A 186,872-nucleotide genomic window follows, 5' to 3' on the forward strand; every position below is an offset into this window, starting at 1 on the left:
TTCTACGACTGGCGGGGCGAGAACGCGGACAGACCCAAGGTTCATCCCGACGATCAACCCGTGATGTCCGCCATGACCAAGGAAATCGCCGCGGGCCCGACCAGCCGCGTGCTGCGGATGCGGGGTCAGGACGTCGACTGGGTGCCGGTGCACGTCACCGTCAACCGGGTGGAGCTCGAGCCCGATACCTTCGCCGGCCTGGTTTCACTGCGGCTGCCCTCCGACGAGGAACTCGCCGCCGCCGGGCTGCCCGAGGCCTAACCGTCCGAGACCGGCCCGGCCCGCGCGGCCGCCCGCGCCGTGCCGGCGATGGCCATCACCTGCACGGTGACGACGACGTCGAGGTCGTCGGCCTCGCATTGCACACCGTCGACCCGCATTTCGCGGGCCACCGCCGTCGCACGCGCGCAGGCGGCCGAGACCCCGGACGGCATCCGCGCCGCGGCGGCCAGCGCCGCGAGATCGGCCGCCGCCTGCGCGCGGTGGCGGGCCACCACCGCCGCGCCGACGTATGCGCCGGGGCCCGCGACACACAGCAGCACCGCGACCATCGCGGCCGCGAGGATGGTGGCCGAGCCGCGGTCGTCACCGCGGCTCGGCCACCGCGACGGCCTGTGCGGCGATGTCCAGGCCGGGCAGCAGCTTCGAGTGAGCGACGACCGTGGCGACCAGGAAATCGCCCTCTCGCCGCACCTGGACCCGCGAGGCGGCCGGCGCGATGCGCCGGGCGGTGTCGACCGCCGTGCGGTCGTCACCGCGCGCGGCCAGCCGCGCCGCCTCGCGGGCCGCGTCGACACAGCGCACCTGCATCGAAACGGCGGAGACGCCCGCCAGGCACAACACCAGCACCGCGACCAGCGAGGCGATCGCCAAGGCCGCCTCGACGGTGCTCGCACCGGCACACCCGGCTAGACCTTGGTGCTGAGCGCCCGGCCGATGATCTTGGTCAGCGCCGACACGATGGAATCGCCGGTGACGACGGTGTACAGGATCGCACCGAACGCGGCCGCCGCGATCGTCCCGATGGCGTACTCCACCGTCGACATGCCCGACTCGTCGGTCGCCAGGACCGCCATGCGCGCCGCCAGCACGCGAAACATGTTGACCACCAATGCATCCTCTCTTCTGCGTTACCCGTTTCACAGCAGGCCCGATTGCAAGACGTCAGCGGCCAGCCCGGCCACCACCGGGACGATGCCGAGGCACACGAACGCCGGCAGGAAGCACAGGCCGAGCGGTCCCGCGATCAGCACCCCGGCCCGCTCGGCGGCGGCGGTGGCCGCGTGCCCGGCGTCCTGCCGACACTGATCGGCCAGGTCTTCGACGCCGTCGGCCAGGGCGGCGCCGGAGGACGCGGAACGGCGCGCCAGCCGCAGCAGCGCATCGGCCTGCGCGTCGACCTCGCCGGCCGGCACGCCCGGCGGGATCGACCACGCCACAAGGGGATCGGCGCCCAGCACCAGCAGGTCGGCGGCCCGGCGCAACACGCGGGCCAGTTTCGGCGGGGCGGATGCGGCGGTGGCCGCCGCGGCGGTCGACACCGCCATGCCCGCCGCGAGGCAGGCGGCCAGCACGTCGAGGCTGGACGCGACGGCCAGCGGGTCCGGCCCGCGCTGCGGGCCCGGGCGCGCGCGATGTGCGCGCGCCCGCGTCCCGGCCCGCGCCCGCACCACCGACGGGCCCGGGCCGATGCACAGCGCCAGGGCGAGCAGCACCGCCGCGGCGCTCACGCCGCGACCCGGCCGATGATCCGGTCCGACCACAGCAGCCCGACGCAGGCCGCCGTCACCCCGACCACCAGCAGCCATCCGCCCGTCCGCCCGCCCAGCAGGAAGTCGAGCGGGCGCGCCCCGATCAGCTGGCCGAGCAGCACGCCCAGCAGCGGCAGTCCCGCCAGGATGGCGGCGGTGGCCCGCGCCCCGGCCAGGCCCGATGCCACCCGCGCCGAGAACCGTTGCCGCTCGGCGATATCGCGCTGCGCCGTCCGCATCAGGGTGGCTATCGCCAGCCCGTGGTCGGCGGCCAGTTGCCAGCACACCGCGAGCCGGTCCCAGTGGGTGGGCAGGGCCGACGATCGCGCCGCCGCGCGCAGGCCCGCCGCGACGTCGGCGCCCAGCCTGGCCCGCGCCGCCACCGCGCGCAGCGAATCGGCGACGGCGCCGCAGGTCTCGTCGGCGGCCACGCAAAACGCATGCACCGGATGGGAGCCGACCCGCAGCTCGCCGACCAGCACGTCGAGGGCGGCCTCGATCGTGCGGCCCTCGTCCATTGCCCGCCGCGTGCGGCGGTGGCGGCGGTAGCGCACGGTCGCGGTCGCGCCGGCCACCGCGATGGCCAGGACCGTCGTGGGCGGCAGCAGGACGGCGGCGGCGACGGCGCCGGCGCACGCGGTCGCGATGCCGGCCCCACCCGTGGCGACCCTGACCCGGTGGCGGGGTGGCGCCGCGGGGCCGAGCCGGCACCGCGGCGATGCCGGAAACACCAAGAGCGCCAGCGACATCGGCAGCGCGGCCGCCATCGGGCTATTCATTCGCGCCGCTCCTCCTCATCGCTTCGCTCTGCATCGTCGCCGGCGCGTCATTCGCGCCGCTCCTCCTCATCGCTTCGCTCTGCATCGTCGCCGGCGCGTCATTCGCGCCGCTCCTCCTCATCGCTTCGCTCTGCATCGTCGCCGGCGCGTCATTCCGGCATCCGGTCGCGCAGCATGCGGTGCAGATCCTCGGCGTCGTCGGTCATTCCCCGGTCCGCGTGCCACACCGTGACCGCGTGGACCCGGCCGTCGCAGTGGCGCAGCGTGGCGATCTCGGCGAGCCGGCGCCGGCCGGCACGATCCCGCGCGACGTGCAGCAGCACCTGGACCGCCGCGGCGAGCTGGCTGTGCAGCGCGGCCCGGTCCAGGCCGCCGAGCGCGCCCAGCGCCTCCAGCCGGGCGGGAACCTCGCCCGGGTTGTTGGCGTGTACGGTGCCCGCGCCGCCGTCGTGGCCGGTGTTCAGCGCGGCCAGCAGGTCCACCACCTCGGCGCCCCTGACTTCGCCTACCACGATGCGGTCGGGCCGCATCCGCAGCGCCTGCCGGACGAGTTGGCGCACCGGAACCTCGCCCACCCCTTCGACGTTGGCGCACCGCGCGACCAGCTTCACCAGGTGCGGATGGCGGGGCGCCAGCTCGGCGGCGTCCTCGACGCACACGATCCGCTCGGTGGGCGCCACGGCGCTCAGCATCGCCGCCAGGAGGGTCGTCTTTCCCGCGCCCGTTCCCCCGCACACCAGGAACGCCAGCCTGGCGGCGATGATGTCGGCCACCAGCGCGGCGGCCCGGGGCGCGATCGCGCCCGCCGCGGCCAGCGCCGCCAAATCCTGTGTGGCCGGGCGCAATACCCGCAGCGACAAGCAGGTGCCCCCGGCGGCCACCGGCGGCAGCACCGCATGCAGCCGCACCGCGAACCCGCCGGCGCCGATGCCGGTCAGCTGCCCGTCCACCCAGGGCTGCGCGTCGTCGAGGCGGCGTCCCGCTGCCAGCGCCAGCCGCTGCGCCAGCCGCCGCACCGCCGCCTCGTCGGCAAACCGAATCTCGCTGCGCCGCAGACCGTTTCCGTCGTCGACCCAGACCGCGTCGGGCGCAGTGACCAAGACGTCGGTCGTGCCGTCCGCGCACAGCAGCGGCTCGAGGATGCCGACACCGGTCAGCTCGGTCTGCAGCACGCGCAGATTGGCGAGGACCTCGGTGTCGCCAAGCACCCCGTTCGACTCGGCCCGTATCGCGGCGGCCACCACGTTGGGCCGCAGCGGGGCAGACTCGGCCGCCAGCCGTTCGCGCACCCGCTCGATCAGCGAGCCGCTCACGCCGCCCTGCCCTGCCGGCCCGAGCCCGCGCGGGGCAACACCTCGAGCACCCGGCCCGCGGCGGCCGCCAGCGCGGATCGCCGCCCCAGGCGCAGCCCACCGCGCTCCACCTGCTCGGCGAGTTGGGGCTGCGCCCGCACGGCCGCCAGCAGCGGCAGGGCGGCGATGTCGGCCACCTCGGCCGCCCGCAATCCGCCCGGCGACGGCCCCCGCACGACCAACCCGACGTTGGGATTGATGCCGGCCAGCACCGGCGCCATCGCCGCGGTCGCCGCGCAGGCCCGCACATCACAGGGGCTGACCACGACGACGAGGTCGGCGGCGTCGAGCGCGGCGTGGGCGGCGTCGGTGAGGCGGCGGGGAAGGTCGCAGACCACGGTGACACCCCCGCGGCGACCGGCGTCGACGACGGCGTCCACCGGCGCGGCGGTCAGCTCGCAGGCGCGCCGGGTCCCGGACAGGATGCTGATCCCCCGATGCCGCGGCAGGGCGTCGCGCACCGCCGGCCAGTTGAGCCGTCCACCCTGCAGCGCCAGATCCGGCCACCGCAGCCCCGGCGTCGTCTCGCCGCCCACCAGCAAATCGATGCCGCCGCCCCACGGGTCGAGGTCGACCAACAGCGCGTCGCCCGCGACCCGCGCCAGGGCGACGGCCAGCAAAGACGCTCCAGCGCCGCCGCAGCCGCCGATGACGGCCACGACGTCGCCGCGCGGACCGTCGTCGCGCGCCGATTCGGCGGCCTCGGCGAGCTCGCGGATCAATTCGTCTTCCTGCCCGGGCACCCTCAGCACGTGCTGGGCGCCGACGGAGATGGCCGCCGTCCACGTCGCCGGCGTGGGTTCGCCGGCGGTCAACACGCTGACGTGAGCGCGCCGCGGTAGCGCCGCCTTCCGGCACCGGTCGGCCGCCGCCGCGTCGAGCACCACGGCCGCGGCCGCCGACCACGTTTTCCTGCTCACGGCGGAAGCGCCGACATGGACCACCCGAACACCGACGGCGGCGGCCACCCGGTCGAGTTCGTCGCGCAGCTGAGCGTCCTCCAGCGCCGCCAGCACGCCCGCGGGACCCGGCGTCGCAACGCGGGAATTCGTAGTCACCCATCCACCCTGCGGGGCCGTGACCTTGGCACACCAGTGCCAAACACGGATTTGTGGAGAGAGACGCGAGTGTGCACAAAGGCGTCGTCCGCGGCGCGCTCAGCTTACGGATCGCGCGATCCCCGCAACGCGCACAACGGCGCGCCGAGCGCCGCGAGACCACCGAAACTTGCCCCAGAAAAGGGACGACCCCCGCCAGGGGGGGAGGAGGCGAGGGTCGTCGTGTATCAGCCCCGGGGGGTCGGGCTGATACACCCTCGGCTCAGGCCGAGTACTGCTTACTATACACATGACAGTACTAATCAGCGCAATAGCTTGTTTCACCGAAAAAAACACCGTGAGCCGCAAAAACACCGGCGGTCCCGCCCGCCACACCGCTGCCGGGCGGCGATTCGGGTGCGAGCACGCAGCCCGTCGGAGCCCCGACATATGCTAGGTCGGTGACCGTCTTCGGCCCGGCCGCGCACCAGCAAACTCCTTCGCAAACGGGGGCAACGATCCCTCCGCACGCACGCACGGCGGCCTTCTTCGACCTCGACAAGACGATCATCGCCAAGTCCAGCACCTTGGCGTTCAGCAAACCGTTCTTCGCCCAGGGTCTGCTCAACCGTCGCGCCGTGCTCAAGTCCAGCTACGCCCAGTTCATCTTTCTGCTCTCCGGTGCCGATCATGACCAGATGGACCGGATGCGCGCCCACATGACCAATATGTGCACCGGCTGGGACGTGGCACAGGTCAAGTCGATCGTCAACGAAACGCTGCACGACATCGTGACCCCCCTGGTGTTCGCGGAGGCCGCGGACCTGATCGCCGCCCACAAGCTGTGCGGTCGCGACGTGGTGGTGGTCTCGGCGTCCGGCGAAGAAATCGTGGCGCCGATCGCCCGGGCGCTGGGCGCCACCCACGCGATGGCGACCCGCATGGTCGTCGAGGACGGCAGGTACACCGGCGAGGTGGCGTTCTACTGCTACGGCGAGGGCAAGGTGCAGGCGATCCGCGAGCTGGCGGCCCGCGAGGGCTACCCGCTGGAACACTGCTACGCCTACTCCGACTCCATCACCGACCTGCCGATGCTCGAGGTCGTCGGTCACCCGAGCGTGGTCAACCCCGACCGCGCGCTGCGGCGAGAAGCCGCCGAGCGCGGCTGGCCGGTGCTGGCGTTTTCCCGGCCGGTGTCCCTGCGGGACCGGATCCCGGCGCCGTCGGGCGCCGCGATCGCAACCACCGCCGCGGTGGGTATCAGTGCGCTGGCGGCCGGCGCAGTTACCTACTCGTTGTTGCGCCGTTTCGCCTTCTAGCCCCGGGCCGGCCGGGCCGCGATGCACGTCGGCGGTCCGCCAGCAAACTAATTGACCACGCAATCCGCGACCGCTTCGCAACGTTCACAGAATTGGGCCTTGCTGTGCTAAGGCTCCAGTAGTACAAATGGAAACACGGAAGCCCGGTGAGGCCTAGGTCGAGCCGGAAGAGAAGGTTCGATCTCCCGATCCGGGCGCCCAGCACGGTACCCGGCACCCACGCGGAGTCATAGCCGCGATAATGGCAGAAGTGTTGCGGGCCTGCGTAATTGCGAAAAGTGGACGGTTTCGACGGCCCTTTGGGTGGGGCTGCAGCCGGAAGCGTCGCAAGATCGCCGAGGCCAACCCACGCAGCCCAGAGATGCACGCTTGGTAACCGAGTTCCGTGCTAGCGGGCGGTGGACCGAATTTTTCGGGACGCCGCCCGCTCTACATTTTTCCGAACGAATTTTCGGTGCCGTTCCGGGTCCCGCTGGCTACCGACCCGTGCGCTAGCGGTCCGGCAGCGATTCGGCGATCGACAACGCCTCCTGCGCGCCCGCCCGCAGCGCCCGGCAACACAGCACCAACCAGGCGCCCACCCCGTCCGGCGTGCCGCCGGCGAATCCGCGCGCGGCTTCGCGATAGTCGGCGGGGTGGCGCATCCAGCTCACCTCGGGCACACCGAGCCCGTGCGGATCCAGCCCGCTGGCGATGGTCACCAGCCGCGACACCGCACGCGCCACCACGCCGTCCGCGCTCCCAAAAGGCTTCAGCGTCAGCAACTCCCCGTGTGCGACCGCGGCAACCACCGGCGCCGGCGCCCGGGTGCGACTGGTCACCAGGTCCGCGAGCAATTCCAGCCGCGGTCCGACCTCGCCGTCGGCCCGCGGGCGGCCCAACCGATCGTCGTCGACCAGGTCGGCGGCGGCCAGCATGTGCAGCCGGGCCAGCGCCTGCAGCGGCGCCCGCTGCCAGACGCCGACCAGCGCGCCCCCGCCACCCTCCAGCGCCTGGGCCACCCGCAGCGCCCCGGCGAACACCGGGTCGCCGGCCGCCGGGTTTTCCGGCGCGGCCAAATCCTCCAGCCGCACGGGCCCGCCGTCGAGCACCGACGAGGCGCGCGCCGCGCGCAACGCCGCCTCGGCGGCCGTCACCGGCCAGCGCCGCAGGTTCGCCCGGTGCCGGTGGGCCCGGCCCAGCGCCTCGCGGGCCCGGTCGCTCGCCTCGGCGACGCCGGGCAGCTCCAGCAGCGGGGCCAGCGGGTCAGCCGTCACAGGTTGCCAACCTATCGGGGCGGCGCCGGCGCGCGGGGGATGGCGTCCAGCAACTGGCGGGTGTAGTCGTGACCGGGCCGGGTGAACAGCTGCTCGGTCGGGGCCATTTCCACCACCCGGCCCGCCTTCATCACCAGCACGTCGTCGGCGATCTGGCGGATCACGGCCAGGTCGTGGCTGATGAACAGGTAGGCCAGGCCCAGCTCGGCCTGCAGGTCGGCCAGCAGCTCGAGTATCTGAGCCTGCACCAGGACGTCGAGCGCCGACACCGCCTCGTCGCACACCAGTACCTCGGGCCGCAGCGCCAGCGCCCGCGCGATCGCGACGCGTTGCCGCTGCCCGCCGGACAGCTCGCGGGGCAGCCGCCCCAGCACCGACGACGGCAGGGCCACGTGGTCGATGAGCTCGCGGACCGCCCGCCGCCGCTGGCCGCGGTCGCCCACCCGGTGGATCCGCAGCGGCTCCTCGATGGTGCGAAACACCGAATACATGGGATCGAGGCTGCTGTAGGGGTTCTGGAACACCGGCTGCACCCGCCGGCGAAAGGCCATCGCCTCGTCGCGGTCCAGGGTGGCGTCGATCGGTGTGCCGTCGAAAACCACCGAGCCCGACGTGGGTTGCAGCAGGCCGAGCGCCATGCGCGCCACCGTCGATTTCCCCGAGCCCGACTCGCCGACGATCGCCAGGGTGCTGGCCCGGCGCAGCCGGAACGACACGGCGTCGACGGCGCGGAATTCGGCCCACCGCCAGGGTGCGCCGCGCGACTCCCGGTAGACCTTGGTCAGCTCGGACGCGACCAGGATGTCGTCTCCGTCCGGGTGCTGCGGTCGCGGGCTTCGGGGGCCGCGGGCGGCGAGCGACGGGGCCGCGGCCACCAGCCGCCGGGTGTACTCGTGCCGCGGCTCGCGCAGGATCGACTGTGCGGCACCGGATTCCACCACCGCGCCGCGATGGACGACGACGACGGTCTCGGCGCGTTCGGCGGCCATCGCCAGGTCGTGGGTGATCAGCAGCAGCGCGGTGCCCAGCTCGTCGGTCAGCCGCTGCAGATGGTCGAGCACCTGCCGCTGCACGGTCACGTCCAGGGCCGAGGTCGGCTCGTCGGCGATGAGCAGCTGCGGCCGGCCCGCCAAACCGATGGCGATCAGCGCGCGCTGACACATGCCGCCGGAGAGCTGGTGCGGGTAGCGGCCGGCCTGCTTTGCCGGGTCCGGCATCCCCGCCTCGGCGAGCAGCTCCATCGCGCGCCGCCGCGCACCGCGTCCGTTCGCGTTGGCGCGCAACGCCTCCCGGATCTGGAAGCCCACCTTCCACACCGGGTTGAGGTTGGTCATCGGGTCCTGGGGCACGTATCCGATTGCGCGCCCGCGCAGCGAGCGGAGCGCGCGGCGATCGGCGGCGGTGATGTCGTGCCCGTCGAACACGATGCGCCCGGCCGTGATTCGCCCACCGGGCGGCAGCAGGCCGAGGACGGCGGCGGCCGTGGTGGACTTCCCCGACCCCGATTCGCCCACCACCGCGACGGTCTGCCCGCGCTGCACCGTCAGGTCGACGCCGCAGACGACGGGATGGTCGCCGAACGTGACCGCCAGGCCCTCGACCGTCAACAGCGGCGATCGCTCGGTGCCGCTCATGCGCGCACCGCCCGCGAGGCCGGATCCAGGGCGTCGCGCAGCGCGTCGCCCATCATCATGAAGGCCAGCACCGTAATCGCCAGTGCGCCGGCGGGATAGAACAGTATCGGCGAGCCCGACCGCAGCCGGCTCTGCGCCAGGTTGATGTCGCCGCCCCAGGAGATCACCGAGGTCGGCAAGCCGACGCCGAGGTAGGACAGCGAGGCCTCGGTGACGATGAACACGCCGAAGGCCAGGGTGGCCACCGCGAAGACGGGACCCAACGCGTTGGGCAGCGCGTGCCGAACCAGGATCTGGAAATCGCTGAGCCCCAGGGCTTTCGCCGCGAGAACGTAGTCGCTGGCGCGCGCCTGCAGCACCGCGCTGCGGGCGATCCTGGCCACCTGCGGCCAGCCGAACACGGCCAGGATGACGATCACCGTCCACACCCGGCGGTGGTGCAGGACGCCCATCAGCACGATGGCGGCCAGCAGCAGGGGCAACCCGAAGAAGATGTCGCTGACCCGGGACACCACCGCGTCGATCCAGCCGCCGTAGAAGCCGGCCAGCGCGCCCAGCGCGCCGCCGACGAGGAACACCAGCAGGGTCGCCCCCAGCCCCACCATCACCGAAGCCCGCGCCCCGTAAACCGTGCGCGCGTAGATGTCGTGGCCCTGCAGGTCGGTGCCGAACCAGTGCGCGCCCGACGGCGGCAACAGGCTCCGGCTGGGATCGGCATAGGTGGGATCGATTCCGGTGAACCACTCGGGGAATGCCGCGACGACGACGATGAACACGATCAGCGTGGCCGCGACGACGAACTTCGGGCGCCGGCGCAGCTTGCGCCACGTGTCGCGCCAGAAGCCGTGGTGGACTGGAATATGTTCAGCCATAACGGATCCGGGGGTCGAGGGCGGCGTACAGCAAGTCCACCACCAGGTTGGTTATCAGATAGACCAGCACCAGCACCGTGACGATGGACACCACCGTCGGCGCCTCCTGCCGGGTGACGGCCTGGAACAGCACGCCGCCGACGCCGTGGATGTTGAAGATGCCCTCGGTCACGACGGCCCCGCCCATCAGCGAGCCCAGGTCGGCGCCGAGAAAGGTCACCACCGGGATCAGCGAGTTGCGCAGGATGTGCACCGTCACCACCCGCGGTCGCGACAGCCCCTTGGCGGTGGCGGTGCGCACGTAGTCGGCGTGCGCGTTGGCGGCCACCGCGGACCGGGTCAGGCGCACCACATACGCGAACGACACCGAGCCCAGCACGATCCCGGGCAGTAGCAGCCGCGCGAAGGTGGCCCGTTCGCCCACCGTCACGGGCGCGATGCCCAGCCGGACGCCGAACACGAACTGCGCCAGGAAGCCCAGAACGAATATGGGGATCGCCACGATCACCAGCCCGGCGAGCAGCACCGAGGCGTCGAAGATCCCGCCCTGGCGCAGGCCGGCGATGACGCCGAACCCGATCCCCAGCACCGCCTCCACCGCCACCGCGATCAGGGCCAGCCTGACGGTGATCGGAAACGCGTGCGCCAGAACGGCACTCACCGGCAGCCCCGAAAACGAGCGGCCCAGGTCGCCGTGCAGGACACCGCCCAGGTAGCGCAGGTACTGCACAATGAACGGATCGTCGAGGTGGTAACGGGCCCGCAGCGCCGCGGCCACCGCGGGAGTCAGCGGGCGGTCTCCGGCCATCGCCGCCACCGGGTCGCCGGGCAGCAGGAAGACCATGCCGTAGATCAGCAGCGTGGCGCCGATGAAGACCGGCACCATGATGCCGATTCGGCGCGCGATGTACCAGCCCATCTCAGCCCTTCACGATGTTCTCGTAGTCGGGCATGCCGTTCCAGGTGACCCCGACGCTCTTCACCTCCATCGACCAGCCGACCACGCTGACGTTGTCCCACAGTGGGACAACTGGCATGTCGTGGAACAGGATTCGCTGCGCGTCGTTGGTCAGGGCGTTGGACTGCGGCAGGGTGGCCGCGGCCTCGGCGGTCGCCAGCGCCGCGTCGAAGTCGCGGTTGGAGTAGCCGACGTCGTTGGACCCGGCCCCGGTGGCGAACAGCGGCCCGAGGAACTCGATCATCGACGGGTAGTCGCCCTGCCAGGCGGCGCGGAACGCGGTCCCGATGGTGTGATTGGTGATCTTGGTGCGGAACCCGGCGAACGTGGGCTGCGGCGCGCCGACCGCGTCGATGCCGAGGACATTCTTGATGCTGTTGGCCACCGCGTCCACCCATTCCTGGTTTCCGGCGTCGGCGTTGTAGGCGATGACGTACTGCCCGCTCCACTGCGAGATGGCGTTGGCCTGTGCCCAAAGCTGCCGCGCGCGAACGGGATCGAAGTTCAGCACGTCGTTGCCCGGCAGGTTCGCGTCGAAACCCGGCAACGACCTTGCGGTGAAGTCGCGCGACGGAATGCGGGTGCCCATGAAGATCTGCTGACAGATGTGCTCACGGTCGACGGCGGCCGACAGCGCAAGCCGGCGCAGCCGGCCCTCCTCGCCGCCGAAATGCGGCAACCGCAGCGGGGTGTCGAGACTGTGCTTGACCGCGACGGGGCCGCTGGTGAAGTTGTTGCCCAGGTCGCGCTTGTAGACCGGCAGCGCGCTCGGCGGAATCGTGTCCAGGACATCGAGATTGCCCGACAGCAGGTCGGCGTAGGCGGTATCCAGGTTGGCGTAGAAGTCGAACCGCAGCCCCTTGTTGCGGGGCTTGCGGTTGCCGTGATAGTCGGGGTTGGGCCGCAGGTCGATCTTGACGTCGTGCTCCCACGCCGGCCCGTCCGGGCTGTCGGCGAGCTTGTACGGGCCGTTGCCGATGGGGTTGCGCCCGAACGCCGTCATGTCGCGAAACGCGACATCGGGCAGCGGATAAAAGGCGCTGTGGCCCAGCCGCAGGGTGAAGTCGATGGTCGGCGCCTTCAGTCGCACGGTGAACTCGAGATCACCGACCACTTGCAGCCCGGACATGGTGGTGCGCCCCGTTTTCGGGGCCGGCTTGTTGTCGCCGGTCATGCCCGAGACCTCGTCGAACCCGTCGATCGGGCTGAAAAAGCTTTGCTGCAGTTGAGCATTGGTGCTCAGCGCTCCGTAGTTCCACGCGTCGACGAACGAGTGGGCCGTCACCGCCGAGCCGTCGGTGAACTTCCATCCCGGCTTGAGGACGATGCGGTAGTTGACGTTGTCGGTGGTGTCGATCGACTGGGCAACCTCGTTCGAGGGGTGTCCGGCGGCGTCATAGGACACCAGGCCGGCGAAGAGCCGGTCGATGATCCTGCCGCCGTTGCTGTCGTTGGTGCTGGTCGGGATTAACGGGTAGGGCGGTTCCCCACCGTTCACCACTACCAGATCGGGGCTCAGCACGCCGCCGCCGCACCCGGCCACGGACGCGACCAGCAGCACCGCGGCCACCAACGCGGCCATCGCGGGTCGACGCATGACCGCGACCCCTGTCGACCGCGGCATCTGTCGCCTCGCGTGAAACGCGAGTTCGGGCTGGGTATTCGACAGCGCTGATCCCCTTGCAATCGGATTGGTCACTGGTCATCGACCTGCGGGAACGTTCGCGTGCCTACCCGCAGACCAGTCGCACGCTGAGGGGTCACGACACGATAGTGCGCCCGCGACCGATACGTCAAAGCGGGGGAAGGCTTTTCAAGCTATTGACTCGCGGTGACGGGATGCACCTGCAGCGCGCAGGCGTCGATAGTGGCCGGGACGGTGACCACCTGGACGATGCCGGGCGGGCTGACGGCGAGGTCGGTGTAGGTGGGACATTGGTTGCCGCCCGCGTCGATGGCGGTGCCCTCCAGGATCGCCTGCGCCTGCTGCGACAGCGACAGCGTGACGGTCGGCGGCACGTCGACGCCGGCCGGCAACCCGCCCATGTATCCGCGGGGCGTGGGCTCGGCGTGGACCGGCGGCCCACCGGTGCCGGAGTCGACGACGGGGTAGCCGGTGAGCGTGCACGGCTCCCCGCCGCCGGCGAGGGTGAATAGCAGCGTCACCGCGCGGTGGCCCACGGCGCCCTGCGTCGGGGACGCGCTCACGGCGACCTGGTCTGACCAGCAGGGCGTGGGCTCGTCGGATATCTCTTCCGGTGCCGCCCACGCGGGTGGCGCCAGCAGCGCGGCGGCCACGCAGCCAGCGGCCACGCAGCTGGCTGCAGGTCCCGGCACACCGGTGATTATGCGCCACCCGGCCCGCGGCGGGGCCGGTTCGGAGCGCGCCGGTCCAACTCGCCGGGCTAGGCTCGACAACGGTTGACGAGCCGAAATCATAGGAGACAAGCCAGTGACCGCCACCCACACCGAAGGGCCCTCCTCCTATCCGCCGCCGGCGGAGTTCGCCGAACAGGCCAACGCCCGTGAGGACCTGTACCGGGAGGCCGAGCGGGACCGGCTGGCCTTCTGGGCCAAGCAGGCCGACCGGCTGACCTGGGCGACGCCCTTCACCGAGGTGCTGGACTGGTCGGAGGCGCCGTTCGCCAAGTGGTTCGTCGGCGGCAAGCTCAACGTCGCCTACAACTGCGTGGACCGCCACGTCGAGGCCGGCCACGGCGACCGCGTCGCCATCCACTGGGTCGGCGAGCCCGTCGACGACAGCCGCAGCCTGACCTACTCCGACCTGCAGACCGAGGTGTGCAAGGCCGCCAACGCGTTGACCGGGCTGGGCCTGGTGGCCGGCGACCGGGTCGCCATCTACATGCCGATGATCCCCGAGGCCGTGATCGCGATGCTGGCCTGCGCGCGCCTGGGCATCATGCACAGCGTGGTGTTTGGCGGTTTCACCGCCAAGGCGCTGCAAGCCCGGATCTCCGACGCGCAGGCCAAGCTGCTGATCACCTGCGACGGGCAGTTCCGCCGCGGCAAGCCCGCGCCGCTCAAGGACGCGGCCGACGAGGCCGTCGGGCAGCCCGACAGCCCCGTCGAGAAGGTTCTGGTGGTGCGGCGCACCGGAATTGACGTGCCCTGGAACGACGAGCGCGACGTGTGGTGGCACGACGTCGTCGACTCCGCGTCGCCCGAACACACCGCCGAGCCGTTCGACTCCGAGCAGCCGCTGTTCCTGCTGTACACCTCGGGCACCACGGGCCAGCCCAAGGGCATCGTGCACACCAGCGGCGGGTATCTGACCCAGTGCTGCTACACGCACTACTACGTCTTCGACGTCAAGCCCGAAAGCGACGTGTTCTGGTGCACCGCCGACATCGGCTGGGTCACCGGACACACCTACGGCGTCTACGGTCCGCTGTCCAACGGCGTCACCGAGGTTCTCTACGAGGGCACCCCCGCCAGCCCGGACCAGCACCGGCATTTCCAGATCATCGAAAAGTACGGCGTGACAATCTATTACACGGCTCCCACGCTCATCCGGACGTTCATGAAGTGGGGCCGTGAGATCCCCGACGCCCACGACCTGTCCAGCCTGCGGCTGCTGGGATCGGTCGGCGAACCGATCAACCCGGAGGCCTGGCGCTGGTATCGCGAGGTGTTCGGCGCCGATCGCATACCGGTCGTGGACACCTGGTGGCAGACGGAGACGGGCGCGGCGATGATCTCGCCGCTGCCGGGAATCGCTGCGGCCAAACCCGGTTCGGCGATGAGGCCGCTGCCGGGGATCTCGGCCAAGATCGTCGACGACCACGGCCAGGACTTGACACCGGTCGTCCACACGGAGGAACACATCACCGGCTACCTGGTCCTGGACCAGCCGTGGCCCGCCATGCTGCGCGGCATCTGGGGCGATCCGGAACGCTACGTCGAGACCTACTGGTCCAGGTTCGCCGAGCGGGGCTGGTACTTCGCCGGCGACAGCGCCTATTTCGACCGCGACGGCGCCATCTGGGTGGTGGGCCGCATCGACGACGTGATGAACGTGTCGGGGCACCGGCTGTCCACCGCCGAGGTGGAGTCGGCCCTGGTGGGCCACTCCGGGGTGGCCGAGGCGGCGGTGGTCGGGGTCACCGACGACACCACCGGCCAGGCGATCTGCGCGTTCGTGGTGTTGTGCGACAGTGACGACGCGCACCACGGCACGCTCGGCGAGCTGCGCGCCCAGGTCGCGCAGGAGATCTCGCCGATCGCCAAGCCGCGCGAGATCCATGTGGTGCCGGAGCTGCCGAAGACCCGCAGCGGCAAGATTATGCGCCGGCTGCTGCGCGACGTCGCCGAGAACCGCGAGCTGGGCGACACGTCGACGCTGCTCGACCCCAACGTGTTCGACGCGATCAGGGCGGCCCAATAGACCAGAGCCCGGTAGGTCAGGCCGGCACCGGGACGAATCCCGCGCCCGGCCGGTGCCGGTTGTTGATGTCGGCCAGGACGGCGTTGAACGACATCACGATGGCCGGGGTGTGCAGCGGGATGTACTTGATGATGCAGGTCGGCAGGTTGTCGCTGAACGCGCCGTGGATCATCCCGACCAGCAGGTTGTCGACGGTCACCGGCGCCCCGGAGTCGCCCGGCCGGCCGCACACCTGCATCACGATGGTGCCGGGAGTCTGGCCCATCCCCCAGGTGACGCCGCACGAGTTTCCCGTCGTGCGGCCCTGTTTGCACGCGACCTGGCCGAAGGACGGGTCCGGGCCGATCCCGTTGATCGCAAACCCGTTGTACACGGCCACCGGCGCCACCTTGGCCGGATCGAATTTGATCACCGCGTAATCCAGGTTGTCGTTGCCGGAGACCATCGTCCCCAGCGTGCCCCGGCCCTCGGCGGCCTCGGCGGCGACCACCGCGCCGGGCCCACCGCAGTGCGCGGAGGTGAAGCCGATCAGCTCGCCGGCCGCGTCGGTGCCGATGGTGGTCAGCGTGCACATCGTGTCCCCGTTGACCACGATGCCCGCACCGCCGCCCAACGGGACCCTGTCGTCGGCGCTCGCGGGCCGGGCAGGCAAACCCGGCAGGGCCACCAGAACGGCCACCATCGCGGCCACGAAGCACCGTGCCGTCCGCAATCGAAACTCCCGTCAGCCGATCGCAACGTCGGCTGCGTAAGTCTAGTGGATCGCCGGGCCCGCGCCGGTGCTGCGCGAATAGCTGTCGCCGTCAATTAGCCGGCCCGGTCGGCGGGCGGTCGCCGTCGTCGGCTGGCCTCGTCTGCCACCGCGGCGCATGGCAACATAAGCCGCGACGACAGCGAACCGAGAGGACCGTCTGTGAGCAACGATCGCAAGAACGGTGTGCCCAGCACGCTGACCACGATTCCGCTGGCCGACCCGCACGCCAGGCCCGCCGAGCCGTCGATCGGCGACCTGATCAAGGACGCCACAACGCAGATGTCCACGCTGGTGCGCGCGGAGGTCGAACTGGCCCGCGCCGAGATCACCCGCGACGTCAAGAAGGGATTGACCGGCAGCGTCTACTTCATCGCCGCGCTGGTGGTGTTGTTCTACTCCACGTTCTTTTTCTTCTTCTTCCTCGCCGAGCTGCTCGACGACTGGCTGTGGCGCTGGGTGGCCTTCCTGATCGTGTTCGCCATCATGGTCGTCGTCGGCGCGGCGCTGGCCCTGCTCGGTTTCCTCAAGGTGCGCAGGATCCGTGGGCCGCGGGAGACCATCGAATCGGTCAAGGAGACGCGCACCGCGCTGACCCCCGGCCACGACAAGTCCGCGCCGGCCAAGCTCACCGGGCCGGAGGGCAGCCCGGCCGATACCTCGGGCTGGTAAATGCCGGCACCCGATCCGTCGGTGACCCGCATCGACGGGCCGTGGCGTCATTTGGACGTGCACGCCAACGGCATCCGCTTCCACGTCGTGGAGGCGCTGCCGGCGAACTCGGACATGGCCGCGCCGGCCTCGGCGCGGCCGCTGGTGATGCTGCTGCACGGCTTCGGTTCGTTCTGGTGGTCCTGGCGCCACCAGTTGCGCGGCCTGTCCGGCGCCCGGGTGGTCGCGGTCGACCTGCGCGGCTACGGCGGAAGCGACAAACCGCCGCGCGGCTACGACGGCTGGACGCTGGCCGGCGACACGGCGGGACTCATTCGCGCGCTTGGGCATTCGTCGGCGACGCTGGTCGGTCACGCCGACGGCGGCCTGGCCTGCTGGACCACCGCCCTGCTGCACTCGCGGCTGGTGCGCGCCATCGCGCTGATCAGCTCGCCGCATCCGGGCGCGTTGCGGCGATCCACCCTGACGCGCCGCGACCAGGGCCACGCGCTGCTGCAGACCCTGCTGCGCTACCAGCTGCCCGTCTGGCCCGAGCGGCTGCTGACCCGGGACGACGGGGCGGAGATCGAGCGACTGGTCCGCAGCCGCAGCAGCGCCAAATGGGTTGCGTCCGAAGACTTCTCGCAAACCATTGGTTATCTGAGGACGGCCATCCAGATTCCCGGGGCCGCGCACTGCGCGTTGGAGTATCAGCGCTGGGCGGTGCGCAGCCAGCTGCGCGGCGAGGGCCGGCGATTCATGAGGTCGATGGCCCGACAACTCGGGATGCCGCTGCTACACCTGCGCGGCGACGCCGATCCGTACGTGCTGGCCGACCCCGTCGACCGCAGCCGGCGCTACGCGCCGCAGGGACGCTACGTATCCATAAGCGGCGCAGGGCATTTCAGTCACGAAGAGGCGCCCGAGGAGGTCAACCGGCATCTGATGAGGTTTCTCGAGCAGGTGCACGGGCCCCGGGTCAGCTGACGCAGGAGCCGGTGCCGACCTGGCTGGTGTCGCCGATCCGGGACAGCTGACCGCGCACCTCGTCGGCGGTCAGGACAAAGCCGGTGTCGGGGTCGTCGACGGCCGCGCCGAACACCACGCCGAGCACGTGACCGTCGAGGTCGATCAGGGGGCCACCCGAATTCCCTTGCTCCACATTGGCTCTGATGGTGTACACGTCGCGGGTGACCGGTTTGGGGTCGCGGTAGATGTCGGGGCCGCTGAGTTTGATGTTCTCGCGAATCCTGGCCGGGGTGGCGGTGAAGTTGCCGCCGCCGGGATAGCCCATCACCACCACGTTGGCGCCGGTCTTCGCCTCGGTCTCGGCGAACGCCAGCGGTGGCGGCGGCAGGTTGGGGACGGACAGGATCGCGATGTCGACCGACGGATCGTAGGACACCACGGTGGCGTCCAGCGGGTTACCGCTCGCGTACACCTGCACGCTGCTGGACCCGGCCACCACGTGTGCGTTCGTCATCACCCGATCGGGCGATATCACGAATCCGCTGCCCTCCAACACCTTTTGGCAGCTGGGCGCCAGGCTGCGCACCTTGACCACGCTCGGCGCCGTCGCCAGCACCACCGGGTTGTTGGCCAGCGCCGGGTCCGGCGACGCGACCGGAATCACCGGGGTGCGGCTGAACGGCTCCAGCACCGCGGGCAGCCCGGAGGTGTTCAGCAGCGCCGAGAGCCGCTTTGGCACCGTCTTGAGCCAGGGCGGGGCGACCTCGTTGACCTTGGCGAGCACCCGCGAACCCCGCACCGCGGCGGCCAGCTCGGGCTGGTCCTTGGACTGGGTCAGCGGCGTCGCCAGCAGCCAGGCCGCCGTCAGCACCACCACGAGCTGCACCCCCACCCCGATGACCGAGTCGACGGATCGGATTGCGCGGCTGCGGATCGCGCCGCGAACGGCCCGCCCCAGCACCACCCCGGCGACCTCGCCGACGACCACCAGCGCGAGGATCAAGAACAGCGCGGTGAACAGTTTCGCGCGGGGGGCGGCGATGTGGCTGACAATGTGCGGCGCGAGCAGCACGCCCGCGATGGCACCGAGCAGCACACCGACGAACGACAGCAGCGAGCCCAGCGCGCCCGAACGCCAGCCCGAGATGGCCGCGATGAAGGCGACCGCCAGCACCGCGATGTCCAGCCACTGCGAGGGCGTCATCGAATTCAAATTCATCGCGAGGCGCCCTCCTCGCCGACCAGGATCATCGCCTCGTCCAGCTCGCGGATGTCGGTGGTGTCCCAGGGCCGGGCCCAGCCGGCGACGTCGAGCACCGCGGAGATCACCTGGCCAGTGAAGCCCCACACCAGCATCTGGTTCAACAGAAACGCCGGGCCGGCCCACCGGCGGCCGAGGGTGCCGCGATAGACCATCAGCCGGTTCTCCGGATTGATGAAGGCGCGCACCGGAACCCGCGACACGATCGCCGTCTCGGTGTGGTCGACGACGGACACCGGGCCGGGATCCGGCGAGTAGGCCAGCACCGGGACGACGTGGTACCGCGACGGCGCGATGAACGTCCGCTCCAACGTGGCCAGCGGATGCAGCCTGCCGACGTCGATCCCGGTCTCTTCGCGCGCCTCGCGCAGGGCCGTGGCCACCGGGCCGTCGTCGGTGGGATCCGCTGCGCCACCGGGGAATGCGGCCTGGCCGGCGTGGTGCCGCAGCGTCGAGGCCCGCACTGTCAGCAGCAGATCGGCGTCGTCGGGGACGCCGCCGCCGGGCGGGCCGGAATCCGGGCCGGAGAACAGCACCAGGACAGCGGCCTCGCGGCCGCGGCCGTGCAGCGATGCCACCGAAGACGCGGCCTTGGCAGCGGTCACCATCGCCAGCACGTCGGCCGGCAGCCGGTGCCGGTACGCCTCGGGGATCTCGTGGACGTTGTCGACCAGCGGGCGCAACCAGGATGGGCAGGTGTCGGGCATCAGCGGAAGCGCAGAATTCACCGGCGCCTCCTTGCCCTCATCCCGCGTCGTTTCCGACCGCAGCCGCGATCTCATCGGCACTCGCGAACGCGCGCGGCAGCGTCTGCGCAACGCTACCGTCCGACCGCAGCACTACAGTCGCGGGCATCACATTTACCACCCGCAGCGCCGCGGCCACCCGGCGTCGACCGTCCTGCAGGGTCGGCAGCCGAACGCCCAGCTCCGCCAGCCGCAGCAGCGCGGCGGTCTCGTTCTCGTCCTGATGCACGGTCACCACCGTCACGCCGGCCCCGGCGCGCCGCTGATATTCGGCCATCGCGGGCAGTTCGGCCGCGCACGGCGCGCACCAATACGCCCACAGGTTGAGCACGACCCGGCGTCCGGCCAGCGCCCGGGCCACGTCGACGGCCGAGCCGTCGGCGGCGCATTCCACCGTCACGCCGCGCAGCGCCGCCGGGCCCGGGCCGCCGCCCGCGGCGGGACAGGGCGGCAGGGCGGCGCGGCCCCGGGGTCCCGCCAGCGCGGCGGCCGTGTCGGCGTCGCGATGCTCCCTCGCGGCCGGCGGGCCGCCGGATTCGGTCGTGGGGGACCCGTCGCGCAGCTGGGCCAGCAGCGCCACCACCAGCGCCACCACCACCGCCAGGATCGCGATGGTCCAACGGGTGCGGGTCACCGGCGCCGGCCCCGTTTTACAGCCCGGCCAGCGCCAGCAGATGCTCGGTTTCCGGGCCCTGCACCAGGGGCGCGGCGAGCAGCGGTTCGGTGGGGCCGAGGCCGAAGGAGGGGCAGTCCTTGGCGAGGATGCACACCCCGCACGCCGGTTTGCGGGAGTGACACACCCGCCGGCCGTGGAAGATCACCCGATGGCTCAGCATGGTCCACTGGCTGCGCGGGATCAGCTCGCCGACCGCGTGCTCGATCTTGACCGGGTCCTTTTCGGTCGTCCAGCGCCACCTGCCGACCAGCCGCGCGAAGTGGGTGTCGACGGTGATGCCCGGGATGCCGAACGCGTTTCCCAGGATCACGTTGGCGGTTTTGCGACCCACGCCGGGCAGCGTCACCAGCTCGGCCAGGGTCGAGGGCACCTCGCCGTCGAACCGTTCCACCAACGCCTGCCCGAGGCCGATCAGCGACGACGCCTTGTTGCGGAAGAAGCCGGTGGGGCGGATGAGGTTCTCCAGTTCGGCGCGGTCGGCCTGCGCATAGTCCAGCGCGGTGCGGTACCGCTTGAACAACGCCGGCGTCGTCAGGTTCACCCGCTTGTCGGTGCTTTGCGCCGAGAGGATGGTGGCCACCGTCAACTCCAGCGGGGACGTGAAGTCCAGTTCGCAGTGCGCGTTCGGAAACGCTTGCGCCAGTGCGCGATTCATCCGGCGAGCCCGTCGCACCAACCCCGTTCGGGTTTCGTCAGACCAGCGGCGGGCGACGACGGCGCCGGATGCGGGCTGCGTTGACTTCGAACGCCCCGACGGCTTGGCCACTGTCACCTACGACAGAGTACTGATTTCGTGATCTCGCTGAGACCTTGGACATGTTTACTCTCCTTGTGTCGTGGTTGCTGGTGGCCTGCGTTCCAGGGCTATTGATGCTGGTGACGCTCGGTTTGGGGCGGCTGGAGGACGAGGTCGCCCAGCGCACGGTCACGACGTCGGACGTCGACGAATTCCTCGAGTACGCGGAGGCCGTGGACGTGCACACGCTGGCCCGCGAAGGCATGCCGGAGGCGCTGGACTATCTGCACCGCCGCCAGGCCCTGCAACTCGCCCAATCTCCCTCTGCGGCATCGCACGTCGGACGGCATCGCGCCGAGACGATCCATGGCAGGGAGCTCCAAAACGCCGGCGAGGCCCGGCTGCCGACACGAATACCGACACAAATACGGACCCATTCGCGCGTCAATCCGCAATTTGGGGGGACTAGACACATCAATCGTGTGTAGCGTTGGCACGTTGGACACATGGGCCGACCTCTAGACTCGTCACACGGGCATGCGGTTGGCCTGCCCATATCACATCGTTGGAAAGCTGAAGAGGCAACGTGGACGAGATCCTGGCAAGGGCAGGAATCTTCCAAGGGGTTGAGCCCGGCGCAGTCACCGCACTGACCAAGCAGCTGCAGCCCGTCGACTTCCCCCGTGGACACACGGTTTTCGCGGAGGGGGAGCCCGGCGACCGGCTGTACATCATCGTTTCGGGGAAGGTCAAGATCGGGCGCCGCTCGCCGGACGGCCGGGAGAACCTGCTGACGATCATGGGCCCCTCGGACATGTTCGGCGAGCTGTCGATCTTCGACCCGGGGCCGCGGACTTCCAGCGCGACGACGATCACCGAGGTGCGCGCGGTGTCGATGGACCGCGACGCGCTGCGGGCCTGGATCGCCGATCGCCCCGAGATCGCCGAGCAGCTATTGCGGGTGCTCGCCCGGCGGCTGCGCCGCACCAACAACAACCTGGCCGACCTGATCTTCACCGACGTGCCCGGCCGGGTGGCCAAGCAGCTGCTGCAGCTGGCCCAGCGTTTCGGCACCCAGGAGGGTGGCGCGATGCGCGTCACGCATGACCTGACGCAGGAGGAGATCGCCCAGCTGGTCGGCGCCTCGCGGGAAACGGTGAACAAGGCCCTGGCCGATTTCGCCCACCGCGGCTGGATCCGGCTGGAGGGCAAGAGCGTGCTGATCTCGGACTCCGAGCGGCTGGCCCGCCGCGCCCGGTAAATTTCCTCGCCGAACAGACACAAAAGCACCCCAATCGGGGCTGAATCAGGGGCTTTTCCGTCTGCTCGCGCTACCGAGTCCGCAGATAGTCCAGTTGCGCCTGGACGGACCATTCGGCCGCGTCCCAGAGCTTCTCGTCGACGTCGACGTAGACGTACTCGACGATCTCGCGCGTCGTGGCTTCCTCGCCCAGGTCCCACAGCGCGGCGCGGACCTGCTCCAGACGTTCGTGGCGGTGCATCAGGTAGCCGTAGGCGACGGCCTCCAGGTCGGCCAGATTCGGCCCGTGTCCCGGCAACACCGCACGCCGGCCCAGGCCGCGCAGCCGCCGCAGTGACTCCAAATAATCGGCCAGGCTGCCGTCCTCCTTGTCGATGACGGTGGTGCCGCGGCCCAACACGGTGTCCGCCGTCAGCACGGCATCGTCGAGCAGGAACGACACCGAATCGGCGGTGTGGCCGGGCGTCGCCATAACGGTGATCTTCAGGCCGGCCGCGTCGATCACCTCGCCGTCGGTCAGCTCACCACCGAGGCCGCGCAGGAACCCGCTGCCCGCCGACCGCACCGTCGCCCCGGTCCGCTCGACCAGCTTGTCGATGCCGTCGGTGTGGTCGCCGTGCCGATGGCTGATCAGCACCAGCGCGACGCGGCCCAGCGCGGCGATCCGGTCGATGTGCTCGTCGTCGTCGGGCCCGGGGTCGACGATCACCAGCTCGTCGCTGCGCGGTCCGCGCAGCACCCAGGTGTTCGTGCCGTCCAGCGTCAGCAGGCCGGGGTTGTCGGCCAGCAGGACCGAGGCCGTGTCGGTGACCGCCCGCAACCTGCCGTATGCGGGATGGTTCAGCGACTCGGCAACCCCGGTCACGGCCGTCAGCCGACCTCCACGATCAGCTCGACCTCCACCGGCGCACCCAGCGGTAGCTCGGCGACGCCGACCGCCGAGCGCGCGTGGGCGCCCTTGTCGCCGAACACCTCGGCGAGCAGTTCCGAGGCGCCGTTGATCACGCCGGGCTGCCCGTGGAAATCCGGGGCGGACGCGACGAACCCGACGACCTTGACCACCCGGGTGACCGCGTCGATGCCGACCAGCGAGTCCACAGCCGCCAGCGCGTTGAGCGCGCAGATGCGCGCCATCGCCCTGCCCTCGTCGGGGCTGATCTCCGCGCCGACCTTGCCCTCGCGCGCCAGCTTTCCGTCCTCCATCGGCAGCTGGCCCGCGGTGTAGACCAGGTTGCCGGTGCGCACGGCCGGGACATAGGAGGCCAGCGGCGCCACCACTTCGGGAAGCCTGACGCCGAGCTCGCCCAGCCGAACCGATGCGTTCATGAACGCAATGCCCCTTACTTGGGACGCTTCAGGTACGCGACGTGCTGTTCACCCGTGGGCCCCGGCAGCACCGCCACCAACTCCCAGCCGTCGGCGCCCCACTGGTCGAGGATCTGTTTGGTGGCGTGCGTGAGCAGCGGAACCGTCACGTACTCCCATGCTGTCGGTTGGCTCATGACGCGAGCTTATCGGTCGGGCATCGACGGCTCCGGGCAGCCCGAGCGCCGTGCGGCCGTCGGGCTAGCATGCGATGGTGGCAACCACTCCTAGCGGCCGCCCCGCCGTCGGCTGGCCCGCGCGCCTGTCGAAGGTCCGCCTGCATTTCGTGACCGGCAAGGGCGGCACGGGCAAGTCGACGATCGCGGCTGCGCTGGCGCTGACCCTAGCGGCCGGGGGCCGAAAGGTCCTCCTCGTGGAAGTCGAAGGGCGCCAAGGGATTGCGCAACTCTTCGACGTCCCGCCCCTGCCCTATCAGGAGCTCAAGATCGCGAGCGCCGAGCGCGGCGGCCAGGTCAACGCCCTGGCCATCGACATCGAGGCCGCGTTCCTGGAATACCTCGACATGTTCTACAACCTGGGCATCGCGGGCCGCGCGATGCGGCGCATCGGCGCGATCGAGTTCGCGACGACGATCGCGCCTGGGCTGCGCGACGTGCTGCTCACCGGCAAGATCAAGGAGGCGGTCGTCCGCGTCGACCAGAACCGGCTCCCGGTCTATGACGCCGTCGTCGTCGACGCGCCACCCACCGGACGCATCGCGCGTTTCCTCGACGTCACCAAGGCGCTGTCGGATTTGGCCAAGGGGGGGCCCGTGCACTCGCAGAGCGAGGGCGTGGTCCAGCTGCTGCACTCCGACCTAACCGCCATCCACCTGGTCACCCTGCTGGAGGCGCTGCCGGTGCAGGAGACCATGGAGGCCATCGACGAGCTCGCGGAGATGAAGCTGCCGATCGGCAGCGTGATCGTCAATCGCAACATCCCGTCCTACCTCGAGCCTCGCGATCTGGCGAAGGCCGCCGAGGGTGATGTCGACGCGGACTCGGTGCGAGCCGGGCTTCAGATGGCCGGAATCCAGCTCGACGACGCCGATTTCGCCGGGTTGCTGACCGAAACCATTCAGCATGCGACACGAATCGCGGCGCGGGCCGAGACCGCGCAACAGCTCGATGCGCTGCATGTGCCCCGGCTGGAGCTGCCGACGATCTCCGACGGCGTCGACCTGGGCAGCCTGTATGAGCTTTCGGAATCGCTTGCGCAACAGGGGGTCCGATGAGCGTCACGCCGAAAACCCTTGACATGGCCGCGATACTGGCCGATACCGCCAACCGGGTGGTGGTGTGCTGTGGGGCCGGTGGCGTCGGCAAGACCACCACCGCGGCCGCGATGGCCTTGCGTGCGGCCGAATATGGCCGCACCGTATGCGTTTTGACGATCGACCCGGCCAAGCGGCTGGCGCAGGCGTTGGGGGTCGACGACCTGGGCAACACCCCGCAGCGGGTTCCGTTGGCCCCCGAAGTCAGCGGTGAGCTGCACGCGATGATGCTCGACATGCGCCGCACGTTCGACGAGATGGTGGTCCAATACTCCGGACCCGATCGGGCACAGGCGATTCTGGACAACCAGTTCTACCAGACGGTCGCCACGTCGCTCGCCGGGACGCAGGAGTACATGGCGATGGAGAAACTCGGTCAGCTGCTGAGCCAGGACCGCTGGGATCTGGTCGTGGTCGACACCCCGCCGTCGCGCAACGCGCTGGACTTCTTGGACGCGCCGAAGCGATTGGGCAGCTTCATGGACAGCCGGTTGTGGCGACTGCTGCTGGCGCCCGGCCGGGGCATCGGGCGGCTGGTGACCGGGGCGATGAGCCTGGCGATGAGGGCGTTGTCGACCGTGCTCGGTTCGCAGATGCTGGCCGACGCGGCGGCGTTCGTGCAGTCGCTGGACGCCACCTTCGGCGGTTTCCGCGAGAAGGCGGATCGCACGTATGCGCTGCTGAAGCGGCGTGGCACGCAGTTCGTCGTGGTGTCCGCGGCCGAGCCCGACGCGCTGCGGGAGGCGTCCTTCTTCGTCGACCGGCTGTCCCAGGATGGGATGCCGCTGGCGGGGCTGGTCTTGAACCGCACCCACCCGATGCTTTGCGCCCTGCCGGCCGAACGCGCGATCGACGGGCACGAGACGCTTGTGGCGGCGGCGGACTCCGAGGCCGCCTCGCTGGCCGCGGCCGTCCTGCAGATCCATGCCGACCGGGCCCAGACCGCCAAGCGCGAGATCCGGTTGCTGTCCCGGTTCACCGGCGCCAACCCGCATGTGCCGGTGATCGGGGTCCCGTCGCTGCCGTTCGACGTCTCGGACCTGGAGGCGCTGCGCGCGCTCGCCGATCAGATCACCGCGGCCGGCGACGGTCGCGCGGCCGCCGGATAGGCGCCGGCCGGCTCGCCCCGCTTATTTGACACAAGCCAGTAGTTGCTGCCCAATTTCGCTCGGGCACAAGCCAGTTGCTATTAGACACGCATCAGTAAGTGGCCCGGCCCGATTTAGGCTGTAACACGACCGTAATGACGAACGACACGCCCGAGGCCGCGGCCGCCGCGTGGCGGCCCGAGGGGCTCAATGGCCTATAATGCGCTGCCCGAGGGTCAGCTGACGCCGCGGTTTCTGCGCTTGTCGAAGAAGTCCGACCAGGACACGACCTCGGGGTGTTGCTTGAGCAGCGCCCGGCGCTGACGCTCGGTCATGCCGCCCCACACCCCGAACTCGACCTTGTTGTCCAACGCGTCGGCTCCGCACTCCTGCATCACCGGGCAGTGGCGGCAGATCACAGCGGCCTTGCGCTGGGCGGCGCCGCGAACGAACAGTTCGTCCGGGTCGGTCGTCCGACACAGCGCCTTGGACACCCACGCGATCCGCTCTTCCGCATCGACGCTGCGTAATACCCCCTGTGCGGCCGCAATGTTCGTCCTACGCGGGGCCGGTCGTGAAACTGACACGAGCTTTCCCTTCCTCCCGGTCGCAATCCGCGACCGCCTCCCTCGGGTGCAGACCCCTTGCTGCGATCTACGCCACACTGTGAGTTTCGGTGTTACCTGTAGCTCACCGTGTGTCTAAGTTAGGTGGTCAGGTGCCAATTGCGCAACAGTCCGATAACACTTTTTTGGGACGGGCGTGCCGTCTCGTCCGAAATCATAGGTCCGCACGTAGCATCGCGTACCCACTTTGGGCGTCCAATCTTTGACGTGAGCGCAAATATTTTCTGGGCAGCGCGATCAAGTTCGCTGGTCACAGGCCCCTTCAGAGTGTGTTGAAGATCACCCGCCAGGAGGGCCGATTAGGGGCCGCTACCCTAGTACGCATGCCAGAGCGCGCCCCGGTGGCACTCACGATTCTCAAGCTTGCTGGGTGCTGTTTGTTAGCCGGCGTCGTCGCGACCGCGCTGATGTTCCCCTTCGCGGGCGGGGTCGGGCTGATGTCCAACCGGGCGTCCGAGGTGGTCGCCAACGGCTCGGCCCAGCTTCTCGAGGGTCAGGTGCCCGCCGTGTCGACAATGGTCGACGCGAAGGGCAACGTGATCGCGTGGCTGTACTCGCAGCGCCGTTTCGAGGTGCCCGGCGACAAGATCGCCAACACCATGAAGCTGGCGATCGTCTCGATCGAGGACAAGCGGTTTGCCGACCACAACGGGGTGGACTGGAAGGGCACGCTGACCGGGCTGGCCGGCTATGCGCGCGGCGACGTGGACACCCGCGGCGGCTCGACGATCGAGCAGCAGTACATCAAGAACTACCAGCTGCTGGTGACCGCCCAAACCGACGCCGAAAAGCGCGCCGCGGTCGAGACCACCCCGGCGCGCAAGCTGCGCGAAATCCGGATGGCCCTCACGCTGGACAAGACGTTCACCAAGCCCGAGATCCTTACCCGTTACCTCAACCTCGTCTCGTTCGGCAACAACTCGTTCGGCGTGCAGGACGCGGCGCAGACCTACTTCGGCATCAACGCGTCGGACCTGAACTGGCAGCAGGCGGCGCTGCTGGCGGGCATGGTGCAGTCCACCAGCACGCTGAACCCGTACACCAACCCGGACGGCGCGCTGGCCCGGCGGAACCTGGTGCTGGACACCATGATCGAGAACATCCCGCAGGAGGCCGACGCCCTGCGCGCCGCCAAGGCGCAGCCGCTGGGCATATTGCCGCAGCCCAACGAGCTGCCCCGGGGCTGCATCGCGGCCGGCGACCGGGCGTTCTTCTGCGACTACGTCCAGGAGTATCTGTCCCGCGCCGGGATCAGCAAGGAACAGATCGCCAGGGGCGGCTACCTGATCCGCACGACGCTGAACCCGGACGTGCAGATCCCGGTCAAGGCGGCCATCGACAAGTTCGCCAGCCCGACGCTGCCGGGCATCTCGAGCGTGATGAGCGTGATCGCCCCGGGCAAGACCTCCCACCACGTGATGGCGATGGCCAGCAACCGCACCTACGGCCTGAACCTCGACGCCGGCGAGACGATGCGGCCCCAGCCGTTCTCGCTGGTCGGCGACGGCGCCGGGTCGGTGTTCAAGATCTTCACGACGGCCGCCGCGCTGGACATGGGCATGGGCATCAACGCCACGCTCGAGGCGCCGGCCCGATTCCAGGCCAAGGGCATGGGCAGCGGCGGGGCCAAGGGGTGTCCCAAGGACACCTGGTGCGTGGTCAACGCCGGCAACTACCGCGGCTCGATGAACGTGACCGACGCGCTCGCCACCTCCCCCAACACCGCGTTCGCCAAGCTGATCCAGCAGGTCGGGGTGACGCGGACGGTGGACATGGCGATCAAGCTGGGCCTGCGCTCCTACGCCGACCCCGGCACCGCCCGCGACTACAACCCCGACAGCAACGAGAGCCTGGCCGACTTCGTCAAGCGGCAGAACATCGGCTCGTTCACCCTCGGCCCGATCGAGGTGAACGCCCTGGAGCTGTCCAACGTCGCGGCGACGCTGGCCTCGGGCGGCGTCTGGTGCCCGCCGAACCCGATCGACAAGCTGATCGACCGCAACGGCAACGAGGTCGCCGTCACCACCGAACCCTGCGATCAGGTGGTGCCCGAGGGCCTGGCGAACACCATGGCCAACGCGATGAGCAAGGACGCGGTGGGCAGTGGCACGGCCGCCGGTTCGGCGGCCGCCGCGGGCTGGAACCTGCCGATGTCCGGCAAGACCGGCACCACCGAGGCCCACCGCTCGTCCGGCTTCGTCGGCTTCACCAGCCATTACGCGGCTGCAAATTACATCTACGATGACTCGACCACGCCGACGGACCTGTGCTCTAATCCGCTCCGCCACTGCGGCGAGGGCGACCTGTACGGCGGTAACGAGCCGGCCCGCACCTGGTTCACCGCGATGAAGCCGATCGCCGACAGCTTCGGCGAGGTGAAGCTGCCGCCCACCGACCCCCGCTACGTCGACGGGGCACCCGGGTCGCGGGTGCCCAGCGTCGCCGGGTTGGACATCGACGCGGCGCGCCAGCGGATCAAGGAGGCGGGCTTCCAGGTAGCCGACCAGAACAACTTCGTCAACAGCAGCGCCAAGCAGGGCGAGGTCGTCGGGACAACCCCGAGCGGCGCAACGATTCCAGGGTCGATCATCACGATCCAGGTCAGCAACGGCATCCCGCCGGCCCCGCCCCCGCCGCCGGAGGGCGCGCCGCCGCCGGTGGGATCGCAGGTGGTCGAGATTCCGGGGCTGCCGCCAATCACCATCCCGTTGCTGGCGCCACCGCCGCCGGCGCCGCCCGGGCAGCCGCCCCCGTAGTCGATATTCGGTCGACCTTGTCGCGCAGCGGATACGGTCTGGGTCCGCGAGCCGCAGTATCCTGCCTTGCATGGCTGATGTTCTGCGCGCCCTGACACGCACCGGCGCCGTCGCGCTCGGATCCACCGTCGCCGGCGTCGGTTACGCCGCGATCGTCGAGCGCAACGCGTTCGTCCTCCGCGAGATCACCATGCCCGTGTTGTCGCCCGGCTCCACACCGCTGCGCGTGCTGCACATCAGCGATCTCCACATGCTTCCCAACCAGCGCCGCAAGCAGGCCTGGCTGCGCGAGCTGGCCAGCTGGGAGCCCGACCTGGTGGTCAACACCGGCGACAACCTGGCGCACCCCAAGGCGGTGCCCGCGGTGGTGCAGACCCTGGGCGACCTGCTGTCACGTCCGGGCGTCTTCGTCTTCGGCAGCAACGACTACTTCGGGCCGCGACTGAAGAACCCGCTGAACTACGTGACCAACCCGTCGCACCGGGTGCGGGGTGAGCCGCTGCCCTGGCAGGATCTGCGGGCGGCGTTCACCGAGCGCGGCTGGCTGGACCTCACCCACACCCGCCGTGAGTTCGAGGTGGCCGGCCTGCACATCGCCGCGGCCGGGGTGGACGACCCGCACATCGACCGGGACCGCTACGACACGATCGCGGGCCCGGCCAGTCCGGTGGCCAACCTGCGGCTGGGCCTGACCCATTCCCCCGAGCCGCGCGTGCTGGATCGTTTCGCCGCCGACGGCTATCAGCTGGTGATGGCCGGACATACCCACGGCGGCCAGGTGTGCCTGCCGTTCTACGGCGCCGTGGTGACCAACTGCGGGCTGGATCGGTCCCGGGCCAAGGGGCCGTCGCGCTGGGGCGCCAACATGCAGTTGCACGTCTCGGCCGGGATAGGCACTTCGCCGTACGCGCCGGTGCGGTTCTGCTGCAGGCCCGAGGCGACGCTGCTGACGCTGATCGCCACCCCGATGGGCGGCCGGGATTCCAGCAGCGACCTGGGCCGTTCGCAGCCGGCAGTCTCGGTGCGTTGAGCCAACGGACCCGGATCGCGGTCCGCAGCCAGTCACGCAGCTGGACGGACAACGCGATCCGGCTGATCGAGGCCGACGCCCGCCGCAGCGCCGACACCCACCTGCTGCGGTACCCGCTGCCCTCGGCATGGAGCGCGGACGTCGACATCGCCCTGTATCTCAAGGACGAGACGACTCACATCACCGGCAGCCTCAAGCACCGGTTGGCGCGCTCGCTGTTCCTGTATGCACTGTGCAACGGCTGGATCGGCGAGGGCACCACGGTGGTCGAGGCGTCGTCGGGCTCGACGGCGGTGTCGGAGGCCTACTTCGCGGCGCTGCTGGGCCTGCCGTTCGTCGCGGTGATGCCGGCCGCCACCAGCTCCGCCAAGGTCGCCCTGATCGAATCACAAGGCGGCCGTTGCCATTTCGTGCAGAACTCCGGCGAGGTTTACGCCGAGGCGCAGCGCGTCGCCGACGAGACCGGCGGGCACTACCTGGATCAGTTCACCAACGCCGAGCGCGCCACCGACTGGCGTGGCAACAACAACATCGCCGAGTCGATCTACGAGCAGATGCGCGACGAGGAGTATCCCGTCCCGGAGTGGATCGTGGTGGGCGCGGGCACCGGCGGGACCAGCGCGACGATCGGCCGCTACATCCGCTACCGGCGCCACGCGACCCGGTTGTGCGTCGTCGACCCGGAGAACTCGGCGTTCTTTCCCGCCTACGCCGAGGGCCGGTACGACATCGTGATGTCCGCGTCGTCGCGCATCGAGGGGATCGGCCGGCCGCGCGTCGAGCCGTCGTTTCTGCCCGGCGTCGTCGATCGCATGGTCTCCGTGCCCGACGCGGCGTCGATCGCCGCGGCCCGCCACGTCAGCGCCGTGCTGGGACGGCGGGTGGGACCGTCGACGGGCACCAACCTGTGGGGCGCCTTCGGCGTGCTCGCGGAGATGGTCGCCGAGGGCCGCAGCGGGTCGGTGGTCACGCTGCTGGCCGACAGCGGCGACCGTTATGCCGACACGTATTTCAGCGACGACTGGGTCCGTGCGCAGGGACTCGATCCGACCGGCCCCGCGGCGGCGCTGGTCGAATTCGAGCGCTCCTGCCGATGGAACTGACCTGCGCGGTTTGGCGAGCCGATGCGACGGTGCGATAGGCTGTCGTGGCTTCAAGCGGGGTGTGGCGCAGCTTGGTAGCGCGCTTCGTTCGGGACGAAGAGGCCGTGGGTTCAAATCCCGCCACCCCGACTCATTGCAAGGCGGCCAACGCCTCCGCCTACGCTTCCAGCTCCGGAATCAATCGGCGCTCGGCGCGTTCGGCCGCGCCCGCCCAGATGCGCAACTGCTCCCGCCCGACGAGCCGGCAGCGATGCGTGGTGGCCAGCTGGCGGGCCGCCTTGGTAAACGTTTGATTTGTCACCACGACCGCTTGATTGCAGCCGTGATGCCGCGCGCCGGACACCACCTGCTGGACCGCGGCGACGCCGACGGCCCGTGCCAGCCTCTTGCATTGGACCGCCATGCAGGTGCCGTCCTTTCTGGCGATGAGATCCACCCCGTAGTCACCACTGCCGGCGGTGGGAGTGACCCGCCAGCCCCGGGTACGAAGTTGTGCCGCAACGAATTCCTCGAACTCGAGGCCCGACATTCGGTCGACGTCCACCATCCCCGACGCCGCGCGCTTGAGGTCGCGCCTTCGCTGTAATCCGGCTCGGAAGCGGTCCCGTCGAGCCGAGAGCCACAGGAGGACGAGCACCGCCACGACCAGACCGCCCAGCCCGGCGCAGAATCCGGCCGCCACGCTGCCGGTGGCCTTTTGCGTGAAATACCAAGGGAGAGCTAGCCCGATCGGCAGGAGCGTTCCGAGTAGCTTCTCCATGGCCTCAAGCTAATCGGTGGCTACGACAATTCGGCGCAAGCGGCGGCGCGCCGCGCGCTCAAGGATCTACCCGCACCGTTCGGGCTCGGCCTCGCACAGCGGCGTCGCGCCGGGGAAGCGATAGCGGTGTGCCGCCACCCAGCGATAGATGACTTCTTGCAGCGCGCCGACTCCGGGAATTCGGTAGATCCACAACGGCAGCGGCGTGCCGAGCGCGGCGGAAAGGGCCGCGTTCATTGCGTGCGCGCCGGCGAAGACCGCGCCGGACGAGTCCAGCCACCACGCCGACTCCGTCAACCGGTCGCCGGCACCGACCCGCTCGGCCACCGCCGGGTCCTGCCACGGTTCGATGCGCAGCCGGCCCGTTCGGTTCCAGCGAGCCAGTAAGTTGACCGCGCGGGTGCACACCCCACATCGGCCGTCGAACGCCAAAGTGCCGTCCATATCCCCGAGTCTAAGCCCGCGCGGCCACGGCCCGCGGCGGCGTCACGCGCAGTCGGCGCAGATCGGCAGGCCCGAACTCGAGGTGCGCAGCCGGCTGCGGTGCTGCACCAAAAAGCAGCTCGAGCAGGTGAACTCGTCGGCGCGTTGCGGAATCACGGTCACCGAGAGCTCTTCACCGGACAGGTCCGCGCCGGGCAGCTCGAAGAAGGGCACCTCGTTGGGGTCGTCGTCCACGAGTGTCGTGGACGGGCCCGGCAGGGTGGGGGCGAGCTCGCGTAGAGCCGTCCGATCCTGGGGGTCGACGTCGGACACGCGGCGTGCGTCGTAATCGCTTGCGGTTGCCATGGGGTGCTCCTTCCTGCGGAGGGCCGGGTTGACGCACTTGCCTGTACTCACCCGTGGCTCAGGCGATACCCCGTTCAGGAGCCGTTCACACCCGACGAACCGAAGAAATTGCGCGCGCGACAATTGGCACCCCCGGCCCGCCATTGCCGCAGCTCGGCCGGGCGGACCCGGCGATGGGTGTACACCAGCCAGCCGGTGCCCGCCGCGGCGCACGTTGCCTGCCAACGGCTTTCGTGGTGGCACACGGTGGCGTCGGCCGTCGCCGGACGGCCGCCCCGGAATCCGCTGACAGGCCTACCCGCTCCGGCGGCCGTGAAACCGCCCACGGCCCGTGTCGGCGGGGCGGAACGCGGGTATGCCGCACCGATGACACCCGCCCGGCCCCCCGCGGTTCTGTTCGACGTGGACGGAACCCTCGTCGATTCCAACTACCTGCACGTCTACGCCTGGCAGCGGGCATTCGACAGCGAGGGCATAGCGGTCGCGGCCTGGCAGATCCACCGCTGCATCGGCATGGACGGCTCGCGGCTGGTGCGCAGCCTGTCCGACACCCCGACCGGGGAAGCCCCGCCCGACGTGCAAGACCGGATCAGCGAGGCACACAGCCGGTTCTACCGCGAAACGGCGCCCCTGCTCGCACCGTTGCCCGGCGCGCAGGCGCTGCTGCGCCGGGTCGCGGGGCTCGGGCTCCAAGTGGTGCTGGCCAGTTCGGCGCCCGACGACGAGCTCGAGATGCTACGCAAGGCGCTCGGCTGCGACGACGTCATCGCCGAGACGACGTCGTCACGCGACGTGGACACCGCCAAACCCGAACCGGGCATCGTGCAGGTTGCGCTCGATCGGGCCGGCGTGAACCCCGACCGGGCCGTGTTCGTCGGGGACGCCGTGTGGGACGCCCACGCCGCGGCGGGCGCGGGGTTGGCGTGCATCGGGATGCGCAGCGGCGGCATCGCCGACGCGGAACTGCAGGCCGCCGGGGCCGCGCCGATCTTCGCGGACCCGCAGGATCTCCTCGACCATCTGGAATCCACCCGCATCGCGGAGCTGGCGGCCCGCCGCTGATATCGGCTACCTCTCGCGGGTACGCAGCAGCAGCGGCAACACCCACCAGAAAAGCGCGAACATGACGAGCGCGCACGCCCCCGCAACGAAGCCCACATCGCGACCGGACACCGCGGCGAAAATGATGACGGTCACCCCGGTCAGCGCGGCGCCCAGCAGCGCCAGCCCGGCGTAGGCGCAGCGGTGCGCCGCCGACACCAACACCCGCAAGCGATGCCGCCTGAACAGCATCCGGTGCATGGCGACCGGGGAGATGAGCAACAGGGTCGAGGCCACCGAGAACCCCACCGTCGCCAGATACACCATCCGCATGGGCTCGCCGAGCACGTCAAAGCGCTGCTGAAAAGGCAGCGTGAGCAGAAATCCGGTGAGCAGCTGCACCCCGGTCTGCACCACCCGCAACTCCTGCAGCAGGCTGTTCCAATTGCGGTCGAGCCGTTGGATTTCGGTCTCGCCGCGTTCCCGGCGATCCCAGCGCTGGTCGTCCTCCGGGTGATCGACGTCCATGGCCGTGATCATCGCACCGCTCGCCGCGTTTGGGGAGCGCCCCGCTCGCGCGTCCGGGTAAAAGACGGCCCGGGAGCCAGACTCGCGTAGTAGCGTCCCGCCCAGCGGGGGGCGAATCGAGGAGACGGGAGAGGCGATGCCGCCGATCGAGCACGAGTGGACCAAGCCCGCGGCGATGGCCATCCCCGCGGAGGGTTACTTCGAGCTGCAGCGCGGCAGATACGGGCCCGTCTTCCCGAGAACCCCCGCCTGCTACGGGTTCTCGATCATCGCGAAGGTCAAGCCGGGGCGCGAGGAGGCGATCCGCGAGTACGGCAGGGTGATCCAGGCGGCAATCGAGGCGCAGCCGGACCTACTGGCCCCGCTGCGGCTGCATTACCTGCGCTGGGTTCTGTTCGACGTCGGCTTCGGACTGCATTTCCAATACCAGGGGATTTTCGACACCGACTTCGACAAGTACACCGAAGACGCGATCAAGCTGTTTTCGCAGTCGGGCGTCACCACGGTGTTCACCAACCTGGAAGGCTTCCCCGAGGACTGGCAGACCAACCCGGAGGCATTCATCAAGTTCGTGCGCGAGCACCAATTCCCCAGCTTCCTGGAGTACGGGGAGTATCCCTATGTCACGGCCGACGAGATCAAGAAGGCGCTTCGCCTCAAGGCCGCGTTCTCCGACATGCTCGACCAGATGCAGTAGATGCTCGCGCATGCTTGAGTTGGACAACATCCAGCACATCCTGGTGACGCGCACCCCGGCGATGACGGGGCGCTACGAATTCCTGTCGTTCGACAACCCGGCGGGAGGGCGAGCCTGGCTGGGCGAGCTGGTGGACAAGGCCCAATCGGCGGCCGACGTGCGCAGGACGATGGACAGCAGCGACCGCTGGGTCACGCTGGCGTTCACCTGGAATGGCCTGCGGGCGTTGGGCGTTCCCGAGGACTCGCTCGCCACGTTCCCGGACGAATTCCGTGAGGGCATGGCCGCGCGCGCGGACATCCTGGGCGACACCGGTGCGAACCACCCCGACAACTGGGGCGGCGGGTTGGCCGGCGACGACCTGCACGCGATCGCGATCCTGTTCGCCCGCAACGATGCCGAGCACCGCCGCTGCACGACGGTTCACGATGATCTGGTCGCACGCTGTCCCGGGGTGCGGGTGCTGTCCTACCTCGACCTGAACGCGACGCCACCGTTCGACTACGCCCACGATCACTTCGGGTTCCGGGACCGATTGTCCCAACCGGTGATCGAGGGCAGCGGCGAAGAGCCGACACCGGGTTCCGGCGGGGCGCTGAAGCCCGGCGAATTCATCCTCGGCTACCCCGACGAGGAAGGCAACATACCGAATCTTCCTCAACCCGAGGAATTGTCGCGCAACGGCAGCTACATGGCCTACCGGCGGCTGCGGGAGCACGTCGGGCTGTTCCGCGACTACCTGAAGGAACAGGCCGACACGCCGGACGGGCAGGACCTCCTTGCCGCGAAACTGATGGGCCGGTGGCGAAGCGGTGCACCGCTGGTCCTCGCACCCGAGCACGACGACCCCGAGCTCGGCGCGGATCCCATGCGTAACAACGACTTCAACTACAAGGAACCGGACCCGTTCGGGTACGCGGTGCCGCTGGGTTCCCACATCCGCCGGCTGAACCCGCGCGACACGACGGTCAACATGAACCGGCGCCGGATGATCCGCCGCGGCGCGACGTACGGCGAGGCGCTTCCCGAGGGCGCCGACGACGACGGCGCGGACCGCGGCATCGCCGCGTTCATCATCTGCGCCAGCCTGGTGCGCCAATTCGAGTTCGCGCAAAACGTGTGGATCAACGACCGCAACTTTCACGAGCTGGGCAACGAGCGCGATCCGATCTGCGGAACACAGGACGGCACACTCGAATACAAGATTCCCAAGCGCCCGATCCGCAAGGTCCTCAAGGGATTGCCGGCGTTCACCACGCTCACCGGCGGCGCGTACTTCTTCCTTCCCGGTATCAACGGCCTCAAGTACCTTGCGAGGACACCATGAGCGCACCCGCGCGCACCTACAACCAGGCGCACCTTCCCCGTCAGCACACGCCAGGCCGCCGGCGTATCAGCATCTACTGGACGTGGAGCTATCCGTGGGAGGCCCAACGCGATCCCGCCGCGATGGACAACCGGTTCTCCACCATGACGGAGGTCCGCCGGGTGGCCTGGCCGAACTACGAGACGCCGGAGTGGGACGAGGCGCACTTTCTGCAGGGCATCGCCGGGACCCTGGAGTTGTTCCACCGCTCGACACTGCATTTCCAGGAACTCGCCGGCGAGGTGACCGGTCACCCGGTCGCGGTCTTCCAGCGGATCGACCAGGCGGGATACCAGCTGCCGATCGACGAGCGGGTGCTGGCCGACGCCGACACCCTCATGGTTTTCGGGCTGGATCACGTTCTCGGACAAGAAGAGTCGCGACCGGAGGAGGCCGAAGCGATTCGGGCGTGGCTGCAGCGCGAAGGCACCTGCCTGCTGATGGCCCCGCACCACGACGTGGGCTTCACCCACGACCCCGAGCAGCGCCAGGTCGAGTACCTACACCACGGCGACCCGCTGGTGCCGCGCCAGCAGCGCTTCAGCCAATACACCCGGTCGCTGATGAAGGCCCTCGACGTTCCCGTCTACAACAGGTGGGGGCTAAGGCCCGCCGTTGTCCCAGGCGGCAATGAGATCGCTCCGCTGACCGCGTTCGCCGATCTTGACGCGCCCGGACTTCTCGACGGCGTAACCACTTTCAACTTCCACCCGCACCTGCCGCACTACGAGCTCACGGCGCCGGAAAGCGACACGCTGCGGGTGCTCGGCCGGCAACGAATCGATCCCACCCGGCCCCATCCGTTCACCGAGGCGGGCAACACCGAGTTCAACGCGCTCATCTGGATGCCGCCCGCCGGCCGGCGCGCCGGCGACATCGTGCTGGTCGACTCCACGAATTTCACGACGCTTTTCGGGGGCACCGAGAGCCTGGCCCGCTTCTGGCGCAATGTCGCCCTGATGTCGCCCTGATGAGGTGACGCGGCCCCGGCGAGCCGGACTCGACGAGACCGAACGTCAGCCGTTGACTTCCCGTACCGCGGTCAACGCGTCGTCGAGGGTCGGGTACAGCGGGAAGGTCTTGTCCAAACCGGTCAGGTGGATCGGCCGCCTGGTCGCCGGACCCCGCGCGACCACCCCGAACTCGACGGACTTGCCCAGCTTCTCGTAGGTGGCCGCGAGGATCTTCAGCCCCACCGAGCCGAGGAACTCCACCGCGGAAAGATCGATGACCAGTGCCGTCGGGCCGTCCGCGACTACCGCGCCGATGGCTTGTTCCAGGGCCGGGGCGGTGACCAGGTCGATTTCACCGCTCACGCTGACCACGGACACCCCATCGTGGTCCGCAACCAACGTGGTAATCGAATCAGGAGCTGACAATGGCGATCCTTTGTCCCGGGCCTTAAGTGCCTTAAGTGTGGTGCAAGCCTAACCTGCTTTGCGAACTGCGAGAAAGAAGAAGACCTCAACACCTGCCCCGCGACGATCCAGGCTAGTCTCCCCATAGAACGTGCGCACTGCGACGCGGCACATGGGGAGGTCAGATGTCAGACTTGCCGTCGGATTTCAGCAGTACCAGCACCGCCGCACAGACGGTCAGCATCTCCAGCGAGGGCCTGCTACCGCAGCTAGTGCAGCATTTGCGGCAGAACCGGACGGTTTTGCGTGAGGAATGGGCGCGCAGGATCACCGAGGCGCAGTTGCTCACCGCCATGACCCCCGAAGAGCTGTTCTCCGAAGCCACCGCCGTCTACGACAACTACGTCGAGGTGCTCGAGACCGGTAGCGTCGAGGCGCTGCAGGCCTATGCGCGCGACCTGTCGGAACGCATCATCCCCCGGGGCGTGGAGACCGACGAGGTGCTCGGCATCGTCTTGCTGCTGCGCGACGTGCTGGCCCGCTCCCTGTTCGAGAAGTACCAGACAGACTTCGAGATGCTCAACCGCGTGCTGGACGCCTACGAGCCGGCGGCCAACCGCATCGCCAACACCGTGGGCGTGTCCTTCGTGCAGGAGCGCGAGCGCATCATTCGCCAGCAGCAGGAGGCGATCCGCGAGCTGTCGACCCCGGTGCTGCAGGTGCGCGAGCAGCTGCTGATTCTGCCGATCATCGGCGTGCTGGACAGCCAGCGCGCCCGTCAGGTCACCGAACAGCTGCTGCGGGCCATCCGCGCCAACCGCGCGAAGGTCGTCGTCATCGACATCACCGGTGTGCCCACCATCGACTCCACGGTGGCGAACCACCTGGTGCAGACCGTCGACGCGTCGGGGCTGATGGGCGCGAGCGTCATCATCACCGGCCTGTCCTCCGAGATCGCCCTGACGCTGGTGACGATCGGGCTGGACCTGTCGAAGATGAACGCCGTCGGCGACCTGCAGGGCGGTATCGAAGAGGCCGAACGCCTGCTGGGCTACGAAGTCACACGCACCGGCGACACCACCGGGTAGACCCAATCAGCAGAGTTCCCGATGCCAGTCCCCATCCTGAAACAGGGCGCGATTCTGATCGCGACGGTGCAGGCCGCACTCACCGACTCCGAGACCGAACGGCTCCGGTACGACCTGATGGAGCGGGTCAGCCGGTTCCGCGCGCAGGGCATCATCGTCGATGTCACCGCCATCGACGTGATGGATTCGTTCGCCGCCCGGTCGCTGCGGACGATCGCGCACATGACGCGACTGCGCGGTGCGGACACCGTGATCGTGGGTTTGCAGCCAGAGGTGGCCTTCGCCATGGTCCAACTGGGTCTGGCGTTCGATGACATGAACACGGCCCTGGACCTCGAAGAGGGCCTTGCCCTGCTGAGTCGCAAATCGACGATCGGGCGCGATGGTGGAGGCTGACATCGTCGTCGACATCGATAACCCCGACGACATCGTCGAAGCCCGCAAAGCCGGCCACCAGCTCGCACTCGACCTCGGATTCTCGCTGACCGACGTCACCATGATCGCGACCGCGATCTCCGAGATCGCGCGAAACATCACCAGCTATGCAGGTCGCGGTGCGGTGCGGGTCGCGGTCGAGGACCGGGAGGGCCGCAAGGCCCTGGTGGTGCGCGCCGAGGACGACGGGCCCGGCATCGCCGACATCGAGCGCGCCATGGAGGACGGATACTCCACCGGCCGCGGGTTGGGCATGGGCCTGCCCGGGGCCCGCCGCCTGATGGATCGGTTGATCGTGGAATCCGCGCGCGGCCGCGGGACGGTCATCGAAATGTGGAAATGGGTTCCCGGCCGTGCATGAACACGGCCGGCTGGGGCCAATGGAATGGGCAAGGGCGGGCCGCCCGGTGCCCGGCGAGTACACGTCCGGCGACCGCGGCCTAGCGATCGACATCGACGGTGCTGCCGCCCTGTTCGGGGTGCTGGACGGACTCGGCCACGGCCCCGCCGCCGCCGCCGCGGCGCTGCGCGCCGTCGACGCGCTCACGCACGCCCGCAACGAGCGGGTCGAGGTTTTGGTCCAGCTGTGCCACCGCGTGTTGGCCGGCACCAGAGGAGCCGCGATGACCCTGGCGCGGGTCGATTTTGCGGCCGGCACGCTGACGTGGACCGGGGTTGGCAACGTCACGGCCAACCTGCTGGCCAAGGATGCGGCCGGCGTCCACGTCCGCTCCAGCGCGCGGCTGGCCGCGGGCATCGTCGGCTACCGCATCCCGGAAATCAGGCCCGCGCAAGTGATTCCGCTGCGCGCCGGCGACCTGCTCGTCATCGCGACCGACGGCATCACCGAGGAGCACTTGGACCACCTCGACTTCGCGGGCACGGCCACAGCGATCGCCGAGGAGATCTTGGGCAAGTACGCCAAGGAATCCGATGATGCGATGGTGCTCGCCGCGCGCCACCGGGGAGCAACCACATGACCAACGCAAACCTTGACGACTTTCACGCCCAGTACGTCACCGCGCTGCGGGCCTACCTGGACACCCGCGACGAGGACAGCCTGGCCGTCGCCCACGAGCTGGGCCGCCGGGCCCTGGAAGAGCAGATCAGCATGCTCGACATCATCGAGCACCACGTCGAGCTGGTCCTCGAACTCGCGAAGGACATCCGGGTTGACGGGCCGGTCGCGCTGGATTTCTTGCTGCAGACGCTGGCCCCGCTCGACGTCGCAACCCGCGGATTCCTCGACGGCACCAAGCGCTACGCCGAACAACGCGCCCGCGCCGAGGGGCTCGCCGACCGCGACAAATTCCGCACCGCACTGGTGAATTCGCTGCAGGAGGGGTTCTTCGTCGCCGATCACGAGGGCGCGGTGATCGAGATCAACCACGCGTTCGCCGACATCCTGGGCTACCCCGCCGAAGGTTTGCCGTATCGCTGGCCCCATCCGTGGCTGGTCGACAAGAAGACGGCGCGTCAACAAATCGAAAAAGTGATGAGCAGCGGCAGCGCCGAGTACGAGACACCGATTCGGCATCGAGACGGCCGCCTCGCCTGGGTGGCGGTGAGCATCAACGCCGTCAAGGAAACCGGCAGCGACCGGGACGTTTTCGTGGGCACCATCCGGGACATCACCGCAGAGCGCGCGTTCGCGGCGCGGGAAAGCGCGGTGCTGCGCCTGGCCACGGCCGTGGCCGTGGCCAAGAGCGTGGCCGAGCTGCTGGCCATCACGCTCGACGAGTGCCGGACGTCGATCGACATCCAACGCGTGGTCGCCGTGTCGTGGCCGAACGGCGACGGGGAGCCGACCGTCCAGATCGCCGGGGAGTCCGGCGAGTCGTCGTGGCGCGACCTTGATCCGTGGCTGCGCAGCACGTTTCAGGATGCGCGTCACCAGCTGCCGCTGACCGCCAAGACGGTCGACCGGCCGGACACCCCCGGGAAGGCGCAGGGGCTGGTCGCGGTGCTGTCCGGTGCGGGCGACGTCGCGTTGTGGCTGGAGCTGGGCTCCCCCCGCTGGATCAGCGCCGAGGATCGGCTGCTGGTGACGGTGCTCATCGGCCATCTCAGCCTGGCCATCCAGCATGTCCGCCAGTTCGAGAGCGCCCGCGAGACGTCGCTAACCCTGCAGCGCGCGATGCTGCCGCCGGTGAAGCCGCCGCCGGGGTTTGCCGTGCGCTACGAACCCGCCGTCCCGCCGCTCGAGATCGGCGGCGATTGGTATGACGTGCTGCCGCTGGGCGATCACCGCATCGGCATCGTCGTCGGCGACTGCGTGGGCCGCGGCTTGCCCGCCGCGGCGATCATGGGCCAGCTGCGCAGCTCGGCGCGGGCGCTGTTGATCAACGGCGCCCAGCCGGCGCTGCTGCTCGAGCAACTCGACTCGGCGGCGTCGCTCATTCCGAACGCCTACTGCACAACGGTTTTCGTGGCCGTCCTAGACACCGAATCCGGTCTGCTGCAGTACAGCAACGCCGGCCACATGCCGGCCGTGGTCGCCGGGGCCGGGTCCGGTTCCGAGCCCGAGAAGGCCGTACTGACCGACGCCACCTCGGTGCCGCTGGCCGTCCGCCGGGACGAGCCCCGCCCACAGGCGTCGACGGTGCTGCCGTCGGGCTCGACGCTGATGCTGTTCACCGACGGCCTGGTCGAGCGCAAGCACGAGTCGATCGACGACGGAATCGCCCGCGCCGCAGACGTTTTGGTCGAGACGATGACGCTGCCGCTGGATGCCGTCGCGGATGCGATGCTGCGCGAACTGGCCCCGGCGGCCGGATATGACGACGACGTCGCGATGGTGATCTACCGGCACGGTGGGGCACCGTTGCGCATCGAAAGCATCGCCACCGCAGACCAATTGGTCGATATCCGGCATCGGCTGGGCGGCTGGCTGCGGGGCGCCGACGTGCCGGAGGAGTTAGCCGCCGACATCGTGCTGGTGATCAACGAGGCGTGCACCAACTGCGTCGAGCACGCGTACCGCGGACATCCCGTCGGGTCGATGCTGCTCGAGGCCAAGGCCACCGACGGCGAGATCCGGGCGCGAGTCACCGACACCGGTTCCTGGAAGAAACCGGCCGCCGACCCGGGCAACAGCGGGCGGGGCCTGGTGCTGATGAGGGCCCTGAGCAACGCGATGGAAATCGACACTTCCCCAACCGGAACGACGGTCGACATCAGCTTCCGTCTGCACCCGGCGGGGGTTTGACGGCGGCGCACCGTTTGCCCCGTCCCGATCGTGGTATCCACACAGGCGTGACCCGCGCATCGATCACCGTCGAACCCGCCCTCCCGGCGGCCCATGGGCCGTTGTCGATGGCGGTGCGCCGCACGTTGACGGGACCGCCGTCGAACGACCACCTCGCCCGCATCGGCACATCCGTGCGCGATTCCGATCCCTACGGCCTGGACCTGCAGCTGGCCCTGTGCATGTGCTACGAGCTGCATTACCGCGGGTTTGCCGGCGTGGATCCCACCTGGGAGTGGAATCCCCCCCTCCTGCACCTGCGCGCCGAACTCGAGCGGGCCTTCCTGGCGGGGGTGCGCCGCGACGTCGGACCGATCGACCCCGGCCGCACGGCGGCGGAGGAAATGGACGCGATCTCCGTCGAGCCCATCGACGGGACCGGCCCGTCGTATCACCTGCGCGACAGCGGGACCTGGCAGCAGATGCGCGAATACTTCGTGCACAGGTCGCTGTATCACCTCAAGGAGGGCGACCCGCACGCGTGGGCGATCCCGCGGCTGATGGGCGGCGCCAAGGCGGCGTTCGTGGCGGTCGAATTTGACGAGTACGGCGCCGGCCGGGGTCCGCGGCTGCATCAGCAGCTCTTCGCGGACCTGCTGGTTGCCGCCGATCTGGATCCGACCTATCTGGGCTACCTTGACGCCGTCGGTGCCGAAGCGCTCGCGGTGGTGAACCTGATGTCGCTGTTCGGGTTGCACCGCCGATTGCGTGGCGCCGCGATCGGGCATTTCGCGGCGACGGAGATCACCTCGCCGCCCGGCTCCCGGCGGATGGTCCAGGCGCTGGAACGGATGGACGCGCCGCCACAGTGCATCGCCTTCTACCGCGAGCACGTCGAGGCCGACGCGGTGCACGAACAGGTGGTGCGCCTCGACGTCGTCGGCGACCTCGTCGCCCGCGAACCGAGACTGGACCCCGACGTCGTCTTCGGCATGCGCGCGCACGCCGTGGTCGAAAATCGGTTGGCGGACAACATCATGGCGCGCTGGAAGCGGGACGAGGCGTCGCTGCGGCGACCGCTCGATTAGCATCGATTAGCCGCGCCGGCATCTCCGGTGGCTGGTGTCGCACAACGGGTACTCCCTGCTGCGCCCGCAGGCACAGATCGCCACCATGAACCGGTCGGATTCGACGACGCGGCCGTCGGGCGTCTCGATGCGCACCGGCCCGGAGACCAGCACCGGGCCTTTCGGCACCACTTGCACCCGGGTGGCGGTCATGGCTTGTCCGCCCGGATGACCACCAGCTCCTCGTGCCGGCAGCCGCGCCGCAACCGGCCCGTCTCCTCCAGCCAGGCCGCCCGCGCCGACAGCACCGGTCCGAATGGAATCCACTGGGAGGCAATGACTTCGGCCTCCAGCCCGGTTGCCCGCAGCGAGTCCAGCGACTGGCCGACACCGGCCAGTGCCGAGTGGACGAGCAGCAGGGATCCGCCGCGGCACAACAGGTTTGACGCCGACTCGCACAGCGGATCCAGCACCAGCCGCCCGTCGAGGCCGGCGTTCCATGCCCACGACGGCCCGGCGCTCGGCGAGATCGCCGCGGTGTCGTCGTCGGGCGGTGCCGGCACATAGGGCGGATTGGACACCACCACCTCGAAGGGCTCGCAGCTCAGCGCCCCGATCCAGGAGCCTTCGCGGACGTCGATCTCCACCCCCGCGACGGCCGCGTTGCCCCGGGAGCTGCGCACCGCGCGCGGGCAGATGTCGAAGGCGGTGACGCTGGCACAACCCATTTCGGCCGCCGCTATCGCGACGAAGCCGCTGCCGGCACACAGGTCGAGCACCCGCCGGCGCGGGATCAGCCCGCTGCGGTGCATCGTGTCGACGAGCAGCCGGGAGTCCTCTTGCGGCGGGTACACGTCATCCGGCCGGCCGGTCTCGGCGACGAGCAACTCCGGCCGCAGATCCGGATAGGTGGCGGTCAACGCTGCGCCCGATTCACGCGTGCGCCGAGGTTCTGGCGAGCTGTTCGACCACCGTCGAGCAGAACGCGGGCAGGTCGGCGGGCGACCGGCTCGTTATCAGGTTTTCGTCGACCACGACCTCTTCGTCCACCACGTGAGCACCCGCATTGCGAAGGTCGGTGCGAATGCTCGGATACGACGTGAGTGTTCGCCCGACCGCCACCCCGGCCTCCACCAGGGTCCACGGACCGTGACAGATCGCGCCGACCGGCCTTCCCGAGTTGACGAAGTCCCGCACAAACGACACCGCCGAGCGGTCCAGGCGCAACTTGTCGGGATTCACCGTGCCGCCGGGCAGCACCAGGCCGTCGAACTCGTCGACCGAAACATCCGAGACAGCCCGGTCCACGGGGAAGGTTCCCGCGGGCTCCAGGTCGTGGTTACGCGCCTGAATATCACCGGGTTTCAGGGACAGCAGCTGCACCTCCGCGCCCGCCTCCTCGAGCGCGGCGCGCGGCTGCTCGAGTTCCACCTTCTCCACCCCGTCGGCCGCCAGGATGGCAATTCTCTTGCCCTGCAATTCGTTTGACATCATGTATCCCTTCGTGCTCACGCGGAGCCGTCACGCGTCCCGCCCCGCGTCCGCGTTGGCATCCGAATACCCTTGCCGAAGCGCACCAAACTTGCGCTCAGCTCGAGGCGGCCCGCAGCGCCTCGAGCAACGGTTCCGCCGCTTCCTTCAGAAACAGCTCCTGCGTGTCGCCGCCGATCTGGACCAGCGCCACGTCGGTGAACCCCGCCTCCCAGTACGGGCGGACGGCGTCCACGATCGCGTCCAGGTCGGGTCCGCAGGGAATGCTCTCGGCGACGTCGTCGGGGCGCACGAATTGGGTGGCGCCGGCGAAGCCGGCCGGCGTCGGCAGGTCGGCGTTGACCGCCCAGCCGCCGGCGAACCACCGGAATTGGTCGTGGGCGCGTTCGATCGCCACGTCGCGGTCGGGATCCCAGCTCACCGGTAGCTGCCCCACCACCCGACCGCCCTCGGCGCCGTTGGCGGCCTGACGCGCGGCGTGCCACGCACCCACCAGGTCCGCATCGGGTTGCACCGCGACCAGGTGGTCGGCGAGCTTGGCGAATTTCTCGACGCCGTTGGCGCCGCTGGCCGCCACCCCGATTTGGACCGGCACCTCGGGCACATCCCACAGCCGCGCGGAGTCCACCTGGAAGTACTCGCCGCGCCAGTTCACCAGCCGGCCGCCGAACAGCTCACGGATGATTTTGATGGCCTCGCGCAGCATGTCCTGCCTGCGCTCGACGGTCGGCCAGGCCTTGCCGACGACGTGTTCGTTGAGGTTCTCGCCGCTGCCCAACCCCAGGGTGAACCGCCCGTCGGCAAGGATCTGCACGGTGGCCGCCTGCTGCGCGACGATCGCCGGGTGATACCGCATGGTCGGGCAGGTCACGTAGCTGTACAGGTCCACCCGGTGGGTGGCGTGCGCCACCGCGCCCAGCACCGCCCACGCATTCGGTGCGTGCCCCTGAGACATCAGCCACGGCGAGAAGTGGTCGCTGCAGACCTCGAAGTCGAAGCCGCGTTCTTCGGCCGAAAGCGCATACCGCACAAGGTCTTTGGGCCCGCTCTGCTCGGTCATCAAGGTATAGCCGAACTTGGTCATATCCGACCTGTACCCCGGCGCGCCGGGCGCAAACCGCCTCAGGGCGTCACGACGCGGCTATAGGCGCTCCTTGACCGCCGCCGACAGCCGCGCGCCGTCGGCCTTCCCGGCCGCGATCTTGGTGGCGGCCTTCATCACCAGCCCCATCTGCTTCATGCCCGGGCGCTCCCCGATGTCCTCGGCGACCTGCGCGATCGCGGTGTCGGCGACGTCTGCCAACTCCGCCTCGGTGAGCGGTGTGGGCAGGTACTCGTCGATGATCCGCGCCTCGGCGTGCTCGTTCGCGGCGAGCTCGCCCCGGCCGTTCTGGGTGTAGATCTCGGCTGCCTCGGCCCGCTTGCGGGACTCCCTGGCCAGCACCTTGATGATTTCGTCGTCGGAGAGCTCCCTGGCCTGCTTGCCGGACACTTCCTCGGTCTGGATCGCGGCCAGCAGCATGCGCAGGGTCGCGGTCCGCAACTTGTCCTGGGTCTTCATCGCCTGGGTGAGGTCGGCCCGGAGCCGGGATTTCAGTTCCGCCATGCCTGAGACGCTACGCGGGCGTCGCGAGCAGAGATTGAGAAATGCCCCGACCGCCGACAGGATGGAGGCCATGACCCACGACGGGCCCGGTTTCAAAGGCCACCGGACACGGTGAGCACGCTGCCACCCGGCTATCCGGCCGGCCCGCCGCCGGCTTACGGACCCCCGCCTTACGGCCCGCCACCCGCATACGGCCCCCCGCCGGCTTACGGCCCACCGCCCGCTTACGGCCCGCCGCCCGGCTACGGCCCCCCGCCCGGTTACGGTCCCCCACCTTATGGCCCCCCGCCCGGCTACGGCCCGCCGCCGGGATTCGGGCCGCCACCCACCCCGGCGGCGCTCAAGCCCGGGATCATCCCGCTGCGTCCGCTGTCGCTGAGCGACATCTTCAACGGCGCGGTCGGCTACATCCGCACCAACCCGAAGGCCACGCTGGGACTGACCACGCTGGTGGTCGTGGCCATGCAGATCATCACGCGGATCGCCTTCTTCGGGCCGCTGGCCGCCTACGGCCGGCTCACCACCGACCGGCCGGACGAGCTGACGTGGGGGGTCATGGGGGCGTGGGGGGCGTCGATGTCGGCCAGCCTCCTGGTCACCTGGCTGGGCAGCATGATGCTGTCCGGAATGCTCACCGTCATCGTCGGGCGGGCGGTGTTCGGTTCGACGATCACCATCGGCGAAACCTGGCGCAAGATTCGCGGCCGGCTGCTTCCCCTGCTCGGGCTGGCCTTGCTGGAAGCCGCGGTGGTGGTGGTCCTGGCCGGGTTGGTCGCGGTGATACTCGCGCTGCTGGCGGCGATCGGCAACGGCGCGCTGGCCGTCCTGCTGGGCTTCCCGCTGGGGCTCGCGATGATCGCGGTGCTGGTGTTCCTCTACACGGTGGTGCTGTTCGCACCCGTGCTGATCGTGCTCGAGAGGCTGCCGGTCATCGAGGCGCTGACCAGGTCCTTCGCGCTGGTTCGCGGCGGCTTCTGGCGGGTGCTGGGAATCCGGACGCTGACGTTCATCGTGGCATCCGTCGTCGCCAACGCGATGGCGGTGCCGTTCAGCATCGTCGGCCAGGTCATCCTGTCCGGAAACCCGTCGGTTTCGGCGCTGCTCATCGGCACCTCGGTCGCATCCGTCGGGGCGGCGATCGGCGAGATCGTCACCGCGCCCTTCAACGCCGGAGTGATCGTGCTGCTCTACACCGACCGCCGAATGCGCGCCGAGGCATTCGATCTGGTGCTGCAGACCGGCGCCGCCGGCGGGCCCTACGCTGCCGCGTCCACCGACAACCTGTGGCTGACCCGGCCCGCGTAGGCCGAGCGAGGACGAGCTGAGACAGTGCCTTCCATCGACATCGACCGCGATGGCGCCCACCTGGCCGCACAGACCGAGCTCGGCAAGCCGATCTATTCGAAGGCTTCTGCGGCACAACAACTCATCGACTGGCTCAACGAACAGATCTACCGGCTGCTGCAAAAGACCTCGGCGGTCCCGGGGGGATTGTTCACCACCACGGTGCTGCTGATCCTGCTTGCAATCGCGGTGATAGTCGCCGTCCATGTCGCGCGGCGCACCATGCGCACCCGCCGGGGCGGTGACCACCTGCTGTTCGAAGCCGCACAGCTCACCGCCGCCCAGCATCGCGCGACCGCGGAAGGCTATGCGGCGGAAGGTAATTGGGCCGCGGCGATCCGACACCGGTTGCGCGCCGTCGCACGCCAGCTCGAGGAGACCGGCGTGCTCAACCCTGCCCCCGGCCGCACCGCCAACGAGCTGGCGCACGACGCCGCCGCGGCGTTGCCTCATCTCGAAGGCGAATTGTGGGAGGCGGCAACGGCTTTCAACGACGTCACCTATGGTGAGCGGCCCGGAACTGCAGCCGCCTACCAGATGATCGCGGACCTCGACGACCACCTGCGGTCCAGACCACCGGCCGCCGCACCGACGTCGGGCCCGCACGTCGCCGTCGAATCATGGGCGAGGGTCCGGTGACGGCGACGATCCCGACGCGACCGGCGGCGCGGTGGCGCACATGGGCCTGGGTGGCGCTCGCCCTGGTCGTGCTCGCCGCGATCGCCGCGATCGGCGCCTACCTGACCGAACCGCGACCCGGCGCCCCGATGGATCCCGCCTCGACCGAGCCCGACGGTGCCCACGCCCTGGTGGCGCTGCTGCGCGACGGCGGCGTCGACGTCATCGTCGCCAACGGCATCGCCGACGTCGAGCGGGCGGCACGCCCCAACACGCTCATCCTGGTGGCACAGAGTCAGTACCTGGCCGACGACACCCTGCTGGACCGGCTGGCGAAGGCCCCCGGCGATCTCCTGCTGGTGGAGCCCACGGCGCGAACCCGCGAGGCACTCATGCCAGGGGTGACCATCGAGCCCTCCAGCGACTTCGACAGCAACCCGAATTGCTCGCTGCGCGAGGCCACCTGGGCCGGGTCGGTGCGGTTCGGCCCGAGCGTCAGCTACAAGGCCAAAGACGGCCGGACCATGACGCGCTGCTACGACGGGATACTGATCCGGTTCCGGGACCACGGCCGGACAGTGACGGCCGTCGGCAGCACCGATTTCATGACCAACGGCGGCCTGTTGCACGCGGGCAACGCCGCGTTGGCGATGAACCTCGCCGGTGACCGGCCCCGCCTCATCTGGTACGCGCCGCATCGCGTCGAGGGCGAAACATCCTCGCCCGCATCGATTTCCGACCTGATCCCGGACAATGCGATCTGGGTCGTCTGGCAGCTCTGCCTGGTGGTGCTGCTGGTTGCGCTGTGGAAGGGGCGCCGGCCGGGTCCGCTGGTCGCCGAGGAGCTGCCCGTCGTGGTGCGGGCGTCGGAAACGGTGGAGGGGCGCGGCCGGCTCTACCGGTCCCGGCGCGCCCGCGATCGCGCCGCCCAGGCGTTGCGCACCGCCACGCTGCAGCGCCTACTGCCGCGCCTCGGCCTCGGCGCGGGCACGCCGCCGCCGGCGGTGGTGGCGACCGTTGCCCAGCGCAGCGGGGCAGACGCGGGCTTCGTTTCCTATCACCTGTTCGGCCCGCCGCCGGCCACCGACGACGACTTGCTACAACTCGCCCGAGCGCTCGACGAAATCGAAAGGCAGGTCACACACTCGTGACACAACCGTCCCCGCCGCACACCCCCGTCTCAGACCCGGCCGCCGAATCCGCGCGAAATGCGTTGCTGGCGTTGCGCGGTGAGCTCGCCAAGGCCGTCGTCGGACAGGAAGGGGTCGTCAGCGGCCTGGTCATCGCGCTGCTGTGCCGCGGTCACGTGCTGCTGGAAGGCGTTCCGGGGGTCGCGAAGACGCTGCTGGTCCGGGCGTTGGCCGCGGCGTTGCAGCTGGAGTTCAAGCGCGTGCAGTTCACCCCCGACCTGATGCCCGGCGACGTCACCGGATCGTTGGTGTACGACTCGCGCACCGCCGCGTTCGCGTTCCGGCCCGGCCCGGTGTTCACCAATCTCCTGCTGGCCGACGAGATCAACCGCACCCCGCCCAAGACCCAGGCCGCGCTGCTCGAGGCGATGGAGGAGCGTCAGGTCAGCGTGGAAGGCGAGGCCAAGCCGCTGCCCGACCCCTTCATCGTCGCCGCGACACAGAACCCGATCGAATACGAGGGCACCTACCAGCTGCCCGAGGCGCAACTGGACCGCTTTCTGCTCAAGCTGAATGTCGCACTGCCGCAACGCGATTCCGAGATCGTCATTCTCGGGAGGCACGCGCACGGCTTCGACCCCCGCGACCTGTCCGCGATCAAGCCGGTGGCTGGGCCCGGGGAACTGGCGGCCGGCCGGCAAGCCGTCGCGCAGGTGCTGGTCGCCGACGAGGTGCTCGGCTACATCGTCGACATCGTCGGCGCCACCCGTTCCTCCCCTGCGTTGCAGCTGGGTGTGTCGACACGCGGGGCGACGGCGGTGCTGGCCACCGCCCGATCCTGGGCATGGCTGTCCGGCCGCAACTACGTCACGCCCGACGACGTGAAGGCCATGGCCCGCCCGACGCTGCGGCACCGGGTGATGCTGCGCCCCGAAGCGGAGCTCGAGGGCGCCACACCCGACGGCGTGCTCGACGGAATCCTGGCCTCGGTTCCGGTGCCCCGCTAGTGATCCTGACCGGGCGCACCGGCCTGGCGGCGCTGATCCTCATCCTTCCGATCGCGCTGTCGCCCTGGCCGGCAAGGGCTTTCGTGGCGCTACTGGTGGCGCTGGCGGTGGTGGGCGCCATCGATGTCGGGCTGGCGGCCAGCACCCGTGGGCTGCGCTACACCCGGTCGCCGGACTGTTCCGCCCGGCTGGGCCAGCGGGTCGATGCCGACCTGGAGATCTTCAACGACGGCCGCCGCCGCTTCCGCGGCCAGATCCGCGACGCCTGGCCGCCCAGCGCGCGCGCCGAACCGCGCATTCACGCCGTCACCATCGCAGCCGGCCAGAGCCGGCGTGTCCGCAGCGTGCTGCGGCCGGTTCGCCGCGGCGATCAGCGCGCGGCCGTCGTCACCGCCCGGTCGATCGGGCCGCTGGGGTTCGCCGGACGGCAGCGCTCCCGGCCGGTGTCGGGCCAGGTGCGGGTGCTGCCGCCCTTCCTGTCGCGCAAGCACCTGCCGTCGCGGCTCGCCAAGCTGCGGGAGATCGACGGGCTGCTGCCCACGCTGATCCGGGGGCAGGGAACCGAATTCGACTCGCTGCGCGAGTATGTCGTCGGCGACGACGTGCGCTCCATCGACTGGCGCGCCACCGCGCGCCGCGCCGACGTGATGGTTCGCACCTGGCGGCCCGAACGCGACCGGCGGGTGGTGATCGTGCTCGACACCGGGCGCATGGCGGCCGGCCGCGTCGGCGTCGACCCGACCGCCGCGGATCCGGCGGGGTGGCCCCGGCTGGACTGGTCGATGGACGCCGCCCTGCTGCTGGCCGCGCTGGCGTCGCGGGCCGGCGACAACGTCGACTTTCTGGCGCACGACCGGGTGAGCCGGGCCGCCGTGTTCGGGGCGTCGCGCACCGAGCTGCTCGCCCAGCTGGTCGAGGCGATGGCCCCGCTGCAGCCGACGCTCGTCGAATCCGATTGGCGCGCAATGATTGCCGCCATCCTGCGGCGCACCCGGCGGCGGTCGCTGGTGGTGCTGCTGACCGACCTCAACGCGACCGCCCTGGACGAGGGGCTGCTGCCGATCCTGCCGCAGTTGTCATCCAGGCATCACGTGATGATCGCCGCGGTCGCCGACCCGCGCGTCGACCAGATGGCGGCCGGGCGCTCCGATCCCGCCGCGGTGTACGACGCGGCGGCCGCCGAGCGATCCCGCAACGACCGCCGGGCCATCGCGTCGCGGCTGCGCCACGGCGGGGTGGAAGTCGTCGACGCCGTCCCCACGGAACTGGCGCCCGCGGTCGCCGACCACTACCTGGCGATGAAAGCGACCGGGCGGCTTTGACTTTCGCTGCCGGCTACCCGGTGGGGACGACGTCGGGCGCGTCATCGATGTCGCCCGTCTCGCCGGCCTTCGCGGCGCGACGGCCAAAGTGGACGATGTAGGACAGGAACGCCACCTCGGCGACGACGCCGATGCCGACCCGAACGAACGTCGGCAACGGCGCCGGCGTCACCAGCGCCTCGAGCAACCCGGACACCAGCAGCACACCGACCAGGCCGACGGCGACGGACACCACCGCGCGGCCCTGTTCGGCGAGCACCTGTCCACGCGGCCGGTCGCCGGGCGATATCACCGACCACCCCAGCCGCATGCCCGCCGCCCCGGCCAGGAATACCGCCGTCAGCTCCAGCAGCCCGTGCGGAGCCAGCAGACCCAGCAGGATTCCGCCCTTGCCGGCGTGGAACATCAGTCCGGCGATCATCCCCAGGTTGGCGGCGTTCTCGAACAACACGATCGGGATCGGCAGCCCCAGCAGCACCGACAGCGCGATGCACTGCGCCGAGACCCACGCGTTGTTCACCCAGACCTGCAGCGCGAAGGCCGCGGCCGGGTGCTCGCTGTAGTACGAGGCGACGTCGTGGTTGACCAATTGATCGATGTCCGTTGGGGTTCCGAGCGCCGATTGCACCTCCGGATTGCCGGCCACCCAGAACGCGATGATCAGCGCGACGCCGAAAAACGCCGCCGCCGTGCCCAACCACCATCGCCAGCAGCGGTAGGCCACCACCGGGAACGAAACCGTCCAGAACCGGACGAACGCACTGCTCAGCGGCGCGTGGGCGCCCGTCACCGCGGAACGGGCGCGCGCTATCAAGCTCGACAGCCGGCCGATCATCAGCGAATCCGACGATGCCGATCGCAGCATCGACAGATGGGTGGACACGCGCTGATACAGCTCGACGAGTTCGTCGACCTCCGCGCCGGTCAGCGACCGGCGGCGCCTGACCAGCTGGTCCAGTCGATCCCAGGTGCCGCGATGGGTCAGCACGAATGCGTCGACATCCACCCTGAGCAGCCTAATCGCAGCCTGTACCGTTCGGTGTTATGTCGGAGGTGGTGACCGGGGACGCGGTGGTGCTCGACGTGCAGATCGCCCAGTTGCCGGTGCGCGCCGTGGGAGCACTGATCGACATCACGGTGATGTTCGTCTTCTACCTGCTCGGGCTGATGCTGTGGGCCGCCACCCTAACCCAGTTCGACAGCGCGCTGAGCGGCGCCGTCCTGGTCATCTTCACCGTGCTGGTGATGATCGGGTATCCGCTGGCGTTCGAAACCGCCACGCGGGGACGGTCAGTGGGCAAGATCGTGATGGGCCTGCGCGTGGTGTCCGACGACGGCGGCCCAGAACGCTTCCGGCAGGTGCTGTTTCGCGCGCTGGCCTCCGTGGTGGAGATCTGGATGTTCCTGGGCAGCCCCGCCGTCATCTGCAGCATGCTGTCGCCGAAGGCCAAGCGCATCGGCGACATCTTCGCCGGCACGGTTGTGGTGAGCGAACGCGGGCCGCGACAGGGGCCGCCGCCGGCCATGCCGCCGGCGTTGGCCTGGTGGGCGGCGTCGCTGCAGCTGTCGGGGCTGTCGCCGGGCCAGGCCGAGGTTGCGCGCCAATTCCTTTCCCGCGCACCGCAACTCGACCGGCAGTTGCGCCAGCAGATGGCATACCGGATCGCGGGCGACGTGGTGTCCCGAATCGCCCCGCCGCCGCCGCCCGGCGCCCCGCCGGAGCTGGTGCTGGCCGCGGTCCTCGCTGAACGGCACCGCCGCGAGTTGGCGCGACTCCGTCCCGCCATGCCGTCGCCGCCGCCGATGGGACCCTGGCCGCCCGCCGGGCCCGCCCCCGGCTGGCCGCAACCGCAGGACGGCGGCTTCTCGCCGCCCCGCTAGCTGGAGACGGCGATCGCCATCAGGGCGACGTCGATGATCAGCAACGCCCAGCCGGCCAGCGGAACCGCGATCCCGCCGCGGTGCTTGGCGGTGAAGAACGAGACGACGATGACGAGAAAGGCCACCACGGGCGCGCCGTAGAACGCGACGCCGAAATCGATCCCCCCGCTGCCCAGGTTCGGGCAATTGTGACCGCTGCAGCCGTCGGTGCTCATCACGGCGCCCAGCGCGAAGAGCATCACGAGCGCGGCCGCCGGCACCGTGGACAGCGCCAACCCCCAGTTGATCCACGGCCAGACGTGGCGTCTGCGGCCCGGGCCCTGCGCAGTTCCGGTCGCGCCGCGGGTCCCGCTCTCGAACGTCACGTTGGGGTTATTTGCGTTCATCCCTCAGGTGCTACCCGTCGGCATTCGGGTGCAAACTGCCCCGTCATGGCGGATTTGGGACTCATACGGTTGCATCGCGTTAGTTCGCGATATATCGTGATGTTTCGAAGCACGCGCCCCTGCGTGCTCCCATGAGACGTAAGGACTACGAACAATGACGAATCCCTTCATTCCGCCCGATGGTCCATTCGGCGGCCAGCCCGGCCTCGGGTTCGGCTTCGGCCCCGGCCAGCGGCGTGCCCTGCATGATGCCAGGCGCCAGGCGCGACGGGAGTTCCGCGAACATGTCCGTGCACAGGCCCGTGAACACGCCCGCGACCAGGCCTTCGGGCCGGGTTTCGGTCCCGGGTTCGGTTTCGGACCGGGCTTCGGCCCGGGCTTCGGCTTCGGCCCGGGTGGTTGGCGTCGCGGCGGTCCCGGTCGCGGCCGGCGCGGCGACGTGCGGGCGGCCATCCTGGTGCTGCTGGCCGAGCGGCCGATGCACGGCTACGAGATGATCCAGCAGATCGCCGAGCGCAGTAACGGAATCTGGCAGCCGAGCCCCGGCTCGGTCTACCCGACGCTGCAGCTACTGGCCGACGAAAGCTTGATCACCGCGGCCGAAACCGAGGGCAGCAAAAAGCTTTTCGAGCTGACCGAGCAGGGACGTGCGGCGGCCGAGAAGGTCGAGACGCCGCCGTGGGACGAGATCGCCAAGGGCGCCGACCCGGGCCACGTCAACCTGCGGACCGCCATGGGCCAGCTGTTCGGCGCCGTCGCGCAATCCGCGCACACCGCCAGCTCCGAGCAGCAACAGCGCATCGTCGAGATCGTCAACAATGCGCGGCGCGAGATCTACGGCATCCTCGGCGAGGACTGACCCCTCCTTTCCCCGCGAGCGTGCACAGAATGCCAGCCACACCGGCGTGGCGCTGCACAAACACGCACGCTCGCGGCCAAAAGGTCAGGTCACGTCCACCCAATCCAGGGTTCGCTGCACGGCCTTGCGCCAGCCCGCATACCCGGCGGCGCGCTGCTCGTCGCTCCACGCCGGCGTCCACCGCTTGTCCTCCCGCCAGTTGGCCCGCAGGTCGGACGGATCGGCCCAGAACCCGACGGCCAGGCCCGCCGCGTAGGCGGCGCCCAGCGCGGTCGTCTCGGCGACCACCGGCCGCACCACGTCCACACCGAGCACATCGGCCTGAATCTGCATGCACAGCTCGTTGCGGGTGATGCCACCGTCGACCTTCAAAACCTCAAGGCGCACACCGGAATCCGCTCTCATCGCGTCGACCACGTCGCGGCTCTGGTAGCAGATCGCCTCCAGCGTCGCGCGGGCCAGGTGCGCGTTCGTGTTGAACCGGGACAGCCCCACGATCGCGCCGCGCGCATCGGATCGCCAGTACGGCGCGAACAAGCCGGAAAACGCCGGCACGAAATATACCCCGCCGTTGTCGGGAACCTGCCGGGCCAAGGACTCGCTCTGGGCCGCGCCGCTGATGATGCCCAGCTGATCGCGCAGCCACTGCACGGCCGATCCGGTCACCGCGATCGAACCCTCGAGCGCGTAAACGGGTTTGGCGTTGCCGAACTGGTAGCACACCGTGGTCAGCAGGCCGTTTTTCGACCGGACGATCGTCTCGCCGGTGTTCAGCAGCAGGAAATTGCCCGTGCCGTAGGTGTTTTTGGCCTCGCCCGCGGCCAGGCACACCTGACCGACCATCGCCGCGTGCTGGTCACCGAGGACCCCCGTGATCGGCACCTCGCCCCCGACGGGCCCGGTCTCGGTGGTCACACCGTACGGCTGCGGCGACGACGACGGCGCGATCGCCGGCAGCATCCGCCGGGGAATGGAGAAGAAGGACAACAGCTCGTCGTCCCAGTCCAACGTCTCCAGGTCCATCAGCATGGTGCGGCTGGCGTTGGTGACGTCGGTGACGTGCACACCGCCGCGCGGGCCGCCGGTCAGGTTCCACAGCACCCAGGTGTCGGCGGTGCCGAAGAGCGCGTCACCGCGCTCAGCGGCCTCGCGCACCCCGTCGACGTTCTCCAGGATCCACTGCAGCTTCCCGCCGGAGAAATAGGTCGCCGGCGGCAGGCCGGCCCGGCGCCGGATCACGTCGCCGCGCCCGTCGCGGTCCAGTGCCGACGCGATCCGGTCGGTGCGGGTGTCCTGCCAGACGATCGCGTTGTAGTACGGCCGCCCGGTGCGCCGGTTCCACACCAGCGTGGTCTCGCGCTGGTTCGTGATTCCCAGGGCCGCAATGTCTTCCGGTGCCAGGTTGGCGCGGTTGAGCACCGATGTCAGCACCGACGACGTGCGCTCCCAGATCTCGACCGGGTCGTGCTCGACCCAGCCGGCGCGCGGCAGGATCTGCTCGTGCTCGAGCTGGTGACGGGCGACCTCGGCCCCGGCGTGGTCGAAGACCATGCAGCGGGTGCTGGTGGTGCCCTGGTCTATGGCGGCGACGAAGTCGGCCAACTGCTCTCCTTCAACGTTCTGTCCTGTCATCGTCCATGATGGTCTACCGCCCGTCGCGCTTGCGCTAGCGCCGGTAAACCTGTTCCATCGGCTTTGTGGGCGAAGAGGTCAAGCGCACCGCCTATGACCGCGCACAGCGCAGTGAATACCGGCGCAAGGTGCAGCTGTGTGTGGACGTCTTCGAGACGATGCTCACGCGGTCGCACTTCGAGTCCGAGCGGCCGCTCACCGGCATGGAGATCGAATGCAACCTCGTCGATGCCGACTACCAGCCCGCCATGTCGAATCGGTATGTGCTGGACGCCATCGCCGACCCGGCCTATCAATCCGAATTGGGCGCCTACAACATCGAATTCAACGTGCCGCCCCGGCCGCTGCCCGGACATACCGCCCTGGATCTGGAGGCCGAGGTGCGGGCCAGCCTGAACGACGCGGAGACCAAGGCCAGTTCCGGCGGCGCCCACATCGTGATGATCGGCATCCTGCCGACGCTGATGCCCGAACACCTCGAGCACGGCTGGATGAGCGAGTCGAGCCGTTACGCCGCGCTCAACGAGTCGATCTTCAGCGCGCGCGGCGAGGACATCCAGATCGACATCGCCGGCCCGGAGCCGTTGAGCTGGCGGACCACCACCATCGCGCCCGAATCCGCTTGCACCAGCACGCAATTGCATCTGCAACTCGCCCCGGCGGAGTTCGCCGCCAACTGGAACGCCGCACAGGTGCTGGCCGGTCCGCAGCTGGCCCTGGGCGCGAATTCGCCCTACTTCTTCGGCCACGAGCTGTGGGCGGAGACCCGGATCGAAGTGTTCACGCAATCCACCGACACCCGGCCCGAGGAGCTGACCTCTCAGGGGGTGCGGCCGCGCGTGTGGTTCGGCGAACGGTGGATCACCTCGATCCTCGACCTGTTCAAGGAGAACATCCGCTACTTCCCGGCCCTGCTGCCCGAGTTGTCCGACGAGGATCCGGTCGCCGAGCTGGCCGCCGGACGCATTCCCGCGCTGCACGAATTGCGCCTGCACAACGGAACCGTGTACCGGTGGAACCGGCCGGTGTACGACGTCGTCGACGGGCGCCCGCACGTGCGGCTGGAGAATCGCGTGCTGCCGGCCGGTCCGACCGTCGTCGACATGCTGGCGAATTCGGCCTTCTACTACGGCATGCTGCGCAGCCTGTCCGAGGCCGACGACCCGCTGTGGAGCAGGATGAGTTTCACTGCGGCACAAAGCAATTTCGTCGCGGCGGCCCGGCACGGCATTCAGGCGCGGTTACGGTGGCCGGGCCTGGGCCAGGTGGCGGCCCGGGAATTGGTGTTGCGCACGCTGCTCCCGATCGCCGACGACGGACTGCGCCGCTGGGGCGTCGACGCCGAGGTCCGCGATCGGTTCCTGAGCGTGATCGAGGGCCGCGCGACGACCGGCCGCAACGGCGCGAGCTGGCAGGTGTCCACGGTGCGGGCGCTGCAGGATGGTGGGATGACGCGGCCGGCGGCGCTGGCCGAGATGCTGCGCCGGTATTGCGAGCACATGCACGCCAACGAGCCGGTGCACACCTGGCCGACGTAGGCGCGGGTACCTTGGGGACCATGTCGCCCGAAATCATGGACTGGGACAGCGCATACCGCGAGCAGGGCGCTTTCGAAGGTCCGCCGCCGTGGAACATCGGTGAGCCGCAGCCGGAGCTGGCGGCGCTGATGGACGCCGGCAAATTCCGTAGCGACGTGCTGGACGCCGGGTGCGGGTACGCCGAGCTGTCGCTGGCGCTGGCCGAGCGGGGCTACACGGTGGTCGGCATCGATATCACGCCCACCGCCGTCGCGGCGGCCACCAGGGCGGCCGAGGAACGCGGCCTGAGCACGGCCAGCTTCGTGCAGGCCGACATCACGTCGTTCACCGGTTACGACGACCGGTTCGCCACCGTGGTCGACAGCACGCTGTTTCACTCGCTGCCCGTCGAGGGCCGCGACGGCTACCTGCGCTCGATATACCGCGCCGCGGCCCCAGGCGCCGGCTATTTCGTGCTGGTGTTCGCCAAGAGCGCGTTCCCCGCCGAGATGGAAACGAAGCCCAACGAGGTCGACGAGGACGAGCTGCGCGCCGCGGTGAGCAAGTACTGGGAGATCGACGCGATTCGGCCCGCCCACATCCACGCCAACATTCCGACGAATCTTCCCACCGACGCGCCGTTCGAGTTTCCGCCGCACGAGCGCGACGAGAAGGGCCGGATGAAGTTTCCCGCCTACCTGCTCACGGCGCACAAGGCCGGCTGACGGGCTACGCGTACGCGTCGAAATTCACGCTACCGCGAACTCTTCTCGCACTTCTTCGCGCTAACGTCGGTCTCGGCGTCAACAGGCCTCAAGCAGACAAGGCCGCCGTCGCCGCGGCCAGCGCCTCGGCGAACATCGCCAGGTCCTCGGCCGTCGTGTCCGCGTGCGGCGAGATCCGCAGCAGCGGCCCGGACAGCTCCAGCGGCGCCCGCCCGACCCCGACGTAGGTGGTCAGGATGCGCCGTTCGGCGAGCAGCCATGCCCGCACGGCCTGCGGGTCGGCGCCGCCGACCGGCGCCAAAGTGGTGATGGCACTGGGCTCTTCGACCTCTTCCATAACCGCCCACCCGGCCACGTCGGCCAGCGCGGTGCGGCTGGTCGCGCCCAACTCGGCCAGGCGCGCCCGCACCGCCTCGGGCCCGCACGCCAGATGTTCGCCCAGCGCCACCGAAAACCCAACCCGCGCAGCCACATTCGCCTCACCGAACTCGAGCTGCTGCGCCACCGGCGCGCCCGCGGCCCACTCCGGCGCGGCCAGCCTCGGGCGCAACCGCTCCATCAGGTCGGGGCGCACCGCCAGCGCCCCCACCCCCCGGGGCCCGGCGATCCACTTGCGCGACGAGGAATACGTGGCGTCGGCACCCACCGCGCAGTCCACCTGACCGAGCGCCTGCGCGGCATCCACGACCAGCGGCAGGCCCAATTCGGCGCAGAGTTTCGCGACCATCGCCGTCGGCTGCACGACACCGCTGTGGCTGGCCACCGTGGTCAGGTGCACGAAATCGGGCGGGTCGGCCTCGAGGGCGAGCGCCGCGTCGTCGAGCGCCACCCGTCCATCCTCGAGGGTCGGCAGCAGCCGGCGCTCGAACCCGTGGATTTGCATCAGCGCCAGGTTGGGGCCGTATTCGCCGGGCAGGCAGGCCACGGTGCGGCGGTCGGCCGGCCAGCCGCCCAGCAGTAGATCCAGCGCGTTCAGGGAGCCGGTGGTGTACACCACCTGGGCGTCGGGCATCCCACTCAGCGCGGCGAACGCGGCGCGCCCGGCGTCGAGCACCGGCGCGGCGGCCTCGGCGGCGACATACCCGCCGACTTCGGCCTCGTGGCGCGCGTGCCGGGCGGTCGCGTCGATCACCGCGAAACTCTGGCGCGAACACGCCGCACTGTCCAGGTGCAGCCCGGCCGCCGGCGGGCGGGCCTCCCGCCATCGGTCGGCCAGCGCGCTCACTTGACCGCTAGCGACAGCCCGAAGTCGCCCGCATCGTCGGTCCACCAACCGATGCGGCGCAGTCCCGCGCCGGCCAACTCGGCGTTGACGCCCTCCGGGTGGAACTTGCACGACACCTCGGTGAGCATCTCCTCGCCGGCCGCGAAGTCGACGGTCAGCCCGAGCGCGCCGACGCGCACCCGCTGCCGGCGATCGGCCCGCAACCACATCTCGATGCGTTCCTCGCCCGCGTTCCAGCGGGCCACGTGCCGGTAGGCGTCGACGTCGAAATCGGCGCCGAGTTCCCGGTTGATCACGGCCAGCACATTGCGATTGAACGCCGCCGTCACCCCGGCGGCGTCGTCGTAGGCGCGCACCAGCCGCCCGGTGTCCTTGACCAGGTCGGTGCCCAGCAACAGGCTGTCCCCGGGCCGCATCACGCCGGACAGGGTCGCGAGAAAATCCGCGCGCGGCCCCGGTGTGAGGTTGCCGATCGTCGACCCGAGGAAGGCGAACAGGCGCCGGCCCCCGCCGGGGATCTCGGTCAGGTGTTCCTCGAAATCGCCGCAGACGGCCTTGATCTCGACACCCTCGTACTCGCTCTGGATGGCGGTCGCCGCGGTGGACAGGATGCCGGCGTCGACGTCGAACGGCACGAACCTGCGCAGCGACCCGCGGTTGTGCAGGGCGTCCAGCAGCATCCGGGTCTTCTCCGACGTGCCGCTGCCCAGTTCGACCAAGGTGTCGGCCTCGCTGGCCGCCGCGATCTCGGCGGACCGGGCGCGCAGGATCTCGGCCTCGGCGCGCGTGGGGTAGTACTCGGGCAGCCGGGTGATCCGGTCGAACAGCTCACTGCCCACCGAATCGTAAAACCACTTGGGCGGCAACGACTTCGGTGTGCCGCGCAGGCCCTCGGACACGTCGCGGCGCAGTGCCCGATGCGCCGAGTCGGCGGCGAGGTGATTGTCCAGCGACAGCGTCATCGAGGTCCTCTCGGCGAGTGGTCCAGCGGGGTCGTCGTGACACCCTGCGCGGTGACCTCGACCAGGTGGCGATCCGGCACGTCCTCCCAGTCGGGGTCGTCGTCGTACGGTTCGCTGGCCAGCACCACGCCGTCGGGGCGGCGCAGGATGGACAGCGTGTCGCCCCAGGCCGTGGCGAGCAGCCGAGACCCGTTGACGGCCAATATGTTCAGCCTGGCGATGGGGTCGGCCGTCCCGATCTCGACGATGGTGTCGCCCAGCGCGTCGAGTCCGCGCTCGAAAATCACGGCCGCGAGTATCGCGCTGTCGCAGACGGATTCGGCCGACGACGTCGCCGGCAGCACGGCGCGGTCGACCACGCCGTTGTGCGACAACAGCCAGCGGCCGTCGGTGAACGGCGCCGCCGCGCTGACCTCGATGGGCATGCCGACCGTCGCCGAGCGCACCGCGGCCACCACGCAGCGGCTGCGCAGCGCCGGCGCCACCGAATCGAACGAGGTGTCCCCCCACAGCGGCGCGGCGCTGCGCCAGCGCCGCGGCGTGTCGCCGTCGAAGAACCCGACGCCCCAGCCGTCGGCGTTCAGCAGGCCGTGCTTTTGCCGGCGCGGCGCATAGGACTGCACCCGCAGCCCGTACGGCGGGTCCAGCACCAGCGAGGCGACCGTGACGTCGGCCCCGAGCCAGCCGAGGTGGCGGCACATCAGGCGCCCTCCTCGACGGACCAGGCCAACCGGACCCCGCAGAAGATCTGGCGGCGGAACGGGTGATCCCAGTTGCGGAAACTGGGCCGCAGGATGGACGGCTCCACCGCCCACGATCCGCCCCGCAGCACCCGGTAGTCACGAAAGAAGAACGGCTGGGAGTACCGCTCGTAGATCATCGGGACGAACCCCGGCCAGGGCCGCAGCGGCGAGGTGGTCCACTCCCAGACGTCGCCGAGCATCTGCTCGACCCCGTAGGCCGAGGCGCCGGCGGGGTAGGCGCCGACGGGCGCCGGGCGCAGCGCCGCGCCGCCCAGGTTGACGAGCGCATCCGACGGGTCCTGCTCCCCCCACGGGTAGCGGCGCCTGCCGCCCGTCGCCGGATCCCACGCGCAGGCCTTCTCCCATTCCGTCTCGGTGGGCAACCGGGCACCGGCCCACGCCGCGTAGGCCTCGGCCTCGAAAAAGCTGACGTGCTGCACCGGCTCGTCGTCGGGAATCTCCTCGACGCGGCCGAACCGGGTACGCGTTCGCCCGTCGGCGCTCCAGAATTGCGGCGCGGTCAGGCCGGCGCGCCGGCGGTGCTGCCAGCCGCGCGCCGACCACCAGCGCGAGCGGTGGTAGCCGCCGTCGTCGACGAAGTGCCGCCACTCGCCGTTGGTGACCGGAACCCGGCCGATCCGGAACGCCGGCACGTCGACGACGTGGGCGGGACGTTCGTTGTCCAGCGAATAGGGTTCGGCGGCGGCGTCCACGCCCTGCACGAACGCGCCGCCGGGCACCAGCACCGACGTCCCGGCCACGCCCGGACGGCCCGCGGGCAGGGCGCGCCCGTCGGGCAACAGCGGCGCGCCGGTGCGCAGGTTCAGGGCCTGCAGCATGGTTTCGTCGTGCTGGTTTTCGTGGCTGACCACCATCGCGTACGTGAACGCGGCGTCGTCGTGGTCGTCGGGCAGGGCATCCAACGCGTCCAGCGCGGCGGATCGCACTGTGCGGCAATATGATCGGGCCCGCTCCGGGGACAGCAGCGGCAGGTCGGCGCGGCTTGCGCGGGAGTGTTCGAACGCGTCGTAGAGGCCCTCCACCGCGGGGGGCAGCATCCCGGGCCGGCGCGGGTCGCCGCCGCGCAACAGCCACAGCTCCTCCTGCTGGCCGATGTGCGCCAGGTCCCACACCAGCGGGCTCATCAACGGGTCGTACTGGCGACACAGCTCGGCGTCGTCGAAGTCGGTCAGGCGCAGCGTCCGGGTCCGCGCCCGCGCCAGATCGTCGGCAAGCCGTTCCCGGGAAGTCACGGCCCCCCTCGCGCCAAGTGCGCGACCGTGGCGGCGATGCCGTGCTCGATCACGCGGTCGGAGAACTCGTCGCCGGGACATCGGCCCCGCTCGACGCAGCCGATCAACCGCTGCATCGCGTCGGTCAGCTCGGCGGGCGCCTGCTCGGCGGCGGCGGCCACGCACCGATTGGCCGCCTCGTACAGCCGCCGATCGCGCAGACCGGCCTGGGCCGCGGTGTCCCACGCGGTGGCGACCGGTTCGACGGCCTCGGCGGCGACGCCGGCGGCGACCGGGTGGTCGAGCAGGGTCACCAGGGTGAACACCACGGCGGGCCAGAAGGCGTCGGGCACGCTGTCGAGGTAGCGGATTTCCAGCCACCGCCTCGGGCGTACCGGCGGGAACAGGGTGGTCAGGTGGTATTCCAGGTCGGCGATCGTGGGGCGGCGATCGCCGAGCAGCACCCGGCCGTCCACCCAGTCGGCGAACGGCACCCAGTGCGTGACGGCCACCGCGTCGGGGCTGTGCACCAACATCACCGGCGCCTTCAGGGCGTACCGCGCCCAGTCGGTGCCGGGGTCGTCGCCGCTGACACCGAGGATGGGCCCGCAGCGGGCCGAGTCCATCTGGCCCCACACGCGCTGCCGGGACGAGACCCAGCCGGTGAACTCGCCGCCCAGCATCGGTGAATTCGCCGCGATCGCGATCATCGTCGGCCCCAGGGCGTGCGCGAGCCGCACCCGCGCCGCCCAGCCGTCGCGCGGCCCGGCGTCCACATTCACCTGAATCGACGCGGTGGACGTCATCATCGCCGCGCCCGCCTCCCCGGATTCGCTGGCCGCGAAGAACTGCTCCATCGCGCGGTAACGCGCCCCGGGATTGATGCGCTTGGGCGGCCGCAGCGGATCCGCCCCGAGGAAGACCAGGCCCAGCCCGGCGTCGGCGAAGGCCGACCGCAGCACGGCCTGGTCCCGATTCATGGCGTCGATGGCCGCCAGCGCGCCGTCGGTGGGCGGCCCGGACAGTTCGACGGCGCCGCCCGGTTCCACGGTGACGACGCTCCCGCCCGGCAGGGCCGGCAACGGCTCGAGGACGTCGCTGATCTCCGTCCAGCTCGGCCGTCGGTGGGGATCGGCCGGGTCGTGGCAGTGCCCTTCCACCTCCAGGCCGACGCATCCCAGCGGCGCGTCCACCAGGCAGCCGTCGGCGATGTATTGCGCGGCGGCCGTCGAGCTGGCCATCTCGGCCTCGAGCGCGGCGGAAGCGGCGGCGGACGTCATATCACGATCCCTCCGGGCCCGGCCACATCACCGAGCGCAACGTTGCGCAGCTATCGCGGCGATAGCCACCGTCTCTTCATCTTCCAGATCGCCCCGACATATTCCCGGCCCGTTTATTGACCCAGCGCGTTCTGCATGGCCCCGGCCAGCACGTTGACCGCGGGCCCGGCGTTGCCAGATTGGCAGACCTTGGCCTGCAGCAACACGTTTTCGCGCAGCCGGGTTTGATCGAAGCAGCGACGATCGGTGCCTGCTTCCTGCTTGGTCCAGTTGGCGTCGGTGCCGGTGGCCGGCCCGCCGTCGAACGACCACACCTGGGTGGATCCGTTCTCCAGATGCATCGCGGTGGTCTGCCCCGAGCAACCTACCGTTCGATCCACCACCCGATGGAACGCCCGCGCCGCGGCGTCGTTGTTGGCGAACACCCCGACCGCCTGCCTGACGAGGTGGGTCTGGTCGTTGGCCGCCGTCTGCGCGGTGGCGCCGTTGAACGACGCCAGGTCGGGATCGTTGTACACCTCGGGCAACCCGATGTCCGCCCAGTTGTTGCATTCCGCGACGTCGACCCAAAAGCCCTGGAACGGCTGGGTGAACACCGACTCCCAGCCCATCGGCCCGCCGACGATGTTGCCGACCGATCCCTTGCCCTGGACCGCGTAGGACACCACCCCGGGCTCCGACGGGTGGGCGCTCGCGACCGGGATCGCCAACGCGCCGCCGACGGTCACGCCGATGGTCGCCACCGCGGCGCAGATTCGCATCGCTGGATCCAATGCCGGTCTAGACCTTGGCGGAGACGCCGACGTCGACGTTGCCGCGGGTGGCCTTGGAGTACGGGCAGACGTGATGAGCCTGCTCCATCAGGTCGTTGGCGACGCTTTGTTCGACGCCCGGCAGGTAGCCGACGATCTTGCCGGTCAGCCCGAATCCGCCCTCGGAGTCCTTGCCGAAGCCGATCTCGACGCTGACGTTGGTGGCGTCGTCGAGCGTGACCTTCGACTTGCCGGCCACCAGGCGCAGCGCGCCCAGGAAACAGGCCGCATACCCCGCGGCGAACAACTGCTCGGGGTTGGTGCCCTCGCCGCTGCCGCCCATCGCCTTCGGCGGCCGGGTCTCCAGGTCGATGCGGCCATCGTCTGACTTCACGTGGCCGTCGCGACCGCCGCCGGTCGCAGTGGATTCCGTGGTGTAAACGACTTCAACGGTCATGGGTCTCGATCATGCCAGGACCGCTGCCCGGCGGCGAACGTCGCGGGGGTGACCCCGCCTAGGGGCGCGGGGTGCCCGGCGCGTTCGGGACCGGCGCGGGCGCGCTCGTTGTCGGCGACTCGGCGGGACCACCCGGGCCGCCGGGCGGCATCATCCCCGGACCGCCGGGCGGCATCATCCCCGGACCGCCGGGTGGCATCATCCCCGGCCCGCCGGGTGCATATCCCCACGGTCCGCCCCACGGCCCACCCCGGCCGCCGGGGCCACCGGGGCCGAACATCATGCCGTGATGGTGGTGACGGCAGTGGTAGTCGTAGCCGACGACCGTGACGCCGGCGAAAAACACTGTGGCGAGGATGAAAACGATCCCGGCGACGATCACCACCCACGCGGCGGCCACGAAGACCTTCGGGGGCTTGACCCGCTCGTGGGCCGGCGGTGCCGGCGGCGGCACGGCGGCGGGGGCAGGCGGTTGCGTCGACGGTTCAGGTGTTTCGCTCATGCCTCGATACTTGCAAACGTTGCTGTGAATTGCTCAGCACGTATCGAGAAGGGTGGCCCCGCGCTCGAGCGAGCGCGGGGCCACGTTTTCGGGTTGTCGGCCCGCCGGGGTCCTCCTATCACCCCGTGAGCACGTTGTCGGTCAGGAACTTCCCCCTACGGCGTCCGCGACGGGGCGACGGACGACGGGATCTGGCTCGGGCCCGGCGCGCCGGGGGTCGCGGCGCCCGGTGCACCCGGAGCGCCCGGGGCGTACGCGCCCGGCCCGCCACCCGGACCACCGGGACCGAATCGATGCATCATCGCGTGGTGCTTGTGGTGATGATGGTGGTGGCCGCCGCCGCGGTGTCCGAGCGCCATCCCGGTGAAGAAGATGACCGAGACGATGAACACGATCCCGGCGACGATGGCGACCCACGCCGCGGCGATGAAGACCCGGGGGGTCTTGTATGGCGCTGGTGCTGTCGCAGGCGCCGGTGTAGTTGCGGTTGAGGTCCGCACAGTCGGGTTTTCAGATGTTTCACTCATGAGACAAATGATGCGGGGGTAAACAATGGTTCCCGCTATGCGTTAGTTAAGCACCAGCTATGAGCTGAAACGCCGCGTCAGCTGGCGAAACCGCTCAGACCCCGGCATATCGTCCCGGATTGATTTCGTGGGCTACATGACGGCGGTAGTAGCGCCTACCGTGCAGCCGCTGGTAGTGCCACGTGGCGGTCGGCAGGAGCCCACGGCGATGCAGCCAAAAGCCCTTCGGCGGTTGCGCTTTCGGTGTCCGACGGCCGACGACGACATCGGAGACGACGACGCCGGCGCCCTCGTCGGCGGCGCGGGACGCGAGGACCGTGCCGTCGGCGGCGACGATCATCGTTGCGCCCTCGAATCGGCCGCTGTAATCGATTGGCAGCCAAGGCATCCGGCATCGCAGCGCGCCGGCGTGCGCGGCGTGCAGCACCGGCGCGCCGACGTATCCGGCGAAGGACTCGGCGGCCCGCCACGCGGTTGCGGCGTTGCGGCTTTCCATCCGGCGGAAGACGGACGACGGGCGCCAGCTGGGAATCGACCACCAGCCCGACCCCGTCATGGCCAGGTCAATGCGCCCGCGGAGCCGGTGCACCGTCTGCGTGCGCATGAGCTCCCAGCACACCGCGGCGCCCACGGTGAGCTCGCCCGCGGAGATCACGCCGTCGTCGTGGCCGCCGATGTAGAACGCGTTTTCCCACATGGTCGGCAGGTCCTTGTCGTGGCGGCCCGCCACGCCCTCGGCGGTCACCAGCAAGTAGGCGTTGCGCACGTGCCCGTCGTCGTCCCTGGCCAACAACGACCCGCCGATCATGGCGCCGTGGCGGCGAGCCAGGCCCACCAGCAGTTCGGTGGCGTGGCCATCGGGCGGCAGCGCGGCATCGGCGAGTTCCGGCAGAAAGCCGATGCCGGTGGTGAAGAACTCCGGCAGGGCGATCACGGTCGCGCCGGCGGCCGCGGCCTCGTCGACCAGGGTTTCGACGGCCGCGAGGTTGGCGTCCACGTCGGCGGGGACGGCGTCCAACTGGACGGCGGCAGCACGCAGGCTTGTATCCATACGTCGATGCTCACCCCGCGGGCGCCATGGCAGCAAGGACAATGCTCGGACGATTCGCGCCATCGGGGCGGCACCTCGCCACCCGCCGCTAATCCGGCTTGAACGGGTTGACCGCGAACTGGATGACCCGGTACGGCGCGGCCACCCGCCCGCGGGTGTCCCACTGGCTGACGAAGATACGCAGCTCGTCGAGGGTGGAACCGGGCGAGATGTACCCGCCGTACGGCTGCGCCAGCCGGTTGTCGTACGGCGGCGGCAGGCTTTCCGCCGGCTCCGGCCACTCGTCGTGCTGCACCACCGTCGTCACCGGCGCGGTGCCCAGCGACGTCGGGTCGTTGGCCACGCGGACCTCCATGTTGCCGTTGCCGGAGTTGAAGTACGACAGCACCGCCTTGCCGTCGATCTCGCGGATGCACATCTCGCCCACCTGGTCGGGCCATAGCGGCGTCGGCGGCTTGTTCCACCCGCCATCGGCCGCCCAGCCCTGCCACCGGGACCGGTCGGTGAACGTCTGCGGCGTGGCCCGATACAGAAACACGGGATCCCTGCGGGTGAAGCTGTTGGCGACGATGTACACCCAGCCGCTCGGCGAATCGGGTGTCGGGACCGGGTCGTAGTACCCGCTGATCTGCGTTTGCCGCCCGTTCTGATACGACGCCGCGCGCCGCGACCCGGGGACGGTCTGCCAGCCGGCGCGCGCCGGCTCGGCCGCCACCAACCGCGAGTTCAGCGGCTCCAGGTCGCGCGTCGTCGTCACCATCAGGTAGTTGCGCCGGTTGATCTCCACCACCCCGGCGGGCAGCTGCGAATCCCCCGGCGGCGTCGGATCGGCCAGCAGCGGCCTGTTGATTCCGGTGACGCCGGTGTAGCGGACCCCGGCGGGATCGTCGACCGACGCGGTGTCGACGTGCAGCGCGACCGGCGAGTACCAGCCGCCGAACCCGACGCCCTGACCGGCGAAGCTGTCGCCGCAGACCTGCAACAGCTCGGTGGGGAACGCGACGAAGTCGCACAGGTCGGTGGCGCCGATGCCGTAGTCGCGGGTCGGGGTTCCGGTGCCCGCCGTCGGGCCGATCCGTATCACCTGACCCGGTGCCAGCGGCTGCAGCACGGGCTCGGGCTGTGGTGCCGGCGGATCGGCGTGTGCGGCCGAAAGCGACTGCGGCGCAAGCAAACAGACCATCGACGCGACCAACAGCGAGCACCGCGTGCCGCCGCGAGTATGGGCGGAGCTCACCCGCGGATCATAGTTCGGCGGCGAGCAGCTCGGCGATCTGAATGGTGTTCAGCGCGGCGCCCTTGCGCAGGTTGTCGCCCGAGACGAACAACGCCAGGCCCCGCCCCTCCGGCACGCCGGGATCCCGCCGGATCCGGCCGACCAGTGACTCGTCGACGCCGGCCGCGGCCAGCGGCGTCGGCACATCAACCACCTTGACACCCGGCGCATCATCGAGCAGTTGAAGCGCCCGCTCCGGCGACAACGGCCGCGCGAACTCGGCGTTGATCGACAGCGAGTGCCCCGTGAATACCGGAACCCGCACGCAGGTGCCGCTGACCAAAAGGTCCGGAATTCCCAGGATCTTTCGGCTCTCGTGGCGCAGCTTCTGGTCCTCGTCGGTCTCCCCGGATCCGTCGTCCACCAGCGACCCGGCCAGCGGCACCACGTTGAACGCGATCGGCGCGACGTAGGTCTTGGGCGCGGGGAACTCGAGCGCGCCGCCGTCGTGCACCAACCGCTCGGCGTCGCCGACGACCGCGCGCGCCTGCGTCGCCAGCTCCTCGACACCGGCCAGGCCGCTACCCGACACCGCCTGGTAGCTCGAGACCACCAGGCGCACCAGCTGCGCCTCGTCGTGCAGCACCTTGAGCACCGGCATCGCGGCCATCGTGGTGCAGTTCGGGTTGGCGATGATGCCCTTGGGTCGACGGTGCGCGTCCCGCTCGAAGTTGACCTCCGACACGACCAGTGGCACGTCGGGGTCCTTGCGCCACGCCGACGAGTTGTCGATGACCGTGACCCCGGCCGCGGCGAAGCGCGGCGCCTGCACCAGCGACATCGTCTTGCCGGCGGAGAACAGCGCGATGTCCAGGCCGGACGGGTCGGCGGTGGCGGCGTCCTCGACCTCGATCTCCTGCCCGCGGAACGGCAGCTTGCGGCCCTGCGAGCGGGACGACGCGAAGAACCGCACCGTGGTGGCGGGAAAGTCGCGCTCGTCGAGCAGCCTGCGCATCACCTGGCCCACCTGCCCGGTGGCCCCCACTACCCCGATCGCGACCATCTATCTGCCCGTTCCCGCATACACCGTCGCCGACTCCTCGCCGCCGAGCCCGAACGCCTCGTGCAACGCGACGACGGCCTTGTCCAGTTCGGTGTCCCGGCACAGCACCGAGATGCGGATCTCGGAGGTGGAGATCAGCTCGATGTTGACGCCCACGGCGGCCAGCGTCTCGCAGAACGTCGCCGTCACGCCGGGATGGCTGCGCATGCCCGCCCCGATCAGCGACACCTTGCCGATGTGGTCGTCGTAGAGCAGCTGGCTGAAGCCGATCTCGTCCTTGAGGGCGTCCAGCTTGGCCACCGCCGTCGGCCCGCTGTCGCGGGAGCAGGTGAAGGTGATGTCGGTCTTGCCGTCCTCGATCTTGGAGACGTTCTGCAGCACCATGTCGATGTTCACCTCGGCGTCGGCGACCGCCCGGAACACCCGGGCCGCGTAGCCGGGGATGTCGGGGATGCCGACGACGGTCACCTTGGCCTCGCTGCGGTCGTGCGCGACTCCGGTCAGGATGGGGTCTTCCATGGCTATGTCCTTGATCGATCCGACGACGACGGTGCCCTGATTGTCCGAATACGACGACCGGACGTGCACCGGAATGTTGTAGCGGCGGGCGTATTCCACGCAGCGCAGCATCAAGACCTTGGCGCCGCAGGCCGCCAGTTCGAGCATCTCCTCGAACGTCACCGTGTCGAGCTTGCGGGCGTTTTGCACGATCCGCGGGTCGGCGCTGAAGATGCCGTCGACGTCGGTGTAGATCTCGCAGACGTCGGCGCGCAGCGCCGCGGCCAACGCGACCGCCGTGGTGTCCGAGCCGCCGCGGCCCAGCGTGGTGACGTCCCGGGTGTCCTGGCTGACGCCCTGGAAACCGGCGACCAGGACGATCCGGCCCTCATCGAGGGCCGACTGCAGCCGCGTCGGGGTGACGTCGATGATCTTGGCGTTGCCGTGGGTGCCGGTGGTGATGACGCCGGCCTGCGAGCCGGTGAACGACCGGGCGTGCGCGCCGAGCGACTCGATGGCCATGGCCACCAGCGCGTTGGAGATGCGTTCGCCGGCCGTGAGCAGCATGTCGAGTTCCCGCGGCGGCGGGACCGGGCACACCTGCTGAGCCAGGTCGAGCAGGTCGTCGGTGGTGTCGCCCATGGCCGAGACCACCACGACGACGTCGTTGCCCTGTTTCTTGGTCTCGACGATGCGTTCGGCGACGCGGCGGATCCGGTCGGCGTCGGCCACCGAGGATCCGCCGTACTTTTGCACGACGAGCGCCACTGTTGCTTTTCCTCCAATAAGTCCACAACAGGATACGTGGCGGTGCATCTCGATTTCTCCTGGCGCGAGCGTGCGCGGTTGTACGCCACACGCGGCGTGTTGCCGTACAGACATGCACGTTCGGCGGTCGATGGCGACGCTTTTTGCCCGACGGCCCGAGCGCGGTAGAGTTCACAACGTGCAGCGGGTGCTCCTCCTCGGACGCCGCGACGGGGTCTGATCCAGACCGGCTTCCCGTCGCGGGTGTTCGCGATGCGCCGGTCTGAGGTTCCTTCTGATACCCCGGAGCAACTACCGTGACAAGTTTTTCCCAGCCTTCCGGCCCCGACGCATATACCGAGTCGTTCGGGGCGCGCACCGTCGTGAAGCCCGCCGGGCCGCCGGCGCCCGGTCAGCCCGCGTGGAATCCCCAGCGGGGCTCGTCGATGCCGGTCAACCGGTACCGGCCCTTCTTCGAGGAGGTCGAGCCCATCCGGCTCGCCGACCGGAGCTGGCCGGACCGCGTCATCGCTCATGCGCCGCTGTGGTGCGCGGTGGACCTGCGCGACGGCAACCAGGCGCTGATCGACCCGATGAGCCCGGCCCGCAAGCGCCGCATGTTCGACCTGCTGGTGCGCATGGGCTACAAGGAGATCGAGGTCGGGTTCCCGTCGGCCAGCCAGACCGACTTCGACTTCGTCCGCGAGATCATCACCACGGGCGCCATTCCCGACGACGTCACCATCCAGGTGCTGACGCAGTGCCGGCCGGAGCTGATCGAGCGCACGTTCGAGGCGTGTGAGGGCGCGTCGCGGGCCATCGTGCACTTCTACAACTCGACGTCAATCCTGCAGCGCCGGGTGGTCTTTCGCGCCGACCGGGCCGCGGTGCAGGCCATCGCGACCGACGGCGCGCGCAAGTGTGTCGAGCTGGCCGCGAAGTACCCGGGCACGCAGTGGCGGTTCGAGTATTCGCCGGAGTCCTACACCGGCACCGAGCTGGAGTACGCCAAAGAGGTGTGCGACGCGGTCGGTGAAATCATAGGGCCCACACCGGAAAACCCGATCATCTTCAACCTGCCCGCCACCGTCGAGATGGCGACGCCCAACGTTTACGCCGACTCGATCGAGTGGATGAGCCACAACCTGGCCAACCGGGAGTCGGTCATCCTGAGCCTGCATCCGCACAACGACCGCGGAACCGCCGTCGCCGCAGCCGAATTGGGCTATCAGGCCGGCGCGGACCGGATCGAGGGCTGCCTGTTCGGCAACGGGGAGCGCACCGGCAACGTGTGCCTGGTGACGCTGGGGCTCAACCTGTTCTCCCGCGGGGTGGACCCGCAGATCGACTTCTCCAACATCGACGAGATCCGCCGCACGGTCGAGTACTGCAACCAGCTGCCGGTGCACGAGCGGCATCCCTACGGCGGGGACCTGGTCTACACCGCGTTCTCCGGCAGCCACCAGGACGCCATCAACAAGGGCCTGGACCAGATGAAGATCGACGCCGACGAAGCCGACTCCGACGTCGAGGACATGCTGTGGCAGGTGCCGTACCTGCCGATCGACCCCAAGGACGTCGGACGCACCTACGAGGCGGTGATCCGGGTCAACTCGCAGTCCGGCAAGGGCGGGGTGGCCTACATCATGAAGGCCGACCACGGCCTGGCCCTGCCGCGGCGGCTGCAGATCGAGTTCTCTCAGGTGATCCAGAAGATCGCCGACGGCGAGGGCGGCGAGATCTCCCCCAAGGAGATGTGGGACGCGTTCTCCGAGGAGTACCTCGCCCCGGTGCGGCCGCTGGAGCGGATGACGCAACGCGTCGAGGCGGCCGAGGAGGACGGCGGCACCACCACGATCGCGGCGACGGTGAAGGTCAACGGCGTCGAGACCGAGATCAGCGGCACCGGCAACGGCCCGCTGGCCGCGTTCGTCCACGCGCTGGGCGACGTGGGCTTCGACGTCGCGGTCCTGGACTACTCCGAGCACGCGATGAGCGCCGGCGACGACGCCCAGGCCGCCGCCTACGTCGAGGCGTCGGTGAACGGCCGCACGGTGTGGGGCGTGGGCATCGCGCCGTCGATCACCACCGCGTCGCTGCGCGCCGTGGTGTCGGCGGTCAACCGGGCCTCCCGAAATTAGGGCCGATCAGAACAGCGCCAGCTGTTCGTCGACGGCGGTGACGTCGACGAATTCCTCCATGCTGGTGCCGCCGATGACGGCGCGAACGGAGTCGATGAACTGCGCGTCGGACACCAGGGGCACGCCCAGCTTCTGCGCCAGGTAGCCCTTGCCCTGCTCGGGGGCGGACTCGTTGCACACCACCAGCGAGGTCTCCAGGTCGACGGTGTCGCTGTAGGCCAGCCCGGCGTGCAGGATCCGCTCTACGAGTTCCTCGTGGGTGCGGCGCACCTCGGCGGCCAGCGCCACCCGCATGCCCTGCACCAACGGCCTGCCCGGGGCATATGGCCCCGGGTTCAGATACGGGCAGGGCATCCGGGAGGCCAGCACCTTCAGCGGCCGCAGCTCGTCGTGGGTGACCCGGCCGTTCGGCCACCGGCGCCGGGTCACCGGATGCACCGGCAGCCAGATGTCGCGTTCGCGCGCCCGGTCCAGCGCCGACGCCAGCACCCCGGTCAGCACCAACGCGTCGTCGAAGGCGTCGTGCGGCCGTTCCTGCCGCACGCCCCAGTGCGCCGCGAGCGTCTCCAGCCGCAGGTTGTCGATGCCCAGGTCCAGCCGACGGGCCAGCTCGACGGTGCACATGACGGTGTCGACGGGGAGTTCGGCCTCGGCGAGCTCCGCCTCGGCGGCCAGGAACGCGTAGTCGAAGGCGACGTTGTGGGCCACCAGCGTGCGGCCGCGCAGCACCTCGATCACGTCGCCGACGATGTCGGCGAACTGCGGCTGGTCCTCCAGCATCGCGGCGGTCAGGCCGTGCACGTGGGTGGGACCCGGGTCCACCCCCGGGTTGAGCAGGCTGACGACGGATTGCTCGACGTTGCCGTCGGCGTCGAGGCCCAGCGCGGCGAGGCTGATGATGCGTGCCTGACCTGGGCGAAAGCCCGATGTCTCGACGTCGATGACGGCCCAACCCCCGTCCGGCTCGCTTGCCGGGCGCCCCCAAGAAATCGGCTGCACCCCGTTCATAGCCTGAGGATGGCACGCCGGGCCGACATCGCCCGGTCGCTGCGCGTCGTGTCGGCACGAAACATAAACTCTCCGGGTGGTAACGACCCGGGCACGTCTGGCTCTCGCCGCGGGGGCGGGCGCGCGGTGGGCGTCGCGGGTCACCGGGCGCGGGGCGGGCTCGATGATCGGTGGCCTGGTCGCCATGGCGCTGGACCGGTCGATCCTGCGACAGCTCGGTGCCGGCCGGCGCACCGTCATCGTCACCGGCACCAACGGCAAGTCCACCACCACCCGGATGACCGCGGGCGCCCTGCGGACGCTGGGCCCCGACGCCTCGGTGGCGACCAACACCGAGGGCGCCAACATGGACGCGGGCCTGGTCGCCGCGCTGGCCGCCGACCGCGGCGCCGGGCTGGCCGCGCTCGAGGTCGACGAGATGCACGTGCCGCACGTCGCCGATGCGGTGGAGCCCAGCGTCGTCGTCCTGCTCAACTTGTCCCGCGACCAGCTGGACCGCGTCGGCGAGATCAACGTGATCGAGCGCACGCTGCGGGCCGGCCTGGCCCGGCACCCCGCCGCGGTCGTGGTCGCCAACTGCGACGACGTGCTGATGACCTCGGCCGCCTACGACAGCCCGAACGTGGTGTGGGTGGCCGCGGGCGGCGCCTGGGCGAACGACTCGGTCAGCTGCCCGCGCAGCGGCGAGGTGATCGTCCGCGACAAGGGCCACTGGTACTCGACCGGCGCCGATTTCAAGCGGCCCACCCCGCAGTGGTGGTTCGATGACGAAAAGCTTTATGGCCCAGACGGTTTGGCCCTGCCGATGCGGCTGAGGCTGCCCGGCGCGGTGAATCGCGGCAACGCCGCGCAGGCCGTCGCGGCGGCCGTCGCGCTGGGCGCCGACCCCGCCAGGGCCGTCGCGGCCGTCTCGGCGGTCGACGAGGTCGCCGGGCGCTACCGGAGCGTGCGCGTCGGCGCGCACCAGGCGCGGCTGCTGCTGGCCAAGAACCCGGCGGGCTGGCAGGAGGCGCTGTCGATGGTCGACAAGCACGCCGCCGGCGTGGTCATCGCGGTCAACGGGCAGGTGCCCGACGGCGAGGACCTGTCGTGGCTGTGGGACGTGCGCTTAGAGCACTTCGAGGAGACGCCCGTGGTGGCCGCCGGCGAACGGGGCACCGACCTGGCGGTGCGCCTGGGCTACGCGGGCGTCGAGCACACCCTGGTGCACGACACGATGGCGGCCATCGCGTCGTGTCCGCCCGGGCGGGTGGAGGTCGTCGCCAACTACACCGCGTTCCTTCAGCTGCAGCGAGCGTTGGCGCGCCATGGCTGACTCGACAGTGCGGATCGGGCTGGTGCTGCCCGACGTGATGGGCACCTACGGCGACGGCGGCAACGCCGTGGTGCTGCGCCAGCGGCTGCGGCTGCGCGGCGTGGACGCCGAGATAGTCGAGATCACGCTGGCCGACCCGGTGCCGGAGTCCCTGGACCTGTACACCCTGGGCGGCGCGGAGGATTACGCGCAGCGCCTGGCCACCCGGCACCTGCAGCGGTACCCGGGCCTGCAGCGCGCGGCGGACCGCGGCGCGCCCGTGCTGGCGATCTGCGCGGCCATCCAGGTGCTCGGGCATTGGTACGAGACGTCGGCCGGGGAACGGGTCGACGGCGTGGGCATGCTGGACCTGACCACCGCGCCGCAGGACAAACGCACCATCGGCGAGCTGGTGACCAAGCCGTTGCCGGCCGGGCTGACCCAGCGCCTGACGGGTTTCGAAAACCACCGCGGCGGAACCGTTTTGGGGCCGGCGGCCGCGCCGCTGGGCGCGGTGGTCAGGGGCGCGGGCAACCGGGCCGGTGACGGGTTCGACGGCGCGGTGCAGGGCAGCGTGATCGCCACCTACATGCACGGACCCTGTCTGGCCCGCAACCCGGAGCTGGCCGACCTGCTGCTGAGCAAGGTGGTGGGCGAGCTGGCGCCGCTGCCGATGCCCGAAGTGGAGTTGTTGCGCCGCGAGCGGTTAGCGGCTCGTTGAGCATCCGACGCCTGACCGCCGACTCGGCCCTGCGCCGCGACACCGCGGGCACGGCCATCGGCAACTTCATGGAGTGGTACGACTTCGGCTCCTACGGTTACATCGCGACCACCATCGCGCAGGTGTTCTATCCGGGTAACAGCGTCAGCGCGGTCCACCTCATCGCCACGTTCAGCACGCTGGCGGCGGCATACGTGGTACGCCCGCTCGGCGGGTTCGTCCTCGGCCCGCTCGGTGACCGCATCGGGCGCAAGCGGATCCTGGTGATCACGATCCTGCTGATGGCGGTGGGCACCACCATGAGCGGCTCACTGCCCGGTTACAGCACCATCGGCGTCTGGGCGCCGATCCTGCTTCTGGTCGCCCGAATCTTTCAGGGCTTGTCGACCGGCGGCGAGTTCGTCGGTGCGATGACCTATCTCGTCGAGCGGGCCCCGACCCACAAACGCGGCATGATGGTCGGGTTCCTGCCGTTGGGCAACCTGGTCGGGTTCGTGCTCGCCGGGTTGCTGGTGACCGCGCTGCAGGCCTGGCTGCCGAGCCGCGACATGCTGGCCTGGGGCTGGCGGGTTCCGCTGTTGCTGGGAGCGCCGTTCGGCGTGCTCGCGCTGTATCTGCGGCTGCGGATCGAGGAGTCGCCGGCCTACGAGCGGGTGATCCTTGGCAGCGACGAGCCGGTCTACCGCGGCTGGCAGCAGTTTCGGCACACGGTGGTGGAGCAGTGGAAGCCGATGGTGATCTGCGCGGCGCTCGTGGTGACCTCCCAGGCCCCCGATTTCATGCTCACCGGATACCTGCCGACCTACCTCAAAGTGGTTGTGCGCGTTGGTGACACGGCCGCACTGGTGATGATCGTGGCGACGTTGGCGATCCTGATGGCCGCGGTGGTATTCGTCGCCGCGTTGTCCGACCGCATCGGCGTCAAACCCATCATGCGGACCGGCTGCGGACTGCTCGTCGCGGCGTCGGTCCCGGCCTTCCTGCTGATGGGCTCCGGCGCTGTCTTGCCGTTGGTCTTCGTCGGGGTGCTGCTGATCGGGCTGATGGAACTGTGTTTCGACAGCACCACGCCATCGGCGCTGCCGGCACTGTTCCCGACCAGGGTGCGCAACGGGGCGCTGGCCATCGCGTACAACATCGCGCTGTCGACCGTCGGCGGAACCACGCCGCTGATCGCTCAAGCGCTGATATCGGCCACCCACAACACCATGGTGCCGGCCTACATGCTGATCTTCGCCGGCCTGGTGGGCACGGTCACCCTTCGATTCATGCCGGAAGTCGCCGGCAGGCCGCTGCCGGGGTCGGTCGAAAGCGAGGCCGGCGAACTGGCCGGCGCATGACGGGCTGCGGGACCGCGTTACACCATGGCGCGGCGGCCGGTCAGCGCGCGGCCCAGCGTCAGCTCGTCGGCGAACTCCAGGTCGCCGCCCATCGGCAACCCGGACGCGATCCGCGTCACGGTCAGGCCGGGGATGTCGCGCAGCATCCGCACCAGGTAGGTGGCGGTCGCCTCGCCCTCGGTGTTGGGGTCGGTCGCGATGATCACCTCGGTGATGTCGACGTCGTCGTCGACCCGCTCGCCGATGCGGCTCAGCAGCTCGCGGATCCGCAGCTGATCGGGCCCGACCCCGGACAGCGGGTCGAGCGCACCGCCCAAAACGTGATAACGGCCGCGGAATTCGCGGGTGCGCTCGACGGCCTGGACGTCCTTCGGCTCCTCGACCACGCACACCTGCGAGCCATCCCGGCGGGGGTCGGCGCAGATCCGGCACCGCTCGTCGTCGGAGACGTTGCCGCACACCGCGCAGAACCGCACGCCGTCGCGGACCTTCGCCAGCACGGCGGTCAACCGATCGATGTCCGCGGGCTCGACGGACAGCAGGTGGAAGGCGATGCGCTGAGCGCTCTTGGGTCCGATGCCCGGCAGCCTGCCGAGCTCGTCGATCAAATCCTGGACGGGTCCCTCGAACATGACGGTGGAGGCGTCAGAGCCCCGGCATTTGAGTCGGCGACGCCGGCGGCTGGCCCGGTGGGCCCCCCATGCCACCGGCGAGCGACCCGAGCTGCTCCTGCGCCATCTGGGTGACCTGCTTGGAAGCGTCGGCCATGGCACCGACGATCAAGTCCTGCAGCGTCTCGATGTCGTCGGGGTCGACGACCTTGGGGTCGATCTTCACCGCGACCACCTCGCCGCTGCCCTTCACGACCACCTCGACCAGGCCGCCACCGGCGTGACCGTGCACCTCGGAGTTCGCGAGCCGCTGCTGGGCTTCCATCAGCTTTTGCTGCATCTGCTGCGCCTGGGCGAGCAGGGCCGACATGTCGCCTCCGGGTTGCATGACAATCCCCTCGCATCTCGGTCTCGAGTTGGTCTCGCCTGTGGATACCGGGCGATTCGAGACACCCAGCGTAGACCGGGCGGCGTTACCTTTGCGCCGTGGACCTACGAGTGAGCAGGCGTGTCGGGATCAAAGCGGTGGTCGGTGCGCTGGTCGCCGCGTCGACGGCGGTCATGCCGACGGCGACCCCGGCCGCATGGGGAGTCCCCTCCAACATCGCGGGCATGGTCGTGTTCATCGACCCCGGCCACAACGGCTCCAACGACGCGTCCATCTCGCGTCAGGTGCCCACTGGCCGCGGCGGCACCAAGGACTGCCAGGCCAGCGGGACGTCGACCAACACCGGCTACCAGGAGCACACGTTCACCTGGGACACCGCGCTGCGGGTCCGCGCCGCGTTGAGCGCGCTGGGTGTGCGGACCGCGATGTCGCGCGGCAACGACACCGGGCTGGGCCCGTGCGTCGACGCCCGCGCCAACATGGCCAACGCGATGCACCCCAACGCGGTGCTGAGCATCCACGCCGACGGCGGCCCGCCCTCCGGCCGCGGGTTCCACGTCAACTATTCGGCGCCGCCGCTCAACCAGGTGCAGGCCGGGCCGTCGGTGCAGTACGCCCGGATCATGCGCGACCAGTTGCAGGCGTCGGGCATCCCGCCCGCCAACTACATCGGCCAGGACGGACTGTACGGGCGTTCGGACCTGGCCGGCCTGAACCTGGCGCAGTACCCGTCGATCCTGGTCGAGTGCGGCAATATGAAGAACCCCGCGGATTCGGCGCTGATGGAGTCGCCCGAGGGCCGGCAGAAGTACGCCGACGCGATGGTGCGCGGTGTCGCCGGCTTCCTGGCCACGCAGGGCCAGGCGCGCTAGCTTTCCAGCTCCTTCTTCAGGTTGGCCAGCACCTCGCCCTGGATCCTCTTCAGACCCAAAGGCGCAAAGGTCTTTTCGAAGAAACCCTTGACGCCGCCGGCGCCGGTCCAGCTGGTCTTCACGGTGACGCTGGATCCGGGGCCCGCGGGAGCCACCGTCCAGTTGGTGACCATGGACGAGTTCGCGTCCTTCTCGATGACGGTGTGGCCGGCCACGTCGACGTCGACCTGCACGTCGCGCACGCGTGACTTGGTGGCCTGCAGCTTCCACTTGGCAACCGTGCCGGCGCCCTGGCCGCCCGCCACCACCTGGTACTCGCTGTATTGCGGGGACAGGATTTTCGGGCGAACCGTCTGATAGTCCGCCACTGCGGCGAGCGTGGCCGCCGGCTCGGCGTTGATCAAGATCGTGCTGGCCGCGCTGACCTGGGCCATCAGCCGCAATTCCTCCTCGTGATGCCGCCCGAGCGGGTGCACGGGCTATGTCCGAAGACTAGGGTATATGTGGTGCCAAGCCCTGGATCTGCACTCTCGGCTCACACGTCGGGCGTTGATCGGTTGATGGCGAGTTATCGATCCATCCCCGCAACGGCCGCGGTCCGGCTCGCCAAGCCCACCTCAAACCTGTTCCGCGCCCGCACCAAACGCGATGCGCCCGGCCTGGATACGTCGGGACTGACCCAGGTGCTCAGCGTCGATCCGGATGCCCGCACCGCCGACGTCGCCGGCATGTGCACATACGAGGACCTGGTCGACGCCACCCTGCCCTACGGCCTGTCGCCGCTGGTGGTGCCGCAGCTGAAGACCATCACGCTCGGCGGGGCGGTCAGCGGCCTGGGCATCGAGTCGGCGTCGTTTCGCAACGGCCTGCCCCACGAATCGGTGCTGGAGATGGACATCCTCACCGGCGCTGGCGAATTGGTCACCGCATCCCGCAGCGAGCACTCCGAGCTGTTCCGCGCGTTTCCCAATTCCTATGGGACGCTAGGGTATTCGACCCGGCTCCGGATCGAGCTGGAGCCCGTGGCGCCGTTCGTGGCGCTCCGTCACATCCGGTTCCGCTCGCTGCCGGACATGGTCGCGGCGATGGAACGCATCGTCGACACCGGCGGACAGGGCGGCACCCCCGTCGACTACCTCGACGGGGTGGTGTTCGGCGCCGACGAGAGCTACCTGTGCGTCGGCCGGCGCACCGCCACGCCCGGACCGGTCAGCGACTACACCGGCAAGGACATCTACTACCGCTCGATCCAGCACGACGCGGCCGGCGTCGAGGCCACCAAGGACGACCGGCTGACGATCCACGACTACTTCTGGCGCTGGGACACCGACTGGTTCTGGTGCTCACGCGCGTTCGGCGCACAGAACCCCCGGCTGCGGCGCTGGTGGCCCCGCCGCTACCGGCGCAGCAGCGTCTACTCCAGGCTCGTGGCCCTCGACCGGCGCTTCGGCATCTCCGACCGCATCGAGGCGCGCAGTATTCGCTCGCCGGGCCGCCCCCCGCGCGAACGGGTGGTGCAGGACGTCGAAATTCCCATCGAACGCGTCGTCGACTTCCTGGAGTGGTTCGGCGACCACGTGCCCATCACGCCGATCTGGTTGTGCCCGTTGCGGCTTCGCGATCACGAGGGGTGGCCACTGTATCCGATGCGGCCCGACCACACCTACGTCAACGTCGGGTTCTGGTCCTCGGTGCCGGCCGGCGACACCCCGGGCGCCACCAACCGCGCCGTCGAGGCCAAGGTGAGCGAGCTCGACGGGCACAAATCGCTGTACTCCGACTCCTTTTACACCCGCGAGGAGTTTGACGAGCTCTACGGCGGGGAGGCCTATAACACTGTCAAGAAAACCTACGATCCCGATTCGCGTCTCCTCGACCTGTATGCAAAGGCGGTGCAACGGCGATGACAACCACCAAAGAGCCCGAACGCCCCACCAAGTCGGGCAAGCTCAGCATGGCCGAGATCCTGGAGGTCTTCACGGCCACCGGCGGCCAGCCGCTGAAGTTCACCGCGTACGACGGCAGCACCGCCGGAAGCGACGACGCGGAGCTCGGCCTGGACCTGCGGTCGTCCCGCGGCGCCACGTACCTGGCCACGGCCCCCGGCGAGCTCGGTCTCGCCCGGGCGTACGTGTCGGGTGATCTGCAGGCCCACGGCGTTCACCCCGGCGACCCGTACCCGCTGCTCAAATCGCTGACCGACCGGGTCAAGTTCAAGCGGCCGTCGGCGCGGGTGATGGCCAACGTCGTCCGCTCGATCGGCGTCGAACACCTGTTGCCGGTCGCCCCGCCCCCGGAGGAGGCGCCGCCCCGCTGGCGTCGCGTCGCCGCCGGCGTGCTGCACAGCAAGACCCGCGACGCCGAGGCGATCCACCACCACTACGACGTCTCCAACACGTTCTACGAGTGGGTGCTCGGCCCGTCGATGACCTACACCTGCGCGGTCTACCCGGACCCCGACGCGACGCTGGAAGAGGCCCAGGAGAACAAGTACCGGCTGATCTTCGAGAAGCTGCGGCTGCGCCCGGGCGACCGGCTGCTCGACGTCGGCTGCGGCTGGGGCGGCATGGTGCGCTACGCCGCGCGCCGCGGTGTCCGCGCGATCGGCGCCACCCTGTCGGCCGAACAGGCGAAGTGGGCGCGAGAAGCGATCGAGGCCGACGGGCTGACCGACCTTGCCGAGGTGCGGCACTCCGACTACCGCGACGTGCGGGAGGCGGGATTCGACGCCGTTTCCTCGATCGGGCTGACCGAGCACATCGGCGTCAAGAACTACCCGGCCTACTTCGGCTTCCTGAAGTCGAAGCTGCGCACCGGCGGGCTGCTGCTCAACCACTGCATCACCCGCCACGACAACAAGTCGACCCCCTTCGCCGGCGGGTTCACGGACCGCTACGTGTTCCCGGACGGCGAGCTGACCGGCTCGGGCCGCATCGTCACCGACATCCAGGACGCCGGTTTCGAGGTGCTGCACGAGGAGAACTTCCGCCACCACTACGCGATGACGCTGCGCGACTGGTGCCGCAACCTGGTCGAGCACTGGGACGACGCCGTCGCCGAGGTCGGGTTGCCCACCGCGAAGGTGTGGGGCCTGTACATGGCGGCGTCACGGGTGGCCTTCGAGCGCAACAACCTTCAGCTGCATCACGTGCTGGCGGCCAACGTCGACGAGTGGGGCGACGACGACCTGCCGCTGCGCCCGTGGTGGCGCCCCTAGCCGTTGTCTATCCGGCGCGCACCCAGCTCGCTTTGCAGCAGCTCGAGCGCGACCTCCTCGGGGTCGCGACGCGGCGCCGACGGGTCTCCGCGGCCGGCCTCGGCGAGCATGTGCTCCTCGTCCTCGCGCTCTTCGCGCTGAGCCGAATCCGGGGCGGGGGCGGGATCTTCCGCCTCGGGGATCGGCGGGCTCGCCGCGGCCGGCGGGTCGCCGGTCTCGCATCGCACCCGCCAGCTGACCCCGAACTCGTCCTTGAGCGCCTCGGTGATGACGTCGGCGTTGCGCTGTTCGGACAGCCGCTTGGCCAGCGGCGCCGACGCATGTGTCAGCACGAGCGTGTCGTTGTCGACGGCCAGGACCGTGGCGCCCGACAGCATCACCTCGGTGGTGCGGCTGCGCTGGCGCACCTTGTCACGCACCGTCGACCATCTCCTGCGCACCGCCGCGGCGCTGAGTTCGCCTGGGGCAGAGGCGGATTCGGGGGCTGCCTCGGCGGCCGCCACGGGTGCCGGTTCCGGTGCGGGCCTGGGCTTGGGCGCCGTCGCCCGCTTTGGCGGCGGCTCCGCCCTGGGCTTCGGCGCCGCGGCCGGCTCGGCCGCGGCGGGAATCGACATGTCCAGCCGGGTCTCGATCCGCTCGATGCGCTGCAGCAGCGCCGACTCCGCGTCGCTGGCCGAGGGCAGCAGCAGCCGCGCGCAGACCACCTCGAGCAGCAGGCGTGGCGCCGTCGCACCGCGCATCTCCCCCAGCCCCGCCTGCACCACCTCGGCGTAGCGCGTCAGCGCCGCCGGCCCGATCCGCGCCGCCTGGTCCCGCATCCGGTCCAGCACGTCCTCCGGCGCGTCCACCACGCCGCGGGTCGCCGCGTCCGGAACCGCTTGCAGCACAATGAGATCGCGGAATCGCTCCAGCAGGTCGGTGGCGAAGCGGCGCGGGTCGTGGCCGGCGTCGATCACCGATTCCACCGCGCCGAACAACGCCGCGGCATCGGAAGCGGCCAGGGCATCGACGGCGTCGTCGATCAACGCGACGTCGGTGGCGCCCAGCAGGCCCAGCGCCCGCTGATAGGTCACGTGGTCGCCCTCGGCGCCGGCCAGCAACTGGTCCAGCACCGAGAGGGTGTCGCGGGGCGAACCGCCGCCGGCGCGAATCAACAGCGGGTACACCGCATCGTCGATGACCACGCCCTCCTGCTCACAGATCCGCCCGACCAGCGCCCGCATGGTCTTCGGCGGCAACAGCCGGAACGGGTAGTGATGGGTGCGCGACCGGATCGTCGGCAGCACCTTCTCCGGTTCGGTGGTGGCGAAGATGAAGATGAGGTGCTCGGGGGGCTCCTCGACGATCTTGAGCAGCGCGTTGAACCCGGCCGTGGTGACCATGTGCGCCTCGTCGACGATGAACACCCGGTAGCGCGACTGCGCGGGGGCGTAGAACGCGCGGTCCCGCAGCTCGCGGGTGTCGTCCACGCCGCCATGGCTGGCGGCGTCGAGCTCCACCACGTCGATGCTGCCGGGCGCATTAGGGGCCAGCGCCACGCAGGACTCACACACCCCGCACGGGGTGGCCGTCGGCCCCTGCGCGCAGTTCAGCGACCGGGCCAGGATGCGCGCCGACGACGTCTTGCCGCAGCCGCGCGGCCCGGAGAACAAGTAGGCATGGTTGATCCGGCCGGCTTGCAGGGCGACGGACAGCGGTTCGGTGACGTGCTCCTGCCCCACCACCTCGGCGAAGGTCGCCGGTCGATACTTGCGGTAGAGGGCCACGCTCAGCAGGCTACCGGCGCGCGGTGACGGTGGCCCGACGGGCGTTCACTCTGCGCTGAGGGCGCAGGCTACTCGCACTTCTGCGCCACCAGCGCAGAGTCAAACCCGAACGTCACCCGCCGGCGACGCGAGACGCTCGGAGGCCGCCAGCAGCGCGCAGGTGGCCAGCCCGTCGACGGCGTTGCGCAGGTCCGGCAGCGACGGGAAGGTGGGCGCGATCCGGATGTTCTTGTCGTCCGGGTCTTTTCGGTACGGGAAGGACGCACCGGCCTCGGTGACCGCGATGCCGGCGTCCTTGGCCAGGGCGACGGTCCGCCGCGCGGTGCCGGGCAGCACGTCGAGGCTGATGAAGTAGCCGCCCTTGGGTTCGGTCCACGAGGCGATCTTGGATTCGCCCAGCCGCTGCTCCAGGATCTCGAGCGCCAGCGTGAACTTCGGCGCCAGGATCTGCTGATGGCGCAGCATCTGCAGACGCACCCCGTCGGCGTCGCCGAAGAAGAGCAGGTGCCGCAGCTGGTTGACCTTGTCCGGGCCGATCGACTTCTTGCCCGCATACTGCAGGTACCAGGCGATGTTGCCCAGCGAGCCGCCCAGGAAGCTGACGCCGGCGCCGGCGAACGTGATCTTCGAGGTGGACGCGAAGACGTAGGGCCGGTTGGAATTGCCGGCCTTGGCGGCCAGCCCGAGCACGTCGACCTGACGGACGAAGTCCAGCGTCAGCGTGTGCACCGCGTACGCGTTGTCCCAGAACAGCCGGAAGTCCGGTGCGGCCGTGCGCATCTGGACCAGCCGACGCACCGTCTCCCACGAGTAGGTGACGCCGGTCGGGTTGGCGAACACCGGCACCGCCCACATCCCCTTGATCGCGGGGTCGACGGCGACCAGCTCCTCGATCAGGTCCACGTCGGGGCCGTCGGCGAGGATCGGGATCGGGATCATCTCGATGCCCATGGTCTCGGTGATGGCGAAGTGCCGGTCGTAGCCGGGGACCGGGCACAGGAACTTGACGACCGGCTCCTTTATCCAGGGCCGCGGCGAGTCCACCCCGCCGTACAGCATCGAGAAGGCCACGAGGTCGTGCATCAGCTCCAGGCTGGAGTTGTTGCCGGCGATCAGGTTCTGCACCGGGATGCCGAGCAGCTCCCCGAAGATGGCCCGCAGTTCCGGCAGGCCGTGCAGGCCGCCGTAGTTGCGGGTGTCGGTGCCCTCGCCGTCGCGGTAGTCGTCTCCGGGCAGGCTCAGCAGCCGGTTGGACAGGTCGAGTTGCTCCGGGGAGGGTTTGCCGCGGGTGAGGTCCAGGGCCAGCTTCTTGGCTCGCAGCTCCGCGTAGTCCTGCTGGTTACGGGCGTGCAGGGCCGCCAGCTCGTCGGGGCTGAGGGAATCGAAGGCCACCAGGAGCCCTTTCGCTGATCGCTCGCCGTGGAGTTCGGGGTCATGCAGGCCCCACGTAGGGGACCCCGCGCACCCGACAGAGCCCATTGACCCTTGCTGCCTTCCGGCCCTGGGGGAGTTCACAGGATAGACGCCGCGCGGGGTCCATGGCGAGTGTAATACCTGGCCCGGAACGAGCGTCGGGGACCGCGGCGGGCTCGGTTACCATGGCCACGGAGGATTCGCCTAGTGGCCTATGGCGCTCGCCTGGAACGCGGGTTGGGTTAACAGCCCTCGCGGGTTCAAATCCCGCATCCTCCGCAAGTGGTCCGCGACGCGGCCGAACAGGGTGTCGTTTGGAATCGGTTTGGCCTGCCTTTAGGCTGACGTGGGCTTACCGGCATGAGGAGGCGTATGGGGCGCAAGGTCGCCATACCGTGGCACTTGTTGTTTTCGCTCGGTGCCGGCGTCCTCTATTTCTTCTGCGTGCTGCCCCGCTGGTACGAGCTGATGGGCGACATGTCGCGCGGACTGGGGATGGCGGGCCGGATCGCGTCGGGCGCGCTGATCGGGTTGGCCGCCCTCCCCGTGGTGTTCACCCTGTTGCGCACCCGCAAGGCCGAGCTCGGCACCCCGCAGCTGGCGCTGTCGATGCGGGTCTGGTCGATCGTGGCCCACGTGCTGGCGGGCGTGCTGATCATCGGCACCGCGATCAGCGAGATCTGGCTCAGCCTGGACGCGGCCGGACAGTATCTGTTCGGCATCTACGGCGCCGCCGCCGCGATCGCCGTGCTCGGATTCTTTGCGTTCTACCTGTCGTTCGTCGCCGAGTTGCCGCCGCCACCGCCGAAACCGATCAAGGCGAAGAAGCCCAAGAAGCGCCGTGGCAAGAAGGACGAGGAGGCCGACGAGGCCGACGAGGAAACCGAGGAGGAGGCGGAGGTCCAGGAGGCCGACGAGGAAACCGACGAATCCGAGGAGACCGAGGCCGCCGACGAGACCGAAGAAGCCGAAGAAGGCGAGACGGTCGAGGCGGAAGCGGCGACCGAAGAGGCGCCGACGCCGCAAGCCACCGAAACCGAGACCGAGACCGAGACCACCGAATCCACCGAATCGACCGAAGCCGCCGACGAGCCCGCTGGCGGGTTGCGCAACCGCCGCCCGACCGGGAAGGGCACCCACCGCATGCGCCGCAGGCGCACCCGGGGCGGCGTCGCGGTCGACGAATAGCCGACGGTCAGTCGCGGCGCCGAAGGCGCTCGAGCGAGTCGGCGATGCGCCGCCGGGTCTCCTCGGCGCCCCACAGCTCACGGACCTCGCGGTCGATAGCGCCGGCCTCGCCGATCCGCGCCAGGGCGGGCGCCCTCAGCTGGGCCTTGGTATGGCGATAGGCGTCGACGGAGATCTCGCCCAGATCCGCCGCCTCCGCCACGGCCGCCCCGACGAGATCGTCGGCGACGACGCGGTGGGCAAGCCCGCGGGCGACGGCGTCGTCCCCCCGATACAGGCGGCCGCCGAGCAGCACTTCCTCGGCGTGGTCCCCGCACGCGTGACGCACCACCTCCAGCGCAGCGGCGGGAAACGGCACCCCGACGCGGGCCTCGGACGCCCCGATCTGCGCGTCGGGGCCGGCCAGGCGACGGTCGCAGGCGCAGGCCAGCACGCACCCGCCCGCGATGGCGGCACCGTTGACGGCCGCCACCGTCGGCCCGGGGTAGCCGAACAACGCGACGAACGCGTCGGCCAGGGCGGGAATCAACCGATCGGTGTATTCGGCGCCGCCCTGCAGCACGCGGTTGAGGTCGACCCCGGCGCAGAACACCCGGCCCGCGCCGGTGACGACGAGCGCGCCGGCGCCCGAACCCTGCAACTCGCGGACGGCGGCAGTCAGCTCTTCCAGCAGCTCGACGTCGAGGGCGTTGACCCGCCCCGATGACAGGGCCAACACCCGCACCGTCCCGACGGTCTGGATCTTGATCATTGCGGCCGGCCGGCGATGACGACGGGAATGTCGGTGTTCTCGTCGGTGTGATAGCTCGCGCAGACGCGGTGGTAGCCGTCGGCGATCTGCAGCGGGGCACCGGTTGCGAAGTCGCCGCGGACCAGCAGGATGGGCGAAAGCGGTTCGCCCTTCTTGATCTTGGCGAGATCGGAGGCGACGTGGGGGTTGTCGACCGGTAGCAGGCGCAGCCGGGCGGCCCGCAGAATGTCCTTGGCCTTCTTGTGCACAACTTCCCCGGCCTGCAGTCGCCGGCTCAGCTCCTCGACGCTGTGCGCGTCGGCGAGCAACGCAAGGTAGTCGGCCGCGGCCGGAAAGTCATGGGCCTCAGGCTTTTCCAGCCATTTCACCTTCGGCATCGCCCGCCTCCCTTCGTGGGGCCATGTCGACGCAGCCTACCGGTCGCGCCGGGAAATTGGGATCGGTAGCGGCCGGGGCGTTCTGTACTCGCTCTCATGACGACGCCAACGGGGCGGCGCATGAAGGAAGGAACACTCAGTGAAACGTCTTCTCGCGGCAGCGATTGGAAGCCTTGGCGTCGCGTCGGCGCTGGTGGCCTGCTCGAGCGGCGGCCACACGGCCAGCCCGGGCTCGAGTGCGGCGCCCAGCGCCGCCACCGGGACCAGCGCACAGGTGAAGGTCGGCGGCACCGACCTCGCGGGGCTGAATCCCGCCTCGGTGACCTGCGTCAGGACCGGCGGCAAGATCAACATCGGCAGCGGGTCCACCGGCGGCGCCCAGCAGGCGCTGGCGGTCGTGATGACCGACGAGTCCACGCCGAAGGTGGAGTCGTTGGCCCTCGTCGTCGACGGCAACGCGTTGTCGGTCAGCAACGGCATGGGCGCCAAGGTCGGATCGGCCAACGTGGCGGTGGACGGCAAGACCTACACCATCACGGGCCAGGCGCAGGGTGCCGATTTGAAGAACCCGATGGCCGGAATGGTCACCAAGGACTTCAACATCAAGGTGACCTGCGGTTGAGGGGTCTAACTCCGGGCGGCGGGCGCGCTTCACTCCGCGTCCGCCGCTCCGGGGTTTGGACCGCCAGGACTTATGATGCAGCCGTGTCGATTCCCGGCGAACTGGAGCGTGCCCGGCGGCTGGCGTTCGCCGCCGACGAGGTCGCGGCTCGGGATCTGCTGCTGTCGCTGATGCCCCGCATCGAGCGGGAAGACCGCGACGATCTCGCGCTGGAGGCTTTCGCGCAGCTGGGCGATATATACCTGGCGCGCGGCTCGAATGATGGTGTGCGGGACTCGATTCGGCGCATCCGCGACTGCCTGGCCGTCTATTCCGCGGTCGCCGCCGGCACCATGCCGGAGACCGCCGCACAAGTGCGCATGTCCGGCGCCGAGGTGGCGCACATGGTCTGCCGATACTCGCGGCGGGCCCAATTCCTGCAAACCGGTCTTGCCGCGGCGCTCGGCGATCACGAAGGCGCCGCGAAGGAGCTTGCGGCGTTGGGCGACACGAGCTCCGACGCGGATTTCGCCGACCTGGCCGACGAGCACGCCTACCTGCTGACCTACGCGCAAATCCTGTGCGCGACCGCGCTGTGCGACGACGACCTGCATGTCCGGTCGGTTCCCCTGTGGGAGCCGGTGCTCGCTGCCATCGCGGATCCGGCCCACCTGGGCGGCGACGGCCTGCTCGCAGACCATCTCCGGGTGGAGGCGGCCATCGGATACGGCAGGTTCTGCGTCGAAACCGGAAGGCTGTCCGAGGCCGAGCCGTGGCTGCGTCGCGCGGGCGCCCGGGCGCAGGCGCGCGGGTGGGAATTGGCCGCGGCCAGAACGCAATTGGAGCGGGCCGCGGCCTGCTGGTCGGCCGCCGACCACGCCAGCACCGAGCAACTGGTCTCCGAGGCCCAGCCCGTCATCGCGAAATACGCCCGGGCGCACGACCTGGCCCGGTGCTGGGTCTATCTGGGGCTGACCCGATTGGCGTCGGGCGCGTTGGAGGCGGCCGACGAATGCTGGGGCCACGCCGAGCGACACCTGCGCGGACTCGGCAAGCCCCTGCCCCTGCACCGTATTCTGTTGCAGCGCAGCTGGATATCGATCTTCTGGGGCCGCTTCGCGGATGCGGTCGAGTCGATCGCCCAGGCCCGCGAGCTGCTCGACTCGTCCCCGCGCAGCAGTTGGCTGCAGTACGCGCAGCTCGACAATCACCTCGGAACCGTCTGGCGCGCCGACGCGCTGACCGATCTCGGCTTCGACAGCTCGGGCGACCCCGACGAGACGCTGCAGGAAACCGAGGCGCGGCAGGCCGAGGGGCTCGGCATCCTGCGCGGCGAGGTGGGCACCCCGGAATACTGGCGCGCGATGACCAAGCTCGAACAGGCCGCGGAGCTCAAGGTCCCGGCCGCGTTGGCGGTCGACTCGGTGCGGTATTCGATCGCCGACGCCGACGCGAGGTCGCGCTGGGCGACCAACGTCTCGGCGCCGATCCTGGCCAGCGCCTTCGCCGTCGCCTGGGAGTGGGAGAACACCGAACTGATCAGCGAGCTGGTCGAATACCACAGCGCGCGTGGGACTTTCGCCGCCGAACCGGAGGCACCCAAAGTCGGCGAATGGTCGGCCGCGTCCACCTCGCCGGTGCTGATCGACGCCGGCGAGGCGCTGGCGGCGTCCGGCCCGGAAGCCGGAGGCGGCGGTTCGCTGACGCGGCTTGGCCCGTTGCCGCCGCTGCGGATGCAGCCGGACGCTCCCCCGATCTTGAGCCACTATCGCGAGCTGGCGTTGCAGCGGTACGGCCGCGAGGTCACCGCCGACGAGCCCGCCTGGTCGACCTGGCCATGAGTGATCCGGACCGGCCGACTCTGGTCCTGCGATTCGCCGACCTCGGGATCGTCACCTACGCCAGCTTGCGGATAGTCGGGCAACCGTCCAGGACCGTCAACTGGGTGGTGGAGGAGCCGATCCTGCTCGCGGCACTGCAGGAGCTGGCCGCCGCGCTGCCGGAGCCGCACGGCCCGGAGAGCCGTCGTGACGCCATCGAGCGTGCGCTGACGAGCGGCCCCTTCGCAACGCCACAGGACGAACCGACGCTGGCCTACATCCTGGGTGTGCTGCTGATCGCCGAGCCCGGGTGGCGGCTGCTGGCCGAATGCGTGGCGACGCCGCGCGCGGTGCTGTTCGTCTCGCCCAGCGCGCGCCTGGCCCGCGTCCCGTGGGACCTGCTGGCGGTGCCGAAATCCGGGCCCAGCAAGGAAGAACTCGTCCGCGCCCGCCAGGAGGCCATCACCGCCAGCGGCCGGGCCGCCGCCAAAATCCCTTGGCAGCTCGCCGATGTCGGCGAGCACACCGACGGGCACCGGCTGATGGAGCTGGTCGACGTGCTGCTCGCGGTGCCGCAGAACATCGTGCACTCGCCGCGGTCGCCGGCCGGCTGGGCCGCCCGCCGAGACGGTCCGCCGGCGCTGGTCCTCGACCCCCGGGTGCCGGGTCAGCGCCCTGACTCCGCGCTGGGATCGGTGCTCGGAAGGCCGTCGGCCGACACGCCGTTGGCGCGGCACTACGCCGCGCTGATGCAGCGCCGCGCGGTGCTACCGAACGTCGACGCGGCGGCGGAGCTGTTCCGCCGCCAGGACGCCGACCGCGAGTGGCTCGCCGAGATACTGGCACAGGCGCCGAGCAGGCTGATGTACGTCGGGCACGCGAGTTCGCCGGACGGCCACTCCGGTCAGGCCGGCCGGGCCGACCGGGCCGCGCTGCATTTGGCCTGTGCGGCGGGCATTCCCGGCGCCGCCGACGCGATCGGGGAGCACCGTCCGCTGACCGCGGCGGATCTGATGGCTCTGCGGCTGCCGATGCCGCCCCGGGTCGCCCTGCTGGCGTGCGCATCCGGCGGTGACTATCGATTCGACGAGGCGACGGGCCTGGTGGCGGCCATGGTCCTGGGCGGCGCGCAGCTGGTGACCGCCACGCTGTGGTCGCTGCCCACCGCGGCGGCCTACCGGCAATTCGCCGCCGACCTCCCCGCGGATCCCATGTCCGCCACCGTCATCGCCGTCGACGAGGCGCACGAGGCCATCGACGCGGGGTGCGCGGTGAATCGGTGGCAGCGCGAGCAGATGCGGCGCTGGCGCGACGGTGACGCCACCGCCAGCCCGCTCTACTGGGGCGCGCTCGTCAGCTTCGCCGTCGACGGCGCGCGCTGACAGTGGACGGCCAAGACGTCGTCGGGCAGCGAAAGCTCTTCGCGGGCAGCGGGATCGAACGCCACCAGAACAACGAGGCCCGGGTGCAGCGCCCAGACGTCGCCCTCGCAACGGGCGAGTTTGCCGATGAACGTCTCGCCGGAGACCGCCACCACCTCGACGAACACCTGGCGCTCGTTGTCCGTCGCACACACCGTGCCGACCCCGACGATGCGCTCATGAGCGGTCTGAGCCCGCGCGACCATCAGGCCGCCGACGACCGCCAAAGCCAGTGCGACAGCCCCGATGCCGGCCATCGTGACCCACGGGTGGCTAAAGGTGATATAGACAACGGCGGTTGCGATAAGCGCGATTTCGGCGCCCGCCAGCAGCATCGTCGGATTCTTCATGTGACCAGCCTCTCGGTGCCGCCCGGCTACCGAACCCAACTTTTTCGCTGCCGCTATCTGCCGAAAGCCCCTATCCTGTCCTGATGAGCGCGGACTCGCAGGTGACGGACGTCGAAGTCGGCCTGCCCCGCCGGTCGGTGATCGAGCGGGCGTGGCGCGCGATCGGTCCCGGCGTGGAGGTGCTCAGCAGCGACGACGGCGGCCCGTTGAGCCGGACGGTCAAGCGCATCCTGGACCCGTTGGTGCTGCGGCTGCGATCGAACCCGCAGTATTCGGCCCCCGTGGTCGGCGCCGACACGGCCGCGGCGATGCATGAGCTGATCGTCGGCAACGCTCACCAATTGCGTTCCGCCGCAGCATGGTTCGGCACCCTGAAGCTCGAGCGCCGCAGGCAGCGGATCCGCACCGGCAACGCCCAGGAGCTGTACTTCCCGGTGTGCTTCGAGCTCGCGGTGACGAAAGGCCCACCGGCGCCGCAGGATCGCGAGACGGCGGCCGCGATACTCAGCGAAATTCACCTCGGCCGGGACCGCACCGCGATCGAGGTGCTGCATCAGTACGTGGCGAGCCCCGATGTCGTGGCCGCGCTGACCGAGCAGCTCGAACGGAGCTGGCGTGACGTGCGGGCGTCCGAAACGGCGACGGCGGCCGGCCCCTTCCTGAACGAGCTCGGCACCGCGCTCGGCCGCGCCGACGGCCACAGCGCCAAAGCGGCCCGCCAACGAGCCTGGTCAGCCGTCATCGCCGATCCGGCGCCGTACAACCTGGGCGCCCTGGCCCGCACCGAAACGGCCGCGCTACCCTGGTCGATCGTCGAACTTGGCCTGAGTTCGGTTGCACCGCAACGGAAACCACAAATCTCCGCCGGGTCCGACAGCGATCGCCCGCTGGGCCGCAGCGTGGTGGACCGGGTGCGCGCGACGTTGCGGCGCGCCCTGGACCGTGACGCGCTGCCCGACATCCCGCTGCTGTGCGAAGAGGAAGTCGACCGCGCCTGTGCGCCGTGGGGGTTGCTGTCCGAGGACAAGCAGGCCACGTTGGTGGCCGGCATCGAGGTCGCGGTCGAGCTGGCGCCCCTGGACCCGTCCGTGATGAGCCACTACGGGCTGGCGGCCCAGATTCAGGCCAGGCTGCGCAAGGAGGCGTACGTCTTGCACGCCCGGCGCTATCTCGCCGAGGGCGGGCCGATTCATCCGCGCCAGCAGCAGGTCGTCGACGACCTCGCCGCCTACGCGCAGCCATACCTGAGTCGGCTCTGGGCGCGGCTGCACGGGCGCGACGTTTGGCAGGAGCCCTGCGACGACATCGACGATGTGCGGTCGCTGCTGGAGGGTGTGGCGCGGTCGGTAAGTCTCGACCACCGGCAACGCATCAAGGCGATGCTGGAATTGCAGGTGGCCGGATGAGATTGGTTGCCGACGCCGGCCTTTGGCGAATCGGCCCCGCCGCCGCACCGACCCCGCTGACCGCGGTGCTGGAAGTCAGTGGCGCCGTGCTGTCCTGGACGGTCGACGATCCCGCCGGCGCCGCGTCGGCCCAGATCACCTTCACCGACCCGGCCCGCGCCGACTGGCTGTGGCGCATCCTCGGCGAGTCCGGGCACGTCGCGCTGGCCTCCGCGTTGGACGCTGCCGACACGGCCAGCCCACCGCACGAGCTCACCGGCGTCGACATCGTGCCCGGATCGATGGACCCGCTGCGGAGGCTGGCCATCGGGCACTGGCTGCGGCGCTGGTGGCCCGCCAGCCGGAACGACGGCATCGCCGGCCTGGACCGCGCGCTGCTGGACGTCGAGGTCGCGCTGCTGACGGTCGGGGCGCAGGGCTTCTTCACCGACGACACGCTGGATTCGGAGGTGACGCAGCTGCTCGCGCCGCACGCCCCCGCCCTGGCCGCGCACGTGACAAGCGGCGACCCGCGGATCGTCGACCTGGTGCGAGCGGGCGCCGGGATAGCCGACGAAGTCGGCATCGACGGCGCCGGGTGGCCGGAACTACATGCCGCCCTTGATGATTCGGGCGCGGCCCGGACGGCGGCGCTGGCCGAGCCGAGCGGGCGTCGCGACGATTACGCGCTGGCTGCCGGCGCCGACGCGGGACTCGGCGGCAAGGCGGCGATCGCAAGGGGCGTCGCCTCCGTCAGCTGGCGGGCGGTTCCCCCCGGAATCTTCGACGCCGGTGAGGACACCGTCGACTGGATCATCGAGGCCGACGAGACGGCGGCGGTCGCCGTCGTCCAAGCGGCGGTCATCGGGCCCGACCCGGCCACCGGCATCGGGGTGCGGCTGAGCTCGGGAGCCGTCGGCGGCGCCGGCGTGCTGCACACCGGCGGCCGCGCCACCCTCGCCCTGACCGACGCCCGGCAGCGACCGATGACCGAATCGGCGGCCTGGGACCACGATTGGACCGCCACCTCGGTGCTCGTCGGCGCCGAGCTGTCCGGCGGGACCGAGACGCGCGAAACCCGCGACCGGGTGCGTCGCTGGGTGCGGGCGCGGTTGGACCGCCCGGGTGACGACGCGTTCCTGGCCGAGATCCTGGCTTCCGAATCCGCCTATTAAAGATCCGGCTCAATTCCCTATGCTGAGCGAGTGCCAAACACCTATCGAGTCGTTCAATGGAACACCGGAAACGTCGGCAAGAGCTCACTGAAATCCATCGCCGACAACCCCACGCTTGAGTTGGTGGGGTGTTATGCCTGGTCGGCCGAGAAGGTCGGCCGCGACGCCGGCGAACTGGTCGGTATCGCGCCGCTGGGGATCGCGGCCACCAACGACGTCGACGCGCTGCTGGCGTGCAAGCCGGACTGCGTGGTCTACAACCCGATGTGGTTCGACGTCGACGAGCTGGTCCGCATCCTGTCGGCCGGGGTCAACGTGGTCACCACGGCCTCCTTCATCACCGGGCGCAACCTCGGCGACGGGCGCGACCGGCTGCTGCAGGCCTGCGAGAAGGGCGGCGCCACGCTCTTCGGGTCCGGCGTCAGCCCGGGCTTCGCCGAACTGCTGGCGATCGTGTCGGCGATGGTGTGCAACCGGATCGACAAGGTCACCGTCAACGAGGCCGCCGACACCACGTTCTACGACTCGCCCGACACCGAGAAGCCGGTCGGTTTCGGCCAGCCGATCGACCACCCCGAGCTGTCGCAGATGGCCGCCAAGGGGACCGCGATTTTCGGCGAGGCGGTCCAGCTGGTGGGCGACGCGCTCGGCGTCGAGCTCGACGAGGTGCGTTGCGTTGCCGAATTCGCGCAGACCACCGCGGACCTCGAAATGGCGTCCTGGACCATCCCCGCCGGATGCGTCGCGGGTGTCTACATCAGCTGGCAGGGCATCGTCGGCGGCAACACCGTGATCGACCTCAACGTCCGGTGGCGCAAGGGTCAGACGCTCGAGCCGGACTGGAAGATCGAGCAGGACGGCTGGGTCATCCAGATCGACGGGCAGCCGACGGTCACCACCAAGGTCGGCTTCCTGCCGCCGCCGTATTTCCAGGCCGAGACGATCGCCGACTTCATGGACCTCGGACACATCATGACCGCGATGCCCGCGATCAACGCGATCCCCGCCGTCGTCGCCGCGGCGCCGGGCATCGTCACCTACGCCGACCTTCCGCTGACCCTCCCGCGCGGCAACGTAAAGGTCTAAGCGCTTCCCGACGCCGCCACGTCCGAAACCGCCCGGCGCCGAGCGGGTTTGGCGTACGTCGCGCCCAGCTGCGGCACCTCGAGCGGACCCTGGTGACGCGCGGCCTCGATGGCGGAGCGCAGCGGACCGGCCAGGCCCGCGAACGATCCCATGTCGAACAGCCGTTGCGTCAGCAGCCGGTTGTGGACATAGCCGAACGAGCTGCCGGTGTCCGGGTCGGCCCATCCCAGCGTCCCGCCCAGGCCGACATGACCAAAACCCTTGAGCAGTCCGGGAACCGGCGATTCGTGGTAGCCGAGGTGAAAAGGCATGGGCACCACCATGTTCGCGTCCGGCCACTTGATCCGCGACTGGCCCGCCAGGCCGCGCGCCAACTCCTTGGACAGGTACTTCTTGCCGTCGATGCGACCCTCGTTGGCGAGCACCGCGTACATCTTGGCCAGGCCGCGCCCGGTCATCACGCCGTTGGCCGCCGGCACCTCGCCGTCCAGGAACGGGGTATCGCCCTTGACGAGGGATATGACCCCGGGGAAGTACATCGCGCCGAGGGCACCCGAGAACGGCAGGCCGGCCACCTTCGGCGCGATGAAGCTCATCACCGGGGTGCGGAACCGGCCCTGCGGCATCAGGATCTGCGCCGCCTTGGTGGGCGAGCCGGCGGGCGGACGGCCGAGATGCACGCCGTCGGTGTTGAGCGGGCGCGCGACCTCCTGACGGAACAACTCCCGCATGCCCTTTCCGGTCACCGCCCGGGCCAGACCGGACAGCAGCCACCCATAGGTCAGCGCGTGATACGCCTGCACGCCGCGCAGGTGGTCGACGGGCGCCTCCGCGAGGCGCTGCTCCATGAGCAGGTGATCCATCAGCTCGGTTTTGGTGACGCCGCGCAGATGCGACAAACCCGACCGATGGCGCAACACATCGCGAACCGTGATCGCGCCTTTCCCGTTGGCCGCGAACTCGGGCCAGTATTCGGCGACGGGTTCGTCATACGACAGCAGCCCGCGATCGGCGAGCCGGTGGATCACCGTCGACGCCACGCCCTTGGTCCCCGAGAACACCATCGCGCCCGTGTCCGCGGTCCACGGTTCCGTGCCCGCCCGGTCCGACCACCCCGTCCAGACGTCGACGACGGGCCGGCCGTCGATGTAGACGCAGAGGGCGCCCCCGCCCAGTCGCCGCCCGGGGAAGCGGTCGGCGAACAGCTTGACGACGTTCGCGAAATGCGGGTCGGCGGCGCCGGACACGCCGTGCGGCAGGCCGTCGCCGGTGAGCAGGGAGGTTGTCACCGCGCAGCGCCCCGACCAGTTGCCATCACGAGAATGAAGCTAGCAGCAGGGCACACCCCCGTTTGCCCGGCTTTGCAAAAAATGCCCCTCAGTCCGGCTGCTCCGGGCCTTCATCGGAACCCGGCGCCTTCGGCGGAGCGTCCCCCAGGAACTTCCTGAGCCGGAGCAGCTGATTGACCACCATGCCGATGCCCAGCAGCATCAGCGTCGCCACTATCGCCACCACAATCGCGGTGCTCACGAACTCCATGGTGACAGCGCACGGCAAACAACGCGGTTGAAAACGAGGCCTTCCGGCAATCCCTACCGCAATTAGCATCGAATACCAGGCAAGGGGCCTCGATGATGCGAAGCGGTGCGGTGATGGACGTCGTGAAGTTGATCGGCAAGCGGGTGCGCCGGGTCGGGGCGGCGGGAGCGCTCGCCGCTTCCGCGCTGCTCGGACCGCCCGGCCCGTCGGCGTCGGCCGACCCGTGCCCCGATGTCGAGGTCGTGTTCGCCCGCGGCACCGGCGAGCCACCCGGCGTCGGCAACTTCGGGCAGCAATTCGTCGATGCCCTGCGCGGGCGCGTCGGCGCGCGATCTTTCGGGGTGTATCCGGTCAACTACGAGGCCAGCACCGATTTCAGCAATCCCAATTTTCCGCTGACCGTGATCGCCGGGATTCGCGACGCCGGCTCTCACATCCAATCCATGGCCGCGAACTGCCCCAAGACCCGCGAGGTCCTCGGCGGATACTCGCAGGGCGCCGCCGTGGCCGGCTATGCCACCTCGGCCGCCGTACCGCCGGGGGTACCCGCTGATTTGGTGCCGAAGCCGATGTCGCCGGATATCGCGAACCACGTTGCCGCGGTGACACTGTTCGGGAAACCTTCCGACCAATGGCTGGCGCAGTATGGCGCGCCGCCGATCGCCATCGGGCCGCTGTACAAGCCCAAGACCCTTGAACTGTGCGCGCAGGGCGACCCCATTTGCGGTACCGGCAACGACAACGCCGCGCACGTCATGTATGGGGTGAACGGCATGACGGACCAAGCCGCGGACTTCGCTGCCGGTCATCTCTGATACCCCGGGCGCCCGCGGGAGGGCAACCGGTGCAGAATCGCACGATGCACGTTCTGATCACGGGCGGTACGGGATTCGTGGGCGGGTGGACCGCCAAGGTCATCGCCGACGCCGGACACTCCATCCGGTTTTTGGTGCGTAATCCCGATCGGCTGCAGACCTCGGTCGCCAAGCTGGGCGTCGACGTGTCGGACTTCGCCGTCGGGGACATCACCGACCGCGTCTCGGTGCGCGACGCGTTGCGCGGCTGCGACGCCGTCGTGCACAGCGCCGCCCTGGTGGCAACCGACCCGCGCCAGACCAACCAGATGCTGACCACGAACATGCAGGGCGCCCAGAACGTCCTCGGTCAATCCGTCGAGCTCGGCCTGGATCCGATCATCCACGTGTCGAGCTTCACCGCGCTGTTTCATCCCGGTCTGGAGGTGCTGACGGCGGACCTGCCGGTCGTCGGCGGGGCGGACGGCTACGGGACGTCGAAGGCGCAGGTCGAAATCTATGCCCGTGGCCTGCAGGACGCCGGGGCGCCGGTGAACATCACCTACCCCGGCATGGTTCTCGGCCCGCCGGTCGGCGACCAATTCGGCGAGGCCGGCGAGGGCGTCAGGGCGGCGTTGCAGATGCATGCGATCCCGGGGCGAAGCGCTGCGTGGTTGGTCGTCGACGTCCGCGACCTGGCCGCGTTGCACGCGGCGCTGCTGGAGCCGGGGCGCGGTCCGCGCCGCTACACCGCGGGCGGGCATCGCGTTCCGGCCGCCGAGCTGGCGAACATGCTCGGCCAGATCGCCGGCACGCCGATGGTTGCCGTCCCGATTCCGGACACCGCGCTGCGGGTGGCGGGCGCGGTGCTGGACCGGGCGGGGCGATTTCTGCCCTTCGACACCCCCTTCACCTCGGCGGGAATGCAGTACTACACCCAGATGCCGGCGTCCGACGATTCGCCGAGCGAGCGAGAACTCGGCATCACCTACCGAGATCCGGCGGCAACCGTCGCCGACACGTTCGCGGCCCTGCGCGGCTGAAGCCGGCTAAGGGACTTACGGCCGCGATAGCGGGGCACTAATCCCCTCGTCAACCGGGGGTCCGTGGCGAGAACATCGTTGTCACGGTTCGGATTCTCGAGCGCCCGGGAGATACCGCATGACCAAAACGATTCCACCCCTGGACCTTTCGTGGCTGCTGATCGAGACACCCGCCGGCACGACGCACGTCGGCGCGATGCTGCTGTTCAAGAAGCCGGCCGGCCACGCGGGCCTGGTGCGCGAGATCGTCGACGCGTATCGGGCATGCACCCCGGCGCCGCCGTTCAACTATGTCCCGGAGCTGCTCGGTCGGGGCGCACCCCATTTCCGGGAGGTGACGGACTGGGACCCGTATTACCACGTCGGGCACCTGGCCCTGCCCCCTCGCGCCTCCTACGACGACCTGTTGCGGCTCGTCGCCGATCTGCACGAACCACAGCTCGACCGTGACCGGCCGCTCTTTCGCTGCTGGGTGATCGACGGGGTGCCGGGCGGAATGTTCGCTATCTACACCAAGACCCATCACTGCGTCATCGACGGCGAATCGGGCCTCAAGCTGCTGTACGCGGGCCTGAGCGCGACCGACCGCCGCACCATCCCGGCGCCCGCCTTTGCGCTGGGCGCTCCGGAACCCGCGCCACACCCACCCGCGCCACTCACGGCGCGTATCGCCGATTCGATTCGCGGGGCCATCACCCAGGTCGAGGCGCTCAACCAGGTTTCGCTCGGCGCGCTGCGCAAGGTGCTCGCCGGTCTGTTGGGATCACATCTCGAGGGCAGCCTGCCGTTCGCGGCGCAGCACGCCCCGACCAACGCGCCGCTGAAGATCGGGCGAAGCTTCGCGACGCTGTCCCTGCCCCTCGACGAGATGCACGAGGTCGGCCGGCGCTTCGGGGCGACCCTGAACGACGTCGCGGTCACCGTGGTCGACGCGGGGCTGCACGCCTACCTACGGGAGACCGGCCGTGCCTTCGCGCACCCCTTCATTGCGATGTGCCCGGTGTCGCTGCGCGCCGACGGGGACACGGCGATCGGCACGCGCGTCTCGGCGATGTTCGCGCGGCTCGGCGAGCCCGACGCGAGCGTGTCGCAACGGATCCGCCAAGTGACGGACTCCGTCGCCACGTGCAAGAAGGAACTCGGCCGCCTGTCCAACGAGGCGGCGCTGACCTACGCGGCCGGGCTCGTCGCGCTGGCCGGCCTGGGGTCGTCCACACACCTGGACCGCGTCGCGCGCCCGGCGTGCAACCTCGTCGTGTCCAACGTGGCGGGCGCCAAGGAGACCCGATACCTCAACGGCGCACGCCTCGTTGGCATCTACCCGGTTTCGGCCCTCGCCGCCTCGATCGGGCTCAACGCCACCCTGGCGTCCTACCACGACAGCATGGACTTCGGTTTCGTCGGCAACAGCGCGGTGTTCGACGACATGACGATCCTCGCTCGCTGCGCGAGAGAGGCGTACGAAGAGCTGAAAGAGGCGGCGGGACTGCACCGATCACCGCGCCGCCTGGTAGTCGAGTAGCCAATTACCCTACTGAGCCCGATCGGCATGCGGGACACTCCAACCGCCAGTATTCGGAAAGGCCGGACGATGAGCGAATTTCGTGTTGGTGTGATGGACCCGATCGTTGCGTCTCGCCCGGCGGCCGACACGCTCACCCGAGCGCAGTACCTCAGTGCGGTCGCCAACCGCGCCGACTCGTTCTGGGTCCCCGACCACCTCAACCAATTGGTCCCGCGATCGCTGTGGACGCAGGAGTATTGCGGCGCAACGAAGATCGTGCCGAGGATCGACGCCAGCATGGAGCCGTGGACCATGCTCGGGCACCTCGCCGCCCGCAACCGGGTCGGCCGCGTGCGCCTCGGCGTTGGCGTGACGGACAGCGGTCGGCGCAACCCGGCCGTCACGGCGCAGGCGGCCGCGACCCTGCACCTGCTCACCCGTGGACGGGCGATCCTGGGTATCGGTCCCGGCGAACGCGAGGGAAACGAGCCCTACGGGGTCGACTGGTCGACGCCGGTCGCGCGGTTCGAGGAGGCGATGGCCACCATCCGAGCGCTGTGGGATTCCGGCGGCGAACTCGTCAACCGGGACTCGCCCTATTTCCCGCTGCGCAACGCGATATTCGATCTGCCGCCCTATCGGGGAAAGTGGCCCGAGATCTGGATCGGTGCGCACGGCCCGCGGATGCTGCGTATCGCGGGGCGCTACGGGGATGCCTATTTCCCCGGTTTCCCGCACCGGCCGGTGGACTACAAACAGCGGCTCGACGTGGTTCGGTCGGCCGCGTCCGACGCCGGCCGCGATCCGCTGTCCATCATCCCGGCGCTCGGGTTGTTTACCGTCACTGGTCGCACCCGCGACGACGTCGACGAGGCGCTCGACTCCGGACTGCTCCGCGCGTTCGGGCTCAACGCGTCCGATGAAATCTTCGCCCGTCACGGGGCGCGGCACCCGCTGGGCGCCGGCTTCGCCGGTGCCCAGGACCTAGTCCCGTACGGCATGGACGAGCAGACGGCCTCGTCTCACATGGCCGCCGTCCCGCCGTCGCTGCTGCGGGAAGTCCTGCTCAACGGAACTCCGGACGAGATCATCGACCAAGCCGCGGAGTGGCGCGATTGCGGGGTGCGCTACATCGTGCTGATCAATCTGAGCTTCTTCCAGCGCAGCCTGCGCAAGGGGCTGGCCGCGGTGGTGCCGTTCAACAAGATCGTCCGCGGCCTGAAGAAGCTCTGATCGGCAGTCACCGCCGTCCGCCCCGCCGCGAGAGTGCAACTACCGACGCCGCCTCTCGAGAAATGCGTTGTCAGTTGCACTCTCGCGGTGCTTAGGTAGCGGCCGAAATCGATTGGCTGACGGTGTAATTGTCGATTCCCTCGGTTCCGAGCTCACGGCCGTAGCCGCTGTTCTTGACGCCACCGAACGGCGCCGCCGGGTCCATGATGTAGCCCTCGTTGATACCGAAGGTCCCCGACCGCACCCGCGCCGCCACGCCGTAGCCGCGGTCGACGTCGGCGGTGAACACGGCCCCGGCCAGCCCGTACTCGGAGTCGTTGGCGATCCGTATCGCCTCGTCGTCGTCGCGGTAGGGGATGACGGTCAGCACCGGGCCGAAGATCTCCTCGCGCGCGATCCGCATGTCGTTGTTCGCGTCGCTGAACAGCGTCGGCCGCACGTACCAACCGGTGTCCAGGCCGTCGGGCATGTCGGCACCGCCGGTCACCAGGCGCGCGCCCTCGTTCTTGCCCGATTCGATGTAGCCGCGGACCCGCTCCTGCTGGCGCCGCGCCACCAGCGGGCCGAGCTGGGTGTCGGGATCCGCCGGGTCGCCCACCGTCATCGACTCCATCCCGGCCGCCAACGCGTCGACGAACGCGTCCTTGCGCGCCTCGGGCACCAGGATGCGGCTGAGCGCGTTGCACACCTGGCCGCTGTTGGCGAGGCTGGCCATCTGGATCGCGGGCGCGACGGCGGCGGGGTCGGCGTCGTCGAGCACGATGGCCGCCGACTTGCCGCCCAGTTCGAGGCTCACCTGCTTCGGCCCCCGGGCGCAGGCGAGGGCGACCTGTCGGCCCGCCGCCGTGGATCCGGTGAACGACACCTTGTCGACACCCGGGTGCCCGACCAGCTGTTCGCCGACATCGCGACCCCCGGGCACCACGTTCAGCACGCCGGGCGGCAGATCCGCCGCCGCGACCAGTTCGGCGAGCAGCTGCGCGTCGAGCACCGCCTCGGGTGCGGGCTTGAGCACCACCGCACAGCCGGCCAACAGCGCCGGCACCACCTTGCACACGGTGAGAAACTGCGGCATGTTCCACGGCACCACGGCGGCGACGACGCCCACCGGTTGCTTGACGATCCGAATGTCCTTGCCGTACAGCCCCGTTCGCTCCTGCTGCCACTCGTAGGTGCCGGCCAGGCCGCAGAACGCCGAGATCATGGCGAGGGGGAGGCGGACCTGCGCCCTCTTGGCGAAGCTGATGGGAGCGCCGATCTCGGCGCAGATCAGCTCGGCCATGTCGGCGCGCCACTCCTGGTAGATGCCGGCCAGCCGGGTGAGCGCCTCGATCCGCTCGGCGGGTTGCAGGCGTGGCCACGGCCCGCCGTCGAAGGCCGCCCGCGCCGCCTCGACGGCCCGGTTCACGTCCGTGGGTCCCGCGCAGGCCGCGTGGCCGATGACGGCCTCGGTGTGCGGGGAGATCACGGAGATGACGGCATCGGAATCCGGCGCGACCCACTTGCCGTCGATGAAAAGCTCGTCCCTGTCGTACATTTGGTCCCTCTCAGGTGTTACGACCGCCGTTGACGCCGAGGATCTGCCCGGTGATGTACCCGGCCTCCTCGGAGACGAAGAACGCGCACGCGGCCGCGATGTCCTCGGGCCGACCCACCCGTCGCACCGGGGTGCGATTGATGTGGTCCTCGACGGTTCCGCCGAGCAGGTGCCGACTCTCGGCGCTGCGCAGCATCGGGGTGTCGATGAACCCCGGCGGCACCGCGTTGACGGTGACCCCACTCGGCCCGTATTCGAGGGCAAGCGACTTGGTCAGGCCGTTCACCGCGGACTTCGCCGCCACGTAGTGGGCCATGAACGGCTGCCCGGAATGCGTGCTCGACGACGAGATGTTGACGATGCGTCCCCAGCCGGCCTCGACCATGTCGGGCAGCACCGCCTGGATGGTGTGGAAAACGCCGTTGAGGTTGACGTCGATCACCCTGGACCATTCCTGAAAGGACATGCCCAAGAACTTCTTGAAGCCCTCCACGCCGGCGGCGTTGACCAGCACCAGGATTGGGCCGAGTTCGTCGCGGATCGCCGATACCGCGGCGTCGACCTGCGCGCGGTCGGTGACGTCGGCGACGTGGCCGGACCCGTCGTCGGTGGGCGACCGGTCGATGACGGCCACGCGAAATCCGTCGCTGCGCAACCGTTCGGCGACGGCACGGCCGATGCCCGACGCACCGCCGGTCACCACCGCTGTCTTCGCGCTCAAGCCGCCCCTCCCAGTTTGCTGAGCGATCGCTCAGGCTTCACATGCCTATCACCCGGCGCGCGTGTCGGTCAAGCGGGAGCGGGGCCGCGCGTTCCTTGACCCGCCGTGACCTGGAATGCAAGCATGACGGGTACGCGATTTGGGCAATCGCTCAATGAAAGTAGGTTCATGACCGCACCACAACGCCGCAATGCGCGGGACTCCACCACTCGCGACATGCTGATCGCCGCGACGAGCCGGATCATGATCGAGGAGGGTTACGCCGCGGCCACGTCGCGCCGGGTGGCGGCCGAAGCCGGTGTCAAACCGGCGTTGGTGCACTACTACTTCCCCACGATGGACGAGCTGTACCTGGACGTGTTCCGGCGCGGCGCCGCCGCCTACCTCGAACGGCAAAAAAAGGCGTTGGCCTCCGACCGGCCGTTGCACGCGCTGTGGGACACCCTGATCGGGCCCAAGGACACCCGGCTGCTGCTGGAATTCATGGGCCTTGCCAACCATCGCAAGGAGATCAGGGCCGAGATTGCGGCGTGGCAGGAGCGCTGGCGTGAAATGCAAATCACCGCGCTGAACTTCGTCGTTCGCGAACATGGCCTTGACACAACGGAATTCCCGCCCGCGGGCATCGCGGTCGTCATCGCCTCGATCGGCCGCATGCTCATATTGGAGAAGGCGCTCGGCACTTCCGGCGGCCACGACGAGGCCGTCGCACTGGTCCACCGCTTCCTGGACCGATTCGAGATGCCGACTCCCGCGAGCAGACGCAAAAGCACCTGAATTCGGCACGAATTCGGTGCTTTTGCGTCTGCTCGGCACCTAATCAGGGCAGCACCAGCTGCAGCCGCTCCCACCCGCGGACGGTGGACGTCGGCGCCAATTGCGCCGACTCGTAATCGATGTCCCACTCCGGCCAGCGGTTGAGGATCTCGTCGAGTGCCACGCGGCCCTCCAGCCGCGCCAGGTTGGCGCCGAGGCAGTAGTGCACGCCCTTGCCAAAGGTGATGTGCGAGATGTTGTCACGGTGGATGTCGAACGTGTCCGGATCGGTGTAGCGGCGGGGGTCGCGATTGGCGGCGCCGAAGAGCAGCAGCATCGCGCTGCCGGCCGGAACCGTCCTGCCGTACAGCTCGAAATCCTTTGCCATCCAACGGGCGACGTGGGGGCCGGTGGGCTCGAACCGCAGCGTCTCGTCGACGGTGCGGTTCAGCAGCGACCGGTCCTCGTAGATCTCGCGGCGCTGGTCCGGGTGCTCGGCAAGCACCTTGGCCAGCCAGCCGATCAGCCGGCCCGTGGTCTCGTTGCCCGCACCGGCCACCACCTGCGTGTAATGCAGCACCTCCTTGCGGGTCAGCTTCCGGTGCACGCCCTCCTCGTCGTCGAACTCGACGTTGAGCAACTGCGTCATCAGGTCGTCGGACGGGTTCTTGGATCGCCATTCGACGTAGTCGGCATAGATCCGCCCGTCGGCAATGGCGGCCGCGTCAGCCACCTTCATCGGCGCGCCGGGCTTGGTGCGCAGGTTGGCGTCGTTGGCATCGCGCACCGAGATCTGTTCGGACTCAGGGATTCCCAACAGCATGCCGATCACCCGCATCGGCATCATCGAAGCGAGCTCGGCGATGATGTCGAATCCCGAGGATCCGACGAGCGGGTCCAGGCACCGCACGCAGTACGCGCGGATCTGGTCCTCGATTTCCGCCATCCGGCGCGGGGTGAAGACACGCGACATCAGGCCGCGCAGCCTCGTGTGTTCGGGCGGGTCCTGGAACATCATGACCCCGCCGGGCATGTCGAACTTCGACTGGATCAACTCGAGGATGTCGCTGCGCCGGTTGGAGAAGACCTCCCAATTCGCCAGCGCCCGTTCCACATCGGAATGCCTTGATATCGCCCAGAAGTCGTATCGCTCGTTGTAGTAGAGCGGCGCCTCCTCGCGCAGCAGGGCGTAGGTCGGGTACGGGTCGGCGATGATCCCGACGTCGTAGGGGTCGTAGTAGACGTCGGTGTCGTTGGCGACGGTCATCGATGCGTCCTTACTTCAGGCAGCTGCCGGCGTCCACCGTCAGCGCTACTCCGGTGATGTAGCGGGCCTCGTGGGAGGCCAGGAACAGCACGGCGTTGGTGATGTCCTCGGGGGTCACCCAGGGGATGGGCAGGTAGTGGAAGCTCTGGCACACCGGCGCGAGGTCGTCGGGGCCCGGGTTCTCCAGTTCGGGCCGAAACGCCCGGTAGGTGGCCTCGTTCATCAGCAGCGGCGAGTTCGTGTGCGTCGGGAGAACGGCGTTGACCCGGATCATGTGCTGGCCCAATTCGACGGCGAACGAACGCATCAGGCCGATCACGCCGTGCTTGGCCGCCACGTAGTGACCCATGTGCGGGTAGGCCTTGAGTCCGGCCACCGAGGACGTCAGCACGATGGAGCCGCCGCGCTCGCCCGCCAGGATGTGCGGCACTCCGGCCTTGACCGTCTTCCACACGCCGCTGAGGTTGACGTCGATCATCTCCTGCCACAGTGCCTCGTCGGTCTTGTGCAGCTTTCCCGCCGTCGTGCCGATGCCGGCGTTCGCCACGATGACGTCCAGGCGCCCAAGCTGTTCGACACCGCCGTCGACGGCGGCGCGCAGCGCGTCGAAATCGCGAACGTCGACCTCGGCCGTGACGACGCGGCCCCCGGCGTCCTTGACCATCCCGGCGGTCATGTCCAGGTCGTCGCGCGTCGCGCCGGGTGCCGGCGATGCCTCGAACCCCCGGCAGATGTCGACGGCGATGATGTCGGCGCCCTCCTGGGCCAGCCGCACCGCGTGGCTTCTGCCCTGCCCGCGGGCCGCGCCCGTCACGAATGCGACCTTGCCGTCCATGCGGCCCATGGCAACCTCCAGCCCGCCGTTTTTGGGCGATCGCCCAAATTTGTGCGCAGGCCATGTTTAGCAGCATCACGACAAGGTCGTCAAGATTGTTGGCGCGAGCAGACGCAAAAGCACCCATTTTCTAGCCCGAAATGGGTGCTTTTGCGTCTGCTCGTCAGCCGTGGCGCGCCGCCTCCTGCGCCAGCTGCACGCGGGAGTTCAGGCCGAGCTTCGTGTAGACGTGGGTGAGGTGCGATTGCACCGTGCGCGGCGACACGAAGAGCCGGGTGGCGATGTCGCTGTTGCCGAGCCCTTCGCTGACCAGTCGCACGACGTCGCGCTCGGTGGGGGTCAGCGAGGCCCAGCCCGTGGCCGGCCGCTTGCGTTCGCCGCGGCCGCGCTTTGCGTAGGCGACGGCCTCCTCGGTGGACAGCGCGGCGCCCTCGGCCCATGCCGACTCGAAGTCGGCCTGGCCCATAGCATTTCGCAGCTCACCCACCGAGGCTTCGTAGCCGGCGACCCAGAGCTTGAACCGAACCACACCGGTGCGCTCGCGGATGGCCGCCGCCGCTCCGAAGAGGCGGGCGGCCTCGCGGTGCCGGCCCGCCTCGCCTGCCAGCGTCGCCAGGCACTCGAGAATGTCGGAAATACCCACGTAGCCAAGGCTTTCGGGGAGGCCGGCCAGCGCGTCGAACGCATCGCGCTCGGCCTGCTCCGGCTCACCCTGTGCTCTCGCCACACCGGCCCGCACGGTCAGCGCCATCGTCAGCAGGGCCCAGCCCTTCGCCGTGGCGACCGCGTCCTCGGCCCAGCGCCGGGCCGCGACCAGATCCCGGCCCGCCAGCGCGGCCGTCGCAATGACGGGGCGCAGGTCCGCCGCGAAGCCCGGTGCGGAACTTCCGTGCTCCCAGGCCGTCGCGGTCGCGTCCAGGGCCGCCTCGACGTCACCGGCGGTCAGGGCCGCCTGTCCCAATGCCAAATGCGCAATACCCGCGACGACGCCGCCGAATTCGGCCGCGAGCTCGAGGCTCGCCTCGGCCGCCGCCCCGGCCGCGGCCGCTTCACCCCGCCACGCCAGCGCGGTGCTCTGGTGCGCGAGGCTGGACGCGACCGAGAGCGCATCGTGAGTGGCCTCGGCCTCGGCGGCCACCGCGCGGAATTGTGCGAGGGCTTCGGTCAGTTCGCCCTGCCACATCTGCGCCAAACCCAGGCATATGCGGCAGTGGCGCGAGTTGAACCGGTCGCCGAGGGCGTCGGCGAGGTCGCGGCCTTCCTCGGCAGCGACGCGCGCCGCAATTGGGTCACCGGCGACGATCGCGGCGTGCGCCTGCCAGCCCAGGATCTGGCTGAACCGCCACTTGTCGTCGGACTCGCGGGCGAGTCCGATCGCCTCGGCGAAGTACGGCCCGGCCAGCTCGGCGTTGTAGGCGGCGGTGAAGCCGCACGCGGTCAGCGCCCTGGCCAGCACGGCCGGGTCGTCGAGGTCGCGCGCCAGCGCCAGGGCGTGCTGCGCGCCGTCCACGCTGTGGGCGGCGCCGAACATCGAATCGAGCACCGCCTGGTCGGCCAGCGCCCGGGCGCGCACCGCGGCCGGCACCCGGTCGTCCCGAGCGACCTTGTCGGCGAGGACGGTGTCAAACCACCTCAGGCCTTCGCGGGCGCGGCCCCGGGCGAGCCACAGCGGCTGCAGCGACGATGCCAGCGACAGCGCCGACTCGATGTCGGGGTTTTCGCAGCTCCACCCGAACGCGGCCCGCAGGTTGTCGATTTCCGTTTCGGCCTGGTCGAGCCGCTGCTCATAACCGCTGCCGGCCGGTGCGTCGACCGCGGCCGCCAGCGACGTGTAGTGGTCGCGGTGCCGGGACCGCACGGCGTCGGCCTCACCGGACTCACCGAGCTTTTCCAGCGCGTACTGGCGCACCGTCTCCAGCAGCAGATACCGGGTCCGGGCGGGGCTGTCGTCGGCCACCACCAGCGACTTGTCCACCAGCAGCGTGAGCTGATCCAGCACCTGGTAGCGCTCCACGTCACCGCCCCCGGCAACCGCCTGGGCGGCGTCGAGGTCGAAACCGCCCAGGAAGACCGCCAACCGACGGAACAGCACCCGTTCCGGCTCGGTCAACAGCGCGTGCGACCAGTCGACCGAGGCGCGCAGCGTCTGCTGGCGGCGGACCGCGGTGCGCGAACCCCCGGTCAGCAGCCGGAACCGGTCGTGCAGGCTGTCGACGATCTCGGTCAGCGACAACGCACGCACCCGCGCCGCGGCGAGCTCGATTGCCAGCGGCAGGCCATCCAGGCGCGTGCAGATCTCCGCCACGGCCGCGGCATTGTCGTCGGTGACGACGAAATCCGGCCGGGCGTGTCGGGCCCGGTCGGCAAACAACTCGACGGCCTCCTCCGCCAGCGACAGCGACGGCATCCGCCAGCCCACCTCACCGGCCACCCCGATCGCCTCGCGGCTGGTCGCCAGGAACGTCACCTTCTCGGCGGCGCCGAGGAGGGCGACGACCAGCGATGCGCTCGCGTCAAGCAGGTGCTCGCAGTTGTCCAACACCACCAGCATCTGACGGTCGGCGACGAAACGGCTCAGCGTGTCCAGCGTGGAACGGCCCGGTTGGTCGGGCAGCCCGAGCGAGCGGGCCACCGCGATCGGCACGACGTCGGGATCGGTGATCGGCGCCAGGTCCACGTACCAGACCCCGTCGGTGAATTCGCCGGCCAACCGCGACGCGATCTCGACCGCCAGCCGGGTCTTGCCCACCCCGCCGGCTCCCGTCAGGGTCACCAACCGGTTGCCGGCCAGCAGCTCCCGCACCTGGGCCAGCTCGGCGTCGCGGCCGACGAAGCTGGTCAATCGCACCGGAAGGCGTTGGGAAACAGCGGCTTTGGGCACGCGAAGCGGCGGGAACTCGTTGACCAGGTCGGGATGGCACAACTGCACCACCCGCTCGGGCCGAGGCAGATCACGCAGCTGGTGTGTTCCAAGATCCGTTACCCATGCCCCGGCCGGCAGCCGATCGACCACCATTTGTTCGGCCGCGCCGGACAGCAGCGTCTGGCCCCCGTGCCCCAGATCGCGCAGCCGCGCCGTCCGGTTGATCGTCGGGCCGGCGTAGTTGCCCTCGTCGCGCAGCTGGATTTCGCCGGTGTGCACGCCGATCCGCAACCTTATCGGCGCCAGCGGCGCGCGCTGCAACTCCAGGGCGGCGGCCACGGCGTCCGACGCCCGGGCGAATGCGGCCACAAAGCTGTCGCCCTCGCCCTGTTCGACCGGGCGCACACCACCATGCGCCGCGATGACGTCGGACACGACGTTGTTGAAGCGGGCGAGCGCCTCGGCCATCTCGTCCGGCTGGGTCTCCCACAGCCGCGTCGAGCCCTCGACATCGGCCAACAGCAACGTCACCGTGCCCGTCGGCAAAAGCCCGCTCACGTCAAGTTCGCTCCACTCCACCAGCGGCGCGTCCGCACGTGGATCAATCTCGCTCATGCTAGCCAGCATGCGATGGCGGCGTGCAGCAAAACATCGGCGAAAACGCGCAGATTTGCGCCCGAGCCGTCGGAAACCGTGAAGATTAATCACACGCGTGTGAAAGCTTCGTTAAGAACGCGGCCGATCCGGCGGCGCACCCGCATCGTTGTTCTATGACGCTCCTCGAACTGCGTCCGACGCGGTGGTCCCTCGCGCGCACGGCCGCCGGCGCGGCGCGATTGCGTGTCACGGTGGCGTACGCGGCGTTGCTGATCGGGGTCTCGCTGACGCTGACGATGCTGGGTCCGCACGCGCGCGCTGCCGCGGTGAGCCGGATGAGCACCAACTTGCACAACCTGCGGCACGGCCACATGGGCACCCTGGTCGGCAGCGCGTTCGTCGACGACAGCGGCGCCGTCTATGCCTGGCTGCCGGGCCTGGTGTGCCTGCTTGCGCTGGGCGAATTGTTATGGTGCAGCAGGGGTTTGGTCGTTGCATTCGCCGTCGGTCACATCGGTGCGACGCTGCTGGTCGCGGCGGGGCTGGCAGCCGCGCTGAAGGCGGGATGGCTGCCGACGTCGGTTGCGCGAGCCAGCGACGTGGGCGTCAGTTACGGCGCGGTGTGCGTGCTGGGCGCGCTGACGGCATCGATACCGTCGCGCTGGCGGGCGGTCTGGATCGGTTGGTGGCTGGGCGTGGCGGTGATCGCGGCCCTGGGAGCCGACTTCACCGCGTTCGGTCACATCCTGGCGTTGCTGCTGGGCATCCGGCTGTCGTTTCAGCTGCCGTCAACGGCGCACTGGACGCCCCTGCGAGTGGCTTTACTCTCGGTCAGCGTGGCGTTCGGCTATTTCGTGCTGTCGGGGTCGTTGCCGGCCGCACCCGTCGCGGGCCTGGCGGGTGCGCTCGTGGGACTCCTCGCGACGCCGGTAGTGAAGGTGCGTCAAGCCGCACGTCGGCGAACCCAGGTTCATAGCGGGTATCGGTAGCAGGATCAAGGTTGAGCCGAAGACGAGGCATTACTGCGGCAGCGGCAAGGTGAGCCGGAAGCGCGCTCCCGGATCGTTGGGCAGACAGGCGAGCTCTCCGTGGTGAGCACGGGCCAGCGCCCGGGCGATTGGCAGGCCGAGCCCGGCGCCACCGTGGTCGCGGTCGCGCGCGGCATCGAGACGGACAAGTCGGTCAAAGATTCGCTCACGATCGGAGTCTGGGATCCCGGGGCCCGAGTCGGTGACGGTTAATTCGGCAAGATGATTGGCGTGGCGCACGTCGATCACGATCTGCCCGCCGGGTGGGGTGTGGCGGCGGGCATTGTCAACGAGATTCGACAGGATCTGGGCAACCCTGGTGCGGTCGGCGCGGGCGGGCAGGGTCGGCTCACCGGTGCGGGTGATGGTGATGTCCGGAGAGAGCATGGCCGCTCGCTCGCATTCGGCTTCGGTGATCTCGACGAGGTCGATATCGGAGAGGTTCAATGTGACGCCGGCATCGATGCGGCTCAGGTCGAGCATGTCGGAGACCAATCGACCGGCGCGGCGGGACTCGGCCAAAAGCAATGCCGCGCGGCGGTATTGGCTTTTCGTGCGCGCATCTTCACCATCCTGGGCGGCGGCCCCCAGCAGTTGTTCGGCGGCGGCGCCGATACCGGCGATGGGGGTACGCAGTTCGTGGGCGGCGTCGGCGAGGAATTGACGAGCACGTTGTTCGGAGGCCTCCAACGCGTCGAGCATTCCGTCGAAAGCCGCTGCCGCGCGGCCTAATTCGGTGTCACCACGGTCGGGCCGTAGTCGCTGGCCACGGTCGCCGGTGGTGATCGATCGCGCGAGGGAGGTGAGCCGATCAAGAGGCCGCAGAGCGGTGCGGGTAACGGCGGTGACCAGCAGACCGGCGACCAACAGTGTGATGAGGCCCCCGGCCACCAAGACCTCGCGGAGCCGCCGGATCAACGCGGTGGTTTGGGTGGTGTCGGCGACCAGGATCACCCGCCCTCCGGACTTCAGCGGGTGCACCACAACGGTGGCGGTGGCGTCTGGTCGCTCGCCCGGCGGTGGTGGGGGTGGCGGCCAACCCGGCGGTGGCGCCGGCCAGCCCGGCGGTGGTGCCGGCCAGCCCGGTGGTGGTCCCGGCGGCGGCGGCACCGTGGGCCCGCTGATCGTGTCGGGCCGGATCGCGGGGTCGCCGTGAGTGGTTCCGTCCGCGGCGACGAGCAGTGCGCGGATCCCACCTCCCTCGAGCTGCGCCACCAGCCGATCGGGCGGGACGTTGGCAGCGGCAAGCGCGTCGGCGCGGGTCGCGGTGGCCATCAGTCGATCGTGCAGATCGCGGCGGGTCTGCACGCCCAGCAGAACATCGATGGTGATGCCCAGCACCACCAAAAGGACGCTGAGCACACCGAGGACCATCAGCGCCACGCGCCTGCGCAGCGAGGGTGTTCTGGTATGCGGCAATGCCGGAGCGGGTTGGTCGTTCACTGCCGGATCGGTTGCAGTCGGTAGCCGATGCCGCGCACGGTCTGCAGGATGCGGGGCCCGTGGGCCTCTAGTTTGCGGCGCAACCCGCTGATGTGGACATGCACCAGGTTGGCGTCGTAGGCGTCATAGCCCCAGATGGCGTTCAGGATCTGCCCGGTACTCACGATGCGGCCGCGCTGCTCGACCAGGAAACCGAGCAGCCGCAGTTCGGTGGCGGTCAGATCCAGCGGTGATCCCGCGCGCGCGGCGACCGAGGCGTCGAGGTCCAACGTCAGGTCGCCGCATTGAACAACCGCGGGTAACCGGCCGCGGCGCCGCAGCACCGCGCCGACCCGCGAGATCAGCTCGGCCAATTCGAAGGGTTTGACCACGTAATCGTCGGCGCCGCCGTCGAGCCCACGCAGCCGGTCGGGCAGCCCGTCGCGGGCGGTGAGTAACACGATTCCGGTCTGGCCCCAGTCGCGGATGACATCGATCAGCTCGAACCCGTCGCGCCCGGGCATCATCACATCCAGCACCACCAAGTCGGGGCGAAACCCCTCCAAAACGTCTTCCAGCCCGGCGCCGTCCGGCCGGGCCGCGGTGAGGTACCCGGCGTCCGTCAACGCCTCGCCGACCATTTCGCGGATCGTCTCGGAGTCCTCGACGACCAGGACCCGCGCCGCAGCGCCCGTGCGGGCCACGTGTTTCCCCGCGCGCCGCGGCGGTCGGTGGGATTCGTAACGGTCGCTCATTCCTTCATTCTCGGCCGCTTCCTGAAACCAACCTGAAGAAACCAGGCCACGACGCGATGTCTTCAGGTTGGTTTCAGATTCGCTTCCTAGCTTCGCCGGCATCGCAACGTTTCACACAACTTGGAGGGGCCATGGCCGACGACCAACCATTACACAGCACACCCGAGAAGCCGACGGGCTCGACACCATCCGTCGTGCGACGGCATCCCGTCGGCGTCGCGGTCGGCGCCGGCGTGGCGGGCCTGGCCGTGGGCGCGATCGTGACCGCGCTGTTGCTTCCCATGCCCTGGGGACCCCCGCCCGGTCCCTTCGGCATGCCGCCACCGCCGCCACCACCGGGATGGGCGGTTCCACCGGGCTGGGGCCCGCCGCCGCCCGGGCCGGCCTTCGCTCCGCCCCTGCCAGCGGGCCGCCCGCAACTCCCGGAACCCGGCGGGTCCCAGCCTCCGCCACCACCGCCGAGCGCGTCCCAGACTCCAGCCGGACCGACTAGATAGGAGAAAGAACTATGAAGATCAAACAGGTAATCGCCGGTTCCTTGCTCGCGGGCGTCCTCGGCGTCGCCGCGGCGGGCTTCGGTATCGGGGTCGCAAGTGCCGATCCCCCGCCGCCCCCGCCGCCACCCGGACAGCCCGGACCGCCACCGCCGCTCGGGCCGGGTGGTCCCGGTGGACCGTTTGCGCCACCGCCGCATGGTCCGGTGGGACCGCCGCCGCCTGGAGCGCCGCATCCGCCGGGCTTCTGAGTTCGGCGTGCGGTAGACGGGATGGCCGCCTCAATCGCAACGATTGGGGCGGCCATCCGATCAGCGACCGCGGCGGGCGGCGTCCTCCAGGAGATCGGCGGCGGCAGCAGCGCTTTCGGCGGGTGCCGTCATCTGGGCGGCGACCTCACGGGTTCGAGCGGCGCAGTGCGGAGTGAGGATGGACCGCAGATCCGCAACCAACGCCTTCTGGGTGGTTTGGAAGAATGGCCGCCCCGCACCGATTTCCAGTTGGGCGACCGCGGCCGCCCACATCGGCTGATCGACCGAGACCCAGAGGATCAGCGTAGGTTTACCCGCCCGGATGCCGGCGAACGTGGTGCCGGGGCCACCGTGGTGGACGACCGCGCGGCAAGCGGGAAAGATGGCCGAGTGATTCACCGAGCCCACAATCTTCACGTGGTCGGAAGTTGGAATGCCAGTGAAATCGCTTGCGCCACTGCAGATCAGCGCCCGCTCGCCTAACTGCGCGCACGCCGCGGCGATGATCGCGATAACTTCAGCGGGAGATGAGACTCGCACGCTGCCGAAGCCGAAGTAGATCGGCGGCGTTCCCGCGGCAATCCACGACGCAACCTCGTCGTCGGCCTCCACCGGCAATTGCAGTGTCAGCCCGCCGACGAAGGGCCGTCGGAGGCCGTGTTTCGACCATTCGGCTGCCAACCCGGGAAAGAACAGCTCGTCGTAGGCCTGGATCTCCAGCCATTGTGGCGTCGAGGGGCCAGTTTTCTCTGGCAGGCCCAGTGCCCGGCGGTGGGCGTCTTCGGCCTCTTTGGTGATGTCCCAATCCGCAACGCCGGGCTCTATCGGGTAGAAGTGCAGCGTGGCGAGCGGAATGTCGTAGTACTCCCCAACATTGGCGGCCAGGCCTTGTTGGCTTGGGTCCACCAACAGCAGATCGGCGCCGTCCGCCAACGACGTCAGCGCCGTGGCCACCTCCGGCCAGAACTGGGTGACATCCCGCACGATTTCCCACATCACGCTGATGGGGTTCGGCATCATCCCGAATTTGCGGACCAAATTCTCACCGTGGGGAACCGCAGCAAGCCCCACCGACTCGACAAAGCCAAGGTAGCTGGGCGGGACCCCCAGGCACACTCCATGACCTCGGCGCTGCAACTCTCGACCGACGGCTGCGTACGGCTCGACATCACCTCGGCTTCCCAAGGTTGCCAGCACAAATTTCATCGCGGCAAATGTAGCGCAATATCGCTCCGCCGGTAGGCGTTAACTTCCAGCTACCAATCCTTCACTCGCGAAGCCGGTTTGAGGTAGCGGGCGTTGGCGCGGGCTGTACCCTTCCAGCATGCTCGCGGGGCCAAACGGTTTGCCGACGCTTGAGACTGCCGCGCAATACGCGCGCGGGTGCGCCGAAATCCCCGGCTTCTTTTACCTGGCGGACTTCATGCTGTTCGATTTCATCCTGGCCCACCAGCTCGACAGCGGCGTCGGCGGGGAAATGCTGGAGATCGGGGTCTTCCGGGGTAAATCAGCGATATTGATGGGCTGCGGCCTGCGCCCCGACGAGCGTCTCATCGCGTGCGATCTGTTCGACAGGGTGATGGCGCACGAAGACATCACCGCCGAGCACCGGGAAACCTATGCCGGTCTGGATGTTGAGGGGTTCTACCGGTATTGGGATCGTTATCACAGCCGCCAACAACTCGACGTCAGGATCTGTGACTCGGCGCAGTTGACAGAGCTACCAGCCTTGCGCTTCACCCACATCGACGGCTGCCACAACTATCAGTGCGTCAGGGGCGATATCGCGCTGGCGGTCGAGCACACCGGCCCGCGGGGCGTGATCAGCCTGGACGATTACCGGATGACGGAAACACCCGGCGTCGCGGCGGCGATCTCCGAAGCGGTCGCCGGCGGCGAGCTGTTCCCGTTCTGCGCGTCGGACATGAAGCTGTATGCCGCCACGAACAGCGACGATCAAGCGCATTGGGTCGGCGTTTTGAAAGCGATCCCTGGGATAGGTGTGCACCAGTTGCCGGACTACGAGGTGGTGACGGTGGCCGTACAGGTGAGCCAGCCCATCGTGTTCGCGAATCTGCTGTTTTGCATGCGCCGCACGGAATTTCCCTGACGCGGCAGCTCTAGTTCGTTTCAGCCGCGGGCGCTTTGTGTCCTCCGGCGCGTGTCGGGGCAGTCCGTGCGCGGACAGGCGGGGTCGCGCCCGCTTTCCTCGTTCCGGGTTTCCTCGTGGTGGACCGCCGCCACCAGAGCCGCGCAGGCGAGAAGCACCAGTGGCACGAACACGAGTGGATACGTGGCCACCGCGGCGAAGACGATGAGCGTGCCCGGCACCACCAACGCCAAAGCGGCCGTCGGATGCCGCTCGCTTAGGCCGGCGATCCTCGCCATCGTCGCGACCGCCGCCGCGGCCCACCGTCGTCGATCAGGCCAACCACCGTATGACCAGCGGGCTTTGACGCCGCAACCCGCGCAGGTGTACCCGATCATCAATTGTTCCTCTTCAAGTCCGTATCCCGGCTCGGCTGAACGCGTTTGGGCTCGCCCGGCATCTTGGGGTAGTTCGGCGGGTAGGGCATGTCGCCGAGCCCGCGCCGCTCGTCGGCCGCGGCCATCTCCAGCAGCGGCGCGATGGACTGGGCAACCGAATCCAATGCAGCCCAAGGGTCTTCGCGGCACTTCATTAGATCGGGCACAGTCGCCATGGTGTAGTCGTCGGGCTCGGCACCGGCCAGCTCGTCCCACGTCAACGGCATCGACACGGTCGCGATGGGGGTGGGCCGCACCGAATACGCCGACGCCATGGTGCGGTCGCGGGCGTTCTGGTTGAAGTCGATGAAGATGCGCTTGCCACGCTCCTCCTTCCACCACGAGGTGGTGACCGCGTCCGGCGCGCGGCGCTCGACCTCGCGGGCCAGCGCGATGCCCGCCCGTCGCACTTGGACGAAGTCCCAATCGGTGGCGATCCGCAGGAACACGTGCACCCCGCGGCCCCCGGACGTCTTGGGATATCCGACCAGACCGAGTTCGTCGAGCAGCGGACGCAACACCTCGACCGCCACCGTGCGCGCCTGTTCGAACGCGACGCCGGGCTGCGGGTCCAGGTCGACGCGCAACTCGTCGGGGTGCTCGGTGTCGGGGCAGCGCACCTGCCACGGGTGCAGCGTGATCGTGCCCATCTGCGCGGCCCACACGATCGCCGCGGGGTGTGTCACCTTCAGCGCGTCGGCGGTTCGTCCCGACGGGAATGTCACCCGGCAGGTCTCCAGGTAGTCCGGATGATGCTGCGGCACCCGCTTCTGATAGATCTCCTCGCCGTCGATGCCCTGCGGGAAGCGCTGCAGGTGGGTGGGCCGGTCGCGCAGCGCGTCCAGCATCGGCCCGCCCGCGACGGCCAGGTAGTACTCGACGAGCCGCCGCTTGGTGCCGTTCGACCCGAGCCTGGGGAAGTAGATCCTGTCCGGATTGGTCAGCCGAACCGCGATGCCGTCGACGTCGAGCTCTTCTGCTGGGGCGGCCACACCAAGATTCCAGCACGCCGCGGGCCACAATGTCCTAATGGACTTGCCCGTGATGCCGCCGGTCTCGCCGATGCTGGCCAAGTCGGTTCGGTCGATCCCGCCGGACGCATCGTACGAGCCGAAGTGGGATGGGTTCAGGTCCATCTGCTTCCGCGACCACGACGAGGTCGAGCTGGGCAGCCGAAACGAGCGGCCGATGACCCGCTATTTCCCCGAGCTGGTCGCGGCGGTACGGGCCGAGCTGCCGGGGCGCTGCGTGATCGACGGCGAGATCGTCATCGCCACCGATCACGGCCTGGACTTCGAGGCGCTGCAGCAGCGGATCCACCCGGCCGATTCGCGGGTGCGGATGCTCGCCGAGAAGACGCCGGCGTCCTTCATCGCGTTCGACCTGCTCGCCCTGGGCGACGACGACTACACGCGGCGGCCGTTCAGCGAGCGGCGTGCCGCCCTCGTCGACGCCCTGGGCGATGCCGGGCCCTCGTTTCACGTCACGCCGGCCACCACGGATCTGCGCACCGCGCAGCAATGGTTCGAGGAGTTCGAGGGGGCCGGCCTCGACGGCGTCGTCGCCAAGCCGCTGACCATCACCTACCAGCCGGACAAGCGCGTCATGTTCAAGGTCAAGCACGAGCGGACGGCCGACTGCGTGGTCGCCGGGTATCGGGTCCACAAGTCCGGCGGCGACGCCGTCGGGTCGCTGCTGCTCGGGCTCTACCAGGACGACGGCCAGCTGGCGTCGGTCGGGGTGATCGGCGCCTTCCCGATGGCCGAGCGACGGCGGCTGTTCTCCGAGCTGCAGCCGCTGGTCACCAGCTTCGACGACCACCCGTGGAACTGGGCGGCCCACGAAGCGGGCGAGCGCACCCCGCGCAAGAACGAGTTCTCCCGCTGGAACGCCGGCAAGGATCTGTCGTTCGTCCCGCTGCGGCCCGAGCGGGTCGTCGAGGTGCGCTACGACCACATGGAGGGGCGGCGGTTCCGCCACACCGCGCAGTTCAACCGGTGGCGCCCCGACCGTGATCCGCGCTCGTGCACCTACGAACAGCTCGAGCAGCCCGTCACGTTCAGCCTGGGCGACATCCTGCCGGGCCTGGGCTGAATCAGACCGCCACGGTTAGGCTCGACAACCCGCGCAGCGTGATGTTCGTCTTGTACTGCGGCTCGCTGTCCAGCCGCGCGTTCGGGAACCGCGCCGTCACCGCCGATAGCGCCACGCCGGCCTCCAGCCGCGCCAGCGGCGCGCCCAGACAATAGTGCGCCCCGCGGCCAAATCCCAAATGCCGCAACGTCGTCCGATCCGGGTCGAAAGCATCCGGTCGGTCGTACTCGGCGGGATCACGGTGGGCCGCCGCCAGCAGCAGCATAATCACGTCGCGGGCCGGCACGTCGAGTCCCCCAATTATCATGTCCTCGGCGGCAATCCGGGCGACCATCTGCACCGGCGGGTCGAAGCGCAGGGTCTCCTCGATCACCGCGGGGGCACGAGCGGCGTCGGCGCCCAGCGCCGCCCACTGCGACGGCTGGCGCAGCATCGCCAGGATGGCGTTGCCGATCAGGTTCACCGTGGTCTCGTGACCGGCCACCAGCAACAGCACGCAGGTCGAGATGATCTCGTCCTCGGTCAGCTGATCGCCGGACTCCTCGACCGCGACCAGGCCCGACATCAGGTCGTCGCCGGGCCGCGATCGGCGCCGCTCGACCAGCCCGCGCAGGTATTCGCGCAGCCACATTCCCGCCTGCAACCGCTCCTGCAGACCGTCCGCCGGCGCGCCGGTCACTGTGACGAACGGGTCCAACGCCTGCGCCAGCAGCGCCGACGCCCGGCTGAACTTCGGCTCGTCATCCAGCGGGACGCCGAGCAGCCGGCAGATGACCGCCACCGGCAGCGGGTAGGCGAAGTCCTCGACGACGTCGAACCGGCCCCGCTCGGCGATCCGGTCGAGCAATCCGTCCACCAGCGCGCGGATGTCGGGCGCCAGCGCGTTGACCACCTTCGGCGCGAACGCCTTGCTGACCAGTTTGCGCAGCCGGGTGTGATCGGGCGGGTCGAGGAACAGGAATCCCGGCGGAATCGACTGGGGCGGCTCGACGCCGGCCTCGATCAGCGCCTGGCTCTGCGCTTCGATCCGCTGCTCCCCGATCACCGACTTCGCGCGGTCACTGCTCGACGACGGGTGCCGCAGCACCTCGTCGCAATCGCGGTACGTCGCGAAGACGACCATGTTGGCGTTGGGCACCACCACCGGTCCGTGGTCCCGAATCCGGGCGCATAGCCCGTACGGGTCAGCGCGATTGGCCGGGTCCAGCAGTTGCACCAGCAACTTCTGCGGGTCGGCTTTCACGGCGGGCTCGGCGGGCTGCGGGGGCGCGGTGGTCATCCCTACATTCTGCCCGCTGCCACAGAAAGCCCTAGCGGCGCAGGAATTCGACGATGTGATTGGCCAGCTCTTCGCCGGCGTCCTCCTGCAGGAAGTGTCCGGCGTCGCGAATAACCGGATGGTCGATGCCCTGCGCGCCGCGCATCGCGTGCCGGAAGATCTCGCCCATCGGCCCGGTGATCGGATCGCTGTCGCTGAAGGCGACCAGCATCGGGGTCGGGCTCACCGACAGCTTCGCCCACGCCGCCTTGTTGGCCGCCGATGCGGGATCGTCCGGTGACGTCGGCACCAGGCCGGGCATGGCGCGCGGTCCCGCGCAGTATTCGTCGTCGGGGAACGGCGCGTCGTAGGCCGCGCGCACGTCGTCGCTCATCGGCCGGCGACAACCGCCCTGGACGAACGCGCCGATGTCCAGTTTCGGGGCCGTCGTGATGGCCTCCCGGAAGCGCCACCAGACCTCGGCCATCGGCTGCTCGCCGTTGGGCAGTCCGGTGTTGGCGACGACCAGGCGCGCGAATCGTTCGGGATGCTCTGCGGCCAGCCGCAACCCGATCAGGCCGCCCCAATCCTGGCCGACCAGGGTCACGTTGTGCAGGTCGAGCACATCGAAGGCCAGCGCGCGCATCCACTCGACGTGGCGGGCGTAGCTGTGGTCTGCGCGGCGGGTCGGCTTGTCCGAACGGCCGAACCCCACCAGGTCGGGGCAGACCACGCGATGCCCGGCGCCGGCGAGGATCGGAATCATCTTGCGGTACAGGTATGACCACGAGGGTTCCCCGTGCAACATGAGGACGGGGTCGGCGCTGTCCGGGCCGTCTTCCACCCAGGCGACCCGGAGCGCACCGCCGTCGTCGTCCGGTATGTCGCAATACCTTGGGGCATAGGGGAATCCGGGCAGATTGTCGAACCGTTCGCCGGGGGTGCGCAGTGTCTGCATTTCAATTCCCTTCGGGTAGGTCGGCCAACGCCGGCTGGGCCATCAACCGATCGAGAAACTCCCGCTGCCCCTTGAGCAGCTTGGTGCGCGCCCGCGCCACCGGGAACCAGCCGACCCGGTCGATCTCGGGAAACTCCCGCAACCTGCCCGAGCCCTTCGGCCACTCGAGTTCGAAGGTGTTGCTGCGCGTGCCGGTGACATCGAGATCGCCCTGCACGCCGAAAACCGTAACCACCTTGCCGCCGGGCTGTTTCAACTGGCCGAGGTCGATGCGCGCCCCGGGCGGCGCCGCCAGCCCGAGCTCTTCGGAGAACTCCCGCAACGCGGCCGCCCAGGGGTCTTCGCCCTCGGTGTACTCGCCCTTCGGAATCGACCAGGCCCCGTCGTCCTTGCGGGCCCAAAACGGGCCACCCGGATGCACGATGAGTACTTCGACGGCGCCCTCGCGAACCCGGTACAACAGCACACCGGCGCTGAGTCTGGGCATCCGACTACTCAGACCCCGACGGCGCGTTCCAGGTCTTTGAGCGACGACTCCAGGTGGGCGAGCAGCCGCTGCAGGTGCGGCACGCTGCGCCGGCATCCGACCAAGCCGAAGTCGAGATTGCCGGCGTTGCTGACCAGGGTGATGTTCAGCGCCTGGCCGTCCAGAATCGCGGACAGCGGGTAGCTGCCGTCGAGGCGGGCTCCGCCGTAGTACATCTGCTCACGGGGGCCCGGCACGTTCGAAATGACCAGGTTGAACGGCGGCGACGTCGACGACACCCAACCCGGAACCGCCGCCAGCGCCAGCGAACCCATGTTCATCGCGGACAGCGCCAGCGCCTGCATCCGCGGCAGTTGGGAGAACACCTTCTTGTTGTTGCGCATCGACTCGCTGACGATCTCCAGCCGTTTGGCGGGATCCTCGGTGTCGGTGGCGAGGTTGCACAGGATGGCCCCCACGAGGTTGCCGCCGGCGTCGGCCTCGTCGGGCTTGCGCAGGCTCACCGGGACCATCGCGAGCAGCGGCGTGTCCGGCAGCCCGTTCTGCTCCAGCAGGTAGTAGCGCAGCGCCCCCGAGCACATCGTCAGGACGACGTCGTTGAGTGTCGCGCCCGCGGCATTCTTGACGTTCCTGACGCGCTCCACCGGCCACGTCTGCGCCGCGCACCGCCGGGCCCCGCCGATCTTGACGTTCAGCATGGTGCGCGGGGCGCCGAAGGGCAGCGTCAGCTGCTGCTCGAACAGCGCGGCGCGCGCCAGCGACACCGTCGAAGGAGCCAGTGCGGCAACCGATCCCGCCGTCTTCAGCAGCGAACCGACGCGGGAGGTGGGGCTGGACTTGCGTTGAGGTTTGGCCAGGCTCCACATCGCCCGGATCTCGTCGTCGTCGGGATCGTTCGACAACGCGCGCTGCATCAGCTTCATCGCCGAAACGCCGTCGATCAGCGCGTGATGCATCTTGCTGTACATGGCGAACCGGCCGTCGGTCAGTCCCTCCACCACATATAGCTCCCACAGCGGGCGGTGCCGATCGAGGAGGCCGGTATGCAGCCGCGAGGTCAGCTCCAGCAGTTCCCGGACCCGGCCCGGCGACGCGAGCGCCGAGCGCCGAACGTGGTAGTCGACGTCGACCTCGTCGTCATAGGCCCACGCCATGGGCGCTATCCCACCCATGATCGTGGCGGGGTGCTTCCGGAATGTGGGCTGGAATTCGTCGTTGGCAATCAGGGCGTCGGTGAACTCCCGGACGAACTCCGGGCCGGCGCCCTCCGGCGGCTCGAACAACGACAAGCCACCGACGTGCATGGGGTGCTCACGGGATTCGCCCAGCAGAAACACCGAGTCGGTGGGCATCATCAGTTCCATCCACCAATTAGACCCCGAACCGGGTGTGAAGCAAGGGCTGTAGGAAATTGGCTCCCGGCCTTCGCGGCGACTGCGCGTCGCCCGAGGCCTTTAGTCCCCGCACCCGGGGGATTGCGGCCCTGCCGAGACGCCCGTCGCCGCGGGAGCATGACAGCACGCGCGAACGGCGGAGGGAAGAGGTGACCGGCAACGAAACCGCCCATCCGGAGATGGCCAAGTGGGACCCCACGTTCACGGAGCTTTTGATCAACGCGGTGACGCCCGTGATCAACCGATGGTTCCGGCCGGAGGTCCGGGGCCTGGAGACCTTTCCGTCGACCGGCGGCGTTCTGGTGGTGTCCAACCATTCCGGCGGGGTGCTGACGCCCGATTGGAACGTGCTGGCGCCGACTTTGTACGGCAAGTTCGGCTATGACCGCCCGCTGTACACCCTTGCTCACTACGGCGTGTTCTTCACACCCTTCCGGGCAGCGCTGAGCCGCCTCGGCGTCATTCATGCCAACCAGGAAAACGCCGCGCAGGCGTTGCGTTCGGACGCGGTCGTGCTGGTTTTTCCCGGCGGCGACTATGACGCGTTCCGGCCGACGCGGAAGCAGAACGTCATCGACTTCGACGGTCGCACCGGATACGTCAGGACGGCCCTGCAAACGGGCGTGCCGATCGTGCCTGCGGTGTCGATCGGTGGCCAGGAAACTCAGCTCTTCCTCACCCGCGGCGATTGGCTGGCAAGGCGATTGGGGCTCAAGCGCATGCGGCTGGAGATTCTGCCGGTGACCATCGGTTTGCCCTTCGGACTCACCGTGTTTTTCCCGGCCAATATGCCGCTGCCGGCCAAGGTTGTCTATCAGCTGCTGGAGCCGATCGACATCGCGGCCCGGTTCGGCAAGGACCCCGACGTCGCCGAGGTCGACGGCCACGTGCGCTCCGTCATGCAAACCGCCCTGGACGAGCTGGGGCGCCAGCGCCGCTTTCCGGTTCTGGGGTGATCGAGATGACAACGCCGCTGTCCTGGGATGTGGTGCCGGTTGACAAGCCCGACGATGTCAACGTGGTGATCGGCCAGGCGCACTTCATCAAGACGGTCGACGACCTGCACGAGGCCCTGGTCGGCGTGAGCCCAGCACTGCGATTCGGGCTGGCCTTCTGTGAGGCCTCCGGGCCGCGACTGGTTCGGCGCACGGGCAACGACGCCGAGCTGGTCGAACTGGCGACGCGCGCTGCGCTGGCCATCGCGGCCGGGCACAGCTTTGTCATCTTCCTGCGGGACGGATTCCCGCTCAACATCCTCAACCCGGTGAAGGCGGTGCCCGAGGTCTGTGGGATCTACTGCGCCACAGCCAATCCGGTCGAGGTCGTCGTCGCGGAGACTCCGCGCGGTCGCGGGATCGTGGGCGTCATCGACGGGCAGACGCCGATCGGGGTGGAGACGGATCGCGACGTGGCCGAGCGGCGTGAGCTATTGCGCGCCATCGGTTACAAGCTGTGAGGTTGTCGAGGTGAGGCGCTCTCGCGAGCGCGCTCATTTGTACGCGGACACGCCGTCCAGGCCGGCATTTTGAGGACGCTCGGCACGTGCGGTGCGACGGCCGCGTCGTTTACAGCAGATCGGTGATGGTCTTCAGGCCCGCGTCGTAGAGCACGCCGGGCAGCATGCCACCGTCGTGCTCGATCGTCGTGCCGTTGACGAAGTCCGCTTGCCCGCTCGCGAGGAAGACGCAGACGCGGCCCACCTCCGCGGGTTCGCCCGCGCGGCGCAATGGGACTGCGGCGAAATATCTTTCGCCGGTCGGGTCGTCCTTGGGCAGCACGAACGACCGGAAGTTCTCGGTCATGGTCGGGCCCAGCGCGAGGCAGTTGACGCGGACCTTCGGCCCCCACTCCTCGGCCAGCGACCGCGTCAGGTGGTTGAGCCCGCTCTTGGCCGCACCGTAGGAGACCAGGGTGGGTGATCCCGCCGGGTGCCCGGCGCCGCTGGAGATGTTGATGACGCAGGCGGTGCCGTCCTGGGTGGCCATCTGCCGGTACACGCGAATGGCGAACCACAGCGGGCTGATGAGGTTCATCTGCACCGCGTAGGCGTGAAACAGCGCGGTGCGCTCGAAGTCGTCGTTGCTTGGCGGCGCGCCCTGAATGCGTTGGACGAGTTCGGGAATGCTCTCCACGTGCGGCGCCGGGACGGTACCGCCGGCGTTGTTGACCAGGATGTCGATGCGGCCGTGCGTCGCCACGACCTCGGCGACGAACGAGTCGATCGAGCGGTAATCGCCCTGATCGCAGACCCGCTGTGATGCGCGGTCCGCCCAGTCGGGCTCGATGCCGGGGATGGTCGGCAACGGCGAGCGCGAACAGCCGACGACGTTGGCACCCGCGCGCAGCAGTTCGTGGGCGATCCCGACGCCCACGCCGCGGCTGGTTCCCGTGACAATCGCGACCTTGCCCTCCAGGACGCCCATCGACCGACCTTTCCTGTTGACAGTCACTGCCAGGTAGTCATACCGTGCCATCTCGTCGGTGGGATGTAAAGGTGTGGGAGGTCGGTCATGAGCAAGCGTCGTGTGATCCAGTGGGCGACGGGAGGCGTCGGCAAGGCGGCCATCGAATGCGTCGTGAATCATCCGGAGCTCGAGTTGGTCGGATGCTGGGTGCACAGCGCGGAGAAGAACGGCGTCGACGTCGGGCGGATCGTCGGAGCCGACAAGCTCGGCGTCACCGCCACCTCCAGCGCCGACGAGGTGCTGGCCCTCGACGCCGACTGCGTCGTGTACAGCCCGCTGATCCCCAACGACGAAGAGGTCATCGCGATCCTGCGATCCGGCAAGAACGTGGTGACCCCGGTGGGGTGGGTCTACCCCGACCTGAGCAACCCGCGCCACAAGGCGATCGCCGACGCCGCGGTCGAGGCTGGTGTCACGTTGCACGGCTCGGGAATCCATCCCGGCGGCATCACCGAGCGCTTCCCGCTGATGCTGTCCTCGCTGTCGTCGGCGGTCACCCACGTGCGCGCCGAGGAGTTCTCCGACATCCGCACCTACAACGCCCCGGACGTCGTGCGCCACATCATGGGTTTCGGCGGCACGCCCGAGGAGGCCATGCAAGGGCCCATGGCCACCCTGCTCGAATCGGGCTTCAAGATGTCGGTGCGAATGATCGCCGACCACATGGGTTTTCGCATCGATCCCAACATCAGGACCATTCAGGACATCGCGGTGGCGACCTCCGACATCGACTACGACCCGTTCCCGATCACCGCGGGCACCGTGGCCGCACGCCGATTCCGCTGGCAGGCGCTCGTTGACGGCGAACCGGTCATCACGGCGGCGGTCAACTGGCTGATGGGCGAGGCCAACCTGGAACCGGCGTGGAACTTCGGCGGGCTCGGCGAGCGTTTCGAGGTCGAGATCACCGGCGACCCAACGGTGAATTTGACCTTCAAGGGTCTGCAGCCGCCGTCCATCGCCGAAGGGCTGCAGCGAAACCCCGGCGTGGTCGCCACGGCCAACCACTGCGTCAACGCCATTCCCGACGTCTGCGCGGCCGGCCCCGGCATCAAGACCTACCTCGACCTGCCGCTGTTCGCCGGGCGCCCGGCACCCAAACTTGCTACGCCGCAATGACATACACGCATCCCGACTCGATGCGCGGCCACGTCGCGATCGTCACCGGTGCCGCCCAGGGCGTGGGCAAGGGTATCGCCGCCGCGCTGCTCGAGCGCGGCGCGGCGGTATTGCTGGTCGACATCCTCGCCGACGCCCTGAGCGCGACGACCGACGAGCTCCAGGCGGCGGGCCGGGCCGAGAAGCTGGTCGCCGACCTGCGCGACCCGGACAGCGCCCAGCGGATCGTGGCGACCGCGGTCGAGGCCTTCGGCGCGGTGCACGGCCTGGTCAACAACGCCATCGCCACCAACGAGCCCAAGGCCTTCGTCGACATCACCACCGAGGACCTGGCGCTCGGCTACGACGTCGGCCCCCGCGCGACGTTCCTGCTCATGCAGGCCGCGCACCCGGTGATTGTCGCGGCCGGCGGCGGGTCGATCGTCAACCTCGGCTCGGGCACCGGCACCGGCGGCGAACCCAAGTGGGGCGGGTACGCCGCCGCCAAAGAAGGCATCCGCGGGCTGTCGAAGGTCGCCGCCCTGGAGTGGGGGCGCGACAACATCCGCGTCAACGTCATCTGCCCGTTCGCCGAGTCCGACGGCGTCAAACTGTGGAAGCAGTACGCGCCCGACGATTACGCGAAGGCGGTGAGACGGGTCCCGATGAAGCGCATCGGCGACGTGCGCACCGACGTGGGCGCGCTGGTGGCGTTCCTGCTGAGCACCGACGCGACGTTCATCACCGGGCAGACCATTCACGTCGACGGCGGCATCGGCTGCTTCCGATGACAACGGAGTCGTTGCGGGATCGGCAGCGCGCGCAGGTCCGGGCGGAAATCCGGCGGGCCGCATTCCGGCTTTTCATCGAGCGCGGATACGACGCCGTCACGACGGAGGAAATCGCCACCGCCGCGGGCGTTTCGCCGCGCACGTTCTTCCGGCACGTGCCGACCAAGGAGGACCTGCTGCTCGCTCCCGTGCGGCACGGCGGCGCCGCGATAGTCAACCTGCTCGAACAGCGGCCGGCCAGGGAGTCACCGGACGTCGCGCTGACCAACGCCATCGTCGCGCGCATCCAGTCGTTCGACCGAGCCGACATCGAGGAGTGGCGCGAGGCGCTGCTGGTCGCCCCGGGCTTGCTCGGCAAGGCGACCATCCACACGCCCGCCGAAAAGGAACGCGCGGCCAAGCTGATCGGCCAGCGCATGGGCGTGGATCCCGGCAACGACATGCGGCCCGGCCTCCTGGTCCAACTCGCCTTTGCCGCAGCCGATTTCGCCTTCCAGCAATGGGTGCGGCAATCCGGTACGCGCTTGCCGCTGGATCGCTGCGTCACCGAAGCCCTGGCGGCGGTCAGGTCCCCGCACTGGAAGCGCCGTTAGTCGATCTACTGGATCGGTTCGTCGCCGAGGACGGTGGTGCGCAGCATTTCGCGGGAAGAGCCGGCGTCGTACGGGGTCGCCCGATGCAGGACTCCGCGGTTGTCCCAGATGACCATGTCGCCGACCGACCAGGCGTGGCTGTAGACGTTTTCGGGCACGGTGGCGCGCTCGAGGAGCTCGGCCAACAGGGCGCGGCCCGGGTCGAGGTCCATGCCGACCACGTAGTCGGCCGAGGCACCCAGCACCAGCGACCTGCGGCCACTGCGGTGCGTCCACACCAGGGGATGCTCGTGGGTGCGCCGGGATCGCCAGCGCGCCAATTGTTCTGGCGCGGGGTCGGGGGTGACGCGCCGCTGCGAGGCCTCCAGGGAATGCACCACCCGCAGCGTGCCGAAGTGTTCCTTTTCTTCGTCGCTCAGCGCGTCGTAGGCGGCGTAGGTGTTCGCGAATTCGGTTTCCCCACCCCACTCGGCGACCTGCACGGCCGAAAGGACGGTGGCCTTCTGCGGATAGTCGTCACCGATCGGCGTGCACCCGTCGATGTGCCAGTCGAACGTGGCCTTCAGGTAGGCCGCCGACGAGTTCTTCGATGTGTCCAGGGTGATCGGGTAGATGCCGGGGACGGGGTGGTGACCGTCGGAGGAGTGATCGACCTCGCCGAGGCGCCGGCAAAAAGCGACCTGGGTCTCGGGGTCGAGCCACAGGCCGCGGAAGACCAGTACCCCGTTGTCCTCCAACGCATCCAGGATGGCATCGCCAATCTGGTCGTGGGTTCCAAGGTGGCTCGGATCCAGCGCGGTGACTTCGGCGCCGACCGAATCGCCGAGCTTGGTGATGGTGAGCTGACTCATCGAGATTCCTTCTGGCGGGTATCAGGGAAACGGTTCGCCGGTCCGGATCATCACCGCGTCGGCGGCGTCGGTCGGGACGGTCTGGTGCATGATCTCCACGGCCATGGCGACCATCACGAGCGAATAGATCAGGTGCAGCAGGTTGAGCACGTCTTCGGGGAGGTCGTCGAGCGGGAACTTGTCGCAGTATTCGATGGCCTCTTCGAGCCGCGGGAAGAACGCGTCGTAGAACTCGCGCATCTCGGGCATGGTACTGGCCATTCGCGCGTTCCAGCGTTCGGTTTCGGTGGCCAGGCACCAGGTCTGGGCATACCGTTCCAGCTCGGCGAATGCGCTGGGCAGCAAGGCGTCTGGCATGGTCACACCCCGGCCGCCGCCGGCGCGTTCTCGCGCCGGTAACTCTCGACCCAGTCGACGACGACCTTGTGCAGGTGACGCACCAGGATCTCCTGGTCGCCCAGCGGGAACTCGTCGACGACGCCGTACTCCAGCGCGGCCTGCGTGCCACCGAGCATACCGGCGTCCTGCAGCGCGAATTCCTTGAGCACCACCGCGGCGACCTCGTGCTCGATGCGTTCCCGCACCGTGCGCGCCGGGTGGAAGTAGGTGTAGGCCTCGAACCGGTGCGTGTTGTGCGAGGTGGGCCAGTACCGGTAGAGCAGATACCAGCCCCCGTAGATCAACACCTCGGTGTTGGGGAAGATCTGGAAGTTGCTGATTCCCCATGGCTCGATGCCACCGGGATTGAGGCCGGCCGGCAGCTCGCCGATGTCGGGGGTGCGCCACGGACCGATGAGCCCGCTCTTGGTGGCCCGCTCGATCGGATACATGAACTCCGGCGGCAGCAGCCAGCGCCGCCGGCCCGCCGTCGACACCAGCCGATGGGGGCCGTCGAGTTGGAAGTGCCCACAGGTGAATCCGGCGTTCGGATCACGCACCGCCGAGGGCACCTGCTGTGGGTGCAGCGAGGGCACGTGGTAGTACTCCTGGAACGCGTCGGCGAAGATCTTCCAGTTGCTGTTGTTGTGCGCGACCCACTCGTAACGCTCGGTCAGCTTGCCGAACGGGTAGTCGTCCAGGCCGGTGATCATGGGGCCGAGGAACTCGCGCAGGCCCTGACGCGGTTCGTCGTCGAAGTTGATGAAAACGAAGCCGTTCCAGACATCGCAGTGCACCGGCCTCAGTCCGTAGTCGGCCGTGTCGAGGTCGAAGAACTCCGACTCCTGCTGCACGAAGTTCAGCGCCCCGTCGAGGTCGTAGCGCCATCCGTGATACTTGCAGGTGAACTGGCGGCAGGTCCCGCGGGTTTCTTGGTCGGGAAAGTCGTTCCACACCAGCTTGTTTCCGCGGTGGCGGCAGACGTTGTAGAACGCGCGGATGCGCTCGTCGCGGCCCTTGACGAGGATGACCGACGTGCGCGCGACCTCGATCTCCTTGGTGAGGTAGCTGCCGACGCGCGGCAGCTCCTCGACCCGCGCCACGTTGAGCCACGCCCGCTTGAACACGGCCTCACGTTCGAGTTCGTAGAACTCCCTGGATGTGGAGTCGGCGAACGAGATGGGACCCGTCCCCAGTTCGGGGTAGTGCTCCGTCCAGGAGCCCTCCGGGGGCCTACCCGTGCGTGTCATCGTGAACCTCCCTGTGTCACCGTCACATCACCGCTCCACCGTTGACGCCGAGCACCTGGCCGGTGATGAAGCCGGCCTCGTCCGAGCAGAGAAACCCGACCGCGGCGGCGATGTCGGCTCCGGTGCCCAGGTGGCCCAGCGGGATGTTGCGGGCGATCTCTTCGTTCGACTTCACGTAGCCCGCCTCCTGAGCCCGGTGCTGCATCGGGGTCTCGATGCCGGACGGCGGGATGTTGTTGACGGTGATGCAGTGTTCGGCATACTCACGCGCGAGCGACTTGGTCAGCGTGATGACCGCGCCCTTGGACGCCGCGTAGTGGGCGGCGAACGGCGATCCACGCTGGGCGCTGGACGACGAAATCATCACGATCCGGCCCCATTTCGCGGCCACCATGTCCGGCAGGGCGACCTGGCAGCAGTGAAAGGTGCCGGTCAGGTTGACATCGATGATCCTGTTCCAGGACTCGACGGTGATATCGGCGAACGGGGAGAACCCGAACATCCCCGCGCTGGTCACCAGGACCGAAACCGGGCCCAGCTCGCTGCGGATCTTCGCGAACGCCTGCTCGACGGCCGCCCGGTCGGTGACGTCGGCGCCGACAGCGATGGCGGTGCCGCCACGCGCCTGGAGGTCTTCGGTAACACGTTGGGCCGCTTGCTCGTTCAGGTCGAGGACGCCGACTTTCAAGCCGCGCCGGCCCAGCTCGTGGCAGGTCGCCTCGCCCATGCCCGAGGCACCGCCGGTCACCACCGCTACCCGGCTCACTCGTGATCCTTGAACAACTCGTGGCCGGTGCCCTTCTCGACCACACGACTCAGCAATTCACGCAGGGTCTCCTGCTCCTCGGCACTGAGCACGCCGAACACCTTCTCGTGCGCGGCCACGGCGTCGCCGAGCACCGTGGCCACGACGTTGCGCCCCTCGTCGGTGAGATAGGCCTGCAGAATGCGCCTGTGCTGGGGATCCTGCTTTCGCTCCACGAGACCGCGGCGTTCCAGCGAGGTGAGGGCCAGCTGGACGCCCTGGGGGCTGATCAGCAGGCGCCGGGCGAGCTCGGCGCCCGACAGGCCCGGTTCGTTCGAAAGCTGGCGCAGCACACCGATCTGGGCCGTGCTGACGCCGTGGGTGCTGATCGCGTCGTTCACACTGGTCAGCGAGAAGTAGAAGGCCTGCTTGAGCAGCCACAGGATGTTTTCGGTGAGTTCCATGCCCGTCTCCTTGCCTCAACCCGCCGGCATCTTGTGGATGTGGCCGTCTTTCATGACAAACGACACCTCTTGTGTCGCGGCGATGTCGCGGGAGGGATCCCCGGGCACGGCGATGATGTCGGCGAGGTAGCCGGGCGCCAGCCGGCCCAGCTCGTGGTCGGCCTCGACGAGTTCGGCGGCCACGACCGTGGCGGCGCGGATCGCCTGCATCGGGGTCATGCCGCGTGCCACCAGCGCCTCCAGTTCCTTCGCGTTCTGGCCGTGCGGGATCGCCGGCGCGTCGGTGCCACAGGCGATCCGCACACCGGCGGCAATCGCCTTGGGCAGCATCGTCTTTGCGCGGGGGAACACCTCCTGCGCCTTCTTGCGCAGCTCCGGCGCGATCCGGTCGACGGCCATCGCCTCGGTCAGGTAGGTGGTGGACACCAGGAAGGTGCCGTGGTCGACCATCATCTGAATCGTCTCGTCGGTGGCGAGAAAGCCGTGTTCGATGCAGTCGATTCCGGCCCGAATGCACGCCTGGATCGCGGTGTCCCCGATGGCGTGCGCGGCCACCCGGACGCCGGCGCGATGGGCCTCGTCGGCGATCGCGGCGAACTCCGCGTCCGAATACTGCTGGGCGCCAGGCGCGGTGCTGTGCGACATGACCCCGCCCGACGCCGACACCTTGATCAGCTTGGCGCCGTGGCGAATCTGATAGCGAACACACGCGATCACGTCGGGAACGCCGTTGGCGATGCCCTCCGCGACGGTCAGCGGCATGATGCCGGGCGCCAGGCGCTGGAACACCGTCGGGTCGAGGTGGCCGCCGTACGGGGTGACGGCATGCCCCGCGGGATAAACGCGGGGGCCGGGATGCCAGCCCTGGTCGATGGCGCGCTGCAGCGCGACGTCGAGCAGGTAGCCGCCGGTCTTGACCATCAGCCCCAGGTTGCGGACGGTGGTGAATCCGGCGTCCAGCGTCGTGCGCGCGTTGACCGCGCCGCGCAATGTGCGATACGCCGGGTCGTCCTGGACGCCGTGCATCGGGGAGGGTAGTCCCTCGGGACCGCCCGGGCCGCCGATGAGCAAGTTGAGCTCCATGTCCATCAGGCCCGGCAGCAGCGTTGCATCGCCGAGATCGACGATGTTCGCCGAATCCGGCAGTGGCCCTTCGGGATTGACCGCGCTGATGCGCTGCCCGTCGACCACCACCTCCGCGGGTGTGCGGACCTGGCCCGCATCGACGTCGGCCCAGCGGGCCGCGCGCAGGACGGTGATCACGGGACGGGCTCGGACACGCAGTCCAACGTGGAAGCACCGGAATCGGGAACCCGCGGCTGCTTCCAGCATTCCACCGGAAACGACACCATGATCATCGAATACAGCAGGTGCATCAGGTTGAGGACATCCTCGGGCAGGTCGTCGAGGGGGAACTTGTCGCAGTAGGCGAGGGCCTCTTCGGCGCGCGGCGTGATCGCGTCGTAGAAGGCCTTCATCTCGGCCATCGTGCTGGCCATCCTCTTGGCGTAACGCTGGGGTTCGGAGGGCAGGCACCACTCGGCGAATGGTTCGAGGTCGGCGAATTCGGTTGGTAGCACTGGGGACATCGCGTCACACCCCGACCTTGGTCGTGCGGCGGTAGTCGTCGATCCAGGCCGCGGTCTCCTTGTGCAGGTGGCGCAGCAGGATCTCTTGGTCGTTGAGCATGAACTTGTCGATCACGCGGGATTCGATCATGCTCTGGGTCGCCTCCAGCGTGTTGGCGTCTTGCAGGCCGTATTCCTTGAACGACACGGCCGCGAGTTCCTGCGCGACGCGCTCGCGCGGGGTGCGCGGCTGCGGGAAATACAGCGTGCCCTCGAAGATGTGGCTGTTGTACGAGGTCGGCCAATAGTGGTAGGTCAGGTACCAGCCCTGGCTCCAGATGAGGATGACGAAGTTGGGGAACAGCTGGAACGAATCCAAGCCCCAGGGATCACATTTCGCGGGGTTCAGGCCCGCCGGCATCTCCCCCAGATCCGGCTTGTCCCATGGCCCGAACAGGCCGCTCTGGCAGATGTCCTCGATCGGCTTGCGCATCTCCGGTGCCATCTCCCAGGCGCGCACACCCGACGTGCTGACCAGCCGGTGCGGGCCGTCCAGCCGGTAGTGCGGGGCCTCGAAGCCGGCCTCCGCGGCCGCTTTCGAATAGGCCGACGGCGACTGGTTCGCGTGCAGCACCGGCGCGTGATAGAACTCCTGGAACGCGTCCATGTACAGCTTCCAGTTCGCCTTCACCTCCGAGCGGTAGCACCACCGCGAGGTCATCTCGCCGAACGGGTAGCCCTCCAGACCGGTCACCATCGGACCGAGGAACTCGCGCAACGACTGCTCGGGTTTCTTCGCGAAGTTGACGAAGACAAAGCCTTCCCAGACTTCGCAGTGCACCGGCACCAGCCCGTAGCGGCTCTTGTCGAGGTCGAAGAACTCCTCCTCCTGCTGGACGAAGGTCAGGTTGCCGTCCAGGTCGTAGCGCCAGCCGTGGTACTTGCAGGTGAACTGGCGACACACGCCGCTGGTCTCCTCCAGGGGCATGTCGTTCCACACCAGCTTGTTGCCGCGATGACGACACACGTTGTGGTACGCCTTGATCGCTCCAGCCGCCGTGCGCACCAGGATGATCGAGGTGTTGGCGACCTTGAGCTCCTTGGTGAAGTAGCTGCCCTTACGCGGAAGCTGTTCGACCCGGCCAACATTCAGCCAGGCGCGCTTGAAGATCGCCTCGCGCTCCAGGTCGTAGATCTCTGGGTTGATGGAGTCCTCGTAGGACACCGGCCCGGTGCCCAGCTCCGGGTAATGCTGCGTCCAGCTGCCCTCCGCCGGCTTGGGGAATCGAGCCATGACCCCTCCCGTCCGTTCCGATCTCCCGCGGACCCACTCCGTCGGGGAGGACGCTATCTCCTGATCCGCCGAATCGCAAGTAGTTGATACTCGCCCCGGAGATTCGCGCGTCGCGAAACGGGCACAGTAAGCCAATGGGTGTTGTGGTGATTGGCCAAATCGGCTGTGACCTGGTCCTACGCACCGGCGCGCCGCCGTCCGCGAGCGAGTCCACGACGGTTCTGCAGCGCAAAGAGCTGCTCGGCGGCAAGGGCGCCAACCAGGCGGTCGGTCTCGCCCAGCTCGGCGTGCCGGTCGCCCTCATCGGCGTGGTGGGCGACGACATCGCCGGGGCTTTCGTGTTGGAGCAGGCGGAGCTCGACGGCATCGACATCGGTGGGGTCGTGCGGCGCGGCGCGACGGCGTTGCTGATCGATCTGGTCGCGCCGCCGCCGCGGCGGATGTTGCTCGAAGACGTACCGGAGAGCTCGCTCGTGCAGGTCGCCGACCTCGACCGGTCGCTGTTGGACTCCGCCGACACCGTCTCGATTCAGTTGCAGCAGCCGGCGGCCACCGCGCTGGCGGCGGCACGTCGGGGGCGGCGGTGCGGTGCGCGCGTCGTCGCGGATGGTGCACCGCCACAAGACATTCTGGCCGATCTGCTCGCGTCGGTGGACGTGATGCGGGCCGATGCCGCCGAGGTTGCGCTCATCGCCGGTAGGACCATCGGCACCGTCCGGGAAGCGGCCGAGTTGGCCCAGGATCTGCTGGCGCGCGGGCCCGAGCTGGTCGCGATCGCGGTTCCCGACGTCGGTGACCTCGTGGCGTGGAGCGACGGCAGCGAGCTGTTCGAGTTCGCCGACGTGGACGTCGTGGATCCAACCGGCGCCGGCGATGCGTTTGTGGCCGGGCTCATTTCGGCCTTGCGCGACGGCGCCGAGCCGCAGCGCGCGGGTCGACGCGCCGCCGCGGCGGCCAGCGCCACAGTTCAGCGACTCGGCGGGCGCCCAGACCTGACGAGCTTGTGAGGCCCCACACACACACAATCGCGAAACTTAAACCACGGCTATGCTTTTCGGCGTGTCGCGTGTGTGGTGTAAGTGTCGAGACCACACCAGAGCTGGGCCTCAACCGCCGCCCCCGGCGCCGCCACCCCCGGAACCCCCGGCCGCGGGTCCTCCCCCGCCACCCGGGGCGAGTCCGGTGCCGCCGCCACCGTAGGGCAACTGCGGAGCGGGAGGCGGTGGGGCCTCCGGCACGGGCCTGGACGACGTGGGCAAGGTCGGAGCCGTCGGGGTGGTGGTTGCCAAGGTGCCGGCGCCTCCGCCGCAGCCGACCGCCAACGCGAGCATGGCTGTTCCACCGAACAGCCCGAATGTCGATTTCACAGACTTCATCACCTGCCCGTACCCCTTATGCGCGCGCTCAATCAGCCGAGCGCGGGCAGGACCACATCGGTGAGGAGTTGGACCGACTTCCACGCCTCGTCGACGGGCATCCCGCCCACCAGCGGGTGTAGCACGAGCGGCCCGTAGTTGTCGGAGCCGCGGACTTCGGCGACAAGCTGCTCGGGGGTCAGGAATCGATAGCGTCCCGACGCCTTGACCTCCTCGAGCGTCCGGACTCCGGGCAGGTGCATGAGAGAACGCTGGTCGGTCGACCATTCGCCGTAAGTGACTGCCTCCCAAAGGATGTGCTCACTGAGTTCCGCCCATGCCCGGTCCGGATCCTCATGCAGGTAGATCATGCCGCGATTGATCGGCCCGGGCATGAGGATGAATGGCGTGATGCCGACGTCGGAGCACAGCTCGCGATAGTAGGCGGCGATGTCGGGCAGGTGGTCCGCCAGGCTCAGCGGCAGCCGGAAGCGCGCCGCACGCCGCGCGGTGGCGCGTGATCCCCCGCCGACGTAGAGCGGTGGATGTGGCCGCGTCCAGGATCCTGTGTCTGACCAGACTGAGAGCATCCGCTCGATCAGGTTGTCCATCAGTTTGCCGCGTTGGCTGAAATCGACTCCGAGCGAGTCGTATTCGACGGTTCGATATCCCAAACCCACTGTGGTGTGCAGCCGCCCGCGGCTCATGTTGTCGACCAGTGCGATGTCCTCGGCCAGCCGAACCGGATTCCACAACGGCCCGAGCGTGCAGTCCACGCTGGCGATCAGCGTCGTCGTCCGCGCCAGAAACATCGCCGCCGCCATGATCGGGTTGCAGCTCCACCCGTGCCCGGTCGCGTGATGCTCGTCGACGCTCACTGTGGTGATGCCCCGCGACTCCCCCCACTGCGCCAGTTCGAGTGCGGCACGGATCAGTTCGCTCTGCGTGCGTGGCTCTCCCTGTGGCGAGGCAAAATTGAACCGGAGTACCGTCAGTAGCATCTACGACGCCGCCGACTGCAGGAACGCGGGAAAGTCGGGAAACAGTGCGCGGTCGACGATTTCGATGCGGGTGCCAAAGGCGTCGACGTAGTAGGCGAACAGCGCCAGGCCCGGGGGAGACACGTCGGCGGTGGCTTCGAAGGTGAAGCCGTTAGCCTCCAGCATTCGCGCGGCGTCGGTGAGGTCGTCGGTGAAGTAGCCGAGGTGGTGGACAGCGTTGCCGGGCGCGGCGGTCCACGGGCTGTCGGGGACCTCTTTGATGAGTTCGACGTGCGGGCTCTGGATGGAGTATACGAACGTCGAGGTGAGTTCGCGGGTTCCGGTCGCGGTGCGCAACGGCAGCGTATAGGTCAGCGGGTTGATCCACCGATAGCCGGCCAGGGCGGTGAGCCGGTCCATCGCGGCGTCGAGGTCGGGCACAACGATGCCGGTGTGGTAGAAGTCCTCGGGCCGAAGTGCGGGTGCCATGTTCTTGTCCTTTGCGATCTCAAACGCAGTCCGACGCGCCGTCGACGACGAAGACTGCGCCGCTGGTGTAGCTGCTCTGCTCGGTGCACAGGAAGGCGATCGTGGGCGCGATCTCGGCGACGGACCCGAAGCGGCGCAACGGGATATGGCCGAGCTCGGATTCCACGATGTCGGGCGCGACGTGCATGGGCGCGGTCATCGGCGTGTCGATGGCGCCCGGCGCCACCGCGTTCACCCGGATTCCCCTGGGCGCCCATTTGACGGCGAGATTCCTGGTGACAGTGACCATCCCGGCCTTTGCGGCGCCGTAGCCGGGCACCAGGGGAACCGCCCGCAGCGCGGACATCGACACCAGGTTCACCACGCTGGCGCCTCCCGCGGCCGCCGACACCCGCAACGCGCGGTAGAGCCCGACCGTGAGCCGGTACGGTCCGGTGAGGTTGAGCCCCACCGACGCCTCGAAGCCGTCCGGCTTCGATTCGTCCAGGCCGCCAGGGAAATTCGCGCCGGCGTTGTTCACCAGCACGTCGAGCCGATCGAAGCCGGCGGCCAGGGCGTCCACCGAGTCACGGTCGGTGATCTGCAGCCGGCGATAGGCCATGCCGGACAGGTCCGCATCGTAGTCGGCGGCCGCCGCTTTGGTGCCGGTGATGGTGACCTCGGCCCCGGCGTCCCGAAACAGCGCCGCGGTGGCGTGCCCGATCCCGCTGGTGCCGCCGGTGATCAGCGCGGTGGTCCCGGTGAAGTCGAAGCCGACGCGCGCCGTCATGAGTTCCTCGCTATTTGTTCGGAGAGCCAGGCTCTTTCCCAGAAGTTGGTGCTGTCGCAGAGCAGGCGTTCGTGCGCCTCCCGCAACACCGCCCGCGCCGCCGGATCATCCGGCGAGACAAGCTCGGCGAGGTGGATGGCGTGCAGGGGTCGGCCGTTGGCGAGGTGCTCCCTCGCCCGGGCCACGAGCGCGTCGGCTCCGGCCAGTTCGACCACGTCGGCGCTGACGGCATCGAACCCGACCGGGTAGAGTTCGGTGGTCGACCGGTGGTGAAACCAGCCGGAGTAGTTCTCCCAGATGGCCCGCACATCCCAGGCGACCTTGCCATACCCTTGTCCCACTTCGTATTCCGCGGGCAACGCGATCTCACGCATCAGGGTCTGGACGTCCTTGCCGGCGTTCATGCCGGCGACGGTCTGGTCGTGGATGTACTGGACGGCGTCCCGCAGCCGGGTTAGCTCGGTGTCGATGAGCTCAGCGCCGGCGATCGGCCCGAAGTGACCGGTCACCAAGAGTTCGGGCCGCAGCTCGCGTACCCGCTCGATCGAGGCGATCGTGGTGAGCGCGTCACGGTAGCGGTCGCCGCGGATGGTGACGAGGTTGGGGATGTGCCCGAAGAGCGGGCCGAAGGTGTTTCCGCACAGGCATATTCGCTCGTCGGGCAACCACACGACCAGCGAGTCGGTGGTCTCGCCGCCGGGCACCGCGATCAGCTCCAGCCGCCGCCCGCCAACGACGAGGGTCAGGGTGTCCTCGAAGTCGAGGTCGACGGTGGGGACGCTCTGGCCGGGCAGGCGCGTCGTCCCGAGGCGACGCTGAATCGCTCGTATGCCCGCCGCGAGGGTGTCCTTGAAGGCGAACGCGCTGCGGCTGGCCCGGTAGGGGATGAGGCGCTCGTTGTCGTCCCGCCATGCCCTCCAATTGGCCTGCGAGACAACCGTTGTGTCGGGGTCGCGGACGCTGTCCAGCCCGCCGACGTGGTCCACGTGGCCCTGCGTGAAGATGATGTAGCGCACCGGCGAGGCGTCGACGGCGTCGAAGTTGGCCCGGTGCACCGGGCCCTCGAAGCCCATCCCGGTGTTGACGATCACCCGGCCGTCGTCGGTGGTCAGCAGGTAGGCGTTCGACAGGCCAGGCGAACACCACAGCCCCGGGGCGATCCGTTCGGCTTTCTCGGCGGACGCCGGGCGCATCGCGTCGGCGCCCGGCCTGCCGCGATAGACCGGTTCGAACATCGCTGTTGACTCCTTCATTCGGGGCGAACGTCGAAACGCTCGAAGTAGAAGTCGAACCGCCCGCGCAGTTCGTCCGGCGAGATACCGAAGTGCCGTTGCAGGTCGTAGCGGATACGGCCGTGCTTTCCGCGCGGATTGCCGTCCAGGTACTGCCGGAACCGGCCGCGCACGTCCGGTGTCAGTTCCACCCCGCCGCGCCGGTAAAGCTCGTCGAGCAGCGGCATTTCGTTGCCGTCGAGGTGGTGGAAGCCGATGTCGATGCTGTGATCGGCGGGCACCAGGTCGCGGTCGCGCACGCACGCGCCGAGCAGCCGGTGCACGCGGTCGCTCCAGTAGTCCAGCAGCCAGGCCGGGTCGATGCTGGTTCGGCGCAGCCGATCGGAGTAGGCCATCATGGTGATCGCCGATTGGATCACGGCGACGGGATCGCGATGCGTGAAGGCCACCGTCGCGTCGGGAAAGGTGGCCATCAGCGGGCCGAGCTGCTCGCAGTGTTGCGGGCTCTTGAGGACCCAGGTCCGCGGGCCGCGCAGGAATGTCAACGCCTGCAATACCTTTTTCAGGTACGCGTAGTGCCGGGTCTGGTCGAGCGTCAGGTAGTAGTCGCGCCAATCGGGCACGCGCGCATGCCATTCCAGGACGTAGGCGGCCAGGTCGAGGTCGAGGAGCTCGACCTCTTCCTCGATCGCCTCGGGGAACCGGTCGTGCATGGCGGCCACCACCGGCGCGCTGACCATGAGCGCGTCGTGTTCGGCCTTGGCGCGCGCGTAGCGCGGGTCGACTCCGGAGATGTCGGGGCCCTCGCCACGCGCGGGTATCGGCTCCTGACTTTCCCAGTACGGCAGCGCGCGCCGGCGTGGGTCGGCGGCGATGAGATTGACCAGGTGGGTGGTGCCGGAGCGTGGCATCCCGACGACGATGAACGGCTTTTCGATCGGGATCGTCTCGATCTCGGGATAGCGCTTGAGGAGCTCGGTCAACGACAACCGGTTACGCAGCAGGCGAACGACTCGTTGCCGCAGGGTGGACCGGCTGAGCTCGCGCAGACCGTCGTCGGCCTCGATCGCGGCCACGTGGGCGCGCAGGCGCTCACTGAAGCCGTCGGTGTCGTCCAGGTCGGCCCCTGCTTGCAGGCCCGCCCGGTCGACGGCCTCCGCGAGCATCTCGTCGATGTCGAACTCGACGTGCCTGGCCTCGGTGAACTCCAGAATCTGGCGCTGCACATCGGTCAGCTTGGGCGCCGTCAGGTCGTCGAAGCCGACGTCGGCGATGTCGGGGCCCGTCGAATTCTCGTTCAACGCGTCGAAGCGTAAACGAGGGCGCTACAAGTTAGCCAGGTCGTCGGGAACGTCGACTTTGTGTTCCTGCAGCGTCTCGAGCGGCACCACCTCCAGGGTGCGCTCGTGCGTCGACGCCAACACCACGGGCGCGGCGCAGCCATCGTGGTGAGCCCGAAGCCAGTTCAGGGCGGTGACGCACCAGCGATCGCCCGGCAGGAGGCCGGGGAACCGGTACTCGGGCACCGGCGTCAACAGGTCATTGCCGATGGAGCGCTGGTGCTCCAGAAATTCGGCAGTCATCACGGCACAGATAGTGTGTCGGCCCAGGTCTTCGGGCCCGGACGAGCAGCAACCGTCGCGATAGTAACCGGTCAGTGGGTCGGAACCGCACGGTTCCAGCGGCCCGCCCAAGACGTTGCAATCAGGCACGTGTTTAGTATTGCCCTCCCCGGCGCGAGTTTGAAGGCCGTTCTCGATCCGCGTCCGCAACGTTTGGCGCCGACGCCGCCGGCCGCGGATCTCGGTTCCCTTATACAGTGGGCCGGATCCCCCGACGGCAGGAGTTGACTCGACCGATGGCGACGCCGAACCCACCCGAAAACGAGCCGCCCCGGGGGTGGCAGCCACCCGGCTACGGACCGCATCAGCATCCCCAATTTCCCCCGCCGCCCGGATATCCACCGCCCTACCCCGGCTATCCGTCGTACCCCGGTTATCCGGGGAACGTGGTCGATCCCCAAGCGCCGTTTGGCCGCGATCCGGTTACGGGCGTGCCGCTGTCCGACAAGTCCAGCACGACGGCGGGGCTGCTCCAGCTGTTCCTGGGCGTGTTCGGAATCGGCCGCTTCTATATCGATTCGACCCAGATCGCAATCGCCCAGTTGTGTTTGGGCCTCTTCGGTTTCGTCTTTACCCTGTTCTGCTGGTTGGGGCTTCCCATACTGCTGGGTTCGGTCATCTGGGCGATCGTCGACGCGATCATGATGTTCACCGGCGGCGTCACCGACAACTACGGCCGCAAGTTGCGCTAGCGCGCTGGTTCGCCGGCGCGCCGAACACCGCTTGATGACAAGGAAATAACGATTCTCAGCAAAAGTTACCGCGACGCGCTAAGTAAATACCGGGTCCGGGGGTCCCGGGAACTTATCGTCAATTCGTGTACCGCCGTACGGTGTTGAAGCTTCCGCTGATGCTGGCGGCGGGCAGCGTACTGGCGCACTCGCCCCGCGCCTCCGCGGAGCCGATACCGCGGTCTTCGGGCGAGATAACCCGGTGGTCGGCCGACCGGGCCAACCGTTGGTATGAGGCGCAGGGCTGGCTCGTCGGCGCGAACTTCATCACCTCGAACGCCATCAACCAGCTCGAGATGTTTCAGCCCGCCACCTACGATGCTCGTCGCATCGACACCGAGCTGGGCTGGGCCAGGTCGGCTGGCCTCAACAGCGTGCGGGTCTTCCTCCACGATCAGCTCTGGGCCCAGGATGCCCGGGGCTTCGTCATGCGTCTCGCGCAGTTCGTCAACATCGCGGCGCGCCACCGCATCAAGCCGCTGTTCGTGTTGTTCGACTCGTGCTGGGACCCGTTACCCAGGCTGGGCCCGCAACGCGCGCCGAGGCCCGGCGTGCACAACTCGGGCTGGGTACAAAGCCCGGGCGCCGAGCGTATTGGCGATCCCGCCTACACCCGCGTGCTACGCGACTACGTCACCGGGGTGCTGACTCAATTTCGTAATGATGACCGCGTTTTGGGCTGGGACCTGTGGAACGAGCCCGACAACCCCGCGAAGGTGTACAGCAAGGTCGAGAGGAAAGACAAGCTCGACCGCGTCGCGGAGCTGCTTCCCCAGGTGTTCCTGTGGGCACGCTCCGTCGAGCCGAGTCAACCGCTGACGAGCGGCGTGTGGCGCGGCGACTGGGGCGAGCCGGCGGGCCGCAGCCCGATCAGCGCGATGCAGCTGGACAACGCCGACGTGATCACGTTCCACTCCTACGCCGAACCCGGGGGCTTCGAGTCCCGGATCGCCGAGCTCGCCCCGCTGGGGCGGCCGATCATCTGCACCGAGTACATGGCGCGGCCGCAGGGCAGCACCGTCGAGTCGATCCTGCCCGTGGCCAAGCGCCACAACGTCGGCGCCTTCAACTGGGGCCTGGTCGCCGGAAAGACCCAGACCTACTTCCCGTGGGACTCATGGGATCACCCGTACACGGCGCCGCCGAAGGTCTGGTTCCACGACCTCGTGCTGCCCGACGGACGGCCGTATCGGGACAGCGAAATTCAGGCGTTCCGGGGACTGACCGGCGCGCAAGGCTAGCGCTGCCCAACGGGTTTCGAACCGTACAGGCCCATGGCCCGCGCCGCCGCGGTAGCCACCTCGCCGCGCAGATTTGTGATCGGCGGGCTGCCCCGCAGCAGTACCGAGTTCGAGAGCAGCACCACGTAGGTATCCGAGCCCGGGTCGATCCAGAGCGTGGTTCCGGTGAATCCAGTGTTGCCGAAGCTCCCGACGGGAAAGATCCTGCCGCGCGGCCTGGAATACGCCGTGTCGATGTCCCAGCCGAAGCCGAACAGGTTCTGCCCCTTGATCGCCGGGTAGCTCGGGCCGGCCGCTCTGCGGGCGGCGTCGTTGGCCGCCTCCAGTTGCCGGGCCGTGTGCCCGGGCTGTTCGGGGGTGGTCATCAAGGCCGCGGTCGCCTGCTGCAGCGGAAAGTCGCTGGGGCGGTTGGCAAGTCGATCGAGCAGGGCCTGCGCGTAGACGCCGACATCGTGTGCCGTCGAGAACACACCGGCGTTCCCGGCCACGCCCCCCATGCGGCGCGCGGTCGGGTCATGCACGGTGCCGCGAAGCAGGTGACCGTAGTCGGGGTTCTTGCCCGGATCGGCCCGGTTTTCCTCGTCGAGCGCCGTTGGTGCGACGCGCGGCAAAAGGCTTGTGCTCCATGTACCTTCGGGACAAGTGGCCGGCCCGTCGGACGCGGGAGCCCATGCGATCGCGGCTCCCCTGATCGCGTGCGGACCGCAGACCCTGTCCGGCGGAAGGTAGCGGGTGTCTTCGAGGCCGAGTGGCGCGAACACGTTCTGCTGCACGTAAACGTCTTCCGGCTCGCCGGTGAGCTTTTCGAGGAGCGCGCCGAGCAGGATGTAGTTGATGTCGGAGTACCGGAAGGCCTCACCGGGGCCCGACTGCAGCGGCGTGGTGAGCGCGCGATGGACGCCCTCCGCTTTGTCGGCCCCGCCCAACCCCCACGGGTCGGCGAGGCTCACGTCTATCCCCTCGCCCGACGTGTTCGTGAGCAACATGCGAACCGTCACCTTGGCGCGCTGGGGATCGTTCGCCGTGTTGAAGTCGGGCAGGTACAACTGAACGGGATCGTCGAACGCGACCTTGCCCTGCTCGTAAAGCTGCATGACGGCGACGGCCGTGGCGAGGCATTTCGTCAACGACGCCATGTCGAAGATCGTGTCCTCGGTCATCGGCTCTGCCGGTGCGGGCGATCCGTCCAGCCCCTGCTCGCCGGCGATCTTGCGGGAGCCGTAGGCCTGGTGGAAGACGACCTCGCCGCCGTGCCCGATGACGACGACGGCGCCGGGCAGCTGGTTCGCCGCGATCGCGTCGTCGATCAGCTTGGAGACGGCTGCGAAGTCTTGGGTGGGAGGCAGATCCGGCCTCGGCGGCGGCCGGGTTGATTGCGTTGGCGGCGTTACCCGGGTTACCTGCGCGCCGTCGCTTACCGACGTGTACGCCATACGGTCGCGCGAGGAAGGCACCGCGAGCATCAGCACGAGGATTGCAAGGGCAACGGCCGTCCGCACCGCTGGCTTACCGGGCACATCGCCAGGGTAGGTCGACCGCTTAACCTGATTGCAGCGGTCCGGTCACCATGGAGCGAGCGATGAGGACTCATCCCAATTGACGTCCTGTAGGCGTCGGATGGCCGTGCTGGCGGCCGGTGTGTTGCTGGCTGTGGGAGCCGCCGCGCCCCCACCGGCGCGCGCCGGTAGCACGGTCCAGCCGGTCACCGCCGCGGATTTGGGTGCGAGCTGGCGGCCCGGCTGCCCGGTGGAACCGGCGCGCCTTCGGCGAGTCGGCGTCGACCACATCGGTTTCGACGGCCACACCCACCGCGGCGAACTGGTGGTGCACGAAGACCTGGTGCCGGAGGTCGTCGCGATCTTCGAGCAGCTTTACCGACTGGGCTTCCCCATCGACAAGATCCGCACGGCCGACCGGTACCCGGCCGCCGACGACGAGCTGTCCATGGAGGACGACAACACGTCGGCGTTCAACTGCCGGGGCATCCCGGGCAGCAGCCGATGGTCGCAACACGCCTACGGCCGCGCCATCGACGTCAATCCGCTCCTCAACCCGTGCCGCTGCGCCGGCGGCGCAGTGCAACCGCAGAACGCGGCGCCCTACCTCGACCGTGCTCGCAACGAGCCTGGCCTCTTGCGCGACGGCGACCCGGCCGTCCGCGTCTTCACCGACCGGGGCTGGCGGTGGGGTGGCTACTGGACGGCGCCCGTCGACTACCAGCACTTCGAGCGACCCTGATCCTGTCGGCGGCTCTTTCAGGTAGCACGTGACATTCGGGGATTCGCCCCCGCTGGTGGTGCCGCTGGTCTAGCCGGTGGTCGAGCCCGTAATAGTGCCGGTAGTGGTGCCGGTCGTCGGGCTGGTATTCATTGCCGATTGACTGCACCGTGACCTTAGTCCCGTCACCCGCATGGGTTCGCGGGGCCCCGCACGGTTTCTGCTAAGGGCCGCCGCCCTTGGTGGTGGTGCCACTGCCCGTGGTGCCTGCGCCGGTGGTCGAGCCGGTGGTCTTGCTGCCGTTGGTCGAGCCGGTCGTGGTCCCGGTAGTAGTGCCGGTCGTGGTCCCGGTGGTCGTGCCAGTCGTCGAGCCGGTAGTGGTACCGGTGGTCGTGCCGGTGGTCTTGCTGCCGTTGGTCGAGCCGGTCGTGGTCCCGGTCGTGGTCCCGGTGGTCGTGCCAGTCGTCGAGCCGGTCGTGGTCCCGGTGGTCGTGCTAGTCGTCGAGCCGGTAGTGGTACCGGTGGTCGTGCCGGTCGTCGTGCCGGTGGTCGACCCTGTCGTCGAGCCGGTCGTCGTGCCGCCGGTGGTGTTACCGGGCGCGGGGGCTGGTGGTGCAGCGGGGCAATTCCCAGTCAATTCGCAGTTCTTCTTCTGGTCCGGGCTCAGCGGGGGTGGCGGTGCCTGCTGCGGCGGGGGGGCGCCTGGTGCGGCGGGTGCGGGGACGGCTGGTGCGGCGGGTGCGGGGACGGCTGGTGCGACGGGTGCGGGGGCGGGTGGCGCAACGGGCACGAGGACGGGCACGGGCACGAGTGGCGCGGGTGGCGCTGCGGGCACCGGGGCGGGCACAGGTGGTGCTGCGGGCACGGGGGCGGGCGGTGCGGCGGGCACAGGTGCGGCCGGCACGGGGGCCGGGGTCGCGGCAGGCACCGGCGCAGCAGGTACGGCAGGCACAGTCGCAGCGGGTACGGCGGGCAAGGGCTCGGGTGTCGCCGCGGGCACCGTGACGTTCGGCGCCGTCATCGGCGCCACGGTTGGCGCCGTGGACGGCGGGGGCGGCCCGGTTACCTGACTGGAATTCGTCAATGTATACGCCAGTCCACCGCCGGCGAGAGCCACCGCAACCACTGAAATCGCGAACACATAGATGGGCAGACGAGACCCCACGTCGGGCGGTCGTGTGTTTCTTCTGGCATTCACGGTCCCGTCCCCTCACCATCTGGCGATCAGCACCAGCCCGATGAGTTGACGGAACACCGCATTGTCAAGAGGCGAGGCGGTTATCAATTGGATTCAGGCCATTTTCATATTTCCTAGCTCACACCATTCGATTCTGGCGGTTCAGTCGCAACCTGCACTCCGCCGTCTCGACGGCCGGGGTGACCGGATTGCGCCTCGATTTCGACACTCGACTACCGGAGTGCGAGTACGAATCGGCCCGGCACGCGGATCAGCCCCGAGGCGATTGCGGAGATGCTGCCGCCGTCGATCAATCCGTTTGGCCCCCAAGGGAACTTGAGCCATTGGTCGGTGCAACGTGCAGCGGGCTGCGGCAACAACGCGGCAACCGGCCTAGGAATACACGGTCCCGGTTCGCGCAAATGCGAGTCCCAAACCATTTACTATTTGTGTGCTCCCACATGACGGCCCGGGCGTCGATTGTCAAGCGATCCGCCTACACAGGTAGGTGCAATGCCGAAGATTCGCCCACCGCAGCCAATGCGGATGCCGACACCGGATCGCATGCGTCGCCGGCTGACGACGAAGGACTGGGACGAACAGAAGGCTCCTCGCTTGGCCGCTACGTGGCTGGCAGTCCAACACAGAGCCAGGGCGCTCAACCCGCCACGCATCCGTGAGAGCGCGACCAGCGCGATGATTGTGGTCATCCTCGCTATCGGCGTGGTCTGGAACTTGCCGGACGCTGCGATCACGCGAGCCGTGGTGCCGCTTCTCAGGCCGATCGCACTTCCGCTCGGGCTTGATCAGAACTGGTCGATGTACGCGCCCAATCCGCCACAGCGGCAGGAGAACATCGAAGTACACGTCGCGATGGCGGATGGTTCTGACAAGGTGTGGACACTTCCCCGGCTCAATCCGGTATTCGGTGTTGCGTTCTCACATCGCTGGCGCAAATTCAAGGAGACCCTGCTGACCGAGCAGCAGACCCGCCCGGATTTCGTCCATTGGGTCGTCCGTGAAATGACCCGTCCCGGCGACCATCCTGTCCGCGTCGACATGCGTCTCCGAACGGAGGACATTCCGCCGCCGGGCGTGAGCGGACCCAGGCGGACGGCCGTCGAGACGCTCTACAGCGAAGAGCTGACAGGCAACCGATGACCGGAATCGCGCGTTCGGTTCGACTGCGGCTGTCGGCGGCCGGCCGGGTTTGGCAATCGTTTTGGTTTGAGCCGCAACAGATGTACACCCTGGGCCTGGTGCGAATGGCGTTCGGTGCGCTCGCGATCCTTTGGGGTCTGTGGCTCTTACCGATGCGCAACGCGTTTCTGGATCCCGACGGGGCGACCCCCACGCAGCCATCGGTCGCGCACACTTGGGGGACTTTCGAAATCTGGAACAGCAAGGAGGCCATCCTGATCGGGGTGATCGTGCTGGTGTTGTCGGCCATCGCACTGCTGGTCGGCTGGCACAGCAGGCTTGCGGCCGTCGTCGTCTTCATCCTGATCTTGTCGTTCGAGCGGCGGGCTTCCTCGGCCTTCAACGCGGGCGACGTCCTGGTCAGGATTGAGGCGCTATTTCTCGCGGTATCACCTAGCGGGGCAGCGTTATCGCTCGACCAGAGGCGCAGGACGGGATCGTTCTGGTCGGCGCAGACGAAAACGAACTGGCCGATTCGGCTGATTCAGGTTCAACTGTCGCTCATTTACCTCGCGGCTGCGCGATCAAAGTTGTCGGGCGAGACATGGTTGAACGGCACTGCTGTCTCCTATGCGTTGCGGGTCGAAGACATGCAACGTGTGCCGGTACCGCAGTGGTTCGGGACGAACGCGCTGGCGATGAATGTGATCACCTGGGGAGCGATAGCGATTGAGTTGGCAGTCGCCATCCTGGTGTGGTTCCCGCGTTTTCGGCCGTGGGTTCTGTCTGCCGGCGTGCTGATGCACGTGATGATCGACCTGCAGATCCAGATCGGCATTTTTAGCTATGCAACGTTTGTCATGTATCTCGCGTGGGTCCCGCCCGAGACGGTAAAGCACCTGCCGGACAGGCTAAAACAGGTGCTAGGGCGCCGTGACCGCGGCTCGAATGTGGACTCGCCTTCGGTCCGATAGCGCGTGCGGCTACCTACGCGGACCTCGTCGACACCGATCTCAGTTCTGTTGCCGTCACTCTCCACAAGTCCCATTCATTCGAGAGAGTGGGCAAAGCCTAGGCACAGAATGGCCAGTCGCCGCAACTGACCTACGACGGCTGACACCCCCGTCGACCCGGGGTCAACAGGAGGTGCCCTAGGAGAACCGATGCTTGCTTACCTTGGCGTCGCACCACCGACGCCCGGATCAGCCGGGCCAAGCCGTATCCACCCAGTTGTGCTCCGCCTAATGCCCCCAAAGAAATGGTTTTACATCAGATCCCCGCGGCCATCCTCGCGAGCGCGACATGTGAGCGAGGCCCCAGGACGCGATACCTTCTAGTTGTTTGTCGGTGGTGGTTGGGGTTGGAAGGGGTCGTACCACCACCAGTCGGCGCGTTCGCCGAGGGGCCCGGGGCATGGTGGCACCGCGGGTGGGGGTTGGGTTGGTGGGCGCGCCAGCGAGCCCGGGCTCAGCGGTCGCCCGTCGCTGTCGGTGACACGCAGCGCGTCGGCGGGCCCGGTGATGGTGATGATGCCGCGATGGTGCAGCCGGTGATGATACGGGCAGACCAGCACCAGGTTGGCCAGCTCGGTGGGCCCGCCGTCTTCCCAATGTTGGAGGTGATGAGCGTGCAGGCCGCGGGTGGCCCCGCAGCCGGGTACCGCGCAGGTGGGGTGGCGGTGCTCGAGCGCGCGGCGCAGCCGGCGGTTGATCAGCCGGGTGGTGCGCCCGGCGCCGATGGGCTGACCGTCGCGTTCGAACCACACCTCGGCCGTGGCATCACAGGTCAGGTATTGGCGTTCGGCGTCGGTGAGCAGCGGGCCCAGATGCAGTGCGGCGAGGCGCTGGGCGATGTCCAGATGCATCACCACGGTGGTGTGCTGGCCGTGCGGGCGCCGCGCCGCCTCGGCGTCCCACCCGGTTTCGACCAGCCGCAGAAACGCCTCGATGGTGCCCGGCAGCGGCGGCGGGTTATCCGATGCCGGCCCGGTGTTGTCGCGGTCGTGTTTCCACTCGGCGATCAGCGCATCCAAATGCGATTGCAGCGCCGCGTCGAACTTGGCCGCGTCGTCGTGGCCGAGTTTGATCCGATAACACGCGGAATTCTCATCGGCGGTCTTGGTGATCGAGCGCGCCGGTGGTGTCCAGCACTCGGGATCAGGGGGCTCGGGTTCGGGTCGCGGTTCGAGTTTGACCGCGGTGCGCAACTGGCCCACCGTGGCCACGGCGGCCAACTGCGCGTAATGCTCATCGGATCCATCGCCGGCCCGCCCGGCGACCACCCCGACCTGATCCAGCGACAGCCGGCCCTCCCGCATCCCCGCCACGCAGCGCGGAAACTGCTCAACCCGGGCCGCGACGGTGGCGATCGTGTGGGCGTTGGTCGACGACAAACCCAACTTCCAGGCCACCAACGCCGGTAGCGAACGCGCGCCGGTGGCACCCCACAACTGGTCACCATCAATCTCGGCGACGATGTCCACGATGCGCCCATCAATCGCGTTGCGCTGACCGGCCAACTCCGCCAACTCCTCAAACAGCACCCCCAGCCGATCGGCAGGACGCAACTCCGAGGCAAGCGCTGCGGTCGACGACATGACCACATCGTCACAGAGGGGTACGACAAGTCCCGGCCACGATCTCGGGGTGCGCGCCGTCCGATGTCTCGCGACATCACAGTGGCGGTGGCGGAGGGATTTGAACCCTCGGACGGTGTTAGCCGTCACACGCTTTCGAGGCGTGCTCCTTAGGCCGCTCGGACACGCCACCGCCAGGCAGCTTACCGAACCGTCCCCACCTCACCCCAATCGCTGGCGGGCGAAGAAGGCCTCCAGGGGCGCGGCGCACTCCCGCGCGAGCACGCCGCCGCGCACGGCCGGGCGATGGTTGAGTCGACGGTCGCGGACCACGTCCCACAGCGACCCGACCGCCCCGGTTTTGGGTTCCCAGGCGCCGAAGACCAGGCGCTCGATGCGGGCCAGCACCAGCGCGCCCGCGCACATCGTGCACGGTTCGACGGTCACGGCCAGCGTGGTGCCCTGCAGCCGCCACCCGTCGCCCAGCGCCGCGGCCGCCGCCCGCATCGCCAGGATCTCGGCGTGCGCCGTCGGATCGCCAAGGGCCTCACGGGCATTGACCGCCCGGGCGAGTTCGGTTCCGTCGGAGCCGACGACCACCGCACCGATCGGGACGTCACGGGGACCGGCCGTCGCGGCGACCTCCAGCGCGGTGCGGATCAGGTCTTCGTCGGAAACACTCACCGACCGAGCCGGTCGAGCACCGCCGACAGCTCGTCGGCGAAGCCCATCTCCCGCGCGATGCGGCCCAGCTGCTCGTCGGCGTACAGGTCGGACTCGTCAAGGATGACCCCCAATACCGCCTCGGGCAGCCCGATGTCGGAGAGCAACCCCAGGTCGCCCTCCTCGAACGGCTCGGCGTCCTCGAGGTCCTCGGGGTCGATGTCGGCGTCCAGGTTGTCCAGCACTTCGGCCGCTATGTCGTAGTCCAGCGCGGCGGTCGCGTCCGACAAGAGCAGCCGGGTCCCCGACGGCGCCGGGCGCACGATGACGAAGAACTCGTCGTCGACGTCGAGGAGCCCAAACACCGCTCCGGCGCTGCGCAGTTCGCGCAGCTCCGTCTCGGCCGCCGACAGGCTCGTCAGCGACTTGGTGGCCATCGCATAGCAACGCCACTGGCCCTCTTCGCGCACGACCGCGACGCCGAAGCCGTCCGGTATGTCCGCGGACGGGCCCTGTGCGGAGGCCCGTTGTGCTCCCATGGCCGCCTACGCTAGTCGCTGACCAGGCCCCTTGACCAGACAGCCGGACCCGGGCGCGCGAACCTGAACCCCCACGGCGCGGCGGACTGTGCCAACCTTGGACTGTGGCCCGGTCTGCGAGAAATACACCGCTGTGCGTGCTCGGTCTGGGACTGATCGGCGGCTCGATCATGCGGGCGACGGCAAAAGCCGGCCGCGAGGTGTTCGGCTACAACCGCTCGGTCGAGGGCGCGCAGGGAGCCAGCGCCGACGGCTTCGACGCCAGCACCGATCTCACCCAAACGCTGACCCGCGCCGCGGACACCGGCGCGTTGATCGTGCTGGCCGTGCCGATGCCGGCGCTGCCCGGAATGCTCGCCCACGTCAGCGAGTTGGCGCCCGACTGCCCGCTGACCGACGTCACCAGCGTCAAGCGCGCGGTGCACGACGAGGTCGCCGCGGCCGGTCTGCTGTCGCGCTTCGTCGGCGGTCACCCGATGACGGGCACCGCCGAATCGGGTTGGATGGCCGGCCACGCCGGGTTGTTCACGGCGGCCCCGTGGGTCGTCAGCGTCGACGACCATGTGGACCCCGCGGTGTGGTCGATGGTGATGACGCTGGCGCTGGACTGCGGCGCGGTGGTGGTGCCGGCCAGGTCCGACGAGCACGACGCCGCGGCGGCCGCCATCTCGCACCTGCCGCACCTGCTCGCCGAGGCGCTGGCCATCACCGCGGCCGAGGTCCCGCTGTCCTTCGCGTTGGCCGCCGGGTCTTTCCGCGACGGCACCCGGGTGGCCGCCACCGCGCCCGACCTGGTGCGCGCGATGTGCGAAGGCAACTCCGGGCAACTGCTGCCGGTCCTGGACCGGGCGATCGAGTTGCTGAGCCGCACCCGCGACTCCCTCGACTGGGACAACTCGGCGGCCGAGCTCGTCGAGGCCGGGCATGCGGCCCGAACCCGTTTCGACAGCTTCCCGCGTTCCGACATCTTCACCGTCGTCATCGGCGCGGAGAACTGGCGCGAGGAGCTGGCCGCCGCGGGCCGGGCGGGCGGCGTGATCAGATCCGCTCTGCCAAGCCTGGATAGTCGACGATGAAGCCGTCGGCGTCGACGCTCACGGTGGTGTCGGCGACCGGTGAGCGCAGCTTGATTTCGTCGAGGCTGCCCCCGCTGGTGTAGTTGACGACGGCCGCGGTGACGGTCATCTCGGGCACGTTCACGTAGACCATCGGCAACGCGATCGACTCGGCGTGGTCGTGCAGCCCGAGGCGCCGGATCGGCAGCGCGTTGAAGAACGGGCTGAACACCACGTCGACGTCGAGGGCGCCGTTGTAGCCCGCGCGCGACTCACCCTGATGGTCGGTCACCAGCCACATGTTCTCTTCGTCGCGGGCGATGGCCAGCTGGCGTTCGCGCTCGGCCAGCGTGACGGTCAGCCCGAACCGCTTGGTGGCGCCGGTGTCGTCGGTCTGCACTTCGTAGAATGCGCCGAACGCCGGATTGGTCGCGGTAGCCGCGGCCACGATGCGGCCGTTCGCCTTGATTCGCTTGCCGGACACCTGGATTCGCACGGATTCCATGCGGGAGACGTCCTGCGCACGCCAGGTCAACATCGCCGGCCAGACTCGCGGAGTCGGATCACTGGGGCCTGCGTTCACCCTCCTACCGTAAAGCGTCTCCGCCGACCGCGGCAGGTTTGTCCACAAGTGCGGTCGACGTCACGTGCCCGCGCCCGCCGACGGCCTTGCGCAGCCGCCCGCTGCCGGGCACCGAGACCCACACCGCCAACGCCAGCAGGCCGTCGAGGATCAGCGCCAGCGCCGCCACCGCCAGCGCGCCGACCAGAGCGAGCTGGAATTCGCGCTGTTTGATCCCGTCGATCAGGTATCGGCCCAGCCCGCCGAGGCTGGCGTAGGCGGCCACGGTCGCGGTCGCGACCACTTGCAGCGTCGCGCTGCGCAGCCCGCCCAGGATCAACGGCATCGCGTTGGGCACCTCGACGCGCAGCAGCACCTGGGCCTCCGTCATGCCCATCGCGCGGGCGGCGTCGACCACCGTCGGGTCGACGCTGGCGATGCCCGCGTAGGTGCCCGCCAGCAGGGACGGGATGCCCAGCAGCATCAGGGCCACCAGCGGTGGGCCGAGGCCCAGCCCGAACATCAGCACTCCCAGCAGCAGCACCCCGAGCGTCGGCAGCGCGCGCAGCCCGTTGACCGCGCCCACCACCAGCAGCGTGCCGCGGCCGGTGTGCCCGATGATCGCCCCGACCGGAACGGCGATCAGCGCCGAGGCGCCCACCGCGATGGCCGAGTACTCCAGGTGCTCCAGGATGCGCGCCGCCAGCCCGACCGGGCCGGTCCAGTTAGCGGCGGTCAACAGGTAGGAGATCGCCTGCTGCAGGAAGCTCATCGGGCACCTCCCGCCATCGGTGCCGCGACCGCGCGGCGCCGGCGGGCCGGACGCGCGGCGCGCTCCCAGGGCGTGACGAGGCGGCCGGCCAGCACGATCGCCAAGTCGATGACGATGGCCAGCACGAGCAGGACGACGATGCCGGCAAGGATCTGATCGCTCTTGTTGGTCTGGTAGCCCATGGTGAACCAGGTGCCCAGTCCGCCGATGCCGATCACCGAGCCCACCGAGACCATCGCGATGTTGGTCACCACCACCACCCGCAAACCGGCGATCAGCACCGGAATGGACAGCGGCAGTTCGACTTTCACGATCCGCTTGATCGCCGGATAGCCGACCGCGGTCGCGGCGTCGCGCACCTGCGCCGGCACGGCGTCCAGCGCATCGAGCACCGCGCGCACCAGAAGCGCGGCGGTGTAGGCGGTCAGCGCGACGATGACGTTGGCCTCGTCGAGGATTCGGGTTCCGATGATCACCGGCAAGACCACGAACAACGCCAGCGACGGGATGGTGAACACCACGCTGGCTGTCGCCGTGGTCAGCCGTCGGGCAATCGGGGCGCGCTGCACGAGCACACCCAGGGGCACCGATACCGCGAGGCCGATCAGCACGGGCAGCAGCGAAAGCCGCAGATGCACCACTGCGAGCGCCCAGGCGTCGTGCAGATGGGTGAGCAGGTAGTGCATGGTCAGAGCCGCCGCCGGGCTTCCACCGCGGCCAGGACGTCGGTGGCCAGTATGCCGCCGACAACCCTGCCGTCCTGGTCGACGGCGACGCCGACGGCCGAGGGCGAGGACAACGCCGCGTCGAGCGCCTGGCTGAGATTGCCGTCGGGACGGAACTGCGCGCCCAGGGCGCTGATGCTGTCGGACAACGGCGCCCCGCCGCGGTGCCGTCGCCAGCCGTCGGCGTCGATCCAGCCCAGCGGCACGCCGTCGTCGACGACCAGTTTCCAGCCCGCCGTGATCTGCGCGCCGCCGCCGTTGGCCAGGGCGCTCACCGGGATCTGCTCGATGTCGTGCAGCGGCAGCCCGGACGCGTCGATGAGCTGCAGCCAGCGATAGCCGCGGCCGAGGCCGATGAACCGCGCCACGAAGTCGTTCGCCGGTCGCGACAGCAGCCGGGCCGGTTCGTCGTACTGCTGCAGGACGCCGCCGTGTCCGAACACCGCGACGCGGTCGGCGAGCCGCAGCGCCTCGTCGATGTCGTGGGTCACGAACACGGTCGTCTTGCGCAATTCGCTTTGCAGGCGCAGCATTTCGTTTTGCAGCTCGTGCCGGACGACCGGGTCGACGGCCGAGAACGGCTCGTCCATCAGCAGGATGGGCGGGTCGGCGGCCAGGGCGCGGGCCACCCCGACGCGTTGCTGTTCGCCGCCGGACAGTTGCGCCGGATAACGGGTGGCGAGCCGGGCGTCCAGCCCGACGCGTTCGAGCACCCGATAGGCGGCCCTGCGGGCCGCCCGCCGGCTCTGGCCCTTGAGCACCGGCACGGTCGCGACGTTGTCGATCACCCGTTGGTGCGGCATCAGGCCCGCGTTCTGGATGACATAACCCATCCCGAGGCGCAGCTTCACCGGGTCGACCGTGGACACGTCGACCCCGTCCACCGTGATGGTGCCGGAGGTCGGCTCGACCATGCGGTTGATCATCCGCAGCGCCGTCGTCTTGCCGCTGCCGGACGAGCCGACGAACACGGTCAGCCTGCCGTCGGGCACGTCGAGGCTCAGCCGGTCCACCGCGGTGCCACCGCCGGGAAACACCTTGCTGACGTCGTCGAAGCGGATCACGCCTGCCCCAGCGGATGGTCGAAGCCGTTGTCCCGCACCCAGTTTCGGGCCACCTGGCCGGGATCGACGCCCGAGTTGCCCGCCACCGCGGCATTGAGCGCGGCCACCCCGGGCGAGGTCAGCTTCGCCGACACCGCGTCGAGCACATCCTTGAGGCGATCGGACTTCTTCTGCGAATTCACCAGCGGCACAATGTTACCGGCCAGGAAGTTGTGCTCGGGGTCCTCCAGCACCACCAGGTGTTCCTGAGGGATGGCCGGCGACGTGCTGAAGATGTTGGCGGCGTTGACCCTGCCCTCGACCAGCGCGCGCACCGTCACGGCGCCGCCGCCGTCCTCGATGGCGACGAAGTTGCCCGGGCTGATGGTCAGGCCGTACTTCTGCCTCAGGCCGGGCAACCCGGCGGGGCGGGCCTGGAAGTCCGAGGGCGCCCCGAACTTCACGTCCGGCGAATGCGCCGCCAGGTCGGCGATCGTCTTGAGGTGCCAGTCCGCGGCGGTTCCGCCGGTGACGGTGACGGTGTCCGTGTCGGATGCCGGCGAGGGCGTCAGAATCGACAGATCGCCGGGCAGTCGCTTGTAGAGCTCCAATTCGACGGCATCGAGCATCGTCACCGTGGATTTGGGCTCGAAGTACTGCAGGAGATTGCCGATGTATTCCGGTACCAAATCGATGGAATGGTCCTTGAGCGCCGGGATGTACGTCTCACGGCTGCCGATCCCCATCCGGCGCCCGACGTCAAACCCGTTGGCCTGCAACGCCTGCGCGTAGATCTCGGCCACGATCTGGGACTCGGGGAAATCGCCGGAGCCCACGACGATGGACTTCATGCTGCGGGTCTCTTCGCCCAGCGGATCCGAATTGCTGCATGCCGCAATCAGGCAAACCGTCGCCAGCAACGCCGCCGGCAACTTCCTCATACCGGTGACACTAACCGCAGAAACGACGGGGCGCCGCAAGCTTTCCAGCGTGGTGTGGTTTCATTCCGGGCCCGATGGGGCAAAGATGGCGATATGAGCAGCCAAAGCCCCGCCCCGCCCGGCGAGCCGCCCAAACCCGCGCAACAACCGCCGAAGGGTGGGTCGAAGCCGGCGGAACCGGCCATCGGGTTCACCCGCGCCGGCGCCCTGTGGACGTCGCTGATCGCCGGGTTCCTGATCCTGATCCTGTTGCTGATCTTCATCGCACAGAACACGGCGTCGACGCAGTTTCAGTTCCTGGGCTGGCACTGGAGTCTGCCGCTGGGAGTGGCCATTCTGCTGGCGGCCGTGGTGGGCGGCCTGATCACCGTCGCCGTCGGGACCGCGCGGATCCTGCAGCTGCGCCGCGCGGCCAAGAAGCACCACGCGGCGGCGTCGCGGTCGGAACGCGGCTAGCCGGACTGCTTGGCGAGCTCGGCCAGCCCGCGGGAGATCAACGGCGCCACCACCTCGGGCGTGTGCTCGGAGTCCGCGCCGCGGGCCTGGTCGGACATGCGCCTGCGGAAGTCGATGCCCGCGGCGATGATGGCGAGCTTGAAGTAGGCCAGAGCCATGTAGAACTCCCAGTGCGCGAGCGCGGTCCCGGCGGCCAGACAGTACCGGTCGGCGAGCTCGTCGGCCGTGGGCAGCAGCGGCGACGTCCACGCGGCCTGCGCGTTGACGATCAAGTCCAGCGCGGGGTCGCGGTACACGCACATCAGGGCCGCGTCGGACAGCGGGTCCCCCAGCGTCGAGAGCTCCCAGTCCACGACGGCGCGGACGCGCGTCGGGTCGTCGGAGTCCAGGATCGTGTTGTCGATGCGGTAGTCGCCGTGCACGATCGAGGTGCGGCTCTGCCGCGGAATGGCTTCGCGCAGACCGGAATGCAGCCGTTCCACGTCGGCGTCGCGGTGGTCGTCGGGCAGCCGGACCAGCTCCCACTGCGAGCCCCAGCGCCGCACCTGGCGTTCCAGGTAGCCGCTGGGCTTGCCGAAATCGCTTAGCCCCACCGCGTTCGGGTCGACGTTGTGCAGGTCGACGAGGACCCGGATCAACGCGTCGACGCAGCCGTCGATGACGGTGTGGCTGAAGGCTTCCAGCTGGGAGCGGCGGCGGACCACTTGCCCGGCAACGAATTCGACGATCTGAAACGGCGCGCCCAGCACCGAGTCGTCCTCGCACAGCGCGATCGCGCGGGCCACCGGCACGGGCGTGTCCTGCAGCGCCGCAACCACCTTGTACTCGCGGGCCATGTCGTGGGCCGACGGCGTCAACCCGTGTAGTGGTGGGCGTCGCACCAGCCAGTTCGTCTTGTCGTCGTAGACCCGGAACGTCAGATTGGAGCGGCCGCCGGAGATGAACTCCGCGCGCAATTCGCCGTCGCGGTCGATGCCGAGCGAGCGCAGGTACCGGTCCAGCGCGGGCAGGTCGAGCCCGTCGAGTCGGTCAGCCGAAGTCACCGAACTTGTTTACCATCGCTGGTTGCGCGGCAACAGGTCCCACACGTGTTCGACCGCGTTGACCGTCGCCACCGTCGCCTGGCCGGAGCGCGAGTACAGCAGGCGCGTCACGGACGCGTAGTCCACGGGGAACGACAACAGCCGGGCCGTCCCGAGGATCTCGTGCAGCAGCAGGTTGATCACCCCGCCGTGGCTGAACACCGCGACGGTGTCTTCGGGATCGCCCGCGCCCACGAGGTCGCGCACCGCCGCCAGCACGCGCGCCCGGAACGCGTCCGCGTCGACGGCGCTGGGCAGATGGCCCTGGGCCATCCGCTCCCACTCGCGGGGGTTTTCCGCGCGGATCTGCTCGACGGGGATGTAGACGGGAAGGTCGCGATCGTATTCGGCGAATCGCTCGTCGACCTCGACGGCCAGCTGCCGGGCCGCCGCGACCGGTTCGGCGGTCTGGATGGCGCGCCGCTGCGGGCTGCTGACCACGCGGGAGATGGGGAACCGGCCGAGCGCCTCGGGCAGGCGGGCGACCTGTGCCAAGCCCTCGTCCGACAGGTCGGGGTCGGAGCCCTGGCCGTGTTCGCTGCGCAGCGGCAGCGCGTGCCGGACGAGCAGCACTTGCATGTCTCTCCCTTGCGTCGAGTGGTTGGCTGTGGTTAGGGGCGCCGTTAACTCTCTCACCGCGCCTCGCCGCCGGATCTGGAGGAGGGACAGATGACGCAGCCGGGCATGGATTGGGACGCCGCCTACCGACAGGAAACGCCACCCCCGTGGAGCATCGGCCGGCCGCAACCCGAGCTGGCGGTGCTGATCGACCAGGGCAGGATCCGCAGCGACGTGCTGGACGCCGGCTGCGGCCATGCCGCCCTGTCGCTGGCGCTGGCCGCGCGCGGCTACACGGTCGTCGGCCTGGACGCCAGCGCGACCGCGGTCGAGGCCGCCGCTGCCGCCGCCGCCCAACAAGGGCTGACCACAGCGACTTTCGCGCGGGCCGACGTCACCAGGTTTCGGGACTACCCACCCGGATCCGAGGGCCGCTTCGCCACCGTCCTGGACAGCGGGCTGTTCCACGCGTTGCTGCCCGAGAAGCGCCAGGACTACCTGCGGTCGATCTTCCGGGCCGCCGCGCCGGGGGCGTCGCTGTTCATCCTGGCGTTCGTCGCCGGGGCGCTCGGCGAGCGGGCCGACAGCGACGGGCCCGGCCCGCGCGGCTTCACCGAAACCGAGCTGCACGACGCCGTCGCGACGCTTTGGCGCGTCGACGACGTCCGCCCCGCCAGGCTCTACGGCAACGCGGTTGCGCTCGCGTCGTCCGGCGGTTCGCTGCCCGAGGTCGAGTACGACGGCGAAGGTCACTTCATGGCGCCGGGGTTCCTGCTCAGCGCCCACAAGGCCGAACACTGAAACTCTTCCCAGGCTCGTGGAGAATGCTATTCTCTCTGCGGAGAGCGGGGTGTGCGGATGACGGTCGATCGATGAGCGGTGCCGGCGAAACCCACCTGGATCCCGGGGTGCTGGGGCGGTGGCTGGATGCCAACGACGCGCCCGGCACCGGCGAAGAACCCTTGTTGGAGCAGCTCAAGGGCGGTTCGCAGAACACCCTGTACCTGATCGAGCGCGGCCCCGAGCGCATGGTGCTGCGGATGCCGGGGGCCCGCGCCGACGCCGCCCGCATCGACGGGCTGCTGCGGGAGATCCGGCTGGTGCGGGCGCTGTCGGGCACCGACGTGCCGCACGCGGCGCTGATCGCCGCCGACGACACCGGCACCGTGCTGGGCATGCCGTTCTACGTGATGCGGGCCATCGACGGGTGGAGCCCGATGGACGGCGGATGGCAGGCGCCGTTCGACACCGACCTGCGGGCGCGACGCGGCCTGGCGTTCGAATTGGTCGAGGGCGCCGCCAGGTTGGGCCGGGTGGACTGGCGTGCCCAGGGGCTCGAGGGATTCGGCCGCCCCGACGGGTTTCACGAGCGGCAGGTCGATCGCTGGCTGAAGTTCCTGGACGCCTACAAGGTCCGCGAGCTGCCCGGCCTGGACGAGGCCGCCGACTGGCTGCGCCGCAACCGGCCCGTGCACTACCGGCCCGGCATCATGCACGGCGACTACCAATTCGCCAACGTGATGTTCGCCCACGGTGCGCCGGCCCGGCTGGCCGCGATCGTGGACTGGGAGATGACGACGGTCGGTGATCCGCTGCTGGACCTCGCCTGGGCGCTGCTGGGCTACGACGGCGAGGAGCCGCGCGCCGGCGGGTTCTATCTGGACATGCGGGGCATGCCGACGCGCAGCGAACTGCTCGAGCACTACGAGACCATCAGCGGGCTGTCCACCGAGAACATCGACTACTACCTCGTGCTGGCCAATTGGAAACTGGGCATCGTGCTGGAGAAGACCTATGCGGCCGGGGTGCGCACCGGGAAGGTGGACCCCAAGATCACCGACACCTTCGGGGCGATGATCCCGCAGCTGATCGCCACCGCGGCCGGGCTCGCCCGATCGCTGCCGAGCAAGGGGCGCTGAAATGGGTTACGCGGACCAGCTTTTCGACCTCACCGATCGCGTCGTGCTCATCACCGGCGGCAGCCGCGGGCTGGGGCGCGAGATGGCGTTCGGGGTTGCGCGCTGCGGCGCCGACGTGGTGATCGCCAGCCGCAACATGGACAACTGCGTGGCCACCGCCAAGGAGATCGAGTCCGAGACCGGCCGCTCCGCGATGCCGTACCAGGTGCACGTCGGGCGGTGGGAACAGCTCGACGGGCTGGTCGAGGCGACCTACGACGCGTTCGGCAAGGTCGACACGCTGATCAACAACGCGGGCATGTCGCCGCTGTACGACAAGCTGACCGACGTTACCGAGAAGCTGTTCGACGCGGTGGTCAACCTGAACCTCAAGGGGCCCTTCCGGTTATCGGCGTTGGTGGGCGAGCGGATGGTGGCCGCCGGCCGCGGATCCATCATCAACGTGAGCTCCACCGGGTCGCTGCGCCCCAACGGCGGCATCATCCCCTACGCCGCCGCCAAGGCCGGGCTCAACGCCATGACCGAGGGGCTGGCGCAGGCGTTCGGGCCCACGGTGCGGGTCAACACGCTGATGGCCGGACCGTACCTGACCGACATCAGCAAGGCCTGGGGCCTGGAAGACGACGCCACGAATAGGTTCGGCCACCTCTTCCTGGAACGCGCCGGCGCGCCGCGCGAAATCGTCGGCGCCGCACTGTTTTTGGCCTCCGACGCGTCCAGTTTCACCACCGGCTCGATCCTGCGGGCCGACGGCGGCATTCCCTGAAAGGACCCTGAACGACCCTGCAAACTAGGAGTATTCGCATGCCTTGGGACTTCTCCACCGAACCGGAGTTCGAGAAGAAGCTGGACTGGATCCGCGAGTTCGTGCGCGAGGAGGTGGAACCCCTCGAGGTGCTCTTTCCCGGGTGCGAGTTCCTGCCGCTGAACGACGAGCGCCGCCGCATCGTCGACCCGCTCAAGCAGCAGGTCCGCGACAACGGCCTGTGGGCGCCGCACCTCGGCCCGGAGCTGGGCGGGCAGGGCTTCGGCGCGGTCAAGCTGACGCTGATCAACGAGATCCTGGGCCGCAGCCCGTGGGCACCGATCGTGTTCGGCACCCAGGCGCCCGACACCGGCAACGCCGAGATCATCGCGCGCTTCGGCACCCAGGACCAGAAGGACCGCTACCTGGCCGGGCTGCTGTCGGGGGAGATCTTCTCCTGCTTCTCGATGACCGAGCCGCAGGGCGGTGCCGACCCGCGGGTCTTCACCACCCGTGCGGTCCGCGACGGTGACGACTGGGTGATCACCGGCCGAAAGTACTTCTCCTCCAACGCCTCCGTCGCGTCGTTCTTCATCGTCGTCGCGATCACCGATCCCGACGTGCCCGTCCACCGCGGCGCTTCGACGTTCTTGATCCCGGCCGGAACGCCGGGCCTGACGCTGGAGGCCACCCACCACCTGGTCGGGGCGGACCCGCACGAGCCGGGGCATTCCCTGGTGCACTACGACGGGGTGCGGGTCGGGTCGGACGCGTTGCTCGGCGAAGCAGGCCAGGGTTTCCTGATCCTGCAGACCCGGCTGGCCGGCGGGCGCCTGCACCACGCCATGCGCTCGATCGGGATGGCGCAGCGCGCCGTCGAGATGATGTCGCGGCGCGCGAAAAGCCGCTTCACACAGGGCAGTTCGCTCGCCGACAAGCAATTGGTGCAGGAGTTCGTCGCCGACTCCTACACCGAGCTGATACCGTTCCGGCTGACCGTGCTGCACGCCGCGTGGCTGATCGACAACGGCGACGAACACGCCGCCCGCGCCGAGATCGCCGCCTGCAAGATCCTGGCGTCCCAGGTGCTGAAATCGATTGCGCTGCGCGCGATTCAGGTGCACGGCGCGCTCGGGCTCACCGACCAGCTGCCACTGGTCAACGTCCTGCTGGGCGGCATCGCGCTCGGCTTGGCCGACGGGCCCACCGAGGCGCACAAGGTCAACCTGGCCCGCATGCTGCTCAAGGGGTACGACGCCGAGGACGGCGACTGGCCCAGCGAGTCGCTGGGTGTCCGGCGCGAGGCGGCCCGAGCCAAATACGGTGAGCTCGTTGACTTCTAGTAAGACTTCTAGCCGGGTCGCCGCGGCGGTCGAGCGCGCCCTCGACGACCGGCAGCGGGAGGCCACCGAGGAGGTGGAGCGCATCCTGGCCGCCGCGGTACGGGTGATGGAACGGGTCGCACCCGAACCGCCGCGCGTCAGCGACATCGTCGCCGAGGCCGGCTCGTCGAACAAGGCGTTCTACCGCTACTTCGCCGGCAAGGACGATCTCATCCTGGCGGTGATGGAACGCGGGGTCGGGATCGTCGTGTCCTACCTTCAGCACCAGATGGCCAAGGAGCCCAGGCCGGAGGACAAGATCGCGCGCTGGATCGAGGGCACGCTGGCCCAGGTCGCCGACCCGTACCTGATCAGCAAGAGCCGCGCGGCGGCCGGGCAGATGTCGGCCGGCGCCCACTGGCAGGCGGTCGACCAGGAGATGCTGCGGCCGCTGCGCGACCTGCTGGTCGAGCCGGTCACGGAGCTGGGCAGCGGCGACGTCGATCGCGACGTCGAGGCGGTGTTCTGCTGCACCTCCGCGAAGCTACGACGATACGTCGGTTCGGCGGATCGCCCCGGCCCCGACGACATCGCGCACGTGGTGCGGTTCTGCCTGAAAGGGTTGGGGGTCAACTGATGCGGGCCGTGGTCTGCCGCGCCTACGGCCCACCGGAGGACCTGGTGCTCACCGACGTCGACGAGCCCGTCCCGGGCCCCGGGCAGCTGCTGGTGCGGGTGCGCGCCGCGGCGGTGAACTTCCCGGACGTGTTGTTCGTCGCCGGCAAGTACCAGGTCAAGATTCCGCCGCCGTTCATCCCGGGCAACGAGATCGCCGGCGAAGTGCTCGCCGCCGGGGAGGGCGCGCCGTTCGTGCCGGGGCAGCGGGTTTCCGGGACCACGTTCGGTGCGTTCGCCGAGCGGGCGCTCCTCGAAGCGAGCCAGGCGACGCTCATGCCCGACGACGCCGACTTCGCGTCGGCGGCGGCCTTCGGCGTCACCTACCGCACCGCGTACCACGCCCTGCGCTCGACCGCCGCTGTGGCGGAAGGGGATTGGGTGGTGGTGCTGGGCGCCGCCGGCGGCGTCGGGTTGGCCGCCGTCGACTTGGCCGTGGCGATGAAGGCCCGGGTGCTGGCCGCGGCGTCCAGCCCGGAGAAGCTCGAGCTGTGCCGGCGGCGCGGCGCCGAGGCCACCGTCGACTACGACCGCGAGGACCTGAAGGCCCGCATCCGCGAGCTCACCGGCGACAGCGCCCGGGTCGTCATCGACCCCGTCGGCGGGGCCTATTCGGAGCCGGCGCTGCGCGGGCTGGCTCGCGGCGGCACCTTCGTCACCCTCGGCTACGCCGCCGGGACGATCCCGGCCATCCCGCTCAATCTCGTTCTGCTCAAAGACATCACGATCCGCGGCATGGAGATCCGGACGTTCATGGCCGACCATCCCGACGAGGCCATCCGCGACACCGAGGAGCTGACGAAGATGTTCGCCGCCGGCGTGATCCGGCCCTACATCGGCGCGCGGTTTCCCCTGGCCGAAACCCCAGCCGCACTGCGCTATGTGGCGGAGCGCAAGGTGCTCGGCAAGGTGGTCATCGACGTCGCGTGAGTTCCGCGAGCAGACGCAAAAGCGCCCGATTCGGGCCGAATTCGGGGGCTTTTGCGTCTGCTCGCCGAGGTGACTACGGCGTGACGATGTTGAAATTGGTGTCCGGTTGGTCGAGCGCGCCCAGGAACGCCCGCAACGCCGTCCGGTCACCGGAGATGTCGAGCCCCGGCGAGTCGAAATCCCCGGCCGCGACCAGCAGCAGCCGAAACTTGCTGTCCAGCTTGACCGTAACGTCGGCCGTCGCGGAGTCGGCCGCCACCCGGCGGTGGACGAGCACCCCGTTGCGCAGCCTCAGCCGATAGTTCGCGGCCAGGTCGGCGAACGAGATGTCGACGGCGACATCGAGGTCCCAGCTGCGCGGCCCGTCGACGCGGACGGCGAAGCCGTCGAAGATCTGCTCCGGTGTCAGCTGGGACAGCATGGTCGGTGAGACGACCTGAACGGCGGTGCCGAGATTGCCGTCGCACAACTCGGCCGCCCCGCTGAGGAAGAAGTTTCGCCACGTCGCGTTCTCAGACCCGTAGGCCAGCTGCTCGAGCGTGTCGGCGTACAGCGCACGGGCGCCGTCGTGGGCACTGTCGGTGAACACAGCGTGGTCGAGAAGCGTTGCCGCCCAACGAAAATCGCCGGAATCGAAGGCCGCCTGGGCGAGTTCAACCACCCGGTCGATCCCGCCCATCGCGTCGACGTAACGCGGGGCCAGCGCCTCGGGCGGGTGGGGCCACAGCCTGCCCGGGTTGCCGTCGAACCAGCCCATGTAGCGCTGATAGACCGCCTTCACGTTGTGGCTGACCGACCCGTAATAGCCGTGCGTGTGCCAGGCTCGCTCGAGCCTGGGCGGCATCTCGAACATCTCGGCGATTTCCACGCCTGTGTATCCCCGGTTGAGCAGCCGCAGCGTCTGGTCGTGCAGATACGCGTACAGATCGCGTTGCAGCGACAGGTATTCGGCGATGTTCTCGCGGCCCCAGGTGGGCCAGTGATGCGAGGCGAACACCACATCGGCGCGGCCGGCGAAGGTGTCGATGGCCTCGGTGAGGTAGCCCGACCACGCGTGCGGATCGCGGACCAGCGCGCCGCGCAGCGTGAGCAGGTTGTGCAGGTTGTGCGTGGCGTTCTCCGCCATGCACAACGCGCGGAAACGCGGGAAATAGAAATGCATTTCGGCGGGCGCCTCGGTGCCGGGCGCCATCTGGAATTCGATCTCCACGCCGTCGATGGTGTGGCTCTCCCCGGTCCGCCGGATGTCGAGCGTCGGCACGATCATCGCCACCTCGCCGGTGGACCCGGCCTGGCCGAGGCCGCATCCCACGTGCGCCAGCGGCCCCCGCGGCAGCATCATGCCGTACATGTAGGTCGCGCGGCGCGTCATCGCCGGGCCCGCGTAGACGTTCTCCTGCACCGCGTGCTCGACGAAGCCCTCCGGGGCCAGCACGGCGACCGCGCCGGCGTCGACGTCCGCCTGCGAGGTGACACCCAGCACGCCGCCGAAATGGTCGACGTGACTGTGGGTGTAGATCACTGCGACCACGGGACGGTCGCCGCCGCGGTGGGTGCGATACAGGGCCAGCGCCGCGGCGGCGACCTCGGTGGAGATCAACGGGTCGATGACGATGATCCCGGTGTCGCCCTCGACGAAGGTGACGTTCGACAGGTCGAGCCCGCGGACCTGATAGATGCCCGGCACCACCTCGTAGAGGCCTTGCTTGGCGGTCAGCGACGACTGCCGCCACAGGCTCGGGTGCACGGTTGGGGGCGCCGGACCGTCGACGAAGTCGTAGGCGTCGTTGTCCCAGACCACGCGGCCGTCGGCCGCCCTGACGACGCACGGGGATAACGCCGCTATGAATCCACGATCGGCATTGTGAAAATCCGTGGTGTCGTCGAATGGCAGGTCATGTCGGCGGTGCGCGGACTCGATGATCGCGGTGGGAGGTTTGTGGTCCACCGGAATTACCCTGCCATCGATGCGCCCGCCCCGGAAGAACGCGCGCGGAGCGGGCGGCTTAACCGAATCGAAACATTTTCGCCCGAACCTCTTTTGCGCGGCCCGGCAAACCCGCATACTGCCCAGACGGCCCTCAATGCCGGGGGCCGCAACGAACGGGCAAAGGAGAACAGGTGAAGCGTGAACTGACGATCGCGGTTGCCGGCGCGGCGATTCTGGCCGCGGGCATTTCTGGCTGTTCGAGCAACAAGTCGAGCACCGGCGGGGGCGCGACCTCCTCGGGCGCCAGCGCATCGGCAAGCGCCGGCGGCGGGCCGACGGTCACCATCGACGGGAAGAACCAGAACGTGAGTGGCTCGGTGGTCTGCACGACGGCGGGCGGCAACGTCAACATCGCGATCGGTGGGGCCGCGACCGGCATTGGCGCCGTGCTCACCGATGCCAATCCTCCCCAGGTGAAGTCGGTCGGGCTGGGCAACGTCAACGGCGTGACGCTCGCGTACACGTCGGGGACGGGCCAGGGCAATGCCTCGGCGACCAAGGACGGCAACCACTACAAGATCACCGGGACCGCGACGGGCGTCGACATGGCCAACCCGATGCAACCGGTGAACAAGCCGTTCGAAATCGACGTGACTTGTTCAAGCTGACCTAGGAGTTGGACGCGGGCGGTTGCCACCCGTTGAGGGGCAACCGCACCGTGAACTCGGTATGACCGGGTGAACTGCTCACGGTGATGGTTCCGTTGTGCGCCTTGACAACTGCGGACACGATCGCCAGGCCCAGCCCGGTGCTGCCGCCCTTGCGGGAGCGCGACGAGTCGCCGCGGGCGAACCGCTCGAACACCTCCGACTGCAACTCGGCGGGAATGCCGGGGCCGTTGTCGCTCACCTGCAGCACGGAATGCGTCGGCTCGGTGCTCAATCGCGTCGTCACGACGGTGCCCGCGCCGGTGTGGGTGCGGGCGTTGGCAAGCAGGTTGGTCACCACCTGGTGCAACCGCGCCGCGTCCCCGGTGACGACCACCGGCTCCTCGGGCAGGTCGAGTTCCCACTGGTGATCGGGCCCGGCGACGTGCGCGTCGCTGACCGCGTCGACGGCGAGGCGCGACAGGTCCACCGGTTCCCGTTCCAGCGGCCGACCCGAGTCCAGCCGGGCCAGCAACAGCAGGTCCTCCACGAGGCGCGTCACCCGCTCCGTCTCCGATGCCACCCGGCTCATGGCGTGCTCCACCGCCTCGCGGTCGTCACCCATGCGTTGGGTCAGTTCGGTGTAGCCGCGGATCGCGGCGAGCGGTGTGCGCAGTTCGTGACTCGCGTCCGCGACGAACTGCCGCACCCGCGTCTCGCTGGCCTGGCGCACCCGCAGCGCGTCGGCGATGTGGTCGAGCATCCGATTCAGCGCCGTGCCGAGCTGGCCCACCTCGGTGGACGGATTGGCGTCGGATTCGGACACCCGCACCGGCAGCTCGACCTCACCGCGGGCCAACGGTAGATCCGCGACCTTGCGGGCGGTTTGCGCGACGCGGCGCAGTGGCGCCAGCGCCCGCCTGATGATGATGAGCCCGGCGATCGTCGCGGCGGTCAACGCGACCACGGTGACGATCCCGAAGATGACCAGCATCCGGATCAGGGTGGCGTCGATGTTGGCCATCGACAGGCCGGTGACGATCACGTCGCCGCCGCGCCGGCTCGGGGCGGCGACCACGCGGTAGCGGCCGAGGCCGTCGAGGTCCAGGGTCACCGGGCTGCGGCTGCCCGCGATCGCCGCCAACTGGGCCTGCGCCCGCTCGCTCAGCGCGGCCCGGGCGCCGCTGCTGGTCGTGTAGCCGGCGTCGACGGTCTTGCCGTTGCTGACCACGGCGGCGACCATGCCCGCCGGCTGACCGGGCGCATCGAGGAACCGTGGGCCGGGGCCGGGGCTGGGCCGCGGATAGTTCGGATGGTTGTGGTGCCATTGCGAATGGTTGGGTTCGGGATACATCAGCGCCGACCGGTACGAGGTGCCGGCGAGCTGGCCGTCGAGCTGCTTCACGAGGTGGTGGTTGAGCGCGAGCTCGGTCGCCCCGGCGATCCCGATGCAGACCAGGGCGAGCACGATGACCTGCCCGACCAGGAGCCGCAGCCGAAGCGACCAGGCTCGCCGTGCCTTAGCGGGCGGGCTTGAGGACATAGCCCGCGCCGCGCAGCGTGTGGATCATGGGTTCGCGACCGTTGTCGATCTTCTTGCGCAGGTAGGAAATGTAGAGCTCGACGATGTTGGAGCGGCCGCCGAAGTCGTAGCTCCACACCCGGTCGAGGATCTGCACCTTGCTCAGTACCCGTTTGGCGTTGCGCATCATGAACCGCAGCAACTCGAACTCGGTAGAGGTCAACGAGATTGGCTCGCCGCCGCGTGTCACCTCGTGGCTGTCCTCGTCCAGCACCAAATCCCCGACCACCAGTTGCGCGCCGCTGTCGACCGTCGTCACGCCGGTGCGCCGCAGCAGCGCCCGCAGCCGCAGCACCACCTCTTCGATGCTGAACGGTTTGGTGACGTAGTCGTCGCCGCCGGCGGTCAGCCCGGCGATGCGGTCCTCCACCGCGTCCTTGGCCGTCAGCAGCAGCACCGGCAGGTGCGGGTTGTCCTCGCGCAACTTGTGCAACACGTCGAGCCCGCTCATGTCGGGCAGCATCACGTCGAGGACGACCACATCGGGCCGCTGGGTGCGGGCCGCGGCGACGGCCGACGCTCCGTCGCCGGCGGTGGCGATGTTCCAGCCCTCGTAGCGCAGCGCCATCGCGACCATCTCGGCCAGGACGGATTCGTCGTCGACGACGAGCACGTTGATCGGGTTGCCGTCCGCGCGGCACATGACGACCCGCTCAGCGGAGGCTCGGGGCGGCGTCGTCACAGCCTCCAGTATCCGCTCGCGACTTGGCCGCGGCTATGCGAAGCCTTTGCGTGTCCTGTGAAAGACCGCTATCGGCGATCGGTGGCTAGTACCAGTACCGCCGGCCGGCGACCGGGCGGCCAACGGAGCCCAGAATCCACAGCACCGCGCCGATCACCAGCAAGATGACTCCAAGCACCCATAACAAATGAATGCCGAAGACGAATCCGAGGATAAGCAGAACCACACCTAAGACGATCATGACGACTTCCTTTTACTCGAGGGGTTTCTTTAACTCAGTGCTCCCATTGAGCTGGGTTGCGGCACACGGCAGTCCTTGACTTTCGGATTGACCCCTGCGTAATTCAAGGGCCCGGCAATCACTGTCAATGCGATGTTTCCCGCTGTGGCACAACTTGTGTCGCCACCCTTGAAGTAGTCGCGCTGCCACGCCGCGAATACTCCAATGATCAGCCACACCAGCACAATCGTCCCGATAATTCCGCCTCCGCGCATGGCGACCTCCGTTGTGTTCGAGAAAAAATTTCTCGTGAGCCGGGGTTTACCCGTTGAACTCGTGTCTAAACATCGGCGCGGGTACGCCGTTTCCCGTCGCTCCCAATGGAGCTCGCGCTAGGAATGGTCGGCGAGCCACGCATCGGCGCGCCTCTTCGACGCCCGGGATAGCCACGCGTCCTGAATCAGCTCGGTCAATTCCGTCTTGCTGATTTCCGGCAGCCGGCAGGCCCGCACCAGGACCGAGGGGTGCCCGTCGAAATGGGCCGTGCTGAAGAACGGCGACGCGGGATCCTGGATCAGCGCCAGCTTGTCGCTCTCCGACTCGACCCAGAACATGATCACGTCGGCGTAGCGTTCGCCGGTGCGCGGATCGGTCGCATCCGGCTGGGGAGTCCGGAAGAACACGAACGACTTTCCGCCCACCTGATAGATGGCGTTACCCTTCGGCCCCTGCAGCCGTTTGACGTGGGGCATGGACGCGGCGATTCGATGCACGTCGCTCAGCCGGGCGGGCCGATCAACCATGGCGACGATGCGCGGAGACGTACAGGGTGGGCGGCATCGCGTCCTCGGCCCCGTCCGGAACGTCGCGGCCGTAGCGGGCCATCAGCTCCTCGAAGGTCGCCGTCGACACGTCCCAGCCGCGCTCGTGCAGCCAGCGGTCGACGGGGGTGCGCTCCTCGGGGTACCAGAGGTCGTCGAAGTCGGTGATCTCGGTGTTGACCAGCTTGGCGGCCGCGGCCCGCATGCGCTGCATGTCCTCGCGCTGGCGCCGCACCCGGTCGGCGTCGGTGAAGCCCTCGCTGGGCACGTTGGCGGCCACCCGGCTGCCCGCCACGCTGAGCGAATGGATCCGCTCGAACAACTGGTCCTGGGCCCGCGCCGGCAGGTAGCGGACCAGGCCCTCGGCCGACCATACGCAGGGTAGTGACGCGTCAAACCCCGCCTCCCGCAACGCCTTTGGCCAATCCTGGCGCAGGTCGATCGGCACGTTCACCAATCGCGCCGTCGGCTGCGCGCCGTGCTCGCGCAGCGTGTTCGACTTGAATTCCAGCACCTTGGGCTGGTCGAGCTCGTAGACGACGGTGCCGTCGGGCCACGGCAGCCGCCAGGCGCGCGCGTCCAGGCCGGCCGCCAGGATCACCGCCTGCCGGACGCCGGAGCGCGCCGCGTCGAGGAAGAACTCGTCGAAAAACGCTGTCCGCGTGGCCATGAAGTCGACCATCAGCCGCAGCCGCGCCCGCATGTCCGGTTCGAGTTCGGCCGCCTTCGCCAGCAGCTTGGGGTCCGCGTAGATGCTCCACATCCCCTCCCCCGCGGCTTCGACGAACAGCCGCGCAAACGGGTCGTTGATGAGCGGATGCTCGCTCGCGGTCTCCGCGGCGCGGGCCGCGGCGACACCCAGCGCGGTGGCTCCCACGCTTTGGGTGATGTCCCAGGAGTCGTCGTCGGTCCGCGGCATCGGCATTCCCCTCCAAGCCCGAAAGTCCGTTGATTCCACACACTAGGCTTCTTCGCAGACGTCCCTGGGAAAGGAGTCGCAATGACGCGCACGCCGCAGGAGGTATTCGCCCACCACGGAAAGGCGCTGGCCGCCGGCGACCTCGACGAGATCGTCGCCGACTACGCCGACGATGCGGTGTTGATCACGCCGGCCGGCGTCGCGCGCGGCAAGCACGGCGCACGCGAGGTCTTCGCCCAACTGCTGGACAAACTGCCCGATGCGGCTTGGGACCTGAAAACCCGGATCTTCGGGGGCGACGTGCTGTTCCTCGAGTGGGCCGCCGATTCGGCGCTCAACCGGGTCGACGACGGCGTGGACACCTTCGTGTTCCGCGACGGCATGATATGGGCGCAGACGCTCCACCACACCCCGCAGCCCAAGGGATGAGCGTGGACCTGAAAGCCGTCGCGGACTGGATGTCCGCGCAGGGGCTGGGCGAAGGGCCGCTGGAGGATGTCTCCGCCGTCACCGGCGGGACGCAGAACGTCATGCTGCGGTTCACCAGGTCCGGCCGGCCCTACGTGCTGCGCCGCGGGCCGCGGCACCTGCGTCCGCGCAGCAACAGCGTGATCCTTCGCGAGACCAAAGTCCTTGCGGCACTTGCCGGTTCCGACGTGCCGCATCCGCACCTGATCGCCACCTGTGCCGACCCCGGCGTACTCGGTGACGCCGTCTTCTACCTGATGGAGCCCGTCGACGGGTTCAACGCCGGGGAGGGGCTGCCGCCGTTGCACGCGGGCGATGCCGGCGTGCGGTTCCAGATGGGGCTGTCGATGGCCGACGCGCTGGCGAAGCTGGGCGCCGTCGACCACGTCGCCGTCGGTCTCGCCGATTTCGGCAAGCCGGAGGGCTTCCTGGAACGCCAGGTGCCGCGCTGGCTTTCGGAGCTGGACTCCTATCGGGAGTACGAGAACTACCCGGGCCCCGACATCCCCGGGGTCGATCGGGTGGCGGCGTGGCTGGAGCGCCGCCGGCCGACCACCTGGAAGCCGGGCATCATGCACGGCGACTATCACGCCGCCAACGTGATGTTCTCCAACACCGGGCCCGAGGTGGTCGCCATCGTCGACTGGGAGATGTGCACGATCGGCGACCCGCTGCTGGATCTGGGCTGGCTGCTCGCGACCTGGCGCCAGCCCGACGGGTCCGCCGTGTTCAGCCACGCGCTGGGCAGTCAGTCGGGGCTGGCGAGCACCGACGACCTGTTCGAGCGGTACGCCGCCAACACCACCCGCGACCTGTCGCACATCAACTGGTACGTCGTGCTGGCCTGCTTCAAGCTCGGCATCGTCATCGAGGGCACGCTGGCCAGGGCGTGCGCCGGGAAGGCCGAACGGGAGGTCGGCGACCAGCTGCACGCGGCCACGGTGCATCTTTTCGAACGGGCACTGACGCTGATCGACAACGAGACCTGAGCTACTAACATCTCCCTTCGTGCCGCCCTACCCCGAGAACCCCGACTACTACTCCGAGCCGACCCAGGCCGCGCGCTACGGCGGGTCCGACTACGGCGGTTACGAACCCGAACCGCCGCAGCCCCCGACGCCGTGGTACCGCCGCCCGGCGGCGCTGGTCGCGGCGGGCGCGGTCGGGGCGATCGTGCTCGCGCTGGTGGCATACGCGGTGGTCAAGCTGGTGAGCGGGTCGCCGGCGCCCAGCCCCGCGGTTACGACGACGCCGCCCGTCTCCACCACCGCCGTGACGACGACGTCCGCCGCGCCGCCCCGGCACCACGGGGGTGGGGGCGGCGGGGCGCCGACTCAGACCGTCACCGAGACGGCCCCTCCGCCGAGCACCGACACCGGCACCCCGAGCACCGACACCGGCACTCCAACGACGACGGTCCCGCCGGAGACGAGCACCGTCACCGTTTCGCCGAGCACCGAAACGAGCACGGTCACGCAGACCGTGACCATCCCACGGCTGCCGTTCGTGCCTCGGCCTTAGGGATTTGCGCGCCTGGCAACCACCACCGTCGGGCCCATCCGCAGGGTTCGGAAGTCGACGGTGATGCCCGGGTCGGCATGTTCCGCGAGCGCACGCAGTGCCGACGGGCTGTAGGCGCGAAGCGAACTGATGAACCCGTCATGGATCAGCGGCACTAGCCGAGTGAATGGGAAAACCGTTGCCAGGACCAGCAAGTGGACCGGCGCCGGGGGTCGGCGGAGATCGACGATCAACAACTTGCTCGCCACCCGGGTTCCTTCGGCGAACACCCGGGCGGCCAGTTCGGGCGGCAGGTGGTGCAGGGACAGCGAGAACACCGCGAGGTCGTAGTAGCCGTCGGACGCGTCGATCGCGGTGGCGTCCATTCTTCGCACCGTCGCGCGTGGATGGCTGCCGAGATCGCCGGCCTCGATCGCGGCCACAAACATGGGATCGATGTCGGTGACCGTCAGCTGAGCCGTGGGATGACTCTCGAGCAGCTTGCGCGACAGCCCGCCGAGCCCGGCCCCCAATTCCAGGATCTTTGGCGAGGCGACGTCGGCCACCTCGTCGAGCACTACCCGACTGATCCTCGCGTAGGCACCGATCCGTCGTCGCCCCGCGCCGCGTTCCAGTGTTTGGAGCACCTTCTGCTTCAGCTCGTCGACGTCGTCGCGGTCCAGGTACTCCAGCCGGTCGGTCTGCAACCGCCGGTCCAGCCAGGAGGCATTCGGCCCACCCCGGGGCATGCCGGCAAGGTCGATCACCGCATTGCCATCCTTTCTTCCAATGAGCGTTTGAGTTGTCCGCCATACATACTCAGCGATGCGCTGGTCAACATCTCGTGGTGAGTGCAGTCGACCGAATGGACGGTGATGTCGCCGGTAACGTAGGGCCGCCAAACGTGCGGACGCGGGGGGCCGTTCCCGTTTACGCCGCGCGCCGCGGAGAATATCACCAGATCGCCGTCGAAAACGTCGGGCTCGAAGTCCTGCAGATGCAGCTGGTTCATGGTCAAATTCTTCACCATGAATTCCAGCAGCTGCTCGGACGGCAGCGCCAACTGCGCCGCGTCCAGTTGCCGGGCAATCAGCCGCACCGCCTGCGAATAGGTAAGCGGCGCAGCCTGTTCCGGTACGTCGATGTGGTTCATCAGCAGAATGTGCTCGAGCACTTGGCTCTCGTCGGAAGCGTCATCGACCGCGACTATCGTACTGGTGCTGAACGCATCGTCGAGCAGCACCAGGCGTTCGACCGCGCATCCGCGTCGTTGCAATTCAATGGCGAGCGCCTGCGCTACCACACCCCCGAGGGACCAGCCCAATATCTTGTAGGGTCCGTTGCGGTAAGCGGCTTGCAGCCTGTTCGCGTAGCTCACCGCCATGGCTCGGATCGACCCTTGTCCGGATTCACCGTTTTGCGGCAGCTGGTTGACTCCGATGATCGGGCAGTCCAGGTAGTTCCCCAGGATTCGATAGGACCAGCTCAGACCGAGACCGTCATGTATACAGCACAGCGGAACGCCCGTTCCCGCTTTGAAGACCTCGACGGGGACCAGGTCCACCGCGCTGTCAGGCCGGCCCAACTGCTCGCACAAGCTTCTGACGGATGGCGCATAAAACATGGTGCGCACCGCGAGCTCGGTGCCCAGGCGCTTGTTGACCGCCGCCGTCACCCGCGTCGCCGACAACGAATCCCCGCCCAGCTCGAAGAATGAGTCATCGACCCCGACGCGCTGCAGTCCGAGCACTTCGGCGTAGACGTCGGCAACGATCTTCTCGGTCTCCGTCTGCGGTGGCCGGAAGGAGGTGGCGGCAAACACCGGTGCGGGCAGGGCCTTACGGTCGACCTTGCCCGAGGAGGTCAACGGGAAGTCGTCGAGCACAATTATCTGCGCCGGCAGCATGTAGTCCGGCATCCGCTCGCTCAGCCGCTGACGCACCGCACTGATCTTGGTGTTGGTGTGCGGGTCGTTGCATCCATTGGTGCGCTCGCGTGCCGCGGTCGTGGGTAGGTAGACGTCGGTCAGGGCCGGAACGGACTCCGTACCAAGATCGCTGGGGGCGATGAAGACGGCATCGATGGTGCCGGGTTGGGCGCCCCAGGTGACGGCGACGTGGTATCCGATGTTTTCGCCGAGGCGGTGCAACTGTTCGGGGGCGGCGCTGTCGACGGTCGCGGTGGCTTCGACGAGCGCGTCGGCCGGGGGCCGTCCGGCGGCGACGGCCTCCTCGAGCCGGACGTCGGTGACCAGCCCGGCCCGGGGCACTCCGACGACGCGCACGGCGGCGGGACGCTGGGACATCAACCGGGCCTGCAGTCCGAGCGGGCCCGCGCATTCGGTCCACGCCCAAGTGGGTGTCGCGCCCAGTGAGTGGACCGGTATCGGGTTCTTGTGGACGACGACCTCATAGCGGTACCGGGTCAGTTCGTTGTCGGCGAATCCACGCTTGACCTGGATGTCGAGTCCGGCCACCGATGGGTGATCGGCGGCCCACGTGGTGAAAAACTCTGGCGCCAGCAACAATTCGGGCTCGCTGACCATGGCGCGCTGAACTCGTTGGCGAATCTCGGCGATTTCCGCACTGGGGGTGCGGGCCAGCGCGACCGTTGCCTGGAAGGCGCCGTGCAGAGCGTGGTTGCGGACGTCACCGATGAACAGCCTCCCCCCTGGGGCCAGCAGGTCCATCGCCGTGTCGATGACGTCGGCCAGATACTTCCCGTTCGGGAAGTACTGGACGACCGAGTTGAGAATGATCGTGTCGAAGTAGCCGTGCGGCAGCGCCCCGATCAGGTGGGCGGGCTGAGCCAGGAGCTGGATTCGATCACGCCGCGGGAGCTGCGACCGCTCCAGCGCGCGGGCGAGGTTGCGCACGGCCGCCATCGACACGTCGGTGGCGACATAGTGCTCACAGCGCGGGGCGATCTGCGACAGCAGCAGGCCCGAACCCGCGCCGATCTCCAGCACTCGCCGCGGTTGCAGGGCCATGATCCGATACACCGTGGCCGAACGCCACTCCGCCATCTCCTCGAGCGGAATGGGCTCGCCGGTGTAGCTGCTGTTCCATCCCCGGAAATCCGTTCCGAGCCAGCAGGGTTCGGCCTCGGTGCAATACAGCTCGTCGTACGTGTGCTGCCACTGCTCGACGATTTCGGCGTCTCGGACGGCGGTGGACTCGCCGGTGCCGGTCTGATCGAGGGTGACGTACGCGACGAGGTGCGCCCCGGTGCTGTCCTGGTGCAGGGCGCCGGCGGCCTGCGTGACCTCGGGGCAGGCCAACAGGACGCTCTCGATTTCGCCCAGCTCTATGCGCTGCCCGTGCAGTTTGATCTGAGTGTCGGCCCGACCCAGATAGTCCAGCGTGCCGCCCGAGGTCCAGCGCACCAGATCGCCGGTGCGGTACATGCGCGTGCCGGCGCCACCGTAAGGGTTGGCCACGAACCGTTCCGCGGTCGACCCCGGTCGGCCCAGATAGCCGCGGGCCAGCGCGGGCCCGGCGAGATACAGCTCTCCCACCACCCCGACGGGGGCGGGGTTCAGGCGCGCGTCGAGCACCAGCGCACACATTCCGCGGATCGGGGCACCGATGTCGACCGGCCGCCCCGCCGACAGCGGGGGACTGCAGGTGGCCCAGATGGTGGTCTCGGTGGGGCCGTAGGCGTTGAACATTCGCCGACCCGGCGCCCAGGCGACCGCGAGCTCCCGGGGGCAGGCCTCCCCCGTGGTGATCAGCGTGCCGACCGCGTCCGCCCGCCCCCGATCCAGGGACGCCAGCACCGTCGGGGTTACCACCGCCGCGCTGACCCGCTGGGTCTGCAGCAACATCGTCAACGCCTCCCCCGCATACGCATCCGGCGGCGCCACCACCAACGCCGCGCCCGACCCCACGGCCAACAACAGCTCGCCAACAGACACGTCAAAGGTCGGCGAGGCCACCATGAGCAGCCGATCGCCCGCGCTCAACCCGAACACTTCGCGCAGCTGGGTCACCGCCGCCAGGCCGGCGTGGCCGACCGCGACTCCCTTGGGGGCACCTGTGGACCCCGAGGTGAAGATCACGTGGGCGGTGTTGTCCACCCCCAGCGGCGCCAGCCGGTCGTCGTCGGTGATCTGATCCGCGCACCGGCCGGACACGTCCAGGGCGTCGATGGACAACACCGGCCGCCCCCCGGCCCCGGCCACGGCGCCGGCACCGCGGGTCAACACGCATACGGCCCCGACCGCGTCCAATACCGTGGCGATCCGCTCGGCCGGGTGGGCCGGATCCACCGGCACGTATGTCCCCCCGGCCTTGACCACCGCCCACCACGCCGCCACCAACTCCGCGCAGCGATCCATGGCCACGCCCACCGCGCGCTCGGGACCGACCCCCCGCTCGATCAGCACGCGCGCCAGCCGCGTCGACCACTCGTCAAGCTCGCGATACGACAGCTCCCGCGCACCGTCGACCACCGCCACCGCGTCCGGGTCGGCCGCCGTCGCCTCGGCCAACAGCTGGGGAGCCACCCGTGGCCGCGCCCGCACGCCGGCACCCGACCAGTCCGACAGCACGAGATCGCGCTCGCGGCGCGTCAACAGCGGAACGTCGCCCACCACCACCGACGCGTCCGCCACCACCGCCTCGAGCACCCACCCGAACCAGCCGACCAGCCGCTCGATGGTGGCTCGGTCGTACAGGTCCGTGGCGTAGGACACCGATCCGGCCGCCATCGGCGCCGCCGGGTCGTCGGTGGGCACCTCGCTCAGTTCGATGTCCAGGTCGAACTTGGCGGTGCGCGTCGACGCCGTCAGCGGCTCGACGCTGACCCCGTCGAACGCCAACACCGCGGGGCGCACATTGTTCTGGAAGACCATGAGCACCTGAAACAGCGGATTATGCGCCGTCGAACGGACCGGGTTGAGCTGCTCGACCAGCCGCTCGAACGGGACATCCTGGTTGCTGTACGCATCGAGGGCTTTCTGACGCACTTGCCGAAGCACATCGCCGAACCGGTGCGCGGACTTGACGGCCACCCGCAACACCCAGGTGTTGACGAAGAACCCGACCAGATCATCGAGCGCCGGATCCAACCGCCCGGCGATCGGCGCGCCCATCACCACGTCCTCGCCCGCGCCGGCGCGGTGCAACACCACGGCCATCACCGCTTGCAACACCATCGACGGCGTCGCGTTGTGCGCCACCGCCAGCTGCTTGACCCGTGCCCACACCCGCGGGTCGATGCGGATGTCGACGTCGTCGCCGCGGTAACTCGGGACCGGCGGCCGTGGGCGGTCCGCCGGCAGCGACACCACCTCGGGCAGGTCGGCCAATTCCCGCCGCCAGTACCGCAACTGCCCGGCGATCACGCTTTCCGGGTCGGACTCCGCCCCCAACAACTCCTGCTGCCACAGCGTGTAGTCGACGTACTGAACCGGCAACGGCGCCCACTGCGCGGCCAGGCCATGCCGCCTGGCCCGGTAGGCCTCGGCGATGTCCCGCACCATCGGAGCCAGCGACCACCCGTCAAAAGCGATGTGGTGCACCACAATCCCCAACACATGCTGCTCGGGCGCCACCGCGTAGATCTGGGCACGAATCGGGATCTCCGTGGACAGATCAAACCGATGTCCGGCCAGCGACACCAACGCACCGGCCACCTCGTGCTCCGGCAACGACACCACCGCCGCGCCCCCGTCACACCACATCCCCGGCCGTGCCGGCAACACGTCCTGGAACGGCACCCCATCCCGGTCGGGAAATACGGTCCGCAACGATTCGTGGCGAGCCATCACGTCGTCGAGGGCCACAACCAGCGCATGCAGATCCAGCGGCCCGTTGATGTGGAAGGCGGCGGGCATGTTGTACGTCGCAGCTTCGCCCTCGAACCGGCTGAGGAACCACAACCGGGATTGGGCGAAGGACAACGGAACCCGCGCCGGCCGCTCGCCCGCGACCAGCGGCTTGCGCCGGCTCGCATGCCCGGCGATGTGCGGCGCCAACTGCGCGACGGTGGGTGCGTCGAACAAGGTGCGCACCGCCAGTTCGGCGTCCAGGCCCGAGTTGATCGCTGCGATCAGACGCATCGCCGACAGCGAATCCCCACCCAGCTCGAAGAAGGAGTCGTCCACGCCGACCCGCTCCAGCCCGAGGACGTGGGCGTACATGTCGGCCAGGATCTCCTCGGTGGGGCCGGCCGGGGCGCGGTAGTGACCGGCGTCGGCGTAATCGGGTGCGGGGAGGGCGCGTCTGTCGAGTTTGCCGTTGACGGTCATAGGCAGTGCGTCCAACACCATTACGGCGGCCGGGACCATGTACGACGGGAGCCGCTCGGCGAGCCGGGCGCGGATCTCGGTGGGGTCCGCGGTGCCGATGATGTAGCCGATCAGACGTTTGTCGCCCGGGCGGTCCTCGCGGGCGATCACCGCCGCCTGCTGGACGCCGTCGAGTTCGGTTAGGGCGCTTTGGATTTCGCCGAGCTCGATGCGGTACCCGCGGATCTTGACCTGCTCGTCGGCGCGGCCGTGGTATTGCAGTTGCCCGTCGGCGGCCCAGCGCACCCTGTCGCCGGTGCGATACATGCGCGCTCCCGGCGCCCCGAACGGGCACGCCACGAACCGCGACGCGGTCAGCCCGGGCCGGCGCAGATACCCCACGCCCACGCCGCGGCCGGCCACATACAGCTCACCCACCACACCCTCGGGCACCGGGCGCAGCCACCCGTCGAGCACGAACAGCGCCGCTCCCGGAACCGGGAAGCCGATCGGCGGTGTTCCCGAGCCCGGCGTCAGCGGCGCACTGACGGTGGCATATACGGTGGTCTCGGTGGGGCCGTAGCCGTTGACCATCGTCCGCCCCGGCGCCCACCGATCCACCAGGTCGGCGGGGCACGCCTCCGCGGCGATCACCAACGCCGTCGAATCCAACCCCTCCGGACTCAGTGTCCGCACCGTCGAGGGGGTCTGGCTCAACACGCTGACGTGTTCGGCAACCAGCAACGCCTGAAGTTGTTGCGGCGCAGTGGCCACCTCTTCGGGCACCACCACCAGCCGGCCGCCATGCAGCAGCGCGGCCCAGATCTCCCAGACCGAGTAGTCGAAGGCATAGGAATGGCATTGCGTCCATACCTGCCCCGGCGCCGGCTTGAGGCCGACGTCCAGGGAGTCGAACAGCCGGGTGACGTTGTGGTGGGTCACCGCAACGCCTTTGGGGACACCGGTCGTGCCCGAGGTATAGATGATGTGGGCGATATCGTCGGGGGCCGGACCGGGCAATGCGGAGCCGGCTTGGCCGTCGATGCGGGGGTCGTCGACGTCGACGACCGGCACGTCGCACCCGTCCAGCCGCTCTGCCAGGTCGGTGGTGGTGACCGCGGCGATGGGTGTGGCATCCGCCAGCATGAACCCGATCCGGGCCGCCGGCACCGCGGGGTCGATCGGCAGATAGGCCGCCCCGGCCTTGAGTACCGCCAGGATTGCCACGATCGCCTCGGCGGAGCGCGAAAACAGCAGTGCCACAGACTGTCCGGGGCCGGCGCCCTGTTCGGCCAGCAGGTGCGCCAACCGGTTGGCGGCCTCGTCCAGCTCGCGGTAGGTCATCGAGCGGCCTCGGAAGGTGATCGCGACCGCCCGCGGCGTGCGGGCCACCTGCGCGGTGAACAACTCCGGGATCGACACCGGAGTCACCGGATGCGTCAACACCGCCCGATTGCCGAGTTCGTCCACGCGGCCGTGGTCGGCCTCACCGAGCGGATCGATCGAGGACAGCCGCCGCGTGGGGTCGGTGGACATGGCCACCAACACCCGCTGGAACCCCTCGATGAGGGTTCGGATGAGTTCGGCGTCGAACGCATAACTGTCGAATTCGACGCGAAGCCCGAGTTCGCGGCTCGAAAGGGCTTGCATCGTCAGCGGGTAATGGGTCGATTCGCGACTGGTGATCCCGCTGATGACCAATCCGTCCGCGCCTGCTAATGCGCCGGTTTCGATCGGGTAGTTCTCGTAGACGAACAGCGTGTCGAACAATCGCTCGTGACCGGTGACGCGGTGGATTTCGGTGAGCGCCAGGTGCTGATGCTCCAGTGTGCGGTTGTTGGCGCTGTGCAGCTGGCCGAGCAGCCCGGCCGTGGTGGTCGCGGCGGTGAGTCTGGCCCGCACCGGCACCGTGTTGATCAGCAAGCCCACCATCGTGTCCGCGCCCGACATCTCGGCCGGCCTACCCGAGACCGCGACCCCGAACGCGACATCGTGGTTGCCGGTCAGCCACATCAGCACCTGTGCCCAGGCGGCCTGCAGCACGGTGTTGACGGTGGTGTGCTGCGCGCGCGCCAGCTCGGTCACGGCTCGCGTGATTCCCTCGGGCACCCGGTGGGATTCGACGCCTCGTCGCCCGAGCCCCGACCGCCCCGGCGGGCCCACCAGGGTGGGGGTGTCGAAGCCCGCCAACGCCTCGCGCCAGGCCGCGCGGGCGGCGTCGTGGTCGCGATCGGCCAGCCAGGTGACAAACCTGCGATACGACCCGGCCGCGGCCAGCCGGTGCCCGTGGTAGCTGGCGAACAGCTCCTGCAGCAGGATCGGCATGGACCAGCCGTCGAGCACGATGTGGTGATTGGTGAGCACAAGCCGATGCAGGTTTTCGGCGGTGCGGATCAGGGCGGCCCGAAACGCCGGCGGGTCGGTGAGGTCGCAGACCGCGGCGCGTTCGGCGGCGCACAGTTCTTGGACCCACTCCTCGGCGTCGAGGTCATGGTCGTTGAGGTCGACATACCGCCAGGCCGCCGCGGGATCGGCCGGAATGACTTGTACCGGTTCGTCGAACTGGCAGCAGAACCGGGCCACCAGGTTGGGGTGGCGGGCGACGACGGTGTCCACGGCTTGGTGGAGGCGGTCGGGGTCGATCCGGCCGGTCAAGCTGAAATCCAGCTGCACCGCATACAGATCGTCGTCACTGGGCCGCGCACCGCTCGCGTGGAAGAGCAGTCCCCGCTGCAGCGGTGTCAACGGCAAAATATCGGCGATCTCGTGGTGCCGGCACAGCTCGTCGATCTGCTCCTGGTTCAGGCGGGCCGGGGCGATGTCGGACGGGGTCAAGCCGCCCCCGCCGTTTCGTACATGAGCGCAGATGCCGGCCAGGGCGTCACGCCACAGTTGGCCGAGCCGGGCGATCTGCGCGTCGTCGAGTGCCGAGCGGGCCCACGTCCAGGTTGCGTGCAACTGCGGACCGGTATCGGTGTCGACGGCGAAGGCGTTGAGTTCCACGGTGTGACCCAGCGGCATCGGTACCGCGGTGGACGCCGTGGTGGCCGCGAGGGCGTCGGGGCTGATCCGCCACAGATCCGCGGGCACCCCCGCGGGCATACCGAGGCGCCCCAGGTAGTTGAAGCCGATCCCCGGGTCGGCTCCCGTGAGTTCGATATCGGGGTTGAGGTAGCGCAGCAATCCGTAGGTCAAGCCGTCGGGCAGCGCGCGCAGTTGTTCCTTGATGTCTTTGATGAGAGCTTCGAGCTCTGCCTCACCCGCGGCCACTTGGGCCCAAGGCGGACGGCCCACGCTCAGCGCGACCGGGTATTTGGTGGTGAACCAGCCCACCGTGCGAGACAGGTCGACATCGGCAGCCAGGTCGTCGGCCCGGCCGTGGCCCTCCACATCAAGAACGATCGGTGCGTTTCCGGTGTCGAGGAATTCCGCGCAGGCCAGGGCGAGCGCGATCAGCAAGATGTCTTGTGTCCCAGCGTGATACGCGGCCGGTACCTCGCCAAGGAGCGAGCGCGTCGTCGCGGCATCCAATGACACCGACAATTGCCCGGCACTGGCATAGGTATCCACTGCGGGCTGGACCGAGGGCAGGGCGGCCGGGGCGGCCGCGATGTGTCTCCACGTCTCGACTTGGGCCACCACGGTCGGGGTGCGCGCATGATCGGCCAGCAGGGAGGCCCACCGGGCGAACGATGTGCCGGGTGCCGGCAGGGCCACGGGTTGCCCGGCGTGATGCTGGGCCCAGGCGATGTTGAAGTCCTCCAACAGGATTCGCCACGACACCGCGTCGATCGCCAGGTGGTGAACGATCACCACCAACTCGCCGGTGCCGACCGCCCAGAGTGCGCTGAGCATCACCCCGGCGCTCGGATTCAACCGGGACCGCGCCTGGGCCAGCGCCTCGTCGGACAACACGTCGATGGTGTGCAGGCACGCGCCGGCCGCTACCGACCCGGGCTCGGGCACGGTCAGCGCCCAGCCTGCGGGCCCATCGTCGACTCGTAGCCGCAGCATGCCATGCCGGTCCAGCAGGGCCTGCAGCACGACGAGAACGTCGGCCTCGGTGACTCCCGCGGGGGCCTGCAGCACCATCGTCTGGTTGAACTGCTCCACCGGGCCGTCCACGGTCTGCAGCCAGCGCATGATCGGCGTGGGGATCACCGGGCCCACACCGTCATCGATGACGGTCGGCCCGTCGGTGGCCGCCGACCCCGTCACCCGGGCCAGGCCGGCGACGGTCTGCTCGACGAAGATGTCGCGCGGCTGACACCTCAGCCCGGCGGCGCGGGCCCGGGCCACCACCTGCATCGACAGGATGCTGTCGCCGCCCATTTCGAAGAACGAGTCATCGATCCCGACCCGTTCCACGCCGAGGACTTCGGCGTAGATGCCGGCCAGGATCTCCTCGACCGGGCTGCTCGGGGCGCGGTAGTGATCGGTGTCCAGGTATTCGGGTGCCGGCAGGGCGTGTTGGTCGAGTTTGCCGTTGACGGTCAGCGGCAACGCGTCGAGCACCACGATTGCGGCCGGGACCATATACGCCGGTAGCCGCTTGCCCAGCTCGGCGCGGGTTATGGCCGGGTCGGCGGTTCCGGTGATGTAACCCACCAGGCGTTTGTCGCCGGGGCGGTCCTCGCGGGCGAGCACCACCGCCTGCTGCACCCCGTCGAGTTCGGCTAGGGCGCTTTGGATTTCGCCGAGCTCGATGCGATACCCGCGGATCTTGACCTGCTCGTCGGCGCGGCCGTGGTATTGCAGTTGCCCGTCGGCACCCCAGCACACCAGGTCCCCGGTGCGATACATTCGCGTCCCCGCCCCGCCGAACGGGCACGCCACGAACCGCGACGCCGTCAACCCGCAACGGTGCACGTAGCCAACGCCCACGCCACGACCGGCCACATACAACTCCCCGACCACCCCGGCCGGCACCGGGCACAACCGACCGTCGAGCACGAACGACGCCGCGGTTGACACCGGGGCGCCGATTGGCACCACTGTTACTCCTGGAGCCAGCGGGGCACTCATCGAGGTGTACACGGTGGCCTCGGTCGGGCCGTAGGCGTTTATCACCACCCGCCCGGGCGCCCAGCGATCCACAATCTCTGCCGGGCACGCCTCGCCGCCGAGTAGCACCGCCACCGAATCCAGCCCGTCGGGCGACAACGCAGCCGCCGCTGACGGGGTTTGGGTCAGCACATTGACGCGTTCGGCCACCAGCAGTTCGTGGAAGTCATCCGGTGAGCCGGCCGTCGATTCGGGCACGACGACCAGCCGCCCGCCACCGAGGAGTGCGGCCCAGATCTCCCACACCGAGAAGTCGAAGCCGTACGAATGGCACTGCGTCCAGACCCGCGCCGCCGGCAGATGCGAGGGCAACGACTCCGCCAGGTGGGTCGCGTTGCGGTGGGTGATGGCAACGCCTTTGGGGACTCCCGTTGTGCCCGAGGTGTAGATGAGGTAGGCGATGTCGGTTGGGTGTGGTGCCGGTGGGGTGGTGCTGGGTTGGTTGTGCAGTGCCGGGTCATCGATGTCGATGACTTGCAGGTCGCTTGCGTGTAGCCGGGGGCGCAGGTCGGCGGTGGTGATCGCGGCGATCGGGGTCGCGTCGGCGAGCATGAAGCCGATCCGCGCGTCGGGATGGCCGGGGTCGATCGGCAGGTAGGCCGCGCCGGTCTTGAGCACGGCCAGCATCGCGGTGATTGCTTGCGGTGACCGGTTGAACAGCAGCGCCACCGTGTGTCCCGGCCCCGCCCCGCGCTCGGCCAGCAGGTGCGCCAACCGGTTGGCGGCCTCGTCGAGCTCGCGGTAGGTCTGCGAGCCGCCCTGGTAGCGGATCGCCACCGCGTCCGGGGCGCGCTGCACGTGTGAGGCGAACAACGCCGGAATCGATACCCCGGGTGCGGCGGGTTGTGCCAGCGCGGCGCGGTTGCCCAACCGATCCAGGCGCGCATGCTCGGCGGCGTCGAGCACATCGATGCCCGACAGCCGTCGGGCCGGGTCGGTGGTCATGGCCATCAGCACCCGCTGGAATCGCTCGATCAGCGCGTCGATGCTGGCGGTGTCGAACACGTCGGTGCGGTACTCCACCGCCCCGCCGATCCCGGCCGGCTCACCGGCCTCGGTGAAACGTTCGGCCAACGAAAACGCCAAATCCATGCGGGCAGAACGGGTGTCCACCGGCATCTCGGTGATCTGCACATCACCGAGATCCAGCCCCGAGGCGGACTCGCCGGTGCGCCCGGCGAAACCCTGCCAGCCCAACATCACCTGCACCAGCGGGTGATGCGTCAGGGACCGGGTGGGGTTGAGCCGCTCCACGAGCACCTCGAAGGGCACGTCTTGGTGTTCGTAGGCGCCCAGGCTGCGCCGTCGCACCCGGCCCAGCAACTCGGCCACCGTGGGGTCACCCGTCAGGTCGACCCGCAACACCAGCGTGTTGACGAAGAACCCCACCACCTCGTCGAGCGCGGGGTCGTTGCGCCCGGCGATCGGGAACCCCACCGCCACATCGGAACTGGCGCTCAACCGCGACAGCAGCACCGCCAGGCCCGCCTGGATCACCATGAAGCTGGTGGCGTTGTGCGCGCGGGCCAGCGCACGCACCCGCTGCTGCAAGTCCGCCGGCCAGTCGACGGTCGCGCTGGCCCCGCACTGATCGGCCACCGGCGGATAGGGCCGATCGGTGGGCAGCTGCAGGCGTTCGGGCATCCCGGCCAGCGCGTCTTGCCAGTAGGCCAGCTGCGCGGCGATGCGGCTGTGGCCATCGTCGAGGTCGCCGAACTGCGCGCGCTGCCACAACGCGTAATCGACATACTGCACCGGCAATTCGGCCCA

At 69.1% G+C, this 186,872-nt stretch carries 186 protein-coding genes, 3 tRNA genes and 1 other RNA gene (1 of these 190 running past the window's edge); 80 read left to right on the plus strand and 110 right to left on the minus strand.

Annotated elements, in window-relative coordinates:
* On the plus strand, window positions 1-261 hold the 3' portion of the coding sequence (locus OQ968_RS15760) for a PAS domain-containing protein (RefSeq protein ID WP_324679455.1). Its footprint begins 762 nt before the window's first position; only the last 261 of its 1,023 coding nucleotides appear in the window; its start codon lies beyond the left edge, outside the window; it ends in the stop codon at window positions 259-261.
* On the opposite strand, the gene OQ968_RS15765 is transcribed toward OQ968_RS15760, so the two are convergent.
* From OQ968_RS15765 to ssd, 7 genes are all read right to left on the minus strand, one after another.
* The gene (locus tag OQ968_RS15765; protein ID WP_324679457.1) at window positions 258-551 is read right to left on the minus strand and encodes an Rv3654c family TadE-like protein; all 294 of its coding nucleotides are present in this window, start codon (window positions 549-551) and stop codon (window positions 258-260) included. The two genes, OQ968_RS15760 and OQ968_RS15765, sit on opposite strands and share 4 nt — an antisense overlap.
* A gap of 34 nt (window positions 552-585) precedes the next feature.
* Complete coding sequence (locus OQ968_RS15770) at window positions 586-873, minus strand: TadE family type IV pilus minor pilin (protein ID WP_324679459.1); 288 nt, start codon at window positions 871-873, stop codon at window positions 586-588.
* 35 nt (window positions 874-908) lie between these two features.
* Window positions 909-1,100, minus strand: a complete 192-nt coding sequence (locus tag OQ968_RS15775) for a DUF4244 domain-containing protein (protein WP_324679765.1) — start codon at window positions 1,098-1,100, stop codon at window positions 909-911.
* A 39-nt stretch (window positions 1,101-1,139) separates the two neighbouring features.
* Window positions 1,140-1,730: a type II secretion system F family protein gene (locus OQ968_RS15780; RefSeq protein WP_324679461.1), complete on the minus strand. Its 591-nt coding sequence runs from the start codon at window positions 1,728-1,730 to the stop codon at window positions 1,140-1,142.
* Complete coding sequence (locus tag OQ968_RS15785) at window positions 1,727-2,530, minus strand: type II secretion system F family protein (RefSeq protein WP_324679463.1); 804 nt, start codon at window positions 2,528-2,530, stop codon at window positions 1,727-1,729. The genes OQ968_RS15780 and OQ968_RS15785 overlap by 4 nt, the downstream gene beginning before the upstream one ends.
* Before the next feature lie 149 nt (window positions 2,531-2,679).
* Entirely contained in the window at window positions 2,680-3,843 is a 1,164-nt protein-coding gene (locus tag OQ968_RS15790) for a TadA family conjugal transfer-associated ATPase (protein ID WP_324679465.1), read from the minus strand.
* The gene (ssd, locus tag OQ968_RS15795) at window positions 3,840-4,886 is read right to left on the minus strand and encodes a septum site-determining protein Ssd (protein ID WP_324679767.1); all 1,047 of its coding nucleotides are present in this window, start codon (window positions 4,884-4,886) and stop codon (window positions 3,840-3,842) included. The genes OQ968_RS15790 and ssd overlap by 4 nt, the downstream gene beginning before the upstream one ends.
* 494 nt (window positions 4,887-5,380) lie before the next feature.
* Here ssd and OQ968_RS15800 point away from each other — a divergent pair, with 494 nt between their 5' ends.
* Window positions 5,381-6,238: an HAD-IB family hydrolase gene (locus OQ968_RS15800; RefSeq protein WP_420715926.1), complete on the plus strand. Its 858-nt coding sequence runs from the start codon at window positions 5,381-5,383 to the stop codon at window positions 6,236-6,238.
* Window positions 6,239-6,729: 491 nt separating this feature from the next.
* Here OQ968_RS15800 and OQ968_RS15805 read toward each other — a convergent pair whose 3' ends face one another.
* The 6 genes from OQ968_RS15805 to OQ968_RS15830 all read right to left on the minus strand — a co-directional run bounded on the left by OQ968_RS15805 (window position 6,730) and on the right by OQ968_RS15830 (window position 13,244).
* Window positions 6,730-7,494 carry an oxidoreductase gene (locus OQ968_RS15805; protein WP_324679467.1) on the minus strand — a complete coding sequence of 255 codons (765 nt, stop codon included), beginning with the start codon at window positions 7,492-7,494 and terminating at the stop codon, window positions 6,730-6,732.
* 11 nt (window positions 7,495-7,505) lie between these two features.
* The gene (locus OQ968_RS15810; protein WP_324679469.1) at window positions 7,506-9,128 is read right to left on the minus strand and encodes an ABC transporter ATP-binding protein; all 1,623 of its coding nucleotides are present in this window, start codon (window positions 9,126-9,128) and stop codon (window positions 7,506-7,508) included.
* Window positions 9,125-10,000, minus strand: a complete 876-nt coding sequence (locus OQ968_RS15815) for an ABC transporter permease (RefSeq protein WP_324679471.1) — start codon at window positions 9,998-10,000, stop codon at window positions 9,125-9,127. The genes OQ968_RS15810 and OQ968_RS15815 overlap by 4 nt, the downstream gene beginning before the upstream one ends.
* Window positions 9,993-10,919, minus strand: a complete 927-nt coding sequence (locus OQ968_RS15820) for an ABC transporter permease (RefSeq protein ID WP_324679473.1) — start codon at window positions 10,917-10,919, stop codon at window positions 9,993-9,995. The genes OQ968_RS15815 and OQ968_RS15820 overlap by 8 nt, the downstream gene beginning before the upstream one ends.
* Window position 10,920: 1 nt before the next feature.
* Window positions 10,921-12,555, minus strand: a complete 1,635-nt coding sequence (locus OQ968_RS15825) for an ABC transporter substrate-binding protein (RefSeq protein ID WP_324679475.1) — start codon at window positions 12,553-12,555, stop codon at window positions 10,921-10,923.
* Between the two features lie 221 nt (window positions 12,556-12,776).
* Window positions 12,777-13,244, minus strand: a complete 468-nt coding sequence (locus OQ968_RS15830; RefSeq protein WP_324679771.1) for a DUF4232 domain-containing protein — start codon at window positions 13,242-13,244, stop codon at window positions 12,777-12,779.
* 166 nt (window positions 13,245-13,410) lie between these two features.
* On the opposite strand from OQ968_RS15830, the gene acs reads away from it, so the two are divergent.
* Window positions 13,411-15,363 (plus strand): acetate--CoA ligase, encoded by a 1,953-nt coding sequence (acs, locus tag OQ968_RS15835; protein WP_324679477.1) that lies wholly within the window; start codon window positions 13,411-13,413, stop codon window positions 15,361-15,363.
* 16 nt (window positions 15,364-15,379) lie between these two features.
* Here the strand turns inward: acs and OQ968_RS15840 are convergent, their stop codons facing one another.
* Window positions 15,380-16,075 (minus strand): serine protease, encoded by a 696-nt coding sequence (locus OQ968_RS15840; RefSeq protein WP_324679479.1) that lies wholly within the window; start codon window positions 16,073-16,075, stop codon window positions 15,380-15,382.
* A 201-nt stretch (window positions 16,076-16,276) separates the two neighbouring features.
* Here OQ968_RS15840 and OQ968_RS15845 point away from each other — a divergent pair, with 201 nt between their 5' ends.
* A complete protein-coding gene (locus OQ968_RS15845; protein ID WP_324679481.1) occupies window positions 16,277-16,786 on the plus strand; it encodes a phage holin family protein in 510 nt (169 codons plus the stop codon).
* Window positions 16,787-17,752, plus strand: a complete 966-nt coding sequence (locus OQ968_RS15850; protein ID WP_324679483.1) for an alpha/beta hydrolase — start codon at window positions 16,787-16,789, stop codon at window positions 17,750-17,752.
* Here OQ968_RS15850 and marP read toward each other — a convergent pair.
* Genes marP through nth form a run of 4 tightly spaced genes read right to left on the minus strand, consistent with a single transcriptional unit; the run spans window position 17,745 to window position 21,072 of the window.
* Window positions 17,745-18,938: an acid resistance serine protease MarP gene (marP, locus tag OQ968_RS15855; RefSeq protein WP_324679773.1), complete on the minus strand. Its 1,194-nt coding sequence runs from the start codon at window positions 18,936-18,938 to the stop codon at window positions 17,745-17,747. The genes OQ968_RS15850 and marP overlap by 8 nt on opposite strands.
* An 11-nt stretch (window positions 18,939-18,949) precedes the next feature.
* A complete protein-coding gene (locus OQ968_RS15860; protein ID WP_324679775.1) occupies window positions 18,950-19,702 on the minus strand; it encodes a CoA pyrophosphatase in 753 nt (250 codons plus the stop codon).
* 37 nt (window positions 19,703-19,739) lie between these two features.
* The gene (locus OQ968_RS15865; protein ID WP_324679484.1) at window positions 19,740-20,375 is read right to left on the minus strand and encodes a TlpA disulfide reductase family protein; all 636 of its coding nucleotides are present in this window, start codon (window positions 20,373-20,375) and stop codon (window positions 19,740-19,742) included.
* A gap of 16 nt (window positions 20,376-20,391) precedes the next feature.
* Window positions 20,392-21,072 (minus strand): endonuclease III, encoded by a 681-nt coding sequence (nth, locus tag OQ968_RS15870; RefSeq protein WP_324679486.1) that lies wholly within the window; start codon window positions 21,070-21,072, stop codon window positions 20,392-20,394.
* Window positions 21,073-21,233: 161 nt separating this feature from the next.
* Here nth and OQ968_RS15875 point away from each other — a divergent pair, with 161 nt between their 5' ends.
* A complete protein-coding gene (locus tag OQ968_RS15875) occupies window positions 21,234-21,641 on the plus strand; it encodes a hypothetical protein (RefSeq protein WP_324679488.1) in 408 nt (135 codons plus the stop codon).
* Window positions 21,642-21,739: 98 nt separating this feature from the next.
* Entirely contained in the window at window positions 21,740-22,414 is a 675-nt protein-coding gene (gene crp / locus OQ968_RS15880; protein WP_036465140.1) for a cAMP-activated global transcriptional regulator CRP, read from the plus strand.
* A gap of 70 nt (window positions 22,415-22,484) precedes the next feature.
* On the opposite strand, the gene OQ968_RS15885 is transcribed toward crp, so the two are convergent.
* The 3 genes from OQ968_RS15885 to OQ968_RS15895 are packed head-to-tail and all read right to left on the minus strand — an operon-like array spanning window position 22,485 to window position 23,916.
* On the minus strand, window positions 22,485-23,279 hold the full coding sequence (locus OQ968_RS15885; RefSeq protein ID WP_324679498.1) for an MBL fold metallo-hydrolase: 795 nt from the start codon (window positions 23,277-23,279) through the stop codon (window positions 22,485-22,487).
* A gap of 5 nt (window positions 23,280-23,284) precedes the next feature.
* Complete coding sequence (locus tag OQ968_RS15890; RefSeq protein WP_324679500.1) at window positions 23,285-23,740, minus strand: RidA family protein; 456 nt, start codon at window positions 23,738-23,740, stop codon at window positions 23,285-23,287.
* A 14-nt stretch (window positions 23,741-23,754) separates the two neighbouring features.
* Window positions 23,755-23,916, minus strand: a complete 162-nt coding sequence (locus OQ968_RS15895; RefSeq protein WP_142272602.1) for a DUF4177 domain-containing protein — start codon at window positions 23,914-23,916, stop codon at window positions 23,755-23,757.
* A gap of 74 nt (window positions 23,917-23,990) precedes the next feature.
* Here OQ968_RS15895 and OQ968_RS15900 point away from each other — a divergent pair, with 74 nt between their 5' ends.
* Together OQ968_RS15900 and OQ968_RS15905 are read left to right on the plus strand one after the other, a co-directional pair.
* On the plus strand, window positions 23,991-25,013 hold the full coding sequence (locus tag OQ968_RS15900; protein WP_324679503.1) for an ArsA family ATPase: 1,023 nt from the start codon (window positions 23,991-23,993) through the stop codon (window positions 25,011-25,013).
* The gene (locus tag OQ968_RS15905) at window positions 25,010-26,161 is read left to right on the plus strand and encodes an ArsA family ATPase (RefSeq protein WP_324679505.1); all 1,152 of its coding nucleotides are present in this window, start codon (window positions 25,010-25,012) and stop codon (window positions 26,159-26,161) included. The genes OQ968_RS15900 and OQ968_RS15905 overlap by 4 nt, the downstream gene beginning before the upstream one ends.
* A 215-nt stretch (window positions 26,162-26,376) precedes the next feature.
* Here the strand turns inward: OQ968_RS15905 and OQ968_RS15910 are convergent, their stop codons facing one another.
* Window positions 26,377-26,727: a WhiB family transcriptional regulator gene (locus OQ968_RS15910; RefSeq protein WP_324679506.1), complete on the minus strand. Its 351-nt coding sequence runs from the start codon at window positions 26,725-26,727 to the stop codon at window positions 26,377-26,379.
* Between the two features lie 362 nt (window positions 26,728-27,089).
* Between OQ968_RS15910 and ponA2 the strand changes: the two genes are divergently transcribed.
* From ponA2 to OQ968_RS15930, 4 genes are all read left to right on the plus strand, one after another.
* On the plus strand, window positions 27,090-29,522 hold the full coding sequence (gene ponA2 / locus OQ968_RS15915; RefSeq protein WP_324679508.1) for a transglycosylase/D,D-transpeptidase PonA2: 2,433 nt from the start codon (window positions 27,090-27,092) through the stop codon (window positions 29,520-29,522).
* 70 nt (window positions 29,523-29,592) lie between these two features.
* The gene (locus OQ968_RS15920; protein WP_324679510.1) at window positions 29,593-30,552 is read left to right on the plus strand and encodes a metallophosphoesterase; all 960 of its coding nucleotides are present in this window, start codon (window positions 29,593-29,595) and stop codon (window positions 30,550-30,552) included.
* Complete coding sequence (locus OQ968_RS15925; protein ID WP_324679512.1) at window positions 30,549-31,655, plus strand: PLP-dependent cysteine synthase family protein; 1,107 nt, start codon at window positions 30,549-30,551, stop codon at window positions 31,653-31,655. The genes OQ968_RS15920 and OQ968_RS15925 overlap by 4 nt, the downstream gene beginning before the upstream one ends.
* A gap of 55 nt (window positions 31,656-31,710) precedes the next feature.
* Window positions 31,711-31,784 (plus strand) — tRNA-Pro (locus tag OQ968_RS15930).
* Window positions 31,785-31,812: 28 nt separating this feature from the next.
* Here OQ968_RS15930 and OQ968_RS15935 read toward each other — a convergent pair.
* From OQ968_RS15935 to OQ968_RS15945, 3 genes are all read right to left on the minus strand, one after another.
* Window positions 31,813-32,415: a restriction endonuclease gene (locus OQ968_RS15935; RefSeq protein WP_324679514.1), complete on the minus strand. Its 603-nt coding sequence runs from the start codon at window positions 32,413-32,415 to the stop codon at window positions 31,813-31,815.
* A gap of 66 nt (window positions 32,416-32,481) precedes the next feature.
* On the minus strand, window positions 32,482-32,859 hold the full coding sequence (locus OQ968_RS15940) for a DUF393 domain-containing protein (RefSeq protein ID WP_324679516.1): 378 nt from the start codon (window positions 32,857-32,859) through the stop codon (window positions 32,482-32,484).
* Between the two features lie 42 nt (window positions 32,860-32,901).
* Window positions 32,902-33,204 carry a DUF4193 domain-containing protein gene (locus tag OQ968_RS15945; protein WP_324679518.1) on the minus strand — a complete coding sequence of 101 codons (303 nt, stop codon included), beginning with the start codon at window positions 33,202-33,204 and terminating at the stop codon, window positions 32,902-32,904.
* A gap of 366 nt (window positions 33,205-33,570) precedes the next feature.
* Between OQ968_RS15945 and OQ968_RS15950 the strand changes: the two genes are divergently transcribed.
* Window positions 33,571-34,266 carry an HAD family hydrolase gene (locus OQ968_RS15950; RefSeq protein ID WP_324679520.1) on the plus strand — a complete coding sequence of 232 codons (696 nt, stop codon included), beginning with the start codon at window positions 33,571-33,573 and terminating at the stop codon, window positions 34,264-34,266.
* Between the two features lie 6 nt (window positions 34,267-34,272).
* On the opposite strand, the gene OQ968_RS15955 is transcribed toward OQ968_RS15950, so the two are convergent.
* Window positions 34,273-34,773 carry a DUF6328 family protein gene (locus OQ968_RS15955; RefSeq protein ID WP_324679522.1) on the minus strand — a complete coding sequence of 167 codons (501 nt, stop codon included), beginning with the start codon at window positions 34,771-34,773 and terminating at the stop codon, window positions 34,273-34,275.
* Window positions 34,774-34,909: 136 nt separating this feature from the next.
* Here OQ968_RS15955 and OQ968_RS15960 point away from each other — a divergent pair, with 136 nt between their 5' ends.
* Genes OQ968_RS15960 through OQ968_RS15970 form a run of 3 tightly spaced genes read left to right on the plus strand, consistent with a single transcriptional unit; the run spans window position 34,910 to window position 37,807 of the window.
* Complete coding sequence (locus OQ968_RS15960; RefSeq protein ID WP_324679524.1) at window positions 34,910-35,470, plus strand: hypothetical protein; 561 nt, start codon at window positions 34,910-34,912, stop codon at window positions 35,468-35,470.
* A gap of 10 nt (window positions 35,471-35,480) precedes the next feature.
* On the plus strand, window positions 35,481-36,797 hold the full coding sequence (locus OQ968_RS15965; RefSeq protein WP_324679526.1) for a peroxidase: 1,317 nt from the start codon (window positions 35,481-35,483) through the stop codon (window positions 36,795-36,797).
* Window positions 36,794-37,807 carry a hypothetical protein gene (locus tag OQ968_RS15970; protein WP_324679528.1) on the plus strand — a complete coding sequence of 338 codons (1,014 nt, stop codon included), beginning with the start codon at window positions 36,794-36,796 and terminating at the stop codon, window positions 37,805-37,807. Before OQ968_RS15965 ends, OQ968_RS15970 begins: the two co-directional genes overlap by 4 nt.
* Window positions 37,808-37,852: 45 nt before the next feature.
* Here the strand turns inward: OQ968_RS15970 and OQ968_RS15975 are convergent, their stop codons facing one another.
* Window positions 37,853-38,215 (minus strand): STAS domain-containing protein, encoded by a 363-nt coding sequence (locus OQ968_RS15975; RefSeq protein WP_324679529.1) that lies wholly within the window; start codon window positions 38,213-38,215, stop codon window positions 37,853-37,855.
* Between the two features lie 164 nt (window positions 38,216-38,379).
* On the opposite strand from OQ968_RS15975, the gene OQ968_RS15980 reads away from it, so the two are divergent.
* Genes OQ968_RS15980 through OQ968_RS16005 form a run of 6 tightly spaced genes read left to right on the plus strand, consistent with a single transcriptional unit; the run spans window position 38,380 to window position 43,992 of the window.
* Window positions 38,380-39,282 (plus strand): STAS domain-containing protein, encoded by a 903-nt coding sequence (locus OQ968_RS15980; protein WP_324679531.1) that lies wholly within the window; start codon window positions 38,380-38,382, stop codon window positions 39,280-39,282.
* A gap of 21 nt (window positions 39,283-39,303) precedes the next feature.
* Window positions 39,304-39,678: an STAS domain-containing protein gene (locus tag OQ968_RS15985; protein WP_324679533.1), complete on the plus strand. Its 375-nt coding sequence runs from the start codon at window positions 39,304-39,306 to the stop codon at window positions 39,676-39,678.
* Window positions 39,668-40,078: an anti-sigma regulatory factor gene (locus tag OQ968_RS15990; protein ID WP_324679778.1), complete on the plus strand. Its 411-nt coding sequence runs from the start codon at window positions 39,668-39,670 to the stop codon at window positions 40,076-40,078. Before OQ968_RS15985 ends, OQ968_RS15990 begins: the two co-directional genes overlap by 11 nt.
* Window positions 40,071-40,697 carry a SpoIIE family protein phosphatase gene (locus OQ968_RS15995; protein WP_324679534.1) on the plus strand — a complete coding sequence of 209 codons (627 nt, stop codon included), beginning with the start codon at window positions 40,071-40,073 and terminating at the stop codon, window positions 40,695-40,697. Before OQ968_RS15990 ends, OQ968_RS15995 begins: the two co-directional genes overlap by 8 nt.
* Window positions 40,694-42,925, plus strand: a complete 2,232-nt coding sequence (locus OQ968_RS16000) for a SpoIIE family protein phosphatase (protein ID WP_324679536.1) — start codon at window positions 40,694-40,696, stop codon at window positions 42,923-42,925. The genes OQ968_RS15995 and OQ968_RS16000 overlap by 4 nt, the downstream gene beginning before the upstream one ends.
* 47 nt (window positions 42,926-42,972) lie before the next feature.
* Window positions 42,973-43,992 (plus strand): iron-containing redox enzyme family protein, encoded by a 1,020-nt coding sequence (locus tag OQ968_RS16005; protein ID WP_324679538.1) that lies wholly within the window; start codon window positions 42,973-42,975, stop codon window positions 43,990-43,992.
* A gap of 6 nt (window positions 43,993-43,998) precedes the next feature.
* Here OQ968_RS16005 and OQ968_RS16010 read toward each other — a convergent pair whose 3' ends face one another.
* The 5 genes from OQ968_RS16010 to OQ968_RS16030 all read right to left on the minus strand — a co-directional run bounded on the left by OQ968_RS16010 (window position 43,999) and on the right by OQ968_RS16030 (window position 47,068).
* The gene (locus tag OQ968_RS16010; RefSeq protein WP_324679540.1) at window positions 43,999-44,184 is read right to left on the minus strand and encodes a CDGSH iron-sulfur domain-containing protein; all 186 of its coding nucleotides are present in this window, start codon (window positions 44,182-44,184) and stop codon (window positions 43,999-44,001) included.
* Complete coding sequence (locus tag OQ968_RS16015) at window positions 44,181-44,891, minus strand: HemK2/MTQ2 family protein methyltransferase (protein WP_324679542.1); 711 nt, start codon at window positions 44,889-44,891, stop codon at window positions 44,181-44,183. The genes OQ968_RS16010 and OQ968_RS16015 overlap by 4 nt, the downstream gene beginning before the upstream one ends.
* 13 nt (window positions 44,892-44,904) lie before the next feature.
* On the minus strand, window positions 44,905-45,462 hold the full coding sequence (locus OQ968_RS16020) for a type 1 glutamine amidotransferase domain-containing protein (protein ID WP_324679544.1): 558 nt from the start codon (window positions 45,460-45,462) through the stop codon (window positions 44,905-44,907).
* Window positions 45,463-45,559: 97 nt separating this feature from the next.
* A complete protein-coding gene (locus OQ968_RS16025) occupies window positions 45,560-46,546 on the minus strand; it encodes an LLM class F420-dependent oxidoreductase (protein ID WP_324679546.1) in 987 nt (328 codons plus the stop codon).
* 57 nt (window positions 46,547-46,603) lie between these two features.
* Window positions 46,604-47,068, minus strand: coding sequence for a GatB/YqeY domain-containing protein (locus OQ968_RS16030; RefSeq protein WP_324679547.1), 465 nt, complete (start codon window positions 47,066-47,068; stop codon window positions 46,604-46,606).
* Between the two features lie 33 nt (window positions 47,069-47,101).
* On the opposite strand from OQ968_RS16030, the gene OQ968_RS16035 reads away from it, so the two are divergent.
* Genes OQ968_RS16035 through OQ968_RS16055 form a run of 5 tightly spaced genes read left to right on the plus strand, consistent with a single transcriptional unit; the run spans window position 47,102 to window position 52,489 of the window.
* On the plus strand, window positions 47,102-48,373 hold the full coding sequence (locus tag OQ968_RS16035) for a hypothetical protein (protein ID WP_420715935.1): 1,272 nt from the start codon (window positions 47,102-47,104) through the stop codon (window positions 48,371-48,373).
* 24 nt (window positions 48,374-48,397) lie between these two features.
* The gene (locus OQ968_RS16040; RefSeq protein WP_324679552.1) at window positions 48,398-49,051 is read left to right on the plus strand and encodes a DUF4129 domain-containing protein; all 654 of its coding nucleotides are present in this window, start codon (window positions 48,398-48,400) and stop codon (window positions 49,049-49,051) included.
* A complete protein-coding gene (locus OQ968_RS16045; RefSeq protein ID WP_324679554.1) occupies window positions 49,033-50,181 on the plus strand; it encodes a DUF4350 domain-containing protein in 1,149 nt (382 codons plus the stop codon). The genes OQ968_RS16040 and OQ968_RS16045 overlap by 19 nt, the downstream gene beginning before the upstream one ends.
* Window positions 50,178-51,167, plus strand: coding sequence for a MoxR family ATPase (locus OQ968_RS16050; protein ID WP_324679556.1), 990 nt, complete (start codon window positions 50,178-50,180; stop codon window positions 51,165-51,167). The genes OQ968_RS16045 and OQ968_RS16050 overlap by 4 nt, the downstream gene beginning before the upstream one ends.
* Window positions 51,167-52,489, plus strand: coding sequence for a DUF58 domain-containing protein (locus OQ968_RS16055; protein WP_324679558.1), 1,323 nt, complete (start codon window positions 51,167-51,169; stop codon window positions 52,487-52,489). Before OQ968_RS16050 ends, OQ968_RS16055 begins: the two co-directional genes overlap by 1 nt.
* A 13-nt stretch (window positions 52,490-52,502) precedes the next feature.
* On the opposite strand, the gene OQ968_RS16060 is transcribed toward OQ968_RS16055, so the two are convergent.
* A complete protein-coding gene (locus OQ968_RS16060; RefSeq protein WP_324679560.1) occupies window positions 52,503-53,495 on the minus strand; it encodes a stage II sporulation protein M in 993 nt (330 codons plus the stop codon).
* A gap of 38 nt (window positions 53,496-53,533) precedes the next feature.
* Here OQ968_RS16060 and OQ968_RS16065 point away from each other — a divergent pair, with 38 nt between their 5' ends.
* Complete coding sequence (locus OQ968_RS16065; RefSeq protein WP_420715927.1) at window positions 53,534-54,370, plus strand: RDD family protein; 837 nt, start codon at window positions 53,534-53,536, stop codon at window positions 54,368-54,370.
* Here the strand turns inward: OQ968_RS16065 and OQ968_RS16070 are convergent.
* On the minus strand, window positions 54,367-54,756 hold the full coding sequence (locus OQ968_RS16070; protein ID WP_324679563.1) for a hypothetical protein: 390 nt from the start codon (window positions 54,754-54,756) through the stop codon (window positions 54,367-54,369). The two genes, OQ968_RS16065 and OQ968_RS16070, sit on opposite strands and share 4 nt — an antisense overlap.
* A 154-nt stretch (window positions 54,757-54,910) precedes the next feature.
* Between OQ968_RS16070 and OQ968_RS16075 the strand changes: the two genes are divergently transcribed.
* On the plus strand, window positions 54,911-55,615 hold the full coding sequence (locus tag OQ968_RS16075; protein ID WP_324679565.1) for a PadR family transcriptional regulator: 705 nt from the start codon (window positions 54,911-54,913) through the stop codon (window positions 55,613-55,615).
* An 84-nt stretch (window positions 55,616-55,699) separates the two neighbouring features.
* Here OQ968_RS16075 and glpK read toward each other — a convergent pair whose 3' ends face one another.
* Window positions 55,700-57,247 (minus strand): glycerol kinase GlpK, encoded by a 1,548-nt coding sequence (glpK, locus tag OQ968_RS16080; RefSeq protein WP_324679566.1) that lies wholly within the window; start codon window positions 57,245-57,247, stop codon window positions 55,700-55,702.
* Between the two features lie 65 nt (window positions 57,248-57,312).
* Between glpK and OQ968_RS16085 the strand changes: the two genes are divergently transcribed.
* The gene (locus OQ968_RS16085) at window positions 57,313-58,785 is read left to right on the plus strand and encodes a glutamate--cysteine ligase (RefSeq protein WP_324679568.1); all 1,473 of its coding nucleotides are present in this window, start codon (window positions 57,313-57,315) and stop codon (window positions 58,783-58,785) included.
* A 20-nt stretch (window positions 58,786-58,805) separates the two neighbouring features.
* The gene (locus tag OQ968_RS16090) at window positions 58,806-59,489 is read left to right on the plus strand and encodes a class I SAM-dependent methyltransferase (protein ID WP_324679570.1); all 684 of its coding nucleotides are present in this window, start codon (window positions 58,806-58,808) and stop codon (window positions 59,487-59,489) included.
* Between the two features lie 88 nt (window positions 59,490-59,577).
* Here OQ968_RS16090 and egtE read toward each other — a convergent pair whose 3' ends face one another.
* From egtE to OQ968_RS16155, 13 genes are all read right to left on the minus strand, one after another.
* Window positions 59,578-60,714, minus strand: a complete 1,137-nt coding sequence (gene egtE, locus OQ968_RS16095; protein WP_324679571.1) for an ergothioneine biosynthesis PLP-dependent enzyme EgtE — start codon at window positions 60,712-60,714, stop codon at window positions 59,578-59,580.
* Complete coding sequence (egtD, locus tag OQ968_RS16100) at window positions 60,711-61,676, minus strand: L-histidine N(alpha)-methyltransferase (RefSeq protein ID WP_324679574.1); 966 nt, start codon at window positions 61,674-61,676, stop codon at window positions 60,711-60,713. Before egtD ends, egtE begins: the two co-directional genes overlap by 4 nt.
* Window positions 61,673-62,377 carry an ergothioneine biosynthesis protein EgtC gene (gene egtC / locus OQ968_RS16105; protein WP_324679576.1) on the minus strand — a complete coding sequence of 235 codons (705 nt, stop codon included), beginning with the start codon at window positions 62,375-62,377 and terminating at the stop codon, window positions 61,673-61,675. The genes egtD and egtC overlap by 4 nt, the downstream gene beginning before the upstream one ends.
* Window positions 62,377-63,672: an ergothioneine biosynthesis protein EgtB gene (gene egtB / locus OQ968_RS16110; RefSeq protein ID WP_324679577.1), complete on the minus strand. Its 1,296-nt coding sequence runs from the start codon at window positions 63,670-63,672 to the stop codon at window positions 62,377-62,379. Before egtB ends, egtC begins: the two co-directional genes overlap by 1 nt.
* Window positions 63,669-64,931, minus strand: a complete 1,263-nt coding sequence (gene egtA, locus OQ968_RS16115; protein WP_324679580.1) for an ergothioneine biosynthesis glutamate--cysteine ligase EgtA — start codon at window positions 64,929-64,931, stop codon at window positions 63,669-63,671. Before egtA ends, egtB begins: the two co-directional genes overlap by 4 nt.
* A 113-nt stretch (window positions 64,932-65,044) precedes the next feature.
* Complete coding sequence (locus OQ968_RS16120) at window positions 65,045-65,692, minus strand: sensor domain-containing protein (RefSeq protein ID WP_324679583.1); 648 nt, start codon at window positions 65,690-65,692, stop codon at window positions 65,045-65,047.
* 19 nt (window positions 65,693-65,711) lie between these two features.
* Window positions 65,712-66,140: an organic hydroperoxide resistance protein gene (locus OQ968_RS16125; RefSeq protein ID WP_324679585.1), complete on the minus strand. Its 429-nt coding sequence runs from the start codon at window positions 66,138-66,140 to the stop codon at window positions 65,712-65,714.
* A gap of 58 nt (window positions 66,141-66,198) precedes the next feature.
* On the minus strand, window positions 66,199-66,642 hold the full coding sequence (locus tag OQ968_RS16130) for a hypothetical protein (RefSeq protein ID WP_324679587.1): 444 nt from the start codon (window positions 66,640-66,642) through the stop codon (window positions 66,199-66,201).
* Window positions 66,643-66,797: 155 nt separating this feature from the next.
* Window positions 66,798-67,169 carry a hypothetical protein gene (locus OQ968_RS16135; protein WP_420715928.1) on the minus strand — a complete coding sequence of 124 codons (372 nt, stop codon included), beginning with the start codon at window positions 67,167-67,169 and terminating at the stop codon, window positions 66,798-66,800.
* Between the two features lie 94 nt (window positions 67,170-67,263).
* The gene (locus OQ968_RS16140) at window positions 67,264-68,220 is read right to left on the minus strand and encodes a carbon-nitrogen hydrolase family protein (RefSeq protein ID WP_324679588.1); all 957 of its coding nucleotides are present in this window, start codon (window positions 68,218-68,220) and stop codon (window positions 67,264-67,266) included.
* An 88-nt stretch (window positions 68,221-68,308) separates the two neighbouring features.
* Window positions 68,309-69,403: a DUF4185 domain-containing protein gene (locus tag OQ968_RS16145; RefSeq protein WP_420715936.1), complete on the minus strand. Its 1,095-nt coding sequence runs from the start codon at window positions 69,401-69,403 to the stop codon at window positions 68,309-68,311.
* Between the two features lie 61 nt (window positions 69,404-69,464).
* Window positions 69,465-70,499 (minus strand): aspartate-semialdehyde dehydrogenase, encoded by a 1,035-nt coding sequence (locus tag OQ968_RS16150; protein WP_324679594.1) that lies wholly within the window; start codon window positions 70,497-70,499, stop codon window positions 69,465-69,467.
* On the minus strand, window positions 70,500-71,765 hold the full coding sequence (locus OQ968_RS16155; protein ID WP_324679596.1) for an aspartate kinase: 1,266 nt from the start codon (window positions 71,763-71,765) through the stop codon (window positions 70,500-70,502).
* A 296-nt stretch (window positions 71,766-72,061) separates the two neighbouring features.
* Here OQ968_RS16155 and leuA point away from each other — a divergent pair, with 296 nt between their 5' ends.
* Window positions 72,062-73,885, plus strand: coding sequence for a 2-isopropylmalate synthase (leuA, locus tag OQ968_RS16160; protein ID WP_324679597.1), 1,824 nt, complete (start codon window positions 72,062-72,064; stop codon window positions 73,883-73,885).
* Window positions 73,886-73,891: 6 nt separating this feature from the next.
* Here leuA and OQ968_RS16165 read toward each other — a convergent pair whose 3' ends face one another.
* Window positions 73,892-74,893 (minus strand): DEDDh family exonuclease, encoded by a 1,002-nt coding sequence (locus OQ968_RS16165; RefSeq protein WP_324679599.1) that lies wholly within the window; start codon window positions 74,891-74,893, stop codon window positions 73,892-73,894.
* A gap of 76 nt (window positions 74,894-74,969) precedes the next feature.
* Here OQ968_RS16165 and OQ968_RS16170 point away from each other — a divergent pair, with 76 nt between their 5' ends.
* Genes OQ968_RS16170 through OQ968_RS16180 form a run of 3 tightly spaced genes read left to right on the plus strand, consistent with a single transcriptional unit; the run spans window position 74,970 to window position 78,248 of the window.
* Complete coding sequence (locus tag OQ968_RS16170) at window positions 74,970-76,208, plus strand: Mur ligase family protein (protein ID WP_324679601.1); 1,239 nt, start codon at window positions 74,970-74,972, stop codon at window positions 76,206-76,208.
* On the plus strand, window positions 76,201-76,908 hold the full coding sequence (locus OQ968_RS16175; RefSeq protein ID WP_324679602.1) for a type 1 glutamine amidotransferase: 708 nt from the start codon (window positions 76,201-76,203) through the stop codon (window positions 76,906-76,908). The genes OQ968_RS16170 and OQ968_RS16175 overlap by 8 nt, the downstream gene beginning before the upstream one ends.
* A 29-nt stretch (window positions 76,909-76,937) precedes the next feature.
* Complete coding sequence (locus OQ968_RS16180; protein WP_324679781.1) at window positions 76,938-78,248, plus strand: MFS transporter; 1,311 nt, start codon at window positions 76,938-76,940, stop codon at window positions 78,246-78,248.
* 17 nt (window positions 78,249-78,265) lie between these two features.
* Here OQ968_RS16180 and recR read toward each other — a convergent pair whose 3' ends face one another.
* Both recR and OQ968_RS16190 read right to left on the minus strand, forming a co-directional pair.
* Window positions 78,266-78,880 carry a recombination mediator RecR gene (gene recR / locus OQ968_RS16185; RefSeq protein WP_324679603.1) on the minus strand — a complete coding sequence of 205 codons (615 nt, stop codon included), beginning with the start codon at window positions 78,878-78,880 and terminating at the stop codon, window positions 78,266-78,268.
* 13 nt (window positions 78,881-78,893) lie between these two features.
* Window positions 78,894-79,247, minus strand: coding sequence for a YbaB/EbfC family nucleoid-associated protein (locus OQ968_RS16190; protein ID WP_324679604.1), 354 nt, complete (start codon window positions 79,245-79,247; stop codon window positions 78,894-78,896).
* A gap of 98 nt (window positions 79,248-79,345) precedes the next feature.
* On the opposite strand from OQ968_RS16190, the gene OQ968_RS16195 reads away from it, so the two are divergent.
* Complete coding sequence (locus OQ968_RS16195) at window positions 79,346-80,119, plus strand: Rv3717 family N-acetylmuramoyl-L-alanine amidase (RefSeq protein WP_324679605.1); 774 nt, start codon at window positions 79,346-79,348, stop codon at window positions 80,117-80,119.
* Here the strand turns inward: OQ968_RS16195 and OQ968_RS16200 are convergent.
* The gene (locus OQ968_RS16200; RefSeq protein WP_324679783.1) at window positions 80,116-80,553 is read right to left on the minus strand and encodes an SRPBCC family protein; all 438 of its coding nucleotides are present in this window, start codon (window positions 80,551-80,553) and stop codon (window positions 80,116-80,118) included. The two genes, OQ968_RS16195 and OQ968_RS16200, sit on opposite strands and share 4 nt — an antisense overlap.
* A gap of 126 nt (window positions 80,554-80,679) precedes the next feature.
* Here OQ968_RS16200 and OQ968_RS16205 point away from each other — a divergent pair, with 126 nt between their 5' ends.
* On the plus strand, window positions 80,680-82,026 hold the full coding sequence (locus tag OQ968_RS16205) for an FAD-binding oxidoreductase (protein ID WP_420715929.1): 1,347 nt from the start codon (window positions 80,680-80,682) through the stop codon (window positions 82,024-82,026).
* Complete coding sequence (locus OQ968_RS16210) at window positions 82,023-83,336, plus strand: class I SAM-dependent methyltransferase (RefSeq protein ID WP_324679607.1); 1,314 nt, start codon at window positions 82,023-82,025, stop codon at window positions 83,334-83,336. Before OQ968_RS16205 ends, OQ968_RS16210 begins: the two co-directional genes overlap by 4 nt.
* Here the strand turns inward: OQ968_RS16210 and OQ968_RS16215 are convergent.
* The 3 genes from OQ968_RS16215 to ffs all read right to left on the minus strand — a co-directional run bounded on the left by OQ968_RS16215 (window position 83,333) and on the right by ffs (window position 86,643).
* On the minus strand, window positions 83,333-85,102 hold the full coding sequence (locus OQ968_RS16215; RefSeq protein WP_324679608.1) for a DNA polymerase III subunits gamma/tau: 1,770 nt from the start codon (window positions 85,100-85,102) through the stop codon (window positions 83,333-83,335). The two genes, OQ968_RS16210 and OQ968_RS16215, sit on opposite strands and share 4 nt — an antisense overlap.
* Window positions 85,103-85,201: 99 nt before the next feature.
* Window positions 85,202-86,494: an aminotransferase class I/II-fold pyridoxal phosphate-dependent enzyme gene (locus tag OQ968_RS16220; RefSeq protein ID WP_324679610.1), complete on the minus strand. Its 1,293-nt coding sequence runs from the start codon at window positions 86,492-86,494 to the stop codon at window positions 85,202-85,204.
* A gap of 54 nt (window positions 86,495-86,548) precedes the next feature.
* An RNA gene (gene ffs, locus OQ968_RS16225) (signal recognition particle sRNA small type) lies at window positions 86,549-86,643 on the minus strand.
* Window positions 86,644-86,708: 65 nt separating this feature from the next.
* Here ffs and OQ968_RS16230 point away from each other — a divergent pair.
* Together OQ968_RS16230 and OQ968_RS16235 are read left to right on the plus strand one after the other, a co-directional pair.
* Window positions 86,709-86,794: transfer RNA gene (locus tag OQ968_RS16230), tRNA-Ser, on the plus strand.
* A gap of 93 nt (window positions 86,795-86,887) precedes the next feature.
* Entirely contained in the window at window positions 86,888-87,703 is an 816-nt protein-coding gene (locus tag OQ968_RS16235; RefSeq protein WP_324679611.1) for a hypothetical protein, read from the plus strand.
* 7 nt (window positions 87,704-87,710) lie between these two features.
* Here OQ968_RS16235 and OQ968_RS16240 read toward each other — a convergent pair whose 3' ends face one another.
* The gene (locus OQ968_RS16240; protein ID WP_324679612.1) at window positions 87,711-88,454 is read right to left on the minus strand and encodes an enoyl-CoA hydratase/isomerase family protein; all 744 of its coding nucleotides are present in this window, start codon (window positions 88,452-88,454) and stop codon (window positions 87,711-87,713) included.
* Window positions 88,451-88,831, minus strand: a complete 381-nt coding sequence (locus tag OQ968_RS16245; protein WP_324679613.1) for a hypothetical protein — start codon at window positions 88,829-88,831, stop codon at window positions 88,451-88,453. The genes OQ968_RS16240 and OQ968_RS16245 overlap by 4 nt, the downstream gene beginning before the upstream one ends.
* Window positions 88,832-88,970: 139 nt before the next feature.
* On the opposite strand from OQ968_RS16245, the gene OQ968_RS16250 reads away from it, so the two are divergent.
* From OQ968_RS16250 to OQ968_RS16260, 3 genes are all read left to right on the plus strand, one after another.
* Window positions 88,971-89,453, plus strand: coding sequence for a lipoprotein LpqH (locus OQ968_RS16250; RefSeq protein ID WP_324679614.1), 483 nt, complete (start codon window positions 88,971-88,973; stop codon window positions 89,451-89,453).
* Window positions 89,454-89,536: 83 nt separating this feature from the next.
* The gene (locus OQ968_RS16255) at window positions 89,537-91,273 is read left to right on the plus strand and encodes a hypothetical protein (protein ID WP_324679615.1); all 1,737 of its coding nucleotides are present in this window, start codon (window positions 89,537-89,539) and stop codon (window positions 91,271-91,273) included.
* On the plus strand, window positions 91,270-92,634 hold the full coding sequence (locus OQ968_RS16260; protein WP_324679616.1) for a CHAT domain-containing protein: 1,365 nt from the start codon (window positions 91,270-91,272) through the stop codon (window positions 92,632-92,634). Before OQ968_RS16255 ends, OQ968_RS16260 begins: the two co-directional genes overlap by 4 nt.
* Here OQ968_RS16260 and OQ968_RS16265 read toward each other — a convergent pair.
* Window positions 92,589-92,879, minus strand: coding sequence for a hypothetical protein (locus OQ968_RS16265; RefSeq protein ID WP_324679785.1), 291 nt, complete (start codon window positions 92,877-92,879; stop codon window positions 92,589-92,591). The genes OQ968_RS16260 and OQ968_RS16265 overlap by 46 nt on opposite strands.
* A gap of 227 nt (window positions 92,880-93,106) precedes the next feature.
* Between OQ968_RS16265 and OQ968_RS16270 the strand changes: the two genes are divergently transcribed.
* From OQ968_RS16270 to OQ968_RS16280, 3 genes are read left to right on the plus strand one after another with little or no spacing between them, the layout of a single operon-like run.
* Window positions 93,107-94,429, plus strand: a complete 1,323-nt coding sequence (locus tag OQ968_RS16270) for a hypothetical protein (RefSeq protein WP_324679617.1) — start codon at window positions 93,107-93,109, stop codon at window positions 94,427-94,429.
* Complete coding sequence (locus OQ968_RS16275) at window positions 94,426-95,583, plus strand: hypothetical protein (protein WP_324679618.1); 1,158 nt, start codon at window positions 94,426-94,428, stop codon at window positions 95,581-95,583. Before OQ968_RS16270 ends, OQ968_RS16275 begins: the two co-directional genes overlap by 4 nt.
* 30 nt (window positions 95,584-95,613) lie before the next feature.
* The gene (locus tag OQ968_RS16280) at window positions 95,614-96,669 is read left to right on the plus strand and encodes a dihydrodipicolinate reductase (RefSeq protein ID WP_324679619.1); all 1,056 of its coding nucleotides are present in this window, start codon (window positions 95,614-95,616) and stop codon (window positions 96,667-96,669) included.
* On the opposite strand, the gene OQ968_RS16285 is transcribed toward OQ968_RS16280, so the two are convergent.
* Together OQ968_RS16285 and OQ968_RS16290 are read right to left on the minus strand one after the other, a co-directional pair.
* Window positions 96,666-97,958 (minus strand): serine hydrolase domain-containing protein, encoded by a 1,293-nt coding sequence (locus tag OQ968_RS16285; protein ID WP_324679620.1) that lies wholly within the window; start codon window positions 97,956-97,958, stop codon window positions 96,666-96,668. The two genes, OQ968_RS16280 and OQ968_RS16285, sit on opposite strands and share 4 nt — an antisense overlap.
* Window positions 97,959-98,046: 88 nt before the next feature.
* Complete coding sequence (locus OQ968_RS16290) at window positions 98,047-98,199, minus strand: hypothetical protein (protein ID WP_324679804.1); 153 nt, start codon at window positions 98,197-98,199, stop codon at window positions 98,047-98,049.
* 122 nt (window positions 98,200-98,321) lie between these two features.
* On the opposite strand from OQ968_RS16290, the gene OQ968_RS16295 reads away from it, so the two are divergent.
* The 4 genes from OQ968_RS16295 (at window position 98,322) to OQ968_RS16310 (ending at window position 102,782) form a co-directional block, all read left to right on the plus strand.
* A complete protein-coding gene (locus tag OQ968_RS16295; RefSeq protein ID WP_324679787.1) occupies window positions 98,322-99,023 on the plus strand; it encodes a cutinase family protein in 702 nt (233 codons plus the stop codon).
* Between the two features lie 44 nt (window positions 99,024-99,067).
* The gene (locus OQ968_RS16300; RefSeq protein WP_324679621.1) at window positions 99,068-100,045 is read left to right on the plus strand and encodes an SDR family NAD(P)-dependent oxidoreductase; all 978 of its coding nucleotides are present in this window, start codon (window positions 99,068-99,070) and stop codon (window positions 100,043-100,045) included.
* A gap of 118 nt (window positions 100,046-100,163) precedes the next feature.
* Window positions 100,164-101,567, plus strand: coding sequence for a wax ester/triacylglycerol synthase family O-acyltransferase (locus OQ968_RS16305; protein WP_324679623.1), 1,404 nt, complete (start codon window positions 100,164-100,166; stop codon window positions 101,565-101,567).
* Window positions 101,568-101,636: 69 nt separating this feature from the next.
* Complete coding sequence (locus OQ968_RS16310) at window positions 101,637-102,782, plus strand: LLM class flavin-dependent oxidoreductase (RefSeq protein ID WP_324679624.1); 1,146 nt, start codon at window positions 101,637-101,639, stop codon at window positions 102,780-102,782.
* Between the two features lie 91 nt (window positions 102,783-102,873).
* On the opposite strand, the gene OQ968_RS16315 is transcribed toward OQ968_RS16310, so the two are convergent.
* Together OQ968_RS16315 and OQ968_RS16320 are read right to left on the minus strand one after the other, a co-directional pair.
* Window positions 102,874-104,319 carry an aldehyde dehydrogenase gene (locus OQ968_RS16315; protein ID WP_324679625.1) on the minus strand — a complete coding sequence of 482 codons (1,446 nt, stop codon included), beginning with the start codon at window positions 104,317-104,319 and terminating at the stop codon, window positions 102,874-102,876.
* Between the two features lie 10 nt (window positions 104,320-104,329).
* On the minus strand, window positions 104,330-105,040 hold the full coding sequence (locus OQ968_RS16320; protein ID WP_324679626.1) for an SDR family NAD(P)-dependent oxidoreductase: 711 nt from the start codon (window positions 105,038-105,040) through the stop codon (window positions 104,330-104,332).
* Between the two features lie 168 nt (window positions 105,041-105,208).
* On the opposite strand from OQ968_RS16320, the gene OQ968_RS16325 reads away from it, so the two are divergent.
* The gene (locus OQ968_RS16325) at window positions 105,209-105,817 is read left to right on the plus strand and encodes a TetR/AcrR family transcriptional regulator (RefSeq protein ID WP_324679627.1); all 609 of its coding nucleotides are present in this window, start codon (window positions 105,209-105,211) and stop codon (window positions 105,815-105,817) included.
* Window positions 105,818-105,860: 43 nt separating this feature from the next.
* Here OQ968_RS16325 and OQ968_RS16330 read toward each other — a convergent pair whose 3' ends face one another.
* The 3 genes from OQ968_RS16330 to OQ968_RS16340 form a co-directional block, all read right to left on the minus strand.
* Window positions 105,861-107,063, minus strand: coding sequence for a cytochrome P450 (locus OQ968_RS16330; protein WP_324679628.1), 1,203 nt, complete (start codon window positions 107,061-107,063; stop codon window positions 105,861-105,863).
* A gap of 10 nt (window positions 107,064-107,073) precedes the next feature.
* A complete protein-coding gene (locus OQ968_RS16335; protein ID WP_324679629.1) occupies window positions 107,074-107,907 on the minus strand; it encodes a mycofactocin-coupled SDR family oxidoreductase in 834 nt (277 codons plus the stop codon).
* A gap of 154 nt (window positions 107,908-108,061) precedes the next feature.
* Window positions 108,062-111,319 (minus strand): helix-turn-helix transcriptional regulator, encoded by a 3,258-nt coding sequence (locus OQ968_RS16340; RefSeq protein WP_324679789.1) that lies wholly within the window; start codon window positions 111,317-111,319, stop codon window positions 108,062-108,064.
* Window positions 111,320-111,531: 212 nt separating this feature from the next.
* Between OQ968_RS16340 and OQ968_RS16345 the strand changes: the two genes are divergently transcribed.
* Entirely contained in the window at window positions 111,532-112,347 is an 816-nt protein-coding gene (locus tag OQ968_RS16345) for a rhomboid-like protein (protein WP_324679630.1), read from the plus strand.
* A gap of 30 nt (window positions 112,348-112,377) precedes the next feature.
* Here OQ968_RS16345 and OQ968_RS16350 read toward each other — a convergent pair whose 3' ends face one another.
* Both OQ968_RS16350 and OQ968_RS16355 read right to left on the minus strand, forming a co-directional pair.
* Window positions 112,378-113,760 carry a sensor histidine kinase gene (locus tag OQ968_RS16350; protein WP_324679791.1) on the minus strand — a complete coding sequence of 461 codons (1,383 nt, stop codon included), beginning with the start codon at window positions 113,758-113,760 and terminating at the stop codon, window positions 112,378-112,380.
* Between the two features lie 65 nt (window positions 113,761-113,825).
* Entirely contained in the window at window positions 113,826-114,563 is a 738-nt protein-coding gene (locus tag OQ968_RS16355) for a response regulator transcription factor (RefSeq protein WP_324679631.1), read from the minus strand.
* A gap of 131 nt (window positions 114,564-114,694) precedes the next feature.
* Between OQ968_RS16355 and OQ968_RS16360 the strand changes: the two genes are divergently transcribed.
* A complete protein-coding gene (locus tag OQ968_RS16360) occupies window positions 114,695-115,060 on the plus strand; it encodes a hypothetical protein (RefSeq protein WP_324679633.1) in 366 nt (121 codons plus the stop codon).
* Window positions 115,061-115,368: 308 nt separating this feature from the next.
* Here the strand turns inward: OQ968_RS16360 and OQ968_RS16365 are convergent, their stop codons facing one another.
* Window positions 115,369-116,514, minus strand: a complete 1,146-nt coding sequence (locus OQ968_RS16365; protein WP_324679634.1) for a glycosyltransferase — start codon at window positions 116,512-116,514, stop codon at window positions 115,369-115,371.
* 118 nt (window positions 116,515-116,632) lie between these two features.
* On the opposite strand from OQ968_RS16365, the gene OQ968_RS16370 reads away from it, so the two are divergent.
* Window positions 116,633-117,418 (plus strand): class I SAM-dependent methyltransferase, encoded by a 786-nt coding sequence (locus OQ968_RS16370; protein ID WP_324679635.1) that lies wholly within the window; start codon window positions 116,633-116,635, stop codon window positions 117,416-117,418.
* Between the two features lie 20 nt (window positions 117,419-117,438).
* Here the strand turns inward: OQ968_RS16370 and OQ968_RS16375 are convergent, their stop codons facing one another.
* Both OQ968_RS16375 and ligD read right to left on the minus strand, forming a co-directional pair.
* Window positions 117,439-117,795 carry a hypothetical protein gene (locus OQ968_RS16375; RefSeq protein ID WP_324679636.1) on the minus strand — a complete coding sequence of 119 codons (357 nt, stop codon included), beginning with the start codon at window positions 117,793-117,795 and terminating at the stop codon, window positions 117,439-117,441.
* A complete protein-coding gene (ligD, locus tag OQ968_RS16380) occupies window positions 117,795-118,826 on the minus strand; it encodes a non-homologous end-joining DNA ligase (RefSeq protein ID WP_324679637.1) in 1,032 nt (343 codons plus the stop codon). Before ligD ends, OQ968_RS16375 begins: the two co-directional genes overlap by 1 nt.
* A gap of 37 nt (window positions 118,827-118,863) precedes the next feature.
* On the opposite strand from ligD, the gene OQ968_RS16385 reads away from it, so the two are divergent.
* Window positions 118,864-119,928: an ATP-dependent DNA ligase gene (locus OQ968_RS16385; protein ID WP_324679638.1), complete on the plus strand. Its 1,065-nt coding sequence runs from the start codon at window positions 118,864-118,866 to the stop codon at window positions 119,926-119,928.
* 1 nt (window position 119,929) lies between these two features.
* Here the strand turns inward: OQ968_RS16385 and OQ968_RS16390 are convergent, their stop codons facing one another.
* From OQ968_RS16390 to OQ968_RS16405, 4 genes are read right to left on the minus strand one after another with little or no spacing between them, the layout of a single operon-like run.
* On the minus strand, window positions 119,930-121,207 hold the full coding sequence (locus tag OQ968_RS16390; RefSeq protein ID WP_324679639.1) for a cytochrome P450: 1,278 nt from the start codon (window positions 121,205-121,207) through the stop codon (window positions 119,930-119,932).
* Between the two features lie 31 nt (window positions 121,208-121,238).
* A complete protein-coding gene (locus OQ968_RS16395; protein WP_324679640.1) occupies window positions 121,239-122,144 on the minus strand; it encodes a haloalkane dehalogenase in 906 nt (301 codons plus the stop codon).
* 1 nt (window position 122,145) lies between these two features.
* On the minus strand, window positions 122,146-122,631 hold the full coding sequence (locus OQ968_RS16400; RefSeq protein ID WP_324679642.1) for an NUDIX domain-containing protein: 486 nt from the start codon (window positions 122,629-122,631) through the stop codon (window positions 122,146-122,148).
* Window positions 122,632-122,639: 8 nt separating this feature from the next.
* The gene (locus OQ968_RS16405; RefSeq protein ID WP_324679644.1) at window positions 122,640-123,995 is read right to left on the minus strand and encodes a wax ester/triacylglycerol synthase family O-acyltransferase; all 1,356 of its coding nucleotides are present in this window, start codon (window positions 123,993-123,995) and stop codon (window positions 122,640-122,642) included.
* Between the two features lie 209 nt (window positions 123,996-124,204).
* Between OQ968_RS16405 and OQ968_RS16410 the strand changes: the two genes are divergently transcribed.
* Window positions 124,205-124,981 carry a lysophospholipid acyltransferase family protein gene (locus OQ968_RS16410; RefSeq protein ID WP_324679793.1) on the plus strand — a complete coding sequence of 259 codons (777 nt, stop codon included), beginning with the start codon at window positions 124,205-124,207 and terminating at the stop codon, window positions 124,979-124,981.
* Between the two features lie 5 nt (window positions 124,982-124,986).
* A complete protein-coding gene (locus OQ968_RS16415) occupies window positions 124,987-125,481 on the plus strand; it encodes an adenosine-specific kinase (RefSeq protein WP_324679646.1) in 495 nt (164 codons plus the stop codon).
* A gap of 109 nt (window positions 125,482-125,590) precedes the next feature.
* Here OQ968_RS16415 and OQ968_RS16420 read toward each other — a convergent pair whose 3' ends face one another.
* The gene (locus OQ968_RS16420; protein ID WP_324679648.1) at window positions 125,591-126,448 is read right to left on the minus strand and encodes an SDR family NAD(P)-dependent oxidoreductase; all 858 of its coding nucleotides are present in this window, start codon (window positions 126,446-126,448) and stop codon (window positions 125,591-125,593) included.
* Between the two features lie 87 nt (window positions 126,449-126,535).
* Here OQ968_RS16420 and OQ968_RS16425 point away from each other — a divergent pair, with 87 nt between their 5' ends.
* Genes OQ968_RS16425 through OQ968_RS16435 form a run of 3 tightly spaced genes read left to right on the plus strand, consistent with a single transcriptional unit; the run spans window position 126,536 to window position 128,972 of the window.
* On the plus strand, window positions 126,536-127,609 hold the full coding sequence (locus tag OQ968_RS16425) for a dihydrodipicolinate reductase (RefSeq protein ID WP_324679649.1): 1,074 nt from the start codon (window positions 126,536-126,538) through the stop codon (window positions 127,607-127,609).
* Window positions 127,606-128,379 carry an SDR family NAD(P)-dependent oxidoreductase gene (locus OQ968_RS16430; protein WP_324679651.1) on the plus strand — a complete coding sequence of 258 codons (774 nt, stop codon included), beginning with the start codon at window positions 127,606-127,608 and terminating at the stop codon, window positions 128,377-128,379. Before OQ968_RS16425 ends, OQ968_RS16430 begins: the two co-directional genes overlap by 4 nt.
* Complete coding sequence (locus tag OQ968_RS16435; protein ID WP_324679653.1) at window positions 128,376-128,972, plus strand: helix-turn-helix domain-containing protein; 597 nt, start codon at window positions 128,376-128,378, stop codon at window positions 128,970-128,972. The genes OQ968_RS16430 and OQ968_RS16435 overlap by 4 nt, the downstream gene beginning before the upstream one ends.
* Window positions 128,973-128,977: 5 nt before the next feature.
* On the opposite strand, the gene OQ968_RS16440 is transcribed toward OQ968_RS16435, so the two are convergent.
* Genes OQ968_RS16440 through OQ968_RS16475 form a run of 8 tightly spaced genes read right to left on the minus strand, consistent with a single transcriptional unit; the run spans window position 128,978 to window position 135,522 of the window.
* Complete coding sequence (locus OQ968_RS16440) at window positions 128,978-129,823, minus strand: TauD/TfdA family dioxygenase (protein ID WP_324679655.1); 846 nt, start codon at window positions 129,821-129,823, stop codon at window positions 128,978-128,980.
* A gap of 21 nt (window positions 129,824-129,844) precedes the next feature.
* Window positions 129,845-130,180, minus strand: a complete 336-nt coding sequence (locus OQ968_RS16445; protein WP_420715930.1) for a hypothetical protein — start codon at window positions 130,178-130,180, stop codon at window positions 129,845-129,847.
* 2 nt (window positions 130,181-130,182) lie between these two features.
* On the minus strand, window positions 130,183-131,451 hold the full coding sequence (locus tag OQ968_RS16450; RefSeq protein ID WP_324679659.1) for an aromatic ring-hydroxylating dioxygenase subunit alpha: 1,269 nt from the start codon (window positions 131,449-131,451) through the stop codon (window positions 130,183-130,185).
* 22 nt (window positions 131,452-131,473) lie between these two features.
* Complete coding sequence (locus tag OQ968_RS16455) at window positions 131,474-132,217, minus strand: SDR family NAD(P)-dependent oxidoreductase (RefSeq protein WP_324679660.1); 744 nt, start codon at window positions 132,215-132,217, stop codon at window positions 131,474-131,476.
* Complete coding sequence (locus OQ968_RS16460; protein WP_324679662.1) at window positions 132,214-132,660, minus strand: MarR family winged helix-turn-helix transcriptional regulator; 447 nt, start codon at window positions 132,658-132,660, stop codon at window positions 132,214-132,216. Before OQ968_RS16460 ends, OQ968_RS16455 begins: the two co-directional genes overlap by 4 nt.
* A gap of 15 nt (window positions 132,661-132,675) precedes the next feature.
* Entirely contained in the window at window positions 132,676-133,923 is a 1,248-nt protein-coding gene (locus OQ968_RS16465) for an amidohydrolase family protein (protein ID WP_324679664.1), read from the minus strand.
* Window positions 133,920-134,249: a hypothetical protein gene (locus tag OQ968_RS16470; protein WP_324679666.1), complete on the minus strand. Its 330-nt coding sequence runs from the start codon at window positions 134,247-134,249 to the stop codon at window positions 133,920-133,922. The genes OQ968_RS16465 and OQ968_RS16470 overlap by 4 nt, the downstream gene beginning before the upstream one ends.
* A 4-nt stretch (window positions 134,250-134,253) precedes the next feature.
* Window positions 134,254-135,522 (minus strand): aromatic ring-hydroxylating dioxygenase subunit alpha, encoded by a 1,269-nt coding sequence (locus tag OQ968_RS16475; RefSeq protein ID WP_324679668.1) that lies wholly within the window; start codon window positions 135,520-135,522, stop codon window positions 134,254-134,256.
* Between the two features lie 134 nt (window positions 135,523-135,656).
* Here OQ968_RS16475 and OQ968_RS16480 point away from each other — a divergent pair, with 134 nt between their 5' ends.
* On the plus strand, window positions 135,657-136,529 hold the full coding sequence (locus tag OQ968_RS16480) for a PfkB family carbohydrate kinase (RefSeq protein WP_324679670.1): 873 nt from the start codon (window positions 135,657-135,659) through the stop codon (window positions 136,527-136,529).
* Window positions 136,530-136,930: 401 nt separating this feature from the next.
* Here the strand turns inward: OQ968_RS16480 and OQ968_RS16485 are convergent, their stop codons facing one another.
* The 6 genes from OQ968_RS16485 to OQ968_RS16510 are packed head-to-tail and all read right to left on the minus strand — an operon-like array spanning window position 136,931 to window position 142,059.
* Window positions 136,931-137,878, minus strand: a complete 948-nt coding sequence (locus OQ968_RS16485; protein ID WP_324679672.1) for an LLM class flavin-dependent oxidoreductase — start codon at window positions 137,876-137,878, stop codon at window positions 136,931-136,933.
* Window positions 137,879-138,346, minus strand: coding sequence for a VOC family protein (locus OQ968_RS16490; RefSeq protein ID WP_324679674.1), 468 nt, complete (start codon window positions 138,344-138,346; stop codon window positions 137,879-137,881). It abuts the gene before it with no gap.
* A 19-nt stretch (window positions 138,347-138,365) separates the two neighbouring features.
* A complete protein-coding gene (locus OQ968_RS16495) occupies window positions 138,366-139,115 on the minus strand; it encodes an SDR family oxidoreductase (RefSeq protein WP_324679676.1) in 750 nt (249 codons plus the stop codon).
* Entirely contained in the window at window positions 139,112-140,350 is a 1,239-nt protein-coding gene (locus tag OQ968_RS16500; RefSeq protein WP_324679678.1) for an MBL fold metallo-hydrolase, read from the minus strand. The genes OQ968_RS16495 and OQ968_RS16500 overlap by 4 nt, the downstream gene beginning before the upstream one ends.
* A gap of 14 nt (window positions 140,351-140,364) precedes the next feature.
* A complete protein-coding gene (locus OQ968_RS16505; protein ID WP_324679680.1) occupies window positions 140,365-141,648 on the minus strand; it encodes a sulfotransferase in 1,284 nt (427 codons plus the stop codon).
* 24 nt (window positions 141,649-141,672) lie between these two features.
* On the minus strand, window positions 141,673-142,059 hold the full coding sequence (locus tag OQ968_RS16510; protein ID WP_324679682.1) for a DUF2237 domain-containing protein: 387 nt from the start codon (window positions 142,057-142,059) through the stop codon (window positions 141,673-141,675).
* Between the two features lie 146 nt (window positions 142,060-142,205).
* On the opposite strand from OQ968_RS16510, the gene OQ968_RS16515 reads away from it, so the two are divergent.
* On the plus strand, window positions 142,206-142,661 hold the full coding sequence (locus OQ968_RS16515) for a TM2 domain-containing protein (protein ID WP_324679684.1): 456 nt from the start codon (window positions 142,206-142,208) through the stop codon (window positions 142,659-142,661).
* Between the two features lie 125 nt (window positions 142,662-142,786).
* Window positions 142,787-143,941 carry a 1,4-beta-xylanase gene (locus OQ968_RS16520; protein WP_324679687.1) on the plus strand — a complete coding sequence of 385 codons (1,155 nt, stop codon included), beginning with the start codon at window positions 142,787-142,789 and terminating at the stop codon, window positions 143,939-143,941.
* Here the strand turns inward: OQ968_RS16520 and OQ968_RS16525 are convergent.
* A complete protein-coding gene (locus OQ968_RS16525; protein ID WP_324679794.1) occupies window positions 143,938-145,404 on the minus strand; it encodes a serine hydrolase domain-containing protein in 1,467 nt (488 codons plus the stop codon). The two genes, OQ968_RS16520 and OQ968_RS16525, sit on opposite strands and share 4 nt — an antisense overlap.
* A 154-nt stretch (window positions 145,405-145,558) precedes the next feature.
* On the opposite strand from OQ968_RS16525, the gene OQ968_RS16530 reads away from it, so the two are divergent.
* The 4 genes from OQ968_RS16530 to OQ968_RS16545 all read left to right on the plus strand — a co-directional run bounded on the left by OQ968_RS16530 (window position 145,559) and on the right by OQ968_RS16545 (window position 149,449).
* Window positions 145,559-146,179 (plus strand): M15 family metallopeptidase, encoded by a 621-nt coding sequence (locus tag OQ968_RS16530; protein ID WP_324679688.1) that lies wholly within the window; start codon window positions 145,559-145,561, stop codon window positions 146,177-146,179.
* Window positions 146,180-146,421: 242 nt separating this feature from the next.
* Window positions 146,422-147,228, plus strand: a complete 807-nt coding sequence (locus tag OQ968_RS16535) for a hypothetical protein (protein ID WP_324679690.1) — start codon at window positions 146,422-146,424, stop codon at window positions 147,226-147,228.
* Between the two features lie 620 nt (window positions 147,229-147,848).
* Window positions 147,849-148,496, plus strand: a complete 648-nt coding sequence (locus OQ968_RS16540) for a hypothetical protein (RefSeq protein WP_324679692.1) — start codon at window positions 147,849-147,851, stop codon at window positions 148,494-148,496.
* A complete protein-coding gene (locus OQ968_RS16545) occupies window positions 148,493-149,449 on the plus strand; it encodes an HTTM domain-containing protein (protein WP_324679694.1) in 957 nt (318 codons plus the stop codon). Before OQ968_RS16540 ends, OQ968_RS16545 begins: the two co-directional genes overlap by 4 nt.
* Window positions 149,450-149,808: 359 nt before the next feature.
* Here the strand turns inward: OQ968_RS16545 and OQ968_RS16550 are convergent, their stop codons facing one another.
* From OQ968_RS16550 to OQ968_RS16565, 4 genes are all read right to left on the minus strand, one after another.
* Entirely contained in the window at window positions 149,809-151,071 is a 1,263-nt protein-coding gene (locus OQ968_RS16550; protein ID WP_324679696.1) for an HNH endonuclease signature motif containing protein, read from the minus strand.
* An 82-nt stretch (window positions 151,072-151,153) separates the two neighbouring features.
* A tRNA-Ser gene (locus OQ968_RS16555) sits at window positions 151,154-151,243 on the minus strand.
* A 29-nt stretch (window positions 151,244-151,272) separates the two neighbouring features.
* Window positions 151,273-151,734 carry a nucleoside deaminase gene (locus OQ968_RS16560; RefSeq protein ID WP_324679698.1) on the minus strand — a complete coding sequence of 154 codons (462 nt, stop codon included), beginning with the start codon at window positions 151,732-151,734 and terminating at the stop codon, window positions 151,273-151,275.
* Window positions 151,731-152,252 carry a tRNA adenosine deaminase-associated protein gene (locus OQ968_RS16565; RefSeq protein ID WP_324679700.1) on the minus strand — a complete coding sequence of 174 codons (522 nt, stop codon included), beginning with the start codon at window positions 152,250-152,252 and terminating at the stop codon, window positions 151,731-151,733. Before OQ968_RS16565 ends, OQ968_RS16560 begins: the two co-directional genes overlap by 4 nt.
* Before the next feature lie 131 nt (window positions 152,253-152,383).
* On the opposite strand from OQ968_RS16565, the gene OQ968_RS16570 reads away from it, so the two are divergent.
* The gene (locus tag OQ968_RS16570) at window positions 152,384-153,328 is read left to right on the plus strand and encodes a prephenate dehydrogenase (RefSeq protein WP_324679795.1); all 945 of its coding nucleotides are present in this window, start codon (window positions 152,384-152,386) and stop codon (window positions 153,326-153,328) included.
* Here the strand turns inward: OQ968_RS16570 and OQ968_RS16575 are convergent.
* The 5 genes from OQ968_RS16575 to OQ968_RS16595 are packed head-to-tail and all read right to left on the minus strand — an operon-like array spanning window position 153,291 to window position 157,350.
* On the minus strand, window positions 153,291-153,890 hold the full coding sequence (locus OQ968_RS16575; RefSeq protein ID WP_324679702.1) for a putative glycolipid-binding domain-containing protein: 600 nt from the start codon (window positions 153,888-153,890) through the stop codon (window positions 153,291-153,293). The genes OQ968_RS16570 and OQ968_RS16575 overlap by 38 nt on opposite strands.
* Window positions 153,891-153,894: 4 nt before the next feature.
* Entirely contained in the window at window positions 153,895-154,641 is a 747-nt protein-coding gene (locus OQ968_RS16580) for an ABC transporter permease (protein ID WP_324679704.1), read from the minus strand.
* Window positions 154,638-155,327, minus strand: coding sequence for an ABC transporter permease (locus OQ968_RS16585; protein ID WP_324679706.1), 690 nt, complete (start codon window positions 155,325-155,327; stop codon window positions 154,638-154,640). Before OQ968_RS16585 ends, OQ968_RS16580 begins: the two co-directional genes overlap by 4 nt.
* Window positions 155,328-155,329: 2 nt before the next feature.
* Window positions 155,330-156,430 carry an ABC transporter ATP-binding protein gene (locus OQ968_RS16590; RefSeq protein WP_324679708.1) on the minus strand — a complete coding sequence of 367 codons (1,101 nt, stop codon included), beginning with the start codon at window positions 156,428-156,430 and terminating at the stop codon, window positions 155,330-155,332.
* On the minus strand, window positions 156,427-157,350 hold the full coding sequence (locus tag OQ968_RS16595; protein ID WP_324679711.1) for an ABC transporter substrate-binding protein: 924 nt from the start codon (window positions 157,348-157,350) through the stop codon (window positions 156,427-156,429). Before OQ968_RS16595 ends, OQ968_RS16590 begins: the two co-directional genes overlap by 4 nt.
* Window positions 157,351-157,443: 93 nt before the next feature.
* On the opposite strand from OQ968_RS16595, the gene OQ968_RS16600 reads away from it, so the two are divergent.
* Complete coding sequence (locus OQ968_RS16600; protein ID WP_324679713.1) at window positions 157,444-157,806, plus strand: LapA family protein; 363 nt, start codon at window positions 157,444-157,446, stop codon at window positions 157,804-157,806.
* Here OQ968_RS16600 and OQ968_RS16605 read toward each other — a convergent pair.
* Window positions 157,803-158,849 carry a phosphotransferase family protein gene (locus OQ968_RS16605; RefSeq protein ID WP_324679715.1) on the minus strand — a complete coding sequence of 349 codons (1,047 nt, stop codon included), beginning with the start codon at window positions 158,847-158,849 and terminating at the stop codon, window positions 157,803-157,805. The genes OQ968_RS16600 and OQ968_RS16605 overlap by 4 nt on opposite strands.
* A gap of 9 nt (window positions 158,850-158,858) precedes the next feature.
* A complete protein-coding gene (locus tag OQ968_RS16610) occupies window positions 158,859-159,467 on the minus strand; it encodes a histidine phosphatase family protein (RefSeq protein ID WP_324679717.1) in 609 nt (202 codons plus the stop codon).
* Window positions 159,468-159,557: 90 nt separating this feature from the next.
* Between OQ968_RS16610 and OQ968_RS16615 the strand changes: the two genes are divergently transcribed.
* The 6 genes from OQ968_RS16615 (at window position 159,558) to OQ968_RS16640 (ending at window position 165,037) form a co-directional block, all read left to right on the plus strand.
* Complete coding sequence (locus OQ968_RS16615) at window positions 159,558-160,247, plus strand: class I SAM-dependent methyltransferase (RefSeq protein ID WP_324679718.1); 690 nt, start codon at window positions 159,558-159,560, stop codon at window positions 160,245-160,247.
* Window positions 160,248-160,318: 71 nt separating this feature from the next.
* Window positions 160,319-161,365, plus strand: a complete 1,047-nt coding sequence (locus OQ968_RS16620) for a phosphotransferase family protein (RefSeq protein WP_324679720.1) — start codon at window positions 160,319-160,321, stop codon at window positions 161,363-161,365.
* Window position 161,366: 1 nt separating this feature from the next.
* The gene (locus tag OQ968_RS16625) at window positions 161,367-162,131 is read left to right on the plus strand and encodes an SDR family oxidoreductase (protein ID WP_324679722.1); all 765 of its coding nucleotides are present in this window, start codon (window positions 161,367-161,369) and stop codon (window positions 162,129-162,131) included.
* Window positions 162,132-162,169: 38 nt separating this feature from the next.
* The gene (locus tag OQ968_RS16630) at window positions 162,170-163,453 is read left to right on the plus strand and encodes an acyl-CoA dehydrogenase family protein (RefSeq protein ID WP_324679724.1); all 1,284 of its coding nucleotides are present in this window, start codon (window positions 162,170-162,172) and stop codon (window positions 163,451-163,453) included.
* Complete coding sequence (locus OQ968_RS16635; RefSeq protein ID WP_324679726.1) at window positions 163,443-164,069, plus strand: TetR/AcrR family transcriptional regulator; 627 nt, start codon at window positions 163,443-163,445, stop codon at window positions 164,067-164,069. Before OQ968_RS16630 ends, OQ968_RS16635 begins: the two co-directional genes overlap by 11 nt.
* Entirely contained in the window at window positions 164,069-165,037 is a 969-nt protein-coding gene (locus OQ968_RS16640) for an NADPH:quinone oxidoreductase family protein (protein ID WP_324679728.1), read from the plus strand. Before OQ968_RS16635 ends, OQ968_RS16640 begins: the two co-directional genes overlap by 1 nt.
* A gap of 73 nt (window positions 165,038-165,110) precedes the next feature.
* On the opposite strand, the gene OQ968_RS16645 is transcribed toward OQ968_RS16640, so the two are convergent.
* Window positions 165,111-166,991, minus strand: a complete 1,881-nt coding sequence (locus OQ968_RS16645) for an alkyl/aryl-sulfatase (RefSeq protein ID WP_324679796.1) — start codon at window positions 166,989-166,991, stop codon at window positions 165,111-165,113.
* A 167-nt stretch (window positions 166,992-167,158) separates the two neighbouring features.
* On the opposite strand from OQ968_RS16645, the gene OQ968_RS16650 reads away from it, so the two are divergent.
* Entirely contained in the window at window positions 167,159-167,635 is a 477-nt protein-coding gene (locus tag OQ968_RS16650; RefSeq protein WP_324679730.1) for a lipoprotein LpqH, read from the plus strand.
* Between the two features lies 1 nt (window position 167,636).
* On the opposite strand, the gene OQ968_RS16655 is transcribed toward OQ968_RS16650, so the two are convergent.
* From OQ968_RS16655 to OQ968_RS16680, 6 genes are all read right to left on the minus strand, one after another.
* Window positions 167,637-169,157: a HAMP domain-containing sensor histidine kinase gene (locus tag OQ968_RS16655; protein ID WP_324679732.1), complete on the minus strand. Its 1,521-nt coding sequence runs from the start codon at window positions 169,155-169,157 to the stop codon at window positions 167,637-167,639.
* A complete protein-coding gene (locus tag OQ968_RS16660) occupies window positions 169,135-169,839 on the minus strand; it encodes a response regulator transcription factor (protein WP_324679798.1) in 705 nt (234 codons plus the stop codon). The genes OQ968_RS16655 and OQ968_RS16660 overlap by 23 nt, the downstream gene beginning before the upstream one ends.
* 124 nt (window positions 169,840-169,963) lie before the next feature.
* Window positions 169,964-170,119 (minus strand): DUF6131 family protein, encoded by a 156-nt coding sequence (locus OQ968_RS16665; RefSeq protein WP_324679734.1) that lies wholly within the window; start codon window positions 170,117-170,119, stop codon window positions 169,964-169,966.
* Window positions 170,120-170,148: 29 nt separating this feature from the next.
* Window positions 170,149-170,373 carry a hypothetical protein gene (locus tag OQ968_RS16670; RefSeq protein WP_324679736.1) on the minus strand — a complete coding sequence of 75 codons (225 nt, stop codon included), beginning with the start codon at window positions 170,371-170,373 and terminating at the stop codon, window positions 170,149-170,151.
* A 117-nt stretch (window positions 170,374-170,490) separates the two neighbouring features.
* A complete protein-coding gene (locus OQ968_RS16675; RefSeq protein ID WP_324679738.1) occupies window positions 170,491-170,901 on the minus strand; it encodes an MmcQ/YjbR family DNA-binding protein in 411 nt (136 codons plus the stop codon).
* A complete protein-coding gene (locus OQ968_RS16680; RefSeq protein ID WP_324679740.1) occupies window positions 170,894-171,838 on the minus strand; it encodes a class I SAM-dependent methyltransferase in 945 nt (314 codons plus the stop codon). The genes OQ968_RS16675 and OQ968_RS16680 overlap by 8 nt, the downstream gene beginning before the upstream one ends.
* An 81-nt stretch (window positions 171,839-171,919) precedes the next feature.
* On the opposite strand from OQ968_RS16680, the gene OQ968_RS16685 reads away from it, so the two are divergent.
* From OQ968_RS16685 to OQ968_RS16695, 3 genes are read left to right on the plus strand one after another with little or no spacing between them, the layout of a single operon-like run.
* A complete protein-coding gene (locus OQ968_RS16685; protein ID WP_324679742.1) occupies window positions 171,920-172,267 on the plus strand; it encodes a nuclear transport factor 2 family protein in 348 nt (115 codons plus the stop codon).
* A complete protein-coding gene (locus OQ968_RS16690) occupies window positions 172,264-173,295 on the plus strand; it encodes a phosphotransferase family protein (protein WP_420715931.1) in 1,032 nt (343 codons plus the stop codon). The genes OQ968_RS16685 and OQ968_RS16690 overlap by 4 nt, the downstream gene beginning before the upstream one ends.
* A 19-nt stretch (window positions 173,296-173,314) precedes the next feature.
* Complete coding sequence (locus tag OQ968_RS16695) at window positions 173,315-173,827, plus strand: hypothetical protein (RefSeq protein ID WP_324679744.1); 513 nt, start codon at window positions 173,315-173,317, stop codon at window positions 173,825-173,827.
* On the opposite strand, the gene OQ968_RS16700 is transcribed toward OQ968_RS16695, so the two are convergent.
* Window positions 173,824-174,555 carry a methyltransferase domain-containing protein gene (locus OQ968_RS16700; protein ID WP_324679802.1) on the minus strand — a complete coding sequence of 244 codons (732 nt, stop codon included), beginning with the start codon at window positions 174,553-174,555 and terminating at the stop codon, window positions 173,824-173,826. The genes OQ968_RS16695 and OQ968_RS16700 overlap by 4 nt on opposite strands.
* A gap of 14 nt (window positions 174,556-174,569) precedes the next feature.
* The coding region (locus OQ968_RS16705) for a non-ribosomal peptide synthetase (protein ID WP_324679746.1) at window positions 174,570-186,872 on the minus strand (12,303 nt) is incomplete at its 5' end.

Source organism: Mycobacterium sp. 663a-19, assembly GCF_035616495.1.
Lineage (GTDB): Bacteria > Actinomycetota > Actinomycetes > Mycobacteriales > Mycobacteriaceae > Mycobacterium.

Bases quoted from the DNA above. Each gene is read 5' to 3' on its own strand.
- OQ968_RS15765 (WP_324679457.1), bottom strand. From the start codon at position 551: ATGGTCGCGGTGCTGCTGTGTGTCGCGGGCCCCGGCGCATACGTCGGC.
- OQ968_RS15775 (WP_324679765.1), bottom strand. From the start codon at position 1,100: ATGTTTCGCGTGCTGGCGGCGCGCATGGCGGTCCTGGCGACCGACGAG.
- OQ968_RS15785 (WP_324679463.1), bottom strand. From the start codon at position 2,530: ATGAATAGCCCGATGGCGGCCGCGCTGCCGATGTCGCTGGCGCTCTTG.
- OQ968_RS15810 (WP_324679469.1), bottom strand. From the start codon at position 9,128: ATGAGCGGCACCGAGCGATCGCCGCTGTTGACGGTCGAGGGCCTGGCG.
- OQ968_RS15815 (WP_324679471.1), bottom strand. From the start codon at position 10,000: ATGGCTGAACATATTCCAGTCCACCACGGCTTCTGGCGCGACACGTGG.
- OQ968_RS15820 (WP_324679473.1), bottom strand. From the start codon at position 10,919: ATGGGCTGGTACATCGCGCGCCGAATCGGCATCATGGTGCCGGTCTTC.
- OQ968_RS15825 (WP_324679475.1), bottom strand. From the start codon at position 12,555: ATGCGTCGACCCGCGATGGCCGCGTTGGTGGCCGCGGTGCTGCTGGTC.
- OQ968_RS15850 (WP_324679483.1), top strand. From the start codon at position 16,787: ATGCCGGCACCCGATCCGTCGGTGACCCGCATCGACGGGCCGTGGCGT.
- marP (WP_324679773.1), bottom strand. From the start codon at position 18,938: ATGACGCCCTCGCAGTGGCTGGACATCGCGGTGCTGGCGGTCGCCTTC.
- OQ968_RS15860 (WP_324679775.1), bottom strand. From the start codon at position 19,702: ATGCCCGACACCTGCCCATCCTGGTTGCGCCCGCTGGTCGACAACGTC.
- nth (WP_324679486.1), bottom strand. From the start codon at position 21,072: ATGAATCGCGCACTGGCGCAAGCGTTTCCGAACGCGCACTGCGAACTG.
- OQ968_RS15875 (WP_324679488.1), top strand. From the start codon at position 21,234: ATGTTTACTCTCCTTGTGTCGTGGTTGCTGGTGGCCTGCGTTCCAGGG.
- OQ968_RS15890 (WP_324679500.1), bottom strand. From the start codon at position 23,740: ATGAACGCATCGGTTCGGCTGGGCGAGCTCGGCGTCAGGCTTCCCGAA.
- OQ968_RS15895 (WP_142272602.1), bottom strand. From the start codon at position 23,916: ATGAGCCAACCGACAGCATGGGAGTACGTGACGGTTCCGCTGCTCACG.
- OQ968_RS15900 (WP_324679503.1), top strand. From the start codon at position 23,991: ATGGTGGCAACCACTCCTAGCGGCCGCCCCGCCGTCGGCTGGCCCGCG.
- OQ968_RS15905 (WP_324679505.1), top strand. From the start codon at position 25,010: ATGAGCGTCACGCCGAAAACCCTTGACATGGCCGCGATACTGGCCGAT.
- ponA2 (WP_324679508.1), top strand. From the start codon at position 27,090: ATGCCAGAGCGCGCCCCGGTGGCACTCACGATTCTCAAGCTTGCTGGG.
- OQ968_RS15920 (WP_324679510.1), top strand. From the start codon at position 29,593: ATGGCTGATGTTCTGCGCGCCCTGACACGCACCGGCGCCGTCGCGCTC.
- OQ968_RS15935 (WP_324679514.1), bottom strand. From the start codon at position 32,415: ATGGAGAAGCTACTCGGAACGCTCCTGCCGATCGGGCTAGCTCTCCCT.
- OQ968_RS15940 (WP_324679516.1), bottom strand. From the start codon at position 32,859: ATGGACGGCACTTTGGCGTTCGACGGCCGATGTGGGGTGTGCACCCGC.
- OQ968_RS15945 (WP_324679518.1), bottom strand. From the start codon at position 33,204: ATGGCAACCGCAAGCGATTACGACGCACGCCGCGTGTCCGACGTCGAC.
- OQ968_RS15950 (WP_324679520.1), top strand. From the start codon at position 33,571: ATGACACCCGCCCGGCCCCCCGCGGTTCTGTTCGACGTGGACGGAACC.
- OQ968_RS15955 (WP_324679522.1), bottom strand. From the start codon at position 34,773: ATGGACGTCGATCACCCGGAGGACGACCAGCGCTGGGATCGCCGGGAA.
- OQ968_RS15960 (WP_324679524.1), top strand. From the start codon at position 34,910: ATGCCGCCGATCGAGCACGAGTGGACCAAGCCCGCGGCGATGGCCATC.
- OQ968_RS15965 (WP_324679526.1), top strand. From the start codon at position 35,481: ATGCTTGAGTTGGACAACATCCAGCACATCCTGGTGACGCGCACCCCG.
- OQ968_RS15970 (WP_324679528.1), top strand. From the start codon at position 36,794: ATGAGCGCACCCGCGCGCACCTACAACCAGGCGCACCTTCCCCGTCAG.
- OQ968_RS15980 (WP_324679531.1), top strand. From the start codon at position 38,380: ATGTCAGACTTGCCGTCGGATTTCAGCAGTACCAGCACCGCCGCACAG.
- OQ968_RS15985 (WP_324679533.1), top strand. From the start codon at position 39,304: ATGCCAGTCCCCATCCTGAAACAGGGCGCGATTCTGATCGCGACGGTG.
- OQ968_RS16000 (WP_324679536.1), top strand. From the start codon at position 40,694: ATGACCAACGCAAACCTTGACGACTTTCACGCCCAGTACGTCACCGCG.
- OQ968_RS16010 (WP_324679540.1), bottom strand. From the start codon at position 44,184: ATGACCGCCACCCGGGTGCAAGTGGTGCCGAAAGGCCCGGTGCTGGTC.
- OQ968_RS16020 (WP_324679544.1), bottom strand. From the start codon at position 45,462: ATGTCAAACGAATTGCAGGGCAAGAGAATTGCCATCCTGGCGGCCGAC.
- OQ968_RS16025 (WP_324679546.1), bottom strand. From the start codon at position 46,546: ATGACCAAGTTCGGCTATACCTTGATGACCGAGCAGAGCGGGCCCAAA.
- OQ968_RS16030 (WP_324679547.1), bottom strand. From the start codon at position 47,068: ATGGCGGAACTGAAATCCCGGCTCCGGGCCGACCTCACCCAGGCGATG.
- OQ968_RS16045 (WP_324679554.1), top strand. From the start codon at position 49,033: ATGGGCGAGGGTCCGGTGACGGCGACGATCCCGACGCGACCGGCGGCG.
- OQ968_RS16065 (WP_420715927.1), top strand. From the start codon at position 53,534: ATGTCGGAGGTGGTGACCGGGGACGCGGTGGTGCTCGACGTGCAGATC.
- OQ968_RS16070 (WP_324679563.1), bottom strand. From the start codon at position 54,756: ATGAACGCAAATAACCCCAACGTGACGTTCGAGAGCGGGACCCGCGGC.
- OQ968_RS16075 (WP_324679565.1), top strand. From the start codon at position 54,911: ATGACGAATCCCTTCATTCCGCCCGATGGTCCATTCGGCGGCCAGCCC.
- glpK (WP_324679566.1), bottom strand. From the start codon at position 57,247: ATGACAGGACAGAACGTTGAAGGAGAGCAGTTGGCCGACTTCGTCGCC.
- OQ968_RS16090 (WP_324679570.1), top strand. From the start codon at position 58,806: ATGTCGCCCGAAATCATGGACTGGGACAGCGCATACCGCGAGCAGGGC.
- egtD (WP_324679574.1), bottom strand. From the start codon at position 61,676: ATGACGCTGTCGCTGGACAATCACCTCGCCGCCGACTCGGCGCATCGG.
- egtC (WP_324679576.1), bottom strand. From the start codon at position 62,377: ATGTGCCGCCACCTCGGCTGGCTCGGGGCCGACGTCACGGTCGCCTCG.
- egtA (WP_324679580.1), bottom strand. From the start codon at position 64,931: ATGACGTCCGCCGCCGCTTCCGCCGCGCTCGAGGCCGAGATGGCCAGC.
- OQ968_RS16120 (WP_324679583.1), bottom strand. From the start codon at position 65,692: ATGCGAATCTGCGCCGCGGTGGCGACCATCGGCGTGACCGTCGGCGGC.
- OQ968_RS16125 (WP_324679585.1), bottom strand. From the start codon at position 66,140: ATGACCGTTGAAGTCGTTTACACCACGGAATCCACTGCGACCGGCGGC.
- OQ968_RS16130 (WP_324679587.1), bottom strand. From the start codon at position 66,642: ATGAGCGAAACACCTGAACCGTCGACGCAACCGCCTGCCCCCGCCGCC.
- OQ968_RS16135 (WP_420715928.1), bottom strand. From the start codon at position 67,169: ATGAGTGAAACATCTGAAAACCCGACTGTGCGGACCTCAACCGCAACT.
- OQ968_RS16140 (WP_324679588.1), bottom strand. From the start codon at position 68,220: ATGGATACAAGCCTGCGTGCTGCCGCCGTCCAGTTGGACGCCGTCCCC.
- OQ968_RS16145 (WP_420715936.1), bottom strand. From the start codon at position 69,403: ATGGTCTGTTTGCTTGCGCCGCAGTCGCTTTCGGCCGCACACGCCGAT.
- OQ968_RS16150 (WP_324679594.1), bottom strand. From the start codon at position 70,499: ATGGTCGCGATCGGGGTAGTGGGGGCCACCGGGCAGGTGGGCCAGGTG.
- OQ968_RS16165 (WP_324679599.1), bottom strand. From the start codon at position 74,893: ATGAACGGGGTGCAGCCGATTTCTTGGGGGCGCCCGGCAAGCGAGCCG.
- OQ968_RS16175 (WP_324679602.1), top strand. From the start codon at position 76,201: ATGGCTGACTCGACAGTGCGGATCGGGCTGGTGCTGCCCGACGTGATG.
- recR (WP_324679603.1), bottom strand. From the start codon at position 78,880: ATGTTCGAGGGACCCGTCCAGGATTTGATCGACGAGCTCGGCAGGCTG.
- OQ968_RS16190 (WP_324679604.1), bottom strand. From the start codon at position 79,247: ATGCAACCCGGAGGCGACATGTCGGCCCTGCTCGCCCAGGCGCAGCAG.
- OQ968_RS16200 (WP_324679783.1), bottom strand. From the start codon at position 80,553: ATGGCCCAGGTCAGCGCGGCCAGCACGATCTTGATCAACGCCGAGCCG.
- OQ968_RS16205 (WP_420715929.1), top strand. From the start codon at position 80,680: ATGGCGAGTTATCGATCCATCCCCGCAACGGCCGCGGTCCGGCTCGCC.
- OQ968_RS16210 (WP_324679607.1), top strand. From the start codon at position 82,023: ATGACAACCACCAAAGAGCCCGAACGCCCCACCAAGTCGGGCAAGCTC.
- OQ968_RS16235 (WP_324679611.1), top strand. From the start codon at position 86,888: ATGGGGCGCAAGGTCGCCATACCGTGGCACTTGTTGTTTTCGCTCGGT.
- OQ968_RS16240 (WP_324679612.1), bottom strand. From the start codon at position 88,454: ATGATCAAGATCCAGACCGTCGGGACGGTGCGGGTGTTGGCCCTGTCA.
- OQ968_RS16245 (WP_324679613.1), bottom strand. From the start codon at position 88,831: ATGCCGAAGGTGAAATGGCTGGAAAAGCCTGAGGCCCATGACTTTCCG.
- OQ968_RS16260 (WP_324679616.1), top strand. From the start codon at position 91,270: ATGAGTGATCCGGACCGGCCGACTCTGGTCCTGCGATTCGCCGACCTC.
- OQ968_RS16265 (WP_324679785.1), bottom strand. From the start codon at position 92,879: ATGGTCGCGCGGGCTCAGACCGCTCATGAGCGCATCGTCGGGGTCGGC.
- OQ968_RS16270 (WP_324679617.1), top strand. From the start codon at position 93,107: ATGAGCGCGGACTCGCAGGTGACGGACGTCGAAGTCGGCCTGCCCCGC.
- OQ968_RS16275 (WP_324679618.1), top strand. From the start codon at position 94,426: ATGAGATTGGTTGCCGACGCCGGCCTTTGGCGAATCGGCCCCGCCGCC.
- OQ968_RS16295 (WP_324679787.1), top strand. From the start codon at position 98,322: ATGGACGTCGTGAAGTTGATCGGCAAGCGGGTGCGCCGGGTCGGGGCG.
- OQ968_RS16300 (WP_324679621.1), top strand. From the start codon at position 99,068: ATGCACGTTCTGATCACGGGCGGTACGGGATTCGTGGGCGGGTGGACC.
- OQ968_RS16305 (WP_324679623.1), top strand. From the start codon at position 100,164: ATGACCAAAACGATTCCACCCCTGGACCTTTCGTGGCTGCTGATCGAG.
- OQ968_RS16310 (WP_324679624.1), top strand. From the start codon at position 101,637: ATGAGCGAATTTCGTGTTGGTGTGATGGACCCGATCGTTGCGTCTCGC.
- OQ968_RS16315 (WP_324679625.1), bottom strand. From the start codon at position 104,319: ATGTACGACAGGGACGAGCTTTTCATCGACGGCAAGTGGGTCGCGCCG.
- OQ968_RS16325 (WP_324679627.1), top strand. From the start codon at position 105,209: ATGACCGCACCACAACGCCGCAATGCGCGGGACTCCACCACTCGCGAC.
- OQ968_RS16330 (WP_324679628.1), bottom strand. From the start codon at position 107,063: ATGACCGTCGCCAACGACACCGACGTCTACTACGACCCCTACGACGTC.
- OQ968_RS16335 (WP_324679629.1), bottom strand. From the start codon at position 107,907: ATGGGCCGCATGGACGGCAAGGTCGCATTCGTGACGGGCGCGGCCCGC.
- OQ968_RS16345 (WP_324679630.1), top strand. From the start codon at position 111,532: ATGACGCTCCTCGAACTGCGTCCGACGCGGTGGTCCCTCGCGCGCACG.
- OQ968_RS16350 (WP_324679791.1), bottom strand. From the start codon at position 113,760: ATGGTCCTCGGTGTGCTCAGCGTCCTTTTGGTGGTGCTGGGCATCACC.
- OQ968_RS16355 (WP_324679631.1), bottom strand. From the start codon at position 114,563: ATGAGCGACCGTTACGAATCCCACCGACCGCCGCGGCGCGCGGGGAAA.
- OQ968_RS16360 (WP_324679633.1), top strand. From the start codon at position 114,695: ATGGCCGACGACCAACCATTACACAGCACACCCGAGAAGCCGACGGGC.
- OQ968_RS16365 (WP_324679634.1), bottom strand. From the start codon at position 116,514: ATGAAATTTGTGCTGGCAACCTTGGGAAGCCGAGGTGATGTCGAGCCG.
- OQ968_RS16370 (WP_324679635.1), top strand. From the start codon at position 116,633: ATGCTCGCGGGGCCAAACGGTTTGCCGACGCTTGAGACTGCCGCGCAA.
- OQ968_RS16375 (WP_324679636.1), bottom strand. From the start codon at position 117,795: ATGATCGGGTACACCTGCGCGGGTTGCGGCGTCAAAGCCCGCTGGTCA.
- OQ968_RS16385 (WP_324679638.1), top strand. From the start codon at position 118,864: ATGGACTTGCCCGTGATGCCGCCGGTCTCGCCGATGCTGGCCAAGTCG.
- OQ968_RS16390 (WP_324679639.1), bottom strand. From the start codon at position 121,207: ATGACCACCGCGCCCCCGCAGCCCGCCGAGCCCGCCGTGAAAGCCGAC.
- OQ968_RS16395 (WP_324679640.1), bottom strand. From the start codon at position 122,144: ATGCAGACACTGCGCACCCCCGGCGAACGGTTCGACAATCTGCCCGGA.
- OQ968_RS16400 (WP_324679642.1), bottom strand. From the start codon at position 122,631: ATGCCCAGACTCAGCGCCGGTGTGCTGTTGTACCGGGTTCGCGAGGGC.
- OQ968_RS16405 (WP_324679644.1), bottom strand. From the start codon at position 123,995: ATGGAACTGATGATGCCCACCGACTCGGTGTTTCTGCTGGGCGAATCC.
- OQ968_RS16410 (WP_324679793.1), top strand. From the start codon at position 124,205: ATGGCCAAGTGGGACCCCACGTTCACGGAGCTTTTGATCAACGCGGTG.
- OQ968_RS16415 (WP_324679646.1), top strand. From the start codon at position 124,987: ATGACAACGCCGCTGTCCTGGGATGTGGTGCCGGTTGACAAGCCCGAC.
- OQ968_RS16420 (WP_324679648.1), bottom strand. From the start codon at position 126,448: ATGGGCGTCCTGGAGGGCAAGGTCGCGATTGTCACGGGAACCAGCCGC.
- OQ968_RS16425 (WP_324679649.1), top strand. From the start codon at position 126,536: ATGAGCAAGCGTCGTGTGATCCAGTGGGCGACGGGAGGCGTCGGCAAG.
- OQ968_RS16430 (WP_324679651.1), top strand. From the start codon at position 127,606: ATGACATACACGCATCCCGACTCGATGCGCGGCCACGTCGCGATCGTC.
- OQ968_RS16435 (WP_324679653.1), top strand. From the start codon at position 128,376: ATGACAACGGAGTCGTTGCGGGATCGGCAGCGCGCGCAGGTCCGGGCG.
- OQ968_RS16440 (WP_324679655.1), bottom strand. From the start codon at position 129,823: ATGAGTCAGCTCACCATCACCAAGCTCGGCGATTCGGTCGGCGCCGAA.
- OQ968_RS16445 (WP_420715930.1), bottom strand. From the start codon at position 130,180: ATGCCAGACGCCTTGCTGCCCAGCGCATTCGCCGAGCTGGAACGGTAT.
- OQ968_RS16450 (WP_324679659.1), bottom strand. From the start codon at position 131,451: ATGACACGCACGGGTAGGCCCCCGGAGGGCTCCTGGACGGAGCACTAC.
- OQ968_RS16460 (WP_324679662.1), bottom strand. From the start codon at position 132,660: ATGGAACTCACCGAAAACATCCTGTGGCTGCTCAAGCAGGCCTTCTAC.
- OQ968_RS16470 (WP_324679666.1), bottom strand. From the start codon at position 134,249: ATGTCCCCAGTGCTACCAACCGAATTCGCCGACCTCGAACCATTCGCC.
- OQ968_RS16475 (WP_324679668.1), bottom strand. From the start codon at position 135,522: ATGGCTCGATTCCCCAAGCCGGCGGAGGGCAGCTGGACGCAGCATTAC.
- OQ968_RS16480 (WP_324679670.1), top strand. From the start codon at position 135,657: ATGGGTGTTGTGGTGATTGGCCAAATCGGCTGTGACCTGGTCCTACGC.
- OQ968_RS16485 (WP_324679672.1), bottom strand. From the start codon at position 137,878: ATGCTACTGACGGTACTCCGGTTCAATTTTGCCTCGCCACAGGGAGAG.
- OQ968_RS16490 (WP_324679674.1), bottom strand. From the start codon at position 138,346: ATGGCACCCGCACTTCGGCCCGAGGACTTCTACCACACCGGCATCGTT.
- OQ968_RS16495 (WP_324679676.1), bottom strand. From the start codon at position 139,115: ATGACGGCGCGCGTCGGCTTCGACTTCACCGGGACCACCGCGCTGATC.
- OQ968_RS16500 (WP_324679678.1), bottom strand. From the start codon at position 140,350: ATGTTCGAACCGGTCTATCGCGGCAGGCCGGGCGCCGACGCGATGCGC.
- OQ968_RS16515 (WP_324679684.1), top strand. From the start codon at position 142,206: ATGGCGACGCCGAACCCACCCGAAAACGAGCCGCCCCGGGGGTGGCAG.
- OQ968_RS16525 (WP_324679794.1), bottom strand. From the start codon at position 145,404: ATGCTCGCGGTGCCTTCCTCGCGCGACCGTATGGCGTACACGTCGGTA.
- OQ968_RS16530 (WP_324679688.1), top strand. From the start codon at position 145,559: ATGGCCGTGCTGGCGGCCGGTGTGTTGCTGGCTGTGGGAGCCGCCGCG.
- OQ968_RS16540 (WP_324679692.1), top strand. From the start codon at position 147,849: ATGCCGAAGATTCGCCCACCGCAGCCAATGCGGATGCCGACACCGGAT.
- OQ968_RS16545 (WP_324679694.1), top strand. From the start codon at position 148,493: ATGACCGGAATCGCGCGTTCGGTTCGACTGCGGCTGTCGGCGGCCGGC.
- OQ968_RS16550 (WP_324679696.1), bottom strand. From the start codon at position 151,071: ATGTCGTCGACCGCAGCGCTTGCCTCGGAGTTGCGTCCTGCCGATCGG.
- OQ968_RS16565 (WP_324679700.1), bottom strand. From the start codon at position 152,252: ATGGGAGCACAACGGGCCTCCGCACAGGGCCCGTCCGCGGACATACCG.
- OQ968_RS16580 (WP_324679704.1), bottom strand. From the start codon at position 154,641: ATGAGCTTCCTGCAGCAGGCGATCTCCTACCTGTTGACCGCCGCTAAC.
- OQ968_RS16585 (WP_324679706.1), bottom strand. From the start codon at position 155,327: ATGCACTACCTGCTCACCCATCTGCACGACGCCTGGGCGCTCGCAGTG.
- OQ968_RS16595 (WP_324679711.1), bottom strand. From the start codon at position 157,350: ATGAGGAAGTTGCCGGCGGCGTTGCTGGCGACGGTTTGCCTGATTGCG.
- OQ968_RS16600 (WP_324679713.1), top strand. From the start codon at position 157,444: ATGAGCAGCCAAAGCCCCGCCCCGCCCGGCGAGCCGCCCAAACCCGCG.
- OQ968_RS16610 (WP_324679717.1), bottom strand. From the start codon at position 159,467: ATGCAAGTGCTGCTCGTCCGGCACGCGCTGCCGCTGCGCAGCGAACAC.
- OQ968_RS16615 (WP_324679718.1), top strand. From the start codon at position 159,558: ATGACGCAGCCGGGCATGGATTGGGACGCCGCCTACCGACAGGAAACG.
- OQ968_RS16620 (WP_324679720.1), top strand. From the start codon at position 160,319: ATGAGCGGTGCCGGCGAAACCCACCTGGATCCCGGGGTGCTGGGGCGG.
- OQ968_RS16625 (WP_324679722.1), top strand. From the start codon at position 161,367: ATGGGTTACGCGGACCAGCTTTTCGACCTCACCGATCGCGTCGTGCTC.
- OQ968_RS16630 (WP_324679724.1), top strand. From the start codon at position 162,170: ATGCCTTGGGACTTCTCCACCGAACCGGAGTTCGAGAAGAAGCTGGAC.
- OQ968_RS16640 (WP_324679728.1), top strand. From the start codon at position 164,069: ATGCGGGCCGTGGTCTGCCGCGCCTACGGCCCACCGGAGGACCTGGTG.
- OQ968_RS16655 (WP_324679732.1), bottom strand. From the start codon at position 169,157: ATGTCCTCAAGCCCGCCCGCTAAGGCACGGCGAGCCTGGTCGCTTCGG.
- OQ968_RS16660 (WP_324679798.1), bottom strand. From the start codon at position 169,839: ATGTGCCGCGCGGACGGCAACCCGATCAACGTGCTCGTCGTCGACGAC.
- OQ968_RS16665 (WP_324679734.1), bottom strand. From the start codon at position 170,119: ATGATCGTCTTAGGTGTGGTTCTGCTTATCCTCGGATTCGTCTTCGGC.
- OQ968_RS16670 (WP_324679736.1), bottom strand. From the start codon at position 170,373: ATGCGCGGAGGCGGAATTATCGGGACGATTGTGCTGGTGTGGCTGATC.
- OQ968_RS16675 (WP_324679738.1), bottom strand. From the start codon at position 170,901: ATGGTTGATCGGCCCGCCCGGCTGAGCGACGTGCATCGAATCGCCGCG.
- OQ968_RS16680 (WP_324679740.1), bottom strand. From the start codon at position 171,838: ATGCCGCGGACCGACGACGACTCCTGGGACATCACCCAAAGCGTGGGA.
- OQ968_RS16685 (WP_324679742.1), top strand. From the start codon at position 171,920: ATGACGCGCACGCCGCAGGAGGTATTCGCCCACCACGGAAAGGCGCTG.
- OQ968_RS16690 (WP_420715931.1), top strand. From the start codon at position 172,264: ATGAGCGTGGACCTGAAAGCCGTCGCGGACTGGATGTCCGCGCAGGGG.
- OQ968_RS16700 (WP_324679802.1), bottom strand. From the start codon at position 174,555: ATGCCCCGGGGTGGGCCGAATGCCTCCTGGCTGGACCGGCGGTTGCAG.